At 65.1% G+C, this 226,395-nt stretch carries 222 protein-coding genes and 4 pseudogenes (1 of these 226 running past the window's edge); 120 read left to right on the top strand and 106 right to left on the bottom strand.

Annotated features, from left to right (window positions below):
- Window positions 1-124: 124 nt before the first annotated feature.
- Window positions 125-352: a zinc-binding dehydrogenase gene (locus ACIBI6_RS15385; RefSeq protein WP_396956663.1), complete on the bottom strand. Its 228-nt coding sequence runs from the start codon at window positions 350-352 to the stop codon at window positions 125-127.
- Between ACIBI6_RS15385 and ACIBI6_RS15390 the strand changes: the two genes are divergently transcribed.
- Complete coding sequence (locus ACIBI6_RS15390; protein ID WP_396956664.1) at window positions 351-677, top strand: hypothetical protein; 327 nt, start codon at window positions 351-353, stop codon at window positions 675-677. The genes ACIBI6_RS15385 and ACIBI6_RS15390 overlap by 2 nt on opposite strands.
- On the opposite strand, the gene ACIBI6_RS15395 is transcribed toward ACIBI6_RS15390, so the two are convergent.
- On the bottom strand, window positions 661-1,980 hold the full coding sequence (locus ACIBI6_RS15395) for a family 1 glycosylhydrolase (RefSeq protein ID WP_396956665.1): 1,320 nt from the start codon (window positions 1,978-1,980) through the stop codon (window positions 661-663). The genes ACIBI6_RS15390 and ACIBI6_RS15395 overlap by 17 nt on opposite strands.
- Window positions 1,981-2,542: 562 nt before the next feature.
- Between ACIBI6_RS15395 and ACIBI6_RS15400 the strand changes: the two genes are divergently transcribed.
- Window positions 2,543-3,253 (top strand): SDR family NAD(P)-dependent oxidoreductase, encoded by a 711-nt coding sequence (locus ACIBI6_RS15400; RefSeq protein ID WP_396956666.1) that lies wholly within the window; start codon window positions 2,543-2,545, stop codon window positions 3,251-3,253.
- Here ACIBI6_RS15400 and ACIBI6_RS15405 read toward each other — a convergent pair.
- The 3 genes from ACIBI6_RS15405 to ACIBI6_RS15415 form a co-directional block, all read right to left on the bottom strand.
- Window positions 3,220-4,044 carry a class I SAM-dependent methyltransferase gene (locus tag ACIBI6_RS15405; RefSeq protein WP_396956667.1) on the bottom strand — a complete coding sequence of 275 codons (825 nt, stop codon included), beginning with the start codon at window positions 4,042-4,044 and terminating at the stop codon, window positions 3,220-3,222. The two genes, ACIBI6_RS15400 and ACIBI6_RS15405, sit on opposite strands and share 34 nt — an antisense overlap.
- 129 nt (window positions 4,045-4,173) lie before the next feature.
- A complete protein-coding gene (locus ACIBI6_RS15410; RefSeq protein ID WP_396956668.1) occupies window positions 4,174-6,429 on the bottom strand; it encodes an MMPL family transporter in 2,256 nt (751 codons plus the stop codon).
- A gap of 239 nt (window positions 6,430-6,668) precedes the next feature.
- Window positions 6,669-7,142: a MarR family winged helix-turn-helix transcriptional regulator gene (locus ACIBI6_RS15415; RefSeq protein ID WP_396956670.1), complete on the bottom strand. Its 474-nt coding sequence runs from the start codon at window positions 7,140-7,142 to the stop codon at window positions 6,669-6,671.
- A gap of 88 nt (window positions 7,143-7,230) precedes the next feature.
- On the opposite strand from ACIBI6_RS15415, the gene ACIBI6_RS15420 reads away from it, so the two are divergent.
- The 3 genes from ACIBI6_RS15420 to ACIBI6_RS15430 all read left to right on the top strand — a co-directional run bounded on the left by ACIBI6_RS15420 (window position 7,231) and on the right by ACIBI6_RS15430 (window position 10,843).
- Window positions 7,231-7,560 (top strand): rhodanese-like domain-containing protein, encoded by a 330-nt coding sequence (locus ACIBI6_RS15420; protein WP_364346027.1) that lies wholly within the window; start codon window positions 7,231-7,233, stop codon window positions 7,558-7,560.
- A gap of 447 nt (window positions 7,561-8,007) precedes the next feature.
- Entirely contained in the window at window positions 8,008-10,290 is a 2,283-nt protein-coding gene (locus ACIBI6_RS15425; protein ID WP_396956672.1) for a molybdopterin guanine dinucleotide-containing S/N-oxide reductase, read from the top strand.
- A 76-nt stretch (window positions 10,291-10,366) separates the two neighbouring features.
- Window positions 10,367-10,843: a nitroreductase family deazaflavin-dependent oxidoreductase gene (locus ACIBI6_RS15430; protein ID WP_396956673.1), complete on the top strand. Its 477-nt coding sequence runs from the start codon at window positions 10,367-10,369 to the stop codon at window positions 10,841-10,843.
- A 2-nt stretch (window positions 10,844-10,845) separates the two neighbouring features.
- Here ACIBI6_RS15430 and ACIBI6_RS15435 read toward each other — a convergent pair whose 3' ends face one another.
- Window positions 10,846-11,154: a hypothetical protein gene (locus ACIBI6_RS15435; RefSeq protein WP_364346033.1), complete on the bottom strand. Its 309-nt coding sequence runs from the start codon at window positions 11,152-11,154 to the stop codon at window positions 10,846-10,848.
- Window positions 11,155-11,159: 5 nt separating this feature from the next.
- Window positions 11,160-11,798 (bottom strand): MspA family porin, encoded by a 639-nt coding sequence (locus tag ACIBI6_RS15440; RefSeq protein WP_364346035.1) that lies wholly within the window; start codon window positions 11,796-11,798, stop codon window positions 11,160-11,162.
- Window positions 11,799-11,919: 121 nt separating this feature from the next.
- Here ACIBI6_RS15440 and ACIBI6_RS15445 point away from each other — a divergent pair, with 121 nt between their 5' ends.
- Entirely contained in the window at window positions 11,920-13,311 is a 1,392-nt protein-coding gene (locus ACIBI6_RS15445; protein WP_396956674.1) for an amidase, read from the top strand.
- 1 nt (window position 13,312) lies between these two features.
- Here the strand turns inward: ACIBI6_RS15445 and ACIBI6_RS15450 are convergent, their stop codons facing one another.
- Together ACIBI6_RS15450 and ACIBI6_RS15455 are read right to left on the bottom strand one after the other, a co-directional pair.
- A complete protein-coding gene (locus ACIBI6_RS15450) occupies window positions 13,313-13,864 on the bottom strand; it encodes a DUF402 domain-containing protein (RefSeq protein ID WP_396956676.1) in 552 nt (183 codons plus the stop codon).
- A gap of 71 nt (window positions 13,865-13,935) precedes the next feature.
- Complete coding sequence (locus ACIBI6_RS15455; protein ID WP_396956677.1) at window positions 13,936-15,075, bottom strand: DUF6183 family protein; 1,140 nt, start codon at window positions 15,073-15,075, stop codon at window positions 13,936-13,938.
- 776 nt (window positions 15,076-15,851) lie between these two features.
- Here ACIBI6_RS15455 and ACIBI6_RS15460 point away from each other — a divergent pair.
- Window positions 15,852-16,172, top strand: coding sequence for a hypothetical protein (locus tag ACIBI6_RS15460; protein ID WP_396956678.1), 321 nt, complete (start codon window positions 15,852-15,854; stop codon window positions 16,170-16,172).
- 77 nt (window positions 16,173-16,249) lie between these two features.
- Here ACIBI6_RS15460 and ACIBI6_RS15465 read toward each other — a convergent pair whose 3' ends face one another.
- From ACIBI6_RS15465 to ACIBI6_RS15480, 4 genes are all read right to left on the bottom strand, one after another.
- Complete coding sequence (locus ACIBI6_RS15465) at window positions 16,250-17,128, bottom strand: hypothetical protein (RefSeq protein ID WP_364346045.1); 879 nt, start codon at window positions 17,126-17,128, stop codon at window positions 16,250-16,252.
- A 398-nt stretch (window positions 17,129-17,526) separates the two neighbouring features.
- A complete protein-coding gene (locus ACIBI6_RS15470) occupies window positions 17,527-18,735 on the bottom strand; it encodes a site-specific integrase (protein ID WP_364346047.1) in 1,209 nt (402 codons plus the stop codon).
- A gap of 84 nt (window positions 18,736-18,819) precedes the next feature.
- Window positions 18,820-19,596 carry an ABC transporter permease gene (locus ACIBI6_RS15475; protein WP_396956679.1) on the bottom strand — a complete coding sequence of 259 codons (777 nt, stop codon included), beginning with the start codon at window positions 19,594-19,596 and terminating at the stop codon, window positions 18,820-18,822.
- Window positions 19,593-20,240: an ATP-binding cassette domain-containing protein gene (locus tag ACIBI6_RS15480; RefSeq protein WP_396956680.1), complete on the bottom strand. Its 648-nt coding sequence runs from the start codon at window positions 20,238-20,240 to the stop codon at window positions 19,593-19,595. Before ACIBI6_RS15480 ends, ACIBI6_RS15475 begins: the two co-directional genes overlap by 4 nt.
- Before the next feature lie 101 nt (window positions 20,241-20,341).
- Between ACIBI6_RS15480 and sigJ the strand changes: the two genes are divergently transcribed.
- Window positions 20,342-21,286 carry an RNA polymerase sigma factor SigJ gene (gene sigJ / locus ACIBI6_RS15485; RefSeq protein WP_396956681.1) on the top strand — a complete coding sequence of 315 codons (945 nt, stop codon included), beginning with the start codon at window positions 20,342-20,344 and terminating at the stop codon, window positions 21,284-21,286.
- Between the two features lie 81 nt (window positions 21,287-21,367).
- Complete coding sequence (locus tag ACIBI6_RS15490) at window positions 21,368-22,546, top strand: NAD(P)/FAD-dependent oxidoreductase (protein WP_396956682.1); 1,179 nt, start codon at window positions 21,368-21,370, stop codon at window positions 22,544-22,546.
- Between the two features lie 194 nt (window positions 22,547-22,740).
- Here ACIBI6_RS15490 and rox read toward each other — a convergent pair whose 3' ends face one another.
- The 3 genes from rox to ACIBI6_RS15505 form a co-directional block, all read right to left on the bottom strand.
- Complete coding sequence (gene rox, locus ACIBI6_RS15495; protein WP_396956683.1) at window positions 22,741-24,168, bottom strand: rifampin monooxygenase; 1,428 nt, start codon at window positions 24,166-24,168, stop codon at window positions 22,741-22,743.
- A gap of 562 nt (window positions 24,169-24,730) precedes the next feature.
- The gene (locus tag ACIBI6_RS15500) at window positions 24,731-26,239 is read right to left on the bottom strand and encodes a carboxylesterase/lipase family protein (protein WP_396956684.1); all 1,509 of its coding nucleotides are present in this window, start codon (window positions 26,237-26,239) and stop codon (window positions 24,731-24,733) included.
- Between the two features lie 414 nt (window positions 26,240-26,653).
- Window positions 26,654-27,634: an aldo/keto reductase gene (locus tag ACIBI6_RS15505; RefSeq protein ID WP_396956685.1), complete on the bottom strand. Its 981-nt coding sequence runs from the start codon at window positions 27,632-27,634 to the stop codon at window positions 26,654-26,656.
- 271 nt (window positions 27,635-27,905) lie between these two features.
- Between ACIBI6_RS15505 and ACIBI6_RS15510 the strand changes: the two genes are divergently transcribed.
- Window positions 27,906-28,847 carry a helix-turn-helix transcriptional regulator gene (locus ACIBI6_RS15510; protein ID WP_396956686.1) on the top strand — a complete coding sequence of 314 codons (942 nt, stop codon included), beginning with the start codon at window positions 27,906-27,908 and terminating at the stop codon, window positions 28,845-28,847.
- 326 nt (window positions 28,848-29,173) lie between these two features.
- Here ACIBI6_RS15510 and ACIBI6_RS15515 read toward each other — a convergent pair whose 3' ends face one another.
- Window positions 29,174-29,761, bottom strand: coding sequence for a CGNR zinc finger domain-containing protein (locus ACIBI6_RS15515; protein ID WP_364346069.1), 588 nt, complete (start codon window positions 29,759-29,761; stop codon window positions 29,174-29,176).
- Window positions 29,762-29,863: 102 nt separating this feature from the next.
- Here ACIBI6_RS15515 and ACIBI6_RS15520 point away from each other — a divergent pair, with 102 nt between their 5' ends.
- The 5 genes and pseudogenes from ACIBI6_RS15520 to ACIBI6_RS15540 all read left to right on the top strand — a co-directional run bounded on the left by ACIBI6_RS15520 (window position 29,864) and on the right by ACIBI6_RS15540 (window position 36,152).
- Window positions 29,864-31,042, top strand: a complete 1,179-nt coding sequence (locus ACIBI6_RS15520) for an epoxide hydrolase family protein (RefSeq protein WP_396956688.1) — start codon at window positions 29,864-29,866, stop codon at window positions 31,040-31,042.
- 911 nt (window positions 31,043-31,953) lie between these two features.
- Window positions 31,954-32,886, top strand: coding sequence for a hypothetical protein (locus ACIBI6_RS15525; RefSeq protein WP_364346073.1), 933 nt, complete (start codon window positions 31,954-31,956; stop codon window positions 32,884-32,886).
- Window positions 32,887-33,003: 117 nt separating this feature from the next.
- Window positions 33,004-34,434, top strand: a pseudogene (locus ACIBI6_RS15530) (MFS transporter); the annotation flags it as partial.
- Window positions 34,417-35,334, top strand: a complete 918-nt coding sequence (locus ACIBI6_RS15535) for a collagen binding domain-containing protein (protein WP_396957049.1) — start codon at window positions 34,417-34,419, stop codon at window positions 35,332-35,334. The pseudogene ACIBI6_RS15530 and the gene ACIBI6_RS15535, both read left to right, overlap by 18 nt.
- Window positions 35,331-36,152, top strand: coding sequence for a YceI family protein (locus tag ACIBI6_RS15540; RefSeq protein WP_364346075.1), 822 nt, complete (start codon window positions 35,331-35,333; stop codon window positions 36,150-36,152). Before ACIBI6_RS15535 ends, ACIBI6_RS15540 begins: the two co-directional genes overlap by 4 nt.
- Window positions 36,153-36,241: 89 nt before the next feature.
- Here the strand turns inward: ACIBI6_RS15540 and ACIBI6_RS15545 are convergent, their stop codons facing one another.
- Both ACIBI6_RS15545 and ACIBI6_RS15550 read right to left on the bottom strand, forming a co-directional pair.
- Window positions 36,242-37,387, bottom strand: coding sequence for a sigma-70 family RNA polymerase sigma factor (locus ACIBI6_RS15545; protein ID WP_364346077.1), 1,146 nt, complete (start codon window positions 37,385-37,387; stop codon window positions 36,242-36,244).
- Between the two features lie 6 nt (window positions 37,388-37,393).
- Window positions 37,394-37,801: a YciI family protein gene (locus tag ACIBI6_RS15550; protein ID WP_364346079.1), complete on the bottom strand. Its 408-nt coding sequence runs from the start codon at window positions 37,799-37,801 to the stop codon at window positions 37,394-37,396.
- 595 nt (window positions 37,802-38,396) lie between these two features.
- On the opposite strand from ACIBI6_RS15550, the gene ACIBI6_RS15555 reads away from it, so the two are divergent.
- From ACIBI6_RS15555 to ACIBI6_RS15585, 7 genes are all read left to right on the top strand, one after another.
- Window positions 38,397-39,020, top strand: a complete 624-nt coding sequence (locus ACIBI6_RS15555; protein WP_364346081.1) for a 1,4-alpha-glucan branching protein — start codon at window positions 38,397-38,399, stop codon at window positions 39,018-39,020.
- Window positions 39,021-39,133: 113 nt separating this feature from the next.
- A complete protein-coding gene (locus ACIBI6_RS15560; RefSeq protein WP_396956690.1) occupies window positions 39,134-39,442 on the top strand; it encodes a hypothetical protein in 309 nt (102 codons plus the stop codon).
- A 62-nt stretch (window positions 39,443-39,504) separates the two neighbouring features.
- The gene (locus ACIBI6_RS15565) at window positions 39,505-40,101 is read left to right on the top strand and encodes a DUF308 domain-containing protein (RefSeq protein WP_364356430.1); all 597 of its coding nucleotides are present in this window, start codon (window positions 39,505-39,507) and stop codon (window positions 40,099-40,101) included.
- A 69-nt stretch (window positions 40,102-40,170) separates the two neighbouring features.
- The gene (locus ACIBI6_RS15570; RefSeq protein WP_364356433.1) at window positions 40,171-41,589 is read left to right on the top strand and encodes a S8 family serine peptidase; all 1,419 of its coding nucleotides are present in this window, start codon (window positions 40,171-40,173) and stop codon (window positions 41,587-41,589) included.
- A 463-nt stretch (window positions 41,590-42,052) separates the two neighbouring features.
- Complete coding sequence (locus tag ACIBI6_RS15575; RefSeq protein WP_364356436.1) at window positions 42,053-43,441, top strand: three-helix bundle dimerization domain-containing protein; 1,389 nt, start codon at window positions 42,053-42,055, stop codon at window positions 43,439-43,441.
- 280 nt (window positions 43,442-43,721) lie between these two features.
- Window positions 43,722-44,489, top strand: a complete 768-nt coding sequence (locus tag ACIBI6_RS15580) for a hypothetical protein (RefSeq protein ID WP_364356439.1) — start codon at window positions 43,722-43,724, stop codon at window positions 44,487-44,489.
- A 102-nt stretch (window positions 44,490-44,591) separates the two neighbouring features.
- Window positions 44,592-45,806 carry a DUF418 domain-containing protein gene (locus ACIBI6_RS15585; protein ID WP_396956694.1) on the top strand — a complete coding sequence of 405 codons (1,215 nt, stop codon included), beginning with the start codon at window positions 44,592-44,594 and terminating at the stop codon, window positions 45,804-45,806.
- Window positions 45,807-45,935: 129 nt separating this feature from the next.
- On the opposite strand, the gene ACIBI6_RS15590 is transcribed toward ACIBI6_RS15585, so the two are convergent.
- Window positions 45,936-46,775 (bottom strand): alpha/beta hydrolase, encoded by an 840-nt coding sequence (locus tag ACIBI6_RS15590; RefSeq protein WP_364356445.1) that lies wholly within the window; start codon window positions 46,773-46,775, stop codon window positions 45,936-45,938.
- Entirely contained in the window at window positions 46,772-47,362 is a 591-nt protein-coding gene (locus ACIBI6_RS15595) for a TetR/AcrR family transcriptional regulator (RefSeq protein WP_396956696.1), read from the bottom strand. Before ACIBI6_RS15595 ends, ACIBI6_RS15590 begins: the two co-directional genes overlap by 4 nt.
- Before the next feature lie 523 nt (window positions 47,363-47,885).
- Between ACIBI6_RS15595 and ACIBI6_RS15600 the strand changes: the two genes are divergently transcribed.
- Window positions 47,886-48,716, top strand: a complete 831-nt coding sequence (locus tag ACIBI6_RS15600; RefSeq protein WP_396956698.1) for an alpha/beta fold hydrolase — start codon at window positions 47,886-47,888, stop codon at window positions 48,714-48,716.
- A gap of 225 nt (window positions 48,717-48,941) precedes the next feature.
- Here the strand turns inward: ACIBI6_RS15600 and ACIBI6_RS15605 are convergent, their stop codons facing one another.
- A complete protein-coding gene (locus ACIBI6_RS15605) occupies window positions 48,942-49,508 on the bottom strand; it encodes a TetR/AcrR family transcriptional regulator C-terminal domain-containing protein (protein ID WP_364356454.1) in 567 nt (188 codons plus the stop codon).
- Between the two features lie 185 nt (window positions 49,509-49,693).
- Between ACIBI6_RS15605 and ACIBI6_RS15610 the strand changes: the two genes are divergently transcribed.
- Entirely contained in the window at window positions 49,694-51,067 is a 1,374-nt protein-coding gene (locus ACIBI6_RS15610) for an FAD-dependent monooxygenase (RefSeq protein WP_364356457.1), read from the top strand.
- Window positions 51,068-51,226: 159 nt separating this feature from the next.
- On the opposite strand, the gene nuoN is transcribed toward ACIBI6_RS15610, so the two are convergent.
- From nuoN to ACIBI6_RS15680, 14 genes are all read right to left on the bottom strand, one after another.
- Window positions 51,227-52,837, bottom strand: coding sequence for an NADH-quinone oxidoreductase subunit NuoN (gene nuoN / locus ACIBI6_RS15615; protein WP_364356460.1), 1,611 nt, complete (start codon window positions 52,835-52,837; stop codon window positions 51,227-51,229).
- Window positions 52,834-54,453 (bottom strand): NADH-quinone oxidoreductase subunit M, encoded by a 1,620-nt coding sequence (locus ACIBI6_RS15620; protein WP_364356463.1) that lies wholly within the window; start codon window positions 54,451-54,453, stop codon window positions 52,834-52,836. The genes nuoN and ACIBI6_RS15620 overlap by 4 nt, the downstream gene beginning before the upstream one ends.
- Window positions 54,450-56,336: an NADH-quinone oxidoreductase subunit L gene (gene nuoL / locus ACIBI6_RS15625; protein WP_364356466.1), complete on the bottom strand. Its 1,887-nt coding sequence runs from the start codon at window positions 56,334-56,336 to the stop codon at window positions 54,450-54,452. Before nuoL ends, ACIBI6_RS15620 begins: the two co-directional genes overlap by 4 nt.
- A 1-nt stretch (window position 56,337) precedes the next feature.
- A complete protein-coding gene (nuoK, locus tag ACIBI6_RS15630; protein ID WP_062982135.1) occupies window positions 56,338-56,637 on the bottom strand; it encodes an NADH-quinone oxidoreductase subunit NuoK in 300 nt (99 codons plus the stop codon).
- Complete coding sequence (locus ACIBI6_RS15635; RefSeq protein ID WP_364356470.1) at window positions 56,634-57,518, bottom strand: NADH-quinone oxidoreductase subunit J; 885 nt, start codon at window positions 57,516-57,518, stop codon at window positions 56,634-56,636. Before ACIBI6_RS15635 ends, nuoK begins: the two co-directional genes overlap by 4 nt.
- Window positions 57,515-59,365 (bottom strand): NADH-quinone oxidoreductase subunit NuoH, encoded by a 1,851-nt coding sequence (gene nuoH, locus ACIBI6_RS15640; RefSeq protein ID WP_396956700.1) that lies wholly within the window; start codon window positions 59,363-59,365, stop codon window positions 57,515-57,517. Before nuoH ends, ACIBI6_RS15635 begins: the two co-directional genes overlap by 4 nt.
- Complete coding sequence (locus ACIBI6_RS15645) at window positions 59,358-61,880, bottom strand: NADH-quinone oxidoreductase subunit G (RefSeq protein WP_364356473.1); 2,523 nt, start codon at window positions 61,878-61,880, stop codon at window positions 59,358-59,360. The genes nuoH and ACIBI6_RS15645 overlap by 8 nt, the downstream gene beginning before the upstream one ends.
- A complete protein-coding gene (gene nuoF / locus ACIBI6_RS15650; protein WP_364356476.1) occupies window positions 61,877-63,190 on the bottom strand; it encodes an NADH-quinone oxidoreductase subunit NuoF in 1,314 nt (437 codons plus the stop codon). Before nuoF ends, ACIBI6_RS15645 begins: the two co-directional genes overlap by 4 nt.
- A gap of 2 nt (window positions 63,191-63,192) precedes the next feature.
- Window positions 63,193-63,900: an NADH-quinone oxidoreductase subunit NuoE gene (gene nuoE, locus ACIBI6_RS15655; RefSeq protein ID WP_396956702.1), complete on the bottom strand. Its 708-nt coding sequence runs from the start codon at window positions 63,898-63,900 to the stop codon at window positions 63,193-63,195.
- On the bottom strand, window positions 63,897-65,231 hold the full coding sequence (locus ACIBI6_RS15660) for an NADH-quinone oxidoreductase subunit D (RefSeq protein WP_364356482.1): 1,335 nt from the start codon (window positions 65,229-65,231) through the stop codon (window positions 63,897-63,899). The genes nuoE and ACIBI6_RS15660 overlap by 4 nt, the downstream gene beginning before the upstream one ends.
- The gene (locus tag ACIBI6_RS15665; protein WP_396956705.1) at window positions 65,231-66,001 is read right to left on the bottom strand and encodes an NADH-quinone oxidoreductase subunit C; all 771 of its coding nucleotides are present in this window, start codon (window positions 65,999-66,001) and stop codon (window positions 65,231-65,233) included. Before ACIBI6_RS15665 ends, ACIBI6_RS15660 begins: the two co-directional genes overlap by 1 nt.
- Window positions 65,998-66,552 carry an NADH-quinone oxidoreductase subunit B family protein gene (locus ACIBI6_RS15670; RefSeq protein ID WP_364356488.1) on the bottom strand — a complete coding sequence of 185 codons (555 nt, stop codon included), beginning with the start codon at window positions 66,550-66,552 and terminating at the stop codon, window positions 65,998-66,000. Before ACIBI6_RS15670 ends, ACIBI6_RS15665 begins: the two co-directional genes overlap by 4 nt.
- Window positions 66,553-66,630: 78 nt before the next feature.
- Complete coding sequence (locus ACIBI6_RS15675) at window positions 66,631-66,999, bottom strand: NADH-quinone oxidoreductase subunit A (protein WP_396957051.1); 369 nt, start codon at window positions 66,997-66,999, stop codon at window positions 66,631-66,633.
- 435 nt (window positions 67,000-67,434) lie between these two features.
- Window positions 67,435-67,770, bottom strand: a complete 336-nt coding sequence (locus ACIBI6_RS15680) for a hypothetical protein (RefSeq protein WP_364356665.1) — start codon at window positions 67,768-67,770, stop codon at window positions 67,435-67,437.
- Window positions 67,771-68,030: 260 nt separating this feature from the next.
- Between ACIBI6_RS15680 and ACIBI6_RS15685 the strand changes: the two genes are divergently transcribed.
- From ACIBI6_RS15685 to ACIBI6_RS15700, 4 genes are all read left to right on the top strand, one after another.
- Complete coding sequence (locus tag ACIBI6_RS15685; RefSeq protein WP_396956707.1) at window positions 68,031-69,572, top strand: hypothetical protein; 1,542 nt, start codon at window positions 68,031-68,033, stop codon at window positions 69,570-69,572.
- 3 nt (window positions 69,573-69,575) lie between these two features.
- Window positions 69,576-70,019, top strand: coding sequence for a hypothetical protein (locus tag ACIBI6_RS15690; RefSeq protein ID WP_364356495.1), 444 nt, complete (start codon window positions 69,576-69,578; stop codon window positions 70,017-70,019).
- A complete protein-coding gene (locus tag ACIBI6_RS15695; protein ID WP_364356498.1) occupies window positions 70,016-71,428 on the top strand; it encodes an FHA domain-containing protein in 1,413 nt (470 codons plus the stop codon). The genes ACIBI6_RS15690 and ACIBI6_RS15695 overlap by 4 nt, the downstream gene beginning before the upstream one ends.
- 121 nt (window positions 71,429-71,549) lie before the next feature.
- A complete protein-coding gene (locus ACIBI6_RS15700) occupies window positions 71,550-73,076 on the top strand; it encodes a sulfatase (protein ID WP_396956710.1) in 1,527 nt (508 codons plus the stop codon).
- Between the two features lie 145 nt (window positions 73,077-73,221).
- Here ACIBI6_RS15700 and ACIBI6_RS15705 read toward each other — a convergent pair whose 3' ends face one another.
- Together ACIBI6_RS15705 and ACIBI6_RS15710 are read right to left on the bottom strand one after the other, a co-directional pair.
- The gene (locus ACIBI6_RS15705) at window positions 73,222-74,079 is read right to left on the bottom strand and encodes a class I SAM-dependent methyltransferase (RefSeq protein ID WP_396956712.1); all 858 of its coding nucleotides are present in this window, start codon (window positions 74,077-74,079) and stop codon (window positions 73,222-73,224) included.
- A gap of 419 nt (window positions 74,080-74,498) precedes the next feature.
- Window positions 74,499-75,365, bottom strand: coding sequence for a LysR family transcriptional regulator (locus ACIBI6_RS15710; RefSeq protein WP_364356668.1), 867 nt, complete (start codon window positions 75,363-75,365; stop codon window positions 74,499-74,501).
- Window positions 75,366-75,600: 235 nt separating this feature from the next.
- Here ACIBI6_RS15710 and ACIBI6_RS15715 point away from each other — a divergent pair, with 235 nt between their 5' ends.
- From ACIBI6_RS15715 to ACIBI6_RS15735, 5 genes are read left to right on the top strand one after another with little or no spacing between them, the layout of a single operon-like run.
- Window positions 75,601-77,043, top strand: coding sequence for a form I ribulose bisphosphate carboxylase large subunit (locus tag ACIBI6_RS15715; protein WP_396956714.1), 1,443 nt, complete (start codon window positions 75,601-75,603; stop codon window positions 77,041-77,043).
- A gap of 17 nt (window positions 77,044-77,060) precedes the next feature.
- The gene (locus ACIBI6_RS15720) at window positions 77,061-77,483 is read left to right on the top strand and encodes a ribulose bisphosphate carboxylase small subunit (RefSeq protein WP_396956716.1); all 423 of its coding nucleotides are present in this window, start codon (window positions 77,061-77,063) and stop codon (window positions 77,481-77,483) included.
- A complete protein-coding gene (locus ACIBI6_RS15725) occupies window positions 77,473-78,570 on the top strand; it encodes an AAA family ATPase (protein ID WP_396956718.1) in 1,098 nt (365 codons plus the stop codon). Before ACIBI6_RS15720 ends, ACIBI6_RS15725 begins: the two co-directional genes overlap by 11 nt.
- A 15-nt stretch (window positions 78,571-78,585) precedes the next feature.
- Complete coding sequence (locus tag ACIBI6_RS15730; protein ID WP_364356515.1) at window positions 78,586-79,650, top strand: class 1 fructose-bisphosphatase; 1,065 nt, start codon at window positions 78,586-78,588, stop codon at window positions 79,648-79,650.
- A 30-nt stretch (window positions 79,651-79,680) separates the two neighbouring features.
- Complete coding sequence (locus ACIBI6_RS15735) at window positions 79,681-80,559, top strand: phosphoribulokinase (protein WP_364356518.1); 879 nt, start codon at window positions 79,681-79,683, stop codon at window positions 80,557-80,559.
- A gap of 649 nt (window positions 80,560-81,208) precedes the next feature.
- On the opposite strand, the gene ACIBI6_RS15740 is transcribed toward ACIBI6_RS15735, so the two are convergent.
- Window positions 81,209-81,586: a PLD nuclease N-terminal domain-containing protein gene (locus ACIBI6_RS15740; RefSeq protein ID WP_364356521.1), complete on the bottom strand. Its 378-nt coding sequence runs from the start codon at window positions 81,584-81,586 to the stop codon at window positions 81,209-81,211.
- Between the two features lie 119 nt (window positions 81,587-81,705).
- Window positions 81,706-82,956 (bottom strand): DNA polymerase IV, encoded by a 1,251-nt coding sequence (gene dinB / locus ACIBI6_RS15745; protein ID WP_396956720.1) that lies wholly within the window; start codon window positions 82,954-82,956, stop codon window positions 81,706-81,708.
- 94 nt (window positions 82,957-83,050) lie between these two features.
- Here dinB and ACIBI6_RS15750 point away from each other — a divergent pair, with 94 nt between their 5' ends.
- Window positions 83,051-83,392 (top strand): helix-turn-helix domain-containing protein, encoded by a 342-nt coding sequence (locus tag ACIBI6_RS15750; RefSeq protein WP_396956721.1) that lies wholly within the window; start codon window positions 83,051-83,053, stop codon window positions 83,390-83,392.
- A 266-nt stretch (window positions 83,393-83,658) separates the two neighbouring features.
- Here ACIBI6_RS15750 and ACIBI6_RS15755 read toward each other — a convergent pair whose 3' ends face one another.
- On the bottom strand, window positions 83,659-84,567 hold the full coding sequence (locus ACIBI6_RS15755; RefSeq protein ID WP_364356530.1) for a zinc-binding dehydrogenase: 909 nt from the start codon (window positions 84,565-84,567) through the stop codon (window positions 83,659-83,661).
- A gap of 312 nt (window positions 84,568-84,879) precedes the next feature.
- Here ACIBI6_RS15755 and ACIBI6_RS15760 point away from each other — a divergent pair, with 312 nt between their 5' ends.
- From ACIBI6_RS15760 to ACIBI6_RS15780, 5 genes are read left to right on the top strand one after another with little or no spacing between them, the layout of a single operon-like run.
- Entirely contained in the window at window positions 84,880-86,121 is a 1,242-nt protein-coding gene (locus ACIBI6_RS15760) for a cytochrome P450 (RefSeq protein ID WP_364356533.1), read from the top strand.
- A 2-nt stretch (window positions 86,122-86,123) separates the two neighbouring features.
- A complete protein-coding gene (locus ACIBI6_RS15765; RefSeq protein WP_364356536.1) occupies window positions 86,124-86,315 on the top strand; it encodes a ferredoxin in 192 nt (63 codons plus the stop codon).
- Between the two features lie 49 nt (window positions 86,316-86,364).
- Window positions 86,365-87,894 (top strand): GMC family oxidoreductase, encoded by a 1,530-nt coding sequence (locus ACIBI6_RS15770; protein WP_396956722.1) that lies wholly within the window; start codon window positions 86,365-86,367, stop codon window positions 87,892-87,894.
- Window positions 87,895-87,937: 43 nt separating this feature from the next.
- Complete coding sequence (locus tag ACIBI6_RS15775) at window positions 87,938-89,149, top strand: acyl-CoA dehydrogenase family protein (RefSeq protein ID WP_396956723.1); 1,212 nt, start codon at window positions 87,938-87,940, stop codon at window positions 89,147-89,149.
- Window positions 89,146-90,162 (top strand): phosphotransferase family protein, encoded by a 1,017-nt coding sequence (locus tag ACIBI6_RS15780; RefSeq protein ID WP_364356545.1) that lies wholly within the window; start codon window positions 89,146-89,148, stop codon window positions 90,160-90,162. The genes ACIBI6_RS15775 and ACIBI6_RS15780 overlap by 4 nt, the downstream gene beginning before the upstream one ends.
- Before the next feature lie 10 nt (window positions 90,163-90,172).
- Here ACIBI6_RS15780 and ACIBI6_RS15785 read toward each other — a convergent pair whose 3' ends face one another.
- The gene (locus ACIBI6_RS15785; RefSeq protein ID WP_396956724.1) at window positions 90,173-91,507 is read right to left on the bottom strand and encodes an FAD-binding protein; all 1,335 of its coding nucleotides are present in this window, start codon (window positions 91,505-91,507) and stop codon (window positions 90,173-90,175) included.
- Window positions 91,508-91,703: 196 nt separating this feature from the next.
- On the opposite strand from ACIBI6_RS15785, the gene ACIBI6_RS15790 reads away from it, so the two are divergent.
- Together ACIBI6_RS15790 and ACIBI6_RS15795 are read left to right on the top strand one after the other, a co-directional pair.
- Entirely contained in the window at window positions 91,704-93,263 is a 1,560-nt protein-coding gene (locus tag ACIBI6_RS15790; protein WP_396956725.1) for an aldehyde dehydrogenase family protein, read from the top strand.
- 63 nt (window positions 93,264-93,326) lie between these two features.
- Entirely contained in the window at window positions 93,327-94,028 is a 702-nt protein-coding gene (locus ACIBI6_RS15795) for a hypothetical protein (protein WP_396956727.1), read from the top strand.
- Window positions 94,029-94,285: 257 nt separating this feature from the next.
- Here the strand turns inward: ACIBI6_RS15795 and ACIBI6_RS15800 are convergent, their stop codons facing one another.
- Both ACIBI6_RS15800 and ACIBI6_RS15805 read right to left on the bottom strand, forming a co-directional pair.
- On the bottom strand, window positions 94,286-94,705 hold the full coding sequence (locus tag ACIBI6_RS15800; RefSeq protein ID WP_364356557.1) for a hypothetical protein: 420 nt from the start codon (window positions 94,703-94,705) through the stop codon (window positions 94,286-94,288).
- Between the two features lie 332 nt (window positions 94,706-95,037).
- Window positions 95,038-96,996: an FAD-dependent oxidoreductase gene (locus ACIBI6_RS15805; RefSeq protein ID WP_364356560.1), complete on the bottom strand. Its 1,959-nt coding sequence runs from the start codon at window positions 96,994-96,996 to the stop codon at window positions 95,038-95,040.
- A gap of 86 nt (window positions 96,997-97,082) precedes the next feature.
- Between ACIBI6_RS15805 and ACIBI6_RS15810 the strand changes: the two genes are divergently transcribed.
- From ACIBI6_RS15810 to ACIBI6_RS15835, 6 genes are read left to right on the top strand one after another with little or no spacing between them, the layout of a single operon-like run.
- Entirely contained in the window at window positions 97,083-97,772 is a 690-nt protein-coding gene (locus tag ACIBI6_RS15810; protein WP_396956730.1) for an alpha/beta fold hydrolase, read from the top strand.
- A gap of 8 nt (window positions 97,773-97,780) precedes the next feature.
- Window positions 97,781-98,818, top strand: a complete 1,038-nt coding sequence (locus ACIBI6_RS15815) for a substrate-binding domain-containing protein (protein ID WP_396956733.1) — start codon at window positions 97,781-97,783, stop codon at window positions 98,816-98,818.
- Window positions 98,819-98,841: 23 nt separating this feature from the next.
- Window positions 98,842-99,594, top strand: coding sequence for an SDR family NAD(P)-dependent oxidoreductase (locus ACIBI6_RS15820; RefSeq protein WP_364356569.1), 753 nt, complete (start codon window positions 98,842-98,844; stop codon window positions 99,592-99,594).
- 10 nt (window positions 99,595-99,604) lie between these two features.
- Window positions 99,605-100,768: an ABC transporter ATP-binding protein gene (locus ACIBI6_RS15825; RefSeq protein WP_396956735.1), complete on the top strand. Its 1,164-nt coding sequence runs from the start codon at window positions 99,605-99,607 to the stop codon at window positions 100,766-100,768.
- Window positions 100,768-102,459 (top strand): ABC transporter permease, encoded by a 1,692-nt coding sequence (locus ACIBI6_RS15830; protein ID WP_396957054.1) that lies wholly within the window; start codon window positions 100,768-100,770, stop codon window positions 102,457-102,459. The genes ACIBI6_RS15825 and ACIBI6_RS15830 overlap by 1 nt, the downstream gene beginning before the upstream one ends.
- A 41-nt stretch (window positions 102,460-102,500) precedes the next feature.
- Window positions 102,501-103,265 (top strand): SDR family NAD(P)-dependent oxidoreductase, encoded by a 765-nt coding sequence (locus ACIBI6_RS15835; protein WP_396956737.1) that lies wholly within the window; start codon window positions 102,501-102,503, stop codon window positions 103,263-103,265.
- A gap of 146 nt (window positions 103,266-103,411) precedes the next feature.
- On the opposite strand, the gene ACIBI6_RS15840 is transcribed toward ACIBI6_RS15835, so the two are convergent.
- The 14 genes from ACIBI6_RS15840 to ACIBI6_RS15905 form a co-directional block, all read right to left on the bottom strand.
- Window positions 103,412-104,431 (bottom strand): MBL fold metallo-hydrolase, encoded by a 1,020-nt coding sequence (locus ACIBI6_RS15840; protein WP_396956740.1) that lies wholly within the window; start codon window positions 104,429-104,431, stop codon window positions 103,412-103,414.
- Complete coding sequence (locus ACIBI6_RS15845; protein ID WP_364356581.1) at window positions 104,428-104,763, bottom strand: EthD family reductase; 336 nt, start codon at window positions 104,761-104,763, stop codon at window positions 104,428-104,430. Before ACIBI6_RS15845 ends, ACIBI6_RS15840 begins: the two co-directional genes overlap by 4 nt.
- Before the next feature lie 68 nt (window positions 104,764-104,831).
- The gene (locus ACIBI6_RS15850; RefSeq protein WP_364356584.1) at window positions 104,832-105,455 is read right to left on the bottom strand and encodes a TetR/AcrR family transcriptional regulator; all 624 of its coding nucleotides are present in this window, start codon (window positions 105,453-105,455) and stop codon (window positions 104,832-104,834) included.
- A gap of 45 nt (window positions 105,456-105,500) precedes the next feature.
- The gene (locus tag ACIBI6_RS15855) at window positions 105,501-107,018 is read right to left on the bottom strand and encodes a class I adenylate-forming enzyme family protein (RefSeq protein ID WP_396956743.1); all 1,518 of its coding nucleotides are present in this window, start codon (window positions 107,016-107,018) and stop codon (window positions 105,501-105,503) included.
- The gene (locus ACIBI6_RS15860) at window positions 107,015-108,130 is read right to left on the bottom strand and encodes an NAD(P)-dependent alcohol dehydrogenase (RefSeq protein WP_396956745.1); all 1,116 of its coding nucleotides are present in this window, start codon (window positions 108,128-108,130) and stop codon (window positions 107,015-107,017) included. Before ACIBI6_RS15860 ends, ACIBI6_RS15855 begins: the two co-directional genes overlap by 4 nt.
- Complete coding sequence (locus ACIBI6_RS15865; protein WP_396956747.1) at window positions 108,130-108,906, bottom strand: SDR family NAD(P)-dependent oxidoreductase; 777 nt, start codon at window positions 108,904-108,906, stop codon at window positions 108,130-108,132. The genes ACIBI6_RS15860 and ACIBI6_RS15865 overlap by 1 nt, the downstream gene beginning before the upstream one ends.
- A gap of 13 nt (window positions 108,907-108,919) precedes the next feature.
- Window positions 108,920-109,681, bottom strand: a complete 762-nt coding sequence (locus tag ACIBI6_RS15870; RefSeq protein WP_396956749.1) for an SDR family NAD(P)-dependent oxidoreductase — start codon at window positions 109,679-109,681, stop codon at window positions 108,920-108,922.
- Window positions 109,678-110,880, bottom strand: a complete 1,203-nt coding sequence (locus ACIBI6_RS15875; protein ID WP_396956751.1) for an acyl-CoA dehydrogenase family protein — start codon at window positions 110,878-110,880, stop codon at window positions 109,678-109,680. Before ACIBI6_RS15875 ends, ACIBI6_RS15870 begins: the two co-directional genes overlap by 4 nt.
- Window positions 110,881-110,910: 30 nt before the next feature.
- Window positions 110,911-111,912, bottom strand: coding sequence for a phosphotransferase family protein (locus ACIBI6_RS15880; protein ID WP_396956753.1), 1,002 nt, complete (start codon window positions 111,910-111,912; stop codon window positions 110,911-110,913).
- A complete protein-coding gene (locus ACIBI6_RS15885) occupies window positions 111,909-113,117 on the bottom strand; it encodes an acyl-CoA dehydrogenase family protein (RefSeq protein WP_396956755.1) in 1,209 nt (402 codons plus the stop codon). The genes ACIBI6_RS15880 and ACIBI6_RS15885 overlap by 4 nt, the downstream gene beginning before the upstream one ends.
- A gap of 27 nt (window positions 113,118-113,144) precedes the next feature.
- Window positions 113,145-114,296, bottom strand: coding sequence for a thiolase family protein (locus tag ACIBI6_RS15890; RefSeq protein WP_364356608.1), 1,152 nt, complete (start codon window positions 114,294-114,296; stop codon window positions 113,145-113,147).
- Complete coding sequence (locus ACIBI6_RS15895; RefSeq protein WP_396956757.1) at window positions 114,293-114,664, bottom strand: Zn-ribbon domain-containing OB-fold protein; 372 nt, start codon at window positions 114,662-114,664, stop codon at window positions 114,293-114,295. Before ACIBI6_RS15895 ends, ACIBI6_RS15890 begins: the two co-directional genes overlap by 4 nt.
- Window positions 114,665-114,702: 38 nt before the next feature.
- Window positions 114,703-115,491: an enoyl-CoA hydratase/isomerase family protein gene (locus ACIBI6_RS15900; RefSeq protein WP_396956759.1), complete on the bottom strand. Its 789-nt coding sequence runs from the start codon at window positions 115,489-115,491 to the stop codon at window positions 114,703-114,705.
- A 94-nt stretch (window positions 115,492-115,585) separates the two neighbouring features.
- Window positions 115,586-116,722 (bottom strand): acyl-CoA dehydrogenase family protein, encoded by a 1,137-nt coding sequence (locus ACIBI6_RS15905; RefSeq protein ID WP_396956761.1) that lies wholly within the window; start codon window positions 116,720-116,722, stop codon window positions 115,586-115,588.
- A gap of 91 nt (window positions 116,723-116,813) precedes the next feature.
- Here ACIBI6_RS15905 and ACIBI6_RS15910 point away from each other — a divergent pair, with 91 nt between their 5' ends.
- Together ACIBI6_RS15910 and ACIBI6_RS15915 are read left to right on the top strand one after the other, a co-directional pair.
- Window positions 116,814-117,197 carry a nuclear transport factor 2 family protein gene (locus tag ACIBI6_RS15910; protein ID WP_396956763.1) on the top strand — a complete coding sequence of 128 codons (384 nt, stop codon included), beginning with the start codon at window positions 116,814-116,816 and terminating at the stop codon, window positions 117,195-117,197.
- A complete protein-coding gene (locus ACIBI6_RS15915) occupies window positions 117,194-117,568 on the top strand; it encodes a hypothetical protein (protein WP_396956765.1) in 375 nt (124 codons plus the stop codon). The genes ACIBI6_RS15910 and ACIBI6_RS15915 overlap by 4 nt, the downstream gene beginning before the upstream one ends.
- Before the next feature lie 104 nt (window positions 117,569-117,672).
- On the opposite strand, the gene ACIBI6_RS15920 is transcribed toward ACIBI6_RS15915, so the two are convergent.
- Together ACIBI6_RS15920 and ACIBI6_RS15925 are read right to left on the bottom strand one after the other, a co-directional pair.
- Window positions 117,673-118,185 (bottom strand): hypothetical protein, encoded by a 513-nt coding sequence (locus tag ACIBI6_RS15920; RefSeq protein WP_396956767.1) that lies wholly within the window; start codon window positions 118,183-118,185, stop codon window positions 117,673-117,675.
- A gap of 760 nt (window positions 118,186-118,945) precedes the next feature.
- Window positions 118,946-119,620 (bottom strand): hypothetical protein, encoded by a 675-nt coding sequence (locus tag ACIBI6_RS15925; RefSeq protein WP_396956769.1) that lies wholly within the window; start codon window positions 119,618-119,620, stop codon window positions 118,946-118,948.
- Window positions 119,621-120,077: 457 nt separating this feature from the next.
- Between ACIBI6_RS15925 and ACIBI6_RS15930 the strand changes: the two genes are divergently transcribed.
- The 3 genes from ACIBI6_RS15930 to ACIBI6_RS15940 all read left to right on the top strand — a co-directional run bounded on the left by ACIBI6_RS15930 (window position 120,078) and on the right by ACIBI6_RS15940 (window position 122,410).
- Window positions 120,078-121,139 (top strand): fused (3R)-hydroxyacyl-ACP dehydratase subunits HadA/HadB, encoded by a 1,062-nt coding sequence (locus ACIBI6_RS15930; protein WP_364356641.1) that lies wholly within the window; start codon window positions 120,078-120,080, stop codon window positions 121,137-121,139.
- A 94-nt stretch (window positions 121,140-121,233) separates the two neighbouring features.
- Complete coding sequence (locus ACIBI6_RS15935; protein ID WP_364356644.1) at window positions 121,234-121,392, top strand: hypothetical protein; 159 nt, start codon at window positions 121,234-121,236, stop codon at window positions 121,390-121,392.
- A 154-nt stretch (window positions 121,393-121,546) separates the two neighbouring features.
- A complete protein-coding gene (locus ACIBI6_RS15940) occupies window positions 121,547-122,410 on the top strand; it encodes a class I SAM-dependent methyltransferase (protein ID WP_364356647.1) in 864 nt (287 codons plus the stop codon).
- Between the two features lie 80 nt (window positions 122,411-122,490).
- Here ACIBI6_RS15940 and ACIBI6_RS15945 read toward each other — a convergent pair whose 3' ends face one another.
- Together ACIBI6_RS15945 and ACIBI6_RS15950 are read right to left on the bottom strand one after the other, a co-directional pair.
- Complete coding sequence (locus ACIBI6_RS15945; RefSeq protein ID WP_364356650.1) at window positions 122,491-123,132, bottom strand: hypothetical protein; 642 nt, start codon at window positions 123,130-123,132, stop codon at window positions 122,491-122,493.
- 161 nt (window positions 123,133-123,293) lie between these two features.
- Window positions 123,294-123,890, bottom strand: a complete 597-nt coding sequence (locus ACIBI6_RS15950; RefSeq protein WP_364356653.1) for a TetR/AcrR family transcriptional regulator — start codon at window positions 123,888-123,890, stop codon at window positions 123,294-123,296.
- A gap of 105 nt (window positions 123,891-123,995) precedes the next feature.
- Between ACIBI6_RS15950 and ACIBI6_RS15955 the strand changes: the two genes are divergently transcribed.
- A complete protein-coding gene (locus ACIBI6_RS15955; RefSeq protein WP_364356656.1) occupies window positions 123,996-124,691 on the top strand; it encodes an SDR family NAD(P)-dependent oxidoreductase in 696 nt (231 codons plus the stop codon).
- A 355-nt stretch (window positions 124,692-125,046) separates the two neighbouring features.
- Here the strand turns inward: ACIBI6_RS15955 and ACIBI6_RS15960 are convergent.
- From ACIBI6_RS15960 to ACIBI6_RS15970, 3 genes and pseudogenes are all read right to left on the bottom strand, one after another.
- Window positions 125,047-125,355, bottom strand: a pseudogene (locus ACIBI6_RS15960) (SDR family NAD(P)-dependent oxidoreductase); the annotation flags it as partial.
- Window positions 125,356-125,691: 336 nt separating this feature from the next.
- Entirely contained in the window at window positions 125,692-126,708 is a 1,017-nt protein-coding gene (locus tag ACIBI6_RS15965) for an alpha/beta fold hydrolase (RefSeq protein ID WP_396956772.1), read from the bottom strand.
- A gap of 61 nt (window positions 126,709-126,769) precedes the next feature.
- Window positions 126,770-127,057, bottom strand: coding sequence for a class I SAM-dependent methyltransferase (locus ACIBI6_RS15970; RefSeq protein ID WP_396956773.1), 288 nt, complete (start codon window positions 127,055-127,057; stop codon window positions 126,770-126,772).
- Between the two features lie 113 nt (window positions 127,058-127,170).
- Between ACIBI6_RS15970 and ACIBI6_RS15975 the strand changes: the two genes are divergently transcribed.
- From ACIBI6_RS15975 to katG, 3 genes are all read left to right on the top strand, one after another.
- Entirely contained in the window at window positions 127,171-127,752 is a 582-nt protein-coding gene (locus ACIBI6_RS15975; RefSeq protein WP_396956774.1) for a helix-turn-helix domain-containing protein, read from the top strand.
- A 214-nt stretch (window positions 127,753-127,966) separates the two neighbouring features.
- A complete protein-coding gene (locus ACIBI6_RS15980; RefSeq protein ID WP_396957056.1) occupies window positions 127,967-128,371 on the top strand; it encodes a Fur family transcriptional regulator in 405 nt (134 codons plus the stop codon).
- A 46-nt stretch (window positions 128,372-128,417) separates the two neighbouring features.
- Entirely contained in the window at window positions 128,418-130,649 is a 2,232-nt protein-coding gene (katG, locus tag ACIBI6_RS15985; RefSeq protein WP_396956775.1) for a catalase/peroxidase HPI, read from the top strand.
- Between the two features lie 40 nt (window positions 130,650-130,689).
- On the opposite strand, the gene ACIBI6_RS15990 is transcribed toward katG, so the two are convergent.
- On the bottom strand, window positions 130,690-131,898 hold the full coding sequence (locus tag ACIBI6_RS15990; protein WP_364351169.1) for a metallophosphoesterase: 1,209 nt from the start codon (window positions 131,896-131,898) through the stop codon (window positions 130,690-130,692).
- Window positions 131,899-132,161: 263 nt separating this feature from the next.
- Between ACIBI6_RS15990 and ACIBI6_RS15995 the strand changes: the two genes are divergently transcribed.
- The 7 genes from ACIBI6_RS15995 to ACIBI6_RS16025 all read left to right on the top strand — a co-directional run bounded on the left by ACIBI6_RS15995 (window position 132,162) and on the right by ACIBI6_RS16025 (window position 136,439).
- Complete coding sequence (locus ACIBI6_RS15995; protein WP_364351172.1) at window positions 132,162-132,542, top strand: BlaI/MecI/CopY family transcriptional regulator; 381 nt, start codon at window positions 132,162-132,164, stop codon at window positions 132,540-132,542.
- The gene (locus ACIBI6_RS16000) at window positions 132,539-133,486 is read left to right on the top strand and encodes a M56 family metallopeptidase (RefSeq protein ID WP_364351175.1); all 948 of its coding nucleotides are present in this window, start codon (window positions 132,539-132,541) and stop codon (window positions 133,484-133,486) included. Before ACIBI6_RS15995 ends, ACIBI6_RS16000 begins: the two co-directional genes overlap by 4 nt.
- A 68-nt stretch (window positions 133,487-133,554) precedes the next feature.
- On the top strand, window positions 133,555-134,667 hold the full coding sequence (locus ACIBI6_RS16005; RefSeq protein ID WP_364351178.1) for a winged helix DNA-binding domain-containing protein: 1,113 nt from the start codon (window positions 133,555-133,557) through the stop codon (window positions 134,665-134,667).
- Window positions 134,668-134,763: 96 nt separating this feature from the next.
- Window positions 134,764-135,255 (top strand): helix-turn-helix domain-containing protein, encoded by a 492-nt coding sequence (locus tag ACIBI6_RS16010; RefSeq protein WP_364351181.1) that lies wholly within the window; start codon window positions 134,764-134,766, stop codon window positions 135,253-135,255.
- A 25-nt stretch (window positions 135,256-135,280) separates the two neighbouring features.
- On the top strand, window positions 135,281-135,697 hold the full coding sequence (locus ACIBI6_RS16015; RefSeq protein ID WP_364351184.1) for an NUDIX domain-containing protein: 417 nt from the start codon (window positions 135,281-135,283) through the stop codon (window positions 135,695-135,697).
- A 39-nt stretch (window positions 135,698-135,736) separates the two neighbouring features.
- Complete coding sequence (locus ACIBI6_RS16020; RefSeq protein WP_364351187.1) at window positions 135,737-136,234, top strand: sensor domain-containing protein; 498 nt, start codon at window positions 135,737-135,739, stop codon at window positions 136,232-136,234.
- 61 nt (window positions 136,235-136,295) lie between these two features.
- Entirely contained in the window at window positions 136,296-136,439 is a 144-nt protein-coding gene (locus tag ACIBI6_RS16025) for a hypothetical protein (protein ID WP_364351190.1), read from the top strand.
- A 6-nt stretch (window positions 136,440-136,445) separates the two neighbouring features.
- Here the strand turns inward: ACIBI6_RS16025 and ACIBI6_RS16030 are convergent, their stop codons facing one another.
- From ACIBI6_RS16030 to ACIBI6_RS16045, 4 genes are read right to left on the bottom strand one after another with little or no spacing between them, the layout of a single operon-like run.
- Window positions 136,446-137,054: an ATP/GTP-binding protein gene (locus tag ACIBI6_RS16030; RefSeq protein WP_364351193.1), complete on the bottom strand. Its 609-nt coding sequence runs from the start codon at window positions 137,052-137,054 to the stop codon at window positions 136,446-136,448.
- Window positions 137,035-137,409, bottom strand: a complete 375-nt coding sequence (locus ACIBI6_RS16035; RefSeq protein ID WP_364351196.1) for a DUF742 domain-containing protein — start codon at window positions 137,407-137,409, stop codon at window positions 137,035-137,037. The genes ACIBI6_RS16030 and ACIBI6_RS16035 overlap by 20 nt, the downstream gene beginning before the upstream one ends.
- The gene (locus ACIBI6_RS16040) at window positions 137,406-137,801 is read right to left on the bottom strand and encodes a roadblock/LC7 domain-containing protein (protein WP_364351199.1); all 396 of its coding nucleotides are present in this window, start codon (window positions 137,799-137,801) and stop codon (window positions 137,406-137,408) included. The genes ACIBI6_RS16035 and ACIBI6_RS16040 overlap by 4 nt, the downstream gene beginning before the upstream one ends.
- Window positions 137,779-140,226 (bottom strand): nitrate- and nitrite sensing domain-containing protein, encoded by a 2,448-nt coding sequence (locus tag ACIBI6_RS16045; RefSeq protein ID WP_364351202.1) that lies wholly within the window; start codon window positions 140,224-140,226, stop codon window positions 137,779-137,781. Before ACIBI6_RS16045 ends, ACIBI6_RS16040 begins: the two co-directional genes overlap by 23 nt.
- A 253-nt stretch (window positions 140,227-140,479) precedes the next feature.
- Between ACIBI6_RS16045 and ACIBI6_RS16050 the strand changes: the two genes are divergently transcribed.
- On the top strand, window positions 140,480-142,033 hold the full coding sequence (locus ACIBI6_RS16050) for a succinic semialdehyde dehydrogenase (RefSeq protein WP_364351205.1): 1,554 nt from the start codon (window positions 140,480-140,482) through the stop codon (window positions 142,031-142,033).
- Between the two features lie 151 nt (window positions 142,034-142,184).
- Here ACIBI6_RS16050 and ACIBI6_RS16055 read toward each other — a convergent pair whose 3' ends face one another.
- The 3 genes from ACIBI6_RS16055 to ACIBI6_RS16065 form a co-directional block, all read right to left on the bottom strand.
- On the bottom strand, window positions 142,185-142,589 hold the full coding sequence (locus ACIBI6_RS16055; RefSeq protein ID WP_364351208.1) for a DUF779 domain-containing protein: 405 nt from the start codon (window positions 142,587-142,589) through the stop codon (window positions 142,185-142,187).
- Complete coding sequence (locus tag ACIBI6_RS16060) at window positions 142,589-144,106, bottom strand: aldehyde dehydrogenase family protein (protein ID WP_364351211.1); 1,518 nt, start codon at window positions 144,104-144,106, stop codon at window positions 142,589-142,591. The genes ACIBI6_RS16055 and ACIBI6_RS16060 overlap by 1 nt, the downstream gene beginning before the upstream one ends.
- 90 nt (window positions 144,107-144,196) lie before the next feature.
- Complete coding sequence (locus ACIBI6_RS16065) at window positions 144,197-145,417, bottom strand: transcriptional regulator (protein WP_396956777.1); 1,221 nt, start codon at window positions 145,415-145,417, stop codon at window positions 144,197-144,199.
- 148 nt (window positions 145,418-145,565) lie between these two features.
- Between ACIBI6_RS16065 and ACIBI6_RS16070 the strand changes: the two genes are divergently transcribed.
- Window positions 145,566-145,991, top strand: a complete 426-nt coding sequence (locus ACIBI6_RS16070) for an MmcQ/YjbR family DNA-binding protein (protein ID WP_396956778.1) — start codon at window positions 145,566-145,568, stop codon at window positions 145,989-145,991.
- 22 nt (window positions 145,992-146,013) lie between these two features.
- Here ACIBI6_RS16070 and ACIBI6_RS16075 read toward each other — a convergent pair whose 3' ends face one another.
- The 3 genes from ACIBI6_RS16075 to ACIBI6_RS16085 are packed head-to-tail and all read right to left on the bottom strand — an operon-like array spanning window position 146,014 to window position 148,192.
- On the bottom strand, window positions 146,014-146,901 hold the full coding sequence (locus ACIBI6_RS16075) for a TIGR03621 family F420-dependent LLM class oxidoreductase (RefSeq protein ID WP_396956779.1): 888 nt from the start codon (window positions 146,899-146,901) through the stop codon (window positions 146,014-146,016).
- A gap of 22 nt (window positions 146,902-146,923) precedes the next feature.
- Window positions 146,924-147,133, bottom strand: coding sequence for a hypothetical protein (locus tag ACIBI6_RS16080; protein ID WP_364351222.1), 210 nt, complete (start codon window positions 147,131-147,133; stop codon window positions 146,924-146,926).
- A 9-nt stretch (window positions 147,134-147,142) separates the two neighbouring features.
- Complete coding sequence (locus tag ACIBI6_RS16085) at window positions 147,143-148,192, bottom strand: NAD-dependent epimerase/dehydratase family protein (RefSeq protein WP_396956781.1); 1,050 nt, start codon at window positions 148,190-148,192, stop codon at window positions 147,143-147,145.
- A gap of 111 nt (window positions 148,193-148,303) precedes the next feature.
- Here ACIBI6_RS16085 and ACIBI6_RS16090 point away from each other — a divergent pair, with 111 nt between their 5' ends.
- From ACIBI6_RS16090 to ACIBI6_RS16105, 4 genes are all read left to right on the top strand, one after another.
- On the top strand, window positions 148,304-148,918 hold the full coding sequence (locus ACIBI6_RS16090; RefSeq protein WP_364351228.1) for a TetR/AcrR family transcriptional regulator: 615 nt from the start codon (window positions 148,304-148,306) through the stop codon (window positions 148,916-148,918).
- Between the two features lie 84 nt (window positions 148,919-149,002).
- Window positions 149,003-149,314: a nuclear transport factor 2 family protein gene (locus ACIBI6_RS16095; protein WP_364351231.1), complete on the top strand. Its 312-nt coding sequence runs from the start codon at window positions 149,003-149,005 to the stop codon at window positions 149,312-149,314.
- Window positions 149,315-149,327: 13 nt separating this feature from the next.
- A complete protein-coding gene (locus ACIBI6_RS16100; protein WP_364351234.1) occupies window positions 149,328-150,521 on the top strand; it encodes an alkaline phosphatase family protein in 1,194 nt (397 codons plus the stop codon).
- Window positions 150,522-150,591: 70 nt separating this feature from the next.
- Window positions 150,592-150,906: a hypothetical protein gene (locus ACIBI6_RS16105; protein WP_364351237.1), complete on the top strand. Its 315-nt coding sequence runs from the start codon at window positions 150,592-150,594 to the stop codon at window positions 150,904-150,906.
- A gap of 77 nt (window positions 150,907-150,983) precedes the next feature.
- Here the strand turns inward: ACIBI6_RS16105 and ACIBI6_RS16110 are convergent, their stop codons facing one another.
- From ACIBI6_RS16110 to ACIBI6_RS16120, 3 genes are all read right to left on the bottom strand, one after another.
- A complete protein-coding gene (locus ACIBI6_RS16110; RefSeq protein WP_396956782.1) occupies window positions 150,984-151,196 on the bottom strand; it encodes a DUF397 domain-containing protein in 213 nt (70 codons plus the stop codon).
- An 80-nt stretch (window positions 151,197-151,276) separates the two neighbouring features.
- Entirely contained in the window at window positions 151,277-151,492 is a 216-nt protein-coding gene (locus ACIBI6_RS16115; protein WP_396956784.1) for a DUF397 domain-containing protein, read from the bottom strand.
- Window positions 151,482-152,393: a helix-turn-helix domain-containing protein gene (locus ACIBI6_RS16120; RefSeq protein WP_396956785.1), complete on the bottom strand. Its 912-nt coding sequence runs from the start codon at window positions 152,391-152,393 to the stop codon at window positions 151,482-151,484. Before ACIBI6_RS16120 ends, ACIBI6_RS16115 begins: the two co-directional genes overlap by 11 nt.
- Before the next feature lie 155 nt (window positions 152,394-152,548).
- Between ACIBI6_RS16120 and ACIBI6_RS16125 the strand changes: the two genes are divergently transcribed.
- The 3 genes from ACIBI6_RS16125 to ACIBI6_RS16135 all read left to right on the top strand — a co-directional run bounded on the left by ACIBI6_RS16125 (window position 152,549) and on the right by ACIBI6_RS16135 (window position 155,595).
- Window positions 152,549-152,899, top strand: coding sequence for a hypothetical protein (locus tag ACIBI6_RS16125; protein ID WP_396956786.1), 351 nt, complete (start codon window positions 152,549-152,551; stop codon window positions 152,897-152,899).
- Window positions 152,896-153,132, top strand: coding sequence for a hypothetical protein (locus ACIBI6_RS16130; RefSeq protein ID WP_364351252.1), 237 nt, complete (start codon window positions 152,896-152,898; stop codon window positions 153,130-153,132). Before ACIBI6_RS16125 ends, ACIBI6_RS16130 begins: the two co-directional genes overlap by 4 nt.
- A 177-nt stretch (window positions 153,133-153,309) precedes the next feature.
- Complete coding sequence (locus ACIBI6_RS16135) at window positions 153,310-155,595, top strand: ATP-binding cassette domain-containing protein (RefSeq protein WP_396956787.1); 2,286 nt, start codon at window positions 153,310-153,312, stop codon at window positions 155,593-155,595.
- A 3-nt stretch (window positions 155,596-155,598) separates the two neighbouring features.
- On the opposite strand, the gene ACIBI6_RS16140 is transcribed toward ACIBI6_RS16135, so the two are convergent.
- A complete protein-coding gene (locus ACIBI6_RS16140; protein ID WP_396956788.1) occupies window positions 155,599-156,330 on the bottom strand; it encodes an arginase family protein in 732 nt (243 codons plus the stop codon).
- Between the two features lie 124 nt (window positions 156,331-156,454).
- On the bottom strand, window positions 156,455-157,363 hold the full coding sequence (locus ACIBI6_RS16145) for an NmrA family NAD(P)-binding protein (RefSeq protein WP_364351261.1): 909 nt from the start codon (window positions 157,361-157,363) through the stop codon (window positions 156,455-156,457).
- Window positions 157,364-157,443: 80 nt separating this feature from the next.
- Between ACIBI6_RS16145 and ACIBI6_RS16150 the strand changes: the two genes are divergently transcribed.
- Together ACIBI6_RS16150 and ACIBI6_RS16155 are read left to right on the top strand one after the other, a co-directional pair.
- On the top strand, window positions 157,444-157,854 hold the full coding sequence (locus ACIBI6_RS16150; protein WP_364351264.1) for a helix-turn-helix domain-containing protein: 411 nt from the start codon (window positions 157,444-157,446) through the stop codon (window positions 157,852-157,854).
- 59 nt (window positions 157,855-157,913) lie between these two features.
- A complete protein-coding gene (locus tag ACIBI6_RS16155) occupies window positions 157,914-158,573 on the top strand; it encodes a hypothetical protein (RefSeq protein WP_396956789.1) in 660 nt (219 codons plus the stop codon).
- A 128-nt stretch (window positions 158,574-158,701) separates the two neighbouring features.
- Here ACIBI6_RS16155 and ACIBI6_RS16160 read toward each other — a convergent pair whose 3' ends face one another.
- Window positions 158,702-159,550, bottom strand: a complete 849-nt coding sequence (locus ACIBI6_RS16160; RefSeq protein ID WP_364351270.1) for a helix-turn-helix transcriptional regulator — start codon at window positions 159,548-159,550, stop codon at window positions 158,702-158,704.
- Window positions 159,551-159,651: 101 nt separating this feature from the next.
- Between ACIBI6_RS16160 and ACIBI6_RS16165 the strand changes: the two genes are divergently transcribed.
- Window positions 159,652-160,371: an SDR family oxidoreductase gene (locus ACIBI6_RS16165; RefSeq protein ID WP_364351273.1), complete on the top strand. Its 720-nt coding sequence runs from the start codon at window positions 159,652-159,654 to the stop codon at window positions 160,369-160,371.
- 33 nt (window positions 160,372-160,404) lie between these two features.
- Here ACIBI6_RS16165 and fabG read toward each other — a convergent pair whose 3' ends face one another.
- Together fabG and ACIBI6_RS16175 are read right to left on the bottom strand one after the other, a co-directional pair.
- Window positions 160,405-161,157, bottom strand: a complete 753-nt coding sequence (gene fabG, locus ACIBI6_RS16170; protein ID WP_396956791.1) for a 3-oxoacyl-ACP reductase FabG — start codon at window positions 161,155-161,157, stop codon at window positions 160,405-160,407.
- A 35-nt stretch (window positions 161,158-161,192) separates the two neighbouring features.
- Window positions 161,193-162,341, bottom strand: coding sequence for an acyl-CoA dehydrogenase family protein (locus ACIBI6_RS16175; protein ID WP_364351278.1), 1,149 nt, complete (start codon window positions 162,339-162,341; stop codon window positions 161,193-161,195).
- Window positions 162,342-162,469: 128 nt separating this feature from the next.
- Here ACIBI6_RS16175 and ACIBI6_RS16180 point away from each other — a divergent pair, with 128 nt between their 5' ends.
- Window positions 162,470-163,111, top strand: a complete 642-nt coding sequence (locus ACIBI6_RS16180) for a TetR/AcrR family transcriptional regulator C-terminal domain-containing protein (protein WP_364351281.1) — start codon at window positions 162,470-162,472, stop codon at window positions 163,109-163,111.
- Here ACIBI6_RS16180 and ACIBI6_RS16185 read toward each other — a convergent pair.
- A complete protein-coding gene (locus tag ACIBI6_RS16185; protein ID WP_364351284.1) occupies window positions 163,108-163,707 on the bottom strand; it encodes an HAD family hydrolase in 600 nt (199 codons plus the stop codon). The genes ACIBI6_RS16180 and ACIBI6_RS16185 overlap by 4 nt on opposite strands.
- A gap of 176 nt (window positions 163,708-163,883) precedes the next feature.
- Between ACIBI6_RS16185 and ACIBI6_RS16190 the strand changes: the two genes are divergently transcribed.
- Complete coding sequence (locus ACIBI6_RS16190) at window positions 163,884-165,983, top strand: serine/threonine-protein kinase (RefSeq protein ID WP_396956792.1); 2,100 nt, start codon at window positions 163,884-163,886, stop codon at window positions 165,981-165,983.
- Here the strand turns inward: ACIBI6_RS16190 and ACIBI6_RS16195 are convergent.
- The 3 genes from ACIBI6_RS16195 to ACIBI6_RS16205 all read right to left on the bottom strand — a co-directional run bounded on the left by ACIBI6_RS16195 (window position 165,980) and on the right by ACIBI6_RS16205 (window position 168,936).
- Complete coding sequence (locus ACIBI6_RS16195) at window positions 165,980-167,104, bottom strand: BTAD domain-containing putative transcriptional regulator (RefSeq protein ID WP_364351290.1); 1,125 nt, start codon at window positions 167,102-167,104, stop codon at window positions 165,980-165,982. The two genes, ACIBI6_RS16190 and ACIBI6_RS16195, sit on opposite strands and share 4 nt — an antisense overlap.
- Window positions 167,105-167,373: 269 nt before the next feature.
- Window positions 167,374-168,414 (bottom strand): crotonase/enoyl-CoA hydratase family protein, encoded by a 1,041-nt coding sequence (locus tag ACIBI6_RS16200; RefSeq protein WP_364351293.1) that lies wholly within the window; start codon window positions 168,412-168,414, stop codon window positions 167,374-167,376.
- A 108-nt stretch (window positions 168,415-168,522) separates the two neighbouring features.
- Window positions 168,523-168,936: an SgcJ/EcaC family oxidoreductase gene (locus tag ACIBI6_RS16205; protein ID WP_364351296.1), complete on the bottom strand. Its 414-nt coding sequence runs from the start codon at window positions 168,934-168,936 to the stop codon at window positions 168,523-168,525.
- Between the two features lie 258 nt (window positions 168,937-169,194).
- Between ACIBI6_RS16205 and ACIBI6_RS16210 the strand changes: the two genes are divergently transcribed.
- Window positions 169,195-170,712, top strand: coding sequence for a flavin-containing monooxygenase (locus ACIBI6_RS16210; RefSeq protein ID WP_396956794.1), 1,518 nt, complete (start codon window positions 169,195-169,197; stop codon window positions 170,710-170,712).
- Window positions 170,713-170,965: 253 nt separating this feature from the next.
- On the opposite strand, the gene ACIBI6_RS16215 is transcribed toward ACIBI6_RS16210, so the two are convergent.
- Window positions 170,966-172,108 (bottom strand): epoxide hydrolase family protein, encoded by a 1,143-nt coding sequence (locus ACIBI6_RS16215; RefSeq protein ID WP_364351302.1) that lies wholly within the window; start codon window positions 172,106-172,108, stop codon window positions 170,966-170,968.
- Window positions 172,109-172,279: 171 nt separating this feature from the next.
- Window positions 172,280-172,891, bottom strand: a complete 612-nt coding sequence (locus tag ACIBI6_RS16220) for a helix-turn-helix domain-containing protein (RefSeq protein ID WP_364351305.1) — start codon at window positions 172,889-172,891, stop codon at window positions 172,280-172,282.
- Window positions 172,892-172,941: 50 nt separating this feature from the next.
- On the opposite strand from ACIBI6_RS16220, the gene ACIBI6_RS16225 reads away from it, so the two are divergent.
- The gene (locus ACIBI6_RS16225) at window positions 172,942-176,310 is read left to right on the top strand and encodes a carboxyl transferase domain-containing protein (RefSeq protein ID WP_364351651.1); all 3,369 of its coding nucleotides are present in this window, start codon (window positions 172,942-172,944) and stop codon (window positions 176,308-176,310) included.
- Window positions 176,311-176,322: 12 nt separating this feature from the next.
- Here the strand turns inward: ACIBI6_RS16225 and ACIBI6_RS16230 are convergent, their stop codons facing one another.
- Window positions 176,323-177,489, bottom strand: coding sequence for a serine hydrolase domain-containing protein (locus ACIBI6_RS16230; RefSeq protein ID WP_364351308.1), 1,167 nt, complete (start codon window positions 177,487-177,489; stop codon window positions 176,323-176,325).
- A 235-nt stretch (window positions 177,490-177,724) separates the two neighbouring features.
- On the opposite strand from ACIBI6_RS16230, the gene ACIBI6_RS16235 reads away from it, so the two are divergent.
- From ACIBI6_RS16235 to ACIBI6_RS16250, 4 genes are read left to right on the top strand one after another with little or no spacing between them, the layout of a single operon-like run.
- On the top strand, window positions 177,725-178,138 hold the full coding sequence (locus tag ACIBI6_RS16235; RefSeq protein ID WP_364351311.1) for a YciI family protein: 414 nt from the start codon (window positions 177,725-177,727) through the stop codon (window positions 178,136-178,138).
- Window positions 178,139-178,148: 10 nt separating this feature from the next.
- A complete protein-coding gene (locus ACIBI6_RS16240; protein ID WP_396956797.1) occupies window positions 178,149-179,390 on the top strand; it encodes an RNA polymerase sigma factor in 1,242 nt (413 codons plus the stop codon).
- Window positions 179,391-179,400: 10 nt separating this feature from the next.
- The gene (locus ACIBI6_RS16245; RefSeq protein WP_364351317.1) at window positions 179,401-179,769 is read left to right on the top strand and encodes an NYN domain-containing protein; all 369 of its coding nucleotides are present in this window, start codon (window positions 179,401-179,403) and stop codon (window positions 179,767-179,769) included.
- Between the two features lie 56 nt (window positions 179,770-179,825).
- Window positions 179,826-180,470 carry a pentapeptide repeat-containing protein gene (locus ACIBI6_RS16250; protein ID WP_364351320.1) on the top strand — a complete coding sequence of 215 codons (645 nt, stop codon included), beginning with the start codon at window positions 179,826-179,828 and terminating at the stop codon, window positions 180,468-180,470.
- On the opposite strand, the gene ACIBI6_RS16255 is transcribed toward ACIBI6_RS16250, so the two are convergent.
- Entirely contained in the window at window positions 180,467-181,846 is a 1,380-nt protein-coding gene (locus tag ACIBI6_RS16255) for a phosphatidylglycerol lysyltransferase domain-containing protein (protein WP_364351323.1), read from the bottom strand. The genes ACIBI6_RS16250 and ACIBI6_RS16255 overlap by 4 nt on opposite strands.
- Before the next feature lie 529 nt (window positions 181,847-182,375).
- Between ACIBI6_RS16255 and ACIBI6_RS16260 the strand changes: the two genes are divergently transcribed.
- The 8 genes from ACIBI6_RS16260 (at window position 182,376) to ACIBI6_RS16295 (ending at window position 192,437) form a co-directional block, all read left to right on the top strand.
- Window positions 182,376-183,236, top strand: coding sequence for an SDR family oxidoreductase (locus ACIBI6_RS16260; RefSeq protein ID WP_396956801.1), 861 nt, complete (start codon window positions 182,376-182,378; stop codon window positions 183,234-183,236).
- A 355-nt stretch (window positions 183,237-183,591) separates the two neighbouring features.
- Window positions 183,592-184,866: a hypothetical protein gene (locus ACIBI6_RS16265; RefSeq protein WP_396956803.1), complete on the top strand. Its 1,275-nt coding sequence runs from the start codon at window positions 183,592-183,594 to the stop codon at window positions 184,864-184,866.
- Window positions 184,863-185,852, top strand: coding sequence for a glutamate ABC transporter substrate-binding protein (locus ACIBI6_RS16270; RefSeq protein WP_364351332.1), 990 nt, complete (start codon window positions 184,863-184,865; stop codon window positions 185,850-185,852). Before ACIBI6_RS16265 ends, ACIBI6_RS16270 begins: the two co-directional genes overlap by 4 nt.
- Before the next feature lie 4 nt (window positions 185,853-185,856).
- On the top strand, window positions 185,857-187,035 hold the full coding sequence (locus tag ACIBI6_RS16275; RefSeq protein WP_396956805.1) for a hypothetical protein: 1,179 nt from the start codon (window positions 185,857-185,859) through the stop codon (window positions 187,033-187,035).
- Complete coding sequence (locus ACIBI6_RS16280; protein ID WP_396956807.1) at window positions 187,032-189,446, top strand: tetratricopeptide repeat protein; 2,415 nt, start codon at window positions 187,032-187,034, stop codon at window positions 189,444-189,446. The genes ACIBI6_RS16275 and ACIBI6_RS16280 overlap by 4 nt, the downstream gene beginning before the upstream one ends.
- Entirely contained in the window at window positions 189,443-190,507 is a 1,065-nt protein-coding gene (locus tag ACIBI6_RS16285) for a PP2C family protein-serine/threonine phosphatase (protein ID WP_396956809.1), read from the top strand. Before ACIBI6_RS16280 ends, ACIBI6_RS16285 begins: the two co-directional genes overlap by 4 nt.
- On the top strand, window positions 190,504-191,790 hold the full coding sequence (locus ACIBI6_RS16290) for a VWA domain-containing protein (protein ID WP_364351344.1): 1,287 nt from the start codon (window positions 190,504-190,506) through the stop codon (window positions 191,788-191,790). Before ACIBI6_RS16285 ends, ACIBI6_RS16290 begins: the two co-directional genes overlap by 4 nt.
- Window positions 191,790-192,437, top strand: coding sequence for an FHA domain-containing protein (locus ACIBI6_RS16295; RefSeq protein ID WP_396956812.1), 648 nt, complete (start codon window positions 191,790-191,792; stop codon window positions 192,435-192,437). Before ACIBI6_RS16290 ends, ACIBI6_RS16295 begins: the two co-directional genes overlap by 1 nt.
- A 251-nt stretch (window positions 192,438-192,688) precedes the next feature.
- On the opposite strand, the gene ACIBI6_RS16300 is transcribed toward ACIBI6_RS16295, so the two are convergent.
- The 3 genes from ACIBI6_RS16300 to ACIBI6_RS16310 are packed head-to-tail and all read right to left on the bottom strand — an operon-like array spanning window position 192,689 to window position 193,853.
- Window positions 192,689-193,156, bottom strand: coding sequence for an SRPBCC domain-containing protein (locus ACIBI6_RS16300; protein ID WP_364351350.1), 468 nt, complete (start codon window positions 193,154-193,156; stop codon window positions 192,689-192,691).
- Window positions 193,153-193,491, bottom strand: a complete 339-nt coding sequence (locus ACIBI6_RS16305; protein WP_364351353.1) for a metalloregulator ArsR/SmtB family transcription factor — start codon at window positions 193,489-193,491, stop codon at window positions 193,153-193,155. Before ACIBI6_RS16305 ends, ACIBI6_RS16300 begins: the two co-directional genes overlap by 4 nt.
- Window positions 193,488-193,853, bottom strand: a complete 366-nt coding sequence (locus tag ACIBI6_RS16310; protein WP_364351356.1) for a glyoxalase superfamily protein — start codon at window positions 193,851-193,853, stop codon at window positions 193,488-193,490. The genes ACIBI6_RS16305 and ACIBI6_RS16310 overlap by 4 nt, the downstream gene beginning before the upstream one ends.
- 89 nt (window positions 193,854-193,942) lie before the next feature.
- On the opposite strand from ACIBI6_RS16310, the gene ACIBI6_RS16315 reads away from it, so the two are divergent.
- The 5 genes from ACIBI6_RS16315 (at window position 193,943) to ACIBI6_RS16335 (ending at window position 196,839) form a co-directional block, all read left to right on the top strand.
- Window positions 193,943-194,218, top strand: coding sequence for a hypothetical protein (locus ACIBI6_RS16315; protein ID WP_364351359.1), 276 nt, complete (start codon window positions 193,943-193,945; stop codon window positions 194,216-194,218).
- Window positions 194,218-194,547: a hypothetical protein gene (locus tag ACIBI6_RS16320; RefSeq protein WP_364351362.1), complete on the top strand. Its 330-nt coding sequence runs from the start codon at window positions 194,218-194,220 to the stop codon at window positions 194,545-194,547. Before ACIBI6_RS16315 ends, ACIBI6_RS16320 begins: the two co-directional genes overlap by 1 nt.
- Window positions 194,548-194,592: 45 nt before the next feature.
- Window positions 194,593-195,144 (top strand): AAA family ATPase, encoded by a 552-nt coding sequence (locus ACIBI6_RS16325; RefSeq protein ID WP_364351365.1) that lies wholly within the window; start codon window positions 194,593-194,595, stop codon window positions 195,142-195,144.
- A 497-nt stretch (window positions 195,145-195,641) separates the two neighbouring features.
- Entirely contained in the window at window positions 195,642-196,274 is a 633-nt protein-coding gene (locus ACIBI6_RS16330) for a DUF1906 domain-containing protein (protein ID WP_364351368.1), read from the top strand.
- A gap of 16 nt (window positions 196,275-196,290) precedes the next feature.
- On the top strand, window positions 196,291-196,839 hold the full coding sequence (locus ACIBI6_RS16335) for an N-acetylmuramoyl-L-alanine amidase (protein WP_364351371.1): 549 nt from the start codon (window positions 196,291-196,293) through the stop codon (window positions 196,837-196,839).
- An 813-nt stretch (window positions 196,840-197,652) separates the two neighbouring features.
- Here ACIBI6_RS16335 and ACIBI6_RS16340 read toward each other — a convergent pair.
- The gene (locus ACIBI6_RS16340; RefSeq protein WP_364351374.1) at window positions 197,653-197,796 is read right to left on the bottom strand and encodes a hypothetical protein; all 144 of its coding nucleotides are present in this window, start codon (window positions 197,794-197,796) and stop codon (window positions 197,653-197,655) included.
- Between the two features lie 309 nt (window positions 197,797-198,105).
- Between ACIBI6_RS16340 and ACIBI6_RS16345 the strand changes: the two genes are divergently transcribed.
- The 9 genes and pseudogenes from ACIBI6_RS16345 (at window position 198,106) to ACIBI6_RS16385 (ending at window position 203,355) form a co-directional block, all read left to right on the top strand.
- Complete coding sequence (locus tag ACIBI6_RS16345) at window positions 198,106-198,996, top strand: helix-turn-helix domain-containing protein (RefSeq protein ID WP_396956817.1); 891 nt, start codon at window positions 198,106-198,108, stop codon at window positions 198,994-198,996.
- Complete coding sequence (locus ACIBI6_RS16350; RefSeq protein ID WP_364351383.1) at window positions 198,993-199,199, top strand: DUF397 domain-containing protein; 207 nt, start codon at window positions 198,993-198,995, stop codon at window positions 199,197-199,199. The genes ACIBI6_RS16345 and ACIBI6_RS16350 overlap by 4 nt, the downstream gene beginning before the upstream one ends.
- A 202-nt stretch (window positions 199,200-199,401) precedes the next feature.
- Window positions 199,402-199,983, top strand: coding sequence for a DUF3558 domain-containing protein (locus tag ACIBI6_RS16355; RefSeq protein WP_364351386.1), 582 nt, complete (start codon window positions 199,402-199,404; stop codon window positions 199,981-199,983).
- A 56-nt stretch (window positions 199,984-200,039) separates the two neighbouring features.
- The gene (locus ACIBI6_RS16360) at window positions 200,040-200,558 is read left to right on the top strand and encodes a hypothetical protein (protein ID WP_396956820.1); all 519 of its coding nucleotides are present in this window, start codon (window positions 200,040-200,042) and stop codon (window positions 200,556-200,558) included.
- Window positions 200,555-201,721, top strand: coding sequence for a hypothetical protein (locus ACIBI6_RS16365; protein ID WP_396956821.1), 1,167 nt, complete (start codon window positions 200,555-200,557; stop codon window positions 201,719-201,721). Before ACIBI6_RS16360 ends, ACIBI6_RS16365 begins: the two co-directional genes overlap by 4 nt.
- Before the next feature lie 129 nt (window positions 201,722-201,850).
- A complete protein-coding gene (locus ACIBI6_RS16370; protein WP_396956822.1) occupies window positions 201,851-202,612 on the top strand; it encodes an ESX secretion-associated protein EspG in 762 nt (253 codons plus the stop codon).
- A 32-nt stretch (window positions 202,613-202,644) separates the two neighbouring features.
- Window positions 202,645-203,071, top strand: a pseudogene (locus ACIBI6_RS16375) (Tn3 family transposase); the annotation flags it as partial.
- Window positions 203,069-203,128, top strand: a pseudogene (locus tag ACIBI6_RS16380) (hypothetical protein); the annotation flags it as partial. The pseudogenes ACIBI6_RS16375 and ACIBI6_RS16380, both read left to right, overlap by 3 nt.
- A gap of 38 nt (window positions 203,129-203,166) precedes the next feature.
- The gene (locus ACIBI6_RS16385; RefSeq protein WP_396956823.1) at window positions 203,167-203,355 is read left to right on the top strand and encodes an aldo/keto reductase; all 189 of its coding nucleotides are present in this window, start codon (window positions 203,167-203,169) and stop codon (window positions 203,353-203,355) included.
- Between the two features lie 114 nt (window positions 203,356-203,469).
- Here the strand turns inward: ACIBI6_RS16385 and ACIBI6_RS16390 are convergent, their stop codons facing one another.
- Both ACIBI6_RS16390 and ACIBI6_RS16395 read right to left on the bottom strand, forming a co-directional pair.
- The gene (locus ACIBI6_RS16390) at window positions 203,470-206,283 is read right to left on the bottom strand and encodes an aminotransferase class I/II-fold pyridoxal phosphate-dependent enzyme (protein WP_364351398.1); all 2,814 of its coding nucleotides are present in this window, start codon (window positions 206,281-206,283) and stop codon (window positions 203,470-203,472) included.
- Window positions 206,284-206,441: 158 nt separating this feature from the next.
- On the bottom strand, window positions 206,442-207,962 hold the full coding sequence (locus ACIBI6_RS16395) for an FAD-dependent oxidoreductase (protein WP_396956824.1): 1,521 nt from the start codon (window positions 207,960-207,962) through the stop codon (window positions 206,442-206,444).
- A 158-nt stretch (window positions 207,963-208,120) separates the two neighbouring features.
- On the opposite strand from ACIBI6_RS16395, the gene ACIBI6_RS16400 reads away from it, so the two are divergent.
- The gene (locus ACIBI6_RS16400; protein WP_364351404.1) at window positions 208,121-208,366 is read left to right on the top strand and encodes a CsbD family protein; all 246 of its coding nucleotides are present in this window, start codon (window positions 208,121-208,123) and stop codon (window positions 208,364-208,366) included.
- 77 nt (window positions 208,367-208,443) lie between these two features.
- Here ACIBI6_RS16400 and ACIBI6_RS16405 read toward each other — a convergent pair whose 3' ends face one another.
- Window positions 208,444-208,776 (bottom strand): hypothetical protein, encoded by a 333-nt coding sequence (locus tag ACIBI6_RS16405; RefSeq protein ID WP_364351407.1) that lies wholly within the window; start codon window positions 208,774-208,776, stop codon window positions 208,444-208,446.
- A 168-nt stretch (window positions 208,777-208,944) separates the two neighbouring features.
- Between ACIBI6_RS16405 and ACIBI6_RS16410 the strand changes: the two genes are divergently transcribed.
- The 11 genes from ACIBI6_RS16410 (at window position 208,945) to thpD (ending at window position 216,932) form a co-directional block, all read left to right on the top strand.
- Window positions 208,945-209,478 carry a DUF6328 family protein gene (locus ACIBI6_RS16410; RefSeq protein WP_364351410.1) on the top strand — a complete coding sequence of 178 codons (534 nt, stop codon included), beginning with the start codon at window positions 208,945-208,947 and terminating at the stop codon, window positions 209,476-209,478.
- A 230-nt stretch (window positions 209,479-209,708) separates the two neighbouring features.
- Window positions 209,709-210,107, top strand: a complete 399-nt coding sequence (locus tag ACIBI6_RS16415) for an STAS domain-containing protein (RefSeq protein WP_364351413.1) — start codon at window positions 209,709-209,711, stop codon at window positions 210,105-210,107.
- 71 nt (window positions 210,108-210,178) lie between these two features.
- Entirely contained in the window at window positions 210,179-210,859 is a 681-nt protein-coding gene (locus tag ACIBI6_RS16420) for a PAS and ANTAR domain-containing protein (RefSeq protein ID WP_396957058.1), read from the top strand.
- A gap of 115 nt (window positions 210,860-210,974) precedes the next feature.
- Window positions 210,975-211,406, top strand: coding sequence for an anti-sigma factor (locus tag ACIBI6_RS16425; RefSeq protein ID WP_364351416.1), 432 nt, complete (start codon window positions 210,975-210,977; stop codon window positions 211,404-211,406).
- A complete protein-coding gene (locus ACIBI6_RS16430) occupies window positions 211,396-212,181 on the top strand; it encodes an RNA polymerase sigma factor SigF (RefSeq protein ID WP_364351419.1) in 786 nt (261 codons plus the stop codon). The genes ACIBI6_RS16425 and ACIBI6_RS16430 overlap by 11 nt, the downstream gene beginning before the upstream one ends.
- A gap of 125 nt (window positions 212,182-212,306) precedes the next feature.
- Window positions 212,307-212,705 carry a hypothetical protein gene (locus ACIBI6_RS16435; RefSeq protein WP_364351422.1) on the top strand — a complete coding sequence of 133 codons (399 nt, stop codon included), beginning with the start codon at window positions 212,307-212,309 and terminating at the stop codon, window positions 212,703-212,705.
- A gap of 232 nt (window positions 212,706-212,937) precedes the next feature.
- On the top strand, window positions 212,938-213,648 hold the full coding sequence (locus ACIBI6_RS16440) for a response regulator transcription factor (protein WP_364351425.1): 711 nt from the start codon (window positions 212,938-212,940) through the stop codon (window positions 213,646-213,648).
- Between the two features lie 150 nt (window positions 213,649-213,798).
- Entirely contained in the window at window positions 213,799-214,383 is a 585-nt protein-coding gene (gene ectA / locus ACIBI6_RS16445; protein ID WP_364351428.1) for a diaminobutyrate acetyltransferase, read from the top strand.
- A complete protein-coding gene (gene ectB, locus ACIBI6_RS16450; protein ID WP_364351431.1) occupies window positions 214,380-215,648 on the top strand; it encodes a diaminobutyrate--2-oxoglutarate transaminase in 1,269 nt (422 codons plus the stop codon). Before ectA ends, ectB begins: the two co-directional genes overlap by 4 nt.
- Before the next feature lies 1 nt (window position 215,649).
- A complete protein-coding gene (locus ACIBI6_RS16455; protein ID WP_364351434.1) occupies window positions 215,650-216,048 on the top strand; it encodes an ectoine synthase in 399 nt (132 codons plus the stop codon).
- Between the two features lie 8 nt (window positions 216,049-216,056).
- Complete coding sequence (gene thpD, locus ACIBI6_RS16460; protein WP_364351437.1) at window positions 216,057-216,932, top strand: ectoine hydroxylase; 876 nt, start codon at window positions 216,057-216,059, stop codon at window positions 216,930-216,932.
- Between the two features lie 85 nt (window positions 216,933-217,017).
- Here the strand turns inward: thpD and ACIBI6_RS16465 are convergent, their stop codons facing one another.
- Window positions 217,018-218,241, bottom strand: coding sequence for a hypothetical protein (locus ACIBI6_RS16465; protein ID WP_364351440.1), 1,224 nt, complete (start codon window positions 218,239-218,241; stop codon window positions 217,018-217,020).
- Window positions 218,241-218,462 carry a hypothetical protein gene (locus ACIBI6_RS16470; protein WP_364351443.1) on the bottom strand — a complete coding sequence of 74 codons (222 nt, stop codon included), beginning with the start codon at window positions 218,460-218,462 and terminating at the stop codon, window positions 218,241-218,243. Before ACIBI6_RS16470 ends, ACIBI6_RS16465 begins: the two co-directional genes overlap by 1 nt.
- A 273-nt stretch (window positions 218,463-218,735) precedes the next feature.
- On the opposite strand from ACIBI6_RS16470, the gene ACIBI6_RS16475 reads away from it, so the two are divergent.
- Window positions 218,736-218,861, top strand: coding sequence for a hypothetical protein (locus ACIBI6_RS16475; protein ID WP_364351447.1), 126 nt, complete (start codon window positions 218,736-218,738; stop codon window positions 218,859-218,861).
- Here the strand turns inward: ACIBI6_RS16475 and ACIBI6_RS16480 are convergent, their stop codons facing one another.
- The 5 genes from ACIBI6_RS16480 to ACIBI6_RS16500 all read right to left on the bottom strand — a co-directional run bounded on the left by ACIBI6_RS16480 (window position 218,862) and on the right by ACIBI6_RS16500 (window position 225,807).
- Entirely contained in the window at window positions 218,862-221,111 is a 2,250-nt protein-coding gene (locus tag ACIBI6_RS16480) for a serine/threonine-protein kinase (RefSeq protein ID WP_364351450.1), read from the bottom strand.
- 57 nt (window positions 221,112-221,168) lie between these two features.
- Window positions 221,169-221,969: a 23S ribosomal RNA methyltransferase Erm gene (erm, locus tag ACIBI6_RS16485; protein ID WP_364351453.1), complete on the bottom strand. Its 801-nt coding sequence runs from the start codon at window positions 221,967-221,969 to the stop codon at window positions 221,169-221,171.
- Between the two features lie 455 nt (window positions 221,970-222,424).
- Complete coding sequence (locus ACIBI6_RS16490; RefSeq protein WP_364351456.1) at window positions 222,425-223,708, bottom strand: hypothetical protein; 1,284 nt, start codon at window positions 223,706-223,708, stop codon at window positions 222,425-222,427.
- A 91-nt stretch (window positions 223,709-223,799) separates the two neighbouring features.
- Window positions 223,800-224,321 (bottom strand): hemerythrin domain-containing protein, encoded by a 522-nt coding sequence (locus ACIBI6_RS16495; protein WP_364351459.1) that lies wholly within the window; start codon window positions 224,319-224,321, stop codon window positions 223,800-223,802.
- A gap of 448 nt (window positions 224,322-224,769) precedes the next feature.
- Window positions 224,770-225,807 carry a hypothetical protein gene (locus tag ACIBI6_RS16500; RefSeq protein WP_364351462.1) on the bottom strand — a complete coding sequence of 346 codons (1,038 nt, stop codon included), beginning with the start codon at window positions 225,805-225,807 and terminating at the stop codon, window positions 224,770-224,772.
- Between the two features lie 72 nt (window positions 225,808-225,879).
- Here ACIBI6_RS16500 and ACIBI6_RS16505 point away from each other — a divergent pair, with 72 nt between their 5' ends.
- Both ACIBI6_RS16505 and ACIBI6_RS16510 read left to right on the top strand, forming a co-directional pair.
- The gene (locus ACIBI6_RS16505; RefSeq protein ID WP_396956826.1) at window positions 225,880-226,308 is read left to right on the top strand and encodes a MarR family winged helix-turn-helix transcriptional regulator; all 429 of its coding nucleotides are present in this window, start codon (window positions 225,880-225,882) and stop codon (window positions 226,306-226,308) included.
- 77 nt (window positions 226,309-226,385) lie between these two features.
- Window positions 226,386-226,395, top strand: partial view of a dihydrodipicolinate reductase gene (locus tag ACIBI6_RS16510; protein WP_364351468.1) — the beginning only. The gene runs 1,070 nt beyond the window's last position; the window shows 10 of its 1,080 coding nt (coding positions 1-10); its start codon is at window positions 226,386-226,388; the stop codon falls past the right edge of the window.

A 226,395-nucleotide genomic window follows, 5' to 3' on the forward strand; every position in this document is an offset into this window, starting at 1 on the left:
GCGGTGGCCCCCCCCGGGTCGGGGGCGGCGGGGGCCAACCCCCCCTCCATCGCGCCCAAACTTTCCCCGGCGGGGGGGGGGGGGGGGGGCCGCCCGGGGGGGGCCCCCCCCCCGACGTCCAGTCCTATTCGGAATTGATGGTGAGGATCCGCTTTCCTCTGGCGTGGCCGGTTTCGACGATGCGGTGCACCTCAGCGATCTCGGATAGCGGATATCGGGCCTCGATGACCGGGTGGAGGGCGCCCGAGTCGACGTACTCGGCCAGCACAGCAAGGTCATCGCGGCGGGACCGCGCCGACATCACACGCACCCGCGGACCCGGCAGCAGGGCGCTGTGGAGGGCGTGGCCCATGCTCGCGGTCGCGATACTGCAGGTCGTGTCCGGGCGCAACGACAAGGGCAGCCCATGGTTCGCCGCCCGAATCCAGGACTCCGTCACCATGATGACAGCGGCACACCTGCCCGCGGCCGACGATCTGGTCGCAACGATCCTCGGCGGCATGTTCCTGCAGACCGTCACCTGGTGGCTGGCCAACGACCGCCCGCTAACTTCGGATGAACTCGCCGTCCGATACGCCCGGCTGGCCTCGGCGATCATCCGAGATACCGATTCGGCGAGTTCGGCGTTCCAGCCGCCGAATCCGGTCGCCTGCACTCCGGCTAGTGAGGGACAGTGACCGGGTCGGCGCAGCTGGCGGCGGCGTCGACGAAGGAGCAGGGTTTGGGTGCTCGGGTCGGGCGGTAGTCGGGGGTGACGCCGCCCTGGTGGGTGATGGCGGTGTAGGCGGGTACGGCGTCGGTGGGCTTGCGTGTCAGCGTGGGGTCGGTGCGGACGTCAACCGTGTAGAGGCCGAAACGTGGTGTGTAGGAACCCCATTCGTAGTTGTCGGTGAGGCTCCAGTAGTTGTAGCCGATGAGGTTCATGCCGTCGGACTTGGCGCGCTGCAGCCAGTAGACGGTATCGCGAAGGTCGTCGGTGCGGGTGTAACCGTCGGCTCGAGGCATGTTGTTTTCGGTGGGCATGCCGTTCTCGACGATGTAGAGCGGGCGGCCCGGGAACTTGCGTGAATAGTGCTGCAGGGCATAATAAATGCCCTCCGGTTCCAAGGGATTGTTCCAGAGCTGGTTGAAGCTGAGCTTCGTAACACTGTCGGGGGAGGCCCCGTAGTAGTAATCGATGCCGATGAAGTCGAGTTTCGCGGCTATCGCATTGATGAACGAGCCGTTCACCGCATCCTCACCAGCCGGAATGTAGGCGACATTGCTCGTGACCATGGCGTCGGGCTGCACGGAGTGGATGTAATCGTAGATGGCGTTGTGTGCCTGGGTGATTCGGTCCTTCATCACCGGTATGGCGGCGAGGGACAGGCCGCCGTGCGAGGTCTCGTTCATGATGTAGGCGGCGGGCTCGTTGAATGTGACCCACAGTGGGTCCGCCGCGGCATATCGATCGACGACGGAGCGCGCATTGGCGAGCCAGTCCTCGACGATATTCGGATTCGACCAGCCGCCGCGGTCGACCTCCCAGCCCGGATACACCCAGTGATCGATGGTGAGCATGGGGCGCATTCCGGCCGCCGTGATCGCGGCGATCACATTGTCGTAGAAGCGAAGTCCGGCCTCATCCCATTCGCCCGGTCGCGGCTGCACACGCGCCCACTCGATCCCGATCCGGTAGACCTTGACGCCCAACTGCGCGGCCAGATCGATATCCGACCGGTAGCGATGGTAGAAGTCCACGGACTCGAGATATGGGTCATCCGTCTTGCCCGCGGCCACGGACCGGGACCAATTACTATCCGGCGCATAGCCTTCGGACTGATAACCCGATGCGGCCACACCCCAGAGAAAGTTCGAACCGAGCGGCTGTACCTGTGCGGGCGGCGCGGGCTGTGCCATCGCCGGCGTCGGACCGCCTGCCATAACGGCGGTGCTGGCCGCCAGTGTGATGAAGATTCGGCGGCTGGTCAGGGATCGCATCGAACTCCTGCTTCCTGGAAGGTGACGGGCGCTCGTGGACCTCCGGCGCATGCGGGTCGGGCGGGACCACGCGACGAGAGTAACTGGTCGGTCGTCTTCTATCGGGGAGGGTGCGGTTGTCGATTGGACCTGGTGGCATCCGGAGCGCGAGGTCCTGCGCCAGGGGAGTGGGGGTTGTGCGGTTGTGGTGTGCCGGGCAGGGGAGCGCGGAAACAAACTGGGGCACCAGGGGGTTCGCAGAGCTCATGTCGAGGTGGTGATGACGGGCCGCTCCGAGGTGAAGGGGATCAGGCATCCACCAGAATTACATGTAGGTAGGTAGATATGCGCATCTATTTATGTAACCTTTCATCCCTCAAACCATGTACAACTCACCTACCAAAGAAAGCGCAACACCCAGCACACACGCCCTGCCTCGAAGGGAGGGTGGCGGGACTCATTGCGCTACAGGGACATCGAGCTCCTGGTTGATGAGTCGAGCGTGCTACTGGAACTCAGCGAGTTCCGGAAGGCCGGGTTGCCGCTTGACTTCGAGCGCGCTCTAAAACCTAGCGTGGGTCACATGGCAGCAATATTGATCACCGGAGCGAACAAGGGTCTCGGCTTCGAGACCGCCCGCCAACTCATTGCCGCGGGCCACACCGTCTACCTCGGCAGTCGGGACGCCGAACGCGGTCACCGCGCCGCCGCGGAGTTGGGCGGGCGGGCAGTCCAACTCGATATCACCGACGGTGCTTCCGTCGCGGCCGCGGTGCAGACCATCGAGGCCCACGGCGGTCTGGATGTGCTGATCAATAATGCCGGTATCCAGGCGGAGATGACCGTCCGCAGCGATGTCATCGGCGCTGCGGACCTCACGGCAGACGTAATGCGAAAGACCTTCGACACGAACGTCTTCGGTACGGTGCGTGTCCTGCACGCCTTCCTCCCGCTGCTGCAGCGTTCCGCCGCGCCGGTCGTTGTCAATGTCAGCAGCGGTCTGGCTTCACTGACAAGGGTCTCGACCCCGGGCACTCCGGCATACGCCTATCCGGGCATCGCTTATCCGGCATCGAAGACCGTGGTCAACATGCTCACGGTGCAGTACGCGAAGGCGTTCCCGAATATCCGGATCAATGCGGTCGAGCCCGGTTTCACCAAGACCGATCTCAACGGGAACACTGGTACTCAGACGGTCGAGGAGGGCGCGGAGATCATCGTGCGCATGGCGCAGATCGGTCTCGATGGACCCACCGGAAGTTACGTTGATGCCGAAGGCGCGCTGCCCTGGTGATCGACCACGGCCGTGGCGACGATGTACCCCTTGGGATCGCGCCATGTGCATCCCGGATGGTGGGTGAACCAATCCGCGATGTCCTCGCGCAGATCGTTCAGAATCGCTTGCCGCCGCGGATGATTCGGCGTGACGCCGTAGAATGTGAACAGCGCCTCGGCGAAGCGCACCAGCGGATCCGGGGTATCGAAGACGAGCGCATTATCCGATCGCTGGATCCGCACCTCGCCGAAAACTTCGGACATCAGCTCCGGCAAGGTATCGGAGTCGACGGTCACCGCATCGTCTACGCCGAGGCCGTAGGTCGCGGCATGCGCGGCCACGAGTTCGGTGGTGTATGGGTAGGTCCCGGGATGATTGACGACCACGGCAACCGTCCCGCCGGGCTTGGTCGTGCGCCGGAATTCCCTGAGCGCGGCGACCGGATCGGCGAGGTGGTAAAGCATATGCCGCGCGGTGAGCGCATCGAAGCTGTTGTCGTCGAACGGGATCCGGTCCGCACTGCCGAATACGCCGCGCACCCCGGGTACAGCATTGGCGGCGGCGACCATCGCGGGGGAGGTGTCGATGCCGACCAGCGCACCCTGGTGACCATTGCCGGCGAGGTGGGCGAGGAATCGGGCGTCGCCGCAGCCGATATCGGCTAGATGTTCGGTGCCGGTGAGTTCCAGCGCGGTCAGCACATTGGCGGCGGGGTCGTCGGGACGCTCCGAATAGCGCTCGTGGGTGTCGATCCGCACCTTCAACGGTGTCGGATCGGCATATTCGGCATCGAGACGGTAGCTGCACATCGCGGTCGTCCTTCGGTCCAGTTGGCCGGTGGTTGACCAGGTCGCCGGTTCGGCGATCGGGTCCGCGGGCTTTCCGGCGGTGAGCGTACCTCCCGAGGCGGTGCGCGGCGTTCCCTTTGGTGGGGGCGACTACGAATCGTCCGACCGTCCAGTGGTGACGGTGGTGAGCCGCGGCGTGATCGGTGTGGTCTCGATCGGGTCGCGCATATCCTCGGTGCCCGGGCGTTCATCGTCCAGAATAGGTTCGCCGAGTCCGATTTTCTCCTGGACACGCTTCATCCATGCCGGTGCCCACCAGCAGTCGTCGCCGAGCAATTTCATGACCGCCGGTACCAGCAGCATGCGCAGCACAGTCGCGTCGATGAACAATGCGGCGATCATGCCGTAGGCGATGTATTGCATCATCACCAGATCGGAGAAGGCGAATGCGCCGGTCACGACCAGGAGGATCAGTGCGGCGGCGGTGATGATGCGGCCGGTGTGCGCGGTGCCGGTGCGCACCGCTTCGCTGGTGCTCGCGCCCTTGGCTCTGGCCTCGACCATGCGGGAGAGCAGGAAGACTTCGTAGTCGGTGGAGAGGCCGTAGATGATAGCGATGATCAGCACAAGCACATTCGACTGGATCGGCTGCGGGGTGAAGTTCAATAGTCCTGCGGCGTGGCCGTCGACGAAGATCCAGGTCAGGATGCCGAGGGTGGAGCCGAGGCCGAGCGCGCTCATCAGTGCGGCCTTGATCGGCAGCACCAGCGAGCCGAAGCTGAGGAACATCAGCAGCGTGGTTACGAACAGGACCAGGGCGATCATGACCGGGATGCGGTAGAGCAGTGCGTCGATGCTGTCCTTCTGCATGGCCGGAATGCCGCCGACGTACATGCTGACGCCGTCGGGAAGTTCCATCTTGCGCAGGTATTCGATGGTTTCCCCGCCTTCGTTGGGGTTCACCAGTGTTGCCTTGGCGCGGTAGACGTTGTCCTGGGTCAAGGATTTGGACGGCATCTCGAACTGACTGGCCAGCCCGGGTGCGTGTCCGGCTGCGCGCCATGCCGCGCCGACCGGCGCGCTGTTTTCGGCGACGAAGACCAGTTCGATGGGATCGGTTCGGCGTTGCGGGAAGAAGGTGTCGATCTGTTCTTGTGCGACGCGAGTCGGGTTGTCCGGTGGCAGATATCGCTCGCTGAAGCCGCCGAAGATGAGATTCTTGACCGGGAGGATCAGCAGGAAGAGCACGATGACCAGTGGGATCGCGACGGTGAGTGGTCGCTGCATCACCCAGCGGGTGGTCTTGCCCCAGAAATCGTCCTCGATTTCTTGGGCGGTCTTGCTTCTTCGGAACCGTTTGAACCCCAACATATCCACGCGTGGACCGAGGACGGCCAGGCTGGCGGGCAGGATGGTGATGGCGGTTAAGGCGGCCAGTAGTACGGTCGCGATTGCGCCGTAGGCCATGGATTTGAGGAAGCCCTGGGGGAACAGCAGCATGCTGCCGAGGCTCGCGATGATCATGGTCGCGGAGAACACGACGGTGCGTCCCGCGGTGACGACGGTTCGGCGCACCGCGGTGCGGGTGTCGTAGCCTGTGGCGAGTTCCTCGCGGAACCGGCTCACGATGAACAGGCCGTAGTCGATCGCCAGGCCCAGGCCGATCATCGATAGTACCGAGGAGACAAACGAATTCACCTCGGTGAAGCGGGTCAGGAACATGATGATGCCGGATGCGCCGATAACCGTGAGTCCGCCGACGAGCAGCGGCAGCGCCGCCGCGACGAGGCCGCCGAAGATGAAGAACAGCAGTACCGCGACGGCGGGGATGGCCAGGACTTCCATGCGGTGCACATCGTCGGCCATGGTGTCGTTGAGGGCGCCTGCCACTGCTTGCAGGCCGCTGACCTGTACATCGATGCCGGGTATCGCGAAGACGTTCTTGACTTTCCGGAAGTTGCGCACGGAGTCGGTGTCGTTATCGCCCGCGATGGCGATTGCTGCCACGGCGCGCTTCTTGTCCTCGGTGGCCGCCTTCGCGCCGCTGATCTTCGCGCCGTCGACGCGCCAGTAGGACGCGTTGATGCCAGTGATCTCGTCTGGGTACTTGTGCGGCAGGCTGTTGAGATTGTCGATGATCGGCTGGCTGAATTCCGGATCGTCGACGGTCTTTCCGTCGGGTGCGGTGTAGAGCACGACGACGTCGAAGTCGTGATTGCGTCCGAAGGCGGCGTCGGCGAGGCGTGCGGCCTGTGCGGATTCGGAAGTGGGATCGTCCATACCGCCGGAGCTGAGGTGGTCCTCGAGTCCGAAGCCGTATGCACCGAGTGCAAGGAGTGCGCCCACTAAGACCGCGAGTACGGCGAAGCGCAACCGATAGACGAGATTCCCCCAGCGCGTGAACATCAGCGGGCTCCTTGCCAGCGGGAAAATTGGTGTGCTGCTTGCTTTGCCGCGTTGATCGCCAAGGGGCTGCATCCTTTCCGGGGGTGCACGCTCGATGTGCCTGTAATCAAAGGTACAGACCGGTATGAAGTGCTAGTGTTTCAGAAATGATGCCGCGGCGTGCGCGGATGTGACGCGGATTGCATCGACTGCCGAAGTGTTCGAATCGTGCCGACTGGCAGCCGGTGCAGACTTGCGGGCTATGAACTCCGCTGGGGCGTGATCGTGAGGTCGGTCGGACCCAGGATCTTGCCGAGAGTCCTGGCGAGCGTGTGCAATTCGTCTGGGTCGAGCTTGTCGGCGAAGCATCGCTCGATGCCCGCGTGGTAGCCGGGCGCGGCCGCGTGCAGACGCTCGCGACCGGCATCGGTAATGGCGACGAATGCGGACCTGCCGTCGTCGGGATTGGATTCGCGCGCGACCAGACCCGCGGCTGCCATCTCGGTGACGAGCCTGCTGACTCGAGTGCGACTGAGCACGACACGTTCGCCCAGATCGGTCATGCGCAGCGGTTCGACGCCGTCGAGTTCGAGTAGTACGTCGTACCACGCGAGCGGGAGTCCGAAGTTGCGGCGCAGCTCGGCATCCAAATGCGGGACCAGCTGTGCGTGTACTCGCAGTAGTGCCGACCATGCGTTGCTGGCGGCATGTGGATGCTTCTCCGGTTGCGTCACGGCCCGATTCTAACCACTTGCGTGCACCCGCACGCATATAATAGCGTGTGCACGCACATAAATTGTGCGTCGTCAGGAAGGAAATCTCATGAGCACAGTCATCGCCCGTGACGAACTAGCCGCCGCGATCGAGGCAGGTACGGTGACGGTCCTGGACACCCTCGGTGCGGGCTACTACGAGAAGGCACATCTGCCGGGCGCTCTCACCCTGGTCGAAGCTGATGTGGAATCCCGAGCCGCGCGGTTGCTTCCGGACCAGCACGCACCCATCGTGACCTACTGCTCCAACAGCGCCTGCCGCAACAGTGAGGTCGTCGCCGTCAAATTGCGCGCCCTCGGTTATACGAATGTCCGTGCCTACCGCGCGGGTATCCAGGACTGGACCGAAGCAGGCCTGCCGATCGAATCCGAATCCTGAGTCCGGTTGATGTGCGGTCGGCGTGCACCCCGACCGCACTTCGGATCGGGTGGCAGTCGGGACACCGCGCCGACGCATTCTCGACGAGTCGATGCGCGGTCTTGTGCCTGGTAGGGGATCAGCGGATGATCGGAGAAGTAACAATTTCTGGTCGGGGGCATCATCATCGTCGATCAGTCAGGAAACATTCTAATGACCACCAGAATTGCCACGGCGATCGCCGCGATCGCCATCACCGTATCTGTTGGCGCTCTCGCCGCCCCGGCGGCATCGGCGGAGCCGGTTACACCTGCGTTCGGTTCGGTCGCTTTCTGCTTGAACGTCCCGCTGGGTCCTTTCCTCAGCTTCAGCGTCTGTATCTGAGATCGCCGGGCGGGCATAAGCCGCGGACCAGCGCGGCGTTGCTGAACAAGTGAACCTGTCGGTGGGCCGGGCTACCGTGGGGTGATGGCCGCGCATCTGACGCACTGGGGAGTGTTCGAAGCCGAGAGTGATGGGCAGCGGTTGACCGCGGTGCGTCCGTGGCGCGGGGATCCGGAGCCGACGGCGCTGATCGAGAATGTGGCCTCGGCACAACATCATCCGACGCGGATCGATCAGCCGTATGTGCGACAGGGATGGTTGGAGCGCGGGCCGGGTGCGCCGGGGCGCGGTGATGAGCCGTTTGTTCCGGTGTCGTGGGAAACCGCAGTGGAGTTGGTGTCTGGTGAACTGAATCGGGTGTACGGCGATTACGGCGCGGAGGCGGTGTACGGCGGGTCGTACGGATGGTCGAGTGCTGGGCGATTTCATCACGCGCAGAGTCAGGTGCATCGGTTTCTGAACTGTCTCGGCGGTTATGTCCGTAGTGTGCACAGCTACAGTCTGGGAACCTCGCAGGTGCTGTTGCCGCACGTGATCGGCTCGATGGGGCTGTTCGAGGGGCACGCGACGGCGAAGAGCGTGCTCGTCGAGCACACGCAGCTGGTGGTGGCCTTCGGTGGGCTGTCGCCGAAGAACTCCGCGGTGTCGCCCGGTGGTGTGTCGCGGCACAACACCAGGACCTGGATCGCGGCCGCCCGGGCACGCGGGTGCCGATTCGTATCGATCAGCCCACTGCGCGATGACATTCCAGTGGAGGCCGCGGCCGAGTGGATCGCCCCGCGCCCCGGTAGCGATACGGCGCTGATGCTGGCACTGGCACAGGTGTTGGATGCGGATGGGTTGGCGGACAAGGAGTTTCTGGATCGCTACACCGTCGGGTACGAGCGGTTCATCGGCTATGTGCGCGGCGAATCCGATGGCGTTGTCAAGGATCCCGCGTGGGCGGAAGCGATCACCGGAGTGTCGGCCGAGCGGATCCGGTCGCTGGCGCGCGAGATGGCCGGCGCGCGCACGATGCTCAATGTGAGCTGGTCGTTGCAGCGTGCCGAGCACGGTGTGCAACCGCTGTGGCTCGGGGTGGTGCTTGCGGCGATGCTGGGCCAGATCGGCCTGCCGGGTGGGGGATTCGGGCACAGTTACGGGTCGTGCGCTCATGTCGGTGATCCGGCGCGCGGGCAGTCGGTGCCGAGGTTTCCGCAGGGCGGCAATGATGTTTCGACGTTCATTCCGGTCGCCAGAATCGCCGATATGCTGCTGAATCCGGGGGAGCCGTTCGATTTCAACGGTATGCGGTTGGTGTATCCGGATATCAAGTTGGTGTACTGGTGCGGCGGGAATCCCTTTCACCACCACCAGGATCTGGCCCGGCTGCATACGGCGTTCACCCGGCCGCAGACGGTGGTCGTGCACGATGCGTTCTGGACCGCGACCGCGCGCCATGCCGATATCGTCCTCCCAGCGACCATGAGCATCGAACGCGACGACTTCGGCTCCGGGCAGAACGATCGCGAATTCTTCCCGATGAAGGCGCTCACCCGGCCGCACGGCGCATCCCGTGACGACTACGCGATCTTCGCGGAATTGGCCGAATACATCGGTGTGGGTAAGGAATTCACCGAGGGACGCACCGTCGAGGACTGGTTGCGGCACCTGTACGAGCAATGGCGTGCGGGGCTCGACGATCCGACGGTGCCGAAGTTCGAGCAGTTCTGGAACAGTGAGTCGTTCACGGTTGCGGTGCCCGACCCGGAGCAGGTGCTGTTCGCCGATTTTCGTGCGGATCCGGACGGTTGTCCGCTCACCACGCCCAGTGGCAAGATCGAGATCTTCTCCGCGACGATCGATGGGTTCGGATATGCCGATACCCCTGGTCACCCGGTGTGGTTGGAACCGGAGGAATGGCTGGGTGCCGCGACGCGGTTCCCGCTGCAGCTCGTCGCGAATCAGCCGCGCGCGAAACTGCACAGCCAGCTCGATGTCGGCGCACACAGTCGATCGGTGAAAATCGCTGGGCGGGAACCTGTGCGGTTGCATCCCGACGATGCTGCGGCGCGCGGTCTACGAGATGGCGATATCGTGCGGATATTCAATGATCGGGGCAGCTGTCTGGCCGGGCTGGTCGTCGACGACGCGGTCCGGCCGCAGGTCGCGCAGCTGTCCACGGGTGCCTGGTACGATCCGGATCCGGCCGATCCCAGCTTCTGTCGGCACGGCAACCCGAATGTGCTCACTGCGGATCGTCCGGCGTCGACGTTGAGTCAGAGCTGTGCGGGACAATTGGCGCTGGTCGAGATCGAGCGCTACACGGGTGCGCTACCGGATGTGGCCGTTGTTCGGCCGCCGGTCACGGTGGAGCGGGTTTCGTGATGACGCGGGTGAGGCTGGTCTCAACGGGTGGTCCCGGCTGTGGTCCGATGCGCGATTTCTGTCAGGATTTCGAATTATGGTGTCGAATCCGTTGCCCGCGGTAGCTCGCCGGATCGCGCAGAAGCGCTGGGTCATGCGCACGGCGCCGATAGTGGTGCGGCTGGAGCGGTTTGTGCGGCGGGTCAGTCGTGGCCGCCGCGGTGTGCTCGATCTGGCGGGTTTGCCGTCGATCGAGCTCACCGTCGCGGGTCGCAAAACTGGGATCCCGCGCACCACATCGCTGCTGTATGTGCCGCGCGGTGACGACTTGCTGCTCGTGGGCTCCAACTGGGGCAGCCCCAAGCACCCGGTGTGGTCGACAAATCTGCGGGCGGCCGATACCGCCATCGTCCGGCTCGAGGGTGAGCGGTTCGAGGTGACCGTCAACGAGGTCACCGGTACGGACCGCAAACGCGCCTGGGATCTGGCGGTCGAGTTCTGGCCGGGCTACGAGATGGAGTGCGAGCTGTCCGGCGGGCGGACCTTCCGTATTTTCGAGTTACGCCGCAACTGAATTCACTTCGTGGCAGGCACGATCGGCGCGCCCGGATGCGGGATCGGCGCTGGTGGGGTCAACGCGGCGGCAGGCGAGCTCTGCTTCGCGGGTGGAGGCGGCGCGGCCGGTGTGAGCAGCGGCGGTGCGGCCGGCCCGGGGACGATGACCCGAGACTTGTCGGGGGTCGGCTCGGTGCAGTCGGGGGCATCGGAATCGCCACAGGTGGCGGGCACGATCGGGGCCGCGTGGGTGACGGTCGAGAGTGCGCTCGTGGCGATCGCGAAGACTGCGGCCGTAACCAGGACGGCCCGGCGGGATGCGACGGACATGGCGATCACAACCAGATCGGATCGCCGTACACCGCGACCGAATTGTCGGCGGCATCGGTGGAAATGGTCGCGATCACATACGAGCGCAAGCTGACCGGGCCCATACAGGCATCGATTTTGATCTGCACCTGGTCGGTGGTGATCGAACCATGCGGTCCGGCAAGGGCTTTGGTGCCGAACGGGATGGTCGTGATCGTGCCCGGTTTGAAGGTGGCCGATACGCTGGGTAGTGCCGCGGCCCCGACACCGACGCTCAGGCCGGGAGTCGGCGCGACCATCACATTCACATTCGGCCCGACCGACGCCGCCAGCCCGAGTGAGATGCCGTTGGAAACATCGATCTGGCAACCGATTTGGTAACCCAGCGTGAGTGTGCCCGAGTTGACCGATACACTGCCCGTGCCGGTGATATCGGCAGCCGCGCGCACGCTGACGAAGCCCTCTCGCGTGAAGGCGGTGTCGGCGAGGTCAGGAACTCGATCGAGGTTTTCCGCGGATTTGGTGACTGTCAGCTGCCAGCCGTCCTCGGTGGTGACCGTGCGGGACTGATCCTGCAGTGCGTCCGCCGAAGCCGATTGTGCTGGAACGAAACTCAGCACCCCTGCGGCCAGTAGGCATAGCGGGACGGCGGTCGAGCTATTCATATTGTCGGTCTCCTCGCTCACGTTGCAGTCGAACGATATCCGACGCCGGAGGGGACATCCGTCGACAGGTCGCTTGTCCAAAACGGTGCGTGGTCGCTATCGCGGCGCGCAGAATCCGGATATGCGATTCCATGCCTTCAGCGACGATGCGCTCGCCGACCACGATGCGGTGACGATTGCGAAACTGGTACGTCGAGGGGAGGTCGGCGTGGCCGAGGTCGCCGAGGCGGCGCGAGTGCGGGCCGCGCAGGTCGATCCGACTTTGCGTGCCCTTGTGGTTTCGGCGGAATCCGCGCTGTCGGCGGGTGATCCGGATGCGCCGCTGTTCGGTGTGCCGACGTATGTCAAGGACAACACCGATGTGCGGGGGCTGCCGACCAATTACGGCACCGCGGCGTTCGTCGGGCGGCCCGCCGCGAACGACGGGCCGTATGCGAAACAGTTTCTGAGTACCGGGATGTCGGTGTTGGGCAAGAGTCGACTACCGGAGTTCGGTTTGAACGCGAGTACCGAATTCGCTGCGGCCGAACCGACACGCAATCCATGGCATACGGATTATTCGCCGGGCGCGTCATCGGGTGGTGCGGCCGCGCTGGTGGCCGCGGGTGTGGTGCCGATCGCGCACGGCAATGACGGTGGCGGCTCGATTCGGATTCCGGCCGCGTGTTGCGGTCTGGTCGGCTTGAAGCCGAGCCGAGGACGGCATGTCGATGGTCCACAGGCGCGTTCGATGCCGATCAATCTGGTCTCCGAAGGTGTGCTCACTCGATCGGTGCGCGATACCGCGACGTATTTCGCTGCGGCCGAACGGCATTGGCGCAATCCGAAGTTGCCGCCGGTCGGTCTGGTGGAGGGACCGGCACGGCGGCGGTTGCGGATCGGAGTGATCGCCGATTCCATCACCGGTACCGAAACCTGCCCGCAGACCCGCGCTGTAGTCGACGACACCGTCGCGCTGCTGGAGAAGATGGGGCATGAGGTAGTTCCGATCACCTTGCCGGTCTCGCAACGCTTCGTCGACGACTTCACCACCTACTGGGGGCTTTTGGCATTCCTGATCGAGGCCGGCGGGAAACTCGCGATCGATCCGCGGTTCCAGCCGGGCGATCTGGATGCGTTCACCCATGGACTCGCAGCGATGTATCGCAAGTCCATGGCGCGTACACCGGCCATCCTCTATCGCCTGTCGCAAGTGCGTCGCGCCTACGCGGGTATGTTCCGCGACCACGAACTGATTCTCTCGCCGGTCCTTGTTCACACCACTCCGCGACTCGGGCACCTGAGCCCGACCGTCGCCTTCGACGAACTCTTCGCCCGCCTGATCTCCTGGGTCGCCTTCACCCCGTTGAACAATGTCGCAGGCACGCCCGCGATCTCACTGCCCATGGGTGCCTCCAGCGAAGGTCTGCCGATCGGCATGCAATTCTCCGCCGCCCACGGCGACGAACGCACCCTGCTCGAAATCGCCTTCGCCCTCGAATCCGAACGCCCCTGGCGACGCATCCAGGACTGACCTACCCGGGAATCGCGCGCCAATCCTCGGCGAAGGGCCCCGCGCAGCGCGCGACCATGTCCAATGCCTCTGCACACGCGCCCTCGATCGCATGCTGCCACTGCTCGGGCACCAGCCCGAGCCGAATGGCGAGTGCGTATTCGTCCTGGTCCTTCCAGCGATAGCTCAGATCCGGTTCGACAATGAGATCCAGGTGCAGATCGCTGGTGTCGACACCGTCGGCGGACCGTGTGAACGGCAATTGGAAATTGACGTACCACCACAGGAATTCACTGTGCTCATCCCATGTCGGGACAATCGCAAAATAACGATCGGCGTACATGATCGCGACCCGCGTGGTTCGCTGCCACACCCACCTCCCCATCTCCCACTCTCGCCGGGCATACGCTTCCAGCAACCGCCCCCGCGCCCCCCGATCGCCTTCCCGCATGGACCTGATCCACAACTCCGGCCCCACCCCCTCGGTCCCCGGCGTCAACAACACCCGCAACTCGTCCCCCCGATCCACCACCACCCGCTGCGGCCACTCGGTAAACGGCCGCCCAAAGATCATGTCCCGCACGAGAATCGTTCGACCCACAGCGAAAGGCGTCACCGTACCAGCCTAGTCCGCCGCTTGGTGACTCAGTCGGTATCGGTGGCGGCGAGAACCGACAAACTGGTGCGCCCGGGGGCGAGGGCCACGAAGGCGATATCCCAGGCGACCCGTTCGAACCATCGGGTATCGGCCTCGAAGCGATACCATTCGCAGGAAATCGCTTGTCGCTCAACCGTGGCGGCGGATTCGAGTTCGTCGGCGCCGGACAGTGCGGCGAGTGACTGCCACGCGGCGAGACGGCCGTAGGCTCCGTACACACCACGGTTGTATGCGCCACCGGAGGATGCGGCGCTGAACAGCACGCTCCACACTCGATCGACCAGGCACGATTCCACCGACAGCGACGAGGTCGGACGCCGACCGCGCAGACAATCCAGGTCGAGGGTCGCGAGCAGGGCCACGATGGCGTCGGTATCCGGCGGGGTGTCTAGGTCGAATGTTCGTACCTCGCTACGCCCATTGGATTCGCTGGCCCAATTCGCCACGGCCGTTGTGATGGCGGCGGCGCGTGCGGGCGTGGTTGTTTCGCGCGCGGACGGCACGAACCTGCCGTGGCGGTGGGTGATGTTCGCGCCGGACGAAGGATCGTAGGGCAATGGGTTGCTGCTGCAGTTGATTCCGTACTGCGGCAGACCGAAGCCCTCTTCCAGACTGGTCAGCGACAGCGGTAGCCAGCGCAGCGGGTGATAACTCCATTGCGGTGAGCTCGCCCAGGCCGCGACGCGCGGATGCTCGCTGACCACGACACCTCGCAGCACGATCTCGTGCAGTAGACACGCACGCAGTTCCTCGGAGATCGCCCCGGCCACACCGGCTTCGGCGAAAGCCGCCACCGCATCCTCGGTCGACAGGCTGGAGGCCAGGAGTGAGGCAAGATACCGCGCCCGCCGTTTACTCGGACGCGACGCCGCGATGATTCGAAGCGCGCCGGTGACGTGATTCGGCCCGGGGGTCATGATCAGCATGCGCAGCAGATGGTCGAAAACACCGGTGTACTGCCACATCGGATCGGTCTCGGTAGCGTAGGCCTCGGCGATCGCAACTCCTAGCTCGACCAAGAACTCGCCATCACCATCGGCCAGCCGCTGCTCGGCGACTTCCCGAACCTCGCTGATATTCGACAGTTTCGGCAGGGTCCGCACAATCCGCGCTATCTCCGCATCCACGCTCGCCAGCGTATGGCGTTGCCCTGATGCGTGCATTCACTCGCCGCGGCACCGGCATGTGGGGTCCAGTGACGAGAAAAGTCGCGCTAAGCGATGCCGGCTGAGGCGAGCGCCACGCCGAATAGCTTGCGAAGTTGCTAGATAGGCTGCGTAACAAAGGCTTTCGGTCCGATTGGGCACGATGATCTGCCCAAATCCGCGAAAAGTCGCGCTAACCTCACTGGCCAGCTGGCGCGATGCCTCTTCCCGAGCGGGGCGACTCCGTAAATTATCTGCGGTAGTGCCGATCGTGTTCCGGTGACCGGTCGGAAGGACTGACCGTCGGACAGGTGTGGGGCGCTGCCGATGCGGGGCGTGACGCTGCTGGACCGATATGCCGACACTCGTCGGTCCGGCCGCGCAGTTCATCGCCGACCTGGCCGAAGAACATCACCTCGACCCCACTGCGGTCCCACAGGCCCGGCTGTTCATATCCAAGCAACAGCTTGCGCGTGCTCGCCGACATGATCTTCGGCGGTTGGTTTCCCCGTGTGGGCTGTGCGATCGCGATATTCTCACCGTGTGCGATCTCGTCAGAGCGTGGGTGGGCGCACTCGTGGCGCGACGCGTCGGTATGCCGAGAACAGCCCGAGAGGACGCTGATGGCTTGGTCCCATGCCGCTGCAGTGCGAGCAGTCGCCGACCGGATACTCGCGCTACCTGAACCCTTCGATGTTGGAACGGTATCGGGGGCTTGTGCCGTAGAGATGCACGAGATCGGATGCCCTAACATTCATATGCGTGAGTTCGAGGGTTATCCACAGGTCGGCCCCTTCAAAGTAGTCACGTTGCGGGTGCCGCGATCCGCTTCTCCCACGTCGATTCGGCTGCTGGCGTTGACCACCCGGGCGGCCGCCGCGGTACATGAGGCCGAATTGCGGGAGTATTTCACGTTGTCCCGGCAGGACGTCGACATCAACCCGCACATACCACCGGAGGGAATGATTTCTTTCCGAGAAGTGATTGGCGACAGAACATTGTTTCTCCAATTCACCGCACGATCGAGAGCGCTCGCCGCCATCGCCGTCCACGAAGACGTTCGGCCCTCGCCACAGTAGGGCTGGTGATGTGACCCTCGGTGCTCGGCTGCGACGCGGACCGGTTGCGACCGGCCCCACTGCCGCAAGACCGTGAATCACGACGGACCTTCCGAACCGTTTCGGTACTTGCGCTCCAAGGCGTCCAAGCCCATTTCTGTGAAATCTCTGTTGTAAATCTCCTCGTAGTAGGACCGGTAGTTCTGTCCCTCGCCGCTTCTCGATTCATCCGCGTACCACCGGGCGCACTGGTGCCGCGCCTCGTCTCGGGTCAGCTCCCCCCGCATGTGCCGTTCGTAGATGTCCTCGTACTGGGCTCCGTATCTGCCGGAAACCCGAAGCCGGGGACCGCCTGCCTCGGCGATCTCGCGCGTGACCTGTGCTTCCACGAGCGCTGCTTCGCCCTCGTCTCGCAAGTGCTCGAAAACGCTCTCACGTACCCACATTTCACGCGACTGACCCTCGTATCGCACCGGCCTCGGCCGATACGCTGCCCGACGCGCGTGGCCCACCTCGTGAGCCAATGCTCTGACCACCGGGCCCGGATCGCCGTCGCGCATGCCATTGTCGAAGACGATTTCTCTGCGCTGGCGATTCGAATAGGCGCCACCACCGATGTCGTCATAACGAATCGTCCAGCCATCGCTCAGGATCTCGCGTACGTCGGCACTCAATGTTGGTGAGAGAGTGGTCAACTCGTCTACCTGGCTCCCGAGGCCGGTTCGTTCGGGTGCTGCTTCCGATGGATGTGGAATGCGAGGTATAGGTCCGGTCGCCTCGTTGTCGGGCTGAGAAAATTTGGGGCTGCGAATCTCCGCCGCACCGCGCCGGTCGCCTGATACGAAACGTTCGGACGCGTCGCGCAGCTCCCCGGCTCTGCCACGGTACTCTCGCTCAATAGCCTTGGCGCCGTTGACCATAGCGCTTCTAGTGGCGTGGAGCGCATCCCGCAGGATCCGCGCGACGCTATTGGTCATGCCCGCCCCGTTACTTCGTACATGCGGCTTCCCGACGCGAAAGCGGCCGCGGCTACGCTGCCACGCGACCGTCCTCGCGCACGCACGACCAGGATATCGCCGTCACCAGTGCCCCACACGACGAATCGTTCAGCCTGTCGTCGGTACGGCCGAACTTGTGGCAGGTGGTATTTCGCGCGATATCAATGACTTTCGCCGCAGCCCTGCCTCATGATTCGCGACTCCCGAATGACGCATGGCGGCGGCAATGCGTCGTACTGATCAGGTTATGCTTGCGGGCCGCCGCCACTGGCCGACGAGACGTTCTTCTACCGGGTCCTGACCACCGACAGCTTCGGCCCGACCCCCTGAGCGCGACTTTTCGCGTCGCTGCACCCCATGTGCCGCCCCGACCAGCGCTAGAGGCCGAGTTTGGTGACGGCGTTGTCTTCCAATGGGTTTGCGGTGCGAATGTAGTTGTGGACAGTGCGTGGGTTGGACCAGCGGCCCTGGCGCATGATTTCGCGGTCGCTGGCCCCGCCGAGGGCGGCTTGGGTGGCGAATCCCGCGCGCAGTGAGTGTCCAGAGAAGAGGTCGGGGTCGAGGCCGGCGCGTGCGGCATAGCGTTTGACGAGTTCGGCTATGGCGCGCCCGGACATGGCGTCGGTGCCGATGCCGCCGTGGCGGGTGATGGTGGGAAACAGTGGGAGGGTGTCGTTTTCGGCGAGGGCGGTGCCCTGATAGCCGTGGCAGCGGTGGATCTCCGCAGGCGGCGAAGATGCGTCGGCGAGCCAGGCGCGCACATCACCGGGTGCGCGATGCACCTCGAGCAACTGGATCCAATCGGCGAAGGCGCAGACTGGACAAGTGTGCGGGCGCTGGCCACGGGGAAGTGCGACGCGCTGTTCGGCGATGCCGGTGGGGTCGGTTTTGGTAGTCGGAAGTTGCACGAGCAGTAGCGGTTCACCGGTGCCGTGGTCGAGATCGACTCGCACATCGGCGATCCGCAATCCGGCAAGTTCGCTGCGGCGCAATGCGCCCGCGAATCCGACGAGCAATGCCAGCGCGTCGCGGCGACGCGCTGGCTCGGTCGGCCATCCCGACTCCGGCAACCCCGCGAGCAGTTGTTCGAGGGTGTGCAGCAGCACGGGGCGTTTGCGTTTGGGCTGCGTGCGACGGGTCCGGCGGATACCGCGCAAGGTCAGTCGAACGACATCGGACCGCGTGGGCGACGGTAATCCGTTGGCGGCGTGCACCGCCGCGATGGCCGCCGCCTTGCGCTCGAGCGTGGCCGCACTGAACGCCCACCGCTGCGCTCCGTCGTCACCGTGACGCAGCGCATCCGCCGCCGCTGCCAGATACACCGCGACATCGAGCGGATCCGCGGGCAGCGCTTGGCGGCCCTCCGCCGCACACCATCCGGCCCACGCGATCCAATCGGTTCGATACGCCCGCAAGGTATTCGCCGACTGTGACGCTTCGAGATACCGCCGCAACGCCCCGGCCTGCTCATCATCGAAACGCTCCCGCACCAACCGCAGCGCCACGGTATCGACCAGCACACTGCGCACTCCACGCCGCAACTCGGTGCGCACCGACTCCGGCACCGTGACCATCGCATCGCCCACCCGCTCGCTCCCATCCACCCGGCCCGGCTTTCGATGACCAAGACTATGCGTTCTGCGGGGATTTCCGAGCGGCCGCAACGCGCGTCAGTCGGGTAGTGGTACCAGTCGCTGCGCGTCGTCGAACAGATAGGACTCGGCGACACGCGCGGCGGTGAGCGCGGCAAGAGCGGTGGCCGCGAGCAACATGTACATGACCACGATCTGGTAGCGAATGGCGGTGAGGGGATCGACACCGGCGAGAATGAGGCCGGTCATGGCACCGGGCAGGCTGATCAGCCCGACGACCTTGGTCGCGTCGATCGTCGGAATCAGTGCGGTGCGCAGTGCGGACCTGCGATGCGGCAAAAACGCCTCGCGCGCCGAAAGACCCAGGCACAGGCGCGCTTCGATGGCGGGGCGCGCATTGCGGGCATCCTCGTGCAGTCGGCGCAGTGCGATACCGGTGGCTTGCATGGCGGCGGAGACGATCATGCCGCCGACCGGGACAACCACCCGGGCCTGCGTGGAGATCACACCGAGCAGAATGAGGGCGCCGAGCGTGATGGCAGATCCGGTGCCGACCCCGATGGTCGCGGCCCGGCGCGCTCGCGGCACACCTTTGCCACGTCGGCCCGCCACCTGCCCGGCGATCAGCACCATCAGGACCACCCAGGCCAGCGCGCCCGCTAATCCGGTGTGCCGGAACAGGATCAGCAGAATAGCGCCGACCGCGACCAACTGGGCCGCGGCACGGGTTGCGGCGATGAGCAGTTCGCGGGTCAGATGCAGCCGCTGACGGTAGGCGATCGCGGCGGCCAGTGCGACGAGCACCAGCGAGGTCGCCACACCCGGCCAGCCGGGTACGGAAAGCTGTTGTGTCACTGGGGGTTCCGTTCGTCACCGGGGGACAGGCGCCCGTGTCGCAGTGTCCAGCTGTCGTCGGCCACCTCGGTGACGAATGCGGTGTCGTGGCTGACCAGAATGACACCGCCACCGGACATGGTGTGTTCGCGAATGAGAGTCGCGACCGCAGCGGCGGATTCGGCGTCGAGGGCGGAGGTGGGTTCGTCGAGCAACAGCACCTCGGGTTCGACGGCCAGCGCCCGCGCCAGGCACACCCGCTGGGCTTGACCGCCGGACAGTTCGAGACAGCGCCGATCACGGAAGTCCGGTAAACCGACCCTGGCGAGCAGCGCATCGATGCGATCGGATGTGAGATCGGTGTGGCCGACCCGGATCTCATCGGCGACGATATCGGTCAGCAGCGTCGGTCGCTGTGGCACCAGCCCGATGCGCCGCCGCAGCTCTGGTGCGGGCAACTGGGTGATCGGGGTGTCATCGAGCAGTATTCGGCCGCTACTCGGCTCGTCGAGCCGGTTGAGCAGCCGCAGCAAAGTGGTCTTGCCGGTGCCGCTGGGCCCGACCACCGCCGTGCACCGAGCTTCCGGGAACGTCACGGCGAGATCGGTGAGTATCGACGTTTCGCCGTGGCTCACGCTGACCCGATCCAGACTGATGTTCGGCACCGTCCCACCATTCCTTATCCGCGTGAGTGTTTCCTGACGGGGCCGGAAAATCGGACGGGGCCGAGTGGACGTGTCCTGTGCACATGCCCGACCATGGGCGGATGTCACTCAGCACGCACGACGCCGATCTGTTCGAAAGCACCAGGGGCCGTCTGGAGGCGATCGCCTACCGGCTGCTGGGATCGGCCGGTGATGCCGAGGACGCGGTGCAGGAGGCATTCCTGCGTTGGCAGGCCGCCGACCGGGACTATGTCCAGACGCCCGAGGCGTGGCTGACCAAGGTGCTCACCAATCTGTGCCTCAACCAGCTCACCTCGGCGCGGGCCAGGCGGGAGACATATGTGGGCCAGTGGTTGCCCGAACCGGTGTTCACCGGAGACCGGATGCTCGGGCCGGCCGATACCGTCGAACAGCGTGAATCGGTGTCGATCGCGATGCTTACGCTGATGGAGCGGCTCTCGGCCAAGGAACGCGTGGTGTACGTGCTGCGGGAGGCATTCGGCTACGCGCACAACGATATTGCCGAAATGCTCGAAATCACCGAGGCGAATTGTCAGCAGATCTATCGGCGCGCCAAACAGCATCTGGCCACCGACCGGGCTCGCGTGCAGGTCGACGAGGCCGCCGCCCGCAAGATCGTCGAGGAGTTCCTCGCCGCGGCGGTCAGCGGTCGAACCGAGACACTGATCAGCCTGCTGACCCAAGACGCGATCAGCATCGGCGACGGCGGCGCCTTCATCCCGACACGCACCAGGCCGCTCATCGGTGCGGTGCGCGTTGCGCGGTTCCTGCGGCTGTCCATCAAGCCGACCGACGGCAAGCGGAACATGCTCGGCGGCAGGCCCGCCATATTTTCTGCGGTCGCCAATGGCGGGCCCGCCCTGGTGCTGGTGGTCGGTGACCGGGTCGTCGGCATCGTGTGCCTCGAGGTGACCGCCGACGGCATCTCGGCAATCCACGCCCAGGTCAACCCCGAAAAGCTCGAGCGCGCCACCCGTCGGTGGGCTAGCTCCGAACACGGAGCACCCGTTATCGAATCCTGGTGACCCACATCACAGTCCACTTCTGTCAGCATTCGGGCCGCTGTCCGGTTCAGGAAGCGAACCCACCGAGACAGGAGTAAGACCATGAAGCACCGCATCGTCGTCCTCGGAGCCGGATACGCCGGAGCCATTACCGCCGGACGCCTCGCCAAGCGGCTGCACCGTGACGACGTCGAGATCACCCTGATCAATGCCGACGCCGAATTCGTCGAACGAGTGCGCATGCACCAGCTCGCCAGCGGACAGGATCTCCCCGCTCGGCCGCTGCGCGAGGTCTTCGCGGGCACCGGCGTGCAGGTCCGGATCGCACGGGTCACCGCGGTCGATGTGGATCGCAAGACCGTCGACCTGACCGGCGAGAACATTGCCTACGACACCCTCGTGTACGCCCTCGGCAGCACCATCGCCGACTATGGCGTCCCCGGCGTCGCCGAGCACGCCTACAACGTGGCCGGCAAGCAGGCGGCGCTGCGGCTGCGGGCACGCCTGAACGAGTTGCGGGCGGGCGAGACCGCGCTGATCGTGGGCGGCGGTCTGACCAGCATCGAAGTGGCCGCCGAAATCGCCGAGGCACGCCCGGACCTCGCGGTCGCGATCGCCGCGCGCGGCGGCGTCGGTGACTGGCTCGACGAGAAGGCCCAGCGCTACCTGCGCGGAGCTTTCGAGCGGCTCGGCATCACCGTCCACGAGCACGCCGACGTCACGCGCGTCACTGCTAACGGCGTGATCACCGGGGCGGGTAGGGACATCCCGGCCCAAATGACCGTGTGGACAGCGGGTTTCACCGTGCACCCGATCGCGGCCGCGACGAATCTGGCGGTGTCCGATTCCGGGCGGATCGTGGTCGATGCCACCCTCCGCTCGGTTTCACATCCCGATGTGTACGCCGTCGGCGACGCCGCGCACGCCGAAGGGGTCGGCGGCAAACCACTGCGGATGGGTTGCGCCACCGCGACCCCGATGGCATGGCAGGGCGCCGACGTCATCGCAGCTCGCTTGACCGGCGGCAAGGTTCCCGACGCCCCGATCGGTTACGCCAGCCAATGCATCAGCCTCGGTCGCCGCGATGGCATCGTCCAGAAGGTGACGCCCGACGATCAGCCCACGTCCACAGTGATCACGGGCCGTATGGGCGCTCGCATCAAGGAACTCATCTGCGCGGCCGCGGCTTGGAGCGTCGCCCACCCGACCATGATGCTGCCCAGCCGTCGCCGCCACCTCATGGCAACCGGTGCCGCGGAGTACCAGTTCGTCACCCGGTGACGCGGCCACCTGAATGCAGTCCGAGCCCGAAGCCACCGATCCGCACGACCACGGACCGGTGGCTTCGGTTGGCGGAGCGAATATTGTTGCGGCAGAGCTTCATTCGCGCGACAGCCGAGCTTCTGCGGCTGGTGCGTAGGCATCGGGGCCGGCGTGAACCGAGGGCTATGATGCCTGCGGGCCCAACTGTTCGCTCAGCTGACGGCAGCGCCGAACCACTTCGGCAGCACGCCGATCAGATCCTGCTGATCGCCACCGACCCACGCCACATGCCCGTCCGGCCGCAGCAGCACCGCGGGCACCGCCAGTTCCTCGCTGACATCGACGACGTGGTCGACCCGATCCGCCCAGCCTGCCACCGAGAGCTGGCCGGTCTGGTCGAGCAGCAGTCCACGGCCACTGCGCATCAACTCATAGAGGCGTCCCCGATTCAGCTTCACATCCCGCAGCCGTCGACCGAGCAATTCGTGCCCCGCACCGAAGTCGTAGCGCACCCCGATCGCAATGATCTGCTCGAGCAGATACCGGTTCACCTCATCGAAGTCCATCAGTTTCGCCACCAGTCGGCGCGCTGCCTGAGCACCCGGCTCGAGCGACATCAGCTCCGTCTGCGCCCGGGTGTTCTCGAGCACGTCGGCGGCCACCGGACGGCGTTCGGTCTCGTAGCTGTCCAGCAGCCCCTGCGGCGCCCAGCCGTCGATCTCGGCGGCCAGTTTCCAGCCGAGATTGAATGCGTCCTGGATGCCGACGTTGAGGCCTTGCCCGCCCATCGGCGGATGGATGTGCGCCGCGTCGCCGGCCAGCAGCACCCGACCGACGCGGTATTGCTCGGCCAAGCGGGTGGCGTCACCGAAGCGCGAGAGCCAGCGCGCCGAATGTGCGCCGAAGTCGGTGCCGGCGAGCTCTCGGAACTGCTGTTTGAGCTCCTCCAGAGTCGGTGGGACCCGGGGGTTCTCGGCCACACCCGCGGCGGGCGCGACGAGACGGTACACCCCGTCTCCGAGGGGCGCGGCACCGAACCGCAGCTGGGTCTTGCGGACTTCGGCCACCACTGCGGCTATCTCCTCCGGCGGCGCGGTCAGCTCCACCTCGCCCAGTAGCGTCTCGATCCGGGTTGGCTCGCCGGGGAAGTCGACGCCGAGCTGTTTGCGCACCGTGCTGCGGCCACCGTCGCAGCCGACGAGGTACCGCGAGCGCAATTGCGTGCCGTCGGCAAGTTCGACGCTCACCCCGTCATCGTCCTGACTCAGCCCGACCACTTCGCAGTTGCGGCGGATTTCGACGCCGAGTTCGGTGGCGCGCTCGATCAGCAGGCGCTCGGTGACGGTCTGCGGAATGGACAGCACGAACGGATACGTGGTGTCCAACCCTTCCGGTTGGGGTTTCACGATGCCCGCGAAGAAACCGCCGAGCGGGTACTGCTTCCCGAGCGCGAGGACCTTGTCCAACAGGCCGCGCTGATCCATCAATTCGACGCTGCGCGCATGCATGCCGAGCGCGCGCACAACCTTGGTGGGCTCCGCATCCTTCTCCACTACGAGCGCGTGCACGCCGCGCATGCGCAGCTCACTGGCCAACATCACGCCGGTCGGTCCGCCGCCGACCACAATCACATCGATCATCAAAACCCCTCACTCGACCAAGTTGCATTTCCCACCGGCGGTTCGACATCCCCGCGAGACCAGTACTCATTTCCGCAGGTACTGGCTTCGGCAGGAGATTCTGCAGCACGACCCGGGTCTTGCCGCAAGACCCCGGGTGCGCTATATGTTGAAAGGGGCGAGGAGTGAATACCCGTTTCAGCCCTGGGCGACCACTCGGGTCGGGGTGGGCCGCAAGACGGAGGCGGTTGTCGCGGGAGCGGGGAAGGCGTCGGGATCCTGTCCGTAGTGGCGGACGCAGCGTTCGAACAGCGCGAGGTCGGGTTCGATCGTCGCGGTCGCGCGAATCTCCAGGGTCCGGCCGGTTCTGGGGCTACATCCAAGCCGTCCGCGCGATGCAGGCCGCGGTTTCGCCGACGTGCTGACCATGACCCTCCCCACCGCGAAACCCCCGGAAGCCCCCGCCGCACCCAGGCCTACGCCAGCTTCTCGAACTCATCGCCCGCGCCCGAGTCGGGGCGAGTTTTCCCGGCCTCGATTGAGCTGGACGGCCGGACTGGGAACCCTTCTCCCGCTGGTTGTTTCAGCTCGTGAGGTCCAGGGTGTCGAACTGGTGGGCGGACCAGATGCGGCGCGAGGTCTCCTCGGGGTAGGGCTGGGTGGTTGGTTCGGCGTCGTAGACGCGGGTGGTTCGTGTCTGTGGATCGTAGGGTGCCCAGCCGGGTTTGCCAGTCGTCGCGAAGCGCACCCAGTCGGTGCGCATGTGGTGAGCGACGGGGGTGATTTCGTTCGCGGCGTTCGGATGGGCGCAGGGGTGGGCGCGCACCTCGTCGGGGCTGAGGGTGCCGAAGATGAGCAGGAAGTCCAGGGCGTGCGAGGCGCCCTGTTCGGAGTTGAAGCTCCAGGCCAGTTCGTAGAACCATACGGGTGCGCCACCGGCGTGCGCGGCGTCGGCGAGGTGCAGACTCGGCATCCGAAACAGCCAGTCGGAGTTGAGAACCTCGAATCGTTGCCCTGGTGTGGCGTCCGGGTAGGCGGTGCGATAGCGCCCGCTGCCATCTGTGCCGGGTGTGAGGTGGTCGAATGCTGCGGTTATGCGCGCATCGGTTGGCTCGCCGCCGGGCCGAGACGTGTAGAGCCGGTATTCGTCACGGGTGTGGCCGATGAGCAGGTCGATGTCGCGTGCGGCGCCGTCCACGAGCGCACGCCACGGTGCTCGCGGCAGAACCTCGGTGTCGACGACGGGGGAGAACGGTGTCGGCGTGAGCGCCATAGGACCCCAGATATCAACGAATTCCGGCATCTTCCGGATCACCGCGTCCGTCGCGTCGGTCAGTGCGCGCGGCGGGAAACGGGCCAAGTCGCGGATGGTTGCCTTGGCACCGAGTTGCACGGCGATGGTGGTGGAGATCGCGGCGGCGAGCCGTTCGGAGAAGTAGGTACCCGGCATGCTCTGACTGATCGCCCGTCGAAACAGCCCGGCTGCCGTCGGCATGACAAGCAGCGCGGCAATGCACGCTCCGCCAGCGGACTCGCCGAAAACGGTGACATTGGCTGGATCGCCACCGAACCGGGCGATATTGTCCTGAACCCATCGCAGCGCGGCGATCTGGTCGAGAATGCCGCGGTTGTGCGGGGCTCCGGTGATGTGGGCGAAGCCGTCCGCACCGACGCGATAGTTCATGCTGACCACCACCACACCGGACCGAGCGAGAGTCGCACCGTTCTGGTGCGGATTCGCGGAATTGTTCTCCAGGTATGTGCCTCCCTGGATCCACACCATCACCGGCAGCCTCACGGCGCCGAGGTCGGGTGACCAGACATTGAGCGTCAAACAGTCGGCGGAACCGTCCTCGACACTGCCGGACACCGACGACATCACCGAACCCGTATGGGCCACTTGAGGAACCGGTGGACCGAACTCCAGCGCGTCACGGACGCCATCCCACCGCTGCGCCGGAACAGGAGCGCCGAATCGACGTGCGCCGACCGGTGGCTCGGCATAGGGGATGCCCCGAAAGACCGCGACGTCGCTCTCCCACCTGCCACGCACAACTCCGGCAGCCGTGCGGATTTCAGGTTCGAGACTCACTCTGGTACTCGCTTCCCTCGGTAGGTCATCTGCTGACTCATCAACTTGTCGACGAGTACGGGTAGCCCCTGCGCTACCTGACTCGTCGCTCAACCGCACCGGCGGCCACGAACACAACTACCCGTCAGTTTGCACCATCGACCGTGGATCCCATTGGCTCTCAACAGTATTCAGAAGCTAGGAATCTAGGTTCGGGTCGAAACCGGTGGAAGCAACGGCACCCGGTGTCGTGAGTCGCCACGCCCGGCCGCTCGTCAGCCGATATTGCCGCTCGCCCACGGGCGAAGTTTGTCGGATTGCGGACGGCCCAGCGGCGTTTGATCCGGTCACCTGCGATGATCCGCCGGTGTGTTAGTCCTTCTCCTGCGCGAACTCCGGGATCGCGGGCTGACCCGGGCGCAGCGACGCCGACGGTCAGCGGTCGATGGTGGCCATGTTCGCCTCGTCGTGGCGCTCACCTGCGGCCGGGGTGAGGTTGTTCAGGCGGTCGAGCTGAGCGGTGCTGAGTTCGATGGCGTCGGCGGCGGTGTTTTCTTCAACGCGCGAGACCCGCCGGGTTCCGGGGATGGGGGCGATGTCGTCGCCGCGGGTCAGCAGCCACGCCAGTGCGGTCTGCGCCGGGGTGGCGCCGACCTCGGCGCCGATGGCCTGTACTTCATCGACGATGCGCAGGTTGCGCTGGAAGTTCTCGCCGGTGAAGCGCGGGTTGGTCTTGCGCCAGTCGTCGTCGGCGAAGTCGTCGACGGTGCGGATCTGCCCGGTCAGCAGGCCATGGCCGAGAGGCGAGTAGGGCACGAACCCGATACCGAGCTCCCGCAGCAGCGGGAGGATTTCGGCCTCGATGTCGCGGGTCCACAGAGAGTATTCGGTCTGCAGTGCGGCCACCGGATGTACGGCATGCGCGCGGCGGATCGTCTCGGGGCCGGCCTCCGAGAGTCCGATGTGGCGCACCTTGCCTTCGGCGACCAGCTCGGCCAGCGCGCCGACAGTCTCCTCGATGGGCGTTTTCGGGTCGACGCGGTGCTGGTAGTAGAGGTCGATGTGGTCGGTGCCCAGCCGCAGCAGCGATCCTTCGACCGCGGCCTTCACGTTGCCGGCGCTACTGTCGATGACGCCGGGGCCGCCGCCGGCGTGGGAGACGAGACCGAACTTCGTCGCTACCACAACGTCGTCGCGCCGGCCCTTGATGGCCTTGCCGACGATTTTCTCGCTGTGGAAGGGGCCGTAGATCTCGGCGGTGTCGATGTGGGTGACCCCGAGGTCCAGGGCCCGGTGGATGGTGCGGATCGACTCGGCGTCGTCGAGCCCCCCTCCCGTGGTGTAGGTGCCGGCCATGGTCATGGCTCCCAGGCCGATGCGGGAGACATCGAGCCCACCCAGGGATACGTGCTTCATCAGGTTCTCCTTGTCGTGACGGCCGTCAGGCCCGGTCGGTAGTCTCATGGTCGGTGCTGCTGCACCAGCTGGCGGACCGTGCTTCTCCGACAGCGCCGCAGAGAGGCTGGAGACCAGCCGCGCAAGCCAGCCGCCGTATCCGGGCCATTCGCACTGCCGTGGCAGGTGCATCACCAACAAAACCAGTTGTCACGGGAGTGTGGGAGTCCCTGGTGAGGGGGTCACTGACAGGGACCCCCAACCCGGCGGAAGCGCTCGTAGGGTGGAGCCCATGGCAGGAACCAACCGTGACATCCGTGCTGATTTCCGCGCGGAGATCCGGGAATTCCTGGGCACGCGACGAGCCAGGGTCACCCCCGAGCAGGCCGGACTGCCCCTATACGGCGGAGACCGCAGACGGGTCACCGGGCTGCGCCGCGAGGAGGTCGCCCTGCTCTCGGGAATCTCCAGCGAGTACTACACACGGCTGGAGCGTGGCAACGCCACCGGCGTCTCCGAAAGCGTCATCGATGGCATCGCGCGAGCACTCCAGCTCGACGAGGCCGAACGAATCCACCTGCTCGACCTCCTGCGCGGCGCCGGCACAACCCGTCCACCACGCCGCCGGCCCACCCAGCAGCGGGTGCGACCTGCGGTGCAGCGCGTTCTCGACTCAATGAGCGGCACACCCGCGTTCGTCCTCAGCGGGCGCGGGGACATCCTGGCCGCCAACCATCTCGGGCGCGCACTGTTCTCGCCGGTCTACACCGACCCTGCGCGGCCGCCCAACAACGCCAGGTTCGTCTTTCTCAGCCCACACGCGACCGAGTTTTTCCGCCACTGGGACGAGGTCGCAGGGGACACGGTTGCCATGCTGCGCGCCGAGGCCGGCCGCGATCTCTACGACCGGCGGCTGACGGATCTGATCGGGGAGCTGTCCACCCGCAGCGAGGACTTCCGTCGCCGCTGGGCGGCCCACAACGTCCGGATGCACACCACTGGCGTGAAGCTCCTCCACCACCCGGTCGTCGGCGACCTCGACCTGCCCTTCGAAACCTTCCCACTCGGCGACGGCCCCCGCCAGTTCCTCCTCACCTACACCGCCGAGCCCGCGTCACCCTCGCAGGACGCCCTGAACCTGCTGGCCAGCTGGGCTGCGACCAACGACGACGTCGAGCGCTCCGCGCCGGCCAATGACTCCGAGCCAGCCGATTCGGCCGAGACACCCGACTGAACGACGAGCCACATGGGTCGACAAGTCCGCCGCGAACACCACAACTGACCCACCCGGACAGCACAGCGTTCAGCACCATGCCCAGGCATCTCGACCCGCCAGAACCGCTGGTCGACCTCGGGCGACCAACTCCTGACGCGCGTGTCGAAACCGTAAGCCCGCCCAGCAGTTACCTGCGCGTCCTTCTTTGCTGCTCGGCCTACGGGCCTTGGTTCAGGTCCAGTCGGGAGCAGGCACTGTGGCCGATGCTGACCGAAACATAGGGTAGGCGACCGACTGTCCGGCCGACTCCCTCCTTCCAGGCCCGGCCTCCCGGGCAAGCCAGATCAGATGACACCCGTCCGTGCGGCAGTCCCGTTCTTGCGCTGGTTGGCATTGAAGCGCGCCTTCTTCTGGCGATTCCCGCACGTGTTCATGTCACACCATTTGCGGGTGCGACTTTGACTGGTATCGAAGAACGCGGCTTGGCAGGTTGGCGATGCGCACAAGGCCAATTTTCCGTCTCGTTCGCCTGCGATGATGCTGATTGCGTCGGCGGCGATCACGCTCAGGGCATCTTCTACGCAGGAAGCCGAGCTAAGCCGCCATTGACGATTGCCCTCGGGCGTCAGGATAGCCGCGGCCCGACCCTGAATGCTGCAGTCATTGATGATTTGGATTGCAGGCGCGGGGAGAGGGTCTTGGATCGCGGCCGCTGTCGCGGCGGCGTGAATTGATTCCCTCAGTTCCCGAGCGAGTTCGAGCTGGGCGGTGGTGCAGGACTCCACGGCTAGGCCGTTCACTGCCAGCCAGTCGACGAGTCGCTGCGGCGTGGGAATGCGTTCCACAGCGTCGCCACACCGCTCCGACAGAGTCCCCGTGAAGCTGGTCGCTAGCACGTTGCCGAGACGAAAGTCAGGGAACCGAGCGCGCATGGAACCACCTTAGCAGGTTGCACGCTGACATCGGTCATGTTAGAACCGTCTTAGCCGGTTCGAGATAGGTCCAAGCCGGTTCCACGATGACCAGGAGGTCTCATGCCCACGCATTGTCCAACCAGCGACGTGCAAGCATTCGAAGCCCACGCAACTGACGCTGACCTCGACGATCTGCGCGCGCGACTGGCCGCGGCTCGGCTACCGGAAGCTGAGACGGTCTATCGCGCCGCGCCCGACCCTCGCCGATGGGAACAGGGCGTTCCTCTCGCCGACCTCGTCGATGTCGTGAACTACTGGCGCACCGGGTACAACTGGCGGTCGTTCGAAGAGCGCCTCAACCGGATCGGCCAGTTCCGCACGACCATTGATGATCTGGGAATCCACTTCCTGCACCGCCGATCCGGGCGCGCAGATGCCACTCCTCTGATCTTGACGCATGGTTGGCCAGACAGCATTGCTCGGTTCATCGATGTAGTAGACGAGCTGGCAGATCCGAAAGATGCAGACGCGCCAGCGTTTCACGTCGTGGTTCCATCGCTGCCAGGCTTTGGTTACAGCGACAAGCCGGCCACCACCGGGTGGGGAACCGAAAAGATCGCGGCCGCATGGGTGGAACTGATGGGAAGGCTCGGCTACAGCAAGTTCGCAGCCCACGGCGGCGACTGGGGAGGCAATATCACTACGGTTCTCGGCGGCAGGTTCCCGGCGCACATTCTCGGCATTCATACAACGTTCGCGGAGCCGCCGCCCGGATTGACAACGGACAGGCTGACGGCGGCCGAGCGCAAGTGGACCGAGGAAACCCGCGATTTCTGGCGCCACCGGGCGGCGTACGCGAAGCAGCAGGCGACCCGACCGCAGACCATCGGCTACTCGCTCGTCGACTCACCGGTCGGGCTTCTTGCCTGGATCCTCGACAAGTTCGCCGAGTGGACAGATACCGAGGACAGCCCGTTCGAGACGATTTCCAGAGACCGTGTTCTTGACGACGTCACCCTGTACTGGCTGACGCGGACCGGCGCGTCGGCGGCCCGCATCTACTACGAAAGCCACAACTCGCTCGACCCCGAACTTCGGGTCGACGTCCCGTCGGCACTCACTATGTATCCCCGCGACGTCGAGAAGTGTCCGCGCCCCTGGGCGCAGGAACGGTACCGACAGATCGTCCGATGGAAGTCGCCCGAAACCGGGGGACATTTCCCGTCGCTGGAGGTTCCCGAGTATTTCGTCAAGGACCTGCAAGAAGGCCTCGCGGCAGTGCTGGCCGCTAATCGGTGAACGCGGCTGGGTGCCGGGATTCGGAATTAGTCCGGGATCTGACTGCGCGCCGAATGCTCTGCGCGGTAAGGGGTCTCGGTTAAAAGTTTTGCGGTAGCGTTCGTCGGTTTCTTCCCAATCGTTGTGTGCCCGGGTTGATCGCATAGGGCACTTGGCCCCTGTGCTCAGGTGCCGCCCCCTGGTGCGCGCCCGCGACCGCGGTGGGAACTTATCGGTCGCAGCCGACCCCGCGGAGCGGGGTTGCACGGGCGAATGGAGGGGCGAGAGCGGGAAGCGCAGGATGACGGGAAACTAGAAGTCCCCGATGCGGATGTTCCCCGCCTCGGGGTGAGGGGCCGGCGGCAGCCTGCCACATGTGAATGTGACCGCTGTCTCGCACCCCCGCGCCATGGAGCGCCGTCAGAACCACGCCACATAGCGGTCACATTCTCACGCGCCGTTGTCCGCGCGGGATTCGTTTGCCGGGCAACGACTCTTTGGAATCAGGGTCGGGGGTACCCAGTTTTTCGCTGGTTCCGTTGGTGTTTCGTTGCGTATGCGCAAACCAAACGTAAACGGAACTCGTGCAGGAGGATTGCGGGGGCCCGGGGAAGTCTGACCCCCGATAATGTTCACTTATCGGAGGTCAGACTCGGTGGGTTCTCCGGCCGAACATGTTGGGGCGACCTGTATTTCGTTTCGTGGAAATACGTTGGATTCGACGAAACCAACGCTACGATTCCGTGGTGTCCAACGTTTGTAATTACCCCGGATGCGCTCGACCGATTACGCGCGGAGGCGGGCCGGGGCGACCCTCGGAATACTGTGACCATCCGGAGCACACCCGGTGGCGCGCTTGGCGGGAACGGCAACGGCAGCAACAGGAGTCGCAGGCACCGGCGGCTGCTGTCACTGTGACGCAACAGGGGCCAGTGACAGTGGCTCGGCTGCGCGCGGATGAGTTGCTCACGCAATTCCGTGGACTGGCCGATCAATTGGGGAACACGCTGAATGCGGCGGTGGCCGAATTGTCCACGCTGGCCGATCCGGCGATCGCCGAGGCACAAGTGCAGGCCGTGCAGGCGGATGCGGCACGACGCATCGCAGAGGCCGAGGTCGCCACGGTGGCTGCGGACCAGGCGCGGCGCGAAGCGGAGGAGGCGCGCGCGGCCGCGGAATCGGCCGCCGACGATGCGGCGAGTGCGGCCGAACATGCGGAATCGCTGGTCGCCGAGGCGGATATGGCGCGCTTGGATGCACTGCGTGAGGTCGAGCGGGTGACCAAACAGGCCGCCGACGATGTCTTCGCGGCGCGCAGTGAGGCCGATGCCGAGATCCGTACCATCCGTCGCGAGGCCGCCGACGATGTGGAACGCGCCCGGCAGCAGGCCACCGAGGATGTGGAACTGGCGCGGCGCAAGGCGGCGACGGAAATCGAACAGATCCGCCGTGAGTCCGCCCAGCAGATCACCGCGGCCGGTGCCGAACGCGATCTGGCGGTACAGCGCGCGGCCGATGCTGAACGCGCCATCGAACGCGCCGAACAGGCTGTGGTCGAACGCAATCAGGCCGTCGCGGAGGGGCGCGAGGAATTGAACCGACTGCGCGAGGAACTGGATCGCACGCGCGGCGAACTCGTCGAGGTGCGCCGCGCGTCAAGTGCGGAGGTCGCGACAGTGCGAGCCGAATCAGCGACCGCACTCGAACAGGCGCGGCGTGAAGCCGCCGAACGCCTCGCCGCACTAGACGACGCCCGCGCCCAAACCTTGGCCCGCGCCGAACGTGCTGAACGCCAACTCGACCAAATGGTCGCCGAATCCCGCCGGGGCCCAGCCGCATTGGCGTCCGACGGCACCCTCGGTTAGCGAGCGACGGTCGGACGAGGCCGCGGTCCTCGATCCGCTCGACCGACTCTTTGAACCCGCGCGAGCCTGCCCAGCTGCGTAATTGTGTATGTTACACGCGGTATGTATCGTACATATGTGACTGTTGCTGTCGACGCGTCCTCGACCGTTTCTGGTTCCGACGACCGGCGTTCTCCCGCACCGGGCGTGCTCATCGCGACACTAGGTGGGGCCGGTGTCGTCGTCGCACTCATGCAGACGCTGGTAATTCCGATCATTCCGTTGTTGCCCACGCTGCTGAACACCTCGGCGTCCAACGCGTCCTGGGTCGTGACGGCTACGCTGCTGGCCGGTGCGGTGTCGACTCCGATCAGTGGCCGTCTCGGTGACATGTTCGGCAAGCGGCGGATCCTGTTCGCGAATCTGCTTATGGTGATTGTCGGCTCGGCGGTCTGCGCCTCCTTCTCCACACTGGTGCCAGAAATCGTCGGCCGCACGTTGCAGGGTGCGGCGGTCGGCGCGATCCCGCTGGGTATCAGCATCATGCGCGACGAGCTGCCGACCGAGCGGGTAGGTTCGGCGATCGCGATCATGAGCGCGACACTCGGTGTGGGCGGTGCGATCGGCCTGCCGGTCGCGGCGGCCATCGCCCAGAACGCGGACTGGCATGTGCTGTTCTGGACATCGGCCGGCCTCGGTGTCATCTGTGCCGCACTGGTTTTCGTATTCGTGCCGGAGTCGCCGGTGCGCACGCCCGCGCGGTTCGACTTCGGCGGTGCGGTAGGGCTGGTGGTGGCGCTGGTCGCGCTGCTCATCGCGATCACCAAGGGCGCGGACTGGGGCTGGGACAGTGCGCGCATTCTGGTTCTCGCCGCGGTGGCGCTGGTGGTGTTACTCGGCTGGGGCGCTTACGAACTGCGGCAGCGCGCGCCGCTGGTCGATGTGCGGGTCTCGGCGCGGCCCAGGGTGCTGTTCACCAATCTCGCGTCCATCGCGGTCGGATTCGCGCTCTACGGTATGTCGCTTACCTTCCCACAGTTGCTGATGGCGCCGGAGCAGACCGGCTACGGCTTCGGGCTGACCATGATCAACGCCGGATTGGCGCTCGCACCAACCGGATTGGTGATGATGCTGCTCTCGCCGGTGTCGGCGCGGCTGTCAGCGAGCCGCGGGCCGAAGCTCACCCTGGCGCTCGGCTCCGCGGTCATCGCCATCGGCTACCTGTGCGCAGTGCTGCTGATGAACAGCGTATGGGGGATTGTGATCGCGGGGGTGATCGTCGCGGGCGGCGTCGGTCTGGCTTACGCGGCGATGCCCGCACTGATCATGGGCGCAGTGCCGATAACCGAGACCGCCGCGGCCAACGGTCTGAACTCGCTCATGCGGGCGATCGGCACATCGGTCTCCGCCGCGGTGATCGGTGTGGTGCTGGCGCACATGACAATATCGCTCGGCCCGCACGTATTACCGTCTCGCGATGGGTTCCACACCACGTTCTTCACCTGCATGGCGGGGGCAGTGGTGGCAGTCGTGCTGGCGGCCTGCATCCCGATGGGGAAGGCGACAGCGCCGGTCTTGTCCGGGACCGAACCGGTGCCGGTCGAGTCGGTCGAGTCGGTCGAGTCGGTCGAACAGAATGGTCGAGGCGTCGGTCCTCTCGGTGCCTCGTCGCAAATCGCGGAATCCTCCCGGGACGAGTTCGACGGTGGGCTGCTCTGTGGTCGCATCCACCGCGACGACGGCCGCCCGGTGCCGAGTGCCGCATTGACGCTGATCGACCCGCGTGGCCATCAAGTCGCGCGGGCGACCGGAGCTGGCGACGGCAGCTATGCGTTGAGCGCACCGGAGGCAGGAAGCTATGTGCTGATCGTATCGGCGACAGGGCACCAGCCCGCAGCCGTCAACGTGGCCGTCGGTCGGCGCCGGCAGCAGTTGGACCTCACCCTTATGGGTTCCTGCGAGCTGTCGGGCGTGGTCCGCACGGCCGGACACGGTGAGCCGCTGCCCGGTGCGACCATCACGCTGACCGACCTGTGTGGCGAGGTCCTCGCAACGGCCACAACAGCCGATGACGGCGCCTACGTATGCCATGGCCTGGTCTCGGGTATCTACACCGTGGTCGCGGTTGCCGAGCGCATGCGCCCCAGCGCGACCGCGCTGACAGTGCCGGACGGTGGGCTCTCGCGCCACGACATCGAACTGGCTCCGCTGGCAGTACTCGCTGGATCGGCGTGGGCCGATAGCCGAGCCGCGCCGGATATCCACATCCGGGTGCTCGACGAGTCGGGCGAGCTGACCGCGACGGCACGCACCGACGAAAACGGCCGCTATATCGTGCCCGATCTGCCCGCAGGCCGGTACACCGTCGTCGCTCGCGGCTATCCACCGGTGACCAGTCAGATCACCGTTTCCGGCGGCGAAACCACCCACGACGTGCGGCTCGGCTACAGGTCGGAGGACGGCTCATGAGCGGGTTGACCGTCCGCATCCGGACCGCCGAAGGCTGGCCGGTGGCGAATGCGGTGCTGACCGCGACGGATATGAGCGGACGCCAGATCGCCCGCGCGGTCGCCGATGAGACCGGGACAGTGGTCACCGAGCTACTGCCCCCGGGCGTTCATACCGTGGTCGTCACCGGCGCCGGATACCAGCCAGTTGCACGAACCGTCCAGATCTCTTCGGCGGGAACGGGCTTGCTCGGCGCGATCGTACTGGCGCCAGCGGCAGACGCGATAGCGCCGCCGCCGGCTGGACCGTGGACAATCGACCCGGCGCACTCCACGGTGATCGTCACCGCACGCCACCTGGGCATCGCGAGTATCAAGGCCCGATTCGCCGAAGTGAGTGGGAGCCTCGATGTCGCCGAGCCGTTCGAGCGATCTTGCGGGCACGCCGAGATCAAAGCGGCGAGCATCGATTCCGGTATCTCGATGCGTGACAACCACCTGCGTTCGCCCGAGTTCTTGGATGTCGACAGTTATCCGGTGATCACCTACACCGGCAGCGGACTGCGCCGCACCGGCGGCGCGACCTGGGTGATGTCCGGTGAGCTGACCTTGCACGGGCAGCGTCGCTCGATCGATCTCGAGCTGACCTACGGCGGCTGCGGAGCCGACCCGTGGGGCGGTGTGCGCGCCGCGTTCCACGCCGAAACCCTGTTGCACCGCAATGATTTTGCGATCGATTACAACGCCATGGTTCGCGCGGGAGTGGCCGCCATCGGTACCACTGTCAAGATCGACCTGGACATCGCGGTGGTGCAGGGGACGCAGCTTCCCGCGATGTAGCTCCGCCGGAGCTGAGTCGGTAGCACGTGGTATCCGACGGCGCACCTGGTTAGAGCTATCAACCGGACTCGTCGAGACCGGGCCCGCGCTCAACTGCGCAGCTGCGCGTTGAGTCGTGCCGCCTGGCGCGTGAGGTGGTCGCGTTCGGGGAGGCTGGTCGCCGAGCGGGCGGCTTCGGCGTAGAGCCGTGCCGCGGTTACCGGGTCACCGTCACGCTCGCGCAGGTATGCCGCGACGGCGGTGTGGCGGGGTAGGGCGGAGTCGAGCTCGGCCAGGGCGGCCAGGCCGGCCCGCGGGCCGTCGGCCTCGCCGACCGCGACCGCCCGGTTGAGGCGGGCCACCGGGCTGTCGGTGAGGCGCACCAGTTCGTCGTACCATTCGACGATCTGCACCCAGTCGGTCTCCTCGACCGTCCGGGCGTCGGCGTGGAGCGCGGCGATGGCGGCTTGGACCTGGAACTCACCTAGGCGGTCGCGCGCGAGGGCGGCCTGCAGCACGTCGACGCCCTCGGCGATCAGACGGGTATTCCACAGGCTGCGGTCCTGCTCGGCAAGCGGCACGAGCCTGCCGTCGGTGCCGGTCCGTGCCGGGCGCCGCGCGTGGTGCAGCAGCATGAGCGCCAGCAGGCCCGCGACCTCCTCATCGTGGGTCTTGGTCGCCAGCTGGCGAGTGAGCCGGATCGCCTCGCCGGCGAGGTCGACGTCGCCGGAGTAGCCCTCGTTGAAGACCAGGTAGAGCACCCGCAGCACCGTGGCGACGTCACCGGGCTGGTTGAACCGGACGTTCGAGACGGTCCGCTTGGCCCTGCTGATCCGCTGGGCCATGGTCGCCTCGGGCACGAGGTAGGCCTGCGCGATTTGACGCGTGGTCAGGCCCCCGACCGCGCGCAGCGTGAGCGCGACGGCCGAAGCCGGTGTCAGAGACGGGTGCGCGCAGAGGAAGTACAGCTGCAGCGTGTCGTCCACCGCCTCGCCCGGGTCGGGCCTGGGCTCGATTTCGACGAGCACCTCGCGCCGCTGCCTGGAGGTATCGGAGCGGGCAGCGTCGAGAAACTTGCGCCAAGCCACAGTGACCAACCAGCCCTTGGGATCTCGCGGCGGATCATCCTGCCACGCGCGCACCGCTTCGACCAGGGCGTCCTGCACGGCATCCTCGGCCGCCGCGAACTCGGCTCCGCGACGGACGAGGATCCCGATCACCGTGGGGGTGAGGGTCCGCACCAGGGCCTTGTCCACCGTGCGTTACTCCGTGATGGTCGGGGGCGCGGTCAGGAACGGTCGCACCTCGAGCCACTCCTGGACTGGTTTGCCACCCGCCCCCGGAGCCGCGGACAACTCGCCGGCCAGCTCGAGCGCCCGCTCGTGGGTGTCGACATCGATCACCACCCAGCCGGCGATCAGGTCCTTGGTCTCCGCGAACGGGCCATCGGTGATCGGCGGCCGCCCCTCGCCGTCGGAGCGGATGAACGTGCCCTCCGGGGACAGCGCCTGACTGTCGACGAACTCGCCGGTGCCCTCGAGCCGCGCGGCGAAGTCCTGCATGTACTGCACGTGGGCCGAAAGCTCCTCCGGTGTCCACTGGTCCATCGGCACATCGTTGGCCGAGGCCGGCGCGCCTCGGTAATGCTTGAGCAGCAGGTATTTGGCCATCGTGTTCTCCTCGGTACGGTACGGCCCATTCTGGCCGTGTTCATTTCGGGGACGAAGCCGCCGGTTGATTCTCGACATCCCACGGCGAAATTTCTGGCGGACTTCGAAACTCGTTCGATTATGGTCCTCAGACTTTGTCGCGCGTCCAGTCGTGGCCGCGAGTGTCCCTGGGATGGAGCTGGTGGCGCATTCTCGACAGCCCAAGCCGTGCTGAGATCTAGAATCTGCTTCTGCCTGGTGGCGCCCCAGGCGCCGAACGAGAACCCGCGCGCACACGCCGAAGCCGCCATCGGACGCGCCATGTGCCTCTGAGAAGATAGATTGCCGCCACGATCCTTGTCGCCGTTGCCATTTGGCGGTCGGAGCCATTGCGGCGGTGGAGCGTAGTTTCGCTGGCCTTCGCGATCGTGCTGCCGCTGCCGCATTTCTCGCTGCCGCATGCGGTGCGCATCGGCTGGGGTCCGCTGGTGACGGTCGGCAGTGGATCGTGGTTCAGCTCCGGGGGCATCGCGCACTCACGGACTCCAGGCCGCGTGAAACCTCTGCTCGCCGTTGAAGGTTAGGGTGGCCCATGGCTGTCATTCATCATACGACCATGTCGCCCAGCAAGCTCGAACTGCTGACCGCCTGGTTGCCGACCCGGCCGTGGTATCGAGACGGCGGGCGTGCGCCGGAGCTGAGCAAGGCCGGTGGCTTCCGGCTCGACGATCCGGCGGGTGCGGTCGGCATCGAATTCGTGCTGGTGAACGATGGCGTTGGACCGGAACCGATCACCTATCACATGCCGCTCACCTACCGCGGCGCACCACTCGACGGTGCCGATGACGCTCTCGTCGGCACCTCGATACACGGTGTGCTCGGACAACGCTGGATCTACGACGCGACCCGAGATCCGGTGGCGGTCGCTCAGATTGTCGCGCTGTTGGCCGGGCAGGCGCAGCCGCAAGCGCAGCGCACAAGTGACACCCCGGATCCCTCCGTTGCCGTCACATCGGGCGAGTTCTCCTCCGCCGCAACGGAACTCCGCTCGGTCCTCGATACGCCGACGCACACCGATATCGCCGTCGGTAGTGGTCGAAGCGTTCGGGTCGAGCGGGCCCTACGTCCCGAGCCGGCCACACCGGCTTCCGGTCCGACGGATACCGCCCGAGTAACCGTGCCATGGCAGATCGTCACCGGTTCCACCGTCCGCGGCACGGTTCTCGCGATCGACGCGTGACCGCACCTGAGTAGCGGTGGTGGTCCTGGAAGGCCTTTCGTCCTCGGCTACTCCTCGGATTCGGGCTGGTCGCGTTCGCGGCCACCGCCATTGGTGCCGTCGACGCGCGGACGGTGGCGTTCGGCACTGCGATCAGCGCGTCGCTCATCGGGTTCGGCTGTGCGCTGCTCGGCATCGGCGATTGGCTGGTCGAGCGGAACCGTGGAGCGTGGCGACCGATGGTCGAGGCTGCGCTCGTCTCGGCGCTCTGCGAGGGGTGGTTGATGATTGTCGCGGGCTCGCGGCTGATGCGTGACCCGTTGCGCGAGAAGCTGCTTGCCCGACACATGCCGCTGACGCTTGTGGTCGGGACGGTCATCGCCTGCGGTGTCGGGACACTCGTGCACATGCGCAATGCACCGCGACACGCTCAGCCGGCGTAGAAATATCGCGACCCGAAAGCAAACATTCGGTTATCCGCATCCTCTGGCCATACTATGGAGCTATGCCCGAAAACGAGAGTGCGGGTCGTGGGGGTTCGCTTGCCGACGGAGTGCGGCTGGCTGTATTTGTCGCGGGTATCGGCTCGGTGGTTCTCGGAGTGCTGATCGCCGTGTGGCCGGACAAGACCGAGCCGATGGCGGAGTTGTTGTTCGGGCTCTATCTACTATTGAGTAGTGCGATACAGCTGATCATCGCGATAGACGCCCGGTTCGGCGCGGCGCTGCGGACGTTCGTATTATTCAGCGGCGCCGTCTCGATCGCATTGGCCGTGATGGCGTTCCACAGTGCGAATTCGATCCTGCTGCTCGCGGTGTGGATCGGTCTCGGCTGGGCCGTGCGCGGGATCGTGCAGGCAACGGTGGCGGTCTGGGCCGAGGGGTTGCCTGAGGGTGGCTGGCAAGAGATGTTCGGGCTGCTGACCATGATGGTGGGATTCATCATGATCGCCCTGCCGTTCGATTCGCTGGACGTACTCGGCATGGCTGCGGGTGGCTGCGCGATCGTGATCGGCATGCTGGAAATTCTCACGGTCGCGCGCGGACGCGGCGAGGTCCACCCGGTTACGCGGTCCGCGCACATTCCGGCGGCGCCGAACTGAACTGGCGCACACCCGAGTTGGCGTTCGATCGCGCTGGCGCGATGGTCATGGGACGGGTTAACTGTCGTCATGGTGCGTACCGATAGTGGTTCGGAACTGATCGTCGTCACCCACGGTGCCCGGGCGGGTATCGATCCGAATGCGGTGCGCGAGAGTCTCGCGGCGCAATCGCGGCTGGTCGAACTACTGCCGGAAGGCGGTGCGCCGGTACGCATCTTCGGGCCGCCCAATCGATTGCCGCGGCGGATCGCGGGTACCGCTCAGGAGGAAGTGGGCGCGGAATATCTGCGCTACTTCGCCGTGCGCGGAGTCAGGGATGAACTCGAGGCGCTCGCGGACCGACTGCGTGCCGATGACGCGGTCGAGGCGGCCTATATCAAACCGCCCGCGGAACCGCCGATCGCGCCACCGGTCGTACTGGCCGATATCGCGGCCCGTCGCCTGGCGGACGCGCCGCCCGTGACGCCGAATTTCGAAGCCCGGCAAGGTTATCTGGATGCCGCGCCGCAAGGTGTGAACGCGCGCTGGGCCTGGACCCAACCCGGTGGTCGCGGCGCGGGCGTGCGCATCGTGGACGTGGAGGGCGCGTGGCGATTCACCCACGAAGACCTGCTGGCGAATCAGGGGGGAGTGATCGGCGGTGCGCCGTCGACGGATGCGGGCTGGCGCAATCACGGCACAGCGGTGGCCGGGGAGATCAGCGGTGATCTGAACACCTTCGGTATCACCGGGATCGCCGCCGATGCCGCCATCCGCGCGGTCTCGGTATTCGACGCGGGGTCCGCGGCAGCCATCCGCACTGCTGCCGACGCACTGAGCGCAGGCGACATCATCCTGCTCGAACTGCACCGGCCCGGACCGCGCCACAACTTCCAGAACCGCGAGGACCAGGCTGGATACATCGCGATCGAATGGTGGCCCGACGACTGGGCGGCCATCCGCTACGCGATCGGACGCGGCGTCATCGTGGTGGGCGCGGCAGGCAACGGTTCGGAAGACCTCGACAGCGCCTTGTACGACACCCGCCCCACCGACTTTCCGACCTCGTGGCGCAACCCGTTCCGTGGCGGCGCCGCCGACTCCGGCGCCATCCTGGTCGGCGCCGGCGCACCACCACCCGGATTCCACGGCCGCGACCATGGACCCGCACGTTCGCGACTTGCCTTCTCCAACTACGGATCCCGTGTCGACGCACAAGGCTGGGGCCTCGAAGTCACCACCACCGGATACGGCGATCTGCAGGGCGGCGCCGACGAAGACTACTGGTACACCGACACTTTCAGCGGAACCTCCAGCGCATCCCCGATCATCGTCGGCTCCATCGCCAGCTACCAAGGCTTGGCCGCCGCAGCCGCCGGGCGCAAAACACCATCCGAGGTACGGGCGCGACTGCGCGCGACCGGTTCACCCCAACTCGACGCCCCCGGCCGACCGACGACCCAGCGGATCGGCAACCTGCCCGACATCCAGGCGATGATCGCACCGTAAATCAGCGGAGGCGACGGCATTCCTGGAATGGCTTGCAGCCCAAAACCTCACGCTCGCCACCTACCGTCCTATATCGATGCCTGGCATGCCCAGGCATGGGCGGAAAGAGGAACGGCTTGTGTCGGGCGCGACGCGCGGGCGAAGCTGGAAACTTGTGGACAACGTTTAGTGTCGAAAGGTGAATGGCCCGTTGAACTTTCGGCGCGAATTCGGCGACGTTTCGGGGTGAGGCCGACCATCGACGACCCGGCAGCCGGGCTGCGATTTCCGCCCTGACCTGGGCAGGGGCGGCATGTAGCGGTGAGTGGCGGAAGTCTACGGCCACAGTCGAAGTGGGATTCACCCGCCAAGGATGGGGGTTTCGCCAGTGTCATCCCGGTCGAAAATTTCGGTAGGGTTCGGCGGCGCGGACGGGGTGGGTGCCGTCGCGACCGAAGATCGATGTGACGCCGAGGAGACTGTGGTGGGTGTCGTTACTGTCCGCGAAGAGCAGGCAATTCAGCGGTTGACCGACCGCCTGGTCGACGACTACCCGGCCGATCAGGTCGAAAGCGTAGTGGGTACAGCGCGGCAGCGGTTCGCGGGCCATCCGGTGCGGGAATTCGTTCCGATTCTGATCGAGCGAATCGCGCGCAGGGAACTCGAGGTCTCGACAAAACAGGCCGAGGCGGAAAAGGTTGCAGCGCAACCGGATCCGATCCAACAGCCCGACCCGGCGCGGGGGATCGGCCGAATCCGCACGGCTGGCCGCGAATTCGCCGCGGACAAGCGGCTCATGGGACTCGCGGCGGCGGCTCTGGTCGTTGTTCTCGCGTTGGTCATCGCCGTCGCGGCGCGCCAGCCCGACCAGCCCGCTCCGGCCAGCGCGACAGCAGCGCTGACCACCGTGCACGGCGTGGTCGGCTCGGAGAAGATGGCCTTCTTCGAAGACCCGCGCGTCGTGGATGCCTTGGCCCGCAAGGGCGTCAAGGCGCAGGTCGATCCGGCCGGATCGCGACAGATCGCGACCTCCATTGATCTCGGGAAGTACGACTTCGCCTTTCCGTCGAGTGCGCCTGCGGCGGAACGGATTCAGCGGGCGCGCAATATCAGCACCAAGTACACGCCGTTCTCTTCACCCATGGCGATCGCGACCTTCCAGCCCATCGCCGACCTGCTGACCGCGGTAGGCGTGGTGCGTCCGGGGCCGGTCCCGACCTTCGACATGGCTCGGTACCTCGAACTCGTGCGCAACGATGTGGAATGGGACAAACTTCGCGACAACACCGTCTACCCGGTGCACAAGAACATCCTGGTCTCCACGACCGACCCGCGGACCTCCAACTCCGCCGCTATGTACCTGGCCATCGCCAGCCACGTCGCTAATGACAACACCATCGTGCAGGGTCCGGCCGCCGAGCAGGCCGTGCTGCCCACGGTGTCGCGGCTGTTCGTGCGCCAGGGCTACACCGAGAACTCCACCGACGGCCCGTTCCGCGAGTACCTCGCGGCGGGTGTGGGCCCGACACCGATGGTCTGGATCTACGAGGCCCAGTTCGTCGAGGCGGCCGTGCGCGGCCAGATCAAACCCGGCATGGTGCTGACCTACCCGTCCCCGACCGTGGTCTCCCAGCACACTCTGGTGCCACTCACCGCGTCCGGTGATCGCATCGGACGACTGCTGGCCGCCGATCCGGACCTGCAGCGTCTGGCCGCCGCACACGGTTTCCGCACCAGTGACCCCAGCCAATTCGCCAAGGTCACCGCCGACAACCACGTCTCGGTACCGGGCGACGTGATCGATGTGATCGACACGCCCACCATCGACACCCTCGAACACCTCATCGACAGCGTCACCAAGTCTTACAACTGAGGTCGCATCCGAGTCAGCAGGCCACTGCGCCCACCAAGCCGGCGCATCTCGGTGCCGAGCCGTGCGCTGCCTTTTGCCAGGGGCATGTACCGGCGACCCATATGTCCAGGTCATGACCGATTGCTGAGGCGGCGCGATCGGAGGATCGTAGAGCCTGAACGGGACATATCGGATCGGGAGGTCGAGTAGCGGGGGTCGGGGGATTCGAGTAGCGGGACACTCGTGGCAAGGGGGTGTATTCGGGCCAGGCTATGGGCGGGGATGAAGAAAGGAGCGTCCCATGAGCGGGATGTTCACCAGGACGGCCAGATATGCGGCTCCATATCGGTCGGCCCCGACGGTCGGCACACACGGGATGGTGGTCTTCGGGACCGGCACCGACTGTTACCTATCGCATCGGCCGATGTTCTTCTCACCGTTCGACTTCCAGGTGCTGCTCGACATCGAATTGGACGAGCGCGGCAGTCGGGCACTCGGCGCCGACCGGCGCACCGGATTCCGCGGCGGACACGCCTTCGATCCAGCGGACCTCGCGCTCGTCGACCTCGATCCGCGCGCGGATCATCCGCGAACCACATTCTGGGGCAACCTGATTCGCGGCCATCTGGACCGGCGCGGCATCGTGATCGCACGCGACGTCGTAGCCACCGTGCGCCACGTCGTATCCTTCACACAGCTCGATCCGCATCCCCTGCGCACCGCGGAATTGTTGACTCACCTGTGCTTCGGCCGGGCCGGCAAGATGTATGTGGCGCACCGGATCGGGCGGCGGCCCAGCTTCGATCAAATCGTTTCGGCCCGGCTCATCCCCGGCACCGTCACCGACCTGCTCGGCGCCCCGCTGTCGGTCGATGTCACAGAGTTGGTATTCGATCAGGCGCAGCCGATCATCCTGGGACAGCGAGATTTCGCGGGCCAGCGGTTACGGGTCGGCGAGATCGCGGTGGCGGCCTTCCATACGACCGATACCGTCGGCGGGCAGCAGGGCTTCCTCGTCGACATTGCCATCGAGCGGCAGCTCTACCTGGAGGTCGCCGACCTGGTGTGATGTCAATACGCCGGAGGTAGCTGTTCGTGGCGGATCCGGTCAGGGCGCGAATCGGTCAGGGGGAGGACGACAGCTCGCGGGGGGCGCCATTACCTTCGGATCATGTCCGAATCGGTCCTGCACGCAACCGAATCGCGGCGGATAGCCGAAGTCGACATACTCCGCGGATTCGCACTCTTCGGGATCCTCATCGTGAATGTCGTGGTCGCCACGCTGCTGTGGTCGTTCGGCGGCACCATCGACGATCCGCGCCTCGGCTTCGACGGCCCGTTCGACCATTTCGTGAACGCGGTGGTAGAGGCGCTGTTCAGCGGCCGGTTCTATCTGTTGTTCGCATTTCTGTTCGGCTATTCGTTCACGCTGCAGATCGCGGCGGCACAGCGGGCCGGGATGTCGGCGAATCCGCGGCTGCTGCGACGCTGTGTCGCGCTGATGGCGATCGGGTTGGCACATGTTTTCCTGCTGTGGATCGGCGACATCCTGACGCTGTACGCGTTTCTGAGCCTGTTTCTGATCCTGCTGCGGTGGTTGGAGCCGCGGGTCGCGGTCATCGGCGGGACGGTGTTGTATCTCGCGTGGTCGATATGGGCGTTCCTGCCGGGTGCCGGTGGAATTACCGAGGTAGCGGAGCTGCTCGATGTGTTGGCATTGCACGAGGGCTACACCGGCAGCTTCGGTGATACCTTCACGATGCAGCTGTCGGAGGCGCCGCTGTGGATCATCCTGATCTGGATCACCCAGGGAGTTCCGGCGCTCGGGATGTTCCTGATCGGGATGGCTGCCGGTAGGCGCGAGCTGTTCACGGAACAGGAGACATTGCGCCGCTGGGCACCTCGGGTGTTCATCGGCGGGCTCGCGGTCGGACTGCCGGTCTCGGCGGTGACATTCTCCTACGGGATGGGTTGGCTGGAACCGCCGTCGTACTGGAACGGGATCCAAGAAATGATCAACCCACTCATGACATTCGCATACATCGCGGGGATCATCATGCTGACTCGAGCAGCCCGCACCGCACAGTATATGGCGCTGCTCGCCCCGGCCGGTCGGATGGCGGCCTCCAACTACATCATGCAGTCGGTGGTGTTGATGGTGATCTACACCGGCTACGGATTCGCCCTAGCAGATGATGTGCCACCGGCGGGCGTCATCGGGATCGCGTTGGTGACCTATGGCGCGCAGCTCGCCTTCAGTCACTGGTGGTTGCGCGGCCACGCGTATGGGCCGGTGGAGTGGGTGCTGCGCGCTGCGACATATGGTTTGGTTCCGGCATGGCGGCGGCCGGAATACGTTCCAGTGCAGAGGGATCGATTGGCTTGACGATGCTGAGCGCGCACTGGTCCGTCGGAACTGGCGACATCTGCCCATCTCGACGAAACGTGCACGCTCAGCATCGTTTCCGCCCCGCACGGTCCGGCTTCCCCTGAGGGAAACCGGGAGCCGCGTGGGTCAGCGATCAGCGGGGACCGTCAGCGCTTCCAGGAGAGCACGAGCGAATTCGGTTGGGGTTTCCCGCACACCGCTGTGCCCACCTGGGAACTCGACCAGCGGTCGGTCCAACTCGGTCGCAAGGGTTTCGGCGGTCCGATAGGGGAGTTGGCCACGGGTTTCCCGACCTGCGGCGAGCACAAGGCGGTCCACGACGGCGGCGAGTGCGGCCGTATCGGGCCGGTAATCGGTGACCGCGCGCAGTTCATGAGCGAACATCACCGGCGCGTTACCCATGAGCCGCCCGAGCATTTCGGCGGTGCGCGCCGGGACCTCGGCGGCATTGGGAAGCGGCTTCGAGGTGACGCCCACCGCCTGCATGAAACGCCCGCCCGCGACGGCGGGTCCCTGGTCACGGGCGAGTTCGACCACCTCCTCGACCATGGCCCGGTGCGCGGGCGCATCGGGCAGGACCGCGAAACACGGCGGCTCGTGGGCGACTACCAGGCGCAGCCGTTCCGGATGACGGGCGAGCAGGTCGAGCGCGACGACCGCGCCACCGCTGACACCGGCGACATATGCGAATTCACCTGCGGGCGTCAGGTGTTCGAGCAGACGGTATGCGTCGTCGCTGAAAACTTCCATCCGCTGGTCCACGGGTTCGGGAGCGTCCAGCACGCTGCGCGAGTAGCCACGCGGATCGGCGGCGACGACCGTGAAGTGCTCGGCGAGCGCATCGGCGATCGGGTCGAAGATGCCGGCGTCGCCGCCACTGCCCGGCAGTAGGAGCAGCACCGGGCCGTGGCCGCGCACCTCGAAATACAAGGTGGCGCCGGGAACTTCGAGGGTTTCGGATCTCACTGCGATTTCGCTTTCTCGTCGGTCGGCCAATGGGTGAGGGTGATGTGCAGGGCGTCGATCACGCGGTGCCAGGATGTGCCGGTGGAGCGGGCGTGGCCGAAGCCGCCGCTCGCCTCCAGGTTGGCATAACCGTGAAAAGTGCTGCGCAACAGGCGAACCGCATCGGTGATATCGGGTTCGTCGAGCCCGTAGGCGCGCAGCATCCCATAGGTCAGGTCGATGGCACGCAATCCGCCGGTCCAATCCGCGGCGACGGCGGGGTCCATCGGCATTTGGGTGGCGGCATAGCGGCCGGGATGTTCCAGGGCATAGCGGCGCCACTCGTCGGCAAATGCCGCGAGCGCAGCCCGTCCGGCGCGCCCGGCCACCGCCGCGGCAATGCGGTCGGTCTTCTCGTCGCTTGCCAGCATGGCCACCCGGTTACGCAGATCTTCGAGGTTCTTGATGTGCGAGTACAGGCTCGCGTCCTTGACTCCGAACTTCCTGGCCAGCGCGGCGATGGTGATGTTGTCGAAACCGACTTCATCGGCGAGCTCCGCCGCCGCCAGCGTGATCCGCTCGGTGGTCAATCCGGCGCGTGGTGACATCACATCTCCTGAAACTGTGGTGCCTAGTTTATAACCTAATAGCCCTAGGTTTCGCAAGTTTCACGCGCAGACGCACACCGCATCTGGGGGTCCCGGTAGTAATCGCCGAAAATCCGAGGAAGTTCGAGATGTCGCCTGGTAGAAGGTGATTCGTGGACTCGCCGGAAGAAGAAGTTGCCTGAACGGCAATCGCGCGAGGGCTATGCCCATGGTGCGGTTCCGCTGGTGATGCGGTGGATGCGCAGATGATTCAGGTTCGCTTCGAATTCGGCGACCATGGCGAGGGTTGGCAGGAACAGCTTGTCGAACGGTCGTGCCAGTCGTAGATCGAGTTGCTGAGTCCGAACAGCGCGTCGCGTTCACGTAGGCCGGTCAGGATCGCCGGCCTCAGCCATGTTCCGAGCGGGCCGGCGGCCGAGACGCTCCGAGAACTCGACGACATTTGGCCCGACCGATTAATTCGCGTGCCCATGCCGGTCAACATTCTCGGCAGACCATGACTACTTTGTCCGAGGAGACCTTGATGACCCCGACTTCGACCGCCACCACGCACACCCTCGACGTGCCCGGGGCTCGACTGCACTACGAGGTGCGCGGTAGCGGGCCGCTGGTCGTGTTGGTCGGCGCCCCGATGGATGCGGCGGCCTTCGCGCCGCTGGCGGAACTGCTCGCCACCGACCGCACCGTGCTCACCACCGACCCGCGCGGCCATCAGGGCAGCGTGCTCCATGACGCGGAACAGGACTCGACACCGCAGCTGCGCGCCGACGACCTGGCCTGCCTCATCACTCACCTCGGCATCGGCCCTGCGGTGGTATTCGGCTCCAGCGGCGGCGCTGTGAGCGCATTGGCCCTGGCCCAATCCCAGCCGGACCTGGTCACCACCGTGATCGCCCACGAACCGCCGCTGGGTGAACTGCTCGAGGACCGCGACCAGGTGCGCGCCGGAACCGAGGACGTCATCGCCACCTACCGCAGCGGCGATGTGCTCGGTGCATGGCGCAAGTTCATGGTCAACGCCAACATGGTGATGCCGGAACCGGTGCTACAGCAGGTGTTCGGCGGCGAGCGCGACCCGCGCCAGCTGGCCAGCGAGCGCTACTGGTTCGATCACGAACTGCGCGGCACCACCACGTGGGAGCCGAATATCGCTGTGCTGCAATCGACTCCGGCCCGCATCCTAATCGGCATCGGCTCCGAATCGACCGGCCAACACTGCGACCGCACATCGCGGGCGCTCAGTCAGGCCATCGGAGTGACTCCGACCGTATTCCCCGGCGGACACACCGGATTCGTCGAGGACCCAGCCGGATTCGCGGTCCGGTTGCGTGCGGTACTCGCAGGTGCTGCTTAGACCGGCGAGCCGGTAGCGCAGCATCGCCTTTGTGTCGATCACCCGGGCGGGGCCGAGAATGCGCAGCGGCGGCAGACCAGAGTTGCAGAGGTCCCGGTAGTAACCGCGCGGAAAACAACGACAATGGCTTGCCCATGGCTTCGGGAGTTGGAGGTCGCGTCGTCTCTGCGCGTCAACGCCGTGTTGGTGCCACGGTCGGCGCGCGTCTGGTCCCTCGGCTGCGTGTCAGCTCGCGATGTGGGCTTGGATGCCGTCGAGGAGGAAGTCGAGGCCGGTGCGGAAGGTTTGGTCGGCGTCCAGGTGGGCGGCGTCGCGTATGACCGTGGACAGCGCGGGGAATCGGCCGGTGGCGAAGGTTCGCTCGAGATAAGGCCCGAAGCCGGCCTGCCACTGCTTCTCGTTCATCCCGGTGGCCCGCTCGGCGCGCCGCTCGGCGATCTCCCGACGCACCGCCCCGACCACGTACGCATTGACCGCGTCGACCACCGGCATGACGATGTCCACGTCGATGCCGTCCATCGCGGCCACCACAGCCTCTCCTCTGGCTAGCGCGTGCGGCCCGAGCTGGGGTCGCCCACCGATCAGGTCGGCGAACCATTCGTGTTGATGAGCGGCCTGTCGGGTGGTTTCGGCGAGGGAGCGCAACACCTCTCGCCAACCGTCGCCGGCCGGCCGGATCTCGGCGTAGACCGAATCGACCATCAGGTCGAGCAATTCCTCCTTGGTGGCGATGTAGCCGTACAGCCGCATCGGCCCGACGTCCAGTGCGGCGGCAACCTTACGTAGCGACACCGCCGGTAGTCCTCCGTCCGCGTCGGCCAGCTGGATCGCCGCTCGTATGATTCGCTCCCGGCTCAGCGGGGCCGGCACTGGTCGATTCGGTGGCTCCGGCCTCTCCCACACCAACATGCCGCTGACGATACATCGGACAGTTCGATACAGTGTATTTGATAATTCACTGTATCGAAGGGCGACTCATGAATGGGCAGACTGCATCCACGGATGTTTTGATCGCGGGCGGCGGATCCGTCGGGCTGATGCTCGCGGTGCTGCTGCGCCACCACGGCGTCAAGCCCCTCGTCGTCGAGGAGAAGCCGGAGCTCTCGCCCCACCCCAGGGCCACCGGCATCGGGTCGCGGACGTTGGAGATCCTGCGCGAGGTCGGCCTGGAGCACGCGGTCAACGAGGCCGCGGTCGACTTGCGGGCGGGGAAGATCAGAGGGCGCACGCTCGCAGAGGCCGACTTCACCGAAGGCGCGGAGTGGAAGACGAAAATCGCGGCCGAGCTCATCTACACACCAGCTCGGATCCGCGGCACCTGCGCACAGAACCGGCTCGACCGCGTGCTGATCACCAAGGCTGGCGACGTGAAGTTCGGGCTGGCGCTCGACTCCTTCGAGCAGGACTCCGACGGCGTCACGGCGACCCTGTCCGACGGGCGTGTCGTGCGGGCGCGCTATCTGGTGGCGGCCGACGGGGTGCGGAGCCGGGTCCGGCAGATCCTCGGCATCGGCCTCACCGGTCCCGGTGCGATCGGTCAGGAGACGACGAGCGTCCTGTTCCGCGCTGATCTGCGGCCGCGCAAGCCGTTCGCAATGTGCAATATCGAGCATCCGGACGCGACCGGCCTGCTGGTGACCGTCGACGGCGAACGCGAGTGGGTGTTCCTCACCCGCCTCGACACCGAGCCGACTCCCGACCTCATCCGCACCGCGGTCGGCGACCCGTCGATCGAGGTGGAGATCCGCAGTGTGCTGAGGTTCCGGGGGCGCGGCCAGGTGGCCGACCGGCTCTCCGTCGGGCGGGTCTTCCTGGTGGGCGACGCGGCGCACGCCATCCCCCCACTGGGCGCGTTCGGGCTGAACGCCGGCGTCGCCGACGCGCACAACCTGGCGTGGAAGCTCGCGCACGTGCTGCGCGGCGAGGCCGGACCCGAGCTGCTGGAGACTTATCACGCCGAACGCCATCCAGTGGCCCTCATGACGATGGAGCAGGCGCGCCTGCGGTTCAACGATCCGTCCCTGCACTGGGGAAAGGGCATGGCACAGGCGCGCAAGGCAGCGGGGGCGATAAACGCGCCGGTGGTGCACATGGGCTACCGGTATGGCGGTGCGGAGCTCCCCTCCACCGAGGACGTCGCCCTCGACCTCGACGGGTCCCCGGGATCCCGCCTGCCGCACATGTGGGTGACCGACGGGGTGTCCACGCTGGATCTCGTCGGATCGCAGTGGTGCGTACTCACGGCCGATCCCGACGTGGAGGCCGACATTCCGGTGCACCTGGTGGACGGCTGGCCGTACGGGACGGTGCTGGTTCGACCTGACGGTTTCGTGAGCCGCTCGTACGGCTAGCGCGCCGCCTTCAGGCAGGTGGCGAGCATGTCGCGGAGGCCCTTCTTCTCCTGCGGCGGTGTCCTTCTCCTGCGGCGGTGTCCAACACGAAGCCATCCCGTCGTGACCTGAGTGGAGGGCGGCGCAGCAATGCACTGCCCTTACCCGTGTAGTCGGAGGTCAGCGAACGAAAGTTGATGCGCGGTCGGACAAGTCGAGCAGCATTTGCGGGACGATACCGAGCAGGACGGTCGCGCCCGCGGTGAATGCGACGACCGTGGTGGTGAGGAACGGGGAGGCGACGGTCGGGGCGTCGGCGGGTGGGTCGGTGAAGAACATCAAGACGATGACGCGGATGTAGAAGAAGGCGGCGATGGCGCTGGAGATGACACCGACGATGACCAGATAGGCAGCATCGCCGGAAGCGGCGGCCTGGAAGACCGCGAACTTCGCGACGAAGCCACCGGTGAGGGGCAGGCCCGCGAACGAGAGCAGGAAGAGGGCGAAAATTGTTGCCAGCCAGGGGGAGCGGCGGCCGAGGCCCGCCCACTGGGACATGGCGGTAGCTTCGTCACCTTCGGCATCCCGGACCAGGCTGACGACCGCGAACGCGCCGAGCGTGCCGAGGCCGTAGGCCAACAAATAGAACAGGATGGCCGAGGTACCGGCCGCATTCGCCGCGGCGAGACCGGTCAGGATGAATCCGGCATGCGCGACGGAGGAGTAGGCGAGCATGCGCTTGACGTCGGTCTGGGTAATCGCCATGATCGCGCCGATCACCATGGTCGCGATGGCAATGGCGGCGAGCACCGGACGCCAGTCGTCACGCAGACCGGGCACCGCGATCTGCAGCACCCGCAACAGCGCACCGACTGCCGCGATCTTCGTCGCCGCGGCCATGAAGCCGGTCACCGAACTCGGCGCGCCCTGATACACATCCGGCACCCAGGACTGGAACGGCACCGCACCGATCTTGAACAGCAACCCCACGGCCAGCAGCCCCACCCCGAGCAATGCCAAGGTGCTGTTCTGCGGATGCTGGGTTATCGCATCGGCGATCCCACCGAGCTTGACCGTCCCCGCCTGCCCGTAAAGCAGCGCAACGCCGTAGAGGAAGAACGCGGACGAAAACGCCCCGAGCAGAAAGTATTTCAGCGACGCTTCCTGCGAGAGCAGTCGCTTGCGCCGCGCCAGCCCGCACAGCAGATACAGCGGCAGCGACAAAACTTCCAACGCCACGAACATGGTCAGCAGATCATTGGACGCGGGAAACAGCATCAGTCCACCGATTGCGAGCATGGCCAGCGGGAACACCTCGGTGGTCGCGATACCCGCACGGACCGCGGCGATTTCCCCCGCACTACCGGGCACCGCGGAGGCCTGCGGGGTGAACGCGTCCACCGCACCGCCGACGGCGGCCGCGGCCACACTCCACGTCCCAGGACCGGAACGTACCTGCGGCCGCGGCTGCGCACCGCGCTCGGCCATGAACAGCAGCGCCAGAATCGACACCACCAGAATCGTGCCCTGAAGAAACAGTGTCACACCGTCGATCGCCACCGCACCCACCATCACGGTCGCCTTGGTCCCGGACAACCGCAGCACCGCCACCAGTGCCGCGACCAACCCGGCCAGCCCGAGCGGCACCTGGATGGCATACCGGTGGTGGCGCGGCGCGAACGCCTCGACGAGCACCCCGACCACCGCCACCCCGAACACGATCAGCATCGGCGACAACTTTGCGTATTCGATACTCGGCGCGGGCATACTTGCCGCGAGCAGACTGCTCATTTGTGGCCACCTCCGTGATCGGCCCCCGCTGCGGGGATCGCGGGCGTCTTCGGCGCGGGATCGTGGACGCCGATGGTGGTGAGCGTCTGACCCACTGCGGGATTGATGAACTCCAGCACCGGTTTCGGATAGATACCGAGGAACAGCAGTGCCGCGATCAACGGCACCACCACCGCCACCTCGCGCGGCACCAGATCATAGAGCCGCTCGTTGCCCTCCTTGACCGGACCGGTCATCATCCGCTGGTACATCCACAGCACATAAAGCGCCGCCAACACCAACGCCCCGGTCGCGATCACCGCGGCGAATCCGTAGCGCGTGAATGTGCCGAGTAGCACCAGGAATTCGCTGATGAACGGCGCAAGTCCCGGCAGCGACAGGGTGGCGAGACCGGCGATCAAGAAGGTGCCCGCCAGCACCGGCGCCACCTTCTGCACCCCGCCGTAGGCGGCGATGGCCCGAGTACCCCTGCGCGACACCAGGAATCCCGCGATCAGGAACAGTGCCGCTGTCGAGATGCCGTGATTGACCATGTAGAGGGTGGCCCCGGTCTGCCCCTGACTGGTCATCGCGAAGATGCCGAGAATGATGAATCCGAAGTGCGAGATCGAGGTATAGGCGATCAGCCGCATCACATCGGTCTGTCCAATGGCCAGCAGCGCGCCGTAGATGATGCCGACCACCGCGAGCGTAATCACCAGGGGCGCATAGGTTCCCGCGGCATCCGGGAACAGCAGCAGGCAGTAGCGCAACATGCCGAAGGTGCCGACCTTGTCGACCACCGCCATCATCAGCACCGCACTCGACGGCGTCGCCGCCACCGCCGCATCCGGCAGCCAGGTGTGCAACGGCCACAGCGGTGCCTTCACCGCGAAGGCGAACATGAACCCGAGGAAGAGGGCATTCAACACGGCCGGGCCGGCGCCGAGCTGTCCGGCATTGGCCGCAATCACCACGGTGCGGAAATCGAAGGTGCCCGACGATCCGGATCCGAGTCCCTGCCGCGCGGTGAGCACATACAGCCCGATCACCGCGGCCAACATGATCAGACCGCCGAACAGGTTGTACAACAGGAATTTCACCGCCGCCCGTGAGCGCTGCTGGCGATGCGCGAGATCGGCACTGCGCGGCCCGAATCCGCCGATGAGGAAGTACATCGGGACGAGCATCGCCTCGAAGAACACGTAGAACAGCAGAATGTCGAGCGAGACAAAGGAAATCAGCACCATCGCCTCGACGAGCAGCGTCAACGCGACATAGGTGTGCGACACCCGCCGCCCGCTGCCGACCTCACGCTCATCGTTCCACCCGGCCAGGATCAGCAGCGGCACCAGCGCCGCGGTGAGCAGCACCAACACCAGCGCGATCCCGTCCAACCCGAGTGTGTAACCCGCGCCGAAGGCCGGAATCCACTCGTGCGATTCGACGAACTGATACTGCGCCCCACCGGGTTCGAAGCGCACGGCCAAAACGATGCCGAGCACCAGCACCGCCAATGCGACACCGAATGCCAGCCCGCGCGCCAGGGTGCGCCGCGACGCGGGCAACAGCAGCACCACCACCGCGCCGGCGACGGGCAATAACCACAGCGTGGTCAACCAGGGATAGTCACTCACCAGAGCCTCACTGCCAGCAGGGCGGCGGCCACCAGTGCCGCGCCGGTGAACATGGACAGGGCATAGGACCGCACGAACCCGGACTGCACCTTCCGGATGCGCCCGGACAGTCCGCCGATCAGTGCGGCGGTCCCGTTGACGATGCCGTCGATGCCGCGATTGTCGAGGAAGACCAGCGACCGAGTCAGATACGCACCGGGACGCATGAATACGCCCTCGTTGAACGCATCTCCGTAGAGGTCCTTGCGGGCCGCGACCGTCAACGCGGATGCCGCCTCCGGCGCGGTCTCGGGAATCTCACGCTGCGCGAACTGGTTGTAGGCGAAGCCGATTCCGACGGCGACCACGAGCAGCGCCAGGACGGTCACCACGCCCGCGGGCACGACCTCCTCGCCGTGATGCGCCCCGACAACGGGTTCGAGCCAGTTCTGCAGCGACGACCCGAGAACGAACAGCCCACCCGCGGCCACCGAACCGATCGCGAGCAGAATCATCGGCCCGGTCATCACCGCTGGTGCCTCGTGCGGATGGGTATCTGGTTTCCAGCGACGCTCGCCGAAGAACGTCATCATCATCACGCGCGTCATGTAGAACGCGGTCAGCCCGGCACCCAGCAGCGTCACCGCGCCCAATGCCAAACCGCTTGCGCCGCCTTGGTTGAACGCCGCCTCGATGATCCGATCCTTGGAGAAGAATCCGGCGAACGGCGGCACGCCGATGATCGCCAAATAGCCGAGCCCGAAGGTGATGTAAGTGACCGGCAGCAGTTTGCGTAGTCCGCCGTAGCGGCGCATATCGGTCTCGTCGTCCATCGCGTGCATGACCGAACCGGCACCGAGGAACAGCCCGGCCTTGAAGAAGCCGTGGGTGAGCAGATGCATGATGGCGATCGCGTATCCGGCCGGGCCGAGGCCTGCGGCCAACACCATGTACCCGATCTGGCTCATGGTGGATGCCGCCAGCGCCTTCTTGATGTCGTCCTTCGCGCAGCCGACGATCGCACCGAACAGCAGCGTCACCGCCCCTACCAGTACAACCCCGAGTCGCGCATTGGGCGCGAGATCGAAAATCGGTCCGGAGCGCGCGATCAGATACACACCCGCCGTCACCATGGTGGCCGCGTGGATGAGCGCGGAGACCGGTGTCGGACCCTCCATCGCGTCCCCGAGCCAGGACTGCAGCGGCACCTGCGCGGACTTACCGCACGCGGCCAGCAGCAACAACAACCCGATTGCGGTGAGCGTGCCCTCCCCAGCCTGCGGCGCGGTCGCGAAAACCGAGCCGAAGTCGATCGAACCGAAGGTCGCGAACATGGTGAACATCGCGATCGCCAGCCCCATATCGCCGACCCGGTTGACCACGAATGCCTTCTTGGCCGCCGTCGCCGCGGTCGGCTTGTGGTACCAGAACCCGATCAGCAGATAGGAGGCCAGACCCACACCCTCCCAGCCGAGATACAGCACCAGGTAGTTGTCCGCCAGCACCAGCAGCAGCATGGCCGCCAGGAACAGATTCAGGTAGGCGAAGAACCGTCGCCGTCCTGGATCGTGGTTCATATAGCCGACGGAATAGATGTGGATCAGCGATCCCACGCCGGTGATCAGCAGCGCGAAACACACCGACAGCTGGTCCAATTGGAGGCTGAAGTCCACCTGCAACCCGTCGACCGGCACCCAGCTGAAAAAGTCCTTGTGGACTGCGCGGGCGGCATCATCACGGTCGAGCATGTGGAAGAAGGCGACGACGGCGAAGCCGAACGAGGCCAGCGCGGTGGCACAGCCGAGCAGATGCCCCCACCTGTCGCTGAAGCGTCCGACCAGCAGCAAGACGACAGCACCGGCCAGCGGCAGTGCGGGCAGCACCCAGAGCGTTGCGGTATCCACGTCAGAACTTCAGCAGGTTGGCGTCGTCGACCGAGGTCGAACGGCGGGTGCGGAAGATGGTCATGATGATGGCGAGTCCGACGACGACTTCGGCCGCGGCGACCACCATGGTGAAGAATGCGAACACCTGACCGTCCAGATTCGAATGCAGCCTGGCGAAGGTGACGAAGGCGAGATTCACCGCATTGAGCATCAGCTCGATGCACATGAACACCACAATGGCGTTGCGCCGCAGCAGCACACCGGCCGCGCCGATGGTGAACAGCAGGGCGGACAGGAACAGGTAGTTCTCAGGATTCACCGCTTGCCTTCCTCGTCTGCCTCGCGGGCGGGGGTTTCGGGCTCGTTGGCCTCGGCGGCGAAGGTCGGGGTCGTACCGACCGAGATGACCGCCGCTTCGGTGAGCGCCCTGGTGCGGCGGTGCCGCAGGATGGTGCTGACCGACAGCTCCTCGAAGGATCCATCCGGCAGCCGTGCCGGAATATCGACGGCGTTGTGCCTGGCGTACACACCGGGTGTCGGCAGCGGGGTGGCGCGCTCGGAGGGACGGGCCGGATCGTAGGCGCTGCGGAAGCGGCGACGCGAGAGTTCCCGCTGATCCAGGCGCGGCCCGAAACTCTCCCGGTGCGCCAGGATCATCGCGCCGATCGTGGCTGTGATGAGCAGTGCGCCGGTGAGTTCGAAGGCCCACACATATCGGACGAAGATCAGTTCGGCGAGTTGGCCGATCGCGTCTTTATAGGCGAAGCCCTTTGCCGGATAGGTGATTCCGGAGTTGCGGATGCCGTTGGCGATACCGCTGATCAGCAGCAGCCCGAAGCCGAGTCCGACCGCGGCAGCCGAGAGCCGCTGCCCGCGTAGGGTTTCCCCGAGCGATTCGGGGGAGTCGACGCCGACCAGCATGAGCACGAACAGGAACAGCATCATGACCGCGCCGGTGTAGACGACGATCTGCACGACGCCGAGGAACAGTGCATCCTGGGCCATGTAGAAGGTGGCGAGCACGATCATGGTGGCGGCCAGGCAGATCGCCGAATGTACGGCCTTACGCGCGAATACCATGCCGAACGCGGCGATGACGGCGAGCGGGCCGAGGATCCAGAATTGGACGGTCTCGCCGGTGGAGGTGTGGGTCAGTGGCTCTCCGGCTAATGTTTGGGCGGCCAGGATGAATTGACTCACCGCGCGCCTCCTTCCGCGCCCGCCGCGGCGGGCTCCCTGGGATCGGAACCGCTGTCACCGCCGGGAACATTGCCGCGGTAGTAATCGCCTTCCGTCGCACCGGGATACATGGCGTGCGGTGGTGCGGTCATACCTTGCTGCAGCGGGGCCAGTAGCCGGTCCTTCTCGTAGATCAGATCGGCGCGGTTGTCATCGACCATCTCGTACTCGTTGGTCATGGTCAGCGCCCTGGTCGGGCACGCCTCGATGCACAATCCGCAGCCGATACAGCGCAGATAGTTGATCTGATAGACCTGCCCGTAGCGCTCGCCGGGCGAAAAGCGTTCGGTCTCGGTGTTATCCGCGCCCTCGACATAGATCGCATCCGCAGGGCAGGCCCACGCGCACAGCTCGCAGCCGATGCATTTCTCCAGACCATCCGAATACCGATTGAGCTGATGGCGGCCGTGATAGCGGGGCGCGGTCGGCACCTTCTGTTCCGGATAGGACTCGGTATTGGGCTTTTTGAACATGGTCAGGAAGGTGACCGCGAAGCCGGTCAATGGTTCCAGCAGTCCGGGCTTGGGTTCCGGACGCCGCGTCGATGGATCCGGCAGCGGTGGCGTCGGGAAGCCGAGGAAGACCGCGGTGCCCGATTCCCCGGTGCCCGATTCCCAGGGGCTCGATTCCGCGGTGCCCGATTCCCCGGGGGCGGGTTCCTCGACCGGCGGCGCACCTTGTTTGCGACCGGCCCGCAGGAACATCAGCACGATCAGTCCGGAGATGATGATTCCGCTGATCACCAGCAGCGGCGTCTGGATCTCGTAGCCCTCGTTCTGCAGCACGCGGGCGGTCGCGACCAGCATTACCCACAGCAGCGAGGTCGGAATCAGCAGCTTCCAGCCGAGATTCATGAACTGGTCGTAGCGCAGGCGCGGCAGCGTGCCGCGCAACCAGATGAATACGAACAGGAACGTCCACATCTTGGCGATGAACCACAGCGCGGGCCACCAGCCGGAATTCGCACCGTCCCACAGGTTGATCGGGAACGGTGCGTGCCAGCCACCGAGGAACAGGGTGGTGGCGAGCGCGGAAACCGTTGCCATATTGATGTATTCGGCCATCATGAACATGGCGAATTTGAGCGAGGAGTATTCGGTGTGGAAACCGCCGACCAGCTCGCCCTCGGCCTCGGGCAGATCGAACGGCGCACGGTTGGTCTCGCCGACCATCGACACGCAGTAGATCAGGAAAGACGGCAGCAGCAGGAAGACATACCAGGTGCCCTCCTGTGCCTTCACGATCCCGGAGGTGGCCATGGTGCCGCCGAGTAGGAACACCGTCGCGAAGCACAGTGCCATGGCGATCTCGTAGGAGATCACCTGTGCGGTCGAGCGCAGCCCGCCCAGCAGCGGATACGTCGAACCCGATGACCAGCCTGCCAGCACGATGCCGTACACGCCGATCGAGGTGATGGCCAGGATGTAGAGCACCGCCACCGGCAGATCGGTGAGCTGTAGCGCGGTCCGGTGGCCGAGGATCGACACCTCCGGCCCGATCGGGATGACCGCGAACGCCATGAATGCGGGCACCACCGAGATGACCGGCGCCATAATGAAAATCGGCTTGTCGACGATGGCCGGGACGATATCTTCCTTCAGCGCCATCTTCACGCCGTCGGCTACGGCCTGCAGCGTGCCCTTGGGGCCGACGCGGTTCGGTCCGATGCGCATCTGCATCCAGGCCACGATCTTGCGCTCCAGATACACCGCCATCATCGGCGTGAGCAGCAGGAAGGCGAAGATCGCCAGCGATTTCCCGATGACGAGCCACAGCGGGTCGTGGCCGAAAAGAGAGAGATCACTCATGGCGGTGTTCCTTCATCCTCTCGTCGGCGCGATGCAGCTGCACCACACCGCCCGGCTGGGTGGCGAGCTGTTCGTTGACCGAGCAGCCCGGCGAGTTCAGCGGCAGCCACACCACTCGATCGGGCAGATCGGTGATCAGCAGCGGCAGCGTGACGGCGCCGCGATCGGTGGCGACGATGATCGGATCGTCATCGGCGGCACCGATTTCCAAAGCGGTGGCGGGAGACAGCCGCACCACCGGCGGCCGCGCGACACCCGCCAGATTCGGCTCTCCGTCTTGCATCCGGCCCTGGTCCAGCAGCATCCGCCAGCTGGACAGGATGGCCGCGCCGGGATTGGGCTGGGTCACCGGATGCGGGCGATGCGCGGGCGCGGGCACCGCCGGACCGTCCCAGGCGCCGAGTTCTGCGAGTTCGGCGCGCGCGGATTCGGTATCGGGGAGCCCGAGTGCGACCTGCATCTCGCCCGCGATGGCCTGCAGCACCCGCTGATCCGACAGCGGTGCGGGTTCGCGGCGCACCATCGAATCGCCGAGTGCCGTATCGAATTGCCGCGGTCGGCCCTCCCAGGTGCGGAAGGTGCCGGATTTCTGCATTGCCGAGGCCACCGGGAAGACGACATCGGCACGTTCGGTGACCGCGCTGTGCCGCAGCTCCAGGCTGACCACGAAGCGGGCGGCGTCGATGGCCTCCAGTGCCGCCTTGGGGTCCGGCAGGTCGGCGACATCGACACCGCCGATGACCAGCGCGCCCAAGCTCGGCGCGGCCTCCAGGATGGATGCGGTATCCCGACCGGCGGTGACCGGCAGTTCCGCGACATTCCAAATCGTGCGAACCTGTTGGCGCGCACGGGGATCCACCACCGGTCGACCACCGGGCAGCAGGCCGGGCAATGCTCCAGCCTCGACTGCACCGCGCTCACCCGCACGCCGCGGCACCCAGGCCAAGGCGGCACCGGTTTCATCGGCGAGCCGGACGGCTGCGGACAGTGCGCCCGGAATTCCGGCCATCCGTTCACCGACCAGCACCACCGCACCCGGCTGCCGCAACAGCTGTGCGGCTGTCGCCGCAGCGGCGGAGTCCGTCTCGCCGGTGCGCAGTGCATCGAGCAGATGGGGTTCGGCCCCGGGCACGGCTTGCAACAGCGTGCCCGACATCCGATCCAGCCCGCGCGAAGAGTAGGCGGCGAGTGAGAAGATCGGCATACCGCGCTTACGTGCCGCCTTGCGCAGCCGCAGGTAGATGATCGGCGACTCCTCTTCCGGCTCCAGTCCGGCGAGCAGCACGACTGGCGCGTTCTCCAGGGCGTCGTAGTCGACGGTCACACCCTGTCCGGCGATACGGGCGGCGAGGAAGTCCGCCTCTTCGGCCGAATGCACCCGGGCCCGGAAGTCGATGTCATTGGTGCCCAGGGCAACTCGGGCGAATTTGGCGTAGGCGTAGGCGTCTTCCTCGGTGACGCGACCACCGACCAGCACACCCGCGCTGCCGAAGGCAGATGCCAGACCCTCGGCGGCGGCGGCCAGGGCCTCGGACCAGGACGCGGGGGCGAGATTGCCGTCCCAGCCGCGCACCAGGGGTGTGGTGAGCCGGTCGCGTTCGGTCGCGTAGGTGAACGCCCACCGGCCCTTATCGCAGTTCCACTCCTCATTGACTTGCGGATCGTCACCTGCCAAGCGGCGCAACACTTTCCCGCGCCGATGGTCGGTGCGCTGTGCGCAGCCCGATGCGCAGTGCTCGCAGACGCTCGGGCTGGAGACCAGGTCGAACGGGCGGGCACGGAACCGGTAACTGGTTCCGGTGAGTGCGCCCACAGGGCAGATCTGGACGGTATTGCCGGAGAAGTAGGAGTCGAACGGTTCGGCCTGTGCGGTGCCGACCTGTTCGAGCGCACCGCGATCCATGAGTTCGATGAATGGATCCCCGGCGACCTGTTGGGAGAAGCGGGTGCAGCGGGCGCACAGCACGCAGCGTTCCCGGTCCAGCAGCACCGCCGTGGACAGCGGGATCGGCTTGGGGTAGGTGCGTTTGACGCCGTCGAATCGGGTTTCGGGCCGTCCGCTGGACATTGCCTGGTTCTGCAGCGGGCATTCACCGCCCTTATCGCAGACCGGACAGTCGAGGGGGTGGTTGATGAGCAGCAGCTCCATCACCCCCTCCTGGGCCTTGGCGGTCGGCGGTGAAGTCAGCTGAGTGCGCACGATCATGCCCTCGGTGACGGTCATGGTGCAGGAGGCGACCGGCTTGCGCTGCCCCTCCACTTCGACCAGACACTGGCGGCATGCGCCGACCGGGTCCAGCAGCGGGTGGTCACAGAAGCGCGGGATCTGGATGCCGATGAGTTCGGCGGCCCGGATCAGCAGGGTGCCCGCCGGAACACTGACCTCGTTGTCATCGATGGTGACGGTGACCAGGTCGGCGGGCACGAGTCCGCTTGCATTGGAATTCACGGTGGCAGGCCCACCCGTAACCCGGCCGCCACCCCCGATCGAATCGCTGCGCGATGCTGTGCTCATTTCACTCCTTCGGCCCAGGCGGTGGATCGCGCGGGATCGAACGGGCAGCCGTCGAGCCGCAGATGGTCGACGTATTCCTCGCGGAAGTACTTCAGCGAGGAGATGATCGGGCTGGCCGCACCGTCGCCGAGTGCGCAGAACGATTTGCCGTTGATGGTGTCGCTGATATCGAGGAGCTTGTCCAGATCCGATTCGGTACCCCGGCCGGCTTCGATCCGCTCGAGCAACTGGACGAGCCAGTAGGTGCCTTCGCGGCAGGGCGTGCACTTACCGCAGGATTCGTGGGCATAGAACTCGGTCCAGCGCAGCACCGCGCGCACGACACAGGTGGTGTCGTCGAAGATCTGTAATGCCTTGGTGCCCAACATGGATCCTGCTCCGGCGACACCCTCGTAGTCGAGCGGCACGTCGAGGTGTTGATCGGTGAACAGCGGTGTCGACGAACCGCCGGGCGTCCAGAACTTCACCTGATGTCCGGCGCGCACGCCACCGGCGTAGCCGAGCAGTTCGCGCAATGTAATGCCCAGTGGCGCTTCGTATTGCCCCGGCCGGGCGACATGTCCCGACAGCGAGTACAGCGTGAAGCCCGGGGACTTTTCACTGCCCATGGACCGGAACCAGGCGGTGCCGTTCAGGATGATCGGCGGCACGCTCGCAATGGATTCCACATTGTTGACCACCGTCGGGCAGGCATACAGACCCGCCACAGCCGGGAACGGCGGCCGCAATCGCGGCTGGCCGCGCCGCCCCTCCAGCGAATCCAGCAGCGCGGTTTCCTCGCCGCAGATGTATGCACCGGCACCGGCGTGCACGATGAGTTCCAGGTCGTAGCCCGAGCCCAGAATGTTCTTCCCGAGGAATCCGGCCGCATACGCCTGCGCGACCGCGGCCTGCAGCCGCCGCAGCACCGGCACGACCTCACCGCGCACATAGATGAACGCGTGCGCCGCCCGAATCGCATACGCCGCGATGATGACCCCCTCGATGAGGGTGTGCGGGGTGGCCAGCATGAGCGGGATGTCCTTGCAGGTGCCGGGTTCCGACTCGTCGGCATTGACCACGAGATAGTGGGGCTTCGTGACACCGTCCGGTCCCGTCCCCTGCGGGATGAAGCTCCATTTCATACCGGTCGGGAAGCCCGCGCCGCCACGGCCGCGCAGACCGGCGTCCTTGATGGTCTGGATGACCTGATCAGGCTCCATCCGCAAGGCCTTGCGCAACGCCTGATAGCCGTCGTGGCTGCGGTAGTGCTCGATGGTCCACGACTGCGGGTCGTCCCAATATCGGGTGAGTACGGGGGTCAGTGCCATCATCATTCCTCGCCCGGCTTCGGTTCTGGCGCTTGCATATTCTGTTCCTGCGCGACCCGCAGTCCGGCCAGCGTCGCCTCGCCCGCCGCACCGTCGAGCACGCCCGGGCGCTCGTCCGGGAAACCCGCGAGAATGCGAGAGGTCTGCTTGAACGTGCACAGCGGCGCACCGCGCGTCGGTGTCACTTGTTCGCCGCGGCGCAGCGAATCCACCAGTGCGGCAGTCGATTCCGGGGTCTGGTTATCGAAGAACTCCCAATTGACCATCACGACCGGCGCGAAATCGCAGGCCGCATTGCATTCGATGTGCTCGAGGGTGATCGACCCGTCCGCCGTGGTCTCGCCGTGCCTGATGCCCAGTCGACACTGCAGGGTCTCGAGAATGGCATCCCCACCCATCACCGCGCACAGCGTGTTGGTGCAGACTCCGACGTGATAGTCGCCGGTGGGCGTGCGACGGTACATCGAATAGAAGGTCGCCACCGCAGTGACCTCCGCACCGGTCAAGCCCAGCTGTTCGGCGCAGAACTCGATACCGGTGCCGGTGACGCAGCCCTCCTCGGCCTGCACCAGATGCAGCAGCGGCAGCAGCGCCGAGCGCGGCTCCGGATAGCGGGCGATGATCTCCTTGGCATCAACCTCCAATCGCTCGCGCACGAAAGCCGCGAACGGCTGCGGCCGGGTGGACAGCTTCAACAGGATCTCGGTCATCGGTCAACTCCACCCATCACCGGGTCGATGCTGGCGACGGAGGCGATGACGTCGGCGACCATCCCGCCCTCGCACATCGCCGCCACCGCTTGCAGATTCGTGAACGAGGGGTCGCGATAGTGCACCCGATACGGGCGGGTGCCGCCATCGCTGACCATATGCACCCCGAGTTCGCCGCGCGGCGACTCCACCGCCACATACACCTGTCCCGCCGGGACCCGGATTCCCTCGGTGACCAGTTTGAAGTGGTGGATGAGTCCCTCCATGGACGTGCCCATGATGCGGCTGATGTGCTTGGGGGAGTTGCCGAGGCCGTCCGGGCCCAGCTGCAGGTCCGCGGGCCAGGCGATTTTCTTGTCGTCCACCATCACCGGACCTGGGCGCAGTTTGTCCAGGCACTGTTCGACGATCTTGAGTGACTCCTTCATCTCCGCAACCCGAATCCAATAGCGGCCGTAGCAGTCACAGCCTGTGGTGGTGGGCACCTCGAATTCGTAGTTCTCGTAACCGCAATACGGTGCGGCCTTGCGCAGATCGTGTGGCAGACCGGTCGAGCGCAATACCGGACCGGTGATGCCGAGTGCCATGCAGCCGGTGAGGTCCAGGTAGCCGATGTTCTGGGTGCGTGCCTTCCAGATCGGATTCTGGGTGAGCAGATGATCCATATCGCGCAGCCGCTTCGGTAAGAGCTTCAGCAGCTCACGGACCTTGGTGACGCCATCGTCGGGCAGATCCTGGGCGAGACCGCCGGGCCGGATGTAGGCGTGATTCATGCGAAGGCCGGTGATGTTCTCGAAGACATCCAGGATCAGTTCGCGTTCCCGGAAACCGAACAGCATCGGGGTGAGCGCGCCCAACTCCATACCACCGGTCGCCAGCGCGACCAGATGCGAGGAGATCCTGTTCAGCTCCATGAGCATGACGCGAACGATGGTGGCGCGCTCGGGAATCTGGTCCTCGATATCGAGCAGACGCTCGACGCCGAGGCAGTACGCCGTTTCGTTGAAGAACGGGGACAGATAATCCATCCGGGTCACGAAGGTGGTGCCCTGCGCCCAGTTCCGGAATTCCAGATTCTTCTCGATGCCGGTGTGTAGATAGCCGATGCCGCAGCGGGCCTCGGTGACCGTCTCGCCCTCGATTTCCAGGATGAGCCGCAGTACGCCGTGTGTGGACGGATGCTGCGGACCCATATTGACGACGATGCGTTCCTCACCCGCGCCGTCGAGGGTCTCGGTGACCGCGCCCCAGTCTTGGCCCGCCACCGTGACCACAGCGGGTTCGGGCCCGGTGTCGTTGTGGACGCCGGGCCGGGTGTCGATGTCGTTCATTACTTGTACGCCCTCCGCTCGTCGGGCGGCGGAATGCGCGCGCCCTTGTACTCGACCGGGATCCCGCCGAGCGGGTAGTCCTTGCGCTGGGGGTGGCCACGCCAGTCGTCGGGCATGGTGATGCGCGTCAGCGAGGGGTGGCCGTCGAAGAGGATGCCGAAGAAGTCGTAGGTTTCCCGCTCATGCCAGTCGGTGGTCGGATACACGCTGAACAGCGACGGAATATGCGGGTCGGCGTCCGGTGCGGAGACCTCGACGCGCAGGCGCCGATTGTGGGTGATCGACATGAGGTGATAGACCGCGTGCAATTCGCGGCCCGCGTCGTCCGGGTAGTGCACGCCGTTCACGCCGAGGCAGAGCTCGAAACGCAGTGCGGCATAGTCGCGTAACGCCTTGGCCACCGTCACCAGATGTTCGCGCCGCACGTGCAGGGTGAGTTCGCCGCGGAAGACGATCACCTTCTCGATGACGGTCTCCCAGCTGGTGCCGACCGCACCGAGCGCGGCATGCAATTCGGTGACGAGCTCGTCGAAGTAGCCGCCGTAGGGTGCCGGGGTGCTGCCGGGCAGCGTCACCGGACGGACCAGGCGGCCGTAACCGGAGGTGTCGCCGGTACCGGTGACACCGAACATGCCGCGGCGCACGCCGATCACTTCCGCCGCTGGCGAATCCGCCTCCGGCGGTGTGCCTTCCGGGCCCGCGGTGGCCGCGGCGTCGACGAACTCCTGTGGTGTCCTGGTTTCGGTATTGTCGGGGGAGTCGAAGGTCATCGCAGCAGACCCTCCATCCGGATGGTCGGTGTGGACGCCAGCGCCGCCGCTTCGGCGGCACGGATGGCCTCCTCGCGGTTGACGCCGAGTGGCATCTGCTGGATCTTCGCGTGCAGTGCCAAGATCGCGTTCAACAGCATCTCCGGCCGCGGCGGGCAGCCGGGCAGATAGATATCGACCGGCACCACATGGTCCACGCCCTGCACGATGGCGTAGTTGTTGAACATGCCGCCCGAGGACGCGCAAACGCCCATGGCCAGCACCCATTTCGGTTCGGTCATCTGGTCATAGACCTGACGCAGCACCGGCGCCATCTTCTGGCTGACCCGGCCCGCGACGATCATCAGATCGGCCTGCCGCGGTGAGGCGCGAAACGCCTCCATTCCGAAGCGGGCGATATCGAAACGTCCTGCGCCGGTGGCCATCATCTCGATGGCGCAGCAGGCCAGTCCGAAAGTGGCCGGCCACAGCGAACCCTTGCGCAGATATCCGGCGAAATCTTCGACCGTGCTCAGCAGAAAGCCACTGGGCAGTTTTTCCTCGAGACCCATGTTCGACTAACTCTCACTTCCACTGTGCGTACCGTCCGACGCGGCGTAATGCCTTGTGGGCCAGTGCGTATGGGCAAATCAGTCCCAGCTGAGACCGCCGCGGCGCCATTCGTAGGCGTAGGCCACCGAGACATTGAAGATGAACAGCGCCATCGCGGCGAGACCGAAGAGACCGAGCGCATCGAAGTGGACAGCCCACGGGTAGAGGAACACGATCTCGATATCGAAGATGATGAAAAGCATGGCGGTGAGGTAGTACTTCACCGGAAAGCGTTGTCCGGTAACGCTTCCCGGCCCACCCGCGACAGCGTGCGGTGTCGGTTCGATGCCGCACTCGTAGGCCTCCTGTTTGGCCCGGTTGTAGCGCTTGGGGCCGATGAGGGCCGAGAGGATGACGGAGAACACCGCGAACGCGGCGGCGACCGCGCCGAGGACCAGGGTGGGCATCTCGATATTCACGACTGCACTTCCCCTCCTTGCGAGCTGTAGCTGGCGGTTGGGCGTCATGTCCCCCGACGGCGCCGAGATGGCCGACGTCGGAATCATGGCTGACCCTTTCGAGCGACCGGCAAGCAGTCGCTACGGGCAGCTTCCGAGGCGGGCTGACTTCGTTGTCCGCCTCGGTCAGACTCGCCTCATGGCCTGCTCGCACCGCGCGGGTCTGTCATATCGAGGCCCGCGCTCATGTGAGCTACGGCACAGCCTACAACTGTCGCGCGGGTTCGACCGTTTATTCGATTGGGGTCTTTGATCGAAAACGGGACTGCTATTTATGACTGAATCAGGGGTAATCCGCCCCGTTGGATCCGCTAAGTGATAGCGCCGTCACGTGACGTCAAAATGCCCGCGTCCCAGGACGCGGGCACGGGTGCGGCGATCGGTTCAGGCTGCCGAGCGGTTGTGCAATACCGCGACGACGGCCTCGGTGAGCCGGATCGGATCGATCGGATGGGATACGGCGGCCTCGGCGCGCGACCAGTTCGCGAGCCAGGCATCGTCGGGCCGGCCGGTGAGCACCAGAACCGGTGGGCACTGGGCGATCTCGTCCTTGAGTTGCTTGGCGATGCCGAGCCCGCCCACCGGGGCGGATTCCCCGTCCAGGATGGCCAGGTCGATACCGCCCGCATCCATCTGCTCGATGACCACGGGTGCGGTCGCCACCTCGAGGTATTCGAAGGCGGGCAGCTCGGGATGCGGGTGTCTGCCCAGTGCCAGCATTACTTGGCGCCGGGTGTCGGCGTCGTTGCTGTAGACCAAGACCCGCAGTGGGGTGGAACGAATCGCATCGGCCACGCAGGGATGGTACGTCGGGGTGGGGGTGCGGCGTGGCAGGTTGGCACAGATTGCTCGGGACGCGTCGCACTGTCGTCGGGTGGCGGCGTGGAATGCGCGCGCGGGCAAGGTAATCGAAAGCGGTTGCCTGGGTATGGCAGCCAACGGGGTGGGTGAGCTCAGTTTCGGCCGGTAGCATCCCGAAAATGCGGGGAGATATCACGCGCGAACTCGTCGAAACCGACGTGTGGACCGACGAGATGGTGGGCCGGGCGGGCATCCCGGTGGTGGATGTGCCGTTCGTGACCATCGGCAGCGGGATCGGATCCTTCGTCACCTATGACACCTTGCGGATCTACGGTGTTCCGGCGGCAGCGATGGCAGTACTCGGGCCGCAGGAGGTGCCGTGGTCGTCGTATGAGTATCTGACGCGGGTATCGCAGATTCCGCGCGGCGAGCGATTGCGCAGCGACTCGGCCTCGACGCCGGACAATATCTGGGGTTTTCCGTCATATGCGGTGCGCGAGGCGTTCGCGGAGAAAACGATCCGGCCGCTGTGGAATGTGTGCACCGAGCCGATCCTCAGTGATTACTACACGCCGCGGGCGGGGCAGGCGTTCGTCGCGATGGAACGAGAGTTCCGCCGGATCGGATACGCGGGTTCGTTGCACAAAGGGCATGTGCGCATGGTGCGCAAGCGCTATGACGGCGGGTATTTCAGCGTCCTCACCCCGCCGGCGGGTGCGGCGCCGACCAAGCGGATCGCGTTTCGCAGTGCGTATGTACATGTGGGCGTGGGTTATCCGGGGCTGAAGTTGTTGCCGGATCTGCAGGAGTATCGGGAGAAGTACCGGGATCCGACGCGGGTAGTGAATGCGTATGAACCGCATGAGCACGTGTATCAGGCATTGCAGCGCAGGCCGGGGAAGGTGATGATCCGCGGTAGCGGGATCGTGGCCAGTCGGGTGTTGCAGCGGCTTATCGATGACCGGGACAAACTGCGGCTGAATACCGAGATCCTGCATCTTTTTCGGCACTACGTGGCGGCCGCGCACGGACCGAGTATTTTCAGTCGACGCAAGGGCGGCGACGGGTGGTCCTATCAGGGATTCAACTATCCGAAGTCGGTATGGGGCGGGCAGCTCAAAGCGAAAATGCGCACGCTGCAAGGAGAGCAGCGCGCGCAGGCCTACCACGAGATGGGCGGGACGAACACCCCGGTGCGCTCGAATTGGCAGGAGCAACTGCGGCGCGGACGTAAGGAGGGGTGGTATCAGGTGATGGCGGGCAGTGCGCGCCAGCTGCGGCCCGGGCGAGGGCAGGGCGGGGTGATCACCACGATCGTGCCGGATCCCACGGCCGCACTGCCGTTTCCGCCGCCGACCCGGCCGTTCGACATTTCGGCCGATTACATAATCGACTGCACCGGTTTGGAGGCCGATGTGCGCGAACATCGGTTGTTGGCGGATCTGCTGGATCACGCCGGGGCCGGGCGTAACCCAGTGGGGCGCATGGATGTGGCGACCACCTTCGAGTTGATCGGTACCCGAAGTGGCAGCGGACGCATCTACGCATCAGGTAGTGCGACGCTGGGTGGACCGTTTCCGGGAGTGGATACCTTCCTCGGGTTGCAGATCGCGGCGCAGGAGATCGCGGACGACCTTGCGGCACTGGGTTTCTGCGAGCGGATGGGACCGCTGCGGTCGACTCGGCAATGGTGGTTGTGGGCGACCAACAAGAAGATCTGATCGATGCTGCTTACCTTGAACGGGCGGATCCAGACCCGCATACTCGCGCTCGGCATTATCGGATTGCTGGTCGCGGTGATCATTACACCGGTTCTGCCGACCGGATCGCTGTCACTGGGCAATGCCTATCGGGTGACGCTGTCGGTGTTGCTGGCGACCGTGCTCGTCGGCGTACTGTGGGAATTGCTTTACCATTTTCTGCAGCAATTCCGGTGGGAGAAGGACTGGCCCACGCTGTTCGGCTTCTGGACGGTGACCAACGAGGCGGCGCTGATGTGGGTCCTCGTGCACCACACAACCATTGTGCTGCCGCGTGCGTTGCACCCGTCGCTGACGGCATTCCTCATCCAGTTCATCGTGACGTGGATCGTGTTCTGGCTCATCGTGAACGGGCCGATGCGGGTGGTGTTCCATCGGTGGCGGTTCCAGGGTGGGCGATTTCGGTGAGTCCGCAGCTCGAGGTGCTGCCAGGAGCTGCGCACCTGATCGCGAACAGTGGTGGCGTTGTGCTGGTCGTCGCGCACCGTTCGGAAATTGCGGCCGATGCCGAATCGCGCACGGCGCAGACGATGACGGCATTGCTCGAGCTGGTGCGCGAGGCCGGTGCCTCGGAGATACCGCGCAGCGGACGCATGTTTGCACGGCTCGCCACCACCTGGTTGATGAGCCTGGACGACGAGGACCACGTGGAATTCGGCGTGATCACCCCGAGCGCGACCGGCGTTGCGTTATTCCTGCACGGCGGGGTGACCGCGGTGCTGGAGAGCTCGGATCGCACCGAAATATTGCGCGGCAGGGACGCCGGCTTCACGGTCGACCGCGTGGTGATCCCGGCACCAGAGATCGGGATCGGGCTGTTCGTGGACGAGGACGGAATGACCGAGTCGACGCTACCGGGCCGCGGCATCGCCGGACTCGGTGATGGAACGGTGCCCGGTGCCGGTGCGGTGATGTGGTTCGGGGTGCCTGTGTCGGGTCGTGCACCGGCGGTGCGGAGGTCTCCTGAGGTCGAGTCGGTGCGAGATGGAGTGCTTCAGGCCGTGGCATCGGCGGAAGGCTTGGAAGCGGTGCCGCAGGTCGTGGAAGCGGACCGGCGCGAGCTTCCGAGGCAAGTTGTCGAAGTGATCGGTCCGGTGGCGATGAGATCGGGAGGCGAGGTCGAGCCACAGCCGGAAGGCGGTGCGGTGCGGCCGCCGATCGGGGGTGGCTCGGCGGGAAAGGCGGCACCGTGGGAGCGCGCGTCCGCGATGGGCATGGGAAACCTGCCGCCGAGGAATGCGGTATCGAGCGTCGGGGAGCGGCGGCGAGTCGGGCTGCAGAAGGGTGCGCAGTCCGAGATCGGGGTACCGGAGGCGTCGCCGAATGGGGTCGCCGGGAGCGGTAGGGCGGTTGTTCGGGGGTTCATGTGCTCGCGGCAGCATTTGAACGATCCCCGCGTGTCGTTCTGCGCGGTGTGTGGGATTCGGATGGATCAGCTGACCTGTGTGTTGACCGAGGGGGTGCGACCGCCGCTGGGGTTGCTGATGCTCGATGACGGGACATCATTCGTACTCGATAACGACATCGTCCTCGGGCGAGAACCCGAACACGCCGAGGCGGTGCGACGTGGCGCGCGACCGATCCGGTTGCCGGACAGCTCCGGCGCGATGTCGCGGGCACATGTGGAGGTTCGGCTGGTCGAATGGGATGTCGCCGTGATCGACCAGGGCTCGGCCAACGGCACCTACATCCGCATGCCCGGCCACCATGAGTGGCTGCGCGCCATGCCGAATCAGCTGACCACCTTGGCAGCCGGTGCTCAGATCCTGCTCGGCGGCCGCATCCTCAGCTTCGACTCCCAACACAGCCAGTTCTGAATTCGTGAAATGGTGAGGCGCGTCGCCGAACGCTGCCACGTGCGTCGAAATACTGTCGATACCGCGCGTCGCGTCGATATGTGGTGTGTCCGAGTTCGATATTCCAGGTAGGGAGTTCTCGATGGATTCGCGTGGTTCGTTGCGTTGGTTGACCATGGCTGCCGTGTCGGTGCTGTCGGTCGCGACGTGCTTGTCGGTAGCGGCGGCGACCCCCGTTCACGGCGATGCTCGTCGCCCCAACATCGTGATGATCCTCGCCGATGACCTCGATGCGATGACAACGCCGGTTTGGCAGGCGATGCCGCGCACCGCCACGCTGATTCGTGACCGCGGTGTCGATTTCACCAACGGTTTCGCGCCGATGCCGATCTGCTGCGCTGCCCGGTCGTCGATTTTGACCGGAGCATACGGGCACAACACCGGCGTTCTCACCAACGGTGGTGAAGTCGGCGGCTTCGAAGCCTTCCGCGCCAACGGCAACGAATCCCATACCATCGCGACATATCTGCATGACGCCGGTTATCGCACCGGGATGGCCGGTAAATATCTCAACGGCCTCGAACACGACCCCGACCACATTCCGCCCGGCTGGGATGACTGGAACGCGGGCATCGACAACTTTCTCTACGCCGGTTACAACTACACTCTCAACGAGAACGGCACTCACGTGAAATACGGTGTCGTGCCGAAGGATTACGAAACCGACGTCATCGGCGAAAAATCCGTTCGGTTCATCACCGACGCCGCCGCCACCGGGCAGCCGTTCTTCTGGTATGCCGCCTCCACAGCGCCGCACTTCCCGATCCCGCCCGCGCCACGGCATCTGGCCGAGACCACGCCGACCGCGGCACCACAGTCGGCGAACTTCCAGGAGCCCGATGTTTCCGACAAACCCAGTTGGCTTATCGACACCGCGGACGTCCGCGCGGCGACGATCGCGGCGACCAACGACATCGACTACACCAACCGGCTCGGCGCACTGAAATCGTTGGACGAGATGGTCGCCGCGATCGTCGATACCCTCGAGCGCACCGGCCAGCTCGACAACACCTATCTGATCTTCACCTCTGACAACGGCTACAGCCTCGGCGCGCACCGGCTCACGCAGAAGATGGCGCCCTACGAGGAATCCATGCGAGTACCCCTCGCTGTCGCCGGTCCCGGTATCAGCCACGGCGCCACCCATGCGATGGGTCTGTCGATCGACCTCGCACCCACCATCCTCGATTGGGCTGCTCTCGCCATCCCCGACCGGATGGACGGTCGTTCGCTCGCACCGGTGCTGCACGGTGACACCAGCGGCTGGCGCACCGACTTCGCCGCCGAATACGGCGGCCCGGGCGTGGACGGCCGCAACGGCATTGTCCAGGAACAGATCCCGGGCACCGAGACACCGGCGATGTATGCCTTCGACATGCCGTCCTGGGTCGCGGTGCGCACCGAGCGGTATCTGTATGTGCGCTGGTACGACCGTGAACGCCCGCTCGCTGACCGCGAATACGAGCTATATGACCTCGCCGCAGATCCGTACCAACTGACCAACCTGATCAAAACTCCGACCGGCCGAGCCGAGCACGCCGCCACCATCACCGAACTCGACCATCGTCTCACTGAATTGACGACCTGTGCCGGACGCGCCTGCCGCTAGGTTCGCGGTGGCTCGCCAGAACGCCCGCGCAGTCAGCGGGGAGGATTTTTTCACGATCGCGGTTCCGTCGGGACGCGGCACGGTCGGAAACCGACCAGACAACTCCCGCCGACGAGTCCGTCTCGGACTGATCGTGACGGAAACTCTAGTCGCGTTCGAAGCGGACGATGCCGGACCAGGGGTTGCGGCCCGGTTTACGCGGGTTGGGCTGGGGGAGATAGGTGAACGGGCGCAGGTACCAGGGTGCACGGTGGAGTTTGCGGGCGTGCACGAGGAGATGTTCGATTTCGCGGGGGAGCCAGCCGAGATCTTCGAAGTAGGCGATGCCGTTGCCGGGTTCGAAATCGAGAGGTGCGTTCTCGAACATCGAATTCGAGCGCATGCGGTGCATTCCCACGGTGACGTCCATGACCCACCAGCGGATCTCCGGCCGCGACAGCGCGGCGGCGATGGTGCGGACCGTCTCCTCCTCCAGATACATCAGCAGACCTTCGGTCAGCACCAAAGCTTTTGTGGCGGGCAAATTTTCGGGGCCGAGCGGACCGAGTGCCCAGTCCAGGAACGTCGCCAGCGCGACCGGATCGGCCAGGTCGACACCACGGCGGATCAGCGCACAGTGCGGCTGCTCATCCGCGAGGGCGGCTTCCTTTTCCGCGGTGAGCGCGGGCAGATCGGCCTCCACCCAGACGAAATCGGCGGACAGGTCCAGGCGGTAGGGGCGGGTGTCGAGCCCGGCGGCGAGATTGAGCACGCGGTCGCAGCCCTCGGCGACGGCGGTCGCGATCAGGTCGTCGATGAGTTTGGTTCGGGTGACCACCGGCCAGCCGTTGCGCATCATCCGCGACGCGGCCGCCACCATGGCGTATCCGCGCTCACCGGCCAGGCCTTCGGCGAGCGGATCGTGGAACAGCGCATCCTCGCGGGCGGTCTCCAGCGCGCGATAGGCGGCCACCCAACGCGCGGTATCGGACACATTCGAAATCAACGTTTCCCCACCAGCCATGCGCGCCAGTCTGGCACAGCGGCGCCCCTCCACCGAGCCAGGGTCCCCGCTGGCCATCCGATAGAATTTCGGCCGGGAAATCGGACCGCGCGGAACATGATATTCACCGGCTCGTAACAGCGAAACATGCTGCTGAGCCGGTATTCGGTTCACAATCATCTCAATGGCGAATTCACCGCCGAGAACCTGCGCGATCATTTCGATCGCCAGTCGGGTGGAGTCCGGGTGCCGTGCCCCCGGACTCCACCGCCCGGGGGGTTGGTAGCGCGTCCAGATAGCTTGCCGCGCCGCCCGCGCCAGCGGCTCGCCGAGCGCAGGCATATGGCGGTCGATGCGGCGTGGGCGACCACCATTCGACTGCGTTCGACGGAATCTCGGAACCAAGGTTCGAACGGCACAAGCCATCTGGACGCGGCACTCTAGCCGGGGTGGAAGGCGTGCGCGCCCACTTCGGCTGGGTCGAGGATATGGGCGAGAAAGAGGCGGGCAGTCGGGGTGGGGGTGCGTGTCGTTACGGCATGCCATGGCCGGTCCATGGGGGTGCCGTCGACCGGAAGTACTTGCAGCAGACCGGTCTCCAGGTCTTGGGCCAATGCGTCGCTGTGAATGAGGGTCACGCCCAAGCCTTCACGAGCGGCGGCCAGGACAGCGCCGTGGCTGCCGAGGGTGAGGGTGGGCGGGGAGATCTCCAGGCGATCGATGAGGCTGAGAGTGGCGTCGCGGGTGCCGGAACCGCGACCGCGCAGCAGCCAGGTGCTGTGCAGTGGATCGGGGCAGCCGGGCGCGCCGACGACGACGAGCTGACTGGCCCGTCGGGCGCGGATGACCAGCCCGGTGTCACGTGGCGGGCGGCCCGCGATGACGAGATCGGTTTCGTGGTGGTGCAATTCGAGGAACAGCACATCGCGTGGGTGCACCGACAGGCTCAGTTCGATATCCGGATAGCGATTCCGGAATGACGCCAGCGGCCCGAGCAGCACATACTCACCCGCCGTTGCGACTACACCGATCCGCAGCTTGCCGGTCTCGGCCCGGCGCACCGCGGCATTGGCCTCTTTCATGAGGCCGAGGATGGTGCGGCAGTATTCGGAGTAGATGCGTCCGGCCTCGGTGAGCGCGATACCGCGCCCGGCCTTCGCGATGAGCTTTGCCCCGAGCTGCTTTTCGATGTGCGCGACGGCCGCTGACACGGCGGCCTCGGTGATGTGCAGCTGGGTGGCGGCGCGGCGAATGCTGCCCTGCCGAGCCACGGCCAGGAATGTTTCCATCCTTGCCGCACTCACCATACCCACAATTCGACGGTATCAAACTCAATGAATCCGTTGAGTATTCCGAGGAACAATCAAATTGTTTGTCGTCGACAACGCCGTCATCCTTGAACTCAGTAGGCGTTCACCCCACGTCTCAGGCGCAGCATCCCGCACAACACCCGAACCGAGGTGTCCTGCTCGATATCCGGGCGCGGGTGCCTCGCGCAACACGTCCCGAGCGCGGATGACCCGCAAAACGAGCGGAGCAATGATGACCGACGAAACCGAACCCAATCGCTGGGATCCGGGTGTCCACTCCTACGCTTCGATGGGCTACTACGCCCCGGACTATGTCCCCAAAGATACCGATGTACTCGCCGTCTTCCGTGTAACCCCGCAGAAGGGCGTGGATCCGATCGAGGCCGCGGCCGCCGTCGCGGGCGAATCATCCACCGCCACATGGACTGTCGTATGGACCGACCGTCTCACCGCACACGACCGCTACCAGGCCAAGTGCTACCACATCGATGAGGTTCCCGGCCGCCCCGGCGAGTACTTCGCCTATATCTCCTACGATCTCGATCTCTTCGAAGAGGGTTCGATCACCAACCTCACCTCCTCGATCATCGGCAATGTCTTCGGCTTCAAACCGCTGCTGGCACTGCGCCTGGAGGATATGCGGATTCCGGTGGCCTACGTCAAAACCTTCCAGGGCCCGCCGCACGGCACCGTCATGGAGCGCGAGTACCTGAACAAATACGGTCGGCCGCTGCTCGGTGCGACGGTGAAGCCGAAACTCGGTCTGTCCGCGCGGAATTACGGTCGGGTGATCTACGAGGCATGCAAGGGTGGCCTGGATTTCACCAAAGACGACGAGAACATCAACTCCCAGCCGTTCATGCGTTGGCGCGACCGGTATCTGTTCGCCATGGAAGGTGTCAACCGCGCTGTGGCCGAAACCGGTGAGATCAAGGGGCATTACCTCAATGTCACAGCGGCGACCATGGAGGAGATGTACGAGCGCGCCGAGTTCGCCAAGCAGTTGGGCAGCGTCGTGATCATGATGGATCTGACGGTGGGATTCACTGCCATGCAGTCGATGTCGCATTGGGCGCGGCGCAATGGCGTTCTGCTGCACCTGCATCGGGCCGGGCACTCCACCTACACGCGGCAGAAGACCCACGGCGTGAGCTTCCGGGTACTGGCCAAGTGGTGTCGGCTGATCGGCGTCGATCATCTGCACGCGGGCACCGTCGTCGGCAAACTCGAGGGCGATCCGGCGACCACCAGGGGCTTCTACGACACGTTGCGGGAGAACCATATTCCCACCAATCCGGGCAACGGCATCTTCTTCGACCAGCATTGGGCCAGCCTCGGCGGTGTCATGCCGGTGGCCTCCGGCGGCATTCATGCGGGCCAGATGCACCAGTTGCTCGATCTTTTCGGCGATGACGTGGTCTTGCAGTTCGGCGGCGGCACCATTGGCCATCCGCTCGGCATCGCCGCGGGGGCGGAGGCGAATCGGGTGGCTCTGGAGGCGGTCGTCAAGGCCCGCAACGAGGGTCGCGATCTGCTCAAAGAAGGTCCGGATGTACTGCGCAAGGCCGCCGAGATGTGCCGCCCGCTCGATGTCGCGCTCTCGACCTGGGGCGATGTCACCTTCGACTACACCTCCACCGACGCGCCGGATGCCGTGCCGACGGCCAGCCGCTGAACGACAGGACCCCGCACATGTATCTGCGCCACGGAACCTTCTCGTATCTGCCCGAACTTACCGACGCCGAAATCGCGGCCCAAGTGCGTTACGCCTTGCTCAACAACTGGCCGGTGTCCATCGAATACACCGATGATCCGCACCCTCGCAACGCCTACTGGGAGATGTGGGGGCTGCCGCTGTTCGATCTCGACGAGCCCGACGGCGTGCTCGCCGAGATCGACGCATGCCGCAATACCTTTCCGCGACACTACATTCGGGTCCTCGCCTACGATGCCCGCTACGGCAGGCAGACCACCGCACTGAGCTTCCTGGTGCAGCGTCCCGTCGGCGAGCCCGGATTCGTGCTGACCCGCACGGAGGGACCGGACCGGCGCCAGACCTACGGTCTGCACTCGTATGCCACCGACGAACGGCCCGGTAGCCGATATGGCGGCTGAAAGATCGAGCGCGGCAAGTGGTTTCCGATTGCACCGGCCCGGTGCGGACGACGGCAGGCCGGTGCGGGCGGTGCCCGCGGACGCACCGCCGGAAGAATTGCTGGCCGAGGACGCGGTGCTGGATCTGTCCGCCGATATCGCCGGCAATGACGTCGCGGACGTATTGACCAGGCTCGACGCCGAACTCGTCGGTCTGGCGAATGTGAAGCGGCGGGTGCGCGAGATCGCGGCGCTGCTTCTGATCGATCGGGCCAGGCAGCGCTTCGGCCTGCAGGCATCCCGGCCGACCATGCATATGAGCTTCACCGGCGGCCCCGGCACCGGCAAGACGACCGTCGCCTTGCGGATGGCCGAGATGTTGCACGCGCTCGGCTATATCCGTAAACCGAAGGTGCACACGGTAACTCGTGACGATCTGGTCGGCCAGTTCATCGGTCACACCGCACCCAAAACCAAGGAGGCGCTGGCCAAGGCAGCCGGGGGAGTGCTGTTCATCGATGAGGCCTACTACTTGTTCCGGCCGGAGAACGAACGCGATTACGGACAGGAAGTCATCGAAATCCTGCTGCAGGAGATGGAGAGCGAGCGCACCAGCCTGGTGGTGATCTTCGCGGGCTATCCGGACCGGATGGAGAAATTCTTCTCCGCCAATCCGGGATTGTCCTCGCGGGTAGCTCATCATCTGGAATTCAGCGACTACACCCACGACGAGTTGGTGCGCATCGCCGAACTCATGGTGGCACGGGACAATTTCCGCTTCGACGATCCCGGATACGCCGCCTTCGGTGAGTATCTCACACTGCGGATGTCCCGCCCCCGATTCTCCAATGCGCGCAGCGTCCGCAATGCTCTGGACCGCTGCCGGTTACGGCAGGCCAAACGGCTGGTCGAGCTGCGGCGACCGCTCACCAAGACCGACCTGATCACACTGCTCGACCGAGATGTGTACGGCAGCAGTGTATTCCGCGGCATGAGCGACGGGCCCGGAGGCGGCAGCCTGCGTAACCACGCAGGGCCCCGGGAGCACCGCCAATCGGACACAGCAGGACAGCAGCCGGATGGGCCGACCGCAAGGGCCCCCGCGTGACGAGATCGAGAACTCATGCCAGAAGGATTGAAGACCCTCACCCGATACACGATCGAGGAGGAGCACCGGCATCCCGGATCGTCCGGCGAATTCTCCGCTCTGGTGAATGTCGTCGCGACCGCGACGAAAATCATCGCCAACCAGGTGACCAGAGGCGCCATTGTCGGCTCACTGGGCGCCTCCGAACCCGATAACCTGCCGCCGACTGTGCACCGCAAACTCGACGCCATCGCCAATGACATCATGGTGGCCGAGACCCAATGGACGGGGCATCTGTCGGCGCTGTTATCGGAACAGATGACCGATATCCATCCGGTGCCCGATGTACACCGGCGCGGCAAATATCTGCTGGCCTTCGATCCATTGGACGGATCCTCGAATATCGATGTAAACCTGCCGGTCGGAACGATTTTCAGTGTGCTGCGGGCAGCGGATGACACTGCGCCGCGTACCGCTGACTTCCTGCAGCCGGGCGTGCGGCAGGTCTGCGCTGGATTCACGCTGTACGGACCGGCGACGATGCTGGTGCTCACCACCGGTAGTGGCGTCGACGGATTCACCCTGGACCGGGAGATCGGGGCATTCGTGTTGACCCATCCGCGGATGCGAATCCCAGAAGATACTTCCGGATTCGCGATCAATGCCGCCAATGAGCGGTTCTGGGAACGGCCGGTGCGGCGGTATGTCCACGAATGTCTCGACGGTGTGGACGGGCCGCGGGGGCGGGATTTCAATATGCGCTGGGTCGCGTCGTTGGTCGCGGATACCTTCCACATCCTGACCCGCGGCGGGGTCTACCTGTATCCATACGACACTCGGCGGTCGGGGCGAGTGTCGTTGCTGTACGGCGCGAATCCGATCGCCTACATCGTCGAACAGGCTGGCGGCTGGGCGACGACGGGCGGTGATCGGGTGCTGGAGGTAGTGCCGGGACAGGTGCATCAGCAAGTACCGCTGATCTTCGGTTCGCGCAATGAGGTCGCGCGGATCGAGCGCTATCACAGCGAGCCCGAGGAAGGGCCCAGCTTCGACAGTTCACTGTTCGGGTCGCGATCGTTGTTCCGTCCGGCCGGGCGCTGAGTTCTGTTGTACGGCAATCGAGGAGGTGTCATGTCGGTCAAACATCCCGTCGTCGCCATTACCGGATCCTCCGGTGCGGGCACGACCAGTGTCACGCGGACCTTTCAGGAGATATTCCGCCGCGAAGGCATCAATGCGGTGGTCGTAGAGGGGGATTCCTTCCATCGCTACGACCGTAACGAGATGAAGCTCGCGATGGCCGAGGCGGAGCAGAGCCACAATCGCACCTTCTCGCATTTCGGCGAGGAGGCGAATCTGCTGAAAGAGCTCGAGACGCTGTTCCGGGATTACGGTGAGACCGGCGTCGGTTCGGTGCGCAAATATCTGCACGACGAGTTGGAGGCCAAACCCTATGGTCAACCCGCAGGCACCTTCACACCGTGGGAGGATCTGACACCGGGCAGCGATCTGCTGTTTTACGAGGGATTACACGGCGCCGCCGTCACCGATTCGGTGAATGTCGCGCAATACGCGGATCTGCTGGTCGGCGTGGTGCCGATCGTCAACCTCGAATGGACCCAGAAGGTGATCCGGGATAAGACCGAACGCGGCTATTCCAGTGAGGCCGTGATCGATACGATCCTGCGCCGCATGCCCGATTATGTGAAATACATCTGCCCCCAGTTCTCCCACACCTACGTCAACTTTCAACGCGTCCCCACTGTCGATACCTCGAATCCCTTCATCGCCCGAACCATTCCCACCGCCGACGAAAGTTTCGTCGTCATCCGCTTCGCCGACCCCAAGGTCATCGACTTCCCCTATCTGCTATCCATGCTGCACGACTCGTTCATGTCCCGCCCCAACTGCATCGTGGTACCGGGCGGCAAAATGGAACTGGCCATGCAACTCATCTTCACCCCGCTGATTCTGCGGCTGATGGATAAGCGCCCCAAGCGTTCTCGTTGATCGGCGCTCTGCGGGGGTGGTTCACCGACCGTCGCAGGTCGACAGACACTCGAAGCGACCACCGCGATTGCGGTGGTCGCTTCGGATTCTGGCGAAAATAGGAGCGAACGGGTCGCCAGTAATTCAGAGGCACCAGACCAAGTTCGCTGATCCTGGCATAGGAATGGTGAAGCACAGCCCGATCGAGCCGTCGACCGGCGATGCGGAAGTCTCACTGGCGGATGCGGTGGATGCCCCGATGACGCCGAGGGCCAGTACGATTGCGGTTGCGCCGACGGAACCGGCAATTCTGGTAACCATCTGATCGTCTCTTCTCGTGTGGACTTCTGCGCCAGAAAAGGCGCGGGACAAGTAGCGCGAGAACGAGCGCCTCGGACATTTCGTGCTATGCGACCATCGTCCGCGCATTCGCGTCCATCAACAAGGGGCCTTCGACCCGAACCTCGGCGTCGGAGGATTCTAGCTACCGAAGAGTTTCCCGGTCAGCATACGGTTTACTCGAAAACATGCACTGTCCGATATTCCGTTATGCCCCGTTTTCTCTCGAAGTCGATTCATTAACACAAGTAACCGAAAAGCGGTCGCGGGATCACGGCCGCGAACAGATATACGAGCCACCCTTGACCACATCGCGCGGAAGCGCTGAGACTTACAACTCGCCCTGTTCGCGGCGGCGATCCATGTCGCGTTGACGTTGTTCCTCTTGGCGGCGGGCCTCGCGGCGCTGCGATTCGGCGCGTTCGCGCAGACCGCGCAGGAAGGCTTCGTCATCGTCCGGGTTCTGCGGGACGTAGCGGCCGGGGCGGTCGTATTCGGCGTAGCGGGTGGTGGAACGCGGGGCACCTTCGTGCAGGGGGCGGCCCGCGAACAGCCACAGCAGCGCGCCCACGGTCGGCACCAGGATGACGACGATGAGCCACGCGAGCTTCGGCAGGTTCCGGATGCCCGCGTCGGGGCAGGTGACGATGTCGACCAGGCAGTAGACCCACAGGGCCAACGTGATCAGACCGAATACTGCGTATGGCATCGAAATCTCCTCGGGCGCACGGCAATAGCAATGGCCTGCTCATCCGTGGTTTCCGAAAGCTCGATGGTCACCCCCCGCCGAACCGGCCTGCATGGAGGGTACACGCCGCATTCGAGCGATCAGTCCGGCAGCAGTGGGACCGAGACGCCTTCGCCGCGGCCGATCAGGGCGGCGCGGGTGACGGCCGATGAGCCGAAGCGGCGGCGCAGGTCGTCGAGGGTGGCATCGAGGGTGTTGGTGGCGCGGGGTTCCAACGGCAGCGTGAGCTGGACGGCGTCGGCATTCTCGAGATTGGTCAATGCCAGGCCGATCAGGGTGAGCCCCCGCTCCTGGATCATGGGCATCGCGGTGCTGAGCAAGGTGCGTGCGGCGTAGAGGATGGTTTCGGTGTGATCGGTCGCCTCGTTCAGGGTGTGCGAGCGGGTGGCGCGGGTGAAATCGTCGAAACGCATGCGCAGCACCACGGTTCGGGTCACCCGGCTGGCAGCGCGTAGCCGACGGCCGAGTCGGTCGGTGAGGCCGTGCAGGTAGGCCTCGATCTCGTCGGGCGGTCGGTGCCGACGACCGAGTGCGCGTTGCGCGCCGATGGAGCGGCGGCGGACCTCGGTTTCGACGCGACGCGGATCGCGTGCCCACGACAGTGCGTACAGGTGCCGGGCAGCGGCGGGTCCGAGGATGGCACGCAACGGTGCTTCGCCGAGGTCGGCGAGTTGTCCGATGCGGGTGATGCCGTGTTCGTGCAGGGTGCGGGAGGTGACCTCACCGACGCCCCACAGTCGTTCGACCGGCAGCGGGTGCAGGAAAGCGAGTTCGAGTTCCGGCGGCACCAGGCGCAAGCCGTCAGGTTTGGCGACCGCGCTTGCCACCTTGGCCAGGAATTTCGTGCGCGCGATACCGACCGAAATCGGCAACCCGACCTGCTCGCGCACCGCATCTCGCAACCGTCGTCCGATCTCGACGGGTTCGCCTGCGATCCGCCGCAGCCCACCCACATCGAGAAACGCCTCATCGATCGAAATGCCCTCGACCACCGGGGTCGTGTTGTGGAAGATCTCGAAGACGGCCCTACTCGCCTCGGCATAGGCCGACATGCGCGGCGGCACCACCATCGCATGCGGGCAAAGCCGCAGCGCCGCACCACCATTCATCGGTGTGCGCACCCCGAACGCCTTCGCCTCATAACTGGCTGCCAGCACAACCCCACCACCGACGATCACCGGGCGCCCCCGCAGCCGCGGATTATCGCGCTGTTCCACCGAGGCATAGAACGAGTCGAGATCCGCATGCAAAATCGACGCCTCGGCCCGCGCCTCGATCCGCGGCCTTCGGGGACGCGGCGAATTCAGGCGGGCAGACTCGGACACGAACATATGTTCGCATAGACGACCCTCTCGCGCGTCAAACTTTCTGGCAGGGTTGCTCGGTTCACCCTCGGGGCACATCGAGCCAGGAAGGCGCCGGTCTGTGGCGCGGTCACGGCGGTTGAAGATTCCGGTCGAGGACACGGTGCGGGTGGTGTTGTCGGTGCTGGCCGGTGAGATGAGCGCCGCGGAGGCTGCTCGGCGTGGGGTGAGCACGGTATCGGTGGGCAAGTGGGAGCAGGCGTTCCTGGAGGTCGGCATCAAGGCGCTGGAGGAGTTGCCCTGCGGCACGGCCCGGGCGCAGGGGACGCCGGAGCAGCGGCGATTGCGGATGGAGAACGAGCAACTGAAGCTGGCACTGGCGGAAGCGACGGTGCAATTGCGGGTGTGGCAGCACGGCGCCACCTTGGTGGATCAGGTTCCTTCGCTGACCTCGAAGCCCTGAGAGCGGCAGAGGGACTGCCGGTTTCGAGGTTCGCTCGGCTGGCCGGCATTCCCGAACGCACCTATCGGCGGCGGCTGGCTCGGCTCGGCGACGGGTATCCGCAGCATGGTCCGTGGCCATCGCCGAAGGTGGAACGGTTCGAGCCGATCTGACCCAGACCGCCCGCGGTGCCGATGCCGTGGCCTGTCCGCGGCTCGCGGTCACCGAAGCCGAACGGGTTCTCGACCTCGACGATTTGCATACAGACCGTGGGCTGGCGGTGTCGTCTATCGCGCCGATGGTATGAGCACGATTCTGCCGAACACCTCGCCAGCTTCCATTTTCTGGTGGGCCACAACAGCCTGATCCAGGGAAAGCGCCTCGTGCACAACTGCTTCCAGCTCGCCACGAGCTGCGGCAGCGAACAGTTCGGTGGTCGCGGCCCATCGCTCGGGTGCGGGCACGGTGTCGGCACTGAAGGTCGCGAATGACATCGACTTCCGGAACGCCGCGACCATCGCAGCGCCGAAGTCCGCCGGTGGCATGCCTGCCATCGCGCCGACGGCCACCATGCGACCGTTCGGCGCGAGCCTGGCGAAGAATGAAGGCAGATCCGCACCGGCGACGATGTCGAGGATGAGGTCGTAGCCCGCGGGAGCGTCCTGTGCACCCCGGCCGGCGCGGTCGAGCACGTGGGTTGCGCCCAGCTTGCGCAGGCGAGCGCCACGCTCGGCCGACGAGGTCGTGACCGCCACCGCGCCGGCGCCGCCACGAGCCGCGAGCTGGACCGCCATGACCCCGATACCACCGGCCGCACCGCGCACCAGCACCGACTCACCGCGAGCGAAGTGGGCATGGCGCAGGCCGAAGTGGGCCACCGTTGCCGAGCCGCCGAGCGTCACTGCGTCGATGGCCGACAGGTCCGCCGGGAGAGGGACGAGCGTCTCGGCCGATGCGACGGCCTGTTCGGCATAGCCGCCGCTCTCACCGGTGAGCGCCCACACGCGTCGGCCGACCCATGCGGTGTCGACGCCCTCGCCGACCTCGGTCACGGTCCCCGCGACCTCGCTGCCGAGGACGCGACCGGGTATGGCGCCGTACGTGGCCAGCGCGCCGCTTCGGATCAGGGCGTCGAGACCACCGACGCCGATCGCGGAGGTGGAGCTGGAGTAGGCGGCGTTGAACGAGTTCGCCAAGGACGTCTATGGATGTCAAGCCGCCGTCGCTCAATAGTCGGATCGCAACGCGCGGAACACTTCTCGTGCGAGCAGGATCGCGCCGTTGGCGGGGTTCATCATGGAACTATCCGTCTGTGTCGCCGTGCTGCCCAATTGGCCACTAGAGAGCCGTCAATTAATAGCCTCTAGGCATTGTCGACTGACGCTTCGATGAGACTGGGTTGACAACAAGATCGCGTCTACAGGGCTCTATCCAGGCATTTCAGTATGCTAGTCAAATTGAAATCAGTTCAGTATGCTGGCGTCGAAACCGACCGAGGAGACGTCGCCATGACGCAGACCACAAACCATTCCGAGGCGCCCGATCGAGACCTGGGCGGCTGCCCAGTCATGCATCGCGACTTCGCATCCCCGCAGGCGGCCGGCCGACATTGGGAGCTGGCGGACGAACTGCGCGAGACGAGCCCGGTCTTCTTCAATACCTTCGCCCAGGGCTACTGGGTGTTCACCCGGCATGACGCGGTACGCGACATCTACAAATTGCCGGAGGTGTTCTCGAGCGAGTCGATCACACCTTGGGAGCCGGATCCGATCTACCGCTTCGTCCCGACGCAGATCGACGCGCCCGACCACATCAAGTACCGCAAGATCGTCAACGCGTGGTTCTCGCCGCACGCGATCGACGAGGCGGAACAGACGATGCGCGATCGGTGCCGCAAACTCGTCGAGGAGGTGGCCCCCACGGGTAGGTCCAACTTTGTCGGTGAGTTCGCCCTGCGCTTTCCCACCGAGGCGTTCCTGAGCGTGATCGGCATCGATCCTTCCGACGCGGACCTGTTCGTGCCGTGGGTCGAGGACTTCTTCGGCGGGTTCGGCGGCGACCCCGCCGGTTTGGAGCCGATGGGCAAGGCGCTCGAGGGTATCCGCGAGTACTGGGTGGCCGCCCTCGCGCAGCGACGGGCCGATCCGGTGCCTCGTCAAGGCGATCTCGCCACGCACCTGCTGCATTCGACCTTCGACGATCGTCCGCTCACCGACGCCGAGATGCTCGACATGCTCACGGTGCTGGTGCTGGCCGGGCTCGACACGACCCGCGGCACCCTCGGCTACCTGTTCCGCCACCTCGCTACGCACCCCGAGCATCGCAGGCAGCTGATCGAACAGCCGGAGCTGATCCCGTCCGCGGTGGAGGAGGTGCTGCGTTTGTACACGATCGTTTTCGGCGACGGGCGAAAGGTGACTCGCGACATCGAGTTTCACGGTGTTCAGCTGAAGCAGGGCGATATGGTCTATGCGCTCGTCTCCGGCGCGAACCGAGATCCGCGGGCGTACGACCAGGCCGACGAGTTCGTCATCGATCGCCAGCGCAATCAGCACATGGGCTTCGCGAACGGCCCGCACCGGTGCCTCGGGTCCCATCTCGCGCGGCGCGAGCTGCGTATCGCGGTCGAGGAGTGGCTGCGGGTTATCCCGGACTTCCATATCGCGGGCGAGGAACAGCTGACCGAGCGCGGTGGCGGCGCGATGATGACGCTGACCCGACTTCCACTGGCGTGGGCGGTGCAGTCGTGAGAATGACGATCGACGGCGCGAGCTGCACCGGGCACGGCCGCTGCTATTCGATGGCGCCGGACTTGCTCACCTGCGATGACGAAGGTTTTGTCGCAATGCGGGATCAGCCGATCGAGGTGCCCGACGATCAGGCTGGGGCTGCGGCCGACGCGGCCGGGACCTGCCCCGAAGGGGCCATCACCTTGGGCGCGTAGTGACTTGTCGCTACCCGAATGCCCACACGCTCATCGAGGAGACCTAAAAATGGCAAGACGCATAGTGGTGGTCGGCGGAGGCTCCGGCGGTTGTGTCATGGCCGCCCGACTGTCCGAGGACGAAGACAATGACGTTGTGCTCGTCGAGGCTGGGCCGGACTATCCGACGCTCGACGACCTGCATGAGCATGTGAAAGATGCCTTCACCTTCGGGTTCACCTCACACGACTGGGGCTATGTCTCGGAGGACCACATCCCTGGTTCCGTCAATGCGCCGACATTCGCCATTGTCGAGCAGGGCGTACTTCCGGTGCTGCGCGGCAAAGTGATGGGTGGCTCGTCCTCGGTCAACGCCACGAACGCGCTGCGCCCGACCCCGCGCGATTTCGAACAGTGGGTAGGCCTCGGCTTGGACAAATGGTCCTGGGACGAGGTCCTGCCATATCTGAAGCGACTCGAGCGCGATCCGGTCGGCGGTCCACTGCACGGCACCGAAGGACCTGTCCCGATAAGACGATGGAGTGAAGGCGACGGTCTGCGGCCGTTCATGGCGGCCTTCGTCGAATCGGCCGCCAGCCTGGGCTACCAGGTCGTCCACGATCTCAATGGGGAAAGCCAGCTCGGCGTCGGCCCGGTCCCGATGAACCAGCAGGACGGAATCAGACAGAGCACCGCGGTGACCTATCTCGCGGCCGCCCGTGGTCGCAAGAACCTCACGGTGCGTGGCGGCGCCGATGTCGACCGGCTCGAGATCGTGGACGGCCGACCACGTGCGGTCGTGCTCGCCGACGGCGAACGCATCGACGCGGACCTGGTAGTGCTGTGCGCGGGATCGATCGGTACGCCGTCGATCCTGATGCGATCCGGAATCGGACCCGCGGACGTGCTCGAGCAGTTGGACATCCCGGTTGAAGTGCCACTGGAAGGCGTTGGGCGCAATCTCCGCGATCATCCCCTGGTGTACATGACCTATACCGGCGATGCGGAGGCCATCGGCGAACTCCTGCCACCGCTGCAGGTCGTGCTGACGACCAGCGCGGCCGGGCCGGACGGTTCTGCGGAGATCGACCTGCACATGATCCCGTTCACCCTCGAGCCCGGTTCGGTTCTGGTCGCGGTCGGTCTTGTTCGGCCGTACTCGATCGGTTCGACCGAGATCAGATCCGCTGATCCCGGCACCGACCCGCGCATCCTGCTGAATCTCCTGCATCACCCCGACGATCTGCGCCGCCTGGTGCGCGGCATCGAACTCACGCGGCAGGTGATGAAGTCCGGACCGCTCGCGAAATACGTCGGCGAAGAGTTGTGGCCCGGCCCGTCGGCGGTGACGACCGGTCAACTCACCCAAGCGGTCCTGGAAGCCAAGAACACCTATGCGCATGCGGTGGGCACCGCGGCTATGGGCGAAGCGGGCAGTCCGTGGGCGGTGGTCGGACAGGACTGCAAGGTGCACGGTCTCGGTGCGCTGTACATCGCCGACGCGTCGGTGATGCCGACCATCGTCGGTGTGCCGACCAACACCACCACGATGATGATCGCCGAAAGGTGCGCGGACTTCATCAAAGAAATATCCAGGTAGACAAGGCAATTCGTGTCGTACTGATCAGGCGATAGGTAGGTATATGGCGATCGACTTGGCGTACTCGGCTGAGATCGCGGCATTGGTCGAACGGACCCGAGCGTTCACCCGCGAGGTCGTCGTTCCGATCGAGGACCGGCATGGTGGCGATATCACCGCCGCCGGTGGCGATATCGTGCGCAAGGATCTACAGGCGGCCGCCAAGCTCGCAGGCTTGTTCGCCCCGCATGCGCCGGTCGAGTACGGCGGGCTGGGATTGTCGATGTCGGATCGGGCGCCGGTCTTCGAGGAGGCCGGGTATTCACTCTTCGGTCCCATGGCATTGAACATCGCGGCGCCCGACGAAGGAAATGTCCACCTGCTCGCGCATGTCGCGAGCCCAGAGCAGAAGTCGCAATACCTTGCGCCCTTGGCGAGTGGGGAGATCAGGTCGGCGTTCGCGATGACCGAGCCCGCTCCGGGCGCGGGCTCGGATCCATCGGCGCTGACGACCCGGGCCGAGCGGACAGCGGCCGGGTGGCGCATCAACGGACGCAAATGGTTCATCACCGGGGCCGACGGCGCCGGGTTCTTCATCATCATGGCGCGTACGTCGGGTCAGTCGGGGGAGCGTGGCGGCGCAACGATGTTCCTGGCGGCGGCCGATACACCAGGGCTGCACGTCGGGCGGCACATCCCGACAGCGGACCGCTCGATGCTCGGTGGTCACTGTGAGGTCACCTTCGAGGATCTGGTGGTGCCCGATTCCGCGGTGCTCGGTGCAGTTGATAGAGGCTTCGAGTATGCGCAAGTTCGGCTCGGACCGGCCCGGATGACGCACGTCATGCGATGGCTCGGAGCCGCGCGCCGCGGCCACGATATCGCCGTACACCATGTGGCGCGGCGCGAGGCATTCGGTGCGAAACTCGGTGATCTCGGCATGATTCAGAAAATGGTTGCCGACAACGAGATAGATATCGCGGCAACCCGGTCGCTGCTCGTCCGGGCGTGCTGGGAACTCGACCGCGGCGGTGCCGCGTCCAATGCAACATCGATCGCGAAAACCTTTGCCGCAGAGGCGATATTCCGAATCGTCGACCGCTCGGCGCAGATGTGCGGTGGCCTCGGCGTGGCCGAGGATCTGCCGCTGGCGCGGCTGGCACGTGAGGTGCGACCGTTTCGCGTGTACGACGGTCCCTCCGAGGTCCATCGCTGGGCTATCGCCAAACGGAGCGTCGGTGCGGCCAAACGCGCGATCCGTGTGGATTCCGCATGACGCTGCCGGGTATGGATGCCGAAGCGCTGCACCGGTTCTTGCTGGACAGCGGGGTCGAGGTACGTGGCGAGCTGGTGATCGAACCGATCAGCGGCGGCCGCTCGAACCTGACTTACAAGGTTTGCGACGACGAGTCGACGTGGGTGGTCCGTCGCCCGCCGGTCAGCGGGCTGACACCATCCGCACACGATATGGCCCGCGAGTACACCGTCGCGCACGCCTTGCAAGGCACCCGGGTGCCGATCGCCGCAACCGTGGCGTTCGATGCGGCGGGCACCGCGCTCGGCGTACCCATGACCGTCGTGGAATTCGTTGCGGGCCAAGTGGTGCGGGATCGGTACGATCTCGCCGGCCTGACCGACGCACAGGTGGAGATGAGCACCTCGGCGCTGGTGGCGGCGCTGGTCGAACTCCACGCTGTCGACTATCGCGCCGTCGGACTCGAATCGTTCGGTCGACCCGACGGATTCCTCACCCGTCAAGTGACGTTGTGGGCAAGTCAATGGGAACGGGTGAAGACGCGCGAACTCGGTGACGCGATGACTCTGTTTCAGGCCCTCGCAGAGCGTGTCCCGAAGGCGTCGAGTGCCGCAATTGTGCACGGCGACTTCAGGATCGACAACACCATTCTCGACTTGGCTGGACCGGATATCGTCCGCGCCGTGGTGGACTGGGAGCTCTCGACGATCGGCGATCCACTCACCGATGTCGCGCTCATGTGTGTTTACCGGTCTCCGGCATTCGATCATGTCCTCGGAGCCGAAGCCGCGTGGACGAGCCCGCGGTTTCCTCCTGCGGATGCACTAGCACAGCGGTACGCCGATGCATCCGGGAGAGACTTGGGCGAGTGGAACTTCTATCTCGCCCTCGCCAACTTCAAGCTCGCGGTCATCGGTGAGGGAATCACCCACCGGGCTCGGCAAGGTGCCGACGCCGGGAACGGCGCGGCCGCTGCGGCCGAGGCGACACCGGAGTTCATGGCCGCGGGCTTACGGGCACTACGTCGGAGGTGAACCACGGCGGTCAGCCGGCCGGGACGGCACGGTCGGCTGCCGCCCGGTCGGCCGCGGCAAGTCCGAATACAAGAGCGGCGGCGATTCCGCCGGTATACGCGCGGTCGTAGAGACCGCCGATATCGGCGCCCGCCGCGAAGAGTCCATCGATGGTTCCCCCGCTGGTGGCAAGGACCCGGCCGTACCGGTCGATGCGAATGCCGTGAAATGGAAATGTCAGGGCCGGACACACCTCGATGACGTAATACGGGCCGTGGTCGAGCGCTCGCGCGTCGTAGGTGCGCGGGGGCTGCGCGGATGCGCCCCCCGCGTTGACAGCCCGGATCTGCGCGGCGATGTCGACGCCGTCGTAGCCCCATTCGGCGGGCAGATATACGAAGTCGTCGAGGCTTTCGGCGATGCCACAACGGCCGCCGCGGCGTTGCGCCAGATCGAACTTGTCGAGCGCCTGCGCGCCCTTGACGTAACTTCCGGTGATCCAGTCTCGGTAGACCCGCTCGTCGGCGACGAGCAATCCTCGGGACTCGGGTTGGTCCAGCAGTTCCATGGTGGTCAGGTGATCGCCGACGGTTTCATCGGTAAACCGGCGGTTGTCGAGGTTGAACAGCAGGGCATGCTCGCTGTAGTACAACGACAGCGCGACGAAGTCGGACGGATCGCGGAACTCTACCCCGGCGGGAATGAGGTGACCGTAGAAACCGGAGCGTTCCGTGCCCGTCGCGGCCCCGACGCACTCGGCAAGCCGAAGTCCGTCGCCGACGCTGGTCGGGTTGGACCGCAACTGCATCGCGCTCGCAACGGGCTGGATGTACTTGTCGACCAGCTCCGGATTCGCCTGGAACCCTCCGGTCGCGAGTATCGTTGCGCCAGAGCGAATCTCGCGTTCCATGCCATTCGGAAGTCGCACATGAGCGCCGACGACGCAACCGTCCTCGGTGAGCAGGGCTCGAGTGTCGGTCTCGGTGAGCAACTCACCCTCGGCGCGGATCCGGCGGCGGCATTCGTCGATGTACCGGTTGGTGTCGAATTGATGGCCGGAACCGTAGCGCAGGACGGTCACCGCATCCGCGCATTCGACGCCGAGCGACCGGATCCAAGCGATACCAGGGCCGAACCCGTCGACAAGTGCGCGGCGCAGCTCGATATCGCCGCGAGGATTGACCTCGTCCATGATCGCGTGGGAAGGAGCGGTCCAGGCATATCCCGCGAATTGCGCGGATCCGCCTACTGCGGTCGCCTTTTCGACGACGATCACCGAATTGCCAAGATGCAGTGCTCGGGCTGCCGCGGTGAGTCCGGCCATCCCGCCGCCGATGACAAGTACGTCGGTGTGGACCTCTGACATTCGATGCTCCTCACGCGTCGCGGTGCTGCCCAGCGTGCTGGTCACCCTAACGCTAAAACTGAAGTCAGTTCAAGTGCCGATTCGCTTGTGAAGTGGATCACGGTGCATGTACGGTGAAACCCGAACCGAGTTCAACTCAGTTCTGTCGGCGACAGCGCGCCGACGATAGCAACCTTGTCTTCGAGAGGAGCTTCGCGTGATCGATCGCGAATTCACTGGATTCTTTATTGGGGGATCTTGGCGAAAGACGTCCTCCGATGACCGATTCGAGGTGATTTCGCCGGCCAGCGGCAAGCCGATCGGTGCGGTGCCCGCGGCCACCGAAGCAGATATCGACGCGGCCGTTGCCGCCGCCCGAGAGGCTTTCGACGGGTCCGACTGGCCGAAACTCACTCCCGCGCAGCGCGGTGAGTACCTCGTCCGCCTTGCCGCGGCGATCGCCGCACACGGGGAGGAACTCGCCGAGCTCATCACCGACGAATTGGGCTGTGCCCATCTGCTCTCCCAGGTGTATCAAGCCGTAGCGCCGGTGATGAGCCTGAATTACGTTGCCGAAGTCGCGAAGTCACTGCAGACCAGCGAGCTGCGCGTCAGCGATCTGACCCCGTTCGCGGGATCAGGGGATGCGGTCGGCGTCATCCCGATGGCGGGCAAGAGCCTGGTCGTCAAGGAGCCGGTGGGCGTTGTCGCGGTATTCCCCGCTTATAACTTCGCTCTTCCCGCCGTGGCACAAAAGATCGGTCCCGCGCTGATCGCCGGGTGCACCGTCGTTGTGAAGGCGACGGAGCCGAACCCGCTGGCGATCTTCACGCTCGGGAATCTGTTGCAGGAGATCGGTTTCCCTGCCGGAGTAATCAACATCGTGGCGGCGCGAGCAGGTGGGTCCGAGTATCTCGTCGGACATCCCGGTGTCGATATGGTGAGCTTCACCGGATCCACCGAGGTCGGCAAGAAGATCGGTGCGGCGTGCGGCGAACTGATTCGGCCGGTGGTCCTGGAACTCGGCGGAAAATCGGCGGCGATCGTCCTGTCGGATGCCGATCCCGAGATCGTCGTCCCTACTCTCGTCGGCGCGAGTGTCGCCACCAATTCCGGCCAGAGCTGCGTCGCGCAGACCCGATTCCTGGTACCTACGCAACAGTACGAGTTCTACGCCGATGCGTTCACGCGCGCGTTCGAGACGCTGAAGGTGGGCGATCCGCGCGACGCCGACACGGCGGTGGGACCGGTGATCACCAAGTCGCATCTCGAGCGCATCGAAGCGCACCTGGCCCGGGCCGTCGAGCAAGGAGCGACGATACGCACCGGTGGGCGACGACCGGCGCATCTGTCGGAAGGCTGGTACATCGAACCGACGTTGGTCACCGGCGTCACGAACGATATGGATATCGCGCAGAACGAGATATTCGGTCCGGTAGCAGTTTTGATCGCGCACAACGGTGAAGAAGATGCCGTCCGGATCGCCAATCAGAGTCGCTACGGTCTTGCCGGATCGGTCTTCACGGCCGACTCCGCACATGGTTTCGAGGTCGCACGGAGAATTCGAACGGGAACCTTCTCGGTGAACACATTCGCCGCGGATCTCGGCTCTCCTTTCGGTGGCTACAAAGAGTCCGGACTCGGGCGCGAGCACGGCGTCGGTGCGGTACAGGAATACCTGCTGCAGAAGACGATCTCCATCGATCCCAGCCTCGACCTCCCCCAAGAAGTCGTGTCCGGCGTACCAGTCGGACGCGGTCCGGGCATTACCGCCTGATTCCAGAATCAGGAGTAGTGCCAACTTGTTTCGACACATGAAGAACCGATGAGGATTCAAGCAATGGAATTCAAGAAGTTCGCGGTAACGGCTGCGCTGGTGACCACCGGACTCGGCATCAGCGCTGGGACCGTCCATGCCGCGCCCACCTCCGGGCATGGTGACGTCGATTTCACCGCTTCGGCGACCGACCGGTCCACGATCATCACGACCAGCGCGGGAGCGATGGTTGTCGAGGATGGTGTATTCAAGATCAAGGCGGCCGATGGGGCCACCCTGGCCGGTACCGAATTGCGGTTCCGTGTCGATGATTTCGAATTCCCGATCGCCGCGGAGATCAACGACCGCACCGCGACCCTGGTCCCGCAGTTCGATATGGCACACGCGACCTACAAGCCGGTCGCGTTACCGTATGAGGATCAGGCGCCGTGGAAGACTCCGTATGACCGTGAGCAGGCCGCCTGGAACCGCCTGACCAGTACCATCAGCGCGGGTGCCACGATCGGCACGCTGGTCGGTGGCCTGGCCGGCGGTGCGGCAGGCTGCGTACTCGGTGGCATCGCCGGTGCGACGGTCGCCGCGGCGACCATCGTCGGCTTGTTCGGTCCCTTCATTCCGGCGGCCGCCATCGGCTGCCTGGGCGGTATCGTCGCTGTCGGTGCGCTGGGCACCCTGGCCGGTCAAATCTTTGTGACCGCGCCGGTCGCGATCGGTGCGGCGATCCAGTACTTCACCACGATCAATTCACCATTCCAGGGTCATTGATCTGACCTGCGGGAACTGGCGAATCAGGCGGTCCGATCGGCGGTTTCGGTAGTCATGTGGCGTATGCCGAATCCGTCGAACAGCGGTTCTGGCAACGCCGGGCACTGTTCGGATGGGTCGAATAGTTGCCGCAGCGGTCTCGCAGACTTGCGGCGACGGCCCAATCCTAGCCGGTGATCGCACCAAACGGCTCGCATGCTCGATTGGGCGGATTCCCGGCCGACCCGCCGGGGGCATAGATCGATCCGCGGTAGTCCTCACGTGAGGAGATAGAGCACGAACGCAATGACGATGCTACCGAGCACCCCGGCGAAAATCTCTACAATAAGGTAGCTGTTGGAGTAGGTACCCTCCATCCATTGCGCCCAGACCGGAGCGCAGACCCGCAAGGCCGCAAAGAGCACGGCCAGCAACATCGCCCCGACCATTCCGTTCAATGGCAGTAGAGGATGTAGCCAGACATATCCGATTGTCATGACATACGCCTCGATTTGAGTACCCAAAAAATTGAGCGTGAAATAGTGCGGCCTCCGTCGTCGAGTCCCATCGCCAACGCTCGATACGGCTTGAGCAGCATGTATCCGTGCCACCCGCGGATTTCCGTACACAACCATCATCACCAGCGTGTGGATAACTCCCGCAACCAAGCCCCACGCAAGTATTTTTACCGCAATCATTTCCCTCGCTTCAACGGCAATGTGACCAAAGTTGTATTGTTGCTGCGCTACGGTCGTCGGCTGCTACCGATTGCGCAGAGGTGAACGACACGCGACTGATTCCGCCGCACAGCAAGGGCATCCGACATGGCGACGAAGACGGTACATCGCGACGCTCGACCGCCCACGAGATACATTCCCAGGACTGGCAGCTGTCTACCCCATCGATGGGAGCGACCAGTTCCGGCGGTCGGGTCAGCGCCAACGTCGTCCAGGAAGGACCCGGTACTGGGGGATAAGGTACGAGGGTCTATGACCTGCACTGCGTGCGCTTCGCGGAACTAGGTATACGGCTAACCCGATCGGACAGCCGTGTCCGTGATCGCCTGCGCCGCAGCGTATCCCTCCGCAACCGCGTGCGAGACGCGCCGTGGCACTACTGCGTCCCCGATTACCTGCACTCGTGCCAGCGGAAGGGCCTGCTTTATGTCCTGCCAGTCTGAGGCGATTCTTTCTCCGACGGCAACAGCGTGTTCGCACCCAAGTTCGAATGTCCTGCCCGACAGGAGATGTCGGCAGTACGCTACGGTGCCTGCGCTGTTCGTTCGTATGTCTGTCACGGTCGCGCCGACGGTGAACTCCACCGGGCTCCCGGCAAGGCGTTTCATCAGTTGGACCCGGCTTTCCGGTGGGATGGTGGCCGCGAATGCGGGTCCCGGGACCACTACCGTCACCTGTGCGGCTCCTGCTGCCAGCGCGGCTTCCAGCGCGCCGACGGTAAGCCATGAGCCGAAGCCGTCATCGGCGATGATCACCCGATCTCCCGGTGTTATCGCGTGCCGATCGGCGATGAGACCTGTCGAGGACAGCGCACCGGGCGTTGGTAGCTCGGTGGCGCCGGTCGCGATGATGATCTCATCGAAATCGCCCAGTTCATGGGGTGTTACGCGGCGTCCGAGTCGCACATCGGCATTGCCGAGATTGTCTGTGTAGAACCGCAGTAGCTTCGACCAGCCCGCCCGGTTCGGCGCCTGCGCCGCCACGGCCAGCTGCCCACCGATCCACTCGCGCGCTTCGAACAGCGTCACGTCGTGCGTCGCGGTGAGTTGAAGCGTGGCCTCCAGGCCTGCCGGTCCGGCGCCCACCACCGCGACTCGCCCCGACGCTGCCGGTGGCGGTCCGAACCGGAGCGGCGATGCCGGCCGGGCATCGTGGCCAGGCGGGGCCAGGGTCGGATTCACCGAGCACAGCAGTACCGGAGTGAATGAGCGGCAGTCCTCATTACAGGATACGCACGGCCGGATCTGAGAGTCATTGCCCCGCAATAACTTCAGCGGCAGTTGCGGGTCGGCGATGAGCGGCCGGGCCAGCCCGATCATATCGGCTCCGGCCGCCAACGCGGATTCGATGTCCGCCCTGGAGCGAAACGCCTGCGACACCAGCAACGGCCGCGCCGATGCCGCGCGCAGCCTCCGCACGTGCGTGAGCAGCGGCGGCTCGGAGGTCGCCATATCGCGCACATATGTCGTCCGCACCCCTGCGGTCACATTCACATAGTCGAACCTGTCGAGCAACGGCATCAGCTCGCACAGTCCGTCCAGGTCCAGACCAGCCTCCTGCGCGCCATCGATCGAAACGCGAACCCCGAGCACCACTTCCGGACAAGACGCCTTGATCTCGGCGTACAGCCGGTACAGAACCTGCACCCGCCCCGCGACCGTGCCGGACTCAGCCCGGACGTTGGAAGAGGGCGAAAGGAACTGAGCCAGCAAATAGCCATGGGCCGCATGCAGTTCGATCGCGGGGAACCCCGCTTCGACAGCATGGCGGGAACTGGCGACAAAACTCGCGATCATTCGATCGACGTCGGCGTCGGTCATTGTCCTGGCGCGCACCGGCTCTCGCGGCGATCTGATGCTCGACGGCGCGATCGGATGCTCCCAGATCTCGGCGCCGAGTGTTTCGCGTCCGAGGTGCACGAGCTGGCATACCGGAACGGCACCTTCGCTACTGATCGCGGTCGCGCGCGCCCGCAGCCCGCTGATCGCTTCGGGCCGCCATGCCTCGGTGATATTGCCGATTCGATTCGCCGATTCCGGACTCACCACTGTGCCGCCCGCGATCACCATCGCCGCACCCCCGGCGGCGCAGCGCTGCCAGTAGTCCGAGTCGCCGGGCTGTGCCAGGCCGCCACCGACCACCCCGGATCCGTGCGCGGTGGCGACCAGACGATTCCGCAGCTGTACTGCGCCGATCCGCAGCGGCCGGGATGCCTGGCCAGCGGATACAAGATCTACTTGAACTGGATTCACTTCATAAGTTTGTCTCCATGTGATTGACACCACAAGTGGCTGCGGATAGATTCTCAAACTGAGATCAGTTCAGTTTCGGAGGTTCGATGTCGTTTCTACTCGTGCACGGAGCGGGTATGGCCGCCTCGTGCTGGGATCGCTTGCTGCCGTTGCTCACCGGGCCGACGGTCGCCGTGGACCTGCCCGGCCGCGGAAAGCGGTCCGACCGTGACATCCGCGGAGTAACCCTGGACGACTGTGCTGCGGCGATCGTCGAGGACGCGGCCGATCTCACCGACATCGTGATGGTCGCGCATTCGTTCGCCGGAGTATCGGTTCCGCGGGTGCTACCGGAGTTGGCCGATCGCATCCAGCACGTCGTGTTCCTGTCCGCCGTCGTGCCGCCGCACGGGACACGCGTGCTCGACCAGATCGATCCGGCTGTCCAGGCCGCCGTGCGGCAGTCGATCGTCGGCGGGGTTTATCACCAGGACCGCGCTGCCGCGATTGCCATGTTGTGCAATGACATGTCACCCGAGCAGACGGAATGGACTGCCGATCAGATCATCGATGATTCGGCGGCATTGCTCGAGGAAACGGTAGATCTCTCGGGCCTGTCGGCCGACCTTCCGCGAACCTACATTCGCCTCACCAAAGATGCGTGCTACTCGCCGGATCTGCAATCGCGGTCCGCCGACCTCGTCGGTGGAAGCACCCGATTTCTCGAATCGGGCCATATGCCGATGGTCTCGATCCCGAACGATCTGGTCGCTCTTCTCGATCAGGTAAGGAAATAGATTCCCTCATGAAATCTCTGACCAAGGCGGTCGCAGCTCTCGCGATTGTCGCCTCGACATTCGGCCTGACCGCCTGCGGCGGGAATTCGTCCGCCTCGAAGCCCGTCGCGGGAAGCTGGGAGGACGTGGTCGCCGCGGCCAACGGGGAGGGCGCCGTGATGCTCTACTCGAGCCAGAAGCCGGCCAACCTCGAAGCCCTCAAGACCGCGTTCCAGGCCAAGTATCCGCGGATCAAGCTGGACTTCGTGCGCGGGACCGACGCCGACATCAACCCGCGGGTGGAGACCGAGAAGAAGACCGGGAAGGGCACCGCCGATGTGCACATGCTGACCGATGCGGCGTGGATTACCAATGCCGCGAAATCGGGCTCGTACTCCACCGAGTTGGTCGGGCCGGATCTGAAGGCTCCTGAGTATCAGCCGGACAAGAGTGTGCTCAGCAACCGGTTCTTCCTGACGAGCGCGGCGGTTTTCGCGCTGGGCTGGAACACCGGTGCGGTCCCGAACGGCCTGAAATCTCCCCAGGACATAGTGAATCCCGCCTATCGGGGCAAGATCGGAATCGTCAATCCGTCCGGCATCGCCTCCTACGTCGATCTGTACCGGTACTACGCGCGCACCTATGGCGAGGACTACTGGAAGCAACTCGCCGCCCTGAAGCCACGGATCTACCCGAGCGCTCTGGGGGTCGCCCAGGCACTGACCTCCGGTGAAATTGTCGTGACGCCTTCGGTTCAGCCCTTGGTGACCGAAGTGGCCGCAGGGGCCCCGGTCAATTGGGCTCTGCCATCGTCGCCGTGGGGCACCCCCTGGTACAGCCAGGTGACGAGTGTGGCGCCGCATCCCAATGCCGCTCAGGTACTGGCGGATTTCATGGTCACCCGCGAAGGGCAGACAGCGCTCAACGGGGGATACGCGGCGGCGTTGGCCGATACCCCCGGCGCGGTAGCCCGAGCGCAGGACATCGCTGCACCGGACACCAGTGATCTGACCCCCGAGAAGATCGAGAAGTACTCCCAAGAGTGGTCACAACTTTTCCAGAGCTGACAGTGGACGGGAGTACTGCATTGATGCGCGGAGTCAACGTATTGGTCACCGGAGCGTCCGGCGGAATCGGCGGAGCGACCGCCGAACTGTTCGCGAGCAAGGGCGCGACGGTGTACCTCACCGACCTCGACGACACGGCGGGAGAGCGCCGTGCACACGAACTGGGTCCGACTGCGCACTACCGTCGACTCGATGTGACTGCCGAATCCGATTGGCGGGCAGTCACTTCCGATATGGATCGCGCGGGACACCCGCTCCAGGTGCTGGTGAACAGCGCCGGAGCGGCGATGAAAGCGCCACTGACGCAAACCACGCTGCAGCAGTTCCGCAGGATGATCGACCTCAATCTGGTCGGCACATTCCTCGGACTGCGGGCGGCCGCCGCGGCGATGGTCGCAGGTGGCTCGATCATCAACATCTCGTCGCTGCGGGGTGTGCTCGCGACCGCCGAACTCGGGGCCTACGGCGCGTCGAAATTCGGTGTTCGCGCCCTGAGCAAGGTCGCGGCACTCGAACTGGCCGATCGTGGTATCCGTGTCAACACGGTGTGCCCGGGCAGCATCGACACCGAGATCACCGCGGTTCCCGACTTTGCCGCAGACGATGTCGAAGCATATGTGCAGAGCATCCCCATGAAGCGACGTGGCAGCCCGATGGAGGTCGCGAAGGCGATCTTGTTCCTTGCCGGTGACGACAGCAGCTATGTCACCGGGATCGACTTGCTGGTCGATGGCGGCACCGCCGCCGGCGTCCGCACACCCAAGAAGCAGACCTAGAAGGCATGAGATGAGCTCGCAGTTCACAGTTTCCGGTCTCACCAAGACCTATGGATCGAATGTCGTCGTCGACCAGCTCGACCTCGCGATCGAGGAAGGCGAACTCCTCGTACTGCTCGGCCCGAGTGGCTGCGGCAAGACAACCACCCTGCGCTGTCTCGCCGGATTGGAGACACCCCAGGATGGTTCGATCACCTTCAAGGACCGGCGCGTCTTCGACGCCGAGGCGAAGCTGAATGTGCCTGTCCACAAACGGAATATCGGAATGGTGTTCCAGTCGTACGCACTGTGGCCACACATGACCGTGCGCAAGAACATCCGATATCCGCTGCAGGTCCGCAAATTGCGGAAGGAGATCTCCGGCGGAGCCATCGAAAGTGCCGCCGCCATGGTCGATTGCACGGAGCTGCTCGACCGGTACCCGGCGCAGCTCAGCGGTGGACAGCAACAGCGCGTCGCGGTGGCCCGTGGCCTGGTTGCCCGGCCCGATCTGGTGCTCTTCGACGAACCATTGAGCAACCTTGATGCCAGATTGCGGGATCAGGTTCGCTCGCAAATCCATCAGCTGCATCGAAGCCTCGGATTCACAGCGGTTTTCGTCACTCACGACCAGGCCGAGGCATTCGCCCTCGGCGACCGTGTCGCCATTATGAAGGCGGGCAAGATCGAACAGTACGATTCCCCCGAGCGGGTTTTCGAGCATCCGGTATCGGAGTACGTGGCCGCGTTCATCGGTATGGCAAACCGGCTGGAACTGCGCCGCGGTCCCGGTGGCTGGGTCACCTCGGCCGGCGACGATATCGACCTGACGCGTGCGGTGGTGCGCGGACGAGCCGACGAAGGTACGTCCGCGGTCGCACGGCTACGTCCCGACGATGTCGTCGTGCATTCGTCGATCGACGAAGTGCCGCAGGGCGATGTGGCATTGCATGCCGAGTTGGTGACATACGAATACGGCGGACGCCACTTCGACGTGACCGTCCGAACGGGTGGCGAACAGCTCGCGGTACGACTCGATGCGGCCACCCATGGTGCCATGTTGCGCCGAAGCCGCCCAGGCGATCCCATGATCGTCAGTTTCTCGCCGGCGAGCTTGCGTGTCTTCGCACAGCCGGACGTCGCGGGCGCCGATGTGCCGGTACTGGCGACGGCGGGGGCGGGAGGGCAATCGTGATGGCCACGCTTACCGCCACCCGGTCCTTTGCGATTCCCACGCACTGGCGAGCCAGAATCGGATACCTGGCCTTGCTGGCAGTTCTCGCCTATTTGGTCGTATTGCCGATGATCCGGCTGCAATCGCTGGCGTTCGAAAACGGCGCCCAGGGTTATCGAAACCAATACGGGCGCTTCGATATCGCGGAAACGATCGGGACCACCATCGCGCTGGCCCTCGGATCGCTCGTGATCGCGATGGTGCTCGGCACGGTGCTGGCGTTCGCGGCGAGCCGACTGCCGGACCGACTCGGCTTCCTGCGGATCATTCCGATCCTGCCGATCGTCATGCCCGCGGTCGCCAACGTCGTCGGCTGGGCCTTTCTGCTATCGCCGGGGCCCGGCTATTTGAATATGGTGCTGAGGAAGTTGCCGTGGTGGAGCGGATCGGATACCGGACCGATCGATGTCTACACCGTTCCGTGGATCATCATTCTCACCGCCTTCGGGTTGACGTCGTTCGTCTACCTTTTCGTCAGCGCGGGTATGCAGAACGTCAGCTCGGAACATCTCGAGGCCGCGCAGGTGAGCGGGTCGTCCACGCTCGGAGTGTTCTTCCGGGTGGTGCTGCCTTTGCTGCGCCCGTCGTTGATCTACGGCGGCGGAATCGCGTTGTTGCTCGGCCTCGGCCAGTTCACCGGTCCACTGCTGCTGGGCCAGAACAGTGGCGTCAAGGTGCTCACCACCGAAATGTATCGGCGAGTCTCCGAATCACCGTCGGACTTCGCCGCTGCTGCTGCGGCCGGTTCGCCGCTGGTGATCTTCGGGCTCGTATTGGTACTGATCCAGAAGGCTTTGCTGGGCAACCAGACTCGCTTCGTCACGCACGGCGGCAAGGCATTCGCGCCATCCACCGGCCGCGCCACCTGGGCCGTAGTGACGATCATCGGCTACGCCTTGTTCGCCCTCGTCATCCCTTTGGTCGGGTTGATCATCGTGTCCTCGACACGGTACTGGTCGGGGTCACTGTCGTGGAACCTGTTCACGCTCAACAATTTCCGAGAGTTGGCCGCTACGGAAGCGATTGTCGAATCGGTGATCACCAGTGTGCTGACATCGCTCGGCGCGGTAGCGATCTGTGTACCCATAGGCTACGTGATGGCCAACCTGTTGGTACGCGGCCGACGCCACAAAATATTGGCGCTCATCGGTGATTTCATCACGGCATTGCCGCTCGGCATCCCGGCGGTGATCTTCGGCGTCGGTTTCTTGCTCACCTATACCGAGCCGCCACTGATCCTGTACGGGACGCGAACAGTGATCATCCTCGTCTATGTCGTACTGATGTTGCCCTTCGCGACGCGAATGCAGATGACTGCGATGCTTGCCCTCGGCAACACCTATACCGAGGCGTCGGCAACCAGCGGAGCATCACCATTCGTGACGAACGCGCGGATCATGCTGCCGTTGATGCGTCCCACCATCCTCAGCGCGGTCGCCTTGATGTTCATCCTGCTCACCCACGAATTCGCGGCCTCGCTGCTGGTGCGTGCGTCGACCACTCAGGTGATGGGGACCCTGCTGTTCGATATGTGGCAGAACGGTTCATACCCGCTGGTCGCGGCGATGGCATTGCTCATGACCGCGGTAACCACGATCGGTGTCGCACTCGCCATGCTGGTCGGCGGCCGCAACGTACTCAGCAAGCTCTGACCGTCGGAGCCCAGCTCCGACTGCGAAAGGACTGCACAGCAATGACTCTCGGTGTTTCGAGGCTCGATGGCAAGGTTGTGTTGGTGACCGGTGCGACAGGGGGGATCGGCGTCGAAATCGTGCACCGCCTGGCCGAGGAGGGGGCCTCGGTTGTAGTGACCGACGTCGACGTCGACGCGTGCGAGAAGCTGAGTGGCGGCCTGGAACACGGTGCGCGGCATCAGGTTCTCGGATTGGACATCACCCAGGAGTCGCAGTGGCAGCAGGCGATGTCCGCGGTGTCCGAACGCTTCTCGAGTTTGGATGCCGTCGTCAACAACGGTGCCATCGGCAGCCTGGCATCGGTGGTGGACGAAGATCTGAATCGATACAACCGGGTGATCGAGGTGAGTCAGACCGGCACCTGGCTCGGCATGAAGCATGCGGGCGCACTGATCGAGCGGACCGGCGGCGGATCGATCGTCAATATCTGCTCGATCCTCGGCACCGTCGGCGGCCTTGGCAACAGCGTGGCCTACGCGGCGGCAAAGGGGGCCGTGCGCAGCATGACGAAGAACGCCGCATTGCATTGGGCGACAAAGGGAGTGCGAGTCAACTCGATCCACCCTGGATTCATCGAAACGCCACAGCTGCTCGAACGGTACGAGGGCACCGAGCGACACCAAGCGATGGTCGCGAACACGCCGATGGGACGACTGGGCCGCGCCGAAGAGGTGGCCGCCGCCGTCGCGTTCCTGGCGGGCGACGATTCGACCTTCATTACCGGCACCGAACTCTATGTGGACGGCGGCTGGACCTGCGCCTGACCGGCGAAGCTGTTGGCGTCGACAGCGTGAGGCGATCCCTGCGCAATAGAAAGCCCGCACCTCGATCAGATCACAGGTACGGGCTTTCTGTGTGGGATCGGCTCGTCATGTGCGCTGCATCCATGCTCAGCGGGCGCTCAGGCGCATCATGCGGCCACCCGGAAGGCCATAACGCCGTCCGCGTCCTTCGCGGACAACACATTTCGGGCGACCAGGACATCCAGATGCGCCATCGTCTCGCACGTCGCAACCATCTGGTTGAAGTCGTCGAGCGTGCTGAATGCGCGGTCGCGCCGTGTCCACGTCAATGCTCGGGCCACCGCCACGCCGGTGCACGGGCCCAGATCGCCGACGACAGTGACGATTTGCTCGAATCGGTGGTCATGGTGGGCGAGTAGTGCACGAGCGCGTTTCCCGACGCTGCCTCCGGTTGGGCCGTGCGCGGGCAGCATCTTCTGCTCGTCATCGTGCTGCAGCAACATCAATGACCGGAGGAAGTTGTCCAATGGCAGTTCCCACGGGCCCAATTCGAAGCCGATCGATGGGGTGATCGTGGGAAGGACGTGATCGCCGGTGAAGGCGAGTCCCCTCTCGCGATCCTGAAAGATCATGTGGCCCTTGGTATGTCCGGGTGTTGCAACCGCATGCAGATCGAGCCCGGCGATGGCCAGCGCGCCCGGTCGCAGCCAGTGGTCGGGCTGTTCCCAGTCGTCGCGTTCGAACGGTTCGGCGATGCCTGCCGCATGAGCTCGTCGCGCGATATCGTCCGCGCCCGCCCGTCGCAGTTCCCGTAGCGAACTGTCAGGGACGTTGCTGTTCAGTTTGTGGATGGCGTTGAGTCCGCCGGCTTCATCGACGCCGAGATGAACTCGACAGCCGTGCCGACGGCGCAGTTCGATGGCGAAGGTGTAGTGGTCGCGGTGGATGTGGGTGACGAAGACATCGTGAATTTCGGCTGCCGACCGGCCGATTCGGGCCAATGCGTCGGAGAGCTCCCGGTAGGTGTCGGGTCGGTGCCAGCCGCCGTCGATGAGCACGAGGCCGGCGTCGGTTTCCAGTACGTAGACGTTGACCGCGCGCAGGCCGTCCTGCGGCATCTGCAGCGGGATGCGGTGGATCCCTTCGGTTATCGGATAACACCCGGGTTCGGCCCATTCGGCGCTCATTCGACCGCCGGGGCGAGCGGCACCATTGTCTTCTCCTCGCCGTACCAGATCATGCGACGTCCCCGCATGGTGCCCACGTTCTCGACGGCGGCCTTCCATTCCGGGCTCGCCAATGCGGCGTCGAGCGCCCCGCGGGATTCGAAACTCAGAATCGACAGACCGTCCCAACCGGACGACTTCTCGTCGAAGGATTCGAGGAGTTCGGTGTGCTGCCAGCGCAGCAGGCCTGGCAGCGGGTAGGTCACCTCCGCGTGTTCACCCCGCCACCATTCGATGAACTGCTCATGGGTCCAATCGCTGGGACGCGATGCGAGGACGATCAGGTTGTACATGCGACTCCTAACTGAATTCTGTTCAGTTTCAGTGAGCGTAGAGATCCCACTGTGTGGGAATTGGGATCTCAGTTACGCACGATCCGTACTGCTGCTTCGGTGACCGACTCGGTGATCTGCGCGAGGGTGACGTCGCCTTTCGGCCGGTACCAGCGCCAGACGCTGATCACCAGGCCGAGGACCATTCGGCCGAGCATGCGTGGATCGCCCGGCGTGAAGACGCCGGCCTCGATTCCGTCCGAGATCAGCCCTGTCCAATTCTGCTCGATCTGTCGCACGAGTTCACGCGACCGCAGGCGTTCGGCCTCTTCCTTGGCCGACTGACGCGGGGCGGCGAGCAAGTCCATATGGTTCTGCAGGATGCGGCGCTGAAGGGCATCGGTCGGCGAGGCGGTCAGCGCCGCGGCGATGGCGGCGCGCAATGCTTGCTCGGGGTCGGCCTGATCAGCGACCGCGGCGTTGAACCTTTCGGCCGAGTCGGCCAGTTCGAGTCGCATGATCGTCAGCAGGCAGTGGGCCTTCGACTCGAAATAGTGGTACAGCGCGGTCTGACCTATACCCACCTCGTCGGCGATCGACGCCCATTTGGTGTGCTCGTAACCGACTTTCCCGAATTGCTTGATGGCGGCGGTGAGGATTCCGCTTCGCTTCGAGCGTGCGCTTTCGCGGCGGACCTCCGAGTCGACGGTCATCAGCTCTTATACCCCCGCATTCGATGGTGTGGATTCGACATGACTCTACCAAAACTGAGGTGAACTCGGGTCAACTGCGGTGGCCAGCTGTGTCGCTAACCGCGCCGCGTCGGGCCGGGACAACTTGCCGACGGTGTTCTGCGGCAGGTCTTGCACCGTGAACAGGTACTCGGGCCACTTCGACTTGGGAAAGTCCGCCGCCGCAAGCAGATCGGTGACAGTGGCCAATGTCAGCGATTCGCCGTCGGTGACCACCAGTGCTGCCGCTCGTTCGCCGAGCATGGCATCGGGTACCGGGACTACGCACACCTGCACGATTCCCGGTACGTTCGCGATGGCGGATTCGAGTTCGTTGATATCGATATTGCGGCCGCCTCGGATAATGATCTGCTTCTGGCGCCCGGTCACCCGGATCGAGCCATCGATGGCGACCTCGACCAGATCGCCGGTCGGGAGGAAACCGTCCGCGGTGAGCGTCGGCGGAATCGCGACGCCGCCTCGGGCGTAACCGACGAACAGGGACGGGCCCTGTACCTGCGCATCGCCGATCTCGCCGGCGGCCACGACATTCCCCGTGGTGTCGACCGCCCGTACGACGGTACCGCGGAACGGTCGCCCGTCCCGGCCGAGCCTGATGGCGGGCGGGTCGTCGAGTTGTGGTGTGGTGTGTCCGAGACATTCGGACATACCGAAAACCCGCAGGAACGTGGTACCGAGTTTTTCCTCGGCCGCACGCAGTGCGCGTTCGTTCATCGGACCACCGCCGACGGTCATCGCCCGCAGGGCGGCCAACACGCCTTCGGAGCCCTCGGCCACCGACAACTGCAGGGCCATGGTCGGAACCAGCATCGTCCATGCGACGCGGTGTTCCGCCATGGCCGCCAGGGCGGCGGCGGGTTCCCATTTGCCGATCGACACCATCGTGCCGCCGAGATAGGCAGGCAGGTACATGCCGAAACAGAAGGCGGCTACCGAAGACAGTGGCACGAAGGCTCCCACCGCCTCATCCGGCTCCAGTCGAACGGTATCGATGGTGCACTGACAGGCATAGCGGATGGCTTCTTCGGATTGCACAACACATTTGGGACGCCCGGTCGAGCCGGAGGTCATCGCGATGGCGGTGCCCCCGTGCCATCTGTCCACCGAATCGAACGGGCCCGTTCGCGAGCGCAATACGCGCGCATCGAAGGCGGTATCCCGAATCGGGAAGCGATCGTCCCGCACACCCCAGCGCAGCAGCGAGTCAGGTGCCGCGACCACCAGATCCGGGGCGATATCCTCGACAGCCAGTGCGAACTCGGATTCGGTGGCATGCGCGCCGAATACCGCGACGACACCACCACGCAGACCGACCGCCACGGCCGCCGCCACAGTGTGCCAGGTGTTATCGGCCTGGATGAGGACGGTGGGCGGGGCCGGATCGATGGACTCGATCCGCTCGGCCAGCGCTCGGGCCGCTGCCACGATCTTTCCGAGGGTGTGGCGACCGAATTCGTCCACAACTGCCGTCTGCTCCGGCGTGCGCTGTGCCCGCTCGATCATTTCGTGCGCAAGTGTCTTCATCGCCCTACTTCTCTCGCGACGCTCGATATCTGTCTACTCGCTTCGACTCGCTTCGGTGCTCGGCTCGTCAATAGAGGCGGCACGAGTACCCCGCGTCCGGTGACGGTTCCGGCCCGAAGGCGCCGGTAGATGTCGATCGCATCGGTGAGGGGATATGTCGTGGACTCGACGTGGAGTGTCCCGCCGATAGCCATATCGACCACCGCCTCCAGATCCGATCGGGCACCCCAGAACGGTGCGTCCACCTGCCACCCGGCGGCGAGGCCGATGTGTTTGCCCACGGCCAGGCGGCCGCCCGCACTGCCGACGACCGCGAGTCGGCCCCCTGGCGCGAGTGCTCGCGCGGCCGACTCCATCGTGTCGGAGGCGCCGACGAAATCGAGGATCAGGTCGGCGCCGCCGTCGAGTGCCGGAAGCGCCGCGGCGAGATCGGCAAACGCCGCATCGCTGCCCAGCCGCAATGCGGCGGGGAGTGTTTCCGGCCGGTTGTCGATGGCGAGGACACGTCCGGCACCGAAGTGGCGAAGGATCTGAATCGCCAGGTGACCGAGCCCGCCGACACCGATCACGATGCAGATCGCGGATTCGTCGATGACATCGGCGTGCTGGTGCACGGCGTGGTAGGCGGTCGTCCCAGCATCCGCGAGTGGAGCGGCGATGGCGGGTTCGAGATCGCCTGTGCGAACAAGGAATCGGGCCGAGGGCACAACCATGGCCTGTGCCAGACCGCCGTGATAGCCGAGGCCATTGCCGATCGCAGCCAGTCTGCCGTCCGGACGAGGCCGCAGCGTCAGACAGTAGTTCTCCCGTCCACGCGCACAATTGCGGCAGCGGCCACAGCCCCAGATGCCATGGACCACAACGGCTTCACCGAGCCAGGACCGGTCCGCACCGGGACCGGCATCGATCACCGTGCCCGCGACTTCATGGCCGAGAGTGAGCGGCAGCGGATAGTCGAAGCTCGATTCGGCGGCATCCATGACGTGCAGATCGGAGCGACACAGCCCCGCCGCGGTGACCTGTAACAGGAGTTCTTCTCCACGCGGCTCCGGAACCGCAACTTCACGCAACTGTGGTTCGGTACCCCATTCGGTCAGTTGGACGGCCAGCATCAGCGAGCCGTCCAGCCGCCGTCGACAATGAGCGTCTGCCCGGTCATATAGGACGACGCGTCGGAGGCGAGAAACAGGACCGCGCCGTCGACTTCACCGGCATTGCCACCACGGCCGAGCATGGTGTTGCGGCGCACCCACCCGGCCGACTTCTCGTTGTCGAACAGGCCATCGGTCATCTCGGTGTCGAACCAGCCCGGCACTACCGCGTTCACCCGGATCCCTTTGCGCCCCCACTGCCCGGCGAGTTCCCTGGTGAGTCCGAGTATCCCGGCCTTGGATGCGGCGTAGCTCGCGCCGCCGATCGGTGCGGTCGAAACCAGCCCGATCACCGAAGAAATATTGATATACGACGCGCGTGCGCCCTCGGGCAGTCGCGTCGCGGCATAGCTGGCGAGGTGAAATCCCGCGACCAGGTTGACCTCGAGGATCGATGCGAACCCGGCTACCGTTTCGTCTTCGGCATGCGGGGGACCGGGCTTGCCCGCGTTGTTGACCAGCACATCGAGCCGTCCGGACTGCTCATAGCAGCGGTCGACCAACATCCGGCGGTCCTCCTCGGATGTAACATCACAACGAACCGGAACGACCCGTGGGTTATCCGCGGCCAGCGCGGCCAACCGGTCGAGCCTGCGGGCCGCCGCGTACACGGTGGCCCCGGCACCGGCGAGAGCGTTCGCGAAGCCCATTCCGAGGCCGGACGAAGCGCCGGTGACGATGGCGACCCGGCCGGACAACCCGAACAGATCGTCCAGTGTCGTTCCGGTGGTACTCATGTCGTTTCGCATGTCAGTACACCGCGGTCCGGCCGCCATCGACCGGGATGATCGCACCGGTGGTGTAACCGGCGGCGGCACTCGCCAAATGGGTGACCAGACCGGCGATTTCCTCCGGCCGCCCCAGCCGGCCCACGGGCAGGCGATCGATGATCTTCCCGACGAATTCCTCATCCCAGTTCTCGGCCATATCTGTCGCGAATCCGCCCGGCATCACGCAATTGACGCGCACAGTGGGCGCGTATTCCTGAGCGAACGCCATGGTCAATGCGTTGAGCCCGTTCTTGGCCGCCGCGTACATCGCCTCGGGCGGACTCGGCCGGACGGCCCCGATACTCGAGATATTGATGATCGACCCGCCACCGGCGGCGGCCATCCGGGCACCGGCAACCGCCATCAGGCGAAACGGGCCCTTCAGGTTGACCTCGATGGTCTTGTCCCACAACCCTTCCGAGACCGACAGCAGATTGTCGGCCAGCGGTGCGATACCCGCGTTGTTCACGACGATATCGAGACTGCCGAAATCGGCGATGATCCGATCCACGGCCGGTTCGATCGAATCCCACTTGCCCACATGCAATTCGAACGGGTGCGCGCTGCCCGACCCTTCGCCGTCGCCGAGCGCGGCAACGGCCTGCTCGCAGGCGTCGCGTTTGCGGCTGGACACGATAACCGTGCAACCCGCGTCCCGCAGTCCGCGCGCGATCGCCAGTCCGAGGCCGCGGCTGGCGCCGGTGACCAAGGCGACCTTTCCGGTCAATTCCGTTGTGCTCATTTGTGCTTCTTCAATTCGAGGCGGGCGATGGTACGCAGGTGTACTTCGTTGGGACCGTCGGCGATCTGCAGCGCCCGGGTGATGGCGTACAGGCGGGCCAGGACAGTGTCGTCACTGACGCCGGCCGCACCGTAGGTCTGCACCGCGCGGTCGACGACGGTGTGCGCCACCTCCATCGCCGAAACCTTGATGGCGGCGACTTCCGATCGAGCGGCGGCGTTGCCGTAGTTGTCGATGAGCCAGGCCGACTTCAGGACGAGCAGGCGGATCTGGTCGATCTCGATGCGGCTGCGGGCAATCCACTCGCGTACGACCCCGCGATCGGCCAGTGGACCGCCGAATGCGATGCGCTCCAGGGAGCGTTGGCACATCATGTCGAGCGCCCGCTCGGCCATGCCGATGGCGCGCATCGCGTAGTGCATCCGGCCCGGTCCCAACCGGCCCTGGGCGATGGCGAATCCGTCACCTTCGGCGCCGAGCATGTTCTCGGCGGGGACGCGGACATCGGTGAACTGGACTTCGCCGTGGCCGAGCCGGTCATGGAAGCCGAACATCGGAAGATCGCGCAGCACTTCGATTCCGGGAGTGTCACGGGGGACCAGAATCATGCTCTGCTGGCGATATGTGGGTGCCTGCGGATCCGATTTGCCCATGAAGATGATGAGTTTGCAGTCCGGGTCGAGAATGCCGGAGGTGTACCACTTGCGGCCGTTGAGGACGTACTCGTCGCCGTCACGGACGATGGTAGAGGTGATGTTGGTGGCGTCGGAGCTGGCCACCGCGGGTTCGGTCATCGCGAATGCGGAGCGAATAGTGCAGTCCAACAATGGTTTCAGCCAAAGCTGGCGCTGTTTCTCGGTCCCGTACATGGCCAGAATTTCCATATTGCCGGTGTCGGGAGCCGAGCAGTTGATGGCTTCGTTGCCGATGATGGATCGACCGACTACCTCGGCCAATGGCGCGTACTCCAGATTGGTGAGTCCGGCGCCGAGCCCGTCGTGGGTCATGAACAGATTCCACAGACCTGATTCGCGGGCCTTGACCTGTATGTCTCGCATGACCTGCGGCTGCTCATGGGGGTTGTCGTTCGCCGCGATCTGGGCGTCGAACACCTGCTCCGCGGGATAGACGTACTCGTCCATGAAGGATTCGAGTTTGCCGAGCAGATCCTGCGTGCGGGGGGAGTAGGAGAAATCCACGGTGCGGCTCCTGAACTGGTGCGGTCGATATCAACCGGCGAGTAGCGCGGTTCCGGTCTCGATCAGGCGGTTGATGGTGGCCGGCAGCTTTTCCTGGTCGGGGTCGTAGTGCCGACCTTCGCGATGGCGGCGCAGGTTGTGGCCCATGATCGCCGCCATCTTCAGGCGCCCCAGCGCGTCGAACCACGTCATATCGGTGAGCGCGGGCCCGTCGCCGACGTACAGGTCGATCAGCACTTGCGCCGAAGGCAGCCCGGGCACGTCCCGACCTACGCCGGGAAAGTTGCTGCCGTCGGCGAAGACGAGGAACCAGCCCAATTCGACCCGAGGGTCGCCGGCGCTCCAGATCTCCCAATCGATCAACGCGACCGGTTCGACGCCGTCGGAGATGATGTTTCCGAGGCGGTAATCCCCATGCACCAGTGTCGGTGTGGTCGGTTCGGGGGTGGTCCGGCCGAGCAGTTCTAGCAGTCGGTCGCCACCGGCGACGAGGTCGGGCGGGACCGCGCCGAGGGTGCGTGCCCAGCGGGCGAGCTCGTCGTCCGGCGTGAGTGGCGCTTGCACACCGGGCACGGTGTTCGGATCTATCGCGTGTAGGCGCGGCAGAATTTCCGCGGCACGCCGCATTCGGGCCGCGGCCAAGCCCGGTTCGACGGCCGGATCGTCCAGTACCGGTTCCAATGCCTGCCCGGCCACGAATTCCATGGCGAACCAGGCGGGTTCGACGTCGTCGACCGCAACGATGACTGGTACGGGAACAGGCGTGTGCGCCAAGGCCTGCATGATCCGGGCCTGCCGCAGCATGTCGTGGCGGCCGATGGCCTGCTGTCCTTCGGGAACGGCCTTGACCACGAAGTCGCCGTCGGTCGTTCGCACCCGGTACGTCAAGCCGGAATGTCCGCCGAGTAGCGGCTCGAATGTAGTGACTGTCGCGTCGAGGTTCGCGTGCAGCCAGGTGCGGACGCGTTGTTCGACGGTGTGCCCACCCGTCGCCCGACCTCCACCCCCTACGGAATCGCTACCTGAACTCATGGGCGTGGCTCCCCCGGTAGTCCGAGAACTCGCTCGGCGATGATGTTGTGCTGAATCTCGTCGGTTCCCCCGGCGATTCGATAGCCGGGCGCGCCGAGAATGTGCTCGGCCCACGCGAAGGTTCCCCAGCGACCGGAGTCCACGGTGAGGTCTTGCCCGAGTAGCAGGCGCACCACCTCGGACGTGCGAGCCATCGTGTCGGTGGCCAGTAGTTTCCCGATCGAGGCCTCAGGTCCCGGGTCCTTGCCCGCGACGACGGCGCCCGCCACCCGCATATTGCCGATTCGCTGTAGATAGCTGCGTATCACGAGGTCGGCGACCTTATCGCGTTCGATCTCGGTCAGCTCCCGTCCGAGATGCTGGGCCAGCGCCACCGCCTGATCCGCGTTCGCCAGACCGAGGTTGCCGCCGTCGAGGCGTTCGGCGGCCAATACGGTGAGCGCTACCGGCCAGCCCTGGCCCACCGGTCCGAGCCGGTAGCTGTCGTCGAGTCGGACATCATCGAGGAAGACCTCGTTGAACGAGCTGCCGCCGGTCATCTGCCGGATCGGGCGAACGGTCACCCCGGGTGTGGTCATCGGCACCAGGAAGACCGTGAGCCCGGCATGTTTCGCTGCGGCGGTATCGGTTCGGCACACGGCGACGCCGATATCGGACACCCGCGCGCCCGAGGTCCAGACCTTGTGGCCGTCGAGCGTCCACGTGCCATCGGTGGATCGGACGGCGCGCGTCCGTACCGCGGCCAGATCGGAACCGGCCTCGGTCTCCGAGAACAATTGGCAGGCAATGATATCCGTGCGCAGCATGGCCCGGACATAGCGTGACCGCTGTTCGTCGGTGCCCCACTGCTCGATAGTGGGAGCGACCAGTTGTTGTGTCACCGAGAACATCTCGGTGCGTCGTGGCACATCGAAATCCGCTTCGGCGCGTCGGAAAGCAAGGACGTACGACAGCGGCAGACCGCGGCCGCCATAGGTCTCGGGCCAGTTCAGTGCGCCCCAGCCCGCGTCGAATTTGGCGCGCTCGTACTCGCGGATCCGGTCGGTATGCGCGCGTTCCTCCTCGGCGTTCCAACTCTCGAAAACGGCTACCGAATCCGAACCCGAACCCCAGACCGATTCCGCCCGGGGAGCTGCCACACCGCCCAACCAGGCGAGGGCCTCATCGGTGAAGCGGACGAGGTCGGGAAGTGTCTGTGTGGTCACTGATTCACCTCGAAAAGTGTTGTCATGTCACACCGAAAGCACGGTGCAGGCGCTGATTCCGGGCGCCCCGTACACGTGCGTGAAGCCGACCTGCGGCGCTCCGGGTACCTGCCGATCCCCGGCTTCGCCACGCAACTGGGTGACTATCTCGTGCACCTGGCGCAGACCGGATGCGCCGATGGGTTCGCCGTTGGCGATGCAGCCACCGTCGGTATTGACCGGCAGCCGCCCGCCGATCTCGGTGTCGCCTGCCGCGATCATCGACTCCTGTTCGCCGTGCTCGCAGAAGCCGCATTCGGCCATATGCATGATCTCGGCGCCGCTCTCGGTGTCCTGCAATTGCGCGATGTCGACATCGGCGGGGGAGATGCCGGCCTGTTCGAAGGCGGCCGCGGCCGCGTCGGCGCTCACACTGGTCGGTTCACCCCCGCCTTGGACGGCCGGGCTGAATACTTCGAAAGAGCCGAATCGGCGGGTGCGGTGGCTGATCGCGCGCAACCGGACCGGGCGACCGCCGAGTCGCCGGATGGCGGCCTCGGTGGCGACGATGACGGCGGCCCCGCCCTCGCCCGGAGAGCAGAACATGTATCGCGTCAACGGGTCGTTCACCATATCGGCGGCGGCGATCTCGTCGGCCGAGATCGCTTCACGTCGCCAGGCATTCGGGTTCAGGCTGCCGTTTCGATACGCCTTTTCGGCAATCTTCGCCAAGGTCGTGCCGGAAATCCCGTATTCGCGCATATATCGGCCGATCTTGGCGCCGAAGAACTGCGTGGTGACCATGAGCCCGGCCGAACCGTATCCCTCGGGCAGTCCCCATTCGGCGGGTGTCGGATCGAAGGCTCCGCGCGGGTGTTTATCGAATCCGACCGCCAGCGCGATTTCGGCGGTTCCGGAACGGACCGCATTGACCGCCGAGAACAGTGCGCTGCCACCGGTGGCGCAGCCATTCTTCACGTTGCTGAAAGGTATTCCGGTGAAACCGAGTTCGGCGACGAGGGTGTCGGCGAGTCCCGAACCGTCGCTACCGCCGAAGGCGACCTCGATATCGGGCCAGGTCACCCCGGCATCGTCGAGCGCGGCGGCGATCGCGCTGATCGCCATCTGACGGCCGGTGATGCCGGGCTGCCTGCCGAACTTCGACAGCCCGGCTCCGATGATCGAAACTGTTTGTGTCACTGCGCTTCTCTTTGCTGTGCAACGACCGCGAACCGGGGCACCGGTGCGGTACCGACGAGGTGCACCGGTGCCCGGTCCAACTCGGTGAAGTCCTCGCATTCCAGGATTGCTTGAATGCGAATACCTTCCGGAAGTTCGACATAGCCCACCGCGAATGGGGAAAAGCCGTCGGCAGGAGGGATATACGGTGGTGACTTCGGCGGGAACCGTTGCACGGTGTAGGCCCACACCACGCCCCGCGTGCTCAACTCCATTGCGATGGCCGTCGGCTGGACGCATCGTGCGCACATGATCGTTGCCGGATATGCGACCGTGTCACAGACCGTGCACCGGCTACCTTCCAGCACCGACGTTGCGTGCTCGCCCATGTCGATCTCCTCTTCGAGTCGTACGCTAGCGGCGTCGTTCAGCGACCGACCCATTTCGGTTCGCGCTTCTCGAGGAATGCGTTCACGCCCTCGCGTGCGTCCTCGGACTGCAGGGCATTGCCCACCGCGAGATGCTCCATCACCATGAGCGATTGGATGTCCGCATCCAGACCGCGGTCGATGGTCATCTTCGTGAGCTTCATGGTGAACGGGCTCTTGTCGACGATCGGTGCGATGAACTCGGCGACCAGGTCGTCGAGTTCGGCCGCGGGCGCGGAAGCGTTGATCAGATCGAAGTCCACGGCTTGCTTGCCGGACAGCAGCTTTCCGGTCAACATCAGTTCCTTGGTCTTGCGGATACCGATCATGCGGGGCAACCGGTAGATCGGACCCGCGCCACCGAAAAGCGCACGGCGAATGTGGAAGTCGCCGATCAGCGCGTCCTCGGATGCGACAGCGAAGTCGCAGGAGATCATCAGCTCGAATCCGCCGGCGGTCACGTGACCCTCGAGGACCGCCAGGGACGGCGTGTTCATCGAGTACAGGCGGTCGCACACCTTGGCCGAGAGCACCGCGACATCCATCGCGTTGGTGCTGCCGACATAGTTGGCGAGCAGTTCGTCCAGGTCGAAGCCCGAACAGAACGTATTGCCGCGGCCGCGTAGCACGAGGATCTTGAGCTGCGGGTCCTTATCGACCTCGACGATGATTTCGTCGAGTCGGTGCAGAAGTTCGACTGTGACGGCGTTCTTCTTGTGCGGGCGGTTGAGCCACACGCGTGCGACGTCACCGTCCTTCTCCAACACGATGTGGTCGGTGTCCACCATCTCGAACCTCTTCCTTGAACTTGAACTGGATTCAATTCAGTTTTACCTAGCCAACCGCTCCGCGTCAACAGCAGCGCTGGCGCCGTCGGCTGATTCAGATTCCGATCAGGGTGGCGATTCGCGCTCTGTGCGCACGTGAATCACCCTGTAGCGCTTCGTTTCCCATTGCCCTGCGGAAGTAGGAGTGGGTGGAGTGTTCCCAGGTGAAACCGACGCCACCGTGCAACTGGATCGCTTCTGCCGCCGCGTGCACCGCCGCATCGGTGCATACGGCGCCGGCGACCGCCACGGCCAACGAGGCCGATCCCGGGTCCTGCGCATAAATAGCCGCCGCATACCGGGAGGCCGATCGAGCGCGTTCGAGAGTGACCAGCAGATCGGCAAGCCGATGCTTGACGGCCTGGAACGAGCCGATGGGACGACCGAACTGGTGTCGGGTCTGCACGTACTCCACGGTCATTTCGAGCAGGCGGTCGACAATGCCGGTGTTCTCACATGCCAGCGCCAGCGTTGCCAGCTCGCCCAGCCGCGCGCCGGTCGCCTCGGCGGCATCGACGTCGGTGAGCGCGATCGCTGGACATCGATCGAAGGTGAGATCGGCTCGACGGCGCGTGGGGTCGAGTACGCGACGCTCGGTTCGGACGAGCGATGCGCCCGGTTGGGTAGCGAACAGGCGGCGTCCGTCCGGGCATTGCGCCGAAACAACGGCCACATCGGCGCTTCCGCCGCTCATCAGGTGGGTAGCCGTGCCGTGCAATAGCCACCCGGTCGGCGTCGACTCAGCACGTACGTGATCGGTGGTGGCGGACAAGGCGCTGACCGTCGCCAGCAGGCTTCCGTCGAGAACTCCGGCGAGCAGGTCCGCGTCCTGGATAGGGTCCGCCGAGAGCAATGCGTGGACGCCGAGGACTGCCGAGGTGTACACCGGCTCGCATGCGAGCGCGCGCCCACATTCCTCGAGCACGATCCCCATCTCGACCATCCCGTAGCCGAGACCGCCGCGGCCTTCGGGGACTGCCAGCGTGGTCACCGACATTTCGTCGACCAGTGTTTTCCACAGCTGCGGTGAATAGCCGAGTTCGGTGGAAGCAACCGCTCGCACCTGCTCGATTCCGCTGTGTTTGGCGAGTAGGCCGCGGATGGCCGCGCGCAGCTCCGACTGCTCCGGTCCGGGAGTCAGCGCAGGTGGATCCGTGTGGGGCCATGGCAGTTCTATCGCGGATGCGGACATCTAACCTACCTAAATTGAGTTCAGTTTGATAGATCGAGCGTATCGCGCCGAAGCCTGGACAAGAAGGGAGATACTGAACTAAGTTCATTTCATGAATTTGGCCATCGAGGGCTACTACGCAACCTTGGACAGCGGGCGGCTGGACGACGCGGTGGCGCTACTCGCCGAAGACGTCCAGTTCGCGATGCTGCTGCCCACTGGAGTGAACCTCGGACACGGCCGCGCGGCCATGCTCGAGTACCTGGAGGGCCGGCCGAAGGTGAATCGCAAGCACCGGCTGTTGCGGGTGGCCGCCGACAACGGTGTGGAGTTCGCGCACGGCGCCGTCACCGAGAACGAGGTGACGACAACCGGTTACTTCGTCGGCGCGATGCATATCGATGCCGACGGGCTGATCGATCGCTACCAGGTAGCGTTCAGCACCGAATTCGCGCTGATACCAACAGATTTCGCTTTCGAAGAAGGGCTCGGATGATGATTGCGGCGCCACCGGTGCTGGCCAGGTGGTTCGAATACATGGATTCGGACGATCCCGATCGCGTGCTGGGCATGATCTCGGGCGACTTCGCGATGTCGGTGCAGTTCTCCAAAGGTGCCGGGCAGTCCGCCGAATTCGTGGGGGACCGCGAGGGGTTGGTCGGCTACTTGGCGCAGCGCGAGAAGAGCACGCTGGTCCATCACATCGACACCGGTGCGGTGGTGGGTGATTACGAGTTGGTACTCGGCCGGACAACCCGCGGCGGGGCGTTCGAAGCTTCCTTCAACGCCACCGCACAGCTCGATGCCGACGGCAAGGTGCGGCGCCTTCTCATCGCTCGAACCCCCGAACTGTCCTTTGCGCACTGAGTTCGTTCCGGAACGCCTACGAGAGGAAGTTCTCTACAGGAGACGCCAGCTGCCGGGCAGCTCAGTTGGCGGAGGCGAAGCCCCAGCCGACAGAGGGGAAGCCCCTAGCCGATGAACTGGCCGATGATCGCACCGACCGCACAGCCGATGATGGCACCCACCAGGAAGAACCAGATCCCGATGAGAATGCCGATGACACAACCGATCACCTCGCCGACCTCGACGACGGCGAAGGATCCCTGTGCGTGGTGCAGCCCGGGTGCGGGTGCCGACGCCGGGGTCAGCGTCAATTCCGTGCCGGTGTTGTCCAGCGTCGGCGTGAGGTTGAACGTCTGCCCGGTCTGGGCCTGCAACGTCGTCGGAATGGTGCCGACGACGGTGCCGTCGTCCGCAGTCACGGTGACCGCGTCGGGGCCGACCGTGAATCTGCCGGAGGCCAGCCGGACCAGCGCGCTGGTGTGATCGGCTACGAGGGTGGTGGTGTAGGCGACGGGGCCGGCGTTCGCGCCGACGGTGACGTCCGAGGCCATCCTGGCCTGACCGTTGGCCATGACGGTGGTTGTGCCGGTGGCCGCGATGGCCAGGATCGCAGTCGCCAGGAGCTTCTTTAACTTCACCACACTTCCATTCGTTCAAGTTTCGGATGTTCCCAGGCGAACGACACGGAATAGGATCGATCCCGCTATCTTCTCGCTTCGGACAATATCCCATGTCAGAGCAAATACTTGGCTGATACACCGCTTGGTAGCGATTTCATCGCAATCATTCTCCGGTACGCGACGCCCGTCGAGCCGGGCTACCGGCGTGGAAAGCCCCCAGGTCGCCCACACCGCCGTTATTGTCCGGTTCAGGTTGTCGTCGGGGTGCGAGGGACGAGGCAGATACCGAGTTCTTCGGCGCGACCACCGGCGGGGAGGTGGCCAGGTCGGAAAGGGTCGTGCCTGCGCCGCAGCGACGGGTGTGCGGGGAGACGTGAGGGCTGTGTCCACACAGATCCGAGACGACGAGCACCCACAAATGGGCCGGATCGAGGTCGGCGTCGACCTTGCTGTCGGGGTCATAGGCGATGCGGCCGGAAGTGTGGAAGATGCCTGGTCAGGGCGAGAATCCGCAGGCCTGGTACTGCGTCCCAGCCTCACCCACGTGTGTAAGAGCCGCAACTTCCTGGCCCTAGCACGACAGTTGTATTTCGTTGTGTATCACTGTAGTTCGTGGCACGATGCATCGGCCTGATGGTGGATGATGTTGTCGCTGAGGATGTTTCGGCGCGGCGATCGGGTTTCGATGATCTGTTCGCTCGGGTGGCGGGGGTGTTCGGGCGGGTTGAGCCGCGGCGGTGGGCCCGGTCGCATCTTCAGGCTGGCGGTTCGTCACCGGCTAGTGCTCTGCTCCGATGGGGTGATCGGGCACTGTAACCCCCGCGCTGTTGAAACAGAACCAATACCAGTCGCCGCTGAGGTGATGGGATTTGCCTGTCGCGGGCCAGTGGGCAGAGTGTTTGACAAAGCCACTTCCCATCGAGCAATAGGATGCCATTGGGCCAGTCCTGAAGTAGATGCCGTCGTTGAGGCGTTCCACACCGCGATCGCCGTTGGGTTCCACACCACGAATGCGATAAGAGCCGAGCCGGTCACCTTCGAACGTCCTTGGATCGGCACCGGCACGCACATGCTGTGCCGCATCGTCGAATGCGTGCGCCGAGAAGTGCCAGCGCACAGCTATTGGCAGGTCGACGCTCCATATAATCGCCGTGAGCGCGATTATCAGTGCGGGAGCAACCTGGGGGCCGAGTTCACGTATCCGGAGCCGCCGGGATCGGGCTGCCTGGATCAGGTAGGCGATGCCCATGGAGAACACCGCAACAACCATGAATGCCCACGCGAGGATCAAGAACGGCGACAACGACATCAGCTCGGCGCTCGCCGGCTTGCTCGCCGAGACGAGTATCCCAAGGCAGACCACGACGGTGCAGACAAGCAGAAGATACCTGCGAAGCAGTGACCGCAATCGTCGGTTCCCCCGTCGACTGCTCTCGGTTTGCGCCGTGCTCATGCCGGGAGCCTAGACTCCGGCCCTAGATCGTCACCGGGACGGTGACCTGATCACGAATCGGGTTCGGGAGTGTCGGCATATTGGTGCCGGTGAAGGGCTGCCGCCGCGCGATCCTGTCGAATTTATGTGTAATACAACCGATTTCGCGGTGGCCACGCGCACAGCGTGGCGGGTGGTCGGTGGCAGGACGGCTTCGAGGACCTGGTGGGGTGTGTAGCCGGGCGGTTCCGACGTGTCGAGACGCGCCGAGCCGCACGGGACATGGTGGCCGGTCTGGCTCGGAGGACAACCACTTACTACTGCGAGTCACAACCAGGGGTTTCCGCTCGCGGCGGCCCGGTGTCGCTAAACGATCGTTTGCTTTCCTCGGTACTGTCGCTCTGTCGTGTGAGAAGGTGGGGTTTCACTCGTGAATTGGGTTCTGCCGATAACGGTTACGCGTGCCGAAGGAATCCGGATGGAAGAGGGCTTGGTGGAAGCAGCGTTCGATGTGGCTGGGCTGGTGGGGCATCGCTATCGCGTGGCCGACTACTACGAGGTAGGGCGAGAGAAGATACGCGAGTACGCGCGAGCAGTACAAGATTTCCACCCGGTGCACTGGAGCGAAGCTGCTGCCGGTGAGCTCGGGTACGCCGGGTTGGTCGCGCCCACTACGTTCATCTCGACCGCCGCGATGCTCGCCAACCGCAGGCTCTTGGAAACCGTCATGACCGGCTACGACATGTTCGTGCAGACCGATCAGGTCTTCGAAATGTACAAGCCGGTGCTCACCGGCGACCGGTTGGTCAGCGATGTCGAGCTCTCCTCGGTGCGCCGCATCGCGGGCAAGGATCTGCTCACCATCACCAACACCTTCACCGGCCAGAACGGTGACGTCGTGCAGGTGATGCACACCACCGTCGTCGGCATCACCGGTGAGGACGTCGACGCCGGCATCAGCGACACGATCGAACGCGTGATCATGAGCGGACTCGACACGACCGCCCGAACCGCAGTCGCGCCCGCGCCCGCGGACGCGGATGGGCTGCTGGGCTCGGATCCGGATGCGACGACCGCTGTACGTACCTCCCCGGTCTCGCGCACACGTGTCCCGCGCACCGCACTCCGATTCGAGGACGTCACCGTCGGTGACGAGCTTCCTGCTCGCACCGTGCACCTGACACGCGGGGATCTGGTGAATTATGCCGGGGTCTCCGGGGATGCGAACCCTATCCACTGGCACGACGAGGTCGCGGCACTCGCGGACCTTCCGGACGTGATCGCCCACGGCATGCTCACCATGGGCCTAGGCGCGGGATTCGTCACCGATTGGCTCGGCGACCCGGGCGCGGTGATCAGATACGGGGTCCGGCTGTCGAACTACACGGTCATCGAAGCCGCCTCCGCTGGAAGCGTTGAGTTCACTGGGCGCATCAAGTCGGTCGACTCCGAAACCAGGACCGCTGTTGTCGTCATAGTCGCGAAGTCCGCCGGACGCAAGGTTTTCGGCCTCGCCACTGCGGATGTTCGCCTCACATAACCTCCGCCGCAATAGGTCCGGTGCTCAGAACAGGGTGTCGCGGACTCGTAGAGGCCGGTAGCCGGTGGGGCACAGCTGGGCGAGATCGGCGTCGATGTCGACTTCGATGGCGCCGAAGAAGACCAACCAGCTCGAACAGCGAAACATCGACCTGCAGCAACAACTCGACGAACGCGACGACGATCTTGCCGCCGCTCGTGCCACCAACCGCGAACTCATGACCCGGCTCAACACATCAACCCAGCCCCGATAACAGGTTCGAGCCCGCCCCTGTCGACTCGTGGCAACCGCCCCGAAGGAGGGCCGACCGTAATCAGTGTTACCGATCGTGTTCGCGTGCTCTTTTGCGGAGTGAGCGTGAGTGAGTTCATAGAGCACACGCCACATTCGCAAGTAGGTTCTTGAATATGGATAACGACGGACCCAGCCGTACAGCGCTCATCACCGCGTACGCCCGCGCCTATCACCAGATCGCTGACCGACCACAGATCTTCACCGACCCCCTGGCGGCACGTCTGCTCGGCGTCACCGCAGAGGAACTGGCCGAATTGGGCACGCCCACAACCAATCACCTCGGTGACGGGGCCAGCGATCGGCCCCGCCGACTCTTCTTCGCCGCACGCGCGCGCTTTGCCGAGGACGCCGTGGCCGCCGCCATCACCGCTGGTGTGCGGCAGGTCGTGATCCTCGGCGCCGGTCTGGACACCTTCGCCTATCGCAATCCGCGCCCGGACTTGCGTATCTTCGAGGTCGACCACCCCGCCACCCAAGCGTGGAAACGCGAACGCCTTACTACCGCCGGAATCGACCGCCCTGAGACGTTGACCTTCGTGCCGGTCGATTTCGAAACCCAGACGCTGGCAGCGGGATTGGAATCCACCGGGTTCAAACGGACGGACCCGGCCGTATTCGTGTGGCTCGGCGTCGTTTTCTATCTGACTCCGAACGCCGCCCACGCCACTCTCGAATACATCGCTGGTCAGGCCCAGCCGGTCGAGGTGGTCTTCGACTACCTGCAGCCCGCGAACAGCGACGAGGACCGTGCGCACCAGCAGGCACGTGCCGATCGGCTGGCCGGCGTCGGCGAACCCGTGTTCAGCTACTTCACGCCCGACGACATCGCCGCACAGCTGCGCGCCCTCGGCTTCACCGACCTCGAAGACCACTCCGCCCCCGACCTCGTCACTCGCTACCTCGACGGATCCCCAAGATTCGGAGGCGAACCGCCCCGCGCACTGCGCGCGATCCGCATACTGCGCGCGAGCCGCTGAGGATTGCCCGCCACGTCGACTCGCACCACATCTGTCGCGACGGCTAGCATCTCCGGCATCAGCCTCTGAACTGCACAAACTCAGAGAAATGCGGGAACGCACGTGAGCGGAGCCCCGGAGAACAGCCCGAATGCATAGGCGGTCTTGAACAAGGTGGCGTCCCGAAACGCGGGCAACCAGCCCTTGCGGCCGAAGGCTCGGATCCGGGCGACTTCGTTGTCGCAGTGAGCAAAGAAGGCGTGCAGCTCCGCTTTCGTGAACACCCGTTTCTTCGGATCGGACTCGTTCTGTTGAACGTGCAGGTCACCGAGCCATTCGTCGATCATCGCCGGAGTCCATTGCCACAGATAGACATTCACATACGCGGTGAACGCCTTGCCCGTGCTCTCACGGCCTTCCACCGTCGTGCGGCCAGGTTCCGCGCGAGCTGCTGATTGGCGAACCCGGCCAGCATGGCCCGAAAGACCTGTTCTTCCGGCCGCAGCAGCGACACCCCGTCGAGCAGATGCAGCCGTGCCGCACCTGGCACCGAACCGGAGAAACCCACCGAACCACCCACCCTCCACCGTTCGCATCTGATGCGAGTCATGGACGAATCCGCAGGCAGTTGGGCCACACTCGGTCATGAACAGACCGCAGACGGCTACCATCGCCAGTGCCTCGGCAGCTGAAATCCTCTGGCAGAAGCCGCAATTGCCGCCCTCGAACCGGTCGATGTGCACACCGTCGCGAGTTCGCAATCCGATGCAATTGGCGGCGAAAGTAGTAATCGCGCGAAAAACAACGACAATGGCTTGACCAGCAGTGATGGCAGCGGGAGTTCAAATCCGCCGAAGAGCCGAAAAGGGGAGCCATGAGCGGATGTCCGGTCCGGATTGGATACTTATCTCGAGCGAGGTTTCAGCAGATCCTCGACCAGGCTGCTGGTGAGAGCGCGAGGGATGCTCGCCCCGGTCAGAGCGCAATAAACGAGCGGACCGAGTAGGGCATCGAGCGTGGCGTCGAGGCCGAGTTCGGGCGAGATCTCAGCGGCGTCGATTGCGTGCGCGAGCATGTCGCGTTCTCGAGCGCGGCGTGGATCGAGATAGCGCGTGTGGAAGCTCTCGGCTGTGCCGGGATTGTGCTGCGCCTCGGCGATGAGTGCGAGCAGGACCTTGCCGGCAGGCTCGCGGGTGAGGAATCGGGCGAAGCCGCGGATGTACGCGCGGATGTTTTCTGCTGTGGGCTTGTCCGTTGGGACGGGGAGGCGCTTGTCGCTGTCTTCGATAAGCGTGTCGAGGAGGATCTCGACCTTCGAGGGCCACCAGCGGTAGATCGTTTGCTTGGCGACGCCGGCACGACGCGCAATCGCCTCGATGGTCAAAGCGCCGAAGCCGTGCTCGACGAGCAGATCGTCCGCGGCATGCAGCACGGCCAGCCGCGCAGCCTCGTCGCGACGGTTGCCCGAGCGCGTCCTGGGCGGAGAGTCCGGGGCGGGCATGGGGTCACCTTACCGGTCGGTGATGCCGTGACCGGACGGCGACGTAATGTATTGTCTAGACGCAACGTTGCGTCTATAGAATATTTCGTCAGGTAGGAGCAGATAATGTCCGCCACGTCCAACCGTCAAGCACTCGTCATCGGGGCCTCCAGAGGCTTGGGTCTTGCCCTGGCCGGTGAGCTCGTTCGACGCGGCTGGCGAGTCATCGCCACCACGCGCCGCGACGGCGACGAGCTACAAGTGAATTCCGATGCCTCCAATGGGCGGCTGCACATCGAAACGCTGGAGATGACCAGCTCGGAACAGTTGGCCGCGCTGCGCGAGCGCCTGGACAGGGACCGACTCGACCTACTGTTCGTCAACGCCGCCATCGACCGCGGCAATCTGCCGATCGACGAGGTCTCCACCGACATGTTTACCGAGGTGATGATCACCAACGCACTGAGCCCGTTGCGCGTCCTCGAGGCCCTGCGTGGGCTCGTCGTGCCTGGCGGAACCGTGGCGGTCATGTCCTCCGACCAGGGCAGCATCTCCCGAAACACCGAGGGCGGCTATGAGCTCTACAAAGCCAGCAAGGCCGCGCTCAACCAGCTGATGCGCAGTTACGCCACCCGCCATGCCGGTGACGGACACACCAAACTGCTCATCGACCCCGGCCACAACCGGACCCGGCTCGGCGGACCCGACGCGCCTCTCGCCCCGCAAGAGAGCATCCCGGCCGTCGCCGACGTCCTCGAGACGCAGTCCGGTGCGCCCGGCCTGCAGTTCCTGGATCGGCACGGCCAGAGCGTCCCGTGGTAGAGCCACACCTGCGCTGATCGAGCTGTCGAGCCACCCGCCGAGCACCGGCCGTGATGCGAGATACGTTGTCGGACAGGCGATCAGGAGCCGCCACTCAGACGCGCGCCATGCGGCAATAGGGGGCATTCGGCGACGAACACAATCTGGGATTCGGCGGTGGTGGGCTGCTGCCCCCGGACCGCGGATGCGCGGGCCAGGCCTGGCCGACACCTTGCCTGCCCTGGTGCGCCGGCCCGCGACCGACGTCGGGATCAGATGGGCGCGGTCTGGATCCGGTCGAAGATCAGTACTCATGAGGATCTAATTCGTTGCCGTCGGCGCTGAGTTCGCGTTTCCCGTCCGGCTGACCGCCGGTGCCGGCATTGTTCACGAGCACATCCAATCGCGAAGTGCGGGCGATGATCTCGTCGGCCAGCCGGTCCACCTCCGCGAGTCGCGACAGGTCGGCCAGGACGATCTGCGGTGCGTGTCCGCTCGCGGCTGTCACCTCGGCCGCTGCGGCCCGATCGGGGTTGCGGCCGTGCAGGATCAGCCGGGCACCCGCTGCGCCGAGCCGCACCGCGAGTTCGCGGCCGAGTCCGTCCGTCGCGCCCGTCATCAGCACAGTGCGATCGACCATGCGATCGATATCGTTGTCGCTCATAATCTTTCCTTGCAGTCTCATTTCCCGTCCTCGTTCCGGATGCTGACCGAAGTGGCGGTCAGGTCGAGCGCGACGTGCGTGCCGAGAGGCGTGTGCACGACGCGCGGTTCGCCAGTGGCCGGCATCGGTATGCCGTTAACGACGACCTCGACCCAAAAGGCTGAAACGCGATCAATGGATATGGTCCCGGGGCGCACGGGCGCCCGCCGGGCCGCGCAGGCGGTCACCGGCGGGTTGTCGCCTTGGACGGCGGGGTCGAGGCAGGCGCGGAAACCCGCCCTCCGCAGTCGAATTCCTTCGGGCCCGGCGGCGACTCCGACCATGATGTAGTTGCCATCCGGACCGGCCCGGGCGTCGTCAGTCGAGGAAGTGCTCGAGTTCCGCGGTGACGAATTGGGGATTCTCCTCGACGAGCCAGTGCCCCGCGTGCGGGACGTCCACGGCTCGCACGATGTTGGTCAGGCGCGGAGAGAGGGTGGCTCGGATCGCGTCGAGTTGGCCCTGGGCGGTCATGAGCAGGGTCGGGACGGATGTCGGTGGGTCAGCGACGGTGTCGCGGACGTCCTTGTCGAGAGCGCGATAGAGCTCGAAGCCGACCGACAGGGCCTCGGGGCGACTGTAAGTGCGTGCGAATTCGTCGATCTCGGCGTCGGTGAACGGGGATCGCTCCGAGGTGCCGCCGAATGCCGTGCCGCCGAAGGAGGCCTGCGGGTAGAACATGGCCAGGTACTCGCGGACGTGGTCGCCGACGATCGCTTCGGGGACCCGTGGCTGGGAGTGGAAGGCGATGTGCCAGCTCAGCGCGCGGTAGGTGCGTGCATCGATCGCGGGGCCGGGCAGGGGCAGGTCGAGGTAGCCGAGGCGGGCGGTGTCGGCGGGGAACTGGTCGGCGTACTGGAATGCGATGGCGGCGCCGAAGTCGTGTCCGACAACGCGGGCGTCCCGCACTCCGAGCCGGTCGGCGATCAGGGTGTGCGCGTACCGGGCGAGGGTGGCCTTGTCGGAGCCGGTTGGTAAGCCGGTGCTGTCACCCAGTCCGGGGAGGTCGATGGCGTAGACGGTGTGGTGTTCGGCGAGGGCGGGCATGATCGGCCACCAGCCGTACCAGGTCTGGGGCCAGCCGTGGATCAGCACCACCGGCGTGCCGTGGCCGCCGGTCACGTAGTGCATGCGGACGCCGTCGACGTCGGCGAAATTGTGCTGAAAAGTGTTCTCGAACTTGGGATCCCCGTGCGTGGCGGCGGCGTAGGAGGGGACGGCGGGCGTTGTCGTGGAGCAGGCCGCGGTTGCCATCGTGAGCAGGATCGTGAGTGCGACGGTGGCGACCGCGCGCGTGGAGCGGAGCAAGCCGCGTGGCCGGGTTGCGGTGATCATGTGGTCCTGTCCTGGATGAAGTCAGCGGCCGGTCGTGCCGTCGAATAGTTCGCGGAGGATGTCAGCGTGGCCGGCGTGGCGGCCGCTCGCCGGCGATCCGGTCGTCCAGGCCGTGCGAGCGGGCACGGCCGGCGAGCCGCTCGATCGCCACGGCCGAGACGTCGACGGCGGTCACCCGCCAACCGCGCTGGGCGAGCCATAACGCGTCGCCGCCGCCGAGGTCCAGTGCGTCGCCGGGTGACACATCCGGAACCGTCTCGGCGAGAAGAACATTCGGGCGCGGGTCCGCGGGTGCCGTCCGGTCGGCATACACGCCGTCCCAGAACGTGACCGCATCGGTGGTGGTCATCGAGACTCCTACTGTCGGAATGGGCTTCGGAGACGGCGGGGTGGGTAGGACTCAGTCTCATCCGGCGCTCCGTGATCTGGCACGCAATCTTGCGGTTCCGGCAAGATGGGCGCATGGACCCCGAAACAGATGACGTGCTCGACGCGGTGGGCCCGCGGCTGCGTGCGTTACGGCGCGAGCGCGGTATCACCCTCGCCGATCTCGCGACGACGACCGGTGTCTCCGAGAGCACGCTGTCGCGGCTGGAGAGCGGGCAGCGCCGGGCAACCCTCGAGTTGCTGCTGCCGCTCGCTCGCACCTACGACGTGCCGTTGGACGACCTCGTCGGTGCGCCCCGCACTGGCGATCCCCGAATCCATCTGAAACCGATCCGGCGGTTCGGGATGGTCTTCGTGCCGCTGTCCCGGCGGCCGGGCGGGGTGCACGCGTTCAAGATGATCATTCCCAGGGTTCCGGCACCGCTCGAGCCGACGCCGCAAACGCACGACGGCTTCGAGTGGCTGTATGTGCTCAACGGCCGCCTCCGACTGGTAGTCGGCGAGCGCGACCTGACCTTGCCGCCCGGCGAGGCCGCGGAATTCGACACCTCCCTACCGCACTGGCTGGGCAGCGCCGACGGCGGCACGGTCGAGCTGCTCATCCTGTTCGGCTTGCAGGGGCTGCGGTCGCATGTACACGCCGAGCCGCATCGGTGAGCTTCCCCGGCAGCCGGCTCATGCGGTGTTGACGCGACGAGGAAGGTCACGGCCGGGGCGGACGCGCACCCGGCGGAACTCCCACCCCGACGCGACCCGCTAGCGCACCAAATTCCTGGCAGGGTGCCCGTCCTCCAACCGCGCGGCGATGCTTGACTCGTTCCAGAAAGCGGACGAGACTCTGGGCGTGTCCACGGCCACGGAATTCCAGCAGATGCTGCGGGGAGTTTCGCTTCGCGTGACCGCTCCGCGTATTGCGGTGTTGAGTGCGGTGCACGACCATCCGCACGCCGATACGGATGCGATCATCCGCGCCGTGCGATCTCGGCTGTCAGCGGTATCGCACCAGGCGGTGTACGACTCGTTGCGCGTGCTCACCGCCGCGGGCCTGCTTCGATGTATTCAGCCCTCCGGCTCGGTCGCCCGGTACGAAACGCGGGTCGGCGATAACCATCATCACGTCGTATGCCGGGCGTGCGGGTTGATCGCCGATGTCGACTGCTCGGTCGGGGAGGCCCCGTGTTTGTCCGCGTCCGACGACCGCGGCTTCTCGATCGACGAGGCCGAGGTCATCTACTGGGGTCTGTGTCCCGATTGCGCCGCATCGCACGCCAGATGATCACGTCCTGACCGCAGCCCGCCTTACTCATTCAGGAAGGAATGTCATGACATCCGATAGCCGTCCACCCGCTCCGGAGACCGGAACTCGAAGCGCGAGCGAGAGTGAGAACCCGGCCATCCCGTCTCCGACTGCGAAAACCGACCATCGCCCGCGCACCATCAAGGACTGGTGGCCCGAGCAGATCGATGTCTCGGTGCTGCACGCACATTCGTCCAAGTCCAACCCACTTGGCGAGGATTTCGACTACGCCGAAGAGTTCGCGAAGCTCGATGTCGACGCTCTGAAGGCCGACGTCGCCGCCGTTATGACCGACTCGCAGGACTGGTGGCCCGCGGACTACGGCAACTACGGTGGCCTGTTCATCCGGATGAGCTGGCACGCGGCGGGCACGTACCGAATCGCCGACGGCCGCGGTGGCGGCGGTCAGGGCGCGCAGCGCTTCGCGCCGCTCAACAGTTGGCCGGATAACGCCAGTCTGGACAAGGCTCGTCGACTGCTGTGGCCGGTCAAGCAGAAGTACGGCAACAAGATCTCCTGGGCCGATCTGTTGGTGTTCGCCGGCAATGTCGCTCTCGAATCGATGGGTTTCCAGACCTTCGGCTTCGGTTTCGGCCGCCCCGATATCTGGGAGCCGGAAGAAGTGTTCTGGGGCCCGGAGGACACCTGGCTCGGCGACGAGCGCTACAGCGGTGACCGGGATCTGGCGAAGCCGTTCGGCGCTGTCCAGATGGGCTTGATCTATGTGAATCCGGAAGGGCCCAACGGCCGCCCGGATCCGGTGGCCGCCGCGCGGGACATCCGAGAGACCTTCGGCCGCATGGCGATGAACGACGAGGAGACCGCCGCCCTGATCGTCGGCGGCCACAGTTTCGGCAAGACCCACGGTGCGGGCGATCCCGATCTGGTCGGCCCCGAACCCGAAGCGGCCCCGCTCGAGCAGCAGGGCCTGGGCTGGAAGAGTTCCCACGGAACCGGCAAGGGTAAGGACGCGATCACCAGCGGTCTCGAGGTCGTGTGGACTGCCACTCCGACCAAGTGGGGCAACGGCTTCCTGCAGAACCTGTACGGCTACGAGTGGGAACTGACCAAGAGCCCGGCCGGGGCGTGGCAGTGGAAGCCGAAGGACGGCGCGGGCGAGGGCGCCATTCCAGATCCGTTCGGCGGGCCGGCCCGCACCCCGACCATGCTGACTACCGACCTGTCGCTGCGGGAAGATCCGATCTATCGGGAGATAACCCGCCGCTGGCTCGAGCACCCCGAGGAACTGTCCGAGGCGTTCGCCAAGGCGTGGTACAAGCTGCTGCACCGCGATATGGGACCGCTCAGCCGCTACCTCGGGCCATGGGTTGCCGAGCCGCAGCTGTGGCAGGATCCGGTGCCGGCCGTCGATCACGAACTGATCGACGAACAGGACATCGCGGAGCTCGAGCGCAAGGTCCTCGACTCCGGCCTTTCGATCGCGCAGCTGGTCAAGACCGCGTGGGCGTCGGCAGCGAGCTACCGCAGTACCGACAAGCGCGGCGGCGCCAACGGCGCCCGGATTCGGCTCGCGCCCCAGAAGGATTCGGAGGTCAACGAACCCGCCGAGTTGGCGAAGGTCCTGCCCGTGCTCGAGCAGATCCAGCAGGAGTTCAACGGTTCGGCAGCCGGCGGCAAGAAGGTGTCGCTGGCCGACCTGATCATCCTGGCCGGATCCGCGGCGGTCGAGAAGGCGGCCAGGGATGCCGGCCACGACATCAAGGTGCCGTTTGCGCCCGGACGGACCGACGCCACGCAGGAGAACACCGATGTGGAATCGTTCGCGGTGCTCGAACCGCGCGCGGACGGGTTCCGCAACTACGTCCGCTCCGGCGAGAAGGCCCCGCTGGAGCGTCTGCTGCTCGATCGCGCGTACATGCTCGACGTGACGGCTCCGGAGATGACGGTACTGATCGGCGGCCTGCGCGCCCTGGGCGCCAATTACGGCGGCAGCAAGCATGGTGTGCTCACTGAGCGTCCGGGCCTGCTGACGAACGACTTCTTCGTCAACCTGCTCGATATGCGCACAGAGTGGAAGACGTCCGAGTCGGCGGAAAACGTCTACGAAGGTTTCGACCGGTCCTCCGGCCGGCCCAAGTGGACAGCCACGGCCAACGACCTCATCTTCGGCTCGCACTCGGTGCTGCGCTCGGTAGCCGAGGTCTATGCGCAGCAGGACGCCACCGAGAGGTTCGTAAAGGACTTCGTCGCCGCGTGGGTCAAGGTGGTCGACAACGATCGATTCGACCTCGCCTGATCTCGGTTGGGCCGCCGGTGGCGTGGCAGCACGTTGTGTGTCACGCCTGTTTCGACGCGAGCTCGATCACGGTGATATCAGAGGGTGCGCCGACGCGGACCGGGGGTCCCCACGCGCCGGCGCCGCGGCTGACGTAGAGCTGGGTGTCGCCGTAGCGGTCCAGGCCCGCGACGGTCGGACTGGCAAGGCCCGCAAGGTAATTGCCGGGCCATAACTGGCCGCCGTGGGTGTGGCCGGACAGTTGCAGGTCGACTCCGAATTCGACCGCATCGTGGATCTGCACTGGCTGATGCGCCAACAGCACCGCGGTACGCGCGAGATCACGGTCGCCGAGCGCGGCGGTGAAGTCCGGTCCCTGTCCGATGCGTTCGCCTTGAATATCGTTGACCCCGGCAAGGTCGAAATACGGCAGCTCGGTGCGGCTGTTCGCAAGCAGCCGCAGTCCGAGTTCCTGCACATGCTCGATCCACTGCTCGGCACCGGAGAAGTATTCGTGGTTGCCGGTGACGAAATAGGCGCCGTGTCGTGCCTGCAACCGCGCCAGTGGTTCGACCGCCGAGCGCAGGTGTTCGACGCTACCGTCGACTAGATCACCCACTACGGCAATGAGATCCGGTTGGGTGTCGTTGATCGTCTCGACCACTCGCTCGGCGAATCCTCGGCCCAGAATCGGACCGAGATGGATATCGCTGACCACTGCGATCCGGTAGCCGTGCGCGGTGCGTGGCAGATGGGCCAGCGGCACCGTCAACTGCTTTACTCGCGGGCCGGTCAGCACGCTGTGGGTACCGTAGCCGACCGTGCTCACCGCCGCCAGGGTCGCCGCGGCGCCTACCGCCCGAGAGACGAAGAGTCGCCGTGAAACCGGCGCGGGATGATCCGCGGCCACGGTTGCCGCAATGTCTTCGGCCGTCCTCGAATGCGCCATCCAACGCCGCAAAAGCGGCCGCACCAGTTCACCCGCAAACAGCCACAGCACGAGATAGACGAACAGCGCGCCCCACATATAACCGGGCCAGGCGATGATCTGGATGATCAGAAACGGAACACCGGCCGATTCGGACGCGAACGCACCGATCAAAAGTGCTGTCCCCGCGACGATCACGCCGGTACCGACCCGGCGGGCGATCGACCCGCGCTCCGTCGTATCCCACACCAGCCGCCGCCAGAGATACCAGTGCACGCCGACCACTCCCAGAACGACGATCACCGCACCGACGACGATTCCCACAACGACCACCACGTCCACGGCAGCACTCTATGTCGTCCGAGCATTGGGTGAGAGTGCCGAGTAACGGCCGACGAGTGTTGGATCGGGATCGCGAGTACTACGGTGCCAACCGCGAGTGGCTACCACAGGTGCAGGCCGGCGATGACCCCTAGAACGTGTTCTGCCTCGTGCGGAGTGTGCCGCCCGATGAGCGAATCTACGGTATGACTACGTAGTAATCGGCTGATCCAGCTACCCTGGGACTTCAGAGATGTCCAGTAGTTGATGAGGGAGTCGGCATCGTGCGTGGATTCGGGGATTTGGAGGCGGTGATCATGGACCGCATTTGGGATCGGGACGCGGAAACGACAACGGTCCGCGAAATTTTCGACGAACTGGCCGCCGAGCGTGGTATCGCCTACACCACGGTCATGTCGACCATGGACAACCTGCACCGCAAGGGCTGGTTGGCGCGCGAACGCGCGGGTAAGGCATATCGATATTGGCCGACGCTCACTCGTGAGGAACACAGCGCGCGGCTCATGCTCGAGGCACTCGGCTCCGGCGGCCGCTCGGATCTGGTGCTCAGCCATTTCGTCGATCGGATCAGCGACGAGGAGTCGGCCGGACTGCGGGCCGCACTGCGTCGGCTGACCTCGCGTAAAACCCCAGAGGCGCCGTGAATGTAGCCGTCAGCCTGATGATCTACGGCAGCTTGGTGGCCACCTTCGGCCCGACCGTGCTGCGCAGACTCACCCGGCGCGGCGTCGCACCCCGGCTCGGGGTGCTCGCCTGGCTGGTCGCGATCGCGGGCGCATTGGGAGCCTGGGTCATCGCGGCCGGCATACTGATCGTCGAATTCGCCACCTACTGGCATCCCGCCGATACGCTGCGCGACTGCTACAACGCGCTGGCCACACCGATGCGCATGCACGGTGGCCTGCTGGTCCAATTGGGCACCCTGACCTGCGCGGCCCTGGTCGCCATTGCGCTCCTGGGCATCCTGGCGCACGCCGCACAGGCGGTGTTGTACATGCGACGCAAGACCATCGCACACGGACGCGCCGTTCGCATGGTCGGTCGTCGCGTGCCCGGCGTCGGTGCGGTCGTGCTGGACTCGCCGGAGCGCCAAGCCTATTGCGTGGCCGGCCGCCCCGACACCATTGTCGTGACCAGCGCGGCCGTCGACGCACTGACCGAGAAGCAGCTCGCCGCGGTGCTCGCTCATGAGCACGCACATCTGAGCGAGCGGCATGCCGGACTGCTCCGATTGCTGCGCGGTATCGCGATCACGCTGCCCGGGATGCGTCTGGTGACCGACGGGACGCACGAAATCGGCCGACTACTCGAAATGTGCGCCGACGATACGGCGGCGCGGACGCACGGCCGGGAGCCGCTGCTCGGCGGCCTGCTCGCGATTGTCGGCGCGACCGAACCGCTGCCGACAGCGGCGTTGGGCGCCGCGGCCACCGCCGTACTGGATCGGGCCGAGCGCTTGGTGGCACCGGTCGGCGCGGTGCGGCGCGCGACGAATCGGACCGCATTGCTCGCCGTGATGGCGGCGACCGTGGTGGGTCTTCTCGAGATTGCGGTCGGAGTACTGTTCTGCAGCACAGTGCTGGGATGAATCCGGTACCGGTCCCGAGCCGGTGCGGGTTGTGTCCGGTTGGCCGGCAGAACAGAGGAGGGGCATAGGTGCACGTCACCTGGGAGCAGGTTTTCGCTTGGCGGCTGCGCAGGCAATTCGTCATGTCACCTGACGATGTCGGTGTCACCGAGATCGTCGAGCGCCTGTGCGGTGTGCAGGCTCAGGTGACCGCGGCCGCCGATCTCGCGGTGGCGCTGCGGCGCAGCAAACCCGATCCAGGTGCGCTGCTACCGGAATTGGCGGCGGGCACCCTGATGAAGACCTGGGCCATGCGCGGAACTCTGCACGCGCTCACCCCTGATATGGCGGCCGCGGTTCTTTCCTTGATCGGTTCTGCCCGCACCTGGGAAAAGCCCGCCTGGCAGCGCACATTCGGGGCGTCGCCCAAGGATGTCGCGGCGCTGGTCGATGCGGTGGCGCAGGTGCTCGATGGCGTGGTGCTCAGCCGGGACGAACTGGTCGACGCGCTGGTCGCCGACCCCGCATTCCATCGGCTCGGCGAGGAATTGCGCTCCGGCTGGGGTGCGCTGCTCAAGCCGCTGGCCTGGCAGGGGGCGCTGTGTCACGGTCCCGCCCAAGGTAATCGGGTCACGTTCACCAGCCCGGCCCATCTGGTCAACGGTTGGCGTGGCCTGCCCGAACCCGATGCCGCCGCACCTGTAGCCATTACCGGTTACCTCGGCGCATACGGCCCGGCGACCCCGGAAGCCTTCGATGCCTGGCTCAGCCGCAACAGCCTCCAGAAGACGAGGGTGCGTCGATGGTTCTCGGAGTTAGGGGACGCACTCACCGAGGTCGATATCTCAGGCAGGCGCGCCTACATACTCACCGAACATGCCGACGAACTGGCAGCCACGAAACCGGCCCGCACCGCGGTACACCTTTTGGGCGCCTTCGACCAATACGTCCTGGGGCCGGGCACCGGCGACACCGAACTACTTCCCACCGAACATCGCTCCCGAGTAAGCCGGGCAGCAGGGTGGATTTCTCCCATCCTGGTCCTCGACGGCCGCATCGCCGGCACCTGGGAGACCAGCGCCGACGACCTATCCATCACCACCTTCAACGGCTCACTGCCTCCGACCCTCGAGCTGAAAGCCGCTGCCGACCACGTCGCCGCAGCCATGGGCCACACCGGTTTCACCGTCCACGTGGCGTAGCAACCATCCGCGGCCGACCGAAGGTGACCGCGGTGGATGCGACGGACCTGCCGCTTCCTGATGAGTTCTTTGAAGCAACCAACTATGCTGAGGCGCATGCGCAGGACCAGCTTCGACGAGATGAACTGCTCGGTCGCCCAATGCCTGGAGGTGGTCGGCGAATGGTGGACGCTGCTGATCGTGCGCGACGCACTCTTCGGCGTGAGCCGCTTCGACGACTTCCGCGCACGTCTGGGCATCGCCCGCAATGTACTCACCCAGCGCCTGGAACACCTTGTCGCGCACGACATCATGGTCAAGGTGCCCTACCAGGAAAATCCGGTGCGCTACGACTACCAGCTCACCCCAAAAGGTCGCTCGCTCTGGCTCGTCGTCAATGCCATGCGCCAATGGGGTGACCAGTGGGCCGCGCCCGACGGCCCGCCGGTGCAGGCCGTGCACGAATCCTGCGGCAAGACCACCGTGATCGAACCGGTCTGCGCCGAATGCGGCCAGCGGGTGCACGGGCAGGACCTGAGCCCCGTCGACGGTCCTGGCGCTGCGGGCGGCCGCTCGATCCTGCCCGCCGACCTCCAGCACGCCCACTGATCGATACGTCCATTAGGCTGCGGCGGTGGCGGATGGGCGAGTGCGGAAGTTGATCGACACGGTCGCGTGGGTGCGCATCGAGGACGGCCGCATCCTCTGTGCACGACCTAAAGGCAAGGACATCTTCTACATTCCGGGCGGCAAACGCGAGGGTGCGGAGTCCGATCTGCAGACGCTGCTGCGCGAGATCGAAGAGGAGTTGACCGTCGCGCTGGTTCCGGAAACCGTCGCCCACGTCGGCACGTACGAGGCCGCACTGCACGGGCCGGCCAACGATGTGATCGTACGGATGAGCTGCTACACCGCCGACTATCGTGGCATCCTCGCGGCGAGTAGTGAGATCGAAGAGGTCGCGTGGTTCTCCTATGCGGATCGCGCGTTGGTGCCGCCGGTCGATCAGCTGCTGTTCGACGACCTGGTCGATGCGGGCCGACTGGCCTGAGGTGCCCGCGCATCCGCCGCGCGGGATACGGTCGATGGCATGACCACGGTTCGCTCACTGTTGCGTTGGGCCGCATACGCGTTGGTTGCGCCGGTAATCGGCCTCGGCCCGATAGCGAGCCGGTTTCGCGTCCCGCGCCGATTGCTGGGCATTTTCATCGCGCCGCGAGATCGTCTGGCAGTGCGTGCGGTCGCGCATTCGGTGCTGGCCGGTGCGGTCGGCCTGCTGACCTGGTTTTTTGCCTTCCTGGCGACCATCGCCGCGGTACGCGGAATCTTCTATCCACTCATCGCGGACAACGATCTCGAGCACTCCTGGGGTGGTCCGACGCTGGCCGGAGCCTGGGCGGTGCATGCACTGCTCGGGGTCGGGCTACTGCCCGTATGGGGTCTGGCGCTGGCCGGATTCGGTGCAGTGCAAGTGCGCCTGACCCGCCGGTTACTCGGTCGGCACGGTCCGTGGTGGCCCCTTCCGGTATCGCTGTTGTTGGTCGTCGGTGGGGTGGTGCTGTTCATCTCCTGGTGGCATCAAGTCTGAATGGGGCATGGGCAGGGCCCGCAGATGCGGTGGTGAATCACGTGCGGATCGTGGGGGGCCGGTGAAACGTGCGGGCGCCTGGCTGGCCACTCTCGAACCGGCGCTCGGTGAACATGCCGAACGCCGTCTCGTCGGCTGCCTCATCGACTGGAAGGTGGACGGCATCGCCGGCCACCACATCAGCGCCAGGCTCGAATACCGGTAGCCGCGATCAGGTGGCGACCGGAGACCGCCCGGCCCGTTCGATGAGGTGTTGTACCAGGTTGAGTAGTACTTCTTTGCTGGAGGTGCGGTCGCGGGCGTCGCACAGCATGACCGGGATGTGGTCATCGAGGTCGAGTGCGTCGCGTACCTCATCGATGGTGTAGACGGGTGCGCCCTGGAAGCAGTTGACCGCGACCAGGAATGCCAGTCCGCGGCGTTCGAAGTAGTCCACGGCGGCAAAGGAATTGCCGAGCCGACGGGTGTCGGCGATGACGATTGCGCCGAGTGCGCCGCGGGAGAGTTCGTCCCAGAGGAACCAGAATCGGTCTTGGCCGGGGGTGCCGAATAGGTAGAGGACGAGGTCGCGGTCGATGGTGATGCGTCCGAAGTCCAGAGCCACGGTTGTGGTGGTTTTGTGTTCGACGCCGGATAGGTCGTCGACCCCGGTGGAGACTTCGGTGATCAACTCCTCGGTGCGCAGTGGCGCGACCTCGCTGATGGAGGACACCATGGTTGTTTTGCCGACGCCGAATCCGCCGGCGATGAGGATTTTGACCGAGGCCGCCAGTTGTGGTGTCGCACTGGGGTGGGTGGGGTCAAAGTTTTCGGATGCCATCCAGTACCGCTCGCAATATGTTGAGATCGCCGGGGCCTGCTTCCGGCTGGACCGGTGCCCGGAAGATCAGGTGGCCCTCGCCGATCAGGTCGCCGACGAGGATCTTGGTGACCGCTAGGGGGAGTTTCAGGTGGGCCGCGACCTCGGCGACGGATTGTGGTGCGCGGCAGAGTCGCACGATATCCGCGTATTCCGGTTCGGCTCGCCGCAGGGTGGGTGGTGGGTCGGTGGTGACGACCACGGTGAGCATGTCCAGGTCGTGGCCTGCTCCCATCACCCGCCCGCGGGTGAGTGCGTAGGGCCGGACCAGTGGGCCGGCTTGTTCGTCGTACCATTGCCCGCCGTGGTGTGTCATGGCAGTCGTGCTGGGGTGGATAGGTAGGTGCCGACGCGTTGGACGGTGACGTTCATTTCGTAGGCGACCATGCCGAGGTTGGCTGTTTCGGCGGCTTGTAGTGCTAGGCAGGCGTTGTCGCCGGCGGAGGTGACGAACAGTATCGCGCGGTCGAGTTCGATGACGGCTTGGCGGACGCTGCCGCCGTCGAAGCGGGCTCCGGCGCTGCGGGCGAGGCCGTAGAGGGTGGAGGACATGGCGGCGAAGTGTTCGGCGTCTTCGCGGGTCATGGTGGTGGAGCGGCCGAGGAGTAGGCCGTCGGTGGATAGTACTACTGCGTAGCGTACGCCGGCGAGGCGGTCGACGAGGTCGTCGAGTAACCAGTTGAGGTCACCGGGGCTGGAAGAAGTCACCGTTACCTTCCTGTTCATCCGAGTGTTTACCGCTCGGTCCCTGATAGGTGCCGAATTGCTCGGCGGCCGCCACCTCTGGCAGCACGGCATCGGGGACGGCACGGCGGCCCTGCCTGGTCCCGTTTTCGATGGCGGACATCAGATCTCGCGCCTGCTCCGCCGAACGTTCCCGCTCCGGTGGCTGCTCGGCTTCGGGTTCGGCCGGAGTCGATTGCGCCAGTTGCGGTGCGATGCTGGCTTGCCGGTTGCGGCGCGGCAGCGCTGGCCTGGTGTCGGGCGCGGTGGGCTGCGGCGCCTCGAACGTGGGCGGCGCTTCGACGGCGGGCGGCGCCAGCGGCGGCGCGGTGAGCACCGCGGACTCGGTTTCAGCGCCACCATAGGGGGAGGAGTCGACGAACGGGACCGGATGCCGTCGCCTGCGCGCTGATTCCAGCGGCTCGGAATCCGTTGTCAGAGCGGCTTGTTCATTGGCGAGCAGGGCCGAGGGGATGAGCACGATGGCACGGATGCCGCCGTAGTCGGACTCCGACAACCGGACCGATACCCCGTGCCTGGCGGCCAGCTGGGCGACCACGAACAATCCGAGCCGGGAGTCCGAAGACAACGCCGCGACACCGAAATCCGGTGGCTTGCGCAACATCTCGTTGACCCGGGCGATCTCGGCCTCGGTCATGCCCATGCCCTGATCGCTGATCTCGGCGACCACGCCTTTGCCGACCACATTGCCGCTCACCTCGACCCGCGACTGTGGTGGCGAGAACGAGGTCGCATTGTCCACCAGTTCGGCGAGCAGATGGATGAGGTCGGCCACGACCGAGCCGAGCACATGCGTCTCGGGTAGCCGGGCCACGCGAACCCTTGCGTAGTCGAGGGTTTCGCCGACCGCGCTGCGCACCAGATCGATCAGCGGCACCGGATTGCGCCACTGCCGCCCTGGCTGGCCGCCACCGAGAATGATCAGGTTCTCGGCATTGCGACGCTCGCGGGTGGCGAGGTGATCGAGCCGGAACAGGGTGTCCAGCAGGGCCGGATCCTCCTGGCGCTCTTCGGCCTTGTCAAGAATCTCCAGCTGCCGGTGCACCACGATCTGGCTGCGGTGGGCGATATTCAGGAAGACCGCCTTCACACCCTCACGGGTGCGGGCCTCGTTCACCGCACCCGCGACGGCCGCGGCATGCGCGTGCTGGAAGGCCTTGGCCACCTGACCGATTTCGTCGTGACCGTAATCCAGTTCCGCGGATTCGACCTCCGGATCGATGAGCTCACCCTCGCCGAGCCGGCGCATCAGCTCGGGCAGCCGCTCATCGGCCAGCGCCAGGGTTTCACCGCGAAGCCGCTTGAGCCGGTTGATGACTCGGTTGGCCAGCACGATCGCGATCACGAACGCCAGCAGGCTGACCACAATGACACCGCCACCGGCCCACGCCGATCGCGCGGTGGCATCGGCGGCCTCGTCTTCGGCCAACTTCTGCGAGTACTTGTTCTGGGCGATCCACACATCGATCAGCCCGCGGTTCACCTCGCCGGCCGCGCTGTGCCACTCCTGGGGGCTCAGCGGCAGGGCGGGTGGCGTCGCCTGTTTGGTGGAGCTGCTCGACGAACTGGATGAACTCGACGAGTTGGAGGTGGTGCTCGTTGCCGTGGTGTTGCGTTGGGCCAGCGCGTTTTCCATGGCTATCAGCTGCTGCCAAGCCTGGCTCGCCATCAGCGTGTGCAGGCTCTCCTGCTGCTTCGGGTCCAGTTCGCCCGCGAGATTGGCGGCCTCGGCGTGATAGAAGCCGATCTGGCGCAGGTACTCGTCCATCGGAATGGGGGTCGGCCCATTGGAATTGACGATCATGCCCGCGAGCGCGGTGCTGCGCGACATCGCTTCGGCCACCAGGAAGATTCGCATACCGTCGGCGATGTGCACGCCGATCGTGGCGTCCGGTGCGGACTGCTCGGCGATCTCGGTGCCGAAGGAGATGATGTCGAGCAGTCGGTTGTAGAAGTTGTATGCGTCCGGGACGGGCAAGGTGCCGGCATCGGTGAGCGTTCGGACCTGGTTCATCGACGTCGACAGCGTCATAAAGTTCGCGGCGTTATCGCCGATCTTCGAATCGTCCACCGCCCGGAGTCCGGCGGAGGCATCGATCAGGCCCTTCAGCGCGCCATCGAGGCGCATCCTGGCCACACCTAGTGCGGGGGTTGCGGTCTCGTCGCCGGTCAGCGCGGCCAACGTAAGCTGGCGTTCGCTCTGGACCGCCTCCAGCAATTCGCGGGTGGAGGGTATGGCCTGCTGATTCTGGGCCGCCCAGTCCTTGGCCTTATTTCCCTCGGCAACCAGATATCCCGCCGCACCCACGCCGACCACGAGCAGAGTCAGGCTCGGCACGAGCGCGATCGCCAGAATCCGTGTTCGGACCCCGAGCCTCGCTCTGAACATCGCCATAATCTAAACCAGTTGTGACCATTTCGTTGCGCATGTCCTGCTGAGCGGGACTCGAGTTGACATTTCCGTAGTACTTGCGCCGGCCCGTTCGATGAGATGCTGGACCAGCATCAGCAGGGTGTTCTTGCAGTACTTCCGGTGACGAATACGCGTCGTCATCCGCCAACCCCGAGGAGAGGCTCCTACTGAGAACGGACGCGGCGTATGTTGTGTGTATCTGGGGGTTACTCACAAGTAGGAGGCACCGATGCCCGCGCCGAAAGCCGAAGTGTTCGACCGCCTGAGCGCGATCGCCGCGATCGCTGATCCGGATGGCCGTGCGCGCAAAACGATCGCCGAAACCTTCACCGGCAACCCACTCGGCAGCGTGCCGGTCGGCACCGCCGATGACGTGGTGGCCGCATTCGACAAGGCCGAGACCGCGCAGGCCCGATGGGCCGCGCGTCCGGCCAAGGATCGTGCCGCGGTACTCGAGCGATACCGCGAATTGGTCGTCGAACAGCGCGAATTCCTGATGGACGTGATCCAGGCCGAAACCGGTAAGGCGCGCTGGGCCGCCCAGGAAGAGATCATGGGCCTGATGTTCGCGGCCCGCTATTTCGCCGGGGTCGCACCAGATCTGCTCGACGCACACCGCGTGCCCGGCGCCTTCCCGGTGCTCAACCGAGCGACGGTGCGCCACCAGCCCAAGGGCGTCGTCGGTGTGGTCGCGCCGTGGAACTATCCGATGCTGCTGTCCATCGGCGATTCGATCCCGGCGCTACTCGCGGGCAATGCGGTGATCGTCAAACCGGATAGTCAGACCCCGTTTTCCGCGCTGGCCAGCGCCGAACTGCTGTACCAGGCCGGACTGCCCCGTGACCTGCTCGCCGTCGTCCCCGGACCGGGCACCGTCGTCGGCACCGCCATCGTGGACAATTGCGACTACCTGATGTTCACCGGCTCCTCCGCCACCGGTCGCACCCTGGCCGAACAGTGCGGGCGCAGGCTCATAGGATTCTCCGCGGAACTCGGCGGCAAGAACCCGATGATCGTCACCCGCGGCGCGAAACTGGACAAGGCCGCCAAGGCCGCGGTGCGCGCCTGTTTCTCCAATGCGGGTCAACTGTGTATTTCGATCGAACGGCTGTATGTGGAGAAGGCGGTCGCCGCGGAGTTCACCGAGAAGTTCGTTGCCGCCGTACAGGCCGCGAAACTCGGTGCGGACTACGATTATTCGGCCGATATCGGCAGCCTGATCTCCGAAGCGCAATTGGAGACCGTGTCCAAACATGTCGCCGACGCGACCTCCAAGGGCGCTCAGGTGCTCGCGGGCGGCAAAGCGCGTCCGGATCTGGGACCGCTGTTTTTCGAACCCACCGTGCTCGCCGATGTCACCGACGAGATGGAATGCGGCCGCAACGAAACCTTCGGTCCGCTGGTCTCGATCTACCCGGTCGAGAGCGTGGAGGAGGCGATCGGGCTGGCCAATGACACCGAATACGGTCTGAACGCGAGCGTCTGGGCGCAGAGCAAGGCCGCGGGGGAGCGGATCGCCGAGCGGTTGCATGCGGGCACCGTCTGCGTCGACGAGGGGTATGCCCCGGCTTGGGGCACCACCGCCGCGCCGATGGGCGGTATGGGCATCTCCGGTGTCGGGCGCAGGCACGGCCCGGACGGTCTGTTGAAGTTCACCGAACCTCAGACCGTTGTAGTCACGCGATTCATGAATCTCGATGCGCCGCCGGTGATTTCGCGGGACAAATGGCAGCGGCTGCTGATGACGCTGGTCCGTGGTTTCCGTTTCCTGCCCGGCAGGTAGACACCGCACCCCGCCGTCCCGGTCTGCAGCGGGACGGCGGGGCTTAGCGGTGTCGGCCCAGGGCTGCGGACCCCCTGGCCGATCACCGGTTGGCCGCCCGCGGACGCACCCGCGGGCGTGAATCAGGTATCGACGACTGCGTTTTCGGTAGTCAACTCATCCGATCGGCTCCCGTCCGCGGTGGCGGTCCCGCCGCCAACGCCGCCGTCTCCTCATCGGACAGCAGGCGCGATCTGATGATGAACCGCACGCCCTCTGGCGCCTCCAGCGAGAATCCGCCGCCGCGCCCGGTCACCACGTCCACGGTGAGATGGGTGTGTTTCCACAGTTCGAATTGATCACCGCTGATCCAGAATTCGGTATGCCACGGCAACCGACCCAGCAGCACATCCGCGCCGCCTACCCGGAATTCGCGCACTCCGAAGCACATCGGTGAACTCCCGTCGCAGCAGCCGCCGGATTGGTGGAACAGCACCGGTCCGTGCTGTTCTATCAACCGGCGCAACACTTCTCGTGCCCGTTCGGTGATCGCGACGCGGGCTACTCTGCCGTGCATCAGTAGAACCCGAGTTTTGTCGGTGAATAACTGACCAGCAGATTCTTGGTCTGCTGGTAGTGCTCGAGCATCATTTTGTGGTTTTCCCGGCCGATGCCGGACTTCTTGTACCCGCCGAAGGCGGCGTGCGCAGGGTACGCGTGGAAACAATTGGTCCATACTCGCCCTGCCTTGATTGCCCGACCCATCCGGTAAGCCGTGGTGATATCCCTGGTCCACACCCCGGCGCCGAGGCCGTAGAGGGTGTCGTTGGCGATCATGGTCGCCTCTTCGACGGTGTCGAACCTGGTCACCGCCACCACTGGGCCGAAGATCTCCTCCTGGAAGATCCGCATCGTATTGGTGCCCTCGAAAATCGTCGGCTGGATGTAGTAGCCACCCGGCAGTCCGTCTACCTTGCGTGCTTCCCCACCGGTGAGCACACGGGCGCCTTCCCGCCTGCCGATATCGATATAGGACAGGATCTTTTCGAATTGGTCGTTACTGGCCTGGGCACCGATCATGGTGGTGTCGTCGAGCGGATTACCGCCCCTGATGGCTCGGGTCCGTTCGATGCAGCGGGCCAGGAATTCGTCGTAGATCGACGAATGGATCAGCGCGCGCGAGGGACAGGTGCACACCTCGCCCTGGTTGAGCGCGAACATGACAAAGCCCTCGACGGCCTTGTCCAGGAATTCGTCATCGGCGGCCATGACATCGGGCAGGAAGATATTGGGGCTCTTACCACCCAACTCCAGGCTGACCGGGATGATGTTCTCGCTCGCGTACTGCATGATGAGCCGTCCGGTGGTGGTCTCGCCGGTGAAGGCGACCTTGGCCACGCGCGGACTCGCCGCCAGCGGCTTACCCGCCTCGACACCGAAACCGTTGACCACGTTGAGAACTCCGGGCGGCAGCAGATCCGCGATGAGCTCGATCACCAGCAGAATCGATGCCGGGGTCTGCTCGGCGGGTTTGAGCACCACACAGTTGCCCGCCGCCAAGGCCGGAGCCAGCTTCCACGCGGCCATCAGGATCGGGAAGTTCCACGGGATGATCTGACCGACCACGCCGAGCGGTTCACGGAAGTGGTAGGCGATGGTGTCGACATCGATTTCGGCGATGCTGCCCTCCTGGGCGCGAATGGCGCCGGCGAAGTAGCGGAAGTGGTCCACCGCTAAAGGCAGGTCGGCGGCGAGGGTTTCGCGCACGGGTTTGCCGTTATCCCAGGTTTCGGCGATGGCGAGGGGTTCGAGGCTGTGCTCGATCCGGTCGGCGATCTTGTTGAGGATATTCGCGCGCTCGGCGGGGGAGGTGGCGGCCCATTTGGCGGCGGCGCTGTGCGCGGCTTCGAGAGCCATATCGATATCGGCGGCACAGGAGCGCGCCACCGAGCAGAAGGTCTCGCCATCGACGGGGGAGGGGTTCTCGAAGTACCTGCCCTCGATCGGGGCCGCCCAGTCACCACCGATGAAGTTGTCGTAGCGACTGGCGTAGGTGACGATGCCGGTGGCAGACCCCGGTTTGGCGTAGATCATGTGTAGGCGCTCCCTCGCGAATCTTGCCTGCCGGGCCACTATGTCCCGAGAAGGTTGGTGCGAGGTTGGTGCCGCTATCGCGGCGGGCCGTCAGCAGCGCAGTGCGGTATACAACCGGGCGACGACCACGGCGCGGCGCACATCGTCGGCGGGCAGCAATCGCAGCGCGTGCTCGTGCACTTCGATATCGCCGGGGGAGCGCTCGCCGAAGGCGACGGCGTGATCCGCCCGGTCGCTGGCCAGTACGGCGGTGCGCACCCCGACATCGAGATGGTTGCGCCACTGCAGCACACGTGGGCTGTCCGAACCGGGCAGCAGCGGTCCACGGTAGAGCCAAACCGCAGAGGTCGTGTCGCCGGCCTGGATGGCGGCGAGCAGGTCGACAGCATCGCAGGAGACCGGACCGGTGAGCATGTACCGGCGGTTGCTGATCTCGCCGCCGGTGGTGCGGCGCAGATGTGAGACATCAGCCTTGAGCGTGCTGGAGGAGACCGGGCGGTCGCCGTAGACCGCGGCCTGCAGTTGTTCGGGGGTGAACCCGTCGGGCTCCAGGGCGAGCAACGCCAGGATTTCCAGGTGGCGCGGCGGCAAGGGCACCGGCCTGCCATCGCGGACCAGCCGTGCGCCGTCGAGACATTCGAGCCGCACGCCGCGTGCGGGTGTCGGAGCGGCCGCACGCAATATCGTCTCGACCGCGGTGACCAGCGCCCGGACCGAGGTCATCACCATCGGATGCGAACGCTCCCAGGAACTGGACAGATCGAGCACACCCAACTGGTGGCCGTCGGGTGCGTGGATCGGTGCGGAATAGCAGACCCAGCCGTGTAGCGCGGCGACCAGGTGTTCGGCGGAGAAGACGGTGGTCGGGCGGTCGCTGTGCAGCGCGAGCGATAATCCGTTGGTGCCCATATGGCTTTCGTCCCAGCAGCCGCCTGGTGCGAAATTCACCGCCTCGGCCTGGCGACGCAGCGCACGATCGCCGCAGGACCAGAGAATGGTGCCCGCGGCGTCGGTGACGACCGCGAGATAGCCGGAGTCTTCGGAGATGCCGCGCAGATCACCGGCGAGTTCGGTAATCGGTTGGCGCAGTGGGGATTCGGTCCAGCGCTCGCGGACATCATCTAGCCCGGGGGCCTCGGTGCAACTCGGATCGACGGTCGTCAGCGAGCGCCGCCAGGATTGGATGACCTCATTGCGTAGCGAGGTCGAGTCCGCGGGTATGCCGAAAGCGCTATTCGGAGCGGACGTCCAACGTGCCCATTCTTTTTCCAGTGCGGCCCGTTGTCGGGTGAGGGTGCGGAATTGTGCCACCTCGTTGACCCCATCGTTAGTGTGAGCTCACATTCGCTATCTCATGATGGCGTACGCATCTAGGTTGAGTCGAGAGTTCGATGGCAAACCGACCGTTCCCCATTGAAGATTCAACTCTGCTGTGCGATCACGGTCTACGCTGCTGGATATGGCAAGGGTTTCGCGACGAGCCAAGGTGGCCGACGTGCACGAAATGGCCACCGGCATGCCGTTCGTCAACCGCTTGGACGGTCCGCACGGCAATGCGGTGTACCAGGTCGGCGGCAAATCCTTTGTCTTCTTCCGCAACCCGCGCCCCGATGCATTCGATCCGGACACCGGTGAACGATATACCGATGTGATCGTGATCTGGGTGCCCTCGGAATCGGACAAACTCGCGCTGGTGCAGGATCCGGATTCACCGTTCTTCACCACTCCGCATTTCGACGGGCATCTGTCTGTCCTGGTGCGCGGCAGTCGCATAGGTGAACTCAGCAAGCAGGAGTTGGCCGAGGTCATCCAGGACGCCTGGCTCAGCCGGGCCTCCCGCAAGCGGGCGGCCGACTGGCTGGCCGCGCACAATGTCGCGGACTGACCTGCCGTGGCCTGTCCTGCGTTCAGCGCAGCAACTCGATTACCGCGCCCATCGGCTCCATACTGCTCTCGAGTACCGAGACGTAGCTGAATCCGAACCGTTCCCGGCGCTGTTCCAGCTGCCGCGCCATTTCCTTCGGCGTCCCGATCAGCAATGCGGGCAACTCCTCCGGCTGGTCGGCGGCATCGGCGGGCAGATGCGGCCCATACAGTTCCAGTGCGGCCGACCGTTCATCCGGCGGAACCACCCGCTGCAGCAGGATATTCAGCTCGACATCCTCGGCCCGTGACCCGAGCAACTCGCGTAGATACGTCATTCGCGCATCGGTGGCGTCGAGTCCGACGAACTGCAGCGGACCGCCGTTGTATGCCGGTGCGGCACCGGGCAGCGCGACGATATCGGCATATTCGGCCGCGACCCGCAGCAGCCGATCACCCCAACCGGCGATGACCAGCGGCGGGCCCGAAGGCTGCGCGGGCCGCGGCTGATACTCCGGATCGGCGAACAACCGCCGCAGTGTCGCGACGGTCGTCGCCAACTGCTCGACCCGCTTGCCCGCGGTCTCGAAAGTGATTCCGGCCGTTTCGAATTCCTCCCGGACATATCCGGCTCCGAGCCCCAACTCGACGCGTCCATCGGTGAGTTGATCGGCCGTGGCGGCATCGCGTGCCAAGAGCGTCGCGTTATAGAAGGGTGTGTTCAAGACGAGGGTGGTCAGCCGAACCCGCTCGGTGGCCTCGGCCGCGAGAATCATTGCCGGAAACGGCGCGGGCAACCCCAGGTGATCGGCCACACCGATCACGTCGTACCCGAGTTCCTCGGCCCTGCGACACTTTCGTATCCACTCCGCTCGCGAAGCGGGAGCGAGCAGATTGACACCGAACCGGAACTTGCGTCGCGCAGCCGTCACCGTTCCTGTCTACCAGGCCCGATCAGCAGGGTGCGAGCACCAGTCCCACCCAAACCATCCCGGCCGATGTCACGACCGCCGCCAATGCCGGACCTGGCCGCTTGAACGACTTGACGGTCCGCCGCAACGCATTTCGCCATTGCGGCACATCGGGTTTCGTCTCCGACGTCCGCCTGCCCAACCAGCGTCGCACCAATCCGATGGTGCCGATGACGAGTGTCGCGATCAGCACGGTCCACCCCTACGCATTCACGGCTGTCCGCCGCGACGAAGCCTCCGCCGCCCGTGGCACGACGCCGAACTCGATCAGACTCTCCGCAGTGTCCAGGACGGTCTCCCGCACCGGTCGCATCGACCATCCGAGTTCCCGCCGCGCCTTCTCGTAGCTGAGCTGTTCGGTGCGGCCCAACATCGGCACCGTCAATCGAATCCCCTTGTCGAACAGGGCGATCGCCCGCACGAGAACATCCGGGATCACCCGAGTCGGTACCCGGTATCCACGCGGCCCGAATTCCTCGGCAAGCATTCGCCCCGTATCCGCCATCCAGACATGTTCGCCCGCACAGATATACCGATTCCCGACCGCTGCGGCAGACTCCAGTGCAAGCCGATGCGCCACCGCCAGATCCCGCACATCCACCACTGCCCACCCCACCCGAGGTGAACCCGGCGCGTCGTGGGCGAGCAGTCGGCGCACCGGTTCGTGTGAGGTGCTCGTCGCCGCGGATTGCAATGGGCCCAATATCATTCCGGGATTCACCACCACCAGCTCCAGACCCGAATCCACCGCGAAATCCCATGCCGCCCGCTCGGCCAGTGTCTTGCTCTTCTGATAGGCGGCACTGCGTTCGACCACCGACCAATCGGCTTCGGTGCGCACCGCATCCGTCTCATGGCCGTAGGTCACCGCGGCGATCGAAGAGGTGAGCACCACCCGCTGAACGCCGCCATCGGCACACGCCCGCAATACCCGCAATGTCCCGTCGACCGCGGTACCGATCAGTTCCCGTTCATCGTCTGGCGGCGTTGCGGGAAACGGTGACGCCACGTGCAGTACGTACGTACAGCCGGAAACTGCCGCCGCCCACCCCGCATTGTCGTTCAGATCCGCCGCGACGAACTCCAACTCGCCGCCGAGCCGATCCGCAAGCGCCACCAGATGTGCGCGCTTATCCGCATTTCCGAGATCGCGAACCGTGCCACGCACGGCATATCCGTGCTCGAGCAGTTCCGCGATGACGTGTCCAGCGACGAATCCTGTTGCGCCGGTGACGAGTACCCGTGAACTCATATGCTTACCCGCTTCGAAGGAGGAGATGCGAACAGCTCATCTGAGCGCCGCTCAGATCATCTAAGCACTGCATAGTTAGGCTGTCCAGCAGGTGTCGAATACGCTCGATTGGTGACGCGGACCAGTTACCACCACGGCGCGCTGCGCGACACGCTCCTCGCCGCCTGCCTGCGGCTGATCGAAACCGAAGGCCTCGGTGCGGTAAGCCTGCGGCGGGTGGCCCGCGAGGCGGGCGTGAGCACCGGCGCGCCGTACCACCATTTCGCTGATCGCTCGGCATTGCTCGCCGCCCTGTCGACCGAGGGTTTCCGACAGCTCGGCAGCGATTTGGCCGACGCACGCGCCGCCGCCGTCAGCCCGTTACAAGCACTGACCGCGCTGGCCGAAACCTATGTGCGGTTCTCCCAGGAAAATCCCGGCTACTTCCGTCTGATGTTCCGTCCGGAACTCTCGCAACCCGATAAGCATCCGGACGCGGCGGCCGCGGGCGATGCGGCCTTCGATGTCCTTGCCGACAGCATCGCCGACGCCGTCGCCGCCGGATTGCTGCCCGCCGACAAGGCCGACACGCTGGCCGTCATGTGGTGGAGTCTGGCGCACGGCATGGCCTCGCTGTGGCTGGACGGTCAGCTCGAAAAACGCAGCATCCAGCTCGGGACCACCGCGCCCACACTGGTCGAGGACATCATGCGCACCTTCACCGCATTGCTCGGTCCCGGCGCGTGACGCCCGCGCGGGCACACCCGACACTAGAGTGAAGCCGAACATTTGCTGTCCGATGCACCCGCACTCTTCGAGAGGGATGTTCCGATGACACAGCAGCTCGATCCCACGGTCCAGGAATTCGTCGCCGCGCTCAACGACAGCGACCAGGACCGCTTCTACGCCATCCTCACCGACGATGCGACCATGTCCGATGACGGTGTGGAGCGCAATCTGGTCCAGTGGACCGATTCCGAGATCTTCGGCAGCAATGGGCGCATGAATGTCGAATCGGTCGGTGACAACGGCACCGAATTGGTTGCCGACTACACGAACTCCCGCTGGGGTTCGATGCGCACCGCCTGGCGCTTTATCGTGCACGACGGCAAAATCAGTCGATTCGAGACCGGCCAGGCCTGAGTACCCTGAGTTCGTGTTCAGTCCGCCCGCCGCCCGACCACCACCACCCACGGAGTCGCTGCGCGACGCTGTGTTGCCTGATTACGGCACGGGCTCCCTGGCTGATCTTTTCCCCTCACTCCTCGCCGGGCTCGGCGTACCCGGCGAGGTCGACCGGCTCGGCCTCGAACTCGCCGCCGATCGGATCTGTGTACTGCTGATCGACGGTCTCGGCGCGGATGCGCTCGCCGCGAATTCCGATGCGGCGCCGTTCCTGTCGGCGCTGGCGCGACGCACGCTGACGGCCGGCTTCCCGAGCACGACGACGGTCAGTCTGAGTTCACTCGGGGTCGGTGTGCCCCCCGGTGAACACGGGTTCACCGGATACCTGATACACGTGCCCGGCTACGACCGGCTGGTGAATGCGCTGACCTGGCGGCTACACGGCGCGGGACCGAAGATCGACCTGCTGCACGATCTGGTGCCGGAGCAATTCCAGCCCACCGCCACGGTTTTCGAGCGCGCCGCCGCCGACGGTATCGCGGTGGCCCAGGTCGCGCCGCGCCTACAGGCGGGTTCCGGGCTGACCAGGGCCGTGCTGCGCGGCTGCGAATTCCGCCCCTACGTATCCGTCGGTGATTTCGTCGACGGCGTCGCGATCGCATTGCGGGCGGGCTCGCGGTCGTTGGTCTACGCCTACCACGGCAACCTCGACACGACCGGTCATGTGCGCGGACCATCCTCCGACGCTTGGCTTTTGGAGCTCGCGCATGTCGACCGGCTGGCCGCGACCATCGCCGAACATCTGCCGCCCGATGCCGCGCTCATCGTCACCGCCGATCACGGCATGGTGGAACTCGTCGACCGTATCGATTACGACAAGACCGAGGTACTGCGCGACGGCGTACGCCTACTCGGTGGCGAACCGCGCGCCCGTCACGTCTTCACCGTGGATGGCGCCACCGCCGATGTGGCAGCGACATGGCAGGAATTCCTGGGCGTCGACTTCGATGTCATCCCCCGCGCCGAGGCGATCGACCGCGGCTGGTTCGGCCCCACCGTGGCACCGCATATCGCCGAGCGCATCGGCGATCTCGTGGTCGCGGCCCGTGGTCTGCGCGGTGTCGTGCGCACCGGCGCCGAACCGCTGGAATCCAGGCTGATCGGACATCATGGTTCGCTTACATCGGCGGAGATGAATGTGCCGCTGCGCACGTTCCGACCGTAACCGGCCATTGCCCTAGGCTGTACGCGTCGTCGCGGGCATGGTCGCCCGCCGAAGCGCCAGGAGGATCTCTATGAACGCCACGCTCTTACGGACCGGACTCGGTGTCGCGGCCGTCGCGGCACTGCTGGCCGGTTGCACCGAAATCGAGCGGGCGCTCAACCAGGGTGGGGACACCACCTGCCGCGATTACGTCAAACAGGATCAGGACACCAAGCGCACGACGATCACCAAATTCATCAAGCAGCAGACCAACGATGATCACGAGCCCGCGGGCACGGCGGTCGATGCGACGATGATCCAGGTGGATCTGCTCTGCGGTGCGCAGGTCAATCAGGACACCCCGATCAAAAAAGCCGATATCGCAGGCATTTTCCTCAACAAGTAGTCCGAATACGTGGCAGGCGGACACGCAAAAGCGGCCCCAGTCGATCGAAAACTGAGGGCCGCTTTGCTGTTTCGGGACTACGCGCGATCGAACTCGCCGTCGTTCACGCTAGCGGTGAAGGCGTCCCACTCGGACGGAGTGAACACCAACGCGGGACGGGTCGGGTTCTTCGAGTCCCGCATTCCGACGTGGTCACCGTCGAGGAAGGCCACCTCAACGCACTCTTTTCCGGCTTCGCTACGTCGGGACTTGAACCACTGCGCGGCGGTTAGGTCGACCTCGACGTTCACTGTCACAACTCCTTACGGCACGGACACTCCGGGCATGCAGACGGCCTCTGAGAAAGCTGGGGCCGATTTGCTACCTCGACCTACGTCCGGTCGAACTCGCCGTCGTTCACGCCAGCCGTGAAGGCGTCCCATTCGCTGGGCTTGAAGACCAGCGCGGGGCCGGTCGGGTTCTTGGAGTCCCGCACGCCGACCATGCCTCCGTCAAGGTGTGCGACCTCCACGCATTCGCCGCTGCCCCCCGAACTGTGGCGTGATTTGAACCACTTCGCCCCCGTCAGGTCGACTTCAGCGTTCACCGTTATAACTCCTTGCTATTTCTCTCAATAGGACGCGACTCGACCGAGCATCCATCGTCGCCCCAACCAGCGTACGGAACGTGTGCCGACAACGTTGCACGTCGTCGCGCTTCTCGAGGTACGCATCCCCTGTGTAGCTCTCCGCATAGATGACAGACGGTTCCACCGGTTTGCCTTGTACGTCCTTCGGAAAGGTCATCACAATGAACGGGGTGACGAGTCTGCCGGTTGGCAAGCCAGCTTCTTGCCTGAGTATGCGTAACTCGATGTTCTCGAGCGTGCTCATGTCCGCCGCATGTCGACACTGATCAGCCATCACCTGCGGGTTACCGATGGTGGTCCGCAGCGCATTCTCATGTATCACGGCCGTAAGTTTGCACGGATTCCGGGGCCGCGTGAGCAGGTGCTGACGTCGAGCCCGAACGGCTGCCAACCGTTCCAAATCCGCGTCGGGGACTCGCGGCTGCCTTGCTCGGTTCATGGCCTGCGCGTAGTCGTGAGTTTGGAGCAGACCGGGGATGATGAGCGGCTGAAATATAGCCAATTCACTTGCGGCGGATTCAAGTTCGACGTACGTGTTGAACTTCGGCTCGAGTACATCACTGTAGGTTCGTAGCCACGACCGGACAGGCGCCTGTCCTGCAAGCTCCTTCCATGCCACAAGGTCTTCCGCCTCGACCCCGTATAGCCCGCCCAGGGCGTCAAGATCTGTCGCCCTGACGGTTTTGTTGCGGCCGTTCTCCAGTCTGCTAATCGTTGCGTTACCCCAGCCGAGTGTTCGCGCGGCCACCTCCAAGCTCAGGCCCGCCCGCGTCCGTGCTTCTCGCAGTAAACGGCCGAGTTGCCTACGCGGCAGAGTGGTTCCGTTGTCCTCTGGCCCATCATCGTCTTCGGTTGTCACCCCTTGCGATCCCCTTCCGGCTTGCGATGCAGCTTCCTTCCGTCGCGGAAGGAGCGTAACTGTGTCAGCGGAAGGATTACTGCGCTTTCAGTTGAGTTTCGCCAGTTCGCAATTGCGCCTGTCCGAACGTTGGCGCTTGACACACCCTTTGCGTCATGTCCACGCCGAAACGAGAGCTTCCACAACGAGATCCGTTCACCGGGCCGCCAGTCGCGTACACGGGCGCACCGCCCGAACTGGTCGAGCAGGTCGCGGCCGCGGTCCGCGAGTGGGCAGGCCCGCCGATAGCTCCATCCGTGCGCCGTCTGCTCGACGACTTCCATAAGGACACCCAGCAGAAACTCGACCTCGCTCCCATCGACAGCCGTCCGATATTTCAGGGTGCGGACGGCTCGTTGGTTCCGGTCGACGAGGACGGATGGATTTGCGACTCGGACGCCGATCCGGACAAAGCCGACGCAAACACCATCCAGCCCACCGATGTTCGCGACCTCGAGGAATCGTGAGCACGAAACCCCGAGACCTCGAGAACGTTTCGCCTCGTCCCAACGAACCGGATGTACACCTCAGCGTGTTCCTGCACGGCGTGCGCCTCGACTACGCCGCGTGCCTTACCGCCGCGCTGATATTCACGCGCGAACACCAGCGGCGGCATTACGCCGACGCGGTCACCATCGACCTCGGCGACACCAGCCGCTATCCGCGTCTTCCGTGCGAACGCCTGTTCCTCGGACGATGAGATGGGCGAAATTCGAGAGCGTCAACGGAATCCGTCGGGCCATTCGACTTTCCCAGCGGCAGCCGACGATTGTGCTGGTCAAGGCCGAATTGACGGTTCATGCGCATTCTGCATTACTGTGATCTATATCACGTTCCGTCGGGCATTTTGTCGGTGGCGCATGGCATGGTGGGCGACATGCCTTTCGCCGATTCCGTCGTCGCCACGGATGTCATCCGCGTGCTCGGTGCCAGTGAGCACAATCTGCGCAATGTGTCGTTGGAAATCCCCAAGAACAAGATCACCGTCTTTACCGGCGTCTCCGGGTCGGGCAAATCGTCGATCGTCTTCGATACGATTGCCGTGGAGTCCCAGCGTCAGCTGTATGCGACATTCCCGGCATTCATTCTCAACTTCCTACCGCGCTATGAGCGGCCGCACGCCGAGGCGATCGAGAACTTGACGGCTCCGGTCATCATCGACCAGCAGCCCGTGGGCGGTGGGCCGCGCTCGACCGTCGGGACGATGACCGATATCTACTCGATGGTGCGGGCGATGTTCGCCCGATTCGGTTCGCCCTCAGCCGGATTCGTATACAACTACTCGTTCAATGTGCCGCAAGGCATGTGCCCGGACTGCGATGGACTCGGGGTCACGGTGCGGGCCGATCCGGATCGGTTGGTGGACCGGAGCAAATCGCTGAGCGAGGGTGCGATTCTGCTGCCCGGTTATGCGGTGGACAGCGGCGAGTGGCAGATGTACGGCAAATCCGGGCGCTTCGATCCGGATAAGAAACTGGCCGATTACGACGAGGACGAGTTCACCGACCTGCTCTACGGCACCGGCGGCAAGGTGGAGCTGACCTTCGCCAAGGGCACCTGGAAGGCGAATTACGAAGGGCTGGCGGCCAAATTCACCCGCACCCGATTGCAGCGCGACACCACAACGCTCAGCGAGAAGACGCGCGAACAGATGCAGAAATTCCTCACCGAGGGTGTCTGCGCGACCTGCCGTGGTGCTCGGCTCAACGAAGCGGCATTGGCCACGAAGATCGATGGCCGCAATATTGCCGACTGGTCCGGACTGCAGATCACCGATCTGATGACGGTACTCGATGCGATCAGCGATCCGGCCGCGCTCGGACTGGCCGCCGCGATCCGGACCGCGCTGCAGCGGGTGAGCGATATCGGACTCGGTTATCTGAGTCTGGATCGGCCGACCTCCACCCTGTCCGGCGGTGAGGGGCAGCGGCTCAAGATGATCAAACACCTGTCGAGCACGCTGATCGGGATGACCTATGTATTCGACGAACCGAGCGTCGGATTGCATCCGCGTGACGTCGGCCGGTTGAACAACCTACTGAAGGCACTGCGGGACAAGGGCAATACGGTGCTGGTGGTCGAGCACGATCCGGATGTCATCCAGATCGCCGACCACATCGTCGATGTCGGGCCGCGCGCCGGTCTGCACGGCGGGCAGGTGGTATTCGAGGGCACCTTCGCCGAGCTGCGGGCCGCGGATACGCCGACGGGTGCGGGATTGCGCAGGCCGTTCACGGTCAAGGACACCTTTCGTAAGTCGAACGGCGCGTTGCTCATCGAGCATGCGAATGTGCACAACCTGAAAGATGTGACCGTCGCGGTGCCGACAGGCATTCTCACCTCGATCACCGGTGTGGCCGGTTCCGGCAAGAGCAGCCTCATTCGCGATGTGTTCGTCCGGGAGCATCCGGATGCGATCTTCGTCGACCAGTCGGCGATCGGGGCATCGTCGCGGTCCACGCCCGCAACGTATCTGGGCCTGATGGATCCGATCAGGAAGCTGTTCGCCAAGGCGACGGGGGAGTCGCCGGGCCTGTTCAGTTTCAACTCGACCGGAGCATGTAAGCAGTGCGAGGGGCGCGGTGTGCTCATTACCGAGGTCGCCTACATGGACCCGGTCACCACCCACTGCGATGCCTGTGACGGACGCCGGTTCTCCGACGAGGTGCTGGCATTGACCTTGCGCGGCAAGTCGATTGCCGATGTGCTGGCAATGTCGGCCGAAGAAGCCCTCGGATTCTTCACCGAAAAGGCACTGTCGGCAAAGCTGCGCACGATGAACGAAGTGGGTCTGGACTATCTCAGCCTCGGTCAGGCCATGAGCACCCTCTCCGGCGGCGAACGCCAACGCATCAAACTGGCAACCCAACTCCAGAACACCGGCACCGTCTACGTTCTCGACGAACCGACCACCGGCCTGCACATGTCGGATGTGGACACCTTGCTGGCTCTGATGGACGGCTTGGTCGACCGCGGCAACACCGTGGTGGTAATCGAACACAACCTCGATGTGGTCGCCCATTCCGACTGGGTGATCGATCTGGGCCCCGACGGCGGCAAGGACGGCGGCGAAATCGTCTTCACCGGAACTCCCGCCGAATTGCTGACCCACCCGACCTCTCTCACCGGGGAGTACCTGCGAAAGTACAAGGCCGCCGGGTAGGGGTCAGGCGGAATCAACGAGCGGGCGGACGTGCGCGGCGGCGGAGGCGTCGTCGCGCCACGTGCACGCGAGGCCGAAGGCGGCTACTCGGCCGGTGGCCAAAACGGCTCGTATGGACGCTGAGACGTCGGCCAGTGTGGGGCCGTTGGGGGCAGGGAAGAGTAGGCCCGGGAGATCCTCCGGGGTAACTACATCGAAGTCGACATGAAGGTAGAGCGGGCCGTCCGGCAGGTCGCCGAGGTCGTCGACCGGGCGGTGCCGGATCTGTGCGGCGCGCAGGTATTCGGCTTCCGGTGGGTCGAGGTCGCGGCCGCCGACCAGGACGGCGCGCTGTTCGGGGATGGCGCGCAAGCCGATTCGGTCGGCTATGAGGTGACGCCCGTAGCCGACCAGCATGCGCAGCGGGAAGCCGCCGAGGTAGCCGGATGCGGAGGTCTCGAGGGTTTGCACATCACCGTGCGCGTCGAACCAGACGAGCGCGGGATCCAATCCGGCCCTTTGTAATCCGGCCACCGTGCCGAGGGCGGTGGTGCAGTCGCCGGAGGCGACGATCGCACGTTCACCGCGAATCGCGGACTCCGCAACCCGGTCCGCCACCGCGGCATAGAGCACGGCCATCCGCGCCCATGGATCATCGACATCCGGCAACTCGGCCGTGACCACCGCGTCCGGGGTGATCGGAACATCCATCTCCGGCCGGTATTCATCGAGGTGGTACGGCACGAGCAAGCGCATCTATCCGAGCCTATTCGGGACCGAAGCACGCGCCACCGAATTAGGAACAGGGCCGCGGGAACGTGCGTCCGCCCGGCGCGGAGGGGCCGCCTCGGTCCGTCGTTGTGGCCATCGACGCTTCGGCTCAGCGCGCCGCGTTCACTGATGCGGACTGGTACCCGACCGTCCGCACCGCGTCGGTGATGAGCTCCCGAACGTCACGTGGTGCGCGCGGAAGCAGGTCGTGTAGGTCGGATTTCGATGCTTCGAGGAGTCCGGCACCGAGATTCGCGAACAACGAGAGCGTATGCGTGATTTGATACGGCTCCAACCCGATGCCCTGCAACATATCTCGCATGTCTGCGAGTGAGACGGGCACGTATCGCACCGGGCTGCCGAGGGATTCGTTCAGAATCTCCGCGATATCCGCACCACCGACCGCGGTCACGCCTTCCAACTCGTACACCTTGTCCGCATGCCTGCTACGCCGTCCTGCGGTCAGATCGCGCTCGGTCTCCGCGGCCACCCGTACGGCGACCTCGGCCAGATCCTCCCGTGCCACCACCGAGATTCGACCGGTGCCGAATGCGGCGGCGAATACCCCGGACTCAGCCGAGGCGACGGCACCGGCGACGGCGAGCCCGACCGGCACCTCCGCGTAGAGTCCGTTGCGCAGGATCGTGACGTCGAATGGTGCGGCGGCCAAACGCTTTTCGGTCCAGCGGTGCGGCAGCGCAATCGTCATCAGATCGCCGGAACCCGCGAGACTGGTGTAGATCACGTGCCGGACCCCGGCTGCCGCTGCGGCGTCGATCACCGCACCGTGCCGGGCCAACACCACATCGTCTTCGGCATATCCGGCCGAAATCAGGACGAGGACATCGACATCCCGCAGTCCCGCGGGCAGCGTTGCCGGGTCGTCGAAATCGATTCGGCGCGTGGTGGTGTCGTCACCGGAGCGGCTGCCCCCCGCTACTGTCAGTCCGTCGAGGGTGGACAGGCCTTGGTGGACGAGGCTGCCGAGGGCTCCGGAGATACCGGTTACCAGGATCATCGCAACGCTCCCGATTGTTGTAGTTGCTGGATTCGTCCCAGCATCGGCGGCCGCGAAGCGCGGCATAAGGAGGCACTTTCATGTCGGTCACGAACACCGCGGTCACCGCGCAGGTCGCGGGCACTATTCCCGATGGGCCCTGTGGCGATGACGACTGTGGCATCCGCGATGTGCTCGACCGGTTGGGGGATCGGTGGACGGTATTGGTGATCGTCGAATTGAGTAAAGGGGTGCGGCGTTTCCGCGAGTTGGAGCGGGCGGTTCCCGGCATTTCACAGCGGATGCTGACACTGACCACCAAGCGGCTGTGCCGCGACGGCATGGTGGAGCGGATCGCGTATCCGACGATTCCGCCGCAGGTCGAATACCGGCTCACCGAGACCGGCCAGAGCCTTGCCGCGGCGATCGGCGGACTGGCCGACTGGTCGCGCGATCATAAGGACCGCATCGCTTACGCCCGCCGACGCTGGGATGCCGAGCACGGCGATTGAACACCTGTCGCGGGCGGGCCAACAGCGCTTGAATGGAAGCATTCCCCAGGGAGGTTCCGATGACCCTTACCGCTTGTGACCTGCTCGACGGGATCCAAGCCGAGCTGGCCCCGCACGACAACGACAACCGCATGGTTCCGCTTATCTCGGTCGGCACAGCACCGCGCGCGGTCTTCGCCGCGATCGCCGCCGAGGAGCAACGCATCACCAGCAGCGACTGGCGCAGCTTCCACGCCATGGCGGCACGAGAGGACGAACCGCACGTCAGAGCATTCCTCGACGGACTCCCACCGGGCGAGCAGCAGGCGCTAGCCCTGTTGGACGCGCTCATGGCGGCAGTTGGACCAGACCAGGGCATGGAGCTGCCCAGAGCGGGTTGTCAGGCCTACCCGGCCTACGTCGCCTGGTTGGCGCTCAACGCCGAGCCCTCCGCCGCTGCGGCGGGCATCTACGCGAACGTCGCCGCATTCGGCCGCTACTGCCGTGCCGTCGCCGAAGGCATGCGCGCGCACTACGACTTCGACGACCCGGCCTGCGCATTCTTCGACTTCTTCGCCGCCGACGCCGCCCCCGAAGCCGAACAGCGGGCCTTCGCCGCAATCCAGGCCGGACTCGACTCCGGACGATTGAATCCGAACGAGGCACACTTGTATGCCAGACTCTTCCAGAACTACGAACTCATGTTCTGGAACACCCTGGCCGACGAGTTCTCCGGATAACAAGGTGCACAGTCAAGCCGTTGGTGTTCGTCCGACCGTGGAAGTCGAGCCGACCGACCACCCGTTGGCCGTGATATGCGAGCACAGGCGTTTCAACCGCAAAGCCCAATCGCGCGTCGAGCGCGGCGCTATCGCTGCTCGCTCAGCTGCTGCGTGCCCGTGATGCGGAGCAGTTCCAGCGCTGTGGCGGCAGGAGTGTCAGGTCCCGCGGAGTACACAACTACGGCCTGGTCGCTGTCGGGGACGAACAGCGCATCGCAATCCAGGACCAAACGCCCGACCTCGGGGTGATCGATGGTCTTGGTGGCGCTGCGCCAGTTGCCGGTGCTCCCTTCGCGCCACAGCTGATCGAATCGCTCACTGCGCGAACGTAGTTCGGCGATGAGCCGAGCGAGGTCGGGATCGTCGGGATAGGCCGCCTTCGCGCTGCGCAGCGAGCTGACCCAGGATTCGGCGGCCGCCTCGGCCTCGGCGGGGGTGAAGACCACCCGGGAGGGTTCGGTGCCGAGGAAGGACTGCCAGATGATGTTGCGTCGGGCGGGCGACCATGCGGAGAAGTCCCCGAGCAATGCGGCGGCCATCGGATTCCAGGCCAGCACATCGGCCTTCGCGGAGATCACCAGTGCGGGCAGATCCGCCATGCGGTCCAGCAGCCGCAGCACGCTCGGTCGCACCACCATGTTGATGCGACCCGCCTGCGGTGGCGCGGAACCGGCCAGCCGGAACAGCAGATCGCGTTCGGGATCCGCGAGCCGTAGGGCGCGGGCGAGCGCGCCGAGCACCGCCACCGACGGTCGCGGTCCCCGCCCCTGTTCAAGCCGGACCACATAGTCGACGCTGACACCGGCCAGTTGCGCGACCTCCTCGCGTCGCAGCCCCGGCACCTGGCGTCGCGAACCACTGGGCAGCCCGACATCGCGCGGCCGCACCCGGGCGCGGGCCTGCCGCAGTAGCGTGGCGAGTTCGGCGCGATCCATGCCTCGATGATGCCGCAGCGTGCGGGTGCCGGGGTGGTACTGCCGGTCCCAGGAGTTGGCGGCCCTGGAGCCACATTCGGGTGGCAGGCCAGGCTCGAGTCATGACCAACACGACAACAGCCCTGGTGACCGGGGCGAATAGGGGAATCGGCCGCGAGGCGGTCCGGCGGCTGGCCGAACTCGGCTGGCAGGTATTCCTCGGTGCTCGCGATGCGGAGCGCGGTAAGGCGGCCGCGTTCGACCTCGCCGAACAGGGATTGAATGTCGAATTCGTCCAGTTGGACGTGACTTCGGTCGAATCGATCACGGTCGCCGCCGAAACCATCGCGGCGCGGACGCCGCACCTGGATGTGCTGATCAACAATGCCGGTATCGGAGGCACGCGGGCCACTCCCGCCGACACCGTTGCCGCCGATTTCCGGAATGTCTTCGAGACCAATGTTTTCGGGCCCGTCCAGGCGACCCACGCTTTTCTTCCGCTATTGCGTGCCGCCACCAATCCACGCATCGTGATGGTGTCCAGCGGCATCGGTTCGATCGCAATCACGTCCGATCCGAGCCGGATCGAATCGCAGATCCTCGGCCTGGTCTATCCCTCCTCGAAGACCGCGCTGAACATGATCACCACGCAGTACTCGCGCGAACTGCCGCAGATGCGAATCAATGCCGCCGATCCCGGTTACACCGCAACGGATTTGAACGGAAACTCAGGGCATCAAACGGTCACCGAGGGCACCGACGCCATCGTCCATCTCGCGACCATCGGTCCCGACGGCCCCACCGGCGGCTTCTTCAACCGCGTCGGCCGGGTGCCGTGGTGAGCACCCGACCTTGCAACCTTGTCGCTCCGGGATTCAGCGCGCTCCGCCGTTGACATACAACGTCTGGCCACTCACATAGGACGCCTCATCACTGGCCAAGAACGCGATCACCGCGGCGACCTCCTCGGGCTGGCCCACTCGACCGAGCGGAGTCCGTTCGGCGGCGGCCTTCTGATGGTCCTCGGCCGTGAGCCCGACCCGATCGGCGGTCGCGGCCGTCATCGCGGTGGCAATGTAGCCTGGCGCGACGGCATTGACATTGACGTTGTATGGCCCGAGCTCGAGGGCGAGCGTCGCGGTCAGGCCCTGTATCCCGGCCTTCGCGGCCGCATAATTCGCCTGACCGCGATTGCCGAGCGCCGAGCGGCTGGACAGCGAGACGATCTTGCCGTAGCGCTGGGCGACCATGTACTCCTGGGCCGCCTGGGTGCAGTGGAATACACCGGTCAGATTGACCGCGAGCACCGCATTCCAGTCGTCCTCGGAGAGCCGGAAGAACAGATCGTCGCGGGTGATGCCCGCATTGTTGACCAGAATGTGCGGCCCGCCGAAAACTATTGCGATATCAGCGAATACGGATTCCACCGAGGCGCGATCGGTGACATCGCAGACATAACCGCGGGCCGTGCCGCCCGCCGCGACGATTTGCGCGGCGGTGTCCTCAGGTGCATTGCGGTCGAGCACTGCGACCTGCGCGCCTTGGGCGGCGAGCAACTGCGCGGTGGCCGCGCCGATACCCTGTGCCGCGCCGGTGACGACGGCGACCCGGTCGGTGAATCTGGTCATCGAAAGTCCTCCTCGAGAGTTCGCTACGGCGCCCATCAGAATGCGCTCACGCCGGTCAGCGCACGACCGATCAGTAGCTTCTGGATCTGGCTTGTGCCCTCGTACAGGGTCATCACCTTGGCATCGCGTAGATATTTGCCGACAGGGAATTCGTCGATATAGCCGTAACCGCCGAAGACCTGTAGCGCCCGATCGGCCGCGCGTACCGCGGCCTCGCTGGCGAACAATTTGGCCTTCGACGATTCGATGGCGAATTCGGCACCGCGGTCGATCAGGTCGGCGACCCGCCACACCAGCAGCCGGGCCGCATCCACATCGAGGGCGATATCGGCGAGCAACTCCTGCACCAGCTGATGCCCGGCGATCGGCTTGCCGAATTGTTCGCGCTCGGTGGCATATCCGACCGCGGCGTCCAGGCAGGCTTGCGCGATACCGACACAACCGGCGGCCACCGACATTCGGCCCTTGGCCAGTGCCGCCATCGCGACGGTGAAACCCTTGCCCTCATCGTGCAATCGGGCGCTGTCGGGAACCCGTACGCCGTCGAGCACGATTTCGGCGGTGGCCTGTCCGCGCAATCCGAGCTTGCCGTGGATGGTTCGGGCGGTGAAACCGGGGGAGTCGGTCGGGACCAGGAATGCGGTGATGCCGCGATGTCCCGCACCGCCGGTGCGCGCGAAAATGAGGGCGATATCGGCCCAGGTGCCGTTGGTGATGAACATCTTGGTCCCGGACAGCACCCAGTCGTCACCATCGCGGACCGCGCGGGTGCGCAATTGCGCGGCATCGGAACCGGTTCCGGGTTCGGTGAGGCCGAAGCAGCCGAGTGCGGTGCCCGAAGTCAGGCGCGGCAGCCAGGTACGCTTCTGCTCCTCAGTGCCGTAGTGGTTGATCGACTTGGTGACCAAACCCAAAGAGACCGAGACGATTCCGCGCACCGCGGAGTCGCCGCGGCCGAGTTCCTCCAGCACCAGACAGTAGGTGAGATGGTCGCCACCGCTGCCGCCGTACTCCTCGGGAATGGTCAGGCCGAGAAAGCCGACTTCGCCCAGTTTGGACACGATCGCGATATCGACGGATTCAGTCCGGTCCCACTCCGTCGCATGCGGCGCGATCTCGCGGTCGACGAATTCGGCGGCCAAGCGCTGGGCGGCGGCCTGTTCGTCGGACAGTTCCAGGTTCATCGCGACTCCGGGCAGGAAAACTAACGGCGAAAGTTTCTCGTATGCTAACCCTCGATAAACTAACGATGCAAGTTTGATGTTGTGGGTATCCACCGTGTGATACTGGATCGATCGACCAGGAGGTTTTCGTGGGAAGGCCCCGCCGCCCCTTGCTCAGTCGCGCCCGCATCGTGGCGGCCGCGCTGGATCTGGTGGATGCCGAAGGTCTGGAGGCGGTTTCGATCCGTCGACTCGCCGCCGAACTCGGGGTGCAGGGCCCATCGCTCTACAACCATGTGGCCACCAAGGACGATCTGCTGGACGCGATGATCGATGCCGTACTCGGCGAGATCGATCTGTCCATGTTCACCAACATCTCGGATTGGCGTGTGGCACTACGCGATTGGGCCAGGTCGTATCGGGCGGCCCTGGCGGCGCATCCGAAGGTCGTACCCGCCCTCAATCAGGGCATGGGTCGACGCCCGAATGCCTTGCGGCAGGCCGATGCGGTCTTCGGAGGTCTGGTGGCGGCGGGTTGGCCCCGAAGGGAAGCCACCCAGGTGGGGGCGCTGATGCGGTTCTTCGTCACCGGGTCGACGCTGGGGTCGTTCGCTGGTGGATTCCCGGAGGACGCGGCGGTCTATCGCGGGAATTATCCGCACCTGGACGAGGCGCATCTGCTATCGGGACGGCAGCGCGATATCGATGACGCCGCCTTCGAGACCGGATTGCGTGCGTTGCTGGACGGGTTGTCGTTACGGTTTGAGACGCTGGAGGGTGCGGCGGGCTAGCGCGCGGCCAACCAGTCCGGGAATTCGGTCAGCTCACCCAAGACGAAATCAGCTCCCGCCGTGCGCAATTCGTCGGCATCGCAGGGCCCGGTCATGACCCCGAGCGCGTACACACCCGCCGCCCGCGCCCCGCGCATATCGCCCTCGTGATCGCCGACGAACAGGTCCGCGCCATGCTCTCGCAATGCCGCCGCCTTGCCGTCGGACCAGAGATCACCGACCACCTCATCGATTCGCCACCCGAGCTCGGTGACGTGCAGTCGGGCCAGCGGTTCGTGCTTGCCGGTCACGATGAGCACCCGTCCGCCGCGCGCACGGACGGCATCCAGTGCGGCATCGGCCCCCGGCATGGCCGGAATGTAGGGCACGATCGATGGATAGATCTCGCGGTAGCGGGACACGAGTGCCGGAATGAGCTCCTCGGGCGCACCGACGTCGGCCAGCAGCATCGCCAGTGGGGGGCCGAGTCGGTCGGCTAATTCGGCCCCGCGCAACGGCAGGTCGAACTCGGTGGCCAATTGCTCGATCGCTTTGCGCACACCCGGTCGGGAGTCGATCAGTGTCATATCGAGGTCGAATCCGACGGTCCAGGTCATCCCATGACTCTATCGTCGACGCTCGATCGGCCGCGCGACAGCGTCGGCGGTTAACCAAACCGGGCACGGCGAAGATCAATCAGGCGAAACATTTCCGCAGGCGGCGCGAAAAGCCGATCGCCGACCTTACAGTTAACCGACAGCGAACGGCTCCGGTCTGCATCGCGGAGGACGAGATGACGAGCCAGCGCCAGCCACTGACCATGGGCTCGATTTTCGGGCACTATCGGTTGGATCGACTGATCGGGCGCGGCGGCATGGGCGAGGTCTACGAGGCCTACGACCTGCGCAAGCGCCGCAGTGTGGCGATCAAGGTGCTCCTGGAACGCCTCGCGCAGGACGAGGGGTACCGCGAGCGGTTCCAGCGCGAGGCCGATGCCGCCGCGCGACTGCGCGAACCGCATGTCATCCCGATTCACGATTACGGCGAGATCGACGGCCGCCTCTACATCGACATGCGCCTGGTGGACGGTGCCAGCCTGCCGTCGGTATTGCGGAGTGAGGGGCCGATGCCCGCACCGCGGGCGGTGGCGGTGATCCGGCAGATCGCCTCGGCATTGGATGCCGCACACGCCGAAGGGCTGGTCCACCGTGATGTCAAACCGGACAATATTCTGCTCACCCCGGATGGTTTCGCCTACCTGGTCGACTTCGGTATCGCGCACTCGGATGCAGATCAGGGGCTGACCACACACGGCGCGGTGATCGGTTCGTTCAGCTATATGGCGCCGGAGCGGTTCCGCGCCGAGCACGCCACGCCCGCGGTCGATGTCTACTCCCTGGCGTGCGTGCTCTACGAATGCCTCACCGGTGCACGGCCGTATCGGGGCAGCACCGACGCCGAGATCATCAGCGCGCATTTGTTCGAACCGGTGCCGCGACCGAGTACGAATCGGCCTGATGTGACGCCCGCGCTCGATACCGTCATCGAGCACGGCATGGCCAAGGACGCGCGCGAACGCTACCGGGCGGCGGGGGACCTCGCGCATGCGGCGGAGGCCGCACTGACGAGTGCGGGCGCGGTTACCGAAGGACGCAACGCGGTATCCGATACCGACGGACGAACCTCGAATAGTGAAGCAGGACAAGTCGGTTCACCCGATATCGCGACTCGTGACGATCTGTCATCCGTTGTCCGGAATCCCGGTACGCAGCGATCCGACGTTGAGCAGCCCGAGGCCGAGAAACACGATACTCGGGGACCCACTGTCGCCGAACCGCGCCGCCGACGCCGTGTGCTGACCGCCCTCGTCCTGGCACTCGCCGCCGTGATCGCCGCTGGGGCCGGTTTCGGAGCCTGGACCTTGCTCGGAGATCGCAAGGGCACCGCGGTCGCCGACGCCACCGCATTGCGCGACGCGGATATCGATCTGCTGAAGATCGTCGCACAGACCGGCCGCAAACGATCCACCTGCCAACACGAGCAGCCCGACGCCTCAACCACCGTCGCGGTCATCTTCTGCCCGGACAACCCCGCCGCCAGTGAGTCGGCGGTCCGATACATGCGTTTTCGCAATATCGACGCATTGCGCGACTACTACAACCTCTTGGTCCGCACCTTCCACGCCACGAACTGCCCGAGCGACCCCGCCGGGGCGGACGGCCCGGTGATGTACGAGGGCAAGGAGATCGGTCGCAAGGCGTGCATAGCCAACCGCGCCGAGGCACCCAACGCGCCGAAACCATCCCTGCTACTGACCGATGAGACCCAGCTGGCGCTGGCCTTCTTCATCTGGCCTGCGCCCAGCGACGAGCCGATGCGCGACTACATGGCGAAGTCCATGCCCAACCAGTTCCTCACTGCCGAAGCCGCTCGCGACCCGGACTTCTTCACACCCGAGGACCGCGACCTCCTCGGGCGACTCGGCAGTGCCTTCGGCCCGGGGAACTGTGGGCACGTGCCGCCGCCCGGCGGCACGGTGATCGCGGCCATCGCGTGCAGTACGCCGTCCGACTATCCGTCCGCCCTCTTCTTCGGATTCCCGGACGCCCAGTCGGCCGATACCCTGTACCGCGCCGATGTCGGGGTCCTCGGCGGACACAGTTGCCACGGCGGGGGCGCCGACGACGTGTGGCGCAGCGGGGGCCAAGAAGTCGGCCGATTCTTCTGCTTCGTGGACAACGAACCGGACATCGGCCCCCGGACGTGCCTGGTGGCCGTACACTCCGCTACCCGCATGCTCGCCCAGTTCTGCACGCTGATACCGGGAAACCCGCTCCCCGGACCGAAAACCGAAGCCCAACTGGTGGACTGGTTCGATAAGCACGTCAGCTAGTTGGGCGGCATGACACCGAAGGTGAATTCGGTAGCGCCGATGCGGATCGTCACACCATCGGTGAGCGCGGCGCCGTCGATGACCCGAATCCCGCCGACGAACACACCGTTGGAGGACAACAAATCCTTCAGCACGCATGTCACCCCATTGCTGACGATCACGGCGTGATGGCGGCTGACCTTGCCGTCGTCGAGCACGATGTCGTTGTCGGGCAGGCGGCCGATACGGGTGAACGGGCTGGTGATCGGGAAGGTCTGCCCGCTCGAATCCCGCAGGTACGCTTGGGATTCAGGCGCTATCAGATCGACGACGGTGGTGGCGCGCAGTGCGGATGCGACGGCATCGGCGGGCGGGGTCAGCGGTTCCTGCCGCAGCATCTTGGCTTCGAGTTCGCGAATCGAGGCAACCGGATCGATCCCGAGCTCATCGGCGAGCGTCACCCGCAATCGGCGCAGCGCCTCGAGTGCGTCGCTCTGTCGCCCGTTCACATACAGCGCGGTGATCAGCTGCTCCCACAGCGGTTCGCGCAGCGGATACCTATCGGCCAATTCGGCCAATTCGGCGATCACGCCATCGGCCCGCCCCTGCGCGATCTCGGCCTGGGCACGGGCCTCGACAGCCCCGATACGTTCGTCGTCCAGGGCGGTGGCGAAGGCATCAGCGAAGCCGAGTCCCTGCAGATCCGCCAGCGCGGTGCCGCGCCACTGGTCGAGCGCGTTGGAGAGCACCTCGCTGGCCACTGAGAACCGGCCCGCGGCCATGGCCCGCAATCCGGATTCCCTGCGGGCACGGAATCGCTGGACATCGCAACTGTCCGCGGGCGCCGCGATCCGGTATCCGGTGCCGGCGCGCGAAAGGATCGTGCGCGCATCGAGTCCGGCATCCCGCAACGGCTTTCGCAGATTCGACACGATGGTATGCAGGCTGATCCGGATATCCGGCGGCGGATTTTCCTCCCACACCGCCTGTGCCAGCGCCTCCGTCGACACCGGCCGGTTCGCATTGACCACCAGATACGCCAGTACCGCGCGCTGTTTGACGCCGCCGAGCGGTTGCGCCACTCCGTCGATCGTCAACTGCACCGGTCCGAGCACCCCGTACCCCGCCCGCATATCCGACATCCCCCAGTCCTCCCGTTCTCGAAAATAACTATCGAGCGCCACGACCTCGCCGTTTCCGGTATCAATCGTGGCAGCGGGTGCCGCGTTCGGCGACCGCGTTGAAGAAGTATCAGACGATCCGGTCGAATCGATTCGTGACGAATTGCCGCGCCCGCAATAGCGAATACGCGCGCACTACGTTCCGCCCGAACGTCAGTCGAGCTGCGCCCCAGTGGCGATCCGGACTACTTCCCGGTCGGGGTGAAGCACCGCTACACGCGCTGAGCGCGTTATTCCTCGGCGCGGAACTGGGCGCGCTTGTAATCGCCGTATGGTTCGTCGCGTTCGCGCACGGCCTCGCGGAAACCTACGGTGGCCGAACGCAGTTGGAATGCGTAGCCCTCGCGCGTGTGCCGCGAGATCCCGTCGAATACCGTGCTGATCATCGCGGAATTCGTCACGCCCTGCGAATGCAGCGCCGAATTGAGCGCCAGTTTGGCCATCATCAGCTGGTTGATCGGCATCCGGGCGATGCGAGCCACCAATGCCTCGGCGCGTTCGTCGAGTTCATCGGCCGGACACGATTCGACCGCGAGGCCCCAATCTTCGGCCTGCTTTCCGCTGATGCAGTCACCGGTGAACAGCAGCCGCTTCGCGCGCTGATCGCCGAGGCGATGCGCCCACATACCCGCCGCCGGAATGCCCCATACACGGGTGGGTGGGTAGCCGATTTTGGTGTCGTCGGCGCAGATGATCTGGTCGGAGTAGAGCGCGATATCGGTGCCGCCCGCGATGGCGAACCCGTGCAATTTCGCGACGGTCGGCTTATCGGCGTTCATGAGGCTGGCGAAACCGCGGTTGAACCGACTCATCATGGCGTAGTCGATCATCGGATCCCATGTGCCCCAGGGATTGTGATTGACCGCCTGCACCACTGGATCGGCCACGGTGCCGGTGGTGTCGATCGAGCCGTCGACACCGTGGCTGCCCTGTTCGGCGAACATATCCAGGTCGTAGCCGCCACAGAAACCCTTGCCGCGCCCTGACACCAGGATTACGTGCACCCGCGGATCCAGATCGGCTCGCTCGACCGCATGCGCGAGATCGACCGGGGTGTCCGGGGTGATCGTATTGCCCTTCTCCGGGCGGTTGAAGGTAATGCGCGCGATGCGCCCGTCGCGCTCATAGGTGAGTGTGCGGTACTCGCGTTCGCCGGCGGGCTCGGGCCGATCCCGCCACGGCGAATCGGGTACCTCTGTCCAGTTCTCGTACCAGGCCGCGGGGCGGGTGCCCGCATGGTTCGAAAAGGCTTCGCTATCAGGCTGATTCACGTGGAACTCCCGGTGCACTCGATGCCGTATTCGCGGCAACGGTGCACCACGCCACCGGCGTTCGCTGCATCGTTGCGCTCGATGCCACCGTAGCGAACCGGCTCGAGCTCAGGCCTCGGGTGCCGCGGTGTCGTCGGGGAAGGAGTGGTGTTCGTGCATCACAGACCAGCGCCCGTGCTGTTTGCGCAGGCCGAAGGTGATGCGCAGGCGCTTGGCCGGATCGCGGGCGAAATCCTCCGCCGTGCCGCACAGCAGCAGTGCGTGCGCGAATGCCACGTCCGCGCCCGCTGCTACCTCCAGCGAGACGATATCGAAGGTTGCACCCGATGCCTGCCATTCGAAGAAGCCGGGCCAGATATCCCGATACGCGTCGATGCCGCGCACACCTTCGTTCGGCGGGGGCACATCGAACATCACGATATCGTCGGCGTGATCGGTGAGCACCCCGGCCAGATCGCCGGTATGCACCGCCGCCGCCCACCGCTCGATCAGGATCCGGATCTGCTTTTCGTCATCGGACATATCGGGTTGTCGTCCTCTCCGGCCCGGCCGCGATGGTGTGCGCCGTGGCTCTTACCCACAGAGCGTGCCGAATTCATCACGCAGACGCAATGATTCGGAATGCATTCGTGCAAGATCCCAATGGCGAATTTCGCGCCGGTTACCGATCGGCCCCGCCGTCAGCACCTTGTCGACTAGACGTTACTTTAGATAACAGGTAATCTTGGGGGACGGTCGGGCAAGGGTGCCCGGGTGAGAGCAGACGAACGGATTACCTCAATGACGCGGCATGTCGACGTACTGATCATCGGCGCGGGCCTGTCCGGCATCGGGATGGCGTGCCATCTCACCCGCGAGCACACCGGACGCAGCTATGCGATCCTGGAACGCCGCACCGCCATCGGCGGGACCTGGGATCTGTTCCGGTACCCGGGCATCCGCTCCGACTCCGACATGTTGACCTTCGGCTTCGGTTTCCGTCCATGGGTCGGCACCAAGGTGCTCGCCGACGGGCCGCACATCCGCCAATACATCGAGGACACCGCCGCGGAATACGGCGTCACCGAGCACATTCGGTTCGGGCGCAAGATGACCAATGCCAGCTGGTCGAGCGAAACCGAGCTGTGGACCGTCGAGGCGCTCGACGAGCAGACCGGCGAGACCGAGATCTACACGAGCAACTTCCTGGTCGGCTGCACCGGCTACTACGACTACGACAACGGATACCGCCCGCAGTTCCCGGGCGAGGCGGACTTCCGCGGGCAGATCGTGCACCCACAGCACTGGCCGGAGGGACTCGACTACCGCGGAAAGCGCGTCGTGGTCATCGGCAGCGGCGCGACCGCGATCACGCTGGTTCCGGCGATGGCCGACGACACCGCGCACATCACCATGCTGCAGCGCTCGCCCACCTACATCACCGCACTGCCCGCCGATGACCCGGTCGCGGTCGGTATGAAGTACGCGCGGGTGCCGCAGAAGATCGCCTATCGGACCGGACGGGCGCGCAATATCGCGTTGCAGCGGGCCAGCTTCCAGCTCTCGCGCACCAATCCCGAGTTGTCGAAGAAGTTGCTGCTCGCCGCGGTGCGGATGCAACTCGGCAAGCAGATCGATATGCGGCACTTCACGCCGTCGTACAACCCGTGGGACCAGCGGCTGTGCGTCGTCCCGAACGGCGACCTGTTCAAGGTGTTGCGCAGCGGTAAGGCATCGATCGTGACCGATCACATCGACCGCTTCACCGAAACCGGCATTCGGCTCGCATCCGGGGAGGAACTGCCCGCCGATATCGTCATCAGCGCGACCGGTCTCACCGTGCAGATCCTCGGCGGCGCGGCGCTCGAGGTGGACGGGGAGCCGGTGTCGACCCGCGAGCACGTGATCTACAAGGGCGCCCTGCTCGACGGCATCCCGAACGCAATGCTTATCCTCGGCTACACGAACGCCTCATGGACGCTGAAGGCAGATCTGGCCGCCGAATACTTCTGCCGAATCCTCAACCACATGAAGTCCCACGGCTACACCAAGGTCGTCGCGATCGCCGAAGACGCCGACCGCTCCGATCAGTCACTGATGGGCGGCGCCCTCACCTCCGGCTACATCCAACGCGGCGACGGCGTCATGCCTCGTCAGGGCGCCCGCGGGCCCTGGCAGGTCATCAACAACTACTTCCGCGACCGCGTACTCCTACGCAAGGCGCCCCTGGAGGACGGGGTACTCACCTTCGACGATGCAGCAGGCGCCGCCCAACCCGGGCGCAAGTCGAGGGCCCAGGCACGCAAGCGGATCGCCTAGGGCGCGAGAAGTCGCGACGGCGCCATCCACACGGCACCAGGATGGCGATGGAATCGAATTCGACTACGCGACCGGGATCCGCACCGACACCGCCTCGACCGAAGCGATCCTGCGGAGATTCATAAAGGCCAACAGTTCAACACGAACATCCGCTTGGCCCTCGGAGGGAGCGGCACACAGGTCGGCGATCCACGGCGAGTTCGACCCGCCAATGGCGACGTCGTGTTCGCCGTGGATCGCCGAGATTCCATGTCTATTTGCGGTATTCGCGGAACGTGGCGCGCAGATCGTCGACGATGAGATCGGGTTCTTCCATGGCGGCGAAGTGCCCGCCGCGCTCGAATTCGGTCCAGCGCACGATGTTGTGGTTTCGCTCGGCGATGCGGCGGACCGGGATACCGAGGTCGTGCGGCATCACCGCTACGGCGACCGGTACATCGGTCTCGGGCTCCGGCGCTCCCCAAGTGGCGGCGCCTTCGTAGTAGTAACGTGCCGAGGAGCCCGCGGTGGCGTTGAGCCAGTAGATCATGACGTTGGTCAGCATTGCGTCACGGTCGACGGCGTCTTCGGGTGCGTCGGTGGAGTCGGTCCAGTCCTTGAATCGTTCGACGATCCAAGCCAATTGGCCCACTGGTGAGTCGGCGAGGGCGTAGGCCAGTGTTTGCGGGCGGCTTGCTTGCAGCATCGCGTACGCACCGAGTTCGTATTGGGCGCGGCGGCCCAGTTCGAGTGCACGCCGTTCGGCCGGGTTGTCGAGATCGGCGGTTTCCGGGGTGACCGTTGCGGAGGCGATCATCGTCAGATGTACAGCGACGAGGTGTTCGGCGTCGATGACCGCCAGCTGTCGGGAGATCGCGGCGCCAGTGTCTTCACCGTGCGCGGCGTAGCGGTCGTAGCCGAGTCGGCGCATCAGTTCCGCCCAGGCCTTGGCGGCCCGCGCGGTCGACCAGCCGACCGCGGGTCCGGAGAATCCATAGCCGGGGATGGTCGGCACGACGACGTGGAAGGCGTCCTCTGCTTTGCCGCCGTGGGCCACCGGGTCCGTCAGCGGTCCGATCACGTCGAGGAATTCCACGATCGATCCGGGCCACCCGTGCGTGAGCACCAACGGCAGCGCGTCGGGTTCGGCTGAGCGGACGTGGATGAAATGCACGTCGTGGGCGTCGATTTCGGTGCGGAACTGCGGAAAGGAGTTGAGCCGGGCCTCCTGAGCACGCCAGTCGTAGGTGTTGCGCCAGTAGTCGACCAGGTCCCTGGTGTAGTCGAGCGGGATGCCCTGTCGCCACCCCGCAGCCGGATCCGCGTCGGTCCAGCGGGTGGCGTCCAGTCGCCGATCCAGGTCATCGAGCTGCTCTTGGGGGACGTCGATGCGGAAGGGAGTGATCTCGGTGCTCATGTGAATCACCCTAGAACGCAGCTAGGACAACATCGGCCCTAGGTTCTGGCGGTGAACGCGCAGTGTGTTCGAGACCTCAGCTCGACTGCTCGAGCTCTCGTCGCTCCTGCTGCGGATGCGCCTGGCGGTCGACGGATTGATGTCAATCGCCGCATTTGAGTCCGGGGTGAATCAGGTTGGGGACAAGAGGGTTTCGGCGACTGTCTGCATGTAGGCAAGGTAGGTGGCGCGGGCGCGCGGGGTGGCGTCGGCGCGGGTGAGGGTGCCGCGGGTCAGGGCATAGCCGATGGTTTCGGCGACTATTCGCGGTGGGACAGCGGGGGAGATGCGGCCCGCGGTGTGGAGGCGTTCGAGGTAGCGGGTGAATCGGCGGATGGGGCGTTCGGCGATTTCCTGGGCGAGCACAGCTACTCGGTCGTCGACGGCACCGCGTTCTTCGATGAGGCGCAGCATGGGTCCGGCATTGTGGACTGCGGCGGCGAAGGCATCGATGGTGGCGGTGAGCATCACTCGGGGATCGTCGGTATCGACATCGGGCTCCTGCGCGGCCAGGAAGCCGTCCCGAACCTGGGCGGCGAGGGCGAGGAAGATTTCGTCCTTGGAGGCGAAGTAGACGTACATCGTCGCGCGGGAAACGCCTGCGGCGGCGGTGATATCGGCGACGGTCGTCTTGTCGTAGCCGCGCTCGGCGAAGACGCGGGCGGCGGCATCGAGCAGCGCGCGATGACGGTCGGTATGGGATCGTTCCCGCGCCGCTCGCACCGACCAGCCTGCCTGCGTCATGGATTCCATCGTCGTTGACATTGACGTCAATGTCAAAGCAGACTGTCGGCATGCGTGTTGTGGTGGCGAACAGGGGTGAGGTGGCGGTCCGGGTGATCCGGACGGCTCGCGAGCGGAATTACTCCACCCTCGCGCTCTATACCGGCTCGGAGGCTGCGACCCTGCCGGTGCGCTTGGCCGATGCCGCGTTCCAACTGCCGGGCACCGGCGCGGCCGCCTACCTCGACATTGCCGCAGTAGTCGGCGCGGCCAGGAGCGCCGGCGCCGATGCGCTGGTGCATCCCGGGTACGGATTCCTCAGTGAGAGCGCCGATTTCGCGACGGCATGCGCGGCCGCCGGTCTGGTATTCGTCGGGCCTTCGCCAGAGGTGCTGCGCATTTTCGGCAATAAACTGTCGGCACGCGACGCCGCACGGCAGGCGGGAGTCCCGGTGCTGCCCGCGACGTCCGTCGGCGCGGACCTGGCGGAGATTTCGGCGTTCTTCGCCGACCACCCGACCGGTGTGATGCTCAAGGCGTCGGCCGGTGGCGGCGGACGAGGTATGCGTGCGGTCCACACGGCCGACAAACTCGCCGATTCATTCGACCGCTGCCGAGCCGAAGCCCGCGCCGGTTTCGGCGACGACACCGTGTACGCCGAAGCGCTGGCCGCCGATGCGCGTCATATCGAGGTTCAAGTAATCGCCGACGGACACCGCGCCATCACGCTGGGCGACCGCGACTGCAGTATCCAACGCCGCCACCAGAAACTCATCGAAATCGCCCCGGCCCCGAATCTCCCTGCTGCCCTTCGAGAACGCCTGCACCGCGATGCCATCGGCATAGCCGAATCGGTCTCCTGCCGCGGCGTCATCACCGTCGAATTCCTGGTCACCGGAACCGAAGCCTGGTTCCTCGAGGTCAACCCGCGCCTCCAGGTCGAACACACCGTCACCGAGGCGGTAACCGGCGTGGACTTGGTGGCAGCCCAACTCGATCTCGCCCGCGGCGCCGACCTGCACGACCTTGCTCTCGGGGATCTGCCCGGCTCGGATTCGCCGCAACCGGAGAGCACCGCGACCGCGGTGGGAATGAGCGCGGCGGCCACCGGACGGACGAACCGTGGCCTGGTTGTGCAGGTGACGGGTCGTGATGATCGAGCGAATGCCTTTGGCGATCTGCGGGGGTTCGCGGTGCAGGCACGGGTCAATGCCGAGATGGTGACGGTGGGCAGGGAGGTTTTGCCGAGCACCGGTGTGTTGACGGAGTTCGCCGCGCCGACCGGCGTCGGGGTTCGGGTGGATACCGCGGCGTTCACGGGGATGCGGCAGGGGGCGCAGTTCGATTCCCTGCTGGCGAAGGTTATTGCGCAGGGGCCGACATATTCGGCTGCGGTGCGGCGGTGTTCGGATGCTTTGGCGGAAACCGTGATTGCCGGTGTCGATACCAACGCGAGTCTGCTGCGCGCAGTATTGGATCAGCTCGCCGACGGTGTCGGTGTTTCCACTTCGTGGTTCGAGAAGAGCATCGGCGAACTTCTCGGTCGGGCAGGCGATTACACGCCCACCGTGGCCCAGCGCGCGGGCGACTCGGCGACCGGAGATCCCGCGCATGCGCTCGCCGAGCATCGAAGCCCGGCGGTAGCGGATCCGGCGGCCATAGCGATAGCGCTCGAAGACGATGAGCAAGGCATCCGGTCGCCGATGGGCGGGACTGTCGTGAGTCTGGCGGAGTCCGGCAGCATTGTTCCGGCCGGTGCGGAAGTCGTTGTGCTCGAGGCAATGAAGATGCAGCACGTCCTGCGAGCGGAGCAGCCGCTGCGGATATCGCGGCATCTGGTGGCACCGGGTGCGACGGTCGATCCGCATGCGTTGCTGCTGACCTGGATTCCAGCCGACCATGATGGTCCGGCCGCCGATATCGATGCGATCGACCTGGATGCGGTGCGTGCCGATCTGGCGCAGGTGCGGGAACGTCATCGGATCGGGCTCGATGCGGGCCGCCCGGCCGCCGTCGCGAAAAGACATAAGCTGGGCCGCCGTACGGCCCGGGAGAACATCGCCGACCTCGTCGACGACGACAGCTTCCTCGAATACGGCGCTCTCGCCGTCGCCGCACAGCGACTCCGCCGCAGTCCCGAGGATCTGATCGCCAACACACCCGCGGACGGCCTGATCGGCGGCATCGCCACCATCAACGCGGACCGGTTCGGCGCGGAAGCCGCACGCGCACTGGTCATGTCCTATGACTACACCGTGCTGGCCGGCACCCAGGGCATGCGCAACCACGCCAAAACCGATCGCATGCTGCAACTCGCGCACGAACAGCGCCTGCCCGTGGTGTTCTTCACCGAGGGCGGCGGCGGGCGACCGGGGGATACCGACTATTCGGGCATATCCGGCCTCGATGTGACCACCTTCCGCGCGATGGGCGCACTATCGGGTCGAGTTCCGTTGGTAGGCATCGTCTCCGGACGTTGCTTCGCGGGCAATGCGGCGCTGCTCGGTATGTGCGATGTGGTCATCGCGACGCCGGACGCCAATATCGGTATGGGCGGGCCGGCAATGATCGAGGGCGGCGGACTCGGCGTCTACGCACCCGAGGACATCGGCCCCATCGATGTCCAACGCCGCAACGGTGTCGTGCACATCGTCGCCGCCGACGAGGCCGAGGCGGTCGCCACGGCACGTCGCTATATCTCGTATTTCCAAGGGCCACTCGGGGATTGGACGGCACCTGATCCGCGCCTCGCCCGCCACGTGGTGCCGGAGAATCGGCTGCGCGCTTTGGATATCCGCGAGGTCATCGCAGCGGTAGCCGATATCGACTCAGTTCTGGAACTGCGCCGCGACTGGGGCGTCGGCGTGGTCACCGCCCTGATTCGGGTCGAAGGTCGCCCCGTCGGACTCATCGCCAACGACTGCCACCATCTCGGGGGTGCGATCGATGCCCCCGGCGCCGACAAGCTCAGCGCATTTCTGCAACTGTGCGATGCCCATGGCCTGCCTATCGTATCGCTTTGTGACACACCGGGTTTCATGGTGGGCCCGGAGGCGGAGAAGGAAGCAACCGTCACCAAATTCAGCAAGCTGTTCATCGACTCCGCCGCACTTACCGTCCCCTTCGGCACCGTCATCATCCGCAAGGGTTACGGCCTCGGCGCACAGGCCATGGCCGCAGGGTCCTTCCGTGCCCCCCGCTTCGTAATCGCCTGGCCCACCGGCGAAATCGGCGGTATGGGCCTGGAGGGTGCGGTCCGCCTCGGCTTCGCCAAGGAACTCGCGGCCATCGAAGATCCGGATAAACGCCAGGAAGCCTTCGACAACCTCGTCCAGCTCGCCTACGCCAACGGCAAGGCCTTGACCGCCGCCACCGTCTTGGAACTCGACGACGTCATCGACCCCGCCGACACCCGCCGTTGGATCCGCACCCTGCGCTGAACCGCCCAGCACCTAGGCGATGGCGTTGTTCACCGCGTCAACGAGATTGCGGGCACGCAGGTCCGGTGCGCCTTCGATGATGTAGTTGGTGACGTAGGCGAAGGCGATACCGGTGTCCGGATCGGCGAAGGCGAGGGAGCCGCCGCGGCCCGCATGGCCGAAGGCGTTGGGCCCGCCGAGTGCGAAAGCTTCGGTGGGGAGCATGTACCCGGTGGCGTAGCGGCTGGGCAGCATAATGACGCGGTCGATGCCCGCGACCTGTTCGCGTGTTGCGGCGGCGCGGGTTTCGGGGGTGAGCAGGCGGACGCCGTCGACCTCGCCGATGGTCGCCGCGTAGAGCCGGACGAGGCCGCGTGCGGTGCCGAGGCCATTGCTGGACGGGATCTCGGCGGCGTGTACCTCGGGATCGTTGAAATCGATATCGGCCGGATCGGTGACCTCGAAGGCGCGGTTGACCAGTGCCTCCGGATCTCGCATCGCGACGACCATCGGACGGAATTCCTCCGGGATGAACTCGTCCGGGACTGTCGCCAGATCGACCTTGGGTGCGAATACAAGTCGGCTGACGCGATGCCGTTCGGATTCGGGCAAACCGATGAAGAACTCGACTCCGAACGGTCCGGCGATATCCTCGGCCAGAATCCGCCCGACGGTGCGACCTGTCGCCCGCCGGATCACCTCACCGACGAGCCAAGCGAAGGTCCGCCCGTGGTATCCGTGCGCGGTGCCGGGCGGCCAGTTCGGCGTCTGCGCGGCGAGCGCCGCCACCATCGGCTCCCAGGCCAGCGCATCCGCCAGCGGCACCGGCTTATCCAGCGCCGCCAGCCCCGCCTGATGGGTCAACAACCATCGCACGGGGATATCGCCCTTACCCGCCGCCGCGAATTCGGGCCAGTACTGCGCGACGGGCGCGTCCAGATCGAGCTCACCACGCTGGGCGAGCAGATGCGCGACGGTCGCGGTGACGCCCTTGGTCGCCGAATAAACCAGTTGCAGCGTGTCCTGCGCCCACGGCCGTTCACTGTCCGGATCGGCCAGGCCACCCCACAAATCCACCACCGGCTGGCCATCCCGATACACCGCGACCGCCGCTCCGATATCTCCCTGCTCGGCGAAATTCGCCGCGAACACCTCCCGCACCGCCTCGAACCCGGACGCGACAACTCCATCCATCACCATGTCTCCCAGCATGTCACGCGTCGCCCCGACTACCGCCGCCAGTGACGGACCCGTTGGCGGGCTCGTGGCACAGTCGGCGCTGGGCGACCCCATTGATCACCGCACTCGTGCTGGTCGAGCGACCCACCTACCGCGCTCGGAAGTTTTTTCCGCGGACATGTCCGAGAATGGTCAGCGGCTGCGACGTATCTGACGAGCGGCGCCACCAGGGCGCCGCCGGAGCGGAGGAGTTGTCATGAAATACATGATTCTGAGCTACGGCTCGCAGCAGGACTACGACGGCATGGTCGGTAAGGACACCGGCAAACCCGCATGGAGCGCCGGGGATTTCGCGGCCATGGCCGAGTTCATGGGCAACCTCAACAAGAAGTTGGAGGAATCCGGCGAACTGGTCGAAACGCGTGGTCTGGCCGAACCGGTGCACACCCGCCGCGTCATCACGAAGAATGGTGCACCGTTCGTGACCGACGGTCCCTACGCCGAAACGCAGGAGGTGCTCGCTGGATACTGGATCGTCGAATGCGAGAGCTTCGACCGTGCCACCGAAATCGCCGCCGAACTGAGCAAATGCCCGGCCCCGCCGCATATCGCCGAGACGGCCTACGCCGATATCCGGCCCATCGCGGAGTCCGCACCCGAATTCGGCTGAGCCCCTTCCGATGTCGGATACCGAGGTCGAGGACCTGCTGCGCACCTGTGCGCCGCAGGCCCTCGCCGCGCTGGTGCGGCGCTACGGTCATTTCGACACCGCGGAGGACGCCGTGCAGGAGGCATTGCTCGCCGCCGCGACTCAATGGGCGAACACGGGCATTCCCGACAACCCACGCGCCTGGCTGATAACCGTCGCCTCCCGCCGCCTGACCGACCTGCTCCGCAACGAACAGGCCCGCCGCAGGCGCGAGGACGCCGTGGCCCGCTGGGCACTGTCCGAGGACTGGCTCACCCCGCCCGCCGACCGCGAACCCACCGACTCCGACGACACCCTCGTCCTGCTGTTCCTGTGCTGCCACCCATCGCTCACGCCCACCGCACATGTAGCACTGACACTGCGCGCGGTCGGCGGCTTGACCACCGCCGAAATCGCCCGCGCCTTCCTGGTGTCCGAGGCGACCATGACCAAGCGCATCGGTCGCGCCAAGAAGACGATCAAGGAAAGCGGAGTCGGCTTCGCCGCACCCGCCGGCGCCCACCGCGACGCGCGCCTGGCCGCCGTCCAGCACGTGCTGTATCTGATCTTCACCGAGGGTTACGCCAGCACCTCGGGACCGAGTCTGCACCGCGTCGAACTATGCGCCGAGGCCATCCGTCTGACCCGTCTCGTGCATCGTCTGCTGCCCGACGATGCCGAAGTCACCGGCCTGCTGGCACTGATGCTGCTCACCGATGCCCGCCGACCCGCCCGCACCGGCCCCACGGGTGAACTTGTTCCGATGGAAGACCAGAACCGCGCACTCTGGCGCACCGAAGCCATTACCGAAGGCATCGCGCTGATCACCGCGGCGCTACCCAGCGGCGCACCCGGTCCGTATCAGCTGCAAGCGGCCATCGCGGCGCTGCACGACGAGGCATCGACCTACGAGGACACCGATTGGCCGCAGATCATGCTGCTCTACGAACGCCTGCTCGCGCTGGTCGACAATCCGATCATCGAGCTCAACCATGCCGTGGCCGTCGCCATGGCTCGCGGACCGATGGCCGGATTGAAACTCGTCGACGATATGGCCGACAGCGGCAAGCTGGCGGGCGACCACCGCATGGCAGCCGTCCGTGCCCATCTGTTGGAATCGATGGGGGACCGGACTGGCGCCCGCGAGGCATATCTGCTTGCCGCACAACAGACGATGAGCGTCCCGCAACAGCGCTACCTACACACCCGCGCCCGCCGAACCACCGACAAGTAGAAAGATAGCGATGCTGATCGTCGTAGATGCCGCGAATGTCGTCGGCTCGCGCCCCGATGGCTGGTGGCGCGATCGTGCGGGCGCGGCTCGGCGATTGCTCATGCGGTTGAGCACACTGGACCGCACACAACCCGCCGACGTGGTCGTCGTATTGGAGGGCGCTGCGAAGGCCGCGGCATCGGATGACTTCGAAGGCGTGCGCGTGGTTCTGGCGGACGGTTCGGGAGACGATGCGATCGTCGACGTCGTGGCGGCCGCGGCCAGCGAGCAGGACAGGATCACCGTCGTAACGGCCGATCGTGGACTCCGCGAGCGAGTCGAAGCGCTCGGCGCCGAATCGGTCGGCCCGCGCTGGCTGCTGGACCGCATCGACCCCTGATCTGTCGGATCCGACTGGTAGACAAGGAGAAGTGTCGCCGAACCAGGAGGTCAGCAGTGCCCAACGAACTCGAGGATCTGCCCTACGCGCGCTATCTCACGCCGCTGGAGAGCGATCTCGAATCCGAGGGCGACTACGATTGTGTGCACATCACCGGCGCCGATATCGATGACATCGAGGCAGGCAACTGCCGTTTCGCCGAAACCGTCTTCACCGCGCTGGCGGTCAATCGCGGCAGCCTGCGCTTCTCCCGCTTCACCGATGTCTGGCAGCGCAATGTGCGCTGGGTCGGCACCGACCTGTCCGATACCTCCTGGCAGGACGTCGAATTGCTCGCCGGTGCGCTGTCCGGCGTCGATGCGGGCGGTGCCAACTTGCGTCGAGTGCGCTTCGAAGGCTGCAAATTCGACTCGGTGAACTTCCGCAAGGCCAAACTGCGCGAGGTGCAATTCGTCGATTGCGTGCTGCGCCATGCCGACTTCGGTGATGCCGAGCTGACCAAGGTCACCTTCCCCGGCACCACCGTGGAGGGTCTGCTGCTCAACCGCGCCCGACTGCAGCAGGTCGATCTACGCGGCGCGGCACACCTCGATATCGCCGAGGGCCTCGACGCCCTGCGCGGGGCGACCATCACCCCGCTCCAACTGCTCGATCTGGCACCCGAGTTCGCCAAGGCGATAGGCATTACCGTCCGCGACTAGTACTGCTTGCGGTGCGGCACGAATTCCAAGGTGAGCAGTGCCGCAGCTGCCAGCAGCACCTCGCGCCACCGGATCAGCACGAACCGCTGATCCGACATCGATTGGAACTTGCGAAGGAATCGGTACAGCGATTCCAGCCGGATCAGCGGGTCACCCAGATGCGCGAGCACATAGATCAGCCTCCCGGTCCGCGAGCGCTCCTTCTCGGCGAACAGTTCCGGGAACGGGGCGAATGCCAGTGCGATCCGTTCGATGCCCTGCGTGCGGGCGTGGTCGACGAGATCGACGATCATCCGTTCGTCCAGTCCGTTCGGGGCATCCTTGCGCCGCCACGGCACATCAAGGCTGAGCTCGCGGCCGCGCCCGGAGACGCCGTAGCGTTGGAAACCTGCCACGCGCCCGTCCGCATCGCGGGCCAGTACCAGCAGCATGCCGGGATTCCGACCGTCGAGCAGGTGGTCGAGGATCATCGAGAAGCCGCGATTCTGCCGGCCGGCACGCCACTCGTCGACGATATCGAGCAGTTCGGCCCGCAATGGTTCGGTGAGGTCGGCCTCGCTGATGACCTCGGTGGTCACCCCGAAATTCCGGGTGCGGCTCACGGCCTGGCGCAGATTGCGGAAGGAGCGACCGACCATCGCGAAGGTTCCGACATCGATGACCACATCGCGACCGACCGGAATCGCGCGCAACCCCCGATGTTCGATCGCTCGATGCCGCCACATCTCGGTCAGTTCCGGACTGGCGCCGAGCACCGCTACCCGCCAGCCGTGATTCGCCGCGAATTCGGAGAAGTCGGTGAGCAGCGCCGGGAAGTCGGCATGATCGCCGATTGGATCACCGGCGACCACCGCGATCCCGAAGCGGGCCCGATAGCCGATCGCCGCGGTCGAATTCGCATTGAAGTAATAGGACTTCGACGAGTGCAACGCGAATGCGGCGAGGGGATCGCGTCGGGTACGGCCGACGAGTTCGGCGACGCGATACAACTGCTCGGGCTGGGGCCGACTCGACTGCGGCAGCACCAGGATGAATCCGGTCGCGGCCAGGAAGACGAAGCCGAAGCCCGGATGTGAGGCGCGATAGGCGGCATTGGCCGCCGCCAGCACGAAGACCGCGATGGTGAAATGCGGCAGGGTGATCGGCCGACGCAGATGCAGTCCGCGCACCACGAAAAGGCCGGCGATCGACACAGCGACGAACCAGCCGTGATCCTGCCCGGGTGCGGCGCGACCGGCCTCGTAGACCAGCCCGACAACCATCAGCAGCAGGACGATGGAGATCACCGGGCGGACGGCCGCTGTGGTGGTGATCGAGGCATCGCGGTACCCCGCGAGTGTGGAATTCCGTGCCGCCGTTTCCCGTCCTTCAGCCACGTCTGCACCCGACTAGGGCGGCGGGTCCGAACAGGTTCCCCATGTGGTCCTCCCGATGATCCTGTACACGCAACAATATTCGAAACATGGGATGAGTGCTCGAACATTCCTGGCGTACCAAGATCGTTGGAGTCCGCGAGTGTTCGCCCGACGACCGCGCCATGCGGAAGCTGGTGTGTCGGCCACGATCGGACCGGGGTGAGCGCGCCATTGGCCGCTCCAATCGAGTATGCCACCCTGGTGCAATCGGACAAGGGCCGTTCCGTGGCCGTATTCCCGACCATCGGCCCTGGTATCGACGCCATGACATCGGTCTCATCACTTGTATATCGCCTCGGTGCCGGTCTGTGTGAACGGCGGCGACGCTCCGACGAGTCGTCATGAGCACGATTCGTGGTCGACAGCTATCGTTCAGCGATGCATGTACGAATCACATCCCGGTAGCTGTCGACGGACGGCCGAATATTGCGTCTGAGACGCATATCGGATCTATAGACAACAGTGTTCGTAATTGTCTATCGTTTGGTTCATGACGAAGTTCCACGGCAAGAGCTGCCTGATCACCGGAGCGGCCAGTGGATTGGGGCGCAGTACGGCGTTGGCGGTTGTCGCCAAGGGCGCATCGGTCATCCTGACCGACATCGATGACGTCGGACTGCAGCGCACCGCCGATGAGGTGCGTGCGCGGGGTGGTGCAGTGCGCCTGGCCGCGCCCGCCGATGTCAGCGATTACGACGCCGTGGTGGCACTGGCCGCGAAGGTGCACGGCGAGGTGGACAGCGTCGATATCGTGATGAATGTGGCGGGCATTGCCACCTGGGGGACCGTCGATCGGCTCACACACGAGCAGTGGCGGCGCACCATCGATATTGATCTGATGGGCCCGATCCATGTGATCGAGGAGTTCGTGCCACGAATGATCGAGGCCGGGCGCGGCGGACATCTGGTGAACGTGGCCTCGGCCGCCGGGCTCTTCGGGCTGCCCTGGCATGCGCCCTACAGTGCGGGCAAGTTCGGATTGCGCGGCGTATCGGAGGTGCTGCGCTTCGATCTGCGGCAGCACCGGATCGGTGTCAGCCTGGTCTGCCCCGGTGCGATGGCGACGCCGATGGTGGACAGCGTCGATATCGCGGGCGTCGACCGGCAGGGCGCGGCGGTGCAGCGGGCGGTCTCGCTGTTCATGCGGCATGCGGTCACGCCGGAGCAGGCCGCCCGATCCATCGTGCGCGGGGTCGAGCGCAACAAGTACATGGTCTTCACCTCCCCAGATATCCGGGTCGGCTATCTGGCGCAGCGCCACTTCCCGCCGTCCTACAACCTCGCGATGCGCGGGCTGAACTGGGCGATGAGCCGCTATATCGATAAAGCATCCGTGCCGACGAAGGTGTAACCGAACAGGACCGACCATCACTCAGCAGCGGCCGGGTCGCGCGGCTACGTCGACTGATGTGGCATCGGAAGTTCTACGCGGCCACGGGGTTCTCCTCCTGAGCCTCCGCTCGAGTTTGGACAGATGCCCACCATGCACTGGTGTTGATGGTCTCTCGACCGATGCAGCGCAATGCATGGTGATCACCTGACCAAATATGTTGGGGCGCAGGTCTATTCGAACCCTCGCACCGCCGCTCGAGGTGACTTCGGATTGACCTCCGATTCCGCTGCCCTCGCCGCGATGGGCAGCAAACCCGAATTCCCTCCCGTACTATCGCGATCGGGAACACCGGCCGGGTAGATGAAGGGGGACGGTGTTGGAGATTCGCCTACCGGCGACCATGCGCAACGGGGGTGCGTGGTTACAGCGCTTCGTCGGGACTACTCCAGGTGCCATCGGCGCGGTCGCCGTCGTCACCGTGGTGTTGTGTCTGCTCGCCGGGTCGACCTCGGCCGATCAATTGAGCGGCAAGATCGCTCGGCGCGATACCGTGCTGGAACACACCGAACCACTGGCCTACGCCGCCCAGACCCTCTATGTCGCGCTGTCGGCCGCAGACGCGTCGGCGGCGACGGCCTTCCTGTCCGGCGGCATCGAATCACCGCAAGTGCGTGGGCAATATCAACAGGCACTCGCCGATGCCGCGGCGGCACTCGCCGAGGCGACCGCCGGGGCCGCCGATCAGCAGACCAGGAATATCGTCGCCAAGATCGCCGCCGACCTGCCCGCCTATACCGGCCTGGTCGAAACGGCGCGGTCGAACAACCGGCAGGGCTTTCCGGTCGGTTCGTCCTATCTGCGCGAGGCCTCGCTGTTGATGCAGAATTCGTTGCTGCCCAACGCCGAAACGCTCAGCAAGGACCGCATGGCCGCGCTGCGTCAGGATCAGCACGATATCGGCGCGCTGCCGTGGACGACCATCGTGTTGCTGACGCTGGTGCTGATCAGTTGTGGCGGTGGCACTTTGGTCCTGCTGCGCCGCACCAATCGCCGGATGAACCTCGGTCTGGCGGTCGCCGCCGGCGCGACGGCCATCGCGCTGTTGTGGGTGGTCGCCGCGACGGTCATCGCCGCGGCCGCACTCGATACCGGCAAATCCGGGGCGACCAGTCGCTTCGAAACCCTGACCCGGGCCCGGATCCTGGCCCAGCAAGCGCGCACCGACGAAACCCTGGAGTTGATCACCCGCGGCGATATCACGACCAGCGAAACCGATTTCCGCAAGCACACCAGGGAACTGGCGGATCGATTGACGACGGTAGCGGGACCGGACTCCGCTGCCTCGCGCAGCGTGCTCGGCTGGACCGCCGGACATGCCAAACAGCGCGAGGCCTACGAGGCGGCGAACTATCCCGCGGCCGTGGCGCAGGCCATCGGCACCGGTCCGGATTCCTCGGCGACATTGTTCGCCCAGCTCGATCAGCTGTTGCGCGACAACCTCATCCAGGAACGCGGCGAGTTGCGCGACGGAGTCGACTCGGCGGGTGCGACGTTGACACTCAGCCCCGCGGGAACACTGGTGCTCCTGTTCGGTGCCGCGGCATCGACGGTCACCGGTTTGTGGCCACGGCTGAAGGAGTTCCTGTGAGACGGCGAATCGTCCTGCGGCGGTCCGGTTTCGGATGGATGGCGCTGGTCGCGGTGAGCGCGCTGGTGACCGCATGCGGTTCTGGCATCCAGCCCCCGGCGTCCACGAATGTGGCCGCGGTCAACCCCAAGCCCGATCTCGTCGAGATCACGACGCCACCGCAGAGCGAATCCAGCGGCAATTGCGATCCGGAGGCCACCCTGCGCCCCGGTCCGTTGCCGAGTCCCGGTGCGATGCCGTCGGGTTCGGCGATGGCGGCCATCGTCGCCAATGGCAAGCTGCGGGTCGGGGTGGATCAGAACACCTACCTGTTCGGTTTCCGCAATCCCAGCACCGGACAACTCGAGGGCTTCGATATCGATATCGCCCGCGAAATCGCGCGATCCCTCTTCGGTGATCCGGACCGGATCGAATTGCGTTCGGTCACCGCGGCCGAGCGGATACCCGCCCTGCAGAACAAGCAGGTCGACCTGATTGTGCGCACCTTCTCGGCGACCTGTGAGCGGCGTCGCGATGTCGACTTCTCGGGTGTCTATTACCGTGCGACGCAACGCCTTCTGGCCGTCCGCAACTCCGGCATCCGGACCGGTGCGGATCTGGGTGGTAAGCGGGTGTGCGTCACTCGAGGCACCACCTCACCCGGACCACTGTTCAGCCTGCCCAAGCGGCCCGTCGTCCTGGGCGCGTCCAACTGGACCGACTGTCTGGCCGCGCTGCAACAGGGCCATGTGGACGCGATCAGCGGCGACGATCCGATCCTGGTCGGTCTGGTCGCGCAGGACCGGAATCTGCAGATCGTCGGCGAGGTAATCGGCACCGGCGCGTACGCGGTCGGCATCGCGCAGGGACATCCGGATCTGGTCCGCTTCGTCAATGGTGTGCTGGAACGCATCCGCGGCGATGGCACCTGGCAGCAGCTCTACAACGCCAGACTCAGCGCCCTCGGCCCGTCACCCGGTCCGCCGGACCTGCGCTACAAAGAGTGAGACCATGCAGATACTCACTCTCGCCGAAATCGACGCTGAATTAGCCACCCGCACAAACGAATTCGATGCCATCACCGCCACCCTACTGGAATTGGACAAACATCCCGGCCACACACTGCTACAGCGTTATCCGCCGACCGGTGTTACCGAACAGCGTTGGCTGCCGGTCCGTGCCGCGCTCGCGCTGATGTGGGAGGACTACAGCCGCCTGCAGATCATCCTGGATTCGGCGCACAAGGTGCGCGGCGCTCGCACGCGCCTCGACGACGGTGAGCGCGCCGAACTCACCCGGCTGCTGCGCGGGCGCCCCTATGAAGCCGCGCGCACGCCTATACCGATGGCGCAACGTTCGCTCACCGGACCCGCCGAAGAGGTTCTGTTCGTCGGACTCGTCGATACCGTTGATCGAATGCGGGCCACCTTCCCGGAAATCGCCGAATTCTTCGACGCGGTCGATGCGGTGAACAGTCGGGTGATGTCGGGCCTCGCGCCGCTGCAGGACACCCTGGACAAGGCGGGCGCGGGCGGGGGCGAGACCGCGCAGCTGCGCGTGATCGGTAACGGCATCGCCGAATTGCTGAGCCTTTCGGCGACCGATCCGCTCGCACTGACGGTGCCGGAGATCGATGCGCGCCTCGCGGAGTTGTCGGGGCAGTTCCGACACGTGGCCACCATCCTCGCCGAACTCGATGCGGTGGGTGCGGATTGGGCCGCGGCGGTCTCCGAGACGCGTAGGCGCTTGGCGGCGCTGCGGGCGACTCGAGCCAGCGCGGCGGAGGCGAGGGCGCAAGTCGAGGCGAAGATCCTGGCGGGTCCGCTGCCGGTGTACGAGGACGACACCGCCGCGCTCGAAGCGGAACTCGATGCGTTATCGGCGAAAACGGGTGCGGCAGCGGATTTGGTGCGGTTGCGGACGCGAGTCGCCGACGCGATCGCCGGGGCGGCCACCGTGGAGGAGTTGGCTCAGGGCCTGCTCGATCGGCGTAGCGAGCTGCGTGGACGGCTGGCCGCCTATCAGGCGAAGGCAGCTCGACTCGGCGTCAGCGAGGACCGAGATGTCCTGGCCTCCAATCAGATCGCGGCGGGTCTGCTCGCGCGGCGACCGTGCGATCTGGCGGCCGTCACCCGGGCGGTCGCCGACTTCCAGCAGATCATCGGGGAGAAATCGGGGCGGGGCAGATGACCTGTAATGAGCCGGATTGCGGCGGCACCATCGAAGACGGATATTGCGTGGTATGCGGCACCGCACCCGCCGAGGCGATCACGGTCTCGGCGGAAATACCCATCCCGCAGAGGGTTTCCAGCGATGGGCGCGCCTGCGCCGAACCGGGCTGCACTGGAGCGATTGTCGGCGGGTATTGCGATGCCTGCGGTACGGCGCCGGCTGAATCACAGCTGGCTACCTGCGCCGAACCAGGCTGTCGCGGAACCATTGTCGACGGCTACTGCGATGCCTGCGGCACCGCTCCGGCCGGGACTTCCGCACTATCGGTGCGCTCCGGAAGCACCCGCGCCTCTGGGCGCTCGGTGCGCACCGGCCGGACCTCATCGAAATCCACCGCCCGCGGTCGACTCGGCGCTGGCATGGTGGAGGTGCCGCGAATGCCGCGCATCGACCCCGCCACCGCGGTCCTAACCGATCCGCAGGTCGCCGAGGGAAAACGGTTCTGCGGCAAATGCGAACGACCGGTCGGACGCGGCCATGACGGTGCGCCCGGCCGCAGCGAGGGCTTCTGCCCCAGCTGCGGCACCCGGTTCTCCTTCACGCCGAAGCTGAGCAAAGGCGATCTGGTCGGCGGACAGTACGACGTCGTCGGCTGTCTGGCGCACGGCGGGCTCGGCTGGATCTATCTGGCCACCGACCGCAATGTCGCCAACCGCTGGGTGGTGCTGAAAGGCCTACTCAATTCAGGGGACCTGGACGCGATGGCCGCGGCGGTCGCCGAGAAGCGGTTCCTGGCCGAGGTCGAGCATCCGAGCATCGTCAAGATCTACAACTTCGTCGAGCACCGCGGCGCCGACGGTGTCGCGGTCGGCTATATCGTCATGGAGTACGTCGGCGGGACGTCGCTCAAACAGATCCTGCGCGCCCGCCGCGATACCGACGGCAGCTATCTGCCACCGCCGCAGGCCATCGCCTACATCCTGGAGATGTTGCCCGCGCTCGGCTATCTGCATTCCCTCGGCCTGGCCTACTGCGATTTCAAGCCGGACAATGTGATGCAGACCGATGAGCAGCTCAAGCTCATCGATATGGGCGCGGTGATCGCAATGGACGATCAGGACAGCCCCATCTACGGCACCATCGGCTATCAGGCGCCGGAGATCTCCGAAACCGGGCCGACCGTCGCCACCGAGGTCTACACCGTCGGGCGCACTCTCGCGGTATTGCTGATGAATGTGCCGCAGCAGGGCGGACATTTCGGCGCACTGCCCGGCCCGCAGGTCGAACCGCTGCTGGCGAAATACGATTCGCTGCACCGATTCATCCTGCGCGCCACCGACGCCGATCCGGACGCGCGCTTCTCCTCGATGGAGGAGATGACCGATCAGCTGACCGGCGTGCTGCGTGAGGTGCTGAGCATCGATGACGGTGTGCCGCGTCCCGGTATGTCGGCCTACTTCGGACCGCCACGCGGCGTATTCGGCATTCAGGAAGCACCGACGCCGACGAGTATTGTTGCGGCACTGCCGGTTCCGCTGGTCGACCCGAATGACAGCGGTGCTGCGCTCCTGGCGACAACCGGCGGCACCTCACCCGCCGAACTGGAACCAGCTTTCGAGGCGGGACTGCGCTCGGTGCTCACGAACCACGTTGCTTCCGTGGAGATTCCGCTGCGGATTGTGCGCGCCGCTCTAGAAGTCGGCGACCCGACCGATGCGCTGCGCCGACTCGACGAACTCGCCGACACTCTGCCGGGTGACTGGCGACTGGCCTGGTACCGCGGTCAAGCCGAACTGCTCGCGGGCAATATCGATGCTGCCCATGCCGAATTCGATGCCGTGTATGCCGCGTTGCCCGGCGAGGCCGCACCCAAGGTGGCCCAGGCGGCCGTCGCCGAACTCACCGGCGCACAGCCGGATCGGCGACAGGCCGCGCGCTACTACGACACGATCTGGCGCACCGACCACGGCTTCGTCAGCGCCGCCTTCGGACTGGCCCGGCTGCGCAACGCGGACGGCGATCGCGACGGCGCGGTTGCCGTACTCGATCAGGTGGATTCGGCCTCGGCGCTCTACACCGAGGCACGCCTGACGGCCGTGGAGATCATGCTGGCCGACCGCACCCCCGACGAGTTGTCCGAATCGCTGTTACGCGATGCGGGCGGGCGGGTCGAGGCATTGCGGATCGAATCGAAAAGCCGTAGTGCACAAGTGCGGATGCGTGTGCTGGATGCCGCATGGAACTGGCTGCGCGCGGGTAAAGCACCGACGACACATGGGGCGCTGCTCGGCGCCAACCTCGATCAGGACGGAGTACGAACCGGTTTGGAGCGCTGCTATCGCGACCTCGCCCGCGAAACCGAAGATATGTGGACCCGATTCGAGCTCGTGGATCGTGCCAATGCGATCCGGCCGAGGACGACGCTATGACCGCGCCCGAGACCGACCTACAGCCGCGCTGCCCGGAATGCGCGGCGCGGGTCGGGGTGGCCGACCGGTTCTGCGAGGCCTGCGGCCGCCAACTCGGTGCGCGCCGAATCGCGCTGCCTCGGTGGGATCCGAATGCGGCACCGACGTGTGAGGGCTGTGGCGGCACCCGCTACGACGCTGACGGCTATTGCGGCGGCTGCGGTCAATTGCGGCCCCAACCGGATCGGTTCGAGGCCGATCTCGGCGCGGTGTATGTGATGACCGATCGCGGTATCGCGCACGCGCGCAACGAGGATGCGGTCGCCGCCGCGGTACTGGAAGACGGGGCCGAGCGCCCGGTCGTCACGGTGATCGTGGTCAGCGACGGCGTCTCCACCTCCGACAATCCGCAGGCGGCCTCGGGCGCGGCGGTGCGGGCTGGCGTCGATGCCTGCCTCACCGCACTGGCCGAAGCACGCTCCGGCACGGCCGTGGTCATGGCCGGGCTCACGGCCGCATCGCAGGCCGTCCGCGATATCGCGACACACGAAGGCCACGCTCCGTCGTGCACCTACGTTTCGGCCATCGTGCGCGGATACGGCGGCGACGGCCTGGAGATCACCGTAGCGAATGTCGGTGACAGCCGGGCATATTGGTTGCAGGGCACCGGCATCGAGCCGATCGCGGGCGGAAATTTGCCATCGACGCGGCTGACCGTCGACGACTCGTGGGCGCAGGCACTCGTCGATGCCGGTGCAATGGACGAGCAGTCCGCGATGCAGGATCCGCGGGCACACACCTTGCTGCGCTGGCTCGGCGCCGACAGCGAGGACAAACCGTGGTCGGACCGATGTGTGAAAACCTTTCACACCACGGGCCCCGGGGTGCTCTTGCTCTGCACTGACGGACTCTGGAACTACATATCCGATCCGGTGGCGCTCGCGCGAATGATCAGCGGGTTACCGCGCGAGGAGGCGGCGCGGACGCTTGTCGAATTTGCACTACGGTCCGGGGGGAGCGACAACATCACCGTCGCGCTGGTGCCGATCGGGCCATCGGTCGATGCAGGAGTTGCACAGTGAGTCCCATTGCGAATACGGGTATTTCGGTAGCGATAGACCAGAACGAATATCTGGCCGAGGGCGCGGGCACGGTCGATGCGGTGGTGACCGTGGAGACGGGTGCGGATTTCGTGGCGGCCGGACCGGAGCCGGAGCGGCTGGAGGTACTGATCATCGACTGCTCCGGATCAATGGCCACCGGTAAGAAGTTCGAAGGTGCACGCCGAGCGACCCTGGCCGCACTCGATGTGCTTAAGGACGGCACCCGGTTCGCGATCATCGAGGGCACATCAGTGGCGCGGCTGACCTATCCGAGCGATAAACCATCGGTGCCCGTCAACCGTGACACCAGGGCAGCGGCGCGCCGCGCACTGGACAAGTTGCGCCCCAACGGCGGCACCGCCATGGGCACCTGGCTCGGGCTCACCCGACAGTTGGCCAAGAAGCATCCGGATGCGATGGTGCACGCCATTCTGCTCACCGACGGCAAGAACGAACACGAGGAACCCGCGACGCTGGCCGCTGAGATCGAACAGTCCGAGGGAATCTTCACCTGCGACTGCCGCGGCGTCGGAACGGACTGGCAGGTGGACGAATTGCGCACCATCGCCTCGGCGCTGCACGGCACGGTCGATATCGTCGCGGACCCGGCTAATCTGGCCGCGGACTTCGCCGCGATGACGCAGACGTCGATGGCCAAGGCGATTCCGGAACTCACCCTGCGGGTGTGGACACCGGCCGGAGCCACCGTCCAGTTCGTCAAGCAGGTCGCGCCGACCATCGAGGATCTGACCGCACGCCGCACCGATGCCGGACCGCAGCTGGGGGAGTACCCGCTCGGAGCCTGGGGGGCGGAGGACCGCGACTATCACGTGCAGGTGCGAGTCGAGCCCGCCGCGCCTGGACGGGAGAAGCTCGCGGCCCGCATCAGTGTGGTCTCCGGCGACGAAGTGGTCGGGCAGGGATTGGTGCGCGCGGTGTGGACCACCGAGACCGAGCTGTCGGCCCGGATCAGCAGGCGCGTCGCGCATTACACCGGACAGGCCGAACTCGCCCAGGTCGTGCAGGAAGGGTTGAGCGCGCGTAAGAACGGTGATGTGGAGACGGCGACGGCGAAGCTGCGGCGCGCGGTCGAGCTCGCTGCCGAATCCGGCAACGAGGGCACCGCGAAGCTGTTGCGCGGTGTGGTCGAGGTCGACGAGCGCAATGGCACCGTGCGATTGCGTGCCAGGGTCGAGGCCGCGGACGAAATGGCCTTGGACGCACGCTCGACCAAGACGGCGCGGGTACGCAAGGAGGGGTAATGGCGATCGCCACCTGTCCGGACGGGCATCAGTCCGTCGCGATGGACTACTGCGATGTCTGTGGTTCGCCGATCGGTGCACCCGCGCCGACGACCGCGGCCGCGCTGTGCCCGTCGTGTGGGTCGCCGAGCACCGGTCGCTTCTGTGAAGTCTGCGGCGCTGATTCCGCGCTGCCGACGCCCGTGCCGCGTGCGGCCGCGCCCACCGAAATCGCCACCGCGGTTTCCGCCGCCGGTGTGCTGACGTGGGTCGCCACGATCACCGCCGATCGCGAGTTCTACGACCGCGTGCAAGCCCGCAAGGGCCCCGACGCCGATCAGGTCGAGTTCCCGGCATTCTATCCCGAACGCCGAATCACCTTGCGCGGCACCGATATCCTGATCGGCAAACACAGCGTCTCACAGGGGCTGCAACCCGCGATCGATCTGGGCATCGCCCCCATCGATGCCGGTGTCTCCCGCGCCCACGCAATTCTGCGCATCGCCGAAAGCGGCATAACCATCACCGATCTCGGCTCGACCAACGGCACCAGCCTCAATGGCAGCGAAGACCTGATCCCCGCCGAGGTGCCGGTCCCACTCCGAAGCGGTGACCGCATCCACCTCGGCGGCTGGACCACAATCATCGTGACCGCCGAAAGCCCCTGAGCGAATACGGCGCGTCCCCATCGGCACACCCGTCATCACCAGCTCACGCCCGGCATAGAGGCTGTTGCCGATCAGGCTCGACAGGCGTCCAGCAGGCGATGGTGATGTCACAGCGGGGACCAAAGCGAGCATGATTGTGCGGCATCAGTCCATCCAGATAGGTGCCTGTGTCACGGCCGAAATCCGCGTTGATTCGGCTGCAGGCTCTATACAACGTTTGCGGTTGCACCGGCAGCGCAACGCGGCGCGACTCAGCGCCCGAGGTTCGGTTCGAGCTCCTGCAGTACCTCGTCGATGCGTCGCATGACATGGGAGCGCCAACCGGCGTCCATGATCGTGCGGGCCCTCTGCTGGAGCGGGTGGTCCGGATCGAATCCGGCGTGTGCCAAGAACAGTCGGGTGCCCTTGCCCTCGGGCTCCAGCGTCCAGGTGATCGTCCAGTTGGCAGCATGCTCGGCATTCGGCTCGGCATCGCGCCAGCCGACGCGCAGCATCCGCTCCGATTCGAAGGCCAGCACCTCGGCCGCGATCACGCCGGAAAAGCCGGTCGCCGGAACAGCTTTCGCGTCGATGGTGTAGCGGTGCCCGACCTCGAGCCGGAAGTCGGATGGCATGAACCACCGTGCGAGCAACTCCGGTTCGGTCAGCGCGCGCCACACCTTCGCCGGTGGGTGCGCAAGGAATTCGTCCACGTGAATAGTGGTCGGATCGTCGGTCATTCTCTCTCCTGTTCCATGGTGTCCAGCAGTTCACGCAGCCCGGTCAACTTCTCGCGCCAGAACCGCTCGAACGGGTGCAACCACTCTTGGATCTCGTACAGCGGGGCCGCCTCGAGCCGGTACAGCCGTTGCCGCCCGACCTTGTTCTCGCTGACCAATTCGGCCTCCCGCAGCACCCGCAGATGTTCGGAGAAGCTCGGCCGCGCCATGTCGAAATGCGCGGCCAGATCGGTCACCGGTTGCGGTCCGCCCTCGCGTAGCAGCCGCAGCACCTCGCGCCGAACCGGACTGGCCAACGCCGCGAAGACCCGCCCCTCGGGCGCCTCGACGGTCACCGGCCCGCGGCGGCCAGAACGAAGCGGTTGCCATCGGGATCGGTCAGCGTGGCCTGACGTCCCCAGGGCAGGTCGGTCGGTCCCTCGACCGCCACACCTGCCTCGGCCAGCGCCGCACAGTCCGCATCGAGGTCGGCGGTTTCGAGGATGACGCCGGTAGAACTGCCGGGCGTGAATCCCTGCTCCGTACTGGCCAGCGTGAACGCGGTCTGGGCGCCCTTTGGTGCGACCTGTAGCCAGCGCACCGGCCCCATCTGCTGATCCACCAGCACCTCGAATCCGAGGGTGTCGACATAGAAGTCCTTGGCCCGTTCCTGATCGGCGACGGGCACGGTAACGACCTTGGCATGGGTGATGTTCACGATCCCGACTATAGGTAGGAAAAATCCTACGCGTCAAATGGTGGCGACTAGGACCGATCGGTCGGTTACTATGCGCGTAGTATGTGGCCATGGGGTTCGAGTGGCCGGACTGGGCGTTCGCGCATTTGATCGGCATCGGACCCCGGGAGGTACGCCAAGTCCTCGAAAGCGCACGGCGCTGGCCGCGGAACGCCGATGACGGGCACGTGATGGTGTTGTCGGTCTGGGGTCGCACGGGCACCGGGCGGCCGCTGATCGTGGCGACGCGCCAACAGGACCAGTGGACCTGGCTGATCATCGGCGCCCGGGAAATGCGCGCCGACGAACTGAAAATGTTCGAGGAGTGGGAACAGGAGAACCGGTGATGAGCGATAAGGATTTCCCGTCCACCCCGGACGAAGTCGCGGCGTTCATGGATCGGCTGACCTTCAGCGACGACCCGGTCCCGCCGGAGAAGGCGCCGCCGCCACTCGCCCCCGGAGACGACATTGTGGTGACCAGCTCCATTCGCATGCCGCTGGAGCTGCACACCCGAGTCAAGCAGCTCGCCGACAGCCGTGGCATCGGCATGTCGACACTGATCCGGGAGTGGATGGAGGCGGCCATCGCCGAACTCGATGGCGACCAGCTCATCTCGCGCGCCGACGCCGTGCGCGCACTATCGCGACTGCATCCGATCCACCGCGCGAGCTGAGTCGGCGCTACGGCGGCCGAAAATAAGTGGCGCTCGGCTGCGATCATGGCGGATATGGAATCCGCCGTCTATCTGATAACCGGCATCCAGGCCGCCGGCAAGTCCACGGTCGCCCAGGCATTGGCGCAGCGGCTGCCGCGCTCGGCGCATGTGCGCGGGGATGCGTTCCGGCGCTTCATCATCGGCGGCCGAGCGGATATGAGTCCGGAGCCGTCGACGGAAGCACTGGACCAACTGCGGCTGCGGCACGCACTGGCCGCGCACACCGCCGATGCGTATGCCGCGGCCGGATTCACCGCCATCATCCAGGATGTCGTGCTCGGGGAGTTCCTGCCCTACACCCTCGACCGCATCCGGACCAGGCCGCGATATGTGGTGGTGCTCGCGCCGAAACCGGCCGTGGTCGCTGCGCGCGAGGCGGGCCGGGCCAAGGTCGCCTACGACGGCTTCACCGTCGACAGCCTGGACGAGGCGCTGCGGGCGCAGACTCCGCGCATCGGATTATGGTTGGACACTTCCGATCTCACCGTGGAGCAGACCGTCGACGAGATTCTCGAGCGGGCCCGGCCATTGGAGAGCGAAGTCCCTGCTCGGTGATTGTGTCCAACACCTTGGCGCCTCGTATTCCGACAGCTCGGTGCGCAGCCGCGAACACGCTGTAGCCGAATAGCGATGTCCAGGACATCGACTGGTTGGGGTGCTGTCGAGGAAGGCTGAGACCGCATTCGGACCAGGCCACGATAAAGTATGCACAACAACACGTTTGGACTGGTTCTGGCTTCAACTATCCGGTTCCGGTTGTATGCTTCCCCATCAAGCGAATGGCCTAAACGGGGGGCGGGGGCACAGGGGAACACTGACTTAGCGCCGAATCATCTTGCGAGCAGACCGATCTCGTGACGCGTGCCGCATCTTGCCTTTGAATTCCTCCACACATGCCGTCCTGCGGCGTGCGGACGGGATCCCTTGTCGTGCAACACAAGTGGAACGAAAATGGTGCGACACGCGCGTCGAATCGGCATGCGATGCTGCGCTGAGGAAGTCCCTGCCTGTCCAACCGGCGATACCCAGCCGTCAAAGAGGACAGGACAATCATGACGCGGTTGATCGATTTCTCCGCAGCTCTCATCGAGCCCGGCAACATCCAGACCGCAGGGTTTGCCGGGGTCGTCGGATACTTCTCCGAGTCGAGACCCGGAACGAATTTCGCCGCCAAACCACTGCGGCGCGACTACTGCGACCGGTTGCGCGCGGCGGGCCTCGAGATCGTCACCAACTACCAGTACGGCAAAGCGGACACGGCCGACTGGCGTGGCGGCTACGACGGCGGCGCCCGGCATGCCGAGACGGCGTTGCGCCTGCACTTCGAGGCGGGCGGCCCCGGCGACCGTCCGCTCTACGCTCCCGTCGACGACAACCCGGGCCTCGACGACTGGAACAATCTCATCGCTCCGTTCCTGCGTGGCTGGGCCTCGGTGGTCGGCGCCGAGTGGACCGGCGTCTACTGCAATGCCCGCTGCATCGACTGGGCTTTGGAAGACGGTGTCGCCCAATGGTTCTGGCAGCACAACTGGTCCGGCGATCCCGCCATCAACGGTGATCACCCCAAGGCGCACCTGCACCAGATCGAGATCGACCACCGCGAGATCGCCGGCGTCGGGATCGACGTCAGCGATGTCCTTAAACCCGACTACGGACAGTGGTCGGCCGCCACCAACACCCGATAACCCGAGGGGGTACATCATGGCGACATCACCTATCACCAAGCAAGACGACCAGACCGGCGTCAGTCCCAACTGCGACTCCCGCGACGGCGAGCAGGTTATCTGGTTCCTGCTGCACACCCAGGAAGGCGACGGCGATGCCCAGTCGCTGGCGCACTACCTGCAGAATGCCAATTCGGGCGTGTCCTACCACTACACCGTGGACAACTCCGGGACAGTGATCGACGTGGTTGATACCGACAATTCCGCGTGGGCCGTGATCAGCGGTAATCCTCGCTCGATCAATCTGTGCTTCGCGGGCTCGCGCGTGGCCTGGACGCGGGATGAGTGGTTCTCGAACATGCGGGCCGGAATCGACTGTGCCGCATGGATCGCCGTGCAGGACGCTCGCAAGTACGGTATTCCGATTCGCACGATCACACCCGAACAACTCGGCAACGACGAGGCCGGGATCGCCGACCACAACGCCTATACCATCGGCAAGCGCGAAGGCACACACACCGATGTCGGCCCCAATTTCCCGTGGGACTACCTGAACTCGAAGCTGGCCGAGTACAGCGAGGCCTGACCGAGACCTTGCCCGGCCCGGCGCCATTGCTCACGGCCGCCCGAGCCAGGCCTGGTCTGCTCGACATGGTTGACCTCGGAGCTGACCGTGCCGTCGGACAACCCGCAGATGCCCGCGCCAGCACGATCCCGCCAGCACATCGGTTTGTGTCCGATATCGATGACCAATGCGCAATTGGCGATCCTCGAGCCGGTGCTGCCACTGCCGCACAGCTGGCACGGAAACGTGGTCAGCCTGAATTACTCTGCCGCCGTGCGGTGGTGGACTCCGCGGGAACAGGCTGATTTGCCCATTTGCGGACCGCTTCCGCGAACCGCTCGACCACATCGGCTGGGGCGCCGCTGTAGATGGCCGATGGCCCGATGAACGGATCACGTTGCGGCAGTGGTGGATTGCAATCTGTGGCCGGCGATTGGCGGCGGTTCGGCTTTCTGGCGGTCATCGGCCCGCCTGACCGGTGTTCTCCGCGCCCGGATCGGCGTGCAGTTTCCGCACCGGCCACACCCTGTAAGGGAGGGGAGTGAGCGGGATCATCAGAGCGGGGATCTGAGCGAGCATTGGGCAGCACCTCTTGGTTGTTCCGTATTGGCAATCTGTTGTCAGGCAGACGATCTGGTGCAGGTGGGGCAGTCGGCGGACGAATCGGTGGGGTGCGGATGTCCCGTCTCGATCAGGCGTGTCCAACAGCCGCGCAACATCTCACACGTCCGCACCGTGCAGTCGGCGTGTAAGGCGCGGGATATCTCCCGATGCATCTGGGCCGGTGACATCGCATGGCTCGGATACTGGTGCCGGACGGCATCGGCAGCCATATCAGAATCCCAGATGCGGAACATCGGCCGGGACGAACCGGCCGGCCTCGATGAGCCGCTTCTTCGCCTGCGCCTTGACCGGGCATATCGACGCCTGGCAGTCCAAGTGGCTCTGCATGATTACATGCGCGTATTCGATTGTCATCACGGGCAATTCGCTGTGGTTCGCTACCGGCAGGCCGTGCATGCGGATACTCCGAATGTGAGTGTGGGTATTTGGAATGCCCGGTAGCCGAGGCCGAAACTGCCTGTGCTACAAAGTGGTTCGCTTAGGCAGTGGGTTCATCCCGGCTACCGGGGTGATGCAAGTAGACACCCGGCCTTCGGAAAACGGCATCCCCAATCGCCCGCTTCCGTCGTATTATCGCCAAACTTTCTCCGCGGATACCGCCACGTGAGCGCCACCTGCTGACGGCTTCCAAAAGTCCGGTCACTACATAGTGAGGCTAACGATATGAGCGTTACCGGCAGTACCCTCGCGCGCCGTGCCCTCGGTCGTGAACTGCGCCGATTGCGGACAGTCAAGGGCATGTATCAAGCCGAGGCGGCCAGGCTGGCCGAAACCTCCCCCCAATCGATCGGCCGTATAGAGGAGGGGCGATCGACCCGGATCACCAGCTTTCAGATCAACGCCCTGTGCGATGCCTATGGAGCCACCGACGACGAACGGCGAATCCTGTTGGGGCTGGTGCAGGAGGTGCGGGCCGCGCGGGAGCGGGGCGGCGGCTGGTGGCGTTCGTATGCCGATCAGATCACTGGGGACTTCGACCATTACCTGGCTTTGGAGGAGGCTGCGAGTCGATTGACGGCGTGGAAGGTAGCCATTGTTCCGGGGTTGCTCCAGACTCCGGACTATCGCCGTGCGATAGCTTGGGCTGAATCCCCCGAGCTGCCAACTGAGCAGATCGAGAGGCGAATCGAGTGGTTAATACGGAGGCAGAGACGTCTCGAAGACCCAAGTCTGACTGTGGAGGTCTTGTTGTCGGAGGCCGTCCTCCGCGAAGAGGTCGGAGGCCCAGCAGTTTTGGCGGAACAACTGCATCGACTTGCCGAAGTTGGCGCCTTGCCGAATGTTTCGATACGAGTCGTCCCATTCAACGCCCGCAACCATCTCGGCGTGTTGGTCGGATCGTGCTTCCTAATGGAATTTCCGCCCTTGCCGCAGTCCAAGTTGGTCGAACCGCCGATCGTCTACGTCGAGGGGTACGCCGGTGACTTGTACTTAGAGCGTGAGGAAGAAGTGGGACATTATCGAACTGCGCTCGCCGAGATCGGGCGTGTAGCGTTGGACGAGAGCGAGTCCAGGCGAAAAATCCTGGCGATAGCGAAGGAGTACAGGACGTGAGCGTCGATCTGTCCGGGGCGAACTGGTACAAGAGCAGCCGCAGCAGCTCGACGAAGGAATGCGTGGAGGTCGCACACCTCGATGGGGGCATGGTCGGGGTGCGGGACTCGAAGAACCCCACGGGCCCGGCTCTGGTGTTCAGGCCCGCCGAGTGGGATGCGTTCACGGAGGGTGTGCAGGGCGGGGAGTTCAAGCCGTCCTGAGTAGCGTGTGCATGTGAAATCGTAGGAACCCCAGATGCTTTCGGCATCTGGGGTTCTTCCGATTCAGCGTTCCTCCGCGATCGAAACCGCGATGATCGCTTTGCATGGTGGTGACCTGGCCGGTACCGTCTAGACGAGCTTGCGGGGGCGGGGAAGCCGGTCCGACCCCGGGTCTGGGATGGCACCGGTGCGAGAGGACGAGATGGCTAGCTGCAGCGGTGTGGTCCGGGGTGTGGTTCTCGGTGCGGGGGTGGTTGTACTGGTCTCGGCGTGCAACTCCGGTGGGGACTCGAAGGGCAGCGTGAACAGTGCGTCGTCGACGGCAACCATCGCGGCGGATGTGCCAGCGGGGTTCGATGCGTGTAAAGACATCCCGCAGTCGGTGATTCAGCAGGAACAGCTGATCAAGCCGACGCCGGACATCACAGATAGGCCCGGCGGCTACAAGTGGCGCGGCTGCGACTGGGTTCAGCGTGGTGGCGATGGATACGCTGTCACGATCGACACCACCAATATCACCTTGGCGATGGTGCGTGCGAACAGTCAGTTCACTGTCACCGAAGAGTCCAATGTGGCTGGGCGGGCGGCACTTACCTATCGCCCAAGCGATGATAAGACGGATCAACATGAGAACTGCATACTGATTGTCGATATGAGGGGCGGCAGCCTGGAGGTCAGTATCACCAACCCGCCTTCGGCCAAACTGACTGCCTCCCAGCACTCCTGCGACATCGCCAAGCGTCTCGGGAAAGGGATCGTTCCAGCGATACCTGCCACTCTCTAGACTTGAACGAACTCCGGTCGATCACTGTCGGAAACCCTGGGGGAGGACCACGAACTATGAGCGACTCCACGACATCATCATCGTCGGGCCCGCTGGCCAGCGCGATCAAGGACGCTCAGGACGGCAAACTGACTGTCAGTTTCAGCGACAAAGTGCGTGTCAACGCCGACGAGTTCGTCTACATCGAGCGCGACTGCGAGGCTTTCAAAGAAGAGATCCGCCGACTTCAGCGGATCGCTGAAAGGATCTCGAACCGAAAGAACTGGGGTCTCGGTGAGTCGACGGACGGTATGATCTCGGCCGCCACGCTGGTGGCTCGCTTCCGTGGTAAGGCCAAGATTGTCAATCCAGCCACGGACTCGAACAACAACGTCTACGACATGCTGGAGCAGCACTACCAGATCGCTGACGACATCCAAACCCTGCATCGCACAATCGCCCAGAAATACGTCGAGCAGGACCAAGAATTCGCCGCTGAGTACAACGCGTTGATGGCGAATAAGGAAGCCAGCCAGATCGGTACCCTAAACCAACCAGGCGTGATCTCAGCCCCGGCTGTCGGAGCCTCGAAATGACCGATTCGAACGAGCCCTCGAAGATTGCTGGTGGCGGTGAGCATGTCGATAGTTGGAACCATTGGGAGATTTACAACGCGTTCACTCCGCTGAACACGACCGAGGCTCACGATGGCTCCGGCGAGTATGCGCAGATCGCCACGTCGTGGGCCTCGGCGGCAGAACTTTTCGCCAACCGGATCAATCATTCGAGCTCGGCCGCCTGGGACGGCAATGCCGCGAACAGTTCGCGGGAAGCGATCAGCAAATACGCCAAGGCTGCATTGGACCTGACAACACCGCTGCAGAACCTCGCAGACCGAGTGTCAGCAGCGGCCAAGGGCGTCAACGATACTCAGAATGCCGTGGACAAGCCGCCGGACGGGGGATCGTGGTACAACCCGAAGAGCTGGAACCTGGGCATTTACCATGGCCCGAATTCCGCTGCGGTGCGCAACGATTGCGAGAGTTCCGCACGGGAAGCCATGCGCAGTCACTACGTAAACACATTCGTTTCGGCGGATAAGCAGATTCCAGTGCTCCCGGTACCGAACAGCCCAACCGATCCGTTGTACAAGCCACCGGAAACCAAGAACGATGGCTACACCCCGGGGACCAGTGGAAACGGTGGCGGTAACCCGACGTCCGGGACCGGTAACCAGGGCAAGGGCGACCAGAACGAAAATTCGCAGCCCGCAACCGATCCGACGACGAACAGTTCGCAGGATCCGTCGTCGACCACTCCCACGAGTACCGATTCGTCGCAGACCCCGTCGAGCACCTCCGGTACCCAACCGAGTTCGGTGACTCCCACGACGAGTACTTCGACGACGCCGAGCAGCTACCCGGGCGGAACGGGCAGCAACGGCAGCGGGCTGGGCGGCACCTCCGGCACCACCTCGGGCAAGCCCGGCAGCAGCGTTCCCGGTACACCGACCGCCACCGGCACGGCAGCCAACGCGGCACGTGCGGCGACCACCAGCACCGGCACCTCAGGAATGTCGGGCATGGGCGGGATGGGCGGTGGTCGTGGCCAATCCAAGGGCGACGACGAGTCCCATCAGCTCCCCGAGTGGCTTCGGAATATGGAGAACACCGAAGAGTTGCTCGGTCCTGCCCCGAAATCTGTTCCCGGCGGCGTGATCGGCGGTGACCACGCCGAACCCGGATCGACACCGAGCTGATCTCCGGCCGCCGGTCGAAGCATCGGTGGCCGGGGCGTTTCCTGCCTGAATTTCGTTGGCTCGCCGCCTGTCCCGAGGTACTTACGCAGTACCCGGGCGGCGCCGAGTCCGCCGCATGATGTTGATTGGATGACCACGATGGCCGAATGGAGTTGGGAACCGGACGATTTCGCGGCGCTCTGGTACAGCGACGCGAACGACCGGTTCCCGGACCCGCTGCGCTATGTCAGCCGTTTGGCCACCAACGATGAGGTCGCCGCGCATCGGGTCGCCGTGCGCGCCCGCTACGGTGTCGAGGAAACCGAGCAGATCAACCTCGCCCTGCACACTCTCACCACCTCCGAGCTGCGTATCGAAATCGGCGGTGAATCAACGGTTCTCGGCAAGGGCGAACCCCGTGAATACCGCGTCCTCGGGGCCCGGACCCCATATCACGCGGTGATGCTGACCCAGACCGCCACGGGCGGTGTCGACAGCCCTATCCGCTGTCGGCTGTTCCGCACCGAACAGCTGGCGGCGCGCTTGGCCGGCATTCTGCCCTCGGTTCCTCCGGGCAGCGCTAAACCGGACACCTTCCATGTCGAGGACCTGCGTTCCAGTAACAACGGTCATGGCCGCAATAGTCCGCTGGAACGTTTCGATCGTCTCACTCAGCACCGCTCCGGCGCGGGCGTCGCCGGCCTGCTCGCGGGATACCTGCACAGCCGCCCGGCCCCCTGGTATGCCCTCGGATGGTTCGATGCCGAGGGCGATGGCCGATACGTTCAGCAGCAAACCCGCGAGCACATCACCATCCGCCCCGCCACCACCGGCGATCTCACCAATTACTTCGAAACCTGGATCGACCTGGCCCTGAAACGACTCCACGGCGACGACCCCGACAGCTGGTGATGCGATCGTCGCCGGATTCGGGGTCGCCGTAGTATCGGCCGAAAATCGGGCGGATATGCCCGGGCGCAGATACCGAGGCCCGGTTCCCGCACGCCGGCCCGCTGATGACCCGCCGCGCCATCCTCGGCCTGATCGCCGAGCGCTGAGACGACCTGCTGCGGCTTTCCGGGTCGCTGAAGTGCGGGCACGCCACCGCCTCGCTGCTGGTCGGCAAGCTGTCGGCCTCGGACCGGCAGAACACCCTCGCGGCCGCGCTCGAGGAGCACAGGCGCTGCGCCGCACGAATCGCCTGAACCACAGAGTATTACGGGCTCGCCGTTGAACAGACGCGCCGGGCAGGCCGACACGTCGACGACGAAGTCTTGGCGCACATCAGCCCTGCGCACAGCGAGAATCAACTTCTTCGGCGCCATCGACGCCGAGCTGACCGAGCTCGGCCCCACCGGCTACCGGCTGCTGGAAACCGCTGTCAGCTACGGCAACGAGGAAGCCGTCGGTCGCGCGATCGCGCCCTCTGGGATCGCGCGTGAAGACCTGTTCGTCACCACGAAACTGTGGATCCAGGACTCGCGCAACGGCTCGGCTCGGCCGAGGAAGCCACGAAACGCTCCTTCGACGCCTCTCTGCAGCGCTTCGGCCTGGACTACCTCGATCTGTATCTGATCCACCAGCCCCTCGGCGACTACTACGGCGAATGGCGGGCCATGCTGCACCGCCAAGGCCCCTCACCGACTAGGAAATGAACCGCATCGCCGCCCTCGACACCGGCCCATCCCTGTTCTTCGACCACCATGACACCGACACGGTGCGCTGGCTCACCAGCCGCGAATACAACTGACGAGCCGATACCGTGCGCGCTATCGCGACTGCATCCGATCCAATGCGCGAGCTGATTCCAGCGCCGTCGCTGTCTGCGACACATCGCCGGACGCCGTGGCAATTGCGTGCCGAGTTGCGGCCAGCCGTGCGAGTGCGGCCTCGGTGAAGACCGACAATCCGAGGTCGGGGTTGTATCCGTGAATTTCCTTGACATCGAGTTCGGCCAGGAAATACAGGATCTCCGTCGAGATCACCTGCCCCGGAACCAGCACCGGGAAGCCGGGCGGATAGGGGACCACGAATGTGGTGGACACCAGAGTCTTCCCCTTGGCGATCCGTCGCCCGGCGTCACCGAGCAGGATGTGTTCGCGGTCGGAATCCTCATACCCGGCATAGAAGGCCGATCGCATGTCGCCGAACGAGCGGGCGCCGTCGGGACGAAATACGCTATCGAACTCGCTGAAGTCGGGTAGCGCGGGCAGATCCTTGGTGATCTCGTCGACCCGGCGCTGCTGCAGGGCGCGATCGGCCTTTCCGGCCGCACCCTGGCTGCGCTCGAAGTCGGTGGCCACTCGGCGCAGCACGTCGAGCAGGTAGTGCACGCTCGACCAGGTGACGCCGATCGTGAAGATCAGCAGCACACTGTTGATCGAGGTCTTGTTGATCTGGATACCGAACCGGTCCATCAGAACTTTCTCGCGGAACTCGAACCCGTTCATGCCGGTCTTGCCGATGAACAGGGTGACCCGAGTCGGATCGAGCACGAACTGATCGGACCGCCACGCCTCGTTCCACTCCGCCAAGCCCCCCTGCCTGACCTGTCGGTAAGAGCTGACTTCGGAGGGCCGGAATTCGTCGGGCACCAGGTCGTCCTCGTCGAGGATGCGGAACCACTTGCCGATCAGCCGGTCTTTGCGGACGCGGTGGCGGAAGACCAGCGCCATGTCGTAGACGTGCCGGACCAGCTGAAAGCCCTCGATGTCGACCTGCCGACGCGCCAAGTCCAACGACGCCAGCAGTTGTTGGTTCGGCGACGTCGAGGTGTGGGTCAAAAACGCCTCACCGAACGCTTCTCGGGCGAGAGCTTTGAAATCCTGGTCGCGGACATGGATCATCGACGCCTGCCGAAGCGCCGACAGCGACTTGTGGGTGGAATGCGTCGCATACACGCGTACCCGCGCGCGCCCGGGGTCGGGAAGCAGACGACGGTTGCTCCACTGGGTGCGGTCGACTCCCTCCATCGACGCACGCCACGCGCGGTATTCCTCGGCGTACCCGGGCGAGGACAGTGTCGACTCGAGTTGTGCGGCGGCAACCATCGCGGTCCGCTGCCGGGCCCACGGCACCGCGGTTGCGAACGCGTACCACGCCTCATCCCACAGGAAGCAAATGTCCGGCTTGATAGCCAGGACCTCCTCCATCACGCGCCGGGGGTTGTAGACGATGCCGTCGAAAGTGCAGTTGGTGAGCAGCAGCATGCGCACTCGGTCCAGCTGTCCGGCCGCCTCGAGGTCCAACAGCGCCTTCTTGATGGTCTGCAGGGATACGGCTCCATAGATCGCGAACGGCTCGAGCGGGTAGGCCTCCAGGTACATCGGGTATGCCCCGGCGAGCACCAGGCCATAGTGGTGCGACTTGTGGCAATTGCGGTCGATCAGAACAATGTCGCCCGGCCGGGTCAGGGCCTGCACAACGATCTTGTTCGCGGTGGACGTTCCGTTGGTGACGAAGTACGTCTGATCGGCACACCATGTCCTCGCGGCTTTGTCCATCGCCGCCCTGATCGTGCCGTGTGGGTCCAGCAGCGAGTCGAGCCCGCCGGAGGTGGACGACGTCTCGGCCATGAAAATGTTGCGACCGTAGAATTCGCCCATATCCTGCAGCGTTTTGGAGTTGAAGATGCTGGCGCCACGCGCGACGGGAAGGGCGTGGAATTGGCCGACCGGCGCGGCCGCATAGGCACGCAGGGCGTCGAAAAACGGTGTGGCGTACCGGCTCCGGAAGCCGGCGAGCACCGTGCTGTACAGGTCGGTGACATCGTTGAGCCGATAGAACGTGCGGTCGTAGACGTTCGGCTCGTCCTGGGTCTCCGCGGCGATCGACTTGTCGGTGAGCAGGTACAGATCGATATGAGGCCGCAACTGCCTGATCCACTCGCCACATTCGACCCAGTTCTGGGTGCGGTCGGTCACGACCACGTCGTCGTTGACGCCGAGCAATGTGGTCATCAACGGCACTCTGTCGCGTGAACGAAGTGGCAGGTCATGCCGGATGATCGCCGCCTGAATCTCGCCGTTCAAGGCGACGGCGGTGATGGCGTCCTCGATGCTCGACACGACAAGCAACTCGAACTGCACATCGTCGGATGCGTCGCGAAGCGCCCGCAGGCTCTGCGCCAGGCTCTCGGGAACCTCGGGCGGGGAATCGTCGCCGAGCAGGACAGTGAAGAACTGCTGGTGTTTGGCCCGCGCCACGAGTTCCTGATCGGCCAAGGGCGCGGACGTGTCGAACACGGCTGTACCGTCGCCGTACTCGGAGAGCAGGCGCACAGCCAGCGACACCTCCTCGGTGAGCCGCACCGTCGCAAGATCGGCGAGATATCCGCGAAACGCCGCCAGTCTCGCCGCGCCTGGGTACAGCCAATACCGCTCGAAGGCGCCGAGACGCTCGAGCAGGCGCCGCACCTGGGCGGCTTCGTGGGTGGTGTCCAGCCCGGCACGGTTGACGTCGGCGAGCCGACGGCACGCGTCGTCGAGCAGATTCCATGTGTCGATTCGCGAGTACGACGGGTTCGCTACCGCCGCCAACGCGGAAACACTGAGCCCTTTCGGGCGCTCGCCGTTTCGGTGCATGTCGTCAGTTTTCGCCGCTCAATCGGTGGGCGAAGCGATTTGTCGAACACGAACGATCAGCCTGGAACATTCCTCGCTGCGAATATTGTCCTCCGCCGTCGATCAAATTCCTAGCTTGCGCTCAGGGTGCCGTGGTGTCGGCGCTGTGTGAGACCCGGTCAGTCCTGAGTCACGGGGCCGGGGAACGGGCCGGAAATCGGCGTCAGCGAGTCGGTGGCCGGCCCCTCGAGCAGGGTGCCGTCGGCGGCGAATCGGGATCCGTGCAGCGGGCAGTCCCAGGATTGCTCGGCATCGTTCCAGCGCACGATGCCACCCAGATGTGGGCAGACCGCGGAGACCTCGGTGGTGGCGCCGTCGACAGTGCATACGGCGGTCGGGCGCAGCCCGTGGCGTTCGACGCGGCCGCTGCCCTCGGCAGGCGCTGCACCGAGGCCGGTGCCGAGCATGCGCAGCCAGCCGAAGGAAAGTTGTTGGGCCACAGAGCTATTGGCGAATACAGCGGCGGGTATCGACTTCAGCTCGCTCGGGCGCCAGCTGGCGAAGGTATCGGCCCACTGCGGTGGTTTGCCGTTGATCCGGCCGGCGAGCGCCAAGGCCGCGGCAATACCGTTCGTCAAACCCCACTTGGCGTAACCGGTGGCGAGCAGGATGTGATTCTGCCCGGGCAGCAGCGGTCCGACGTACGGCAGTTCGTCGACCGGGTGATAGTCCTGAGCGGACCAGCTCTGCAGCGGTTCGGCGGTGGGGAAGCAGCGCCGTGTCCAGGCGATCAACTCCTCGACCCGGCGGCTCGCCGCATCCGTGCGCCCCACTACGTGGCCGTTGCCGCCGACCAGCAGCAGATCCGCGCCATCGGGACCCGGAGTATACCGCAGCGACCGGGTCGGCTCGCCCGCGCTGATGAACATTTCGTGCGGAATCGGCTCGGCTACCCGGAAGGCGCTCAGATAGGAGCGCTCGGCAGTGAGCCGGGCGAAGAAACCGCCGCGGTCGAGTATCGGGGTGCCGGTGGCCAGGATGATCGTGCGCGCAACCAGATCGCCGTGCTCGGTTTCGACGACCAACTGGTCGTGTTCGCCGCTGTGCACGCCCTTGGCCCGGGTGGATTCGAAGATCGGCGCGCCGCGCGATTCGATATCGGCGGCCAAACTGGCCAGCAGCGCCATCGGATCGAGCTGGGCCTGGTTGTCTAGCCGGACCGCACCGTGCGCCGGGAAAGGCACCTCCAGTTCCTCGACGAGTGTTGTGGCCAGGCCGGCGGCCCGTGTCGCCTCGTATTCCCTTCGCACAGCGGCCATTTCAGACTCGGACTGAGCGTAGGTAAGCGCCGGGACGCGCTGGATGGGCACGGAATGCTCGGCGCAATACCGCAATAACCATTGCTGCCCTTCGCGATTGGCCTCGACATAGTCGGTCACCGCCCGATCGCCGTGTCGAGCGCGGATCCGCTGCGCTCGAATCCCTTGCAGCAGACTGATCTTCGCCGTGCTGGCACCGGTCGTGCCCGCACCGACGCGCTTACTCTCCAGTACCGCCACGTCGACCCCGCTCTCGGCCAACAGTAGGGCGGTCACCAAGCCGGTCAGCCCGGCGCCGATCACGACGGTGTCGAACCGCAGCCCCGGCGTGAGCCGCAGGCGCGCCGGCACTTCGGCATCGTTCAACCACAGGGACCTCATGCTCCGGCGATAACCGTTGCCGCGCCGCCGAAACATCCGGATACGCGGGCGAGAATTTCCGGAATCAACAAAGAAAATGCGCAGTTCCGATTCAACCGAGAGATCCCGGGTATGCGGCGAATGTCCACCTGAAAACCGATATTTCGGAGGTAGATATCGTGTCCGAGCACAAGAGTGGTCCCCGTGAAGGTGTCGAAGGCGTCGTCGAAGACGCCAAGGGCAAGGTCAAGGAGGCCGCCGGCGCAGTCTTCGGAAAGGACGACCTGCGGGACGAAGGCAAGGCCCAGCAGGATAAGGCGGAATCACAGCGTGAAGCAGCCAGCAAGGAAGCGGCCGCCGAGAAGCAGCGCGCCGAAGCCAAGCTCGACGAACAGCGCCAGCGCGCTTACCAGCAGGGGCAGTGATTATCGATAATCGCTGCACATGAAAGTAATGGGTTGTCGGACAATATGTCCGGCAACCCATTACTTCGTCACCAGAATTACTTCGGCACCAGGATGCCGGTCAAGTCGGCTTTGCGGATAGGGGTGTCCGGATTGGCCTGCGCCCGGCACATCAGTTCGATGGCCGCGATCGAGGCGTCGACGGACTGATCATTGGTCGCCGGCGCATTACCGTTGCGTTCCTGCTCGAGGAATTTGGTCACCGTGACGCGCTGTTTGTCCTTGTCCTGCGCGACGAATTCGTTACAGGGCGTGTCACCGCCCTTGTTCACGGCCTTCTCGGCCTCCTCGCAGCCGCTCGCCAAGACCGCCAGCGCGGCCGCGGCGGCCACCGCGGCGATGCGACCTCGGCCGTTTCCGGTGATTCTCATGATGGATCGCTCCTCCTCGAAACGATGCCGCCGATCGCATCGGCGTCATCCTTCGCGTACCCGCCCGTCGAACACCGAATCAGCGGTGCTGGCGATCACCGATCGCGGGGTGTACGCCGGCCCGGCGCGGGTACGCCGCCAACACGGAGCGCGAACCCAGGAGCAGCCATGGCGACGACATCGAAAGGCGATGACACTGCCGTGACCATCGATGATCAGGAATGGGATCGCAAAGCCAGGCACGAGACCGAAGCCCAACGGCTGGACCGCAATTGGTCCAATCTGGTGCAGGAACTGCGCGTCGTGCAGACCGGTGTGCAGTTCTTGATCAGCGCCCTGCTGATCCTTCCGTTCCAGGCCGGATTCACCACCTTGTCAGAGCCGATGCGACTGCTATATCTGGGCACCGTCTCCGCGGCGATGGGGGCGACGGTATTCCTGGTCGCGCCGGTATCGTGGCATCGGATCCTGTTCCGGCGACATCGGCTGGGCAATGTGGTGGCCGCGGCCCATCGCTGTGCGATGGCCGGGATCGCGCTGCTCGGCGTCGCGTTGACCGGTGCGACGATTCTGGTGATGGCCACCGTCGCGGGCGCCATCGCCGGTGCGGTGGCGGGTGTGGTGGTCGCGATGCTGTTCGCGTTGGCTTGGGTGATGCTGCCCTGGCGCTGGCGCGACCGCCGCGCTGGCTCGGATGGTTGATTATGGTTGATCCGGGGCACGCCGGCGTGCCAGACTTGTACCGGTTGAGAATTACAGCCGAACCCGGGTTCGAAGCGGTACACCACGCGGGACTCGGCCAGCGGGAGCGCTCAGCGACACGCGACAGTGTGGCGACTACCGACGCAGCGTAGTGATACTCCTCCAACCGTCGCCCTCCTGCCGATCCGATCCTGCCGCCCAGGACCGGTATCTCCGTTGGGAGGTTTGACATGTCAGCCGCTCTTCAGCACCGATCAAACGGTCGGCATCCGGCCGGTGAACGACCACGCAACCGGTTCTGGGCACAGCGGGTCGACCGCCGTAAACAGTGTGTGGTGGTGCGGGCCGAGGGTGAACTCGACGCGGCCGCACTCCCAGAATTCCGCGCGATGCTCGAACGTGCCGTCGCGACCCGGTGCCATGCGGTCGTCCTGGATTTGCGCGCTACCAAATTCCTGAGCATCCGGGTCGCGGCCGCTATCGGCGCGATCAAACAGCACGCTGCGCACGGCGGCCCCGATGTGCGGATCGTCGCGGGTCGCCGGGAGATCGAGCGGGTGCTCGCCATTACCGGAGTACGCGCCGTGTGCTGTGATTTCCCCACCATGCGTGCCGCACTCGACACATAATGAGGTCTTAAGTCCCTGGTCGGGCCGATATCCCGGCACCGAGCATGATCACGCTCCATACTTGCGCTGTGATGGAGAGTGGATCGGTTTCGCCCGAGCAGGCGAAAGCCTTGGGCCGGGTCATCGGCATGGGTAAGGTGCAGAACGTCGGCACCTTTTACTTCTGGTTTGCCGACCAACGGTGGGAGTGGTCCGACGAGGTCGCGCTGTTGCACGGATACGAGCCGGGGACGGTGACACCGACCACCGAACTGCTGTTGTCGCATAAGCATCCCGAGGACCGGGCGCAGGTCGCGGACACTCTGGCCAACTCCATCGAGAATGCGCAGCCGTTCTCCAGTCGGCACCGGATCATCGATACGACCGGTCGCGTGCACCATGTGATTGTGGTGGCCGATCAGATGCTCGACGAGGCGGAAACGGTGATCGGGACGTCGGGGTACTACATCGATGTTACCGAGGCACTCGAGGAGCGGCAGCAGGAAACCCTCGACGGCACGCTGCCCGAGCTGTATGCGGCGCGGGCGGTGATCGAGCAAGCCAAGGGCGCGTTGATGCTGGTCTACGGCGTCAGTGCCGAACAGGCGTTCCGGGTGCTGAGCTGGCGCTCCCAGGAGACCAATATCAAACTGCGGGCACTGGCCGCACGGTTGGTCGCCGATCTCGGCTCGCTGGCCGATTCGATGGCCGATATGCGCACGCGGTTCGACCATCTGCTGTTGACTGCGCATGAACGGATCGAGGCCGACTGAGTCGAATCCACACCGGTTGTGATGTTTCGATCGTGACCGGCCGGGTAAGTCGCGAATGGCCCCCGACCCGAAGGCAGGTTCCGGTCGGCTCGGAGGAAAAGAGGTGGTGATGGGCATGGGGGATTGGAGTTCCCAGTCCGCGGCGGAGAAGACGACGACGATCGGGGTACGCATCCCTGCCGAGTTGGAGCAGCTGACCATGCTGCGCGCGCTCGCCGAAACCGTTGCGCTCATCGCGGATTTCGCGATCGATGAAGTGGTCGATATCCGGCTCGCGCTCGATGAGGTGGCCACTTCGTTGATCCTGGAGGCAACACCAGGCTCGACCTTGCACTGCGATTTCACCTACAACGATCACGAAATGTTCGTGCGCGTCGCCGCGGTCGCGGTGTCGGAGAAGGTGGTCGGTCAGGCCGGATTCGGCTGGCACATCGTCCGCACGCTGACACAGTCGATCTCGGCGGCGCAGGAGCCGTTCGACAGCGCGGTCTCCGGATTCCCGACCGTCGTCGACTTCAGCTGGGCACGGAGTGGTGATGGCGGCTGATTCGAGAGCGCACCGCGACAGTTACGACAATATAGAGCCGCTCTTCGAAAAGATCGCCGCCATCGACCCGGCCGATCACCGTCGAGAACTGTTGCGCGAGGAGTTGATCGGCCGGTGCCTGCCGCTGGCCGAACACATCGCGCGCAAATTCTCCGGGCGCGGGGAGAACTTCGACGATCTGCTGCAGGTGGCCCGATTGGGTCTGGTGCAGGCCGTGGACCGCTTCGATGTGTCGCGTGGTTCCTCGTTCCTGTCGTTCGCGGTGCCGACGATCATGGGCGAGGTGCGCAGGCATTTCCGGGACAACACCTGGGCGGTTCGGGTGCCACGGCGCACCAAGGAGATCCAGCTGAGCATCGGTCCGACCATCGAGGCGTTATCGCAGCGGCTCGGTCGGCTGCCCAAGGCCCGCGAGATCGCCGCGGAACTGAGTGTGGATCTGGTCGAGGTCACCCAGGCGCTCATCGCGGGCAATGCCTATCAGTCGAGTTCGATCGACGCGGTGGCCGGTGACGACATCGAGAACGCGCCGCAACCGCTGCTGGACAGCCTGGGTGAGGAAGAGCCCAGCTACCAGTATGTGGAGGACTATCTGGCGGTTCGGCCGCTGATCGAGGAACTGCCCGACCGCGAACGCGAGGTGCTGGTCATGCGGTTCTTCGAGTCCAAGACCCAGTCCCAGATCGCTGAACAGCTCGGCGTTTCGCAGATGCACGTCTCGCGCATACTGTCCAGAACGCTCGGTAAGTTGCGCGACGACGCACTGCGCGACTGATAGCGACGGTAATACATTGTCGCGCAACGTCTTTCGTAGTGATCGGAGCCACGGTTTGCCCGGCGTCGCACGCGGGTACGCGAAGAGGAACCGGACTATTGATGCCGACGCGCAAGGAGGTCGTCATGAACGATCAGCGACGACCGGCCACCCGAGATCCGTACAGCGGACCGGGGGCTTCGAGGTCGCTGAAGAAACCGCCGGAATCAGTCGTTCGTGGCGAGGGCCCGCAGCAGCCCGGGCGCTTCCTCGTCACCCGCAATCATGAAGTGATCCGGCGGTGGGCCGAGCAGCGCGGTGCGCGCCCGGCCACCATGCCAGGCAGCGAATACGGTGGTCGCCTCGGCGTCCTGCGCTTCGATTTCCCCGGGTATGGCGGCGCGGTGCTGCGCGCGGTGGGTTGGGACGAATGGTTCGCCACCTTCGATGCGCGTCGGCTGATGTTCCGCTATCAGGAGCGCAGGGCCGATGGCGGGCCGAGCAACTTCAACCGGCTGGAACAATCCCATCGCGACGAGTGGTGACACTGGCCGAAATGTGTCGCATGTCACGTTCAATTTGCACAAATCGGGTCCTCATGCGCAGGGTGGAGGTAGCCGGACGCTAACCGACTTCCCGTGACCTGCCGTTTACCAATTGGTCGGCCGGGGTATTCAAGCAGTTGGCAAAGGTGCTCGAAGGCGGACTTTCGCGTCGGTTCTGGGTACGCGAGTCTCCGCGTCGCGTCGCGTCCGCGTGGTTGCAAGGGATGAGGGCTTGACCGCAAACCTGATGATCGTTGACGACGACGAAGTGGTACGTGGCGCACTGCGCACGGCCATGGAAGATGAGGGTTACGACGTTGCCGAGGCACAGGAGGCCGAGGACGCGCTGACGTATCTGCGCAACAATGGTGCTCCCGATGTGATGATCGTCGAACTGATGCTCGGGGACATGGACGGCTTCGATTGCATCAGGGAGATCCGCCGCGAGCACGACGTGCCGATCATTGTGGTCAGCTCGCGTGATGACACCCATGATGTGGTGGCCGCACTGGAGGCCGGTGCCGACGACTACGTCACCAAGCCGTTCGAGATCAAGGAGATCTCCGCGCGCATGCGGGCGCTGCGCCGGCGCGCGCGCCTGACTATGGAGCGCGAAGCGCCGCGCGAGGCGGTACTCGACGCACACCCCGACGGGCCGCTGGTGCTGGATCGCGACGGTGGTGCGGTGCGCCGCGGTGAGGATGAAATCCGGCTCACCATCACCGAATTCAAATTGCTCTGCGAGCTCGCCGAATCGCCCGGGCGGGTGCTCAGCCGCACCGTTCTGCTCGAAAGAGTATGGGACGACGGCTTTTTCGGCGATGAACGGATCGTCGATGTTCATATGCGCCGCCTGCGCACCAAAATCGAGCTCGACGCCTCCGATCCGCGCGTCGTAGTCACCGTGCGCGGTCTCGGCTACCGACTCGATCTGCAGCGGTGAGCAGTGTGACCGACGCCGCAATGGCACCGAAGTATGACGCTGCCTGCGGTTGTTTTCTTTTCGTAATACAACCGCAAAGAGATCGACAGGTTCACCTCAAAGTTGCTTCGTAAGCCTGGATAAGTAATGCAGACCGGACCAGGGAGACGTATGTCACTGCACACCTTGTCCACCACGACAATCGAACCATCGGTCACCGAATATCCTTCGGCCGTACCGATTGCCGGAGCGCACACCCAGCCGGTGCTGCGCCCGCCGAGAGTCGGTGACGCGGCCGAGATCTGGCGGATCGCCAAGGATTCGCAGGTCCTCGACACCAATTCCAGCTACGCCTACCTGCTGTGGTGTCGTGATTTCGCGAGCACCTCGGTGGTTGCCGAAGTCGGTGGCCGGGTCGTCGGATTCGTGATCGGCTACCTGCGTCCGCAGGCCCCGCAGACGGTGTTCGTCTGGCAGGTCGCGGTGGAGCACGAACAGCGGGGACGCGGCCTCGGCGTCGCGCTGCTGGAAACGCTGCTCGACACCGTGGCCGGCGCCGGTGTTTCGGCACTGGAGACCACGATCGCACCGGACAATCCGGCCTCGATCGCGATGTTCGCCTCGGTGGCGCGTCGCCGATCGGCCGAGCTGACCAAGCAGCCCTTATTCGATTCCGAACTCTTCCCGGACAGCCACGCTGCCGAAGACCTCTATTTGATCGCCCCCACCGCCCGAAAGCAGGAGGATCGACGTTGATTACCGCCGAGACGACCATTTTCGAGGAGCTCGAATCCAATGTTCGTGGCTATTGCCGCGCCTGGCCGACGGTGTTCACCACCGCGTCCGGGAGTTGGTTGCGCGCCGAGGACGGGAAGGAGTACCTCGACTTCTTCGCCGGAGCGGGAGCGTTGAACTACGGCCACAACAATCCGGTGCTCAAGCAGCCGCTGCTGGACTACATCGCCGGTGACGGGATCACCCACGGCCTGGATATGTCGACCGTGGCCAAGCGCGGGCTGCTGGAAACCCTGCGCGATACCGTGTTCGCGCCGCGCGGCCTGGAATACAAGGTCCAGTTCCCCGGCCCGACCGGCGCGAACGCCGTCGAAGCCGCGCTGAAGTTGGCCCGTAAGGTCACCGGACGCGAGACGATCATCAGCTTCACCAACGCCTTCCACGGCATGTCGCTGGGTGCGCTGTCGGTGACCGGCAATGCCGCCAAGCGGGCCGGCGCCGGTGTGCCGCTGGTGCATGCCGCGCATATGCCCTATGACGGCTACTTCGACAACACCACCGCCGACTTCCAGTGGATGGAGCGGGTGCTCGACGACACCTCCTCCGGTTTCGATCGGCCCGCCGCGGTGATCGTGGAAACGGTGCAGGGTGAGGGCGGAGTGAATATCGCACGCCCGGAATGGCTGCGGCATCTGTCCGAATTGTGCACTGCGCGCGGAATTTTGCTGATCGTCGACGATGTGCAGATGGGCTGCGGCCGGACCGGGCCGTTCTTCTCCTTCGAGGTCGCCGGCATCACCCCCGATATCGTGACGCTCTCGAAGTCCATCGGCGGCTACGGTTTGCCGCTGGCGCTGGTGCTGTTCAAGCCGGAGCTCGACGTCTGGGCGCCGGGTGAGCACAACGGCACTTTCCGCGGTAACAACCCGGCCTTCATCACCGCACAGGCCGCGTTGGAGCACTTCTGGTCCGACGGCACTCTGCAGGCCTCGACCGAGGCGAAGGGGCAGCGTATCGGTGCGGCCCTGACCCAGGCGGCCGAGTACTTCCCGGGCATTTCGACGCGGGGTCGCGGACTGGTGCACGGTGTGGTTTTCGACGATCCATCCCAGGCGGGCAAGGTCTGCCAGGTGGCCTTCGAGCGTGGGCTGCTGGTGGAGACGTCCGGTTCGCTGGACGAAGTGGTGAAGTTGTTGCCGCCGTTGACGGTCACCGACGAGGAGGTCGAGCATGGTCTACGGGTGCTGACCGGCGCGATCGGCACCGTCTGTGGACAGGAGCGTTGAGATGATCGTGCGCAGCACCGCGGAGATCACCGGCACCGAACGCGATGTCGCGGGTCAGGGCTGGCGCAGTAAGCGCATTGTCCTCGGCGGCGACGGCGTCGGATTCTCCTTCCACGAGACCAGCATCGAGGCCGGGACCGTGCACGAGTTCCACTACCGCTACCACGTGGAGGCGGTGTGGCTCATCGAAGGTGAAGGGACGCTGACGGATCTGGATAACGGCGTCAGCTACGAATTGGCGCCGGGCTCGATGTACCTGCTCGACGGAAACGAGCGCCACCGCCTCGAGGTGCGTACCGCAATGCGGATGATGTGCGTGTTCAACCCGCCGGTCACCGGGCAGGAGATCCATGACAGCGATGGCGTCTACCCGCTGGTCGCGGCCCAGGTAAGCGGATAGGAGGAGCAATGACGTTGGTGCAGACCGACGATCGCTACCCGACTCGGCTCGTCACGGCGGGCGGGCACCGAGACCGGACCGATCCCACGGTCTGGGGCGCGGTCGATTCCGAGGAGTTGGCCACCTTCGATGCCAATGGTTTCGGAATCGTCGAAGAGCTGTTGACACCCGCCGAGGTCGCCGAGTTCAGTGCCGAAATCGACCGTCTCGCCGGTGATCCGGCGTTACAGGGTGATGACCGGGTGATCGTGGAGAAGGCCTCGAACCGGGTGCGTTCGGTCTTCGAGGTGCACCGGCTCAGCAGCGCGATCGCCGATCTGGTGCGCGAATCCCGGGTGGCGGGATTGGCCAGGCAGGTGCTCGGCTCGGATGTCTACATCCATCAGAGCCGGGTGAACTACATGCCCGGCTTCCGCGGCACCGGTTTCTACTGGCATTCGGATTTCGAGACCTGGCATGCCGAGGACGGTATGCCCGCACCGCGTGCGGTCAGCCTGTCCATCGCACTGACCAACAACTACCCGATCAACGGCAGCCTCATGGTGATGCCCGGCTCGCACCGCACCTTTGTACCGTGCACCGGCAGCACTCCGGCCGAGCATTATCGGGAGTCGTTGCAGGAGCAGGAGATCGGCGTACCGACGCACGCGGATATCGGTGCGCTGGCGAACCGGTACGGCATCACCCAGTTCACCGGCAGCGCCGGATCGGCCCTGCTGTTCGATTCGAACATCATGCACGGTTCGTCGAACAACATCACGCCGTTCCCGCGGTCGAATATCTTCCTGGTGTTCAACAGCGTGGAGAACGCGCTGGTGCAGCCGTTCGCCGCGCCGGCGCCGCGACCGACGTATATCGCGAGTCGGGACTTCACGCCGGTCTAGTTCCGCCTGCGACGCAACCGGTCTCGGGCCGCCTCACCCGAGACCGTTTGCGCGCGTATGTCTTTGGATGCACGTACTGCTGGTGTCAGCCATAGATGTCCAGCGTGACGGTCAGCGTCGCCAAGCGGGTCGCGAGTCCTAGATCGCGGGCACGTCCCTGGATGTCCGTGCGATCCTCGGCGGGCAGCTCGGCCCACAGCTCGCCGAGACGGGCCTGGGTGTCGGCATCGGCCTCGGACAAGATCCGCAGCAGTGTCGACCACAATCGGCCCTTGGTCGCGATGCCGGGTATCGCGGTCAGGGTTGATTCGGGCAATTCCAGTAGCTGTGTACCGACTCGACGTTGGATCTCGGTATCGGTGCGCTCGACCAGGTCGAGCAGGCCGCGCCACAGAATCGGATCGCTGCATCCCGCGAGCGCGGCGACCAGCGCCGCCATCGCCGCTGGGTCCGCGGTGATCGGGTTGGCCGCCAGCGTATCCAGGGCCGATGGGCTCAGGTAGGCGGTGAAGCGGAGCATGTCATTGATCGCGCCGTGCTCGATAAAGGTCGCGGCGAGTTCGGTAATGGCTGCGGGCGGGCCGATATCGAGCAGGATGTCGCCGAGTGCTTCGATCACATCCTCGTCGCAGCGGGCGAAAACCGATACCGCCGCCAAACGCAGCTCGGTGGAACCGGCGAGGACGGCACGGAGGATATGCGGTACCCGATTCAGCGGCCCGGACAGCAGTTGGCGCACGATCGCGCTGATATTCGCGCCCGAGTACGCATAGGCCGCCGAGAGGATCAGGCCCTCGTCATCGGATACGCCCGCCTCGATCGCACGGACGAGTTCTGTCGTCGCGAAGCCGAGGAACGGACCGGCCGTGACATAGTCCTTGCGGCGCAACAGTTCGTTGGCGACCTGCACGACCGGTTCCGGCGGCGCGACCTGGGCGAGCCGGCCGATGGTGCGCGGGTCGATATACGGCGCGCAATCGGCGGCATATTTCGGGTCCAGCATGCGGAGGGCTTCCGCGGCCTTCTTGGGATGTTCGATTCCCACCGCACCAGCGGCGCGTCCGCCAATCATCGGCGGAACGACCCGCTGCACCAGCGGTATCGAAACGCTCAGCGGGATGATCGGTACCAGCTTGCTGAGCCGCCCGAAGGTCGCGGAATGGTCGTCGAAGAGGACGCGCGCGATGCGTTGTTGCAGTTCGTGCAGTTGTCCCGCGCCGAGTTTCTCCAAATGCGACAGGCGTTCGGCGGGGACGTGCAGTGTACGGGCCAGCAGCACCAGCTGCGCCCTGGTCACCAGGTCCGTCATCAGCCGAGCCGATTCCCGAACATGACCTTTTTGGCCGCGGTGCTCAGCGGCCAGGGCAGTGCACCGACCAGTCCGTCGACGGCCTCGGCGAGTCCGGCCGTCTCGGCCCTGCGCGTGTCGCGGAACATGGTCAGCAATTCCGCCGATTCCGCCTCGGAGAGTTGATCGAGGGCCGCGACGGGGCCGCCCAGTTCGTGTTCGAGATCTGCTCTGGCGGTCATATTCGCTCCCGGTTCCCCAGGCCTCGCGCAATGACAGTGCACGAAGCACCTCTAGATCACATTCTGCAGTGCCACCTGGCCCACCGGACCCGCTTCGCTGGTATCGCCCGCCTGGCAGTCTTCCGGCAAGCGCACCGCCGGTCCGGCTGGTCGACGGTCGGAGCCGTGGCGCGATCGGATACGACAATGCCGCGGTGGTCGAGTGGATCTATGCCAGATTGGACCGGTGACCGAGGCATGGACCGGTGACCGAGGCTATTCGGGGCACCGACCTTGGTCATCGTCAATGGCGAGGATTCGCCGACGGTCATCACGTCGTGCACGCTCACGCTCTTCGACGGCTACACCGACGCCACGCCGCCGATCGAATCGGCGGGCATGCTCATCCAGCCGGGCTGATCACCGAGCGACAATGTGCTCCAAAGCGGCGAGGTCCTGTTCGAGCATCCGGAACAACCAATAGATGGCGATGAAGGCCAGCGCGCTGCCCACACACAGCACACGCAGCGGCACAATGACCGCCGGAATATCCCCGGCGGGAATGAAAGTCGCGCCCGCGACGCCGAGCAGCGGGACCGCGGCAGCGATGGCGAGGAAGTAGGTACTGGTGCGGTCGAGTTGGCGCAGCTGGGTGTCATCGGCGGCACCGAGTCTGCCGTGCGGCAAGAACATCGGGTAGACGCTGCGCACCGCATAGAAACTCACCAGGAAATACGGGTAGGCCATGGCGATCGCGCCGCACACGATCTGGGTGATGAAGAAATGCACATACGCTTCGGCGGTGAGGTGATTGCCGGAGACCTGCACCGAGACCGGGACGACGACACCGGACAATACCCATAATGCGAAGCAGATCAACACATTTCGGCGACCGAGTTGCAGAGTATCGCAGCGGGCGCGCGCCAGCGTAGGCGCATCGTAGGACTTGCCCTTGCGTAGCCCGCGCGAGATGGACCACAGATCGGCCAGCAGCACATTGGTGAGGATGATCCCGACCAGGAAGCAGATGCCGTAGGTGGTGACGGCGAACTGGTCGAATCGGTGCTGCGCCTGCGCGTCCAGTTTGGCGATGATGAGCGTGCGATTGTGGTTGTAGCTGTACAGGATTGCCAGCGCGTTCGGACCGGCGATGGCCAGCGCCATGATCGGGTGCATGAGCACTCGGGCGCGCAGTCGCCAACTGTGCGGCGGCGGGTCGACCAGGTCACGGGCGCGCGCGTGCAGGCAGACATCGAATTGCTGGGCCATATCCGCACCGCGCGCCCACCGCTTATCCGGATCCGGGTCGAGCGCACGCACCAGTGCGCGGCACAGCGCTGCGGGGCAATCGGCCGGAAGGTCCTGATACGGCAGCGATTTCGGACTGCCCGAGCGGCGGTTCAACATGCCGTCGAGTGCGGTGCGATCGCCGCCGGTCACCGTATCGTCGTCGAAAGGTTTACGGCCGGTAAGCAATTCCCACAGCATGACGGCCAGGGCGTAGAGGTCGCTGCGGGTATCGAGGTCGGCGGCAGTCGTCGATTTGTCCGGATGCACGGCGGCCAACTGCTCCGGTGACATATAGGCCAGCGAGCCGCCGAAATACGCGACCGGGCTGTCACCGGAGACATTGCCGCTGAAGCTGATATTGAAATCGGCGAGTTTCGGGATGCCCTCGGCGGTCAGCAGCACATTGGCCGGTTTGATATCGCGGTGCAGCACCCCGCAGCGTCCGGCGTAGTCCAGCGCCTGGGCCAGCCTGCGGCCGAGCCAGGCAATGGTCTCCGGCCAGGACAATTCGGCCAGTTCGGCACGCACGGGCGATTCGCTGGGGCGGATCTCACCCTTGTCGGCGAGTACGGAGTCGATGACATCGAGCAGCAGTGCGCCCGACCGCTCGGCCGCCGGGGTATTGCGCACCCGCTCGAGCACGGTGAATAACGTGCCGCCCGGCACGTACTGCATATACAGCAGGCGCAGGCGGCGACTCTCCAGGACGCGCTGGTCGAAGACCCGCACGATGTAGTCGTGGTCGAGCTGGGCCAGGGTCTGTGGTTCGGCGCTCTTGTCCTGGGAGATCTTGACCGCGACGAGTCGCTGCATGGAGCGCTGTCTGGCCAGGAACACCCGCGCGAACGCGCCACGCCCCAGTCCGGTCATCAGGTCGAAGTCGTCTATTTTCTGGCCGACGTCGATCTCGTCGAGGTTCACCGGATCGGTGTAGACGGACATCAGAGTGCTGCGGTAATCGTCGGTGGCCAGCATCTGCGAGAGTTGCTCGGCCTGTTCGGGATAGGCCGCGGTGTATTCCTCGACATCCACCGAAGTACCCGCGCGCCTGCGGACGTGGAACTCTTCGTAGATGAGATCCGGCGGCAGTGGCCAGGTACGCAATTCCGGCAGATCTTCGACGTACTCGGCGAGACGCTTCGGCTCGGTGCCGCGCATCCAGCGGTTCGCCAGATCGACCTTGATCAGCTCGATCAGCGACACCCGGCGGATGGCGGGGGAGTCCGGTAGATACGCGGGCAGATCCGGCGGTGTATCGGCCGCCCGCCAGGCATCCGCGAATCGCTCGACGACCTCGGCGACTCCGGTGCCACGTGAACCACCCGGCGAGCGGTCCGCAGCGACCGTCGCCCCCGGAACCGGCGGAGCGGGGTGCGCCATCTGCGCATCGTAGCTCCGCCGATACCCCGATGGCGGCCGAGTTGGGCAACTGATTTGCTAGCTCAATGCCTGGTAGAGGGTGAGCCAGCGGTCAGGGGAGACGAGGCCGACCGGTTCGTCGAGCGCGATTCCGGCAATGGTGCAGGCCGCTCGGACCTGGCGGGTGGGATAGGCCAGGCGCAGTGTGGTCGCGAGGCAGCCACCGAGGCCGGAGAAGCCGAGTTCCACGAGTTGGCGGTAGCCGCGGAGTTCCCTTGGCGCGAGTAGTGGTTGCTCACGTCTGCGCAGCCGCAGGGCGGCGGCATCTACCCGGGGGATCGGACGGAAGCGGTCGCGGTGCACGCTGATGCCCATTTCCATTGTCACGGTGGGCCATTGGGTGACAGTCAGTTTGGTCCAGCGGCCGTAGTCCCCGGCGTATTTGCGGGTGAACTCGCGTTGGGTCAGTAGTGTCGCCGAGGTGAGCTCCGGTGCCGCGAGACACCAGCGCAGAATATCGGTGCTGGCGGCGAACGGGATATTGGCGACAACAATGAATCGAACGCGAGGCGGGGTGATTTGGCGAATATCGGCGTGGTGCACCTGAATTCGACGGTCGCGTGCATAGCGTGCACGGAGTTTCTCGGCGTAATGGCGGTCCTTTTCGTAAGCCAGGATGTGGTGTGCGTAGTGCAGGAGATGACCGGTGAGCATGCCGTCGCCGGGGCCGATCTCCACGACGAGATCATCGGCACGGATACCGGCGGCGCGTACCAGCCTTCGGGCGACGTGGGTGTCGGTGAGGAAGTTCTGCGACAGCTGTTTGCGGGTGCTGTCGGAGCGGATTCGGGCATGCGGCAGCGAACGATTGCGGGACATGGGTGTCCTCCGAACGGAGTGGTCGAATCAGGAATGTGTGATTCGCCCGGACCCGTGCCGGAACACTATGGGGCGCAGCCCATCTCAGCGCCGTGAGAAATCGATCAGATCGATCCGGCGAGGGGAGCAGCGCAGCGCGCGGGCAGAGGCCGGGCCGCCGCGCGGGGCCGCACGTAGTACGCGCAGACCACGCGCGCTCCGTTCAAGCCAGGACTGCCTCCCATACGGGCAAACATAGAGCACGCCGGGGTTGTCCGCGACTGATTTATCGCGCCCGTCGCTGCGATTCCGAGGCCATCAGCCACAGCGCGACGGCAGTGTCGGCCCCGGATACCCGAGCCGATGGAATTGGTCTGGTCGCCGAGCCGCGCGCTGAGAATCCCGTCGCCTGACGTGGACTCAACGCGCCGATGGCCGCCAGGGGACCAACTGGCGGCATCGAATCCCGCTGACACTCAGCCCGAAGTTACCGATTGATCGTGTTCGTCGGTCTTCTCCTCGGCTGCGCAGGCTCGCCACATTTCGGCTTCGGCGTGGTTGCCCTGACGTTGGAGGAGCTCGGCGAGTCCGGTCATGGCCCGTGATTCGCGGCGATCGGCCGCAGTGCGCCACCAGCGCTCGGCATCGCCGAGTTCGCCACGATTGAACAGGACGACGCCGAGGTCATAGGCCGCCCCGGCGTGCCCCGCCTCGGCGGCTTGCGCCCACAGACCGCACGCCTGTTCCTCCTCGCCGCGTCCGAACATGGCGACGCCGAGATCGTAGAGGGCGGCGCGATAGCCGCGGTCGCCGTCCTTGGTGCGCTGCCGCGAGTTCGGCTGCTCGGGCTTCGGCTGCTCGGGCTTCGGTGGTTCGGGCTTCGGTGGTTCCGAGAGCGGGGCGTGGTCGGAATCCGCTACCCGTTCCCGCACCACCGGAGCCTGCTCGGCAACCGATGGTTGCATCAACCCGGTACGCGCGGGATGCAACGGCGTGGTCTGCTCGGCTGCTGGGAGCTCGGGGCGGGCGAAAGCCGTTTGCGGTGATTCCGGGAACCGCACCGATTCGAGGTCGGGCGGTGTCGGCTGCGGCTCAGGGGGTCTCGTCTGCTCTTGGGTAGCGGATACGGCTCGCTGCGGCTGAATCGGTGCCGTCGGCTGCGCGGATCCGTCCTGTCGCTGTTGCGCGGGCTGCGACGGTTGGGACGCTGGCACGGGGGCAGCGGCCGCCGGGGTCGGGACGGAGGCAGCGGGCGAACTCGCGGTGTCCACCTCGAGCACCAGGTTGGCGAAATTGGGCGGTCCCTCGCCGACGCTGCACCATAGGACGATCCGCCCGGTCGGTGGTTGTTCGATGAGGATGCCGTAGTTGCCCGACCAGGATTTTTGTGCGCCGAATCCGTCGACCCAGACCGGAGTCAGCGAGAACAGCGCGCCCGGATCGGTCGGAACCACCTCGAAAGTGACGCCGGCGGCGAGGGCATCGCTCCACACGTCCACCCCGGCCAGGCGTCTGCCTTCGATGCCGATGTGCCCGTCGACCACTGACAGCCCGATGCCGTGTCCGCGCAGACCCGCGGGCGGTGCCGCGGACAGTAACTTCATGGTGACCAGGATCGGCGCAGCCCCGACCTGCTCGGTATACATCGGGTAGATCAGGCTGCCGTTCCAGGTGATCGGGTCGGCGGATTGATACCGGGCGGCCAGCGGTAGGTTTTCCGGCGAATTCTGGGCATACCAGTGCGAATACGGCTGATTCATATCGCGCCCCGACCTTTCACCGATGCTTCCTCGCCCCTGTCTACGCGGTCCGGCCGCTAACACCGTACCTGCCTCTGATCTGGTGGCTATCTCAGTCCCGATCCGATCGCATGCGATCGAGCGCGAACGTAGCGCCGAGAAGTTCCTCGCCCGTCCTGGTACCCATTTCGAGTCCGTCGAAAGCTTGCACGAGTCTGCGTTCCTCCCAGTGGAAGTGCGATTCCAGGATGGCGGCCAGCCCGTCGAATTCGCGCCGGAGGGTATCGGCATTGTCCGGCCTGATCGAGTCGAGCAGTTCGGTCAGTCTGCGCAGGATATCTGCGACCAGTTGGTGGTCGGTGCGCAGTTCGGCCAAAACCGGTGCCAATTCGGGGAACTGGTCGGCTAGTGCCGGAAAACCCGCAGTGTCCTCGCCGGTGTGATGCCTGGTCAGCGCGGCGCAGAATGCCGTGCAGTGCGCGCGAAGTCGCATCGGCCGCAGTTCCGAACCGGTTGCATAGGCGGTGACATCCGCGCGGATTCTGCTCAGTTCGGTTCGCAGCCAGTCGTGTATCGCCACCAGTTCCTGTCCGAGGGCACGCGCCCGGTTTGCGTCGAGGTCGGTTGATGCCATGAATCGTCTCTCGCTCGAGGAAGACGCACAGGCCGTGCGGCTCCGCGAAGGGGGTTGGAATGCGGCGGGGCCTCGATGGCCCGCTCGACCTCAGTGCGAGCGCGAAAGTGGATGCACGGCGGACTCCTCGATCACGGTGCCTCCATGCCGATCGCCGTCCACCCGGCGCCGCCACGCGACACATCCACTGATCTTGCACCCTGAAAGGCGCGACGATCAACTCGAGTGTTTTCGAAGACGTTGCGCGCCATGCGATATTCAGACCGTGCCGAGCTGGCAACGGCAGGCATTTATATGTAACTCACGGTTACATATAAATCGGGTTCTGCGGAATTCGAGTGCCAGAGCGGCGATGTGGTCATCATACCCGGTCCCGGCCCGCGATGCGCGGTGACCGCGCAACTCGACCCACCGATGGAATGCATCCGTGGGTCGATTCGAACAGGCGTCAGACGCCGACCGTCTCTTCCATTTCCTCCTCGGTCTCTACCGGTCGCTGCGCGCGGACCGCAGCGGCGGGCGCGGGGGAAATATGCCGTTCATATCGCGCGGCGACCACCAGTAACACCGCACCGACCGCCAGCCACACGAACAGGCTCGCGATGCGACCGCCGAAACCCGCACCACCGTCGAAATACAGCAGGCTGCGCGCACCCTCCACGAAACCCGCTCCGTTCCAGAAGGCGTGCAGCGAACCGAAGAAACCGTTCTGCAGTTCGGGACGGTAGATGCCGCCGGAGGTGGTGAAGTTGAGCATGACGAACAGCACCATCAGCGCGAGCGTGGTCCAACGCTTCAAGAAGGTGTGCAGTCCGATGCCGACGGTGATGATGCCCGCCGAGTACAGCCAACCCATCGCCCATATCGTCGCATAATCGTGATCGACGATATGGAAGACCGGTGCGGCCACCGCGATTCCGATAACGCTGACCATCAGCGAGGTCACCAAGCCGATTACCGCGCGCACCCACATGGACAGTCCCGCGCCCGCCGCACCGATCGCGGCGACGCTGCCGTAGGAGCCGATACTCAGGGCGACCAGCAGGAAGAACAGGCCCTGTCCGGTGGGGTCGCCACTGGCGGTCGGGGTGATATCGGTGACCGTCATCGGCAGTCCCTGTGTCCCGGTGACCTGCCGGAACACCAGCTCGACCGCCATGGCGGTGGTATCGGAATTCGCCTTGGCCACAAGTAGTTCGGGATGTTGCGCGTTGGGAATGTACGCGCCGGAGAGCGTGCGGTCGCGCAAATGCGCGGTCGCATCATCGCGGGTGGGCAGCGTGACGACCTCGAGTGCGTCACCGGCCTTGTCCTTCATGGTCTGCGCCAGCACCATGTCCTGCGCGGATGCGCCGACCACGGCCACCTTCAAATGGTTCGGCTCGGGCTGATGGAACGCACCCAGATAGGCAAGCCCCATGCCCAGACACATCAGCAGCGGGGTCAGCAGATGTCCGGCGACATGGCGTAGCTGGTGCGAGCGCATGAAGGTCAACTCCTAACAGTTGGTAAATACAACTATCACTGTTGTATCATACAACTGATGTATAGTGCAACCATGGCCAGTGAACCGCGCTCCGCGTCGATCCACATCATCCAGCGCGAGCTGACCGCCTTCGCCCGGCGCGCCCGCGGTCGCGCCTCGGAGCTGCATCCGGAGTTGTCGCTGGTCGCGTCGAGCATCCTGGATCTGGTTATCGAGCGCGACGGCTGTCAGGCGACCGATCTCGCGGACCATTTCGTGCTCGACAAGTCCACGGTCAGTCGGCAGGTGGGTGCGTTGGAACGCTTGGGCTATCTGACTCGGGAGGTCGATCCGGACAACCGGCGCAACCACATCCTGCGGCCGACACCGGAGGGTCGGCGGGTCGCGGGGGCAGCCGAACGGCGTCGCCATCAGGAGTTCGCCGAGCGCTTGACGGCATGGAACGACACCGACATCCAGCGTTTCGCCGACTACCTGATCCGCTACAACACCGCGAAATAGCCGCGCGAATTCCATAGTCCCCCTACGTAATTCCCATAACGCCAACTACCAAACCAAGCGCTTGCTACGCTCACTCGATGATCCCCA

The sequence above is a fragment of the Nocardia sp. NPDC050412 genome, from assembly GCF_044458825.1.
GTDB lineage: Bacteria > Actinomycetota > Actinomycetes > Mycobacteriales > Mycobacteriaceae > Nocardia.

Bases quoted from the DNA above. Each gene is read 5' to 3' on its own strand.
- ACIBI6_RS16235 (WP_364351311.1), top strand. From the start codon at position 177,725: ATGAAATACATGATTCTGAGCTACGGCTCGCAGCAGGACTACGACGGC.
- ACIBI6_RS16425 (WP_364351416.1), top strand. From the start codon at position 210,975: ATGGGGGATTGGAGTTCCCAGTCCGCGGCGGAGAAGACGACGACGATC.
- ACIBI6_RS15760 (WP_364356533.1), top strand. From the start codon at position 84,880: ATGACGCAGACCACAAACCATTCCGAGGCGCCCGATCGAGACCTGGGC.
- ACIBI6_RS15940 (WP_364356647.1), top strand. From the start codon at position 121,547: ATGGATAACGACGGACCCAGCCGTACAGCGCTCATCACCGCGTACGCC.
- ACIBI6_RS16370 (WP_396956822.1), top strand. From the start codon at position 201,851: ATGACCACGATGGCCGAATGGAGTTGGGAACCGGACGATTTCGCGGCG.
- ACIBI6_RS15925 (WP_396956769.1), bottom strand. From the start codon at position 119,620: ATGAGCACGGCGCAAACCGAGAGCAGTCGACGGGGGAACCGACGATTG.
- ACIBI6_RS16175 (WP_364351278.1), bottom strand. From the start codon at position 162,341: ATGAACCTGGAACTGTCCGACGAACAGGCCGCCGCCCAGCGCTTGGCC.
- ACIBI6_RS15490 (WP_396956682.1), top strand. From the start codon at position 21,368: ATGAAGCACCGCATCGTCGTCCTCGGAGCCGGATACGCCGGAGCCATT.
- rox (WP_396956683.1), bottom strand. From the start codon at position 24,168: ATGATCGATGTGATTGTGGTCGGCGGCGGACCGACCGGCGTGATGTTG.
- ACIBI6_RS15725 (WP_396956718.1), top strand. From the start codon at position 77,473: ATGGCGGCTGAAAGATCGAGCGCGGCAAGTGGTTTCCGATTGCACCGG.
- ACIBI6_RS15840 (WP_396956740.1), bottom strand. From the start codon at position 104,431: ATGAGCGCCGAATGGGCCGAACCCGGGTGTTATCCGATAACCGAAGGG.
- ACIBI6_RS15585 (WP_396956694.1), top strand. From the start codon at position 44,592: ATGTCCGAATCGGTCCTGCACGCAACCGAATCGCGGCGGATAGCCGAA.
- nuoN (WP_364356460.1), bottom strand. From the start codon at position 52,837: ATGAGCAGTCTGCTCGCGGCAAGTATGCCCGCGCCGAGTATCGAATAC.
- ACIBI6_RS15390 (WP_396956664.1), top strand. From the start codon at position 351: ATGCTCGCGGTCGCGATACTGCAGGTCGTGTCCGGGCGCAACGACAAG.
- ACIBI6_RS16505 (WP_396956826.1), top strand. From the start codon at position 225,880: ATGGCCAGTGAACCGCGCTCCGCGTCGATCCACATCATCCAGCGCGAG.
- ACIBI6_RS15765 (WP_364356536.1), top strand. From the start codon at position 86,124: ATGACGATCGACGGCGCGAGCTGCACCGGGCACGGCCGCTGCTATTCG.
- ACIBI6_RS16455 (WP_364351434.1), top strand. From the start codon at position 215,650: ATGATCGTGCGCAGCACCGCGGAGATCACCGGCACCGAACGCGATGTC.
- ACIBI6_RS16135 (WP_396956787.1), top strand. From the start codon at position 153,310: ATGCCTTTCGCCGATTCCGTCGTCGCCACGGATGTCATCCGCGTGCTC.
- ACIBI6_RS15915 (WP_396956765.1), top strand. From the start codon at position 117,194: ATGATGATTGCGGCGCCACCGGTGCTGGCCAGGTGGTTCGAATACATG.
- ACIBI6_RS15955 (WP_364356656.1), top strand. From the start codon at position 123,996: ATGTCCGCCACGTCCAACCGTCAAGCACTCGTCATCGGGGCCTCCAGA.
- ACIBI6_RS15665 (WP_396956705.1), bottom strand. From the start codon at position 66,001: ATGACCTTCGACTCCCCCGACAATACCGAAACCAGGACACCACAGGAG.
- ACIBI6_RS15385 (WP_396956663.1), bottom strand. From the start codon at position 352: ATGGGCCACGCCCTCCACAGCGCCCTGCTGCCGGGTCCGCGGGTGCGT.
- ACIBI6_RS16465 (WP_364351440.1), bottom strand. From the start codon at position 218,241: ATGACGGACCTGGTGACCAGGGCGCAGCTGGTGCTGCTGGCCCGTACA.
- ACIBI6_RS15660 (WP_364356482.1), bottom strand. From the start codon at position 65,231: ATGAACGACATCGACACCCGGCCCGGCGTCCACAACGACACCGGGCCC.
- ACIBI6_RS16330 (WP_364351368.1), top strand. From the start codon at position 195,642: ATGACGCGGTTGATCGATTTCTCCGCAGCTCTCATCGAGCCCGGCAAC.
- ACIBI6_RS15970 (WP_396956773.1), bottom strand. From the start codon at position 127,057: ATGACCACCACCGATGCGGTCACGTTCTGGGACGGCGTGTATGCCGAC.
- ACIBI6_RS16105 (WP_364351237.1), top strand. From the start codon at position 150,592: ATGAACGCCACGCTCTTACGGACCGGACTCGGTGTCGCGGCCGTCGCG.
- ACIBI6_RS15860 (WP_396956745.1), bottom strand. From the start codon at position 108,130: ATGCTGGCCGTCCAACTGACCGAATGGGGTACCGAACCACAGTTGCGT.
- ACIBI6_RS15425 (WP_396956672.1), top strand. From the start codon at position 8,008: ATGGCCGCGCATCTGACGCACTGGGGAGTGTTCGAAGCCGAGAGTGAT.
- ACIBI6_RS15555 (WP_364346081.1), top strand. From the start codon at position 38,397: ATGTCGCCCAGCAAGCTCGAACTGCTGACCGCCTGGTTGCCGACCCGG.
- ACIBI6_RS15935 (WP_364356644.1), top strand. From the start codon at position 121,234: ATGTCGACTTCGATGGCGCCGAAGAAGACCAACCAGCTCGAACAGCGA.
- ACIBI6_RS16210 (WP_396956794.1), top strand. From the start codon at position 169,195: ATGACGCGGCATGTCGACGTACTGATCATCGGCGCGGGCCTGTCCGGC.
- ACIBI6_RS15910 (WP_396956763.1), top strand. From the start codon at position 116,814: ATGAATTTGGCCATCGAGGGCTACTACGCAACCTTGGACAGCGGGCGG.
- dinB (WP_396956720.1), bottom strand. From the start codon at position 82,956: ATGTTCGTGTCCGAGTCTGCCCGCCTGAATTCGCCGCGTCCCCGAAGG.
- ACIBI6_RS16150 (WP_364351264.1), top strand. From the start codon at position 157,444: ATGTCGGTCACGAACACCGCGGTCACCGCGCAGGTCGCGGGCACTATT.
- ACIBI6_RS15950 (WP_364356653.1), bottom strand. From the start codon at position 123,890: ATGCCCGCCCCGGACTCTCCGCCCAGGACGCGCTCGGGCAACCGTCGC.
- ACIBI6_RS15850 (WP_364356584.1), bottom strand. From the start codon at position 105,455: ATGACCGTCGACTCGGAGGTCCGCCGCGAAAGCGCACGCTCGAAGCGA.
- ACIBI6_RS16495 (WP_364351459.1), bottom strand. From the start codon at position 224,321: ATGGCATCAACCGACCTCGACGCAAACCGGGCGCGTGCCCTCGGACAG.
- ACIBI6_RS16355 (WP_364351386.1), top strand. From the start codon at position 199,402: ATGGCTAGCTGCAGCGGTGTGGTCCGGGGTGTGGTTCTCGGTGCGGGG.
- ACIBI6_RS15720 (WP_396956716.1), top strand. From the start codon at position 77,061: ATGTATCTGCGCCACGGAACCTTCTCGTATCTGCCCGAACTTACCGAC.
- ACIBI6_RS16325 (WP_364351365.1), top strand. From the start codon at position 194,593: ATGGCGGATATGGAATCCGCCGTCTATCTGATAACCGGCATCCAGGCC.
- ACIBI6_RS16285 (WP_396956809.1), top strand. From the start codon at position 189,443: ATGACCGCGCCCGAGACCGACCTACAGCCGCGCTGCCCGGAATGCGCG.
- ACIBI6_RS16295 (WP_396956812.1), top strand. From the start codon at position 191,790: ATGGCGATCGCCACCTGTCCGGACGGGCATCAGTCCGTCGCGATGGAC.
- ACIBI6_RS15835 (WP_396956737.1), top strand. From the start codon at position 102,501: ATGACTCTCGGTGTTTCGAGGCTCGATGGCAAGGTTGTGTTGGTGACC.
- ACIBI6_RS16050 (WP_364351205.1), top strand. From the start codon at position 140,480: ATGCCCGCGCCGAAAGCCGAAGTGTTCGACCGCCTGAGCGCGATCGCC.
- ACIBI6_RS15460 (WP_396956678.1), top strand. From the start codon at position 15,852: ATGCGTGAGTTCGAGGGTTATCCACAGGTCGGCCCCTTCAAAGTAGTC.
- ACIBI6_RS15565 (WP_364356430.1), top strand. From the start codon at position 39,505: ATGCCCGAAAACGAGAGTGCGGGTCGTGGGGGTTCGCTTGCCGACGGA.
- ACIBI6_RS15520 (WP_396956688.1), top strand. From the start codon at position 29,864: ATGCCCACGCATTGTCCAACCAGCGACGTGCAAGCATTCGAAGCCCAC.
- ACIBI6_RS16395 (WP_396956824.1), bottom strand. From the start codon at position 207,962: ATGAGGTCCCTGTGGTTGAACGATGCCGAAGTGCCGGCGCGCCTGCGG.
- ACIBI6_RS16410 (WP_364351410.1), top strand. From the start codon at position 208,945: ATGGCGACGACATCGAAAGGCGATGACACTGCCGTGACCATCGATGAT.
- ACIBI6_RS16275 (WP_396956805.1), top strand. From the start codon at position 185,857: ATGCAGATACTCACTCTCGCCGAAATCGACGCTGAATTAGCCACCCGC.
- ACIBI6_RS15770 (WP_396956722.1), top strand. From the start codon at position 86,365: ATGGCAAGACGCATAGTGGTGGTCGGCGGAGGCTCCGGCGGTTGTGTC.
- ACIBI6_RS16340 (WP_364351374.1), bottom strand. From the start codon at position 197,796: ATGACAATCGAATACGCGCATGTAATCATGCAGAGCCACTTGGACTGC.
- ACIBI6_RS16480 (WP_364351450.1), bottom strand. From the start codon at position 221,111: ATGGCGCACCCCGCTCCGCCGGTTCCGGGGGCGACGGTCGCTGCGGAC.
- ACIBI6_RS15450 (WP_396956676.1), bottom strand. From the start codon at position 13,864: ATGATCTTTGGGCGGCCGTTTACCGAGTGGCCGCAGCGGGTGGTGGTG.
- ACIBI6_RS16020 (WP_364351187.1), top strand. From the start codon at position 135,737: ATGACCACGGTTCGCTCACTGTTGCGTTGGGCCGCATACGCGTTGGTT.
- ACIBI6_RS16320 (WP_364351362.1), top strand. From the start codon at position 194,218: ATGAGCGATAAGGATTTCCCGTCCACCCCGGACGAAGTCGCGGCGTTC.
- ACIBI6_RS16245 (WP_364351317.1), top strand. From the start codon at position 179,401: ATGCTGATCGTCGTAGATGCCGCGAATGTCGTCGGCTCGCGCCCCGAT.
- ACIBI6_RS15895 (WP_396956757.1), bottom strand. From the start codon at position 114,664: ATGGGCGAGCACGCAACGTCGGTGCTGGAAGGTAGCCGGTGCACGGTC.
- nuoH (WP_396956700.1), bottom strand. From the start codon at position 59,365: ATGAGTGATCTCTCTCTTTTCGGCCACGACCCGCTGTGGCTCGTCATC.
- ACIBI6_RS15815 (WP_396956733.1), top strand. From the start codon at position 97,781: ATGAAATCTCTGACCAAGGCGGTCGCAGCTCTCGCGATTGTCGCCTCG.
- ACIBI6_RS15610 (WP_364356457.1), top strand. From the start codon at position 49,694: ATGAATGGGCAGACTGCATCCACGGATGTTTTGATCGCGGGCGGCGGA.
- ACIBI6_RS16185 (WP_364351284.1), bottom strand. From the start codon at position 163,707: ATGACCTGGACCGTCGGATTCGACCTCGATATGACACTGATCGACTCC.
- ACIBI6_RS16085 (WP_396956781.1), bottom strand. From the start codon at position 148,192: ATGAGTTCACGGGTACTCGTCACCGGCGCAACAGGATTCGTCGCTGGA.
- ACIBI6_RS15540 (WP_364346075.1), top strand. From the start codon at position 35,331: ATGAGCGGGTTGACCGTCCGCATCCGGACCGCCGAAGGCTGGCCGGTG.
- ACIBI6_RS15740 (WP_364356521.1), bottom strand. From the start codon at position 81,586: ATGCCATACGCAGTATTCGGTCTGATCACGTTGGCCCTGTGGGTCTAC.
- ACIBI6_RS16045 (WP_364351202.1), bottom strand. From the start codon at position 140,226: ATGTTCAGAGCGAGGCTCGGGGTCCGAACACGGATTCTGGCGATCGCG.
- ACIBI6_RS15730 (WP_364356515.1), top strand. From the start codon at position 78,586: ATGCCAGAAGGATTGAAGACCCTCACCCGATACACGATCGAGGAGGAG.
- ACIBI6_RS15465 (WP_364346045.1), bottom strand. From the start codon at position 17,128: ATGACCAATAGCGTCGCGCGGATCCTGCGGGATGCGCTCCACGCCACT.
- ACIBI6_RS15870 (WP_396956749.1), bottom strand. From the start codon at position 109,681: ATGAGCACAACGGAATTGACCGGAAAGGTCGCCTTGGTCACCGGCGCC.
- ACIBI6_RS15825 (WP_396956735.1), top strand. From the start codon at position 99,605: ATGAGCTCGCAGTTCACAGTTTCCGGTCTCACCAAGACCTATGGATCG.
- ACIBI6_RS15580 (WP_364356439.1), top strand. From the start codon at position 43,722: ATGAGCGGGATGTTCACCAGGACGGCCAGATATGCGGCTCCATATCGG.
- ACIBI6_RS15830 (WP_396957054.1), top strand. From the start codon at position 100,768: ATGGCCACGCTTACCGCCACCCGGTCCTTTGCGATTCCCACGCACTGG.
- ACIBI6_RS15965 (WP_396956772.1), bottom strand. From the start codon at position 126,708: ATGATCACCGCAACCCGGCCACGCGGCTTGCTCCGCTCCACGCGCGCG.
- ACIBI6_RS15675 (WP_396957051.1), bottom strand. From the start codon at position 66,999: ATGCCCACCCTGGTCCTCGGCGCGGTCGCCGCCGCGTTCGCGGTGTTC.
- katG (WP_396956775.1), top strand. From the start codon at position 128,418: ATGACATCCGATAGCCGTCCACCCGCTCCGGAGACCGGAACTCGAAGC.
- ACIBI6_RS16315 (WP_364351359.1), top strand. From the start codon at position 193,943: ATGGGGTTCGAGTGGCCGGACTGGGCGTTCGCGCATTTGATCGGCATC.
- ACIBI6_RS16215 (WP_364351302.1), bottom strand. From the start codon at position 172,108: ATGAGCACCGAGATCACTCCCTTCCGCATCGACGTCCCCCAAGAGCAG.
- ACIBI6_RS15685 (WP_396956707.1), top strand. From the start codon at position 68,031: ATGCGGGGAGATATCACGCGCGAACTCGTCGAAACCGACGTGTGGACC.
- ACIBI6_RS16500 (WP_364351462.1), bottom strand. From the start codon at position 225,807: ATGCGCTCGCACCAGCTACGCCATGTCGCCGGACATCTGCTGACCCCG.
- ACIBI6_RS16390 (WP_364351398.1), bottom strand. From the start codon at position 206,283: ATGCACCGAAACGGCGAGCGCCCGAAAGGGCTCAGTGTTTCCGCGTTG.
- ACIBI6_RS16415 (WP_364351413.1), top strand. From the start codon at position 209,709: ATGTCAGCCGCTCTTCAGCACCGATCAAACGGTCGGCATCCGGCCGGT.
- ACIBI6_RS15595 (WP_396956696.1), bottom strand. From the start codon at position 47,362: ATGTCACCACGCGCCGGATTGACCACCGAGCGGATCACGCTGGCGGCG.
- ACIBI6_RS16140 (WP_396956788.1), bottom strand. From the start codon at position 156,330: ATGCGCTTGCTCGTGCCGTACCACCTCGATGAATACCGGCCGGAGATG.
- ACIBI6_RS16230 (WP_364351308.1), bottom strand. From the start codon at position 177,489: ATGGTGATGGATGGAGTTGTCGCGTCCGGGTTCGAGGCGGTGCGGGAG.
- ACIBI6_RS16095 (WP_364351231.1), top strand. From the start codon at position 149,003: ATGACACAGCAGCTCGATCCCACGGTCCAGGAATTCGTCGCCGCGCTC.
- ACIBI6_RS16225 (WP_364351651.1), top strand. From the start codon at position 172,942: ATGCGTGTTGTGGTGGCGAACAGGGGTGAGGTGGCGGTCCGGGTGATC.
- ACIBI6_RS16345 (WP_396956817.1), top strand. From the start codon at position 198,106: ATGAGCGTTACCGGCAGTACCCTCGCGCGCCGTGCCCTCGGTCGTGAA.
- ACIBI6_RS15795 (WP_396956727.1), top strand. From the start codon at position 93,327: ATGGAATTCAAGAAGTTCGCGGTAACGGCTGCGCTGGTGACCACCGGA.
- ACIBI6_RS15550 (WP_364346079.1), bottom strand. From the start codon at position 37,801: ATGGCCAAATACCTGCTGCTCAAGCATTACCGAGGCGCGCCGGCCTCG.
- ACIBI6_RS16335 (WP_364351371.1), top strand. From the start codon at position 196,291: ATGGCGACATCACCTATCACCAAGCAAGACGACCAGACCGGCGTCAGT.
- ACIBI6_RS15880 (WP_396956753.1), bottom strand. From the start codon at position 111,912: ATGAGTTCAGGTAGCGATTCCGTAGGGGGTGGAGGTCGGGCGACGGGT.
- ACIBI6_RS15420 (WP_364346027.1), top strand. From the start codon at position 7,231: ATGAGCACAGTCATCGCCCGTGACGAACTAGCCGCCGCGATCGAGGCA.
- ACIBI6_RS15535 (WP_396957049.1), top strand. From the start codon at position 34,417: ATGGGGAAGGCGACAGCGCCGGTCTTGTCCGGGACCGAACCGGTGCCG.
- ACIBI6_RS15435 (WP_364346033.1), bottom strand. From the start codon at position 11,154: ATGTCCGTCGCATCCCGCCGGGCCGTCCTGGTTACGGCCGCAGTCTTC.
- ACIBI6_RS16035 (WP_364351196.1), bottom strand. From the start codon at position 137,409: ATGACACACCACGGCGGGCAATGGTACGACGAACAAGCCGGCCCACTG.
- fabG (WP_396956791.1), bottom strand. From the start codon at position 161,157: ATGACCAGATTCACCGACCGGGTCGCCGTCGTCACCGGCGCGGCACAG.
- ACIBI6_RS15510 (WP_396956686.1), top strand. From the start codon at position 27,906: ATGGCAGGAACCAACCGTGACATCCGTGCTGATTTCCGCGCGGAGATC.
- ACIBI6_RS15715 (WP_396956714.1), top strand. From the start codon at position 75,601: ATGACCGACGAAACCGAACCCAATCGCTGGGATCCGGGTGTCCACTCC.
- ACIBI6_RS15800 (WP_364356557.1), bottom strand. From the start codon at position 94,705: ATGATTGCGGTAAAAATACTTGCGTGGGGCTTGGTTGCGGGAGTTATC.
- ACIBI6_RS16125 (WP_396956786.1), top strand. From the start codon at position 152,549: ATGTCCACGCCGAAACGAGAGCTTCCACAACGAGATCCGTTCACCGGG.
- ACIBI6_RS16360 (WP_396956820.1), top strand. From the start codon at position 200,040: ATGAGCGACTCCACGACATCATCATCGTCGGGCCCGCTGGCCAGCGCG.
- ACIBI6_RS15780 (WP_364356545.1), top strand. From the start codon at position 89,146: ATGACGCTGCCGGGTATGGATGCCGAAGCGCTGCACCGGTTCTTGCTG.
- ACIBI6_RS16260 (WP_396956801.1), top strand. From the start codon at position 182,376: ATGACGAAGTTCCACGGCAAGAGCTGCCTGATCACCGGAGCGGCCAGT.
- ACIBI6_RS15690 (WP_364356495.1), top strand. From the start codon at position 69,576: ATGCTGCTTACCTTGAACGGGCGGATCCAGACCCGCATACTCGCGCTC.
- ACIBI6_RS15680 (WP_364356665.1), bottom strand. From the start codon at position 67,770: ATGCTGGCACTGGGCAGACACCCGCATCCCGAGCTGCCCGCCTTCGAA.
- nuoE (WP_396956702.1), bottom strand. From the start codon at position 63,900: ATGACCGAGATCCTGTTGAAGCTGTCCACCCGGCCGCAGCCGTTCGCG.
- ACIBI6_RS16205 (WP_364351296.1), bottom strand. From the start codon at position 168,936: ATGTCCGATGACGAAAAGCAGATCCGGATCCTGATCGAGCGGTGGGCG.
- ACIBI6_RS15515 (WP_364346069.1), bottom strand. From the start codon at position 29,761: ATGCGCGCTCGGTTCCCTGACTTTCGTCTCGGCAACGTGCTAGCGACC.
- ACIBI6_RS15705 (WP_396956712.1), bottom strand. From the start codon at position 74,079: ATGGCTGGTGGGGAAACGTTGATTTCGAATGTGTCCGATACCGCGCGT.
- ACIBI6_RS15570 (WP_364356433.1), top strand. From the start codon at position 40,171: ATGGTGCGTACCGATAGTGGTTCGGAACTGATCGTCGTCACCCACGGT.
- ACIBI6_RS16220 (WP_364351305.1), bottom strand. From the start codon at position 172,891: ATGACGCAGGCAGGCTGGTCGGTGCGAGCGGCGCGGGAACGATCCCAT.
- ACIBI6_RS16430 (WP_364351419.1), top strand. From the start codon at position 211,396: ATGGCGGCTGATTCGAGAGCGCACCGCGACAGTTACGACAATATAGAG.
- ACIBI6_RS16435 (WP_364351422.1), top strand. From the start codon at position 212,307: ATGAACGATCAGCGACGACCGGCCACCCGAGATCCGTACAGCGGACCG.
- ACIBI6_RS15905 (WP_396956761.1), bottom strand. From the start codon at position 116,722: ATGTCCGCATCCGCGATAGAACTGCCATGGCCCCACACGGATCCACCT.
- ACIBI6_RS15700 (WP_396956710.1), top strand. From the start codon at position 71,550: ATGGATTCGCGTGGTTCGTTGCGTTGGTTGACCATGGCTGCCGTGTCG.
- ACIBI6_RS16165 (WP_364351273.1), top strand. From the start codon at position 159,652: ATGACCAACACGACAACAGCCCTGGTGACCGGGGCGAATAGGGGAATC.
- ACIBI6_RS15810 (WP_396956730.1), top strand. From the start codon at position 97,083: ATGTCGTTTCTACTCGTGCACGGAGCGGGTATGGCCGCCTCGTGCTGG.
- ACIBI6_RS15505 (WP_396956685.1), bottom strand. From the start codon at position 27,634: ATGAAGCACGTATCCCTGGGTGGGCTCGATGTCTCCCGCATCGGCCTG.
- thpD (WP_364351437.1), top strand. From the start codon at position 216,057: ATGACGTTGGTGCAGACCGACGATCGCTACCCGACTCGGCTCGTCACG.
- ACIBI6_RS15405 (WP_396956667.1), bottom strand. From the start codon at position 4,044: ATGTGCAGCTACCGTCTCGATGCCGAATATGCCGATCCGACACCGTTG.
- ACIBI6_RS15930 (WP_364356641.1), top strand. From the start codon at position 120,078: ATGGAAGAGGGCTTGGTGGAAGCAGCGTTCGATGTGGCTGGGCTGGTG.
- ACIBI6_RS15735 (WP_364356518.1), top strand. From the start codon at position 79,681: ATGTCGGTCAAACATCCCGTCGTCGCCATTACCGGATCCTCCGGTGCG.
- ACIBI6_RS16300 (WP_364351350.1), bottom strand. From the start codon at position 193,156: ATGACCGACGATCCGACCACTATTCACGTGGACGAATTCCTTGCGCAC.
- ACIBI6_RS15820 (WP_364356569.1), top strand. From the start codon at position 98,842: ATGCGCGGAGTCAACGTATTGGTCACCGGAGCGTCCGGCGGAATCGGC.
- ACIBI6_RS16160 (WP_364351270.1), bottom strand. From the start codon at position 159,550: ATGGATCGCGCCGAACTCGCCACGCTACTGCGGCAGGCCCGCGCCCGG.
- erm (WP_364351453.1), bottom strand. From the start codon at position 221,969: ATGTCCCGCAATCGTTCGCTGCCGCATGCCCGAATCCGCTCCGACAGC.
- ACIBI6_RS16145 (WP_364351261.1), bottom strand. From the start codon at position 157,363: ATGATCCTGGTAACCGGTATCTCCGGAGCCCTCGGCAGCCTCGTCCAC.
- ACIBI6_RS15440 (WP_364346035.1), bottom strand. From the start codon at position 11,798: ATGAATAGCTCGACCGCCGTCCCGCTATGCCTACTGGCCGCAGGGGTG.
- ACIBI6_RS15430 (WP_396956673.1), top strand. From the start codon at position 10,367: ATGGTGTCGAATCCGTTGCCCGCGGTAGCTCGCCGGATCGCGCAGAAG.
- ACIBI6_RS16010 (WP_364351181.1), top strand. From the start codon at position 134,764: ATGCGCAGGACCAGCTTCGACGAGATGAACTGCTCGGTCGCCCAATGC.
- ACIBI6_RS16420 (WP_396957058.1), top strand. From the start codon at position 210,179: ATGGAGAGTGGATCGGTTTCGCCCGAGCAGGCGAAAGCCTTGGGCCGG.
- ACIBI6_RS15645 (WP_364356473.1), bottom strand. From the start codon at position 61,880: ATGAGCACAGCATCGCGCAGCGATTCGATCGGGGGTGGCGGCCGGGTT.
- ACIBI6_RS16060 (WP_364351211.1), bottom strand. From the start codon at position 144,106: ATGATCTACGCCAAACCGGGGTCTGCCACCGGCATCGTCACCTACGCC.
- ACIBI6_RS15900 (WP_396956759.1), bottom strand. From the start codon at position 115,491: ATGGTGGACACCGACCACATCGTGTTGGAGAAGGACGGTGACGTCGCA.
- ACIBI6_RS16195 (WP_364351290.1), bottom strand. From the start codon at position 167,104: ATGTCGGATATGCGGGCGGGGTACGGGGTGCTCGGACCGGTGCAGTTG.
- ACIBI6_RS15865 (WP_396956747.1), bottom strand. From the start codon at position 108,906: ATGAGTACCACCGGAACGACACTGGACGATCTGTTCGGGTTGTCCGGC.
- ACIBI6_RS16055 (WP_364351208.1), bottom strand. From the start codon at position 142,589: ATGCACGGCAGAGTAGCCCGCGTCGCGATCACCGAACGGGCACGAGAA.
- ACIBI6_RS16365 (WP_396956821.1), top strand. From the start codon at position 200,555: ATGACCGATTCGAACGAGCCCTCGAAGATTGCTGGTGGCGGTGAGCAT.
- ACIBI6_RS16240 (WP_396956797.1), top strand. From the start codon at position 178,149: ATGTCGGATACCGAGGTCGAGGACCTGCTGCGCACCTGTGCGCCGCAG.
- ACIBI6_RS16070 (WP_396956778.1), top strand. From the start codon at position 145,566: ATGGCAAGGGTTTCGCGACGAGCCAAGGTGGCCGACGTGCACGAAATG.
- ACIBI6_RS15445 (WP_396956674.1), top strand. From the start codon at position 11,920: ATGCGATTCCATGCCTTCAGCGACGATGCGCTCGCCGACCACGATGCG.
- ACIBI6_RS16280 (WP_396956807.1), top strand. From the start codon at position 187,032: ATGACCTGTAATGAGCCGGATTGCGGCGGCACCATCGAAGACGGATAT.
- ACIBI6_RS15975 (WP_396956774.1), top strand. From the start codon at position 127,171: ATGGACCCCGAAACAGATGACGTGCTCGACGCGGTGGGCCCGCGGCTG.
- ACIBI6_RS15670 (WP_364356488.1), bottom strand. From the start codon at position 66,552: ATGGGTCTCGAGGAAAAACTGCCCAGTGGCTTTCTGCTGAGCACGGTC.
- ACIBI6_RS15600 (WP_396956698.1), top strand. From the start codon at position 47,886: ATGACCCCGACTTCGACCGCCACCACGCACACCCTCGACGTGCCCGGG.
- ACIBI6_RS16490 (WP_364351456.1), bottom strand. From the start codon at position 223,708: ATGAATCAGCCGTATTCGCACTGGTATGCCCAGAATTCGCCGGAAAAC.
- ACIBI6_RS15710 (WP_364356668.1), bottom strand. From the start codon at position 75,365: ATGGTGAGTGCGGCAAGGATGGAAACATTCCTGGCCGTGGCTCGGCAG.
- ACIBI6_RS15410 (WP_396956668.1), bottom strand. From the start codon at position 6,429: ATGTTCACGCGCTGGGGGAATCTCGTCTATCGGTTGCGCTTCGCCGTA.
- ACIBI6_RS16405 (WP_364351407.1), bottom strand. From the start codon at position 208,776: ATGAGAATCACCGGAAACGGCCGAGGTCGCATCGCCGCGGTGGCCGCC.
- nuoF (WP_364356476.1), bottom strand. From the start codon at position 63,190: ATGGCACTGACCCCCGTACTCACCCGATATTGGGACGACCCGCAGTCG.
- ACIBI6_RS15775 (WP_396956723.1), top strand. From the start codon at position 87,938: ATGGCGATCGACTTGGCGTACTCGGCTGAGATCGCGGCATTGGTCGAA.
- ACIBI6_RS16155 (WP_396956789.1), top strand. From the start codon at position 157,914: ATGACCCTTACCGCTTGTGACCTGCTCGACGGGATCCAAGCCGAGCTG.
- ectA (WP_364351428.1), top strand. From the start codon at position 213,799: ATGTCACTGCACACCTTGTCCACCACGACAATCGAACCATCGGTCACC.
- ACIBI6_RS15855 (WP_396956743.1), bottom strand. From the start codon at position 107,018: ATGAAGACACTTGCGCACGAAATGATCGAGCGGGCACAGCGCACGCCG.
- ACIBI6_RS15845 (WP_364356581.1), bottom strand. From the start codon at position 104,763: ATGTACAACCTGATCGTCCTCGCATCGCGTCCCAGCGATTGGACCCAT.
- ACIBI6_RS15785 (WP_396956724.1), bottom strand. From the start codon at position 91,507: ATGTCAGAGGTCCACACCGACGTACTTGTCATCGGCGGCGGGATGGCC.
- ACIBI6_RS15400 (WP_396956666.1), top strand. From the start codon at position 2,543: ATGGCAGCAATATTGATCACCGGAGCGAACAAGGGTCTCGGCTTCGAG.
- ACIBI6_RS16030 (WP_364351193.1), bottom strand. From the start codon at position 137,054: ATGGCATCCGAAAACTTTGACCCCACCCACCCCAGTGCGACACCACAA.
- ACIBI6_RS16190 (WP_396956792.1), top strand. From the start codon at position 163,884: ATGACGAGCCAGCGCCAGCCACTGACCATGGGCTCGATTTTCGGGCAC.
- sigJ (WP_396956681.1), top strand. From the start codon at position 20,342: ATGTCACTCAGCACGCACGACGCCGATCTGTTCGAAAGCACCAGGGGC.
- ACIBI6_RS16470 (WP_364351443.1), bottom strand. From the start codon at position 218,462: ATGACCGCCAGAGCAGATCTCGAACACGAACTGGGCGGCCCCGTCGCG.
- ACIBI6_RS15980 (WP_396957056.1), top strand. From the start codon at position 127,967: ATGCTGCGGGGAGTTTCGCTTCGCGTGACCGCTCCGCGTATTGCGGTG.
- ACIBI6_RS15395 (WP_396956665.1), bottom strand. From the start codon at position 1,980: ATGCGATCCCTGACCAGCCGCCGAATCTTCATCACACTGGCGGCCAGC.